216 protein-coding genes, 3 tRNA genes and 1 pseudogene (2 of these 220 only partly in view) are annotated in these 228,527 nt (G+C 61.7%); 80 read left to right on the forward strand and 140 right to left on the reverse strand.

Going from position 1 to position 228,527, the window contains the following annotated elements; translation table 11 throughout:
• Positions 1-550, reverse strand: partial view of a LacI family DNA-binding transcriptional regulator gene (locus AC07VI_RS02820; protein WP_086143924.1) — the 5' portion only. Its footprint begins 482 nt before the window's first position; 550 of the gene's 1,032 nt are visible here — the first part of the coding sequence; its start codon is at positions 548-550; the stop codon falls past the left edge of the window.
• Positions 551-757: 207 nt separating this feature from the next.
• Here AC07VI_RS02820 and AC07VI_RS02825 point away from each other — a divergent pair.
• The 4 genes and pseudogenes from AC07VI_RS02825 to AC07VI_RS02840 all read left to right on the forward strand — a co-directional run.
• A pseudogene (locus AC07VI_RS02825) lies at positions 758-1,996 on the forward strand (malic enzyme-like NAD(P)-binding protein); the annotation flags it as partial.
• 253 nt (positions 1,997-2,249) lie between these two features.
• On the forward strand, positions 2,250-3,467 hold the full coding sequence (locus tag AC07VI_RS02830; RefSeq protein ID WP_086143922.1) for an O-antigen ligase family protein: 1,218 nt from the start codon (positions 2,250-2,252) through the stop codon (positions 3,465-3,467).
• Positions 3,468-3,518: 51 nt separating this feature from the next.
• Entirely contained in the window at positions 3,519-5,252 is a 1,734-nt protein-coding gene (msbA, locus tag AC07VI_RS02835) for a lipid A export permease/ATP-binding protein MsbA (protein ID WP_086143921.1), read from the forward strand.
• A 36-nt stretch (positions 5,253-5,288) separates the two neighbouring features.
• Positions 5,289-6,389, forward strand: a complete 1,101-nt coding sequence (locus AC07VI_RS02840) for a glycosyltransferase family 9 protein (RefSeq protein WP_086143920.1) — start codon at positions 5,289-5,291, stop codon at positions 6,387-6,389.
• 15 nt (positions 6,390-6,404) lie between these two features.
• Here AC07VI_RS02840 and AC07VI_RS02845 read toward each other — a convergent pair whose 3' ends face one another.
• From AC07VI_RS02845 to AC07VI_RS02860, 4 genes are all read right to left on the reverse strand, one after another.
• On the reverse strand, positions 6,405-6,995 hold the full coding sequence (locus AC07VI_RS02845; RefSeq protein WP_253251893.1) for a response regulator transcription factor: 591 nt from the start codon (positions 6,993-6,995) through the stop codon (positions 6,405-6,407).
• 7 nt (positions 6,996-7,002) lie between these two features.
• Positions 7,003-8,598, reverse strand: coding sequence for an ATP-binding protein (locus AC07VI_RS02850; protein WP_086143998.1), 1,596 nt, complete (start codon positions 8,596-8,598; stop codon positions 7,003-7,005).
• 112 nt (positions 8,599-8,710) lie between these two features.
• On the reverse strand, positions 8,711-10,099 hold the full coding sequence (locus tag AC07VI_RS02855) for a sensor histidine kinase (protein WP_086143919.1): 1,389 nt from the start codon (positions 10,097-10,099) through the stop codon (positions 8,711-8,713).
• Positions 10,096-10,782 (reverse strand): response regulator, encoded by a 687-nt coding sequence (locus tag AC07VI_RS02860; protein ID WP_086143918.1) that lies wholly within the window; start codon positions 10,780-10,782, stop codon positions 10,096-10,098. The genes AC07VI_RS02855 and AC07VI_RS02860 overlap by 4 nt, the downstream gene beginning before the upstream one ends.
• Positions 10,783-10,939: 157 nt before the next feature.
• Here AC07VI_RS02860 and AC07VI_RS02865 point away from each other — a divergent pair, with 157 nt between their 5' ends.
• The 4 genes from AC07VI_RS02865 (at position 10,940) to AC07VI_RS02880 (ending at position 13,866) form a co-directional block, all read left to right on the forward strand.
• The gene (locus AC07VI_RS02865) at positions 10,940-11,761 is read left to right on the forward strand and encodes a MipA/OmpV family protein (protein ID WP_086143917.1); all 822 of its coding nucleotides are present in this window, start codon (positions 10,940-10,942) and stop codon (positions 11,759-11,761) included.
• A 60-nt stretch (positions 11,762-11,821) separates the two neighbouring features.
• On the forward strand, positions 11,822-12,409 hold the full coding sequence (locus tag AC07VI_RS02870) for a universal stress protein (RefSeq protein ID WP_139842376.1): 588 nt from the start codon (positions 11,822-11,824) through the stop codon (positions 12,407-12,409).
• An 85-nt stretch (positions 12,410-12,494) separates the two neighbouring features.
• On the forward strand, positions 12,495-13,454 hold the full coding sequence (locus tag AC07VI_RS02875; RefSeq protein ID WP_226935500.1) for a VirK/YbjX family protein: 960 nt from the start codon (positions 12,495-12,497) through the stop codon (positions 13,452-13,454).
• Between the two features lie 181 nt (positions 13,455-13,635).
• Complete coding sequence (locus AC07VI_RS02880) at positions 13,636-13,866, forward strand: DUF6139 family protein (RefSeq protein WP_071075660.1); 231 nt, start codon at positions 13,636-13,638, stop codon at positions 13,864-13,866.
• A 64-nt stretch (positions 13,867-13,930) separates the two neighbouring features.
• Here the strand turns inward: AC07VI_RS02880 and dnaE are convergent, their stop codons facing one another.
• Positions 13,931-17,470: a DNA polymerase III subunit alpha gene (dnaE, locus tag AC07VI_RS02885; protein WP_086143914.1), complete on the reverse strand. Its 3,540-nt coding sequence runs from the start codon at positions 17,468-17,470 to the stop codon at positions 13,931-13,933.
• A 282-nt stretch (positions 17,471-17,752) separates the two neighbouring features.
• Here dnaE and AC07VI_RS02890 point away from each other — a divergent pair, with 282 nt between their 5' ends.
• Complete coding sequence (locus AC07VI_RS02890; protein WP_086143997.1) at positions 17,753-18,595, forward strand: sulfurtransferase; 843 nt, start codon at positions 17,753-17,755, stop codon at positions 18,593-18,595.
• A 39-nt stretch (positions 18,596-18,634) separates the two neighbouring features.
• Here AC07VI_RS02890 and AC07VI_RS02895 read toward each other — a convergent pair whose 3' ends face one another.
• The 22 genes from AC07VI_RS02895 to rfbB form a co-directional block, all read right to left on the reverse strand.
• Positions 18,635-20,572, reverse strand: a complete 1,938-nt coding sequence (locus AC07VI_RS02895; RefSeq protein WP_086143913.1) for a polysaccharide biosynthesis protein — start codon at positions 20,570-20,572, stop codon at positions 18,635-18,637.
• A 105-nt stretch (positions 20,573-20,677) separates the two neighbouring features.
• On the reverse strand, positions 20,678-21,238 hold the full coding sequence (locus AC07VI_RS02900; protein WP_086143912.1) for a sugar transferase: 561 nt from the start codon (positions 21,236-21,238) through the stop codon (positions 20,678-20,680).
• Positions 21,239-22,195, reverse strand: coding sequence for a UDP-glucose 4-epimerase family protein (locus AC07VI_RS02905; RefSeq protein ID WP_086143996.1), 957 nt, complete (start codon positions 22,193-22,195; stop codon positions 21,239-21,241).
• Positions 22,196-22,218: 23 nt separating this feature from the next.
• Positions 22,219-23,295, reverse strand: a complete 1,077-nt coding sequence (locus tag AC07VI_RS02910; protein ID WP_086143911.1) for a DUF1972 domain-containing protein — start codon at positions 23,293-23,295, stop codon at positions 22,219-22,221.
• 68 nt (positions 23,296-23,363) lie between these two features.
• Complete coding sequence (locus AC07VI_RS02915; protein ID WP_086143910.1) at positions 23,364-24,494, reverse strand: glycosyltransferase family 4 protein; 1,131 nt, start codon at positions 24,492-24,494, stop codon at positions 23,364-23,366.
• A 2-nt stretch (positions 24,495-24,496) separates the two neighbouring features.
• Positions 24,497-25,675, reverse strand: a complete 1,179-nt coding sequence (locus AC07VI_RS02920; RefSeq protein ID WP_492995646.1) for an O-antigen ligase family protein — start codon at positions 25,673-25,675, stop codon at positions 24,497-24,499.
• A gap of 27 nt (positions 25,676-25,702) precedes the next feature.
• Positions 25,703-27,187: a capsular polysaccharide export protein, LipB/KpsS family gene (locus tag AC07VI_RS02925; protein ID WP_086143908.1), complete on the reverse strand. Its 1,485-nt coding sequence runs from the start codon at positions 27,185-27,187 to the stop codon at positions 25,703-25,705.
• Positions 27,180-28,052 (reverse strand): phytanoyl-CoA dioxygenase family protein, encoded by an 873-nt coding sequence (locus AC07VI_RS02930; protein WP_139842375.1) that lies wholly within the window; start codon positions 28,050-28,052, stop codon positions 27,180-27,182. Before AC07VI_RS02930 ends, AC07VI_RS02925 begins: the two co-directional genes overlap by 8 nt.
• On the reverse strand, positions 28,049-28,594 hold the full coding sequence (locus tag AC07VI_RS02935) for an acyltransferase (RefSeq protein WP_086143907.1): 546 nt from the start codon (positions 28,592-28,594) through the stop codon (positions 28,049-28,051). The genes AC07VI_RS02930 and AC07VI_RS02935 overlap by 4 nt, the downstream gene beginning before the upstream one ends.
• On the reverse strand, positions 28,591-29,826 hold the full coding sequence (locus AC07VI_RS02940) for a lipopolysaccharide biosynthesis protein (RefSeq protein ID WP_139842374.1): 1,236 nt from the start codon (positions 29,824-29,826) through the stop codon (positions 28,591-28,593). The genes AC07VI_RS02935 and AC07VI_RS02940 overlap by 4 nt, the downstream gene beginning before the upstream one ends.
• 177 nt (positions 29,827-30,003) lie before the next feature.
• Positions 30,004-31,062, reverse strand: coding sequence for a pseudaminic acid synthase (gene pseI, locus AC07VI_RS02945; protein ID WP_492995649.1), 1,059 nt, complete (start codon positions 31,060-31,062; stop codon positions 30,004-30,006).
• Positions 31,055-31,267: a GNAT family N-acetyltransferase gene (locus AC07VI_RS02950; protein ID WP_413465873.1), complete on the reverse strand. Its 213-nt coding sequence runs from the start codon at positions 31,265-31,267 to the stop codon at positions 31,055-31,057. Before AC07VI_RS02950 ends, pseI begins: the two co-directional genes overlap by 8 nt.
• 300 nt (positions 31,268-31,567) lie before the next feature.
• A complete protein-coding gene (pseG, locus tag AC07VI_RS02955) occupies positions 31,568-32,554 on the reverse strand; it encodes a UDP-2,4-diacetamido-2,4,6-trideoxy-beta-L-altropyranose hydrolase (protein ID WP_086143903.1) in 987 nt (328 codons plus the stop codon).
• Entirely contained in the window at positions 32,551-33,840 is a 1,290-nt protein-coding gene (locus AC07VI_RS02960) for an aminotransferase class III-fold pyridoxal phosphate-dependent enzyme (protein WP_086143902.1), read from the reverse strand. The genes pseG and AC07VI_RS02960 overlap by 4 nt, the downstream gene beginning before the upstream one ends.
• Before the next feature lies 1 nt (position 33,841).
• On the reverse strand, positions 33,842-34,621 hold the full coding sequence (locus AC07VI_RS02965; protein WP_086143901.1) for a cytidylyltransferase domain-containing protein: 780 nt from the start codon (positions 34,619-34,621) through the stop codon (positions 33,842-33,844).
• Positions 34,621-35,520 (reverse strand): aldo/keto reductase, encoded by a 900-nt coding sequence (locus AC07VI_RS02970; protein ID WP_086143900.1) that lies wholly within the window; start codon positions 35,518-35,520, stop codon positions 34,621-34,623. Before AC07VI_RS02970 ends, AC07VI_RS02965 begins: the two co-directional genes overlap by 1 nt.
• Complete coding sequence (gene pseC, locus AC07VI_RS02975; RefSeq protein ID WP_086143899.1) at positions 35,517-36,674, reverse strand: UDP-4-amino-4,6-dideoxy-N-acetyl-beta-L-altrosamine transaminase; 1,158 nt, start codon at positions 36,672-36,674, stop codon at positions 35,517-35,519. Before pseC ends, AC07VI_RS02970 begins: the two co-directional genes overlap by 4 nt.
• Positions 36,675-36,683: 9 nt before the next feature.
• Complete coding sequence (pseB, locus tag AC07VI_RS02980) at positions 36,684-37,694, reverse strand: UDP-N-acetylglucosamine 4,6-dehydratase (inverting) (protein WP_086143898.1); 1,011 nt, start codon at positions 37,692-37,694, stop codon at positions 36,684-36,686.
• A gap of 511 nt (positions 37,695-38,205) precedes the next feature.
• Positions 38,206-39,072 carry a dTDP-4-dehydrorhamnose reductase gene (gene rfbD / locus AC07VI_RS02985; protein WP_086143897.1) on the reverse strand — a complete coding sequence of 289 codons (867 nt, stop codon included), beginning with the start codon at positions 39,070-39,072 and terminating at the stop codon, positions 38,206-38,208.
• Complete coding sequence (rfbC, locus tag AC07VI_RS02990) at positions 39,069-39,614, reverse strand: dTDP-4-dehydrorhamnose 3,5-epimerase (RefSeq protein ID WP_086143896.1); 546 nt, start codon at positions 39,612-39,614, stop codon at positions 39,069-39,071. The genes rfbD and rfbC overlap by 4 nt, the downstream gene beginning before the upstream one ends.
• 9 nt (positions 39,615-39,623) lie before the next feature.
• Positions 39,624-40,511 (reverse strand): glucose-1-phosphate thymidylyltransferase RfbA, encoded by an 888-nt coding sequence (gene rfbA / locus AC07VI_RS02995; RefSeq protein ID WP_086143895.1) that lies wholly within the window; start codon positions 40,509-40,511, stop codon positions 39,624-39,626.
• Positions 40,508-41,590, reverse strand: coding sequence for a dTDP-glucose 4,6-dehydratase (gene rfbB / locus AC07VI_RS03000; protein WP_086143894.1), 1,083 nt, complete (start codon positions 41,588-41,590; stop codon positions 40,508-40,510). The genes rfbA and rfbB overlap by 4 nt, the downstream gene beginning before the upstream one ends.
• A gap of 999 nt (positions 41,591-42,589) precedes the next feature.
• Between rfbB and AC07VI_RS03005 the strand changes: the two genes are divergently transcribed.
• Positions 42,590-43,855 (forward strand): hypothetical protein, encoded by a 1,266-nt coding sequence (locus AC07VI_RS03005; RefSeq protein ID WP_086143893.1) that lies wholly within the window; start codon positions 42,590-42,592, stop codon positions 43,853-43,855.
• Positions 43,856-44,141: 286 nt separating this feature from the next.
• Here the strand turns inward: AC07VI_RS03005 and AC07VI_RS03010 are convergent, their stop codons facing one another.
• Entirely contained in the window at positions 44,142-45,695 is a 1,554-nt protein-coding gene (locus AC07VI_RS03010) for a DEAD/DEAH box helicase (RefSeq protein WP_086143892.1), read from the reverse strand.
• 321 nt (positions 45,696-46,016) lie between these two features.
• Between AC07VI_RS03010 and AC07VI_RS03015 the strand changes: the two genes are divergently transcribed.
• Positions 46,017-46,277, forward strand: a complete 261-nt coding sequence (locus tag AC07VI_RS03015; RefSeq protein WP_226935405.1) for an oxidoreductase-like domain-containing protein — start codon at positions 46,017-46,019, stop codon at positions 46,275-46,277.
• Here AC07VI_RS03015 and AC07VI_RS03020 read toward each other — a convergent pair.
• Positions 46,274-47,971 (reverse strand): methyl-accepting chemotaxis protein, encoded by a 1,698-nt coding sequence (locus tag AC07VI_RS03020; protein WP_086143891.1) that lies wholly within the window; start codon positions 47,969-47,971, stop codon positions 46,274-46,276. The two genes, AC07VI_RS03015 and AC07VI_RS03020, sit on opposite strands and share 4 nt — an antisense overlap.
• Before the next feature lie 531 nt (positions 47,972-48,502).
• Here AC07VI_RS03020 and AC07VI_RS03025 point away from each other — a divergent pair.
• Together AC07VI_RS03025 and AC07VI_RS03030 are read left to right on the forward strand one after the other, a co-directional pair.
• Positions 48,503-49,222: a Crp/Fnr family transcriptional regulator gene (locus tag AC07VI_RS03025; RefSeq protein ID WP_086143994.1), complete on the forward strand. Its 720-nt coding sequence runs from the start codon at positions 48,503-48,505 to the stop codon at positions 49,220-49,222.
• Between the two features lie 175 nt (positions 49,223-49,397).
• On the forward strand, positions 49,398-50,060 hold the full coding sequence (locus AC07VI_RS03030; RefSeq protein ID WP_172404647.1) for a hypothetical protein: 663 nt from the start codon (positions 49,398-49,400) through the stop codon (positions 50,058-50,060).
• Positions 50,061-50,166: 106 nt separating this feature from the next.
• Here AC07VI_RS03030 and AC07VI_RS03035 read toward each other — a convergent pair whose 3' ends face one another.
• Positions 50,167-50,559 (reverse strand): GFA family protein, encoded by a 393-nt coding sequence (locus tag AC07VI_RS03035; protein WP_086143890.1) that lies wholly within the window; start codon positions 50,557-50,559, stop codon positions 50,167-50,169.
• Between the two features lie 120 nt (positions 50,560-50,679).
• Here AC07VI_RS03035 and AC07VI_RS03040 point away from each other — a divergent pair, with 120 nt between their 5' ends.
• Positions 50,680-51,174, forward strand: coding sequence for a DUF4265 domain-containing protein (locus AC07VI_RS03040; protein ID WP_086143889.1), 495 nt, complete (start codon positions 50,680-50,682; stop codon positions 51,172-51,174).
• Between the two features lie 38 nt (positions 51,175-51,212).
• Positions 51,213-51,557, forward strand: coding sequence for a BPSL0067 family protein (locus tag AC07VI_RS03045; RefSeq protein WP_492995658.1), 345 nt, complete (start codon positions 51,213-51,215; stop codon positions 51,555-51,557).
• On the opposite strand, the gene AC07VI_RS03050 is transcribed toward AC07VI_RS03045, so the two are convergent.
• Positions 51,548-52,273 (reverse strand): pyridoxine 5'-phosphate synthase, encoded by a 726-nt coding sequence (locus AC07VI_RS03050; RefSeq protein ID WP_086143888.1) that lies wholly within the window; start codon positions 52,271-52,273, stop codon positions 51,548-51,550. The genes AC07VI_RS03045 and AC07VI_RS03050 overlap by 10 nt on opposite strands.
• A gap of 125 nt (positions 52,274-52,398) precedes the next feature.
• On the opposite strand from AC07VI_RS03050, the gene AC07VI_RS03055 reads away from it, so the two are divergent.
• Positions 52,399-53,112 (forward strand): YjjG family noncanonical pyrimidine nucleotidase, encoded by a 714-nt coding sequence (locus AC07VI_RS03055; RefSeq protein WP_086143887.1) that lies wholly within the window; start codon positions 52,399-52,401, stop codon positions 53,110-53,112.
• A gap of 94 nt (positions 53,113-53,206) precedes the next feature.
• The gene (locus AC07VI_RS03060) at positions 53,207-53,695 is read left to right on the forward strand and encodes a DUF2726 domain-containing protein (protein ID WP_086143886.1); all 489 of its coding nucleotides are present in this window, start codon (positions 53,207-53,209) and stop codon (positions 53,693-53,695) included.
• Positions 53,696-53,710: 15 nt separating this feature from the next.
• Here AC07VI_RS03060 and AC07VI_RS03065 read toward each other — a convergent pair whose 3' ends face one another.
• Positions 53,711-54,046 carry an FKBP-type peptidyl-prolyl cis-trans isomerase gene (locus tag AC07VI_RS03065; RefSeq protein ID WP_492995661.1) on the reverse strand — a complete coding sequence of 112 codons (336 nt, stop codon included), beginning with the start codon at positions 54,044-54,046 and terminating at the stop codon, positions 53,711-53,713.
• Between the two features lie 162 nt (positions 54,047-54,208).
• On the reverse strand, positions 54,209-55,108 hold the full coding sequence (locus AC07VI_RS03070; RefSeq protein WP_492995663.1) for a tyrosine-type recombinase/integrase: 900 nt from the start codon (positions 55,106-55,108) through the stop codon (positions 54,209-54,211).
• A 175-nt stretch (positions 55,109-55,283) separates the two neighbouring features.
• Here AC07VI_RS03070 and AC07VI_RS03075 point away from each other — a divergent pair, with 175 nt between their 5' ends.
• The gene (locus AC07VI_RS03075) at positions 55,284-55,544 is read left to right on the forward strand and encodes a hypothetical protein (protein WP_086143883.1); all 261 of its coding nucleotides are present in this window, start codon (positions 55,284-55,286) and stop codon (positions 55,542-55,544) included.
• 3 nt (positions 55,545-55,547) lie between these two features.
• On the opposite strand, the gene AC07VI_RS03080 is transcribed toward AC07VI_RS03075, so the two are convergent.
• The 16 genes from AC07VI_RS03080 to ybiB form a co-directional block, all read right to left on the reverse strand.
• Positions 55,548-56,450, reverse strand: a complete 903-nt coding sequence (locus AC07VI_RS03080; protein WP_086143882.1) for a rolling circle replication-associated protein — start codon at positions 56,448-56,450, stop codon at positions 55,548-55,550.
• Positions 56,451-56,668: 218 nt separating this feature from the next.
• Positions 56,669-56,938 (reverse strand): hypothetical protein, encoded by a 270-nt coding sequence (locus AC07VI_RS03085; protein ID WP_139842373.1) that lies wholly within the window; start codon positions 56,936-56,938, stop codon positions 56,669-56,671.
• A 238-nt stretch (positions 56,939-57,176) separates the two neighbouring features.
• Positions 57,177-58,484, reverse strand: coding sequence for a type II secretion system protein GspD (locus tag AC07VI_RS03090; protein WP_492995666.1), 1,308 nt, complete (start codon positions 58,482-58,484; stop codon positions 57,177-57,179).
• A complete protein-coding gene (locus tag AC07VI_RS03095) occupies positions 58,481-59,626 on the reverse strand; it encodes a zonular occludens toxin domain-containing protein (RefSeq protein WP_086143879.1) in 1,146 nt (381 codons plus the stop codon). Before AC07VI_RS03095 ends, AC07VI_RS03090 begins: the two co-directional genes overlap by 4 nt.
• Before the next feature lie 9 nt (positions 59,627-59,635).
• Positions 59,636-59,971, reverse strand: a complete 336-nt coding sequence (locus AC07VI_RS03100; RefSeq protein ID WP_139842371.1) for a hypothetical protein — start codon at positions 59,969-59,971, stop codon at positions 59,636-59,638.
• A 2-nt stretch (positions 59,972-59,973) separates the two neighbouring features.
• The gene (locus tag AC07VI_RS03105; RefSeq protein ID WP_492995669.1) at positions 59,974-61,218 is read right to left on the reverse strand and encodes a hypothetical protein; all 1,245 of its coding nucleotides are present in this window, start codon (positions 61,216-61,218) and stop codon (positions 59,974-59,976) included.
• A gap of 57 nt (positions 61,219-61,275) precedes the next feature.
• On the reverse strand, positions 61,276-61,491 hold the full coding sequence (locus AC07VI_RS03110; RefSeq protein ID WP_086143878.1) for a major coat protein: 216 nt from the start codon (positions 61,489-61,491) through the stop codon (positions 61,276-61,278).
• Positions 61,492-61,765: 274 nt separating this feature from the next.
• Positions 61,766-61,999: a hypothetical protein gene (locus tag AC07VI_RS03115; RefSeq protein WP_139842369.1), complete on the reverse strand. Its 234-nt coding sequence runs from the start codon at positions 61,997-61,999 to the stop codon at positions 61,766-61,768.
• 6 nt (positions 62,000-62,005) lie between these two features.
• Positions 62,006-62,347, reverse strand: coding sequence for a hypothetical protein (locus AC07VI_RS03120; RefSeq protein ID WP_492995671.1), 342 nt, complete (start codon positions 62,345-62,347; stop codon positions 62,006-62,008).
• A 472-nt stretch (positions 62,348-62,819) separates the two neighbouring features.
• Positions 62,820-62,898, reverse strand: a tRNA-Ile gene (locus AC07VI_RS03125).
• 110 nt (positions 62,899-63,008) lie between these two features.
• On the reverse strand, positions 63,009-65,249 hold the full coding sequence (gene rpoD, locus AC07VI_RS03130) for an RNA polymerase sigma factor RpoD (RefSeq protein WP_086143876.1): 2,241 nt from the start codon (positions 65,247-65,249) through the stop codon (positions 63,009-63,011).
• A 464-nt stretch (positions 65,250-65,713) separates the two neighbouring features.
• A complete protein-coding gene (gene dnaG, locus AC07VI_RS03135; RefSeq protein ID WP_492995674.1) occupies positions 65,714-67,510 on the reverse strand; it encodes a DNA primase in 1,797 nt (598 codons plus the stop codon).
• 129 nt (positions 67,511-67,639) lie between these two features.
• Positions 67,640-68,092: a GatB/YqeY domain-containing protein gene (locus AC07VI_RS03140; RefSeq protein WP_070287781.1), complete on the reverse strand. Its 453-nt coding sequence runs from the start codon at positions 68,090-68,092 to the stop codon at positions 67,640-67,642.
• A gap of 196 nt (positions 68,093-68,288) precedes the next feature.
• Complete coding sequence (gene rpsU, locus AC07VI_RS03145; protein WP_008451879.1) at positions 68,289-68,501, reverse strand: 30S ribosomal protein S21; 213 nt, start codon at positions 68,499-68,501, stop codon at positions 68,289-68,291.
• Positions 68,502-68,683: 182 nt separating this feature from the next.
• The gene (locus tag AC07VI_RS03150) at positions 68,684-69,898 is read right to left on the reverse strand and encodes a BaiN/RdsA family NAD(P)/FAD-dependent oxidoreductase (RefSeq protein WP_086143875.1); all 1,215 of its coding nucleotides are present in this window, start codon (positions 69,896-69,898) and stop codon (positions 68,684-68,686) included.
• Positions 69,899-69,954: 56 nt separating this feature from the next.
• Positions 69,955-70,947 carry a DNA-binding protein YbiB gene (gene ybiB, locus AC07VI_RS03155; protein WP_492995677.1) on the reverse strand — a complete coding sequence of 331 codons (993 nt, stop codon included), beginning with the start codon at positions 70,945-70,947 and terminating at the stop codon, positions 69,955-69,957.
• 158 nt (positions 70,948-71,105) lie between these two features.
• Between ybiB and AC07VI_RS03160 the strand changes: the two genes are divergently transcribed.
• Together AC07VI_RS03160 and AC07VI_RS03165 are read left to right on the forward strand one after the other, a co-directional pair.
• A complete protein-coding gene (locus AC07VI_RS03160) occupies positions 71,106-71,783 on the forward strand; it encodes a hypothetical protein (RefSeq protein WP_099420486.1) in 678 nt (225 codons plus the stop codon).
• Between the two features lie 150 nt (positions 71,784-71,933).
• Positions 71,934-72,995 (forward strand): 3-deoxy-7-phosphoheptulonate synthase, encoded by a 1,062-nt coding sequence (locus AC07VI_RS03165; RefSeq protein ID WP_086143872.1) that lies wholly within the window; start codon positions 71,934-71,936, stop codon positions 72,993-72,995.
• A gap of 103 nt (positions 72,996-73,098) precedes the next feature.
• Here the strand turns inward: AC07VI_RS03165 and AC07VI_RS03170 are convergent, their stop codons facing one another.
• Positions 73,099-73,509 carry a nitrite reductase (NAD(P)H) small subunit gene (locus AC07VI_RS03170; RefSeq protein ID WP_086143871.1) on the reverse strand — a complete coding sequence of 137 codons (411 nt, stop codon included), beginning with the start codon at positions 73,507-73,509 and terminating at the stop codon, positions 73,099-73,101.
• Positions 73,510-73,719: 210 nt separating this feature from the next.
• Here AC07VI_RS03170 and tsaD point away from each other — a divergent pair, with 210 nt between their 5' ends.
• Complete coding sequence (gene tsaD / locus AC07VI_RS03175) at positions 73,720-74,760, forward strand: tRNA (adenosine(37)-N6)-threonylcarbamoyltransferase complex transferase subunit TsaD (RefSeq protein ID WP_099374198.1); 1,041 nt, start codon at positions 73,720-73,722, stop codon at positions 74,758-74,760.
• On the opposite strand, the gene eutC is transcribed toward tsaD, so the two are convergent.
• The 21 genes from eutC to ybaK form a co-directional block, all read right to left on the reverse strand.
• Positions 74,761-75,534 carry an ethanolamine ammonia-lyase subunit EutC gene (eutC, locus tag AC07VI_RS03180; RefSeq protein ID WP_492995680.1) on the reverse strand — a complete coding sequence of 258 codons (774 nt, stop codon included), beginning with the start codon at positions 75,532-75,534 and terminating at the stop codon, positions 74,761-74,763. It abuts the gene before it with no gap.
• 9 nt (positions 75,535-75,543) lie between these two features.
• Complete coding sequence (locus AC07VI_RS03185; protein WP_086143868.1) at positions 75,544-76,932, reverse strand: ethanolamine ammonia-lyase subunit EutB; 1,389 nt, start codon at positions 76,930-76,932, stop codon at positions 75,544-75,546.
• 43 nt (positions 76,933-76,975) lie between these two features.
• On the reverse strand, positions 76,976-78,439 hold the full coding sequence (locus tag AC07VI_RS03190) for a TIGR01777 family oxidoreductase (RefSeq protein WP_492995682.1): 1,464 nt from the start codon (positions 78,437-78,439) through the stop codon (positions 76,976-76,978).
• Positions 78,436-79,080: a DUF4166 domain-containing protein gene (locus AC07VI_RS03195; protein ID WP_086143866.1), complete on the reverse strand. Its 645-nt coding sequence runs from the start codon at positions 79,078-79,080 to the stop codon at positions 78,436-78,438. The genes AC07VI_RS03190 and AC07VI_RS03195 overlap by 4 nt, the downstream gene beginning before the upstream one ends.
• Positions 79,077-79,637: a GbsR/MarR family transcriptional regulator gene (locus AC07VI_RS03200; RefSeq protein WP_226935411.1), complete on the reverse strand. Its 561-nt coding sequence runs from the start codon at positions 79,635-79,637 to the stop codon at positions 79,077-79,079. The genes AC07VI_RS03195 and AC07VI_RS03200 overlap by 4 nt, the downstream gene beginning before the upstream one ends.
• A gap of 186 nt (positions 79,638-79,823) precedes the next feature.
• Positions 79,824-80,930 (reverse strand): fatty acid desaturase family protein, encoded by a 1,107-nt coding sequence (locus AC07VI_RS03205; RefSeq protein WP_253251892.1) that lies wholly within the window; start codon positions 80,928-80,930, stop codon positions 79,824-79,826.
• Positions 80,927-82,042 (reverse strand): sterol desaturase family protein, encoded by a 1,116-nt coding sequence (locus AC07VI_RS03210; RefSeq protein WP_099420488.1) that lies wholly within the window; start codon positions 82,040-82,042, stop codon positions 80,927-80,929. Before AC07VI_RS03210 ends, AC07VI_RS03205 begins: the two co-directional genes overlap by 4 nt.
• A complete protein-coding gene (locus tag AC07VI_RS03215) occupies positions 82,039-82,662 on the reverse strand; it encodes a phosphatase PAP2 family protein (RefSeq protein ID WP_492995685.1) in 624 nt (207 codons plus the stop codon). Before AC07VI_RS03215 ends, AC07VI_RS03210 begins: the two co-directional genes overlap by 4 nt.
• A gap of 11 nt (positions 82,663-82,673) precedes the next feature.
• Positions 82,674-83,969 carry a F390 synthetase-related protein gene (locus AC07VI_RS03220; protein WP_086143861.1) on the reverse strand — a complete coding sequence of 432 codons (1,296 nt, stop codon included), beginning with the start codon at positions 83,967-83,969 and terminating at the stop codon, positions 82,674-82,676.
• Positions 83,966-84,796 carry an MBL fold metallo-hydrolase gene (locus tag AC07VI_RS03225; protein ID WP_099374193.1) on the reverse strand — a complete coding sequence of 277 codons (831 nt, stop codon included), beginning with the start codon at positions 84,794-84,796 and terminating at the stop codon, positions 83,966-83,968. Before AC07VI_RS03225 ends, AC07VI_RS03220 begins: the two co-directional genes overlap by 4 nt.
• On the reverse strand, positions 84,789-85,826 hold the full coding sequence (locus AC07VI_RS03230; protein ID WP_086143859.1) for an NAD-dependent epimerase/dehydratase family protein: 1,038 nt from the start codon (positions 85,824-85,826) through the stop codon (positions 84,789-84,791). The genes AC07VI_RS03225 and AC07VI_RS03230 overlap by 8 nt, the downstream gene beginning before the upstream one ends.
• A gap of 10 nt (positions 85,827-85,836) precedes the next feature.
• Positions 85,837-86,817, reverse strand: coding sequence for a 3-oxoacyl-[acyl-carrier-protein] synthase III C-terminal domain-containing protein (locus tag AC07VI_RS03235; protein WP_086143858.1), 981 nt, complete (start codon positions 86,815-86,817; stop codon positions 85,837-85,839).
• A 50-nt stretch (positions 86,818-86,867) separates the two neighbouring features.
• Positions 86,868-87,776, reverse strand: coding sequence for an ion transporter (locus tag AC07VI_RS03240; protein WP_492995689.1), 909 nt, complete (start codon positions 87,774-87,776; stop codon positions 86,868-86,870).
• A gap of 81 nt (positions 87,777-87,857) precedes the next feature.
• Entirely contained in the window at positions 87,858-89,609 is a 1,752-nt protein-coding gene (locus AC07VI_RS03245) for a cation:proton antiporter domain-containing protein (RefSeq protein WP_492995691.1), read from the reverse strand.
• Positions 89,610-89,741: 132 nt separating this feature from the next.
• Positions 89,742-90,986: a metal-dependent hydrolase gene (locus tag AC07VI_RS03250; protein ID WP_086143855.1), complete on the reverse strand. Its 1,245-nt coding sequence runs from the start codon at positions 90,984-90,986 to the stop codon at positions 89,742-89,744.
• A 103-nt stretch (positions 90,987-91,089) separates the two neighbouring features.
• On the reverse strand, positions 91,090-92,751 hold the full coding sequence (locus AC07VI_RS03255) for a GDYXXLXY domain-containing protein (RefSeq protein ID WP_086143854.1): 1,662 nt from the start codon (positions 92,749-92,751) through the stop codon (positions 91,090-91,092).
• Positions 92,748-93,707 (reverse strand): DUF2157 domain-containing protein, encoded by a 960-nt coding sequence (locus AC07VI_RS03260; RefSeq protein WP_086143853.1) that lies wholly within the window; start codon positions 93,705-93,707, stop codon positions 92,748-92,750. Before AC07VI_RS03260 ends, AC07VI_RS03255 begins: the two co-directional genes overlap by 4 nt.
• A 44-nt stretch (positions 93,708-93,751) precedes the next feature.
• On the reverse strand, positions 93,752-94,042 hold the full coding sequence (locus AC07VI_RS03265; RefSeq protein WP_086143852.1) for a DUF427 domain-containing protein: 291 nt from the start codon (positions 94,040-94,042) through the stop codon (positions 93,752-93,754).
• Between the two features lie 70 nt (positions 94,043-94,112).
• The gene (locus AC07VI_RS03270; protein WP_086143992.1) at positions 94,113-94,778 is read right to left on the reverse strand and encodes a DsbA family oxidoreductase; all 666 of its coding nucleotides are present in this window, start codon (positions 94,776-94,778) and stop codon (positions 94,113-94,115) included.
• A gap of 89 nt (positions 94,779-94,867) precedes the next feature.
• The gene (gene plsY / locus AC07VI_RS03275; RefSeq protein WP_226935415.1) at positions 94,868-95,512 is read right to left on the reverse strand and encodes a glycerol-3-phosphate 1-O-acyltransferase PlsY; all 645 of its coding nucleotides are present in this window, start codon (positions 95,510-95,512) and stop codon (positions 94,868-94,870) included.
• 97 nt (positions 95,513-95,609) lie between these two features.
• The gene (ybaK, locus tag AC07VI_RS03280; protein ID WP_086143850.1) at positions 95,610-96,101 is read right to left on the reverse strand and encodes a Cys-tRNA(Pro) deacylase; all 492 of its coding nucleotides are present in this window, start codon (positions 96,099-96,101) and stop codon (positions 95,610-95,612) included.
• Positions 96,102-96,138: 37 nt separating this feature from the next.
• On the opposite strand from ybaK, the gene AC07VI_RS03285 reads away from it, so the two are divergent.
• Positions 96,139-97,119, forward strand: coding sequence for an endonuclease/exonuclease/phosphatase family protein (locus tag AC07VI_RS03285; RefSeq protein WP_086143849.1), 981 nt, complete (start codon positions 96,139-96,141; stop codon positions 97,117-97,119).
• Here AC07VI_RS03285 and AC07VI_RS03290 read toward each other — a convergent pair.
• Positions 97,116-99,638, reverse strand: a complete 2,523-nt coding sequence (locus AC07VI_RS03290) for a sensor domain-containing protein (RefSeq protein ID WP_492995696.1) — start codon at positions 99,636-99,638, stop codon at positions 97,116-97,118. The two genes, AC07VI_RS03285 and AC07VI_RS03290, sit on opposite strands and share 4 nt — an antisense overlap.
• Before the next feature lie 380 nt (positions 99,639-100,018).
• Here AC07VI_RS03290 and AC07VI_RS03295 point away from each other — a divergent pair, with 380 nt between their 5' ends.
• From AC07VI_RS03295 to AC07VI_RS03310, 4 genes are all read left to right on the forward strand, one after another.
• Complete coding sequence (locus AC07VI_RS03295) at positions 100,019-101,260, forward strand: efflux RND transporter periplasmic adaptor subunit (protein ID WP_099374189.1); 1,242 nt, start codon at positions 100,019-100,021, stop codon at positions 101,258-101,260.
• A 3-nt stretch (positions 101,261-101,263) separates the two neighbouring features.
• A complete protein-coding gene (locus tag AC07VI_RS03300; protein WP_086143846.1) occupies positions 101,264-104,377 on the forward strand; it encodes an efflux RND transporter permease subunit in 3,114 nt (1,037 codons plus the stop codon).
• Between the two features lie 372 nt (positions 104,378-104,749).
• Complete coding sequence (locus AC07VI_RS03305) at positions 104,750-105,469, forward strand: MgtC/SapB family protein (RefSeq protein WP_216356300.1); 720 nt, start codon at positions 104,750-104,752, stop codon at positions 105,467-105,469.
• The gene (locus tag AC07VI_RS03310; RefSeq protein WP_086143844.1) at positions 105,469-105,780 is read left to right on the forward strand and encodes a hypothetical protein; all 312 of its coding nucleotides are present in this window, start codon (positions 105,469-105,471) and stop codon (positions 105,778-105,780) included. Before AC07VI_RS03305 ends, AC07VI_RS03310 begins: the two co-directional genes overlap by 1 nt.
• On the opposite strand, the gene AC07VI_RS03315 is transcribed toward AC07VI_RS03310, so the two are convergent.
• A complete protein-coding gene (locus AC07VI_RS03315) occupies positions 105,772-107,175 on the reverse strand; it encodes a sensor histidine kinase (protein WP_086143843.1) in 1,404 nt (467 codons plus the stop codon). The two genes, AC07VI_RS03310 and AC07VI_RS03315, sit on opposite strands and share 9 nt — an antisense overlap.
• Entirely contained in the window at positions 107,168-107,848 is a 681-nt protein-coding gene (locus AC07VI_RS03320) for a response regulator transcription factor (RefSeq protein WP_099374187.1), read from the reverse strand. Before AC07VI_RS03320 ends, AC07VI_RS03315 begins: the two co-directional genes overlap by 8 nt.
• Positions 107,849-108,095: 247 nt before the next feature.
• Between AC07VI_RS03320 and AC07VI_RS03325 the strand changes: the two genes are divergently transcribed.
• From AC07VI_RS03325 to AC07VI_RS03335, 3 genes are read left to right on the forward strand one after another with little or no spacing between them, the layout of a single operon-like run.
• Complete coding sequence (locus tag AC07VI_RS03325; RefSeq protein WP_086143841.1) at positions 108,096-109,226, forward strand: efflux RND transporter periplasmic adaptor subunit; 1,131 nt, start codon at positions 108,096-108,098, stop codon at positions 109,224-109,226.
• Entirely contained in the window at positions 109,219-112,323 is a 3,105-nt protein-coding gene (locus tag AC07VI_RS03330; protein WP_492995699.1) for an efflux RND transporter permease subunit, read from the forward strand. Before AC07VI_RS03325 ends, AC07VI_RS03330 begins: the two co-directional genes overlap by 8 nt.
• A complete protein-coding gene (locus AC07VI_RS03335) occupies positions 112,310-113,587 on the forward strand; it encodes a TolC family protein (RefSeq protein WP_492995701.1) in 1,278 nt (425 codons plus the stop codon). The genes AC07VI_RS03330 and AC07VI_RS03335 overlap by 14 nt, the downstream gene beginning before the upstream one ends.
• 69 nt (positions 113,588-113,656) lie before the next feature.
• Here the strand turns inward: AC07VI_RS03335 and AC07VI_RS03340 are convergent, their stop codons facing one another.
• From AC07VI_RS03340 to AC07VI_RS03365, 6 genes are all read right to left on the reverse strand, one after another.
• Positions 113,657-113,857, reverse strand: a complete 201-nt coding sequence (locus AC07VI_RS03340) for a hypothetical protein (RefSeq protein ID WP_086143838.1) — start codon at positions 113,855-113,857, stop codon at positions 113,657-113,659.
• Positions 113,858-113,937: 80 nt separating this feature from the next.
• The gene (gene xerD / locus AC07VI_RS03345) at positions 113,938-114,855 is read right to left on the reverse strand and encodes a site-specific tyrosine recombinase XerD (protein ID WP_172404646.1); all 918 of its coding nucleotides are present in this window, start codon (positions 114,853-114,855) and stop codon (positions 113,938-113,940) included.
• Positions 114,852-115,352, reverse strand: coding sequence for a methylated-DNA--[protein]-cysteine S-methyltransferase (locus AC07VI_RS03350; protein ID WP_492995704.1), 501 nt, complete (start codon positions 115,350-115,352; stop codon positions 114,852-114,854). Before AC07VI_RS03350 ends, xerD begins: the two co-directional genes overlap by 4 nt.
• Positions 115,353-115,777: 425 nt before the next feature.
• The gene (locus AC07VI_RS03355; protein ID WP_086143836.1) at positions 115,778-117,058 is read right to left on the reverse strand and encodes a TRAP transporter large permease; all 1,281 of its coding nucleotides are present in this window, start codon (positions 117,056-117,058) and stop codon (positions 115,778-115,780) included.
• Complete coding sequence (locus AC07VI_RS03360; RefSeq protein ID WP_086143835.1) at positions 117,055-117,627, reverse strand: TRAP transporter small permease; 573 nt, start codon at positions 117,625-117,627, stop codon at positions 117,055-117,057. Before AC07VI_RS03360 ends, AC07VI_RS03355 begins: the two co-directional genes overlap by 4 nt.
• 117 nt (positions 117,628-117,744) lie before the next feature.
• Positions 117,745-118,737, reverse strand: a complete 993-nt coding sequence (locus tag AC07VI_RS03365) for a TRAP transporter substrate-binding protein (protein WP_086143834.1) — start codon at positions 118,735-118,737, stop codon at positions 117,745-117,747.
• Between the two features lie 145 nt (positions 118,738-118,882).
• On the opposite strand from AC07VI_RS03365, the gene AC07VI_RS03370 reads away from it, so the two are divergent.
• Positions 118,883-120,916, forward strand: coding sequence for a PAS domain S-box protein (locus AC07VI_RS03370; RefSeq protein WP_226935417.1), 2,034 nt, complete (start codon positions 118,883-118,885; stop codon positions 120,914-120,916).
• Between the two features lie 23 nt (positions 120,917-120,939).
• Positions 120,940-121,524: a response regulator transcription factor gene (locus AC07VI_RS03375; protein ID WP_086143832.1), complete on the forward strand. Its 585-nt coding sequence runs from the start codon at positions 120,940-120,942 to the stop codon at positions 121,522-121,524.
• 15 nt (positions 121,525-121,539) lie between these two features.
• On the opposite strand, the gene AC07VI_RS03380 is transcribed toward AC07VI_RS03375, so the two are convergent.
• The 3 genes from AC07VI_RS03380 to AC07VI_RS03390 all read right to left on the reverse strand — a co-directional run bounded on the left by AC07VI_RS03380 (position 121,540) and on the right by AC07VI_RS03390 (position 123,753).
• Positions 121,540-122,046 (reverse strand): hypothetical protein, encoded by a 507-nt coding sequence (locus tag AC07VI_RS03380; RefSeq protein WP_086143831.1) that lies wholly within the window; start codon positions 122,044-122,046, stop codon positions 121,540-121,542.
• Between the two features lie 155 nt (positions 122,047-122,201).
• Positions 122,202-123,029 (reverse strand): siderophore-interacting protein, encoded by an 828-nt coding sequence (locus tag AC07VI_RS03385; RefSeq protein WP_086143830.1) that lies wholly within the window; start codon positions 123,027-123,029, stop codon positions 122,202-122,204.
• A gap of 22 nt (positions 123,030-123,051) precedes the next feature.
• Complete coding sequence (locus AC07VI_RS03390) at positions 123,052-123,753, reverse strand: PadR family transcriptional regulator (protein ID WP_492995708.1); 702 nt, start codon at positions 123,751-123,753, stop codon at positions 123,052-123,054.
• Between the two features lie 146 nt (positions 123,754-123,899).
• On the opposite strand from AC07VI_RS03390, the gene AC07VI_RS03395 reads away from it, so the two are divergent.
• Positions 123,900-124,244: a DUF3052 family protein gene (locus tag AC07VI_RS03395; protein WP_157792421.1), complete on the forward strand. Its 345-nt coding sequence runs from the start codon at positions 123,900-123,902 to the stop codon at positions 124,242-124,244.
• 7 nt (positions 124,245-124,251) lie between these two features.
• On the opposite strand, the gene queG is transcribed toward AC07VI_RS03395, so the two are convergent.
• Positions 124,252-125,343, reverse strand: a complete 1,092-nt coding sequence (gene queG / locus AC07VI_RS03400) for a tRNA epoxyqueuosine(34) reductase QueG (RefSeq protein WP_086143827.1) — start codon at positions 125,341-125,343, stop codon at positions 124,252-124,254.
• A gap of 78 nt (positions 125,344-125,421) precedes the next feature.
• On the opposite strand from queG, the gene tsaE reads away from it, so the two are divergent.
• The 3 genes from tsaE to AC07VI_RS03415 are packed head-to-tail and all read left to right on the forward strand — an operon-like array spanning position 125,422 to position 128,122.
• A complete protein-coding gene (gene tsaE, locus AC07VI_RS03405) occupies positions 125,422-125,910 on the forward strand; it encodes a tRNA (adenosine(37)-N6)-threonylcarbamoyltransferase complex ATPase subunit type 1 TsaE (protein ID WP_086143826.1) in 489 nt (162 codons plus the stop codon).
• Positions 125,874-127,271, forward strand: a complete 1,398-nt coding sequence (locus AC07VI_RS03410; RefSeq protein WP_086143825.1) for an N-acetylmuramoyl-L-alanine amidase — start codon at positions 125,874-125,876, stop codon at positions 127,269-127,271. Before tsaE ends, AC07VI_RS03410 begins: the two co-directional genes overlap by 37 nt.
• 14 nt (positions 127,272-127,285) lie before the next feature.
• Entirely contained in the window at positions 127,286-128,122 is an 837-nt protein-coding gene (locus AC07VI_RS03415; protein ID WP_086143824.1) for a D-hexose-6-phosphate mutarotase, read from the forward strand.
• Here the strand turns inward: AC07VI_RS03415 and AC07VI_RS03420 are convergent.
• Positions 128,119-129,162 carry a carbonic anhydrase gene (locus tag AC07VI_RS03420; protein ID WP_172404644.1) on the reverse strand — a complete coding sequence of 348 codons (1,044 nt, stop codon included), beginning with the start codon at positions 129,160-129,162 and terminating at the stop codon, positions 128,119-128,121. The genes AC07VI_RS03415 and AC07VI_RS03420 overlap by 4 nt on opposite strands.
• 156 nt (positions 129,163-129,318) lie before the next feature.
• On the reverse strand, positions 129,319-129,969 hold the full coding sequence (locus tag AC07VI_RS03425) for a VTT domain-containing protein (RefSeq protein ID WP_086143823.1): 651 nt from the start codon (positions 129,967-129,969) through the stop codon (positions 129,319-129,321).
• Positions 129,970-130,238: 269 nt separating this feature from the next.
• On the opposite strand from AC07VI_RS03425, the gene AC07VI_RS03430 reads away from it, so the two are divergent.
• The 9 genes from AC07VI_RS03430 to AC07VI_RS03470 all read left to right on the forward strand — a co-directional run bounded on the left by AC07VI_RS03430 (position 130,239) and on the right by AC07VI_RS03470 (position 140,529).
• Positions 130,239-131,177 (forward strand): peptidylprolyl isomerase, encoded by a 939-nt coding sequence (locus AC07VI_RS03430; RefSeq protein ID WP_492995713.1) that lies wholly within the window; start codon positions 130,239-130,241, stop codon positions 131,175-131,177.
• A 139-nt stretch (positions 131,178-131,316) separates the two neighbouring features.
• Positions 131,317-133,221 (forward strand): DNA mismatch repair endonuclease MutL, encoded by a 1,905-nt coding sequence (gene mutL, locus AC07VI_RS03435; protein ID WP_492995715.1) that lies wholly within the window; start codon positions 131,317-131,319, stop codon positions 133,219-133,221.
• 114 nt (positions 133,222-133,335) lie between these two features.
• Positions 133,336-134,283, forward strand: coding sequence for a tRNA (adenosine(37)-N6)-dimethylallyltransferase MiaA (gene miaA, locus AC07VI_RS03440; RefSeq protein ID WP_492995717.1), 948 nt, complete (start codon positions 133,336-133,338; stop codon positions 134,281-134,283).
• A 92-nt stretch (positions 134,284-134,375) separates the two neighbouring features.
• Positions 134,376-134,452: transfer RNA gene (locus tag AC07VI_RS03445), tRNA-Met, on the forward strand.
• 61 nt (positions 134,453-134,513) lie between these two features.
• Positions 134,514-134,590 (forward strand) — tRNA-Met (locus AC07VI_RS03450).
• Between the two features lie 181 nt (positions 134,591-134,771).
• Positions 134,772-135,299: a sigma-70 family RNA polymerase sigma factor gene (locus AC07VI_RS03455; RefSeq protein WP_086143819.1), complete on the forward strand. Its 528-nt coding sequence runs from the start codon at positions 134,772-134,774 to the stop codon at positions 135,297-135,299.
• Positions 135,296-136,300, forward strand: coding sequence for a FecR family protein (locus AC07VI_RS03460; RefSeq protein ID WP_086143818.1), 1,005 nt, complete (start codon positions 135,296-135,298; stop codon positions 136,298-136,300). Before AC07VI_RS03455 ends, AC07VI_RS03460 begins: the two co-directional genes overlap by 4 nt.
• Positions 136,301-136,383: 83 nt before the next feature.
• Positions 136,384-138,858: a TonB-dependent siderophore receptor gene (locus AC07VI_RS03465; RefSeq protein ID WP_086143817.1), complete on the forward strand. Its 2,475-nt coding sequence runs from the start codon at positions 136,384-136,386 to the stop codon at positions 138,856-138,858.
• Between the two features lie 111 nt (positions 138,859-138,969).
• On the forward strand, positions 138,970-140,529 hold the full coding sequence (locus tag AC07VI_RS03470; RefSeq protein WP_193068828.1) for a histidine-type phosphatase: 1,560 nt from the start codon (positions 138,970-138,972) through the stop codon (positions 140,527-140,529).
• A 66-nt stretch (positions 140,530-140,595) separates the two neighbouring features.
• Here the strand turns inward: AC07VI_RS03470 and AC07VI_RS03475 are convergent, their stop codons facing one another.
• The 7 genes from AC07VI_RS03475 to AC07VI_RS03505 all read right to left on the reverse strand — a co-directional run bounded on the left by AC07VI_RS03475 (position 140,596) and on the right by AC07VI_RS03505 (position 147,615).
• Entirely contained in the window at positions 140,596-141,882 is a 1,287-nt protein-coding gene (locus tag AC07VI_RS03475) for an MFS transporter (protein ID WP_086143815.1), read from the reverse strand.
• Positions 141,883-142,471: 589 nt separating this feature from the next.
• Positions 142,472-142,795 carry a thioredoxin family protein gene (locus AC07VI_RS03480; protein WP_086143814.1) on the reverse strand — a complete coding sequence of 108 codons (324 nt, stop codon included), beginning with the start codon at positions 142,793-142,795 and terminating at the stop codon, positions 142,472-142,474.
• 18 nt (positions 142,796-142,813) lie between these two features.
• On the reverse strand, positions 142,814-143,509 hold the full coding sequence (locus AC07VI_RS03485; RefSeq protein WP_086143813.1) for a fumarylacetoacetate hydrolase family protein: 696 nt from the start codon (positions 143,507-143,509) through the stop codon (positions 142,814-142,816).
• Positions 143,510-143,587: 78 nt separating this feature from the next.
• On the reverse strand, positions 143,588-144,883 hold the full coding sequence (locus tag AC07VI_RS03490) for an MFS family transporter (protein ID WP_086143989.1): 1,296 nt from the start codon (positions 144,881-144,883) through the stop codon (positions 143,588-143,590).
• Positions 144,884-145,034: 151 nt separating this feature from the next.
• Positions 145,035-146,237, reverse strand: coding sequence for a 3-oxoadipyl-CoA thiolase (gene pcaF / locus AC07VI_RS03495; RefSeq protein ID WP_492995721.1), 1,203 nt, complete (start codon positions 146,235-146,237; stop codon positions 145,035-145,037).
• A 27-nt stretch (positions 146,238-146,264) separates the two neighbouring features.
• Entirely contained in the window at positions 146,265-146,906 is a 642-nt protein-coding gene (locus AC07VI_RS03500; protein WP_492995723.1) for a 3-oxoacid CoA-transferase subunit B, read from the reverse strand.
• A gap of 10 nt (positions 146,907-146,916) precedes the next feature.
• Positions 146,917-147,615 (reverse strand): 3-oxoacid CoA-transferase subunit A, encoded by a 699-nt coding sequence (locus tag AC07VI_RS03505; RefSeq protein ID WP_086143810.1) that lies wholly within the window; start codon positions 147,613-147,615, stop codon positions 146,917-146,919.
• A 165-nt stretch (positions 147,616-147,780) separates the two neighbouring features.
• Between AC07VI_RS03505 and AC07VI_RS03510 the strand changes: the two genes are divergently transcribed.
• Positions 147,781-148,608, forward strand: a complete 828-nt coding sequence (locus AC07VI_RS03510; RefSeq protein WP_099374177.1) for an IclR family transcriptional regulator domain-containing protein — start codon at positions 147,781-147,783, stop codon at positions 148,606-148,608.
• A gap of 14 nt (positions 148,609-148,622) precedes the next feature.
• Here AC07VI_RS03510 and AC07VI_RS03515 read toward each other — a convergent pair whose 3' ends face one another.
• Genes AC07VI_RS03515 through AC07VI_RS03530 form a run of 4 tightly spaced genes read right to left on the reverse strand, consistent with a single transcriptional unit; the run spans position 148,623 to position 150,751 of the window.
• A complete protein-coding gene (locus tag AC07VI_RS03515; protein ID WP_492995725.1) occupies positions 148,623-149,468 on the reverse strand; it encodes a ChaN family lipoprotein in 846 nt (281 codons plus the stop codon).
• Positions 149,469-149,524: 56 nt separating this feature from the next.
• Positions 149,525-149,956 carry a YeeE/YedE family protein gene (locus AC07VI_RS03520; RefSeq protein ID WP_086143807.1) on the reverse strand — a complete coding sequence of 144 codons (432 nt, stop codon included), beginning with the start codon at positions 149,954-149,956 and terminating at the stop codon, positions 149,525-149,527.
• Positions 149,957-149,964: 8 nt separating this feature from the next.
• Positions 149,965-150,390, reverse strand: a complete 426-nt coding sequence (locus tag AC07VI_RS03525; protein WP_086143988.1) for a YeeE/YedE family protein — start codon at positions 150,388-150,390, stop codon at positions 149,965-149,967.
• Positions 150,391-150,397: 7 nt separating this feature from the next.
• Positions 150,398-150,751 (reverse strand): ArsR/SmtB family transcription factor, encoded by a 354-nt coding sequence (locus AC07VI_RS03530; protein ID WP_086143987.1) that lies wholly within the window; start codon positions 150,749-150,751, stop codon positions 150,398-150,400.
• A 333-nt stretch (positions 150,752-151,084) separates the two neighbouring features.
• Between AC07VI_RS03530 and AC07VI_RS03535 the strand changes: the two genes are divergently transcribed.
• Positions 151,085-151,483 carry a PEP-CTERM sorting domain-containing protein gene (locus AC07VI_RS03535; RefSeq protein WP_139842366.1) on the forward strand — a complete coding sequence of 133 codons (399 nt, stop codon included), beginning with the start codon at positions 151,085-151,087 and terminating at the stop codon, positions 151,481-151,483.
• A gap of 65 nt (positions 151,484-151,548) precedes the next feature.
• On the opposite strand, the gene AC07VI_RS03540 is transcribed toward AC07VI_RS03535, so the two are convergent.
• From AC07VI_RS03540 to AC07VI_RS03555, 4 genes are read right to left on the reverse strand one after another with little or no spacing between them, the layout of a single operon-like run.
• Positions 151,549-151,728 (reverse strand): hypothetical protein, encoded by a 180-nt coding sequence (locus AC07VI_RS03540; RefSeq protein ID WP_086143805.1) that lies wholly within the window; start codon positions 151,726-151,728, stop codon positions 151,549-151,551.
• A complete protein-coding gene (locus AC07VI_RS03545; protein ID WP_086143804.1) occupies positions 151,725-152,126 on the reverse strand; it encodes a DUF3224 domain-containing protein in 402 nt (133 codons plus the stop codon). The genes AC07VI_RS03540 and AC07VI_RS03545 overlap by 4 nt, the downstream gene beginning before the upstream one ends.
• A 14-nt stretch (positions 152,127-152,140) precedes the next feature.
• Entirely contained in the window at positions 152,141-152,710 is a 570-nt protein-coding gene (locus AC07VI_RS03550) for a DUF1697 domain-containing protein (protein WP_086143803.1), read from the reverse strand.
• Between the two features lie 14 nt (positions 152,711-152,724).
• Entirely contained in the window at positions 152,725-154,302 is a 1,578-nt protein-coding gene (locus AC07VI_RS03555) for a sensor histidine kinase (RefSeq protein WP_086143802.1), read from the reverse strand.
• 202 nt (positions 154,303-154,504) lie between these two features.
• Between AC07VI_RS03555 and AC07VI_RS03560 the strand changes: the two genes are divergently transcribed.
• A complete protein-coding gene (locus AC07VI_RS03560) occupies positions 154,505-154,843 on the forward strand; it encodes a hypothetical protein (protein WP_226935421.1) in 339 nt (112 codons plus the stop codon).
• Complete coding sequence (locus AC07VI_RS03565; protein ID WP_086143800.1) at positions 154,840-155,685, forward strand: HDOD domain-containing protein; 846 nt, start codon at positions 154,840-154,842, stop codon at positions 155,683-155,685. Before AC07VI_RS03560 ends, AC07VI_RS03565 begins: the two co-directional genes overlap by 4 nt.
• A 159-nt stretch (positions 155,686-155,844) precedes the next feature.
• Here AC07VI_RS03565 and AC07VI_RS03570 read toward each other — a convergent pair whose 3' ends face one another.
• The gene (locus AC07VI_RS03570; protein ID WP_034746769.1) at positions 155,845-156,171 is read right to left on the reverse strand and encodes a hypothetical protein; all 327 of its coding nucleotides are present in this window, start codon (positions 156,169-156,171) and stop codon (positions 155,845-155,847) included.
• 662 nt (positions 156,172-156,833) lie between these two features.
• Between AC07VI_RS03570 and miaB the strand changes: the two genes are divergently transcribed.
• The 13 genes from miaB (at position 156,834) to AC07VI_RS03635 (ending at position 169,783) form a co-directional block, all read left to right on the forward strand.
• A complete protein-coding gene (gene miaB, locus AC07VI_RS03575; RefSeq protein ID WP_099420170.1) occupies positions 156,834-158,201 on the forward strand; it encodes a tRNA (N6-isopentenyl adenosine(37)-C2)-methylthiotransferase MiaB in 1,368 nt (455 codons plus the stop codon).
• Positions 158,198-159,262: a PhoH family protein gene (locus AC07VI_RS03580; RefSeq protein WP_086143798.1), complete on the forward strand. Its 1,065-nt coding sequence runs from the start codon at positions 158,198-158,200 to the stop codon at positions 159,260-159,262. The genes miaB and AC07VI_RS03580 overlap by 4 nt, the downstream gene beginning before the upstream one ends.
• Entirely contained in the window at positions 159,246-159,710 is a 465-nt protein-coding gene (ybeY, locus tag AC07VI_RS03585) for an rRNA maturation RNase YbeY (RefSeq protein ID WP_492995731.1), read from the forward strand. The genes AC07VI_RS03580 and ybeY overlap by 17 nt, the downstream gene beginning before the upstream one ends.
• A 287-nt stretch (positions 159,711-159,997) precedes the next feature.
• Positions 159,998-160,552, forward strand: a complete 555-nt coding sequence (locus AC07VI_RS03590) for a hypothetical protein (protein ID WP_086143796.1) — start codon at positions 159,998-160,000, stop codon at positions 160,550-160,552.
• 35 nt (positions 160,553-160,587) lie between these two features.
• Entirely contained in the window at positions 160,588-161,178 is a 591-nt protein-coding gene (locus tag AC07VI_RS03595; RefSeq protein ID WP_086143795.1) for a hypothetical protein, read from the forward strand.
• Between the two features lie 66 nt (positions 161,179-161,244).
• On the forward strand, positions 161,245-161,664 hold the full coding sequence (locus AC07VI_RS03600) for a DUF4259 domain-containing protein (protein ID WP_086143794.1): 420 nt from the start codon (positions 161,245-161,247) through the stop codon (positions 161,662-161,664).
• A 117-nt stretch (positions 161,665-161,781) separates the two neighbouring features.
• Positions 161,782-162,660, forward strand: a complete 879-nt coding sequence (locus AC07VI_RS03605; protein WP_071075558.1) for a CorC family transporter — start codon at positions 161,782-161,784, stop codon at positions 162,658-162,660.
• A gap of 79 nt (positions 162,661-162,739) precedes the next feature.
• A complete protein-coding gene (gene lnt, locus AC07VI_RS03610) occupies positions 162,740-164,257 on the forward strand; it encodes an apolipoprotein N-acyltransferase (protein WP_086143986.1) in 1,518 nt (505 codons plus the stop codon).
• Between the two features lie 147 nt (positions 164,258-164,404).
• Positions 164,405-165,319 (forward strand): glycine--tRNA ligase subunit alpha, encoded by a 915-nt coding sequence (glyQ, locus tag AC07VI_RS03615; RefSeq protein WP_086143793.1) that lies wholly within the window; start codon positions 164,405-164,407, stop codon positions 165,317-165,319.
• A gap of 37 nt (positions 165,320-165,356) precedes the next feature.
• Positions 165,357-167,459, forward strand: a complete 2,103-nt coding sequence (gene glyS / locus AC07VI_RS03620) for a glycine--tRNA ligase subunit beta (RefSeq protein WP_086143792.1) — start codon at positions 165,357-165,359, stop codon at positions 167,457-167,459.
• Positions 167,459-168,046 (forward strand): D-glycero-beta-D-manno-heptose 1,7-bisphosphate 7-phosphatase, encoded by a 588-nt coding sequence (gene gmhB / locus AC07VI_RS03625; protein WP_086143791.1) that lies wholly within the window; start codon positions 167,459-167,461, stop codon positions 168,044-168,046. Before glyS ends, gmhB begins: the two co-directional genes overlap by 1 nt.
• A gap of 16 nt (positions 168,047-168,062) precedes the next feature.
• A complete protein-coding gene (locus tag AC07VI_RS03630) occupies positions 168,063-168,803 on the forward strand; it encodes a lysophospholipid acyltransferase family protein (protein WP_034746739.1) in 741 nt (246 codons plus the stop codon).
• A 44-nt stretch (positions 168,804-168,847) separates the two neighbouring features.
• Positions 168,848-169,783, forward strand: a complete 936-nt coding sequence (locus AC07VI_RS03635) for a M48 family metallopeptidase (RefSeq protein ID WP_086143790.1) — start codon at positions 168,848-168,850, stop codon at positions 169,781-169,783.
• 85 nt (positions 169,784-169,868) lie between these two features.
• Here AC07VI_RS03635 and waaA read toward each other — a convergent pair whose 3' ends face one another.
• From waaA to AC07VI_RS03655, 4 genes are all read right to left on the reverse strand, one after another.
• The gene (gene waaA, locus AC07VI_RS03640) at positions 169,869-171,143 is read right to left on the reverse strand and encodes a lipid IV(A) 3-deoxy-D-manno-octulosonic acid transferase (protein WP_086143789.1); all 1,275 of its coding nucleotides are present in this window, start codon (positions 171,141-171,143) and stop codon (positions 169,869-169,871) included.
• Positions 171,144-171,161: 18 nt separating this feature from the next.
• Positions 171,162-172,184 carry a lipopolysaccharide heptosyltransferase I gene (gene waaC / locus AC07VI_RS03645; RefSeq protein ID WP_086143788.1) on the reverse strand — a complete coding sequence of 341 codons (1,023 nt, stop codon included), beginning with the start codon at positions 172,182-172,184 and terminating at the stop codon, positions 171,162-171,164.
• Positions 172,185-172,188: 4 nt separating this feature from the next.
• Positions 172,189-173,583 (reverse strand): phosphomannomutase/phosphoglucomutase, encoded by a 1,395-nt coding sequence (locus tag AC07VI_RS03650; RefSeq protein ID WP_086143787.1) that lies wholly within the window; start codon positions 173,581-173,583, stop codon positions 172,189-172,191.
• A 79-nt stretch (positions 173,584-173,662) separates the two neighbouring features.
• Positions 173,663-173,971, reverse strand: a complete 309-nt coding sequence (locus AC07VI_RS03655; protein ID WP_086143786.1) for an H-NS histone family protein — start codon at positions 173,969-173,971, stop codon at positions 173,663-173,665.
• 388 nt (positions 173,972-174,359) lie between these two features.
• Between AC07VI_RS03655 and AC07VI_RS03660 the strand changes: the two genes are divergently transcribed.
• The 7 genes from AC07VI_RS03660 to AC07VI_RS03690 all read left to right on the forward strand — a co-directional run bounded on the left by AC07VI_RS03660 (position 174,360) and on the right by AC07VI_RS03690 (position 180,827).
• Positions 174,360-175,208, forward strand: coding sequence for a symmetrical bis(5'-nucleosyl)-tetraphosphatase (locus tag AC07VI_RS03660; RefSeq protein ID WP_086143785.1), 849 nt, complete (start codon positions 174,360-174,362; stop codon positions 175,206-175,208).
• 88 nt (positions 175,209-175,296) lie between these two features.
• Positions 175,297-176,217 carry an AraC family transcriptional regulator gene (locus AC07VI_RS03665; protein ID WP_086143784.1) on the forward strand — a complete coding sequence of 307 codons (921 nt, stop codon included), beginning with the start codon at positions 175,297-175,299 and terminating at the stop codon, positions 176,215-176,217.
• 129 nt (positions 176,218-176,346) lie between these two features.
• Positions 176,347-176,901, forward strand: a complete 555-nt coding sequence (locus tag AC07VI_RS03670) for a carboxymuconolactone decarboxylase family protein (RefSeq protein ID WP_086143783.1) — start codon at positions 176,347-176,349, stop codon at positions 176,899-176,901.
• Between the two features lies 1 nt (position 176,902).
• Positions 176,903-177,988 (forward strand): acyl-CoA dehydrogenase family protein, encoded by a 1,086-nt coding sequence (locus AC07VI_RS03675; RefSeq protein WP_086143782.1) that lies wholly within the window; start codon positions 176,903-176,905, stop codon positions 177,986-177,988.
• Positions 177,985-178,785, forward strand: coding sequence for an ABC transporter ATP-binding protein (locus tag AC07VI_RS03680; protein WP_086143781.1), 801 nt, complete (start codon positions 177,985-177,987; stop codon positions 178,783-178,785). The genes AC07VI_RS03675 and AC07VI_RS03680 overlap by 4 nt, the downstream gene beginning before the upstream one ends.
• Positions 178,786-178,815: 30 nt before the next feature.
• Positions 178,816-180,060 (forward strand): ABC transporter substrate-binding protein, encoded by a 1,245-nt coding sequence (locus tag AC07VI_RS03685; protein WP_086143780.1) that lies wholly within the window; start codon positions 178,816-178,818, stop codon positions 180,058-180,060.
• Positions 180,061-180,062: 2 nt separating this feature from the next.
• Positions 180,063-180,827: an ABC transporter permease gene (locus AC07VI_RS03690; protein ID WP_172404643.1), complete on the forward strand. Its 765-nt coding sequence runs from the start codon at positions 180,063-180,065 to the stop codon at positions 180,825-180,827.
• Here the strand turns inward: AC07VI_RS03690 and AC07VI_RS03695 are convergent.
• The 7 genes from AC07VI_RS03695 to AC07VI_RS03725 all read right to left on the reverse strand — a co-directional run bounded on the left by AC07VI_RS03695 (position 180,817) and on the right by AC07VI_RS03725 (position 186,026).
• Positions 180,817-181,566, reverse strand: coding sequence for a lysophospholipid acyltransferase family protein (locus AC07VI_RS03695; RefSeq protein ID WP_086143779.1), 750 nt, complete (start codon positions 181,564-181,566; stop codon positions 180,817-180,819). The genes AC07VI_RS03690 and AC07VI_RS03695 overlap by 11 nt on opposite strands.
• Before the next feature lie 88 nt (positions 181,567-181,654).
• Positions 181,655-182,956 carry a dihydroorotase gene (locus AC07VI_RS03700; protein WP_086143778.1) on the reverse strand — a complete coding sequence of 434 codons (1,302 nt, stop codon included), beginning with the start codon at positions 182,954-182,956 and terminating at the stop codon, positions 181,655-181,657.
• A 24-nt stretch (positions 182,957-182,980) separates the two neighbouring features.
• Positions 182,981-183,946 (reverse strand): aspartate carbamoyltransferase catalytic subunit, encoded by a 966-nt coding sequence (locus AC07VI_RS03705; RefSeq protein ID WP_034746695.1) that lies wholly within the window; start codon positions 183,944-183,946, stop codon positions 182,981-182,983.
• Positions 183,939-184,463: a bifunctional pyr operon transcriptional regulator/uracil phosphoribosyltransferase PyrR gene (gene pyrR, locus AC07VI_RS03710; RefSeq protein WP_086143777.1), complete on the reverse strand. Its 525-nt coding sequence runs from the start codon at positions 184,461-184,463 to the stop codon at positions 183,939-183,941. Before pyrR ends, AC07VI_RS03705 begins: the two co-directional genes overlap by 8 nt.
• Before the next feature lie 39 nt (positions 184,464-184,502).
• The gene (gene ruvX / locus AC07VI_RS03715; protein WP_226935425.1) at positions 184,503-184,901 is read right to left on the reverse strand and encodes a Holliday junction resolvase RuvX; all 399 of its coding nucleotides are present in this window, start codon (positions 184,899-184,901) and stop codon (positions 184,503-184,505) included.
• The gene (locus AC07VI_RS03720) at positions 184,898-185,500 is read right to left on the reverse strand and encodes a YqgE/AlgH family protein (protein WP_086143983.1); all 603 of its coding nucleotides are present in this window, start codon (positions 185,498-185,500) and stop codon (positions 184,898-184,900) included. The genes ruvX and AC07VI_RS03720 overlap by 4 nt, the downstream gene beginning before the upstream one ends.
• 217 nt (positions 185,501-185,717) lie before the next feature.
• Positions 185,718-186,026 carry a hypothetical protein gene (locus AC07VI_RS03725; protein WP_172404632.1) on the reverse strand — a complete coding sequence of 103 codons (309 nt, stop codon included), beginning with the start codon at positions 186,024-186,026 and terminating at the stop codon, positions 185,718-185,720.
• Here AC07VI_RS03725 and AC07VI_RS03730 point away from each other — a divergent pair.
• The gene (locus AC07VI_RS03730) at positions 185,928-187,391 is read left to right on the forward strand and encodes a cryptochrome/photolyase family protein (RefSeq protein WP_086143776.1); all 1,464 of its coding nucleotides are present in this window, start codon (positions 185,928-185,930) and stop codon (positions 187,389-187,391) included. The two genes, AC07VI_RS03725 and AC07VI_RS03730, sit on opposite strands and share 99 nt — an antisense overlap.
• 1 nt (position 187,392) lies before the next feature.
• On the opposite strand, the gene AC07VI_RS03735 is transcribed toward AC07VI_RS03730, so the two are convergent.
• The 6 genes from AC07VI_RS03735 to AC07VI_RS03760 all read right to left on the reverse strand — a co-directional run bounded on the left by AC07VI_RS03735 (position 187,393) and on the right by AC07VI_RS03760 (position 196,659).
• Positions 187,393-192,651 carry an Hpt domain-containing protein gene (locus tag AC07VI_RS03735; RefSeq protein WP_492995742.1) on the reverse strand — a complete coding sequence of 1,753 codons (5,259 nt, stop codon included), beginning with the start codon at positions 192,649-192,651 and terminating at the stop codon, positions 187,393-187,395.
• 74 nt (positions 192,652-192,725) lie between these two features.
• Positions 192,726-194,963 (reverse strand): methyl-accepting chemotaxis protein, encoded by a 2,238-nt coding sequence (locus AC07VI_RS03740; RefSeq protein WP_086143775.1) that lies wholly within the window; start codon positions 194,961-194,963, stop codon positions 192,726-192,728.
• Positions 194,963-195,562 (reverse strand): chemotaxis protein CheW, encoded by a 600-nt coding sequence (locus tag AC07VI_RS03745; RefSeq protein WP_253251891.1) that lies wholly within the window; start codon positions 195,560-195,562, stop codon positions 194,963-194,965. The genes AC07VI_RS03740 and AC07VI_RS03745 overlap by 1 nt, the downstream gene beginning before the upstream one ends.
• Before the next feature lie 27 nt (positions 195,563-195,589).
• Entirely contained in the window at positions 195,590-195,955 is a 366-nt protein-coding gene (locus AC07VI_RS03750) for a response regulator (protein WP_086143773.1), read from the reverse strand.
• Between the two features lie 38 nt (positions 195,956-195,993).
• Positions 195,994-196,413: a response regulator gene (locus AC07VI_RS03755; RefSeq protein WP_086143772.1), complete on the reverse strand. Its 420-nt coding sequence runs from the start codon at positions 196,411-196,413 to the stop codon at positions 195,994-195,996.
• 93 nt (positions 196,414-196,506) lie between these two features.
• The gene (locus AC07VI_RS03760) at positions 196,507-196,659 is read right to left on the reverse strand and encodes a rubredoxin (protein ID WP_038488910.1); all 153 of its coding nucleotides are present in this window, start codon (positions 196,657-196,659) and stop codon (positions 196,507-196,509) included.
• A gap of 96 nt (positions 196,660-196,755) precedes the next feature.
• Here AC07VI_RS03760 and thiD point away from each other — a divergent pair, with 96 nt between their 5' ends.
• A complete protein-coding gene (gene thiD, locus AC07VI_RS03765) occupies positions 196,756-197,613 on the forward strand; it encodes a bifunctional hydroxymethylpyrimidine kinase/phosphomethylpyrimidine kinase (RefSeq protein WP_086143771.1) in 858 nt (285 codons plus the stop codon).
• A gap of 59 nt (positions 197,614-197,672) precedes the next feature.
• Entirely contained in the window at positions 197,673-198,962 is a 1,290-nt protein-coding gene (hemL, locus tag AC07VI_RS03770) for a glutamate-1-semialdehyde 2,1-aminomutase (protein WP_099374166.1), read from the forward strand.
• A gap of 125 nt (positions 198,963-199,087) precedes the next feature.
• Here hemL and AC07VI_RS03775 read toward each other — a convergent pair whose 3' ends face one another.
• The 9 genes from AC07VI_RS03775 to mpl all read right to left on the reverse strand — a co-directional run bounded on the left by AC07VI_RS03775 (position 199,088) and on the right by mpl (position 208,507).
• On the reverse strand, positions 199,088-199,804 hold the full coding sequence (locus tag AC07VI_RS03775) for an HAD-IA family hydrolase (protein WP_086143769.1): 717 nt from the start codon (positions 199,802-199,804) through the stop codon (positions 199,088-199,090).
• Positions 199,805-200,106: 302 nt separating this feature from the next.
• Positions 200,107-201,072 (reverse strand): magnesium/cobalt transporter CorA, encoded by a 966-nt coding sequence (corA, locus tag AC07VI_RS03780; RefSeq protein ID WP_034746658.1) that lies wholly within the window; start codon positions 201,070-201,072, stop codon positions 200,107-200,109.
• A gap of 223 nt (positions 201,073-201,295) precedes the next feature.
• The gene (mtgA, locus tag AC07VI_RS03785) at positions 201,296-202,027 is read right to left on the reverse strand and encodes a monofunctional biosynthetic peptidoglycan transglycosylase (RefSeq protein ID WP_492995747.1); all 732 of its coding nucleotides are present in this window, start codon (positions 202,025-202,027) and stop codon (positions 201,296-201,298) included.
• On the reverse strand, positions 202,024-202,866 hold the full coding sequence (gene aroE, locus AC07VI_RS03790; protein WP_086143767.1) for a shikimate dehydrogenase: 843 nt from the start codon (positions 202,864-202,866) through the stop codon (positions 202,024-202,026). The genes mtgA and aroE overlap by 4 nt, the downstream gene beginning before the upstream one ends.
• A complete protein-coding gene (locus AC07VI_RS03795; RefSeq protein WP_492996377.1) occupies positions 202,863-203,720 on the reverse strand; it encodes an energy transducer TonB family protein in 858 nt (285 codons plus the stop codon). The genes aroE and AC07VI_RS03795 overlap by 4 nt, the downstream gene beginning before the upstream one ends.
• A 137-nt stretch (positions 203,721-203,857) precedes the next feature.
• Positions 203,858-205,945, reverse strand: coding sequence for a ribonuclease catalytic domain-containing protein (locus AC07VI_RS03800; protein WP_492995750.1), 2,088 nt, complete (start codon positions 205,943-205,945; stop codon positions 203,858-203,860).
• Positions 205,946-205,947: 2 nt separating this feature from the next.
• Positions 205,948-206,553, reverse strand: coding sequence for a chorismate--pyruvate lyase family protein (locus AC07VI_RS03805; RefSeq protein WP_086143981.1), 606 nt, complete (start codon positions 206,551-206,553; stop codon positions 205,948-205,950).
• On the reverse strand, positions 206,550-207,134 hold the full coding sequence (locus AC07VI_RS03810; RefSeq protein WP_086143764.1) for a YqiA/YcfP family alpha/beta fold hydrolase: 585 nt from the start codon (positions 207,132-207,134) through the stop codon (positions 206,550-206,552). The genes AC07VI_RS03805 and AC07VI_RS03810 overlap by 4 nt, the downstream gene beginning before the upstream one ends.
• Positions 207,131-208,507 carry a UDP-N-acetylmuramate:L-alanyl-gamma-D-glutamyl-meso-diaminopimelate ligase gene (gene mpl, locus AC07VI_RS03815; protein WP_492995752.1) on the reverse strand — a complete coding sequence of 459 codons (1,377 nt, stop codon included), beginning with the start codon at positions 208,505-208,507 and terminating at the stop codon, positions 207,131-207,133. Before mpl ends, AC07VI_RS03810 begins: the two co-directional genes overlap by 4 nt.
• 147 nt (positions 208,508-208,654) lie before the next feature.
• Between mpl and AC07VI_RS03820 the strand changes: the two genes are divergently transcribed.
• The 8 genes from AC07VI_RS03820 (at position 208,655) to AC07VI_RS03855 (ending at position 215,603) form a co-directional block, all read left to right on the forward strand.
• Positions 208,655-209,293 (forward strand): hypothetical protein, encoded by a 639-nt coding sequence (locus tag AC07VI_RS03820; RefSeq protein WP_086143762.1) that lies wholly within the window; start codon positions 208,655-208,657, stop codon positions 209,291-209,293.
• Between the two features lie 19 nt (positions 209,294-209,312).
• On the forward strand, positions 209,313-209,864 hold the full coding sequence (locus AC07VI_RS03825; protein ID WP_086143761.1) for a TlpA family protein disulfide reductase: 552 nt from the start codon (positions 209,313-209,315) through the stop codon (positions 209,862-209,864).
• 82 nt (positions 209,865-209,946) lie between these two features.
• Positions 209,947-210,384 carry a type II 3-dehydroquinate dehydratase gene (aroQ, locus tag AC07VI_RS03830; protein ID WP_086143760.1) on the forward strand — a complete coding sequence of 146 codons (438 nt, stop codon included), beginning with the start codon at positions 209,947-209,949 and terminating at the stop codon, positions 210,382-210,384.
• Positions 210,385-210,474: 90 nt separating this feature from the next.
• The gene (accB, locus tag AC07VI_RS03835) at positions 210,475-210,939 is read left to right on the forward strand and encodes an acetyl-CoA carboxylase biotin carboxyl carrier protein (RefSeq protein ID WP_070222155.1); all 465 of its coding nucleotides are present in this window, start codon (positions 210,475-210,477) and stop codon (positions 210,937-210,939) included.
• 101 nt (positions 210,940-211,040) lie between these two features.
• Entirely contained in the window at positions 211,041-212,456 is a 1,416-nt protein-coding gene (gene accC, locus AC07VI_RS03840; protein ID WP_086137069.1) for an acetyl-CoA carboxylase biotin carboxylase subunit, read from the forward strand.
• The gene (prmA, locus tag AC07VI_RS03845) at positions 212,453-213,397 is read left to right on the forward strand and encodes a 50S ribosomal protein L11 methyltransferase (protein WP_086143759.1); all 945 of its coding nucleotides are present in this window, start codon (positions 212,453-212,455) and stop codon (positions 213,395-213,397) included. Before accC ends, prmA begins: the two co-directional genes overlap by 4 nt.
• A gap of 8 nt (positions 213,398-213,405) precedes the next feature.
• Positions 213,406-214,653, forward strand: a complete 1,248-nt coding sequence (locus AC07VI_RS03850) for a DUF3426 domain-containing protein (RefSeq protein ID WP_492995757.1) — start codon at positions 213,406-213,408, stop codon at positions 214,651-214,653.
• 11 nt (positions 214,654-214,664) lie between these two features.
• Positions 214,665-215,603: a carbohydrate kinase family protein gene (locus AC07VI_RS03855; RefSeq protein ID WP_086143757.1), complete on the forward strand. Its 939-nt coding sequence runs from the start codon at positions 214,665-214,667 to the stop codon at positions 215,601-215,603.
• Positions 215,604-215,641: 38 nt separating this feature from the next.
• Here AC07VI_RS03855 and AC07VI_RS03860 read toward each other — a convergent pair whose 3' ends face one another.
• From AC07VI_RS03860 to AC07VI_RS03900, 9 genes are all read right to left on the reverse strand, one after another.
• Positions 215,642-215,953, reverse strand: coding sequence for a DUF167 domain-containing protein (locus tag AC07VI_RS03860; RefSeq protein WP_216356295.1), 312 nt, complete (start codon positions 215,951-215,953; stop codon positions 215,642-215,644).
• Positions 215,943-216,476 carry a YggT family protein gene (locus tag AC07VI_RS03865; RefSeq protein WP_253251889.1) on the reverse strand — a complete coding sequence of 178 codons (534 nt, stop codon included), beginning with the start codon at positions 216,474-216,476 and terminating at the stop codon, positions 215,943-215,945. The genes AC07VI_RS03860 and AC07VI_RS03865 overlap by 11 nt, the downstream gene beginning before the upstream one ends.
• An 83-nt stretch (positions 216,477-216,559) precedes the next feature.
• A complete protein-coding gene (locus AC07VI_RS03870; RefSeq protein ID WP_086143755.1) occupies positions 216,560-217,837 on the reverse strand; it encodes a transcriptional regulator in 1,278 nt (425 codons plus the stop codon).
• 782 nt (positions 217,838-218,619) lie between these two features.
• Entirely contained in the window at positions 218,620-219,771 is a 1,152-nt protein-coding gene (locus AC07VI_RS03875) for a ribonucleotide-diphosphate reductase subunit beta (RefSeq protein WP_070218582.1), read from the reverse strand.
• 117 nt (positions 219,772-219,888) lie between these two features.
• Positions 219,889-222,846, reverse strand: coding sequence for a ribonucleoside-diphosphate reductase subunit alpha (locus tag AC07VI_RS03880; protein ID WP_086143754.1), 2,958 nt, complete (start codon positions 222,844-222,846; stop codon positions 219,889-219,891).
• Positions 222,847-223,227: 381 nt separating this feature from the next.
• The gene (ampD, locus tag AC07VI_RS03885; RefSeq protein WP_492995760.1) at positions 223,228-223,839 is read right to left on the reverse strand and encodes a 1,6-anhydro-N-acetylmuramyl-L-alanine amidase AmpD; all 612 of its coding nucleotides are present in this window, start codon (positions 223,837-223,839) and stop codon (positions 223,228-223,230) included.
• Positions 223,817-224,899, reverse strand: coding sequence for a sigma 54-interacting transcriptional regulator (locus AC07VI_RS03890; RefSeq protein ID WP_086143752.1), 1,083 nt, complete (start codon positions 224,897-224,899; stop codon positions 223,817-223,819). The genes ampD and AC07VI_RS03890 overlap by 23 nt, the downstream gene beginning before the upstream one ends.
• A 128-nt stretch (positions 224,900-225,027) precedes the next feature.
• Positions 225,028-225,288, reverse strand: coding sequence for a PP0621 family protein (locus tag AC07VI_RS03895; RefSeq protein WP_086143751.1), 261 nt, complete (start codon positions 225,286-225,288; stop codon positions 225,028-225,030).
• Positions 225,285-226,088: a cytochrome C assembly family protein gene (locus AC07VI_RS03900; protein ID WP_086143750.1), complete on the reverse strand. Its 804-nt coding sequence runs from the start codon at positions 226,086-226,088 to the stop codon at positions 225,285-225,287. The genes AC07VI_RS03895 and AC07VI_RS03900 overlap by 4 nt, the downstream gene beginning before the upstream one ends.
• 327 nt (positions 226,089-226,415) lie before the next feature.
• Here AC07VI_RS03900 and AC07VI_RS03905 point away from each other — a divergent pair, with 327 nt between their 5' ends.
• Positions 226,416-226,955, forward strand: a complete 540-nt coding sequence (locus AC07VI_RS03905) for a hypothetical protein (RefSeq protein WP_086143749.1) — start codon at positions 226,416-226,418, stop codon at positions 226,953-226,955.
• Positions 226,956-227,023: 68 nt separating this feature from the next.
• Here the strand turns inward: AC07VI_RS03905 and AC07VI_RS03910 are convergent, their stop codons facing one another.
• Both AC07VI_RS03910 and AC07VI_RS03915 read right to left on the reverse strand, forming a co-directional pair.
• Entirely contained in the window at positions 227,024-228,007 is a 984-nt protein-coding gene (locus AC07VI_RS03910) for an ABC transporter substrate-binding protein (protein WP_086143748.1), read from the reverse strand.
• A 313-nt stretch (positions 228,008-228,320) separates the two neighbouring features.
• On the reverse strand, positions 228,321-228,527 hold the end of the coding sequence (locus AC07VI_RS03915; RefSeq protein ID WP_492996379.1) for a MacB family efflux pump subunit. Its footprint extends 1,788 nt past the window's final position; only the last 207 of its 1,995 coding nucleotides appear in the window; the start codon falls outside the window, past its right edge; its stop codon occupies positions 228,321-228,323.

A 228,527-nucleotide genomic window follows, 5' to 3' on the forward strand; every position in this document is an offset into this window, starting at 1 on the left:
GGCGGTGGCCCAGCGCCAGCAGGTGCTCGACGGCCAGGCGCATGCCGACCACGTCATCGCTGACGACGCAGGAAGCGACGCCCGTCTCGTCGCTGCGGTTGACGGTGACCACGGGCACGTTCTGGTCGATGCACATCTTGATGACGGGATCATCGCGACGCGCCGTGGCCAGGATCAGGCCATCGACCTGCTGCCCCAGCAGGCGGTTAATGACAAACAACTGCTCTTCCTCGTCGGCGCCCACATTGGCGACGATGGCCAGGTAGCCATGCTTGCGCAAGCCTTCCTCGATGCCCAGCAGGATGGGGGGGAACACGGCATTCGTGATATCCGGCAAGACCACGCCGATGATGCGCGACTTGCGCGTGACCAAGGTGGAAGCGGCGCGGTTTGGCCGGTAGCCCAGCCGTCCCGCCTCGGCCAGCACGCGTGCCGCCACTTCGGCGCTGACCATTTGCCGCGTTGCCGGATTCATCACGCGCGAGACGGTGGAAAAATGCACGCCGCTGGCCCGCGCTACGTCGCTTAAGGTGGGGTTCTTGTTTGTCATGGGCTTCCCGGATCGCAATACCGCGATTTTATCGCAAAAAATCCCCATCCCGTCAAAAACCGAGCAAACGCTTGCATTGAAATAAAGCCCTCGCCCAAAGCGGTTTTGATCGACTTCCCCTCAAACGAGCCTTGACAGCGTGCAAACGCTTGCATAACATGGCTCAGATTGACCACTCGGGCCCTGTATGCCCTTCCCAGAATTCCTATGTCTACTTCCCACAGCAAGCACGCCGACCAGAACGGCGAAACTTTCAACCTGAAAGAAGCCGCCCTCGCCTATCACGCCGAACCGCGCGCAGGCAAGATTTCCGTCACGCCAACCAAACCGCTGGGCGATGCCCGCGCCCTGACCCTGGCGTACTCGCCGGGCGTGGCGTTCGCCTGCGAAGCCATCGTGGACGATCCGCGCACGGCCGGCACCTACACCTCGCGCAGCAACCTGGTGGCCGTGATCACCAACGGCACGGCCGTACTGGGCCTGGGCGATATCGGCCCGCTGGCCAGCAAACCCGTGATGGAAGGCAAGGCTTGCCTGTTCAAGCAGTTTGCCGACGTCGACGTGTTCGACATCGAACTGGCGGAAAACGATCCCGACCTGTTCATCGACACCGTGGTGCGCATGGAGCCGACCTTCGGCGGCATCAACCTGGAAGACATCAAGGCGCCCGACTGCTTCTATATCGAGCAACAATTGCGCAAGCGCATGAACATTCCCGTCTTCCATGACGATCAGCATGGCACGGCCATCATCGTCGCGGCCGGCATCCTGAACGGCCTGGAACTGGTGGGCAAGGATATCGGCAACGTCAAGGTGGCCGTCTCGGGCGCCGGCGCCGCCTCGATCGCCTGCCTGGACCTGCTCGTCTCGCTCGGCCTGAACAAGTCGCTGCTGAAGGTCTGCGACAGCCAGGGCGTGATCTATCCGGGCCGCGACGCCAACATGGAAGAGAACAAGGCACGCTACGCGAATGACACGAGCGACCGCGACCTGGCTGACGCCATGGTCGGCGCCGACATCTTCATCGGCGTCTCGAAGGGCGGCGTGGTGAGCGCGCAGATGGTCGAATCGATGGCCGCCAAGCCGCTGATCTTCGCCCTGGCCAATCCGCATCCAGAAATCGCCCCGGAAAAAGTGCACGCCGTGCGCGACGACGCCATCGTCGCCACGGGCCGCTCGGACTACCCGAACCAGATCAACAACGTGCTGTGCTTCCCCTACATCTTCCGCGGCGCGCTCGACGTGGGCGCCACCACCATCAATGAAGAAATGAAGCTGGCCTGCGTGCGCGCCATCGCCGCACTGGCCAAGGAACCATTGCCAGGCCACGAAACCAGCGCGCTGACGCCGCTGCAACTGATACCATCGCCGTTCGACGAGCGCCTGCGCAGCTGGGTCGCCCCGGCCGTCTCGCAAGCGGCAATCGCCACCGGCGTGGCCACGCGCGTGCCGGCGACTGCCTGAAGCGCATGAGAAAGACGCTCTGCCCTTAGCAAAACCATAGCAAGTTACCATTGCTTACAAAAAAACCATGGCCAAAAACCATGGTTTTTCTCGCTTCCCCTTGGTCTATCCTGGATAGTTGCCAACAATGAAATTATCTGAAGGTATTTTTGCATAAACCTTCGATTACAATGACGGCTACTTTATGTTGCTACAGTTGCCAGATTGGCGACGATATGCGTTACCAAGGATATTCATGCTCGGTCTGACTTCTATTTGTATATTTCTTTTTTCTGCATTGTCGTTGGCAGTTACCAGCGGATACTCATTCGGGGCTTTACCCCTTCTGCTTGCCAGCACCTGTCTGCTATGGAAACGGCCCCGCCTGAATCTGCAGCGCCAGGATTATCTGCTGCTGGGCACGCTACTATTGTATTTCTTCGTTTTCACGGCAAACATGCTGTACCACGCCGATCCGACGCGCGAACTCGACATCCCTCTGCGCGCGCTACTGGCAGCACCGGTACTGCTGTTACTGCTCGCCTATCCGCCTCGCCCCGCAGCGTGGTGGAGTGGAGTTGCCATCGGGGCAATCGCAAGCGCTGCACTGGCGTTTTGGCAATTGATCGTCCTGCATTTGGAGCGTCCACAAGCGGCAACCAGCAATGCTATTCACTACGGCAATGCCAGCATGTTGCTAGGCATGCTACTCCTTTGCGGCTTGGGCTGGGCTCGTGAACAACGCAATCGTACGACATGGACATTATTAATCCTCGCAGGCACCTTGGCTGGCGTCCTCGGTTCCATCGTCAGTGGCAGTCGCGGCGGTTGGCTGGTTTTGCCTGTCTGTACGGGGATCATTGCACTGCACCATGCAAAAACACATGACAAACGCTATATCATAGGAGCGGTCATTGTCATCATCATCACACTGGGCTCGCTTACCTACGCATTGCCCAACTCCCAGATACGCAAACGGATGGATATCGCTGTCAATGAGATGCAAGATTTTGAATACGGCGCTGACCTCAAGTGGTCGTCCGTCGGCCAACGTCTTGAGATGTGGCGCACGGCCCTGCTGATGTCAAGCGAGCACGTGTGGATGGGCATCGGCCGTACTGGTTATCTGGAGGAAAAACGCATCATGGTGGCAGAAGGAAAAATGAGCGACGTCATCAGTAACTATACCAATGCCCACAATGACTATCTCGACACATTGGTCAAACGCGGCATCACTGGCCTGCTGGCCCTGTTGCTGCTCTTCCTTGCGCCGCTGGCCCTGTTTGCCCGCGCCTTGCGCCACAGCGCCAGCCCAGCCCAGCCGTATGCGCTGGCCGGCGTGGTACTGTGCACCTGCTACATGATTTTTGGCCTGACGACGAGCTCGCTAACTTTGAACATTGGCATCATCATGCTGGTCTTCCCGATGGTGATACTGTGGTCCATGCTGCGCCATCAAGAACGTACTACCTGAGTTCGTTTTCCGCCCAACCGTTTTTGCTGTCCCCTGCAAGGAACCGTATTGATGCTCACGCCCGACCTGAAGCGCCTCACCGCGCTGCACGCGCCGTATAAAAAACATCTGGCCCTGGCCCTGCTGGCGATGGTCGTCACGGCGGCGACAGAACCATTGTTGCCCTATGCACTCAAGTTGCTGCTCGACAATGGCTTCGGCGGCAAGGTCAATTTCTCGTTCTGGCTGGTGCCGCTGATCGTCGTCGGCATCTTTGCCATGCGCGGCGCCTCGACGTTTGCCAGCAGTTACCTGATGAGCTATGTCTCCACACGCATCCTCAACGAACTGCGGCGGCGGATGTTTGCCAGCATGCTCAACCTGCCCATCGACTTTTACAACACGCATACGGTCGGCAAGGTCATCAATTCCATCATGTTCGAGGTACAGCAGATCATCGAGATGGTGACCAAGGTGTTTACCTCGATCGTGCGCTCCTCGCTGACTGTGCTGGGCCTGCTGGCCTGGCTGCTGTACCTGAACTGGGCCCTGACCCTGGTGACCCTGGTGCTGCTTCCCGTGCTGACCATCGTGGTGCGCACCACGGGCAAGCGCCTGAAAAAACTCAACCGCGACTCGCTGGCCGTCAATGCCGAGCTGACCCAGGTCATCGAGGAAACCACGCGCGCGCAGCAAGTGATCAAGATCTTCGGCGGCCAGGACTACGAAAAGTCGCGCTTCGAAGAGCGCGCCGAACAATTGCGCCGCTACAGCATGCGCATGACCACCACCTTTTCCGCCACCGTGCCCATTACCCAGGTGATCACGGCCGCCGCCGTGGCCCTGGTCATCGTGATGGCCCTGTTCCAGTCGGAGCACGGACAAATCACCGTAGGTGGCTTTGTTTCCTTCATCACGGCCATGCTGATGCTGCTGACGCCGCTGAAACAGCTGGCCGAAGTCAATGGCCCGCTGCAGCGCGGCATGGCCGCCGCCGAGGAAGTCTTTCTGCTGATAGACAAGACGCCGGAACGCACGGGCGGCAAGCCCCTGGCTGGCCGCTGCAGCGGGCACATCGAATTCAAGGACGTGAGCTTTACCTACCCTGGCCATCCGGAACCGGCCTTGCAACACATAAATCTGAGCATCGCGCCTGGACAGACGGTGGCTTTTGTCGGCATGTCCGGCGGGGGCAAATCGACCCTGGTCAGCCTGCTGCCGGGCTTTTACTCGGCTACCGGCGGCCAGATTTTGCTCGACGGACAGAATATCGATGATATCGCCCTGACTAGCCTGCGCAAGCAGATCGCCATGGTCAGCCAGCAAGTGGTGCTGTTCGACGATACCCTGGCCGCCAACATCGCATATGGCGACGCGGCGCCGGACCGGCAGCGCATCGAAGCGGCAGCGGCAGCCGCCTTCCTGTCCGACGTGATCGATGGCTTGCCCGACGGACTCGAAACGCGCCTCGGCGACAACGGCTCGCGCCTGTCCGGCGGCCAACGCCAGCGCGTGGCCATCGCCCGCGCCATTTACAAGGATGCGCCCATCCTGATCCTCGATGAAGCCACCTCGGCACTGGACACGGAGGCGGAACGGGCCGTGCAGGCGGCGCTGGAGCACCTGATGCAGGGTAAAACCACCTTAGTTATTGCTCATCGACTATCAACAATTGAACGTGCGGACTGTATCGTGGTATTGTCACACGGGAAAATAATGGAAACGGGCAGTCACCTACAATTATTGGATGCCAACGGCGCGTATGCCAATCTGCATCGCCTGCAATTTTCCCAGCAAGTAATTTGACACCATCGAATGAATACCCTGAAATCGTATTGATACATGACGCCTTTGATTCCCGCCGAACTTCTACAAAAGTCGGACAAAATTCTTTTCATCGCCCATCTGGCGCTGGGAGACTTCACCTATCTGCAAAATGGCTTCCGCGCCTTTGCCGCGGCCTACCCGCATATTAAAATCCACCTGTGGGTCGATGAGGTCCGGCGCACGTCGGACGCCAGGCAATGGGAAGGCTTGCGCACCTATTCGCTGTACGATTGGGTCGAACAGTCGGGTCTGTTCGCCAAGGTCTACCGCAAGACCTACAGCCCGGCCCTGTACGAGGAGTCTCTGCAAGAGGCCCGGGCAGAACAGTATCCGGTCGTCGTCTCGCTGGCCCACGTGCGGCCACAGCAGTATGCGGATCTTGCCCGCGAAATCAGTCCGCACGGGCTGGTGATCGGCACGCGCAAGCCGTTCAGCCCGCTACGTCCCTGGCATTATCTGGCCTACCGCAAGATCGACGCCGTGCTGGCGTCGTATGCGGGACAGGATGCGGGCGAGCACCATATCAGCAGCGTGTATGCAGACTGGTTCCATCAATTGACGGGACTCGAGATTCCCGTGGCCGAACGCTATCCCTTCGTGCACATTCCCGAACATGCGCTGCAGCAGGCGCAGGAGCAGTTGACCGCCTGGGGCTTTGCACCGCGCCAGGGGCCGCTCGTCCTGTTGAATCCATTCGCCAAGTCGCACAAGCGCGGCTGGCCGCTGGAACGCATTGCCGAGCTGATCGCGCGCATGCAGGCGATGCCGAAATGGCAGCATGCCTGCTTCCTGATCAATGCCATGCCGCAGGAACTGGCCAAGGTGGATGCCGTCGTGCAGGCGCGCAACTTGCCCCGCACGCAGGCCTTCAGCGCCGTCGACAACTTTTTCCAGCTGCCGGCCATGCTGGCCCAATGCGACCTGATTATTTCGGTGGAAACATCGATCATGCATCTGGCGAACGCCGTGCATGTGCCCGTGGTGGCATTGATGCGCAAGAAAAATCCCGAATGGGCGCCCTTCGACAGCGCCAACAGCACCGTCATCACGGTGGCGCGGCGCAGCGACTGGGTCAAGGCGATTTCAAGCGATCAGGTATTGAAGGCCATCGCTTAGAGCCCTCAGCCGCGGCTAGCCTGGGCCCAGCATGCTTATGCGCACCAGGTCGGCCACGTTATCGACGCCCAGCTTGTCCATCAACCTGGCCTTGTGCACTTCCACGGTACGCACGGAAATACCGAGCGCCGGGGCAATGTCCCGGTTATGCTGCCCCGTCACCACCAATTGCATCACTTCCCGCTCGCGCGGCGTCAGGGCGCGCAGCAAGGCCTGTCCCTCGACTTGGCGCAGCAGCTGGCCGCGTGCGTGCGCCTCGCGCGAAAACGCTTCCTCAATAGCGGCCAGCAGCTTGTCGTGGTCGAATGGCTTTTCCAGGAAATCGCTGGCCTGCGCCTTGAACGCCTGGCGCGCCAGGGCCACGTCGCCATGTCCCGTGATGATGATGATGGGCAACATGCACTTCAGCTCCAGCAAACGACGCTGCAGGCTCAAGCCATCCATGCCCGACATGCGGATATCGATCAGCAAACAACCGGCCCACTCGCGCCGCCAGCTGTGCAGGAAATCCTCGCCGCAGGAAAACAGGGCCGTGCGGTAGCCACGGACACCCAGCAGCAAACCCAGCGCATCGCGCACAGCGGGGTCATCATCTACGATAAACACCGTCAAATTACTTGTCACCATACTCTCCAGTAACGGCCGTGCTGGCGCGCGCCAGGGGCAGAACAAAACGAAAAATACCATGCTTGCCCACTTCGGCCCATAGCTGGCCGCCATGCGCTTCAACAATGGCGCGGCTGAGCACCAGGCCCAACCCCAGGCCACTGGCCTTGGAAGACACAAAGGGCTCGAACAGACGCGCCGCCAGGCTGTTGGAAATGCCGGGCCCGCTATCCTCCACGGACAAGCGCAGCCGCCCGCCTTCAAGCCGCTCGGCCGACACCGTGATGCGACGCTGGCCGCGCGGCTGGCCCAGCACCGCATCCTGCGCATTGGCCAGCAGGTTACGCAACACCAGTTCGATCTGCAGGCGGTCGGCGTTCACAGCCAGCGGCGACGGCGGCGCCAGCACCAGTTCGATGCCGTGTTCATGGAATAGCGGCGTAAACTGGCGCGCCATGCCATCGATCAGGGCGCTCGCCTCCACCGCTTCGAGCTGCATCGCGCCCGTGCGGAAGAAGTCGCGCAGGCGGCGCACCACCTCCGCGGCGCGTCCCGATTCGACGATCATATGGCCGACCGCGCTTTGCAGCAAGGCGCCGTTCTCGCCACGCTCCAGCAGGTATTCGCACGCCTTGCCATAGGTCGACAAGGCCGTCAGCGGCTGGTTCAGCTCATGCGCCAGGGCAGCGGCCATCTCGCCGGCGGCCGCCAGGCGCATCGTGTGCTTGAGTTCATCGGCCACCTGGCGCATTTCATCGACGACGATGCCGATAAAAAACCCCACCAGCGCCAGCACGGCATCGAGCATCTGCAATTCATAAAACTGGATATCGACCGCATGCGACCATTTCACCAGGGTGATGATGCACAGTTGCAGCACAAACACGGCCAGTACGGCGCCATGCAAACCCTGGCGCGAGGCGGCCCAGATCACGGGAAGAAACAGGAAATAGAAATGCTTGTATTCCGAACGCACGATGGAGCCGAAGACGCTCCACAGCACGAAGCTGGCCAGGGCCAGATAAGCCAGGGTTTCCCAGCGCCAGACGGCGGCCCTCAGGCGCTCGCGTCCCCGCTCGCTGAACAGTACCCATATCAGCGGCATCGACACGACCATGCCTACCGTGTCACCGATGCCGAAACGCCACACCGCCGTCCCCCACTCGCCGGCCGGGATACGCCCTGTCAGCGACAGCAGCGAAATATAGCCGAAGGCGTTGAACATGGTGCCAAGCAAGACGATGGCGACCCAGGTGACCAGCCGGCGCCGGTTATCGAAGATATCGCTGCTGCTGAAACTGCGGCGCAGGGCAGTACCGATTCCGCCATATCCGAGCACCAGCCACGCCGAACACAGCACGGTCAATGGCAGGCCGGCGGGCATGCCGCGCACCAGCACCTCGCCGGCCAGCAGCGCAATAAACCAGGGCAGCGCCGCCTTGCGGCCATGGATCAGCCAAAAAACCAGGCCCAGCGCGGGATCCGGATTCCAGGGCGTGATGTTCAGTCCATACATCGGGTCGATATATGTGGCCCAGTCGAACAGCAGGTACAGGCCGACAAAGGCGGGATACGGCAGGTAGCGGGACAGGAATGGGCGCATAACGGTGTTTTCTGACTGTCCCGCATTATGCATCGCAGGCGTGCGCCACGCCATGCCATCTTGCGTTATATACACATAAAATAATCTTCATGCAATACCACAAGACGCGCAGTCAGGCATCGGCCAGCGGCAACCGTACCTCCACCAGCAAGCCCAGGCCACCATTGCCACGGTGCAACTGAATCGTGCCGCCATGCTGGCGTACTACCGAGGCAACGATGGACAAGCCCAGGCCGCTGCCCGGCTGCGGCTGCTGCGGCGCGCGGAAGAAACGGTCGAACACGCGCTCATACAGGGCCGGCGCGATGCCTGGCCCCTGATCGGCCACATGCACGACGGCGTGGCCCCGTTCCGCGTGCAGCGACACCGTCACGCTGCTGCCACGCGGACTGTACTTGATGGCGTTTTCCACCAGGTTGTCGATCAGCGATACCAGGCTTTCACGCTGGCCTGGCACGCGCAGCGACACGCTGGCCTGCAGCTCGAGTTCGATGCCGCCCGCTTGTGCCAGGCCGGACAGGGCAGCCAGACGGTCTTGCAGCAAGGTATCGAGCGCCTGCAGCCGGAGTTGCTCACCCGCCTCCGCCTGCACCTCGCTGCGCGTCAGTTGCAGCAACTGGCCCACCAGGCGCGCCGCGCGGTTGCCGCTGTTCAGGATGCCGTCCAGCAACTCCTGCTGGCGTGGGTCATGCGTCTGGCCCTGCAGGGCCTCGACATTGACGCGCATGGCCGCCAGCGGCGTGCGCAGTTCATGCGTGGCGTCGGCGATGAAGCTGCGCTCGCGCGCGGCGCTCGTGTCGACGCGCTGCAACAGCGCATTGATATTGTCGACCAGCGCCGCCAGTTCGCCGTGCGGCGGCTTGAACGTCAGCGGACGCAAATCCTGCGGGCCGCGCGCCGCCACCTCCTGCGCCACCTTGCGCCACGGGCGCATGGCCAGACGGATCGACAGCCAGGCCGGCAACAGCAGAAAAGGCAAGCTGATCAGTAACGGCAGCAAGTAATAACCATGTGAATTGATGGTGACGAAGAATTGCCAGGCGCCGCCCGCCTCCAGCACGGTCACGCGCGTGACGCCCTCGACCAGGCTGCGGCTGCGCCAGGCCTGGCCCTTGATATACACCACTTCCATCTGCTCCGGGCCGGCGCTGCGGATACCGCTGGGCGCGTCGGGCGACTTGTAGACCAGCTTGCCGTCACGCCAGACCAGAATGCGCGGCGCCAGCTCCGGCAACTGCCCCATTTCAAACTCCTCGCGCAAGGCTTCATCGATCGCACGCAGGCTGTGCTGCTGTCGCTGCGGCTGGTCGGCCAGATTGTCGGCCACGCTGATGATGGCGCGCAGCACGCCGCGGCTCACATTGCTCGCTTCGCCGGTGCCCTCGATCAGCACATACGCGACCGCCAGGCTCCACAACACTGTCAGCATCAGCATTTGCGCCATCATCAGGCGGCGCACCAGCGTGGGGCGCCACAACATGCGCCAGAAACGCCCCATCATGTGCCGGCGCCAGGCTGAGCGGGCGTATCGCCCTGCTGGTCGATCACATAACCGACGCCGCGCACGGTACGGATATAGCCTTCGCCTATCTTGCGGCGCAGGTTACCCATATGTACATCCAGGGTATTGCTGGCATTGGCCAGGCCGCCCGGCAGGATGTGTTCCTCCAGCACGCGGCGCGTGATGACGCGGTTGGCGCGCATCAGCAAGGTTTTCAGCAGCGCATATTCGCTGGCCGTCAGCTCCACGGGACGGCCGTGGACACTGACGCGGCGCGTGGGCACTTGCAGCAGCAGGCCGCGCAGCTCGATGGTATCGCCGTCGAAGCCGTAGCTGCGGCGCGCCAGCGCGCGCACGCGCGAGAGCAGCTCGGCCAGCACGAACGGTTTCACCAGGTAATCATCGGCGCCGGCGTCCAGCCCGCGCAAGCGCTGCTCCAGCGTGTCGCGGGCGCTGAGAATCAGCACCGGCAGGCGGGCCGTGCGCAATCTGGCCAGCAGGTCGAGGCCATCGCCGTCGGGCAAGCCCAGGTCCAGCAGTACCAGCTCGCAGCTGTCGTGCTCCAGGCTGCGCACCGCATCGTCCAGGCTGCGCACCCAGACTACTTGCATGCCCTGGTCACGCAGGGCGATGCGCACGCCATTGCCCAGGTCCATATCATCTTCAATCAGCAGTATCTTCATGCATCGTATTAAACCACCGCTAGCTGAAGAATAGGTAAAGAAGCAGCCTTCATGCAATCTTCATAAAGGGCTCATTTTTCCTTCATGACACAGGCCGATACTAGCCGCAGTCAATCGAGCCACTCCGGCCTCGGTTCTCCACCTGACGGAAACCTCCATGCACGCACCTACTACCCTGTTGACCTCGCTGGCACTGGCCTGCGGCCTGACCCTGAACCCGTTGGCCGCAGCCGCCGCCGAACCCGCCCCGGAAAATGTCTTCACCATCGGCGGCGGCGTTGCCGCCGTGTCCAGCTATTCCGGCTCCGACAAGCTGTCCGCCTCGCCGCTGGTCATTCTCGACTACGCCATGGCCAACGGCCTGTTCTTCAGCACTTCGCGCGGCATCGGCTACGGCGGCCAGGCCGGCCCCTTCAGCTACAGCGCCGCGCTGGGCTACCGCGGCAACCGCGAAGACCACAAGCGCAAGGGCGTCAACGGCTGGGGCGGCAGCGACTACCTGAAGGGCATGGGCGAAGTCAAGGGCAACGCCAGCGCCCTGCTGAGCGCCGCCTACTCCCCCATGCCGGGCGTGTCGCTGAGCGTCTCGAGCGACATCCCCCTGTCGAATCGCGAAAATGGCGCGAACGTGCATTTCGGCGCCAGCGGCCAGGTCTACGGCAGGGCTGACGCCAAGGGCGTACAGCAGGACAGCGTGACCATCGGCGGGCAGCTGGGCTGGGGCGAGCGCAAGTACGTGCAGACCATGTATGGCGTGACGGCGGCCCAGGCGGCAAATACCTCGTTCAAGCAATACACGCCCAAAGGCGGCTTTTATGAAGCGCAAGCCACCGTCAACTGGGAGCACCGCATCGATGCGCGCTGGGGCGTCAATACGCTGATCGGCGTCGAGAGCCGTCTGGGCGACGCGGCCAAGAGCCCCATCGTGCAGCGCAAGACATCGCCGATCGGCGCCGTGTATGTCACTTACCGCTATTAAAACGGGCGCGGCATAAGGGAAACCCGTACGCTGTTTCGCCAATTTACACGGCTTGAGGGCATGGATAAGATGACATGGTTTTCCCTCCACTGCCCCCCGTCCATGCATGCATCGCGCCTTGTCCCGCAACGTACCCGCGCTCCCGACAGCGCCGCGGGAACTTGCGGCCAGCCGGGCCAGGCGACGCTGCAGCTGCTCCTGCCCGTCAAGCATACCAGCGACATCATCTACGGCGCGCGCTACGCCAGGCGGATGCAGGAATGGGGCATCAAGGTCCGCGTCAGCCTGCTGCACGTGACGCCGGCGCCGTCCCGGCAGGCGAAGGGAGTGCCGCAGCAAAGCGCCGGCGACGGCGTGGGCAGCATGCTCGATGCTGCCACCCAACAGATGATGCACGAGGCGGGCTTGTACCTGAGCCGTTCGTATATTGATTTCAGCACCCACATTTTCGCCGGCGAACTGCTGTTCACGATACTCGATACGGCAGAACTGCTGGGATGCCACGAAGTTATCTTGCCAACGCACAGGCATAGCGGCTGGCCGCGTCATTTTTCGGGCGGGCTGGCCGGCAAGCTGGCGCGTGCCAGCCGCTGCGCCACCATCCTGCTGGCAAACCACGAGGGCGTCAGCAGCCCGGTACCCGTCTGAGCCGAAACGGCTTCGACGTTCTCTCTTTACCATGGACATGCGCACGATGATGCCAACTATTACCCTGTCAGACGGCTTGATGGCGATGCCGAGCGGCCTACGCCGCTGGCGTGAAATGCTCAAACTGCATCTGCGCGCCCGCGTGCAACAGCGCCAAACCCGCCTCTGGCTGCAACTGCTGAACTCGAATCCGGTTTTTCATGAGCTGGTACAGGCGTATCCGCACATGATCCACAAGGTCTACCGCCCCTACCTGAGCCTTACACTGAATTGCCGCCAGCGTGTGGAGTTGCTGGCCGAACACTACCACTTCATCCTGCAGCAAGGCTGGGGCAAGCTGATGAGTCAAGCGGCCCGCGGCCCCGTGCGCCTCGGCACGGTGCACGGCAAATCGGGCGCTCCCTACCACCTGCAACTGTGTTCGCTGCATCCGATGGACCGCGAAGGCGAGATGGTGCTGCAACTGATGCATGACGACGACGTGCTCTATTCGATCGCCTTCTCCTTCTTCGGTAGCCAGCTGCGTGCCACCCTGGGCGTGAGCGTCGGCTGCGTGCAAGGTCCGAAGGGGCAGGAAAGCGTGCACCGCGTGCGCGAGGCCACGCGCGACCTGCATGGCATGCGTCCCAAGACCCTGATGGTGCGCCTGGTGCGCCAACTGGGATACGAACATGGCTGCAGCAAGATGCTTCTTGTCGGCAATATCAACCGCGCCGTGCACCATTCCGCAAAGAAAGGACGTTTGTTCGCCGACTACAATGCATTGTGGCAAGAACTGGGAGCACAAGTACGCCAGGACGGTGATTTTGAGTTGCCATGCGAAAACCTGCCCTTGCCGGCACTGGAAGAAATTCCTTCCAAAAAGCGCTCGGAAGCACGCAAGCGCCATGAGCTGACGCTGGCGATGATCGCCAGCCTGCGCAGCGGCCTCGACTCCCATCGCTGCCAGATCCAGCTGGCCTCAGCCGGCGCCGCGGCAGCGACCAACGATACACGCCAGTTTGCCGATCTCGACGACGACGATTACGCCTCCGCCATCGCCTGACGCGGGATGGCCAGTGCATGACGCCCCGCCCCTGCGTCCCGGCCCGCCGCCATTGCCATCCGCCGTTCTTCCCTGTAGCACACTTGCACAATCCGTCTGGGGCGTAATCCTGTTACGCTAGCACTATCGGTAGGCACTTCGGGTGCGCCGGTTTCCCCAAACGCTTACTAGGAGGCAAGTCATGCGCGTAGACATCTACCGCCGGGCCGAGCACGACGGCATTTTTTCCTACCTCGCCGTGCCGGAAGGAAAGATCATTCCTGAAGAGGTGACCAACACCGACTGGCAACTCGAAGTACGCGCCAGCGAAGTGGCCGACGATGCCGAAATCTTGCCCGACTACCATATCGAACAGCCGCACCAGCAGATCGCCGCCAAGGGCTATGCGATCACGGGCCTGAAAGACATGTAAACGAAAAAAGCCAAACCTGAATATCTGCGGTTTGGCTTTGTTTTACGAGCTGGACCGTTGCCGGTCAGTACTCGACCGCCACCTCTTGCGCGCCCAGCACCTGCTCGAGCGCCGTCTGCAACTCGTCGGACGGCGCCACGCGCCACGCATCGCCGAATTGCAGCACGCAGCTGACGCCTTGCGGGCTGACCTTGGCGGCGATCGGCAATCCGTCTTCAGCCCGGTGCGGCATGATCACGTCGCTGATGCGTTTCATGTCCAGCGTCGTGGGCAGAGTCAGGCCCAACTGGCGGCCATACTGCACGCGCGCGGCGATGATGTCGAAGGCGCTCTCGGCCGTGATGCGCAAGCCACCCGAGAAACGGTCTTCCGACACCTTGCCCACGACGGCGAGGAATTCATCTTCCTTGAAGATTTTCTTGTTGGCTTCGAACAATTCGCCATATACCGTCACTTCCACCGTGCCGCTCTTGTCGTCGAGCGTGACGATGAGGATCTTGCCGCGCTGCGTCATCTGCGTGCGCAAGCCCGTGATGACGCCCGCCATCATGCGCGGTTCGCGCGATGGCGACAGTTCCGACAATTTCGTGCGCGCAAAACGGCGCGCCTCGGGTGCATACGAATCGAACAGGTGGCCGGACAAATAGAAGCCCAGCGCAATCTTTTCTTCCGTCAGGCGCTGTTTATCCGTCCACACGGGAACCTTCACGTACTCGGGCGGCGCCACCATGTCGCTGTCATCGCCGCCGAACAGGCTTACCTGATTCGCCGCCTTGGCCGCCTGGTCGGCGCATTCCATGGCGAACGCCACGGATGCGAGCAGGATGGCGCGGTCGACCTTCAGGCAGTCGAAGGCGCCGCTGCGGATCAGGGACTCGATGGTGCGGCGGTTGATTTGCTTTTTATCAACACGCTTGCAGAAATCGAACAGGCTCGTGAATGGACCGCCTGCCTCGCGCGCGGCGATGATGGCTTCGATGGCGTTCTGGCCGGAACCCTTCACGGCGCCCAGGCCATAGCGGATCTGCGTGACTTTCTTGCCGCTCACGGATGGCGGCGCGCCGCTCGGCGTGAAGCGGTAATCGGACTCATTGATGTCTGGCGGCAACAAGGTCAGCTTGCAGATTTCCAGCGAATCTTCCACCAGAATCTTGATCTTGTCCGTGTCGTCCATGGCCAGCGACAAGTTGGCGGCCATGAAGGCGGCCGTGTGGTGCGCTTTTAAATAGGCCGTGTGGTACGACAGCAGGGCGTAGGCGGCGGCGTGCGATTTGTTAAAACCGTAGCCGGCGAACTTTTCCATCAAGTCGAAGATCTCGTCGGCCTTTTCCGCCGTCAAGCCGTCCTTCGCCGCACCGGCGCGGAAGATCTCGCGGTGCTCGGCCATCTCTTCGGCCTTCTTCTTGCCCATGGCGCGGCGCAGCATGTCGGCGCCGCCCAGCGAGTAGCCGCCGACGATCTGCGCCATCTGCATCACCTGCTCCTGATACACCATGATGCCGTAGGTTTCGGACAGAATCGATTCCGTGCGCGGATCGGGATAATCGAAGCGTTCGCCGTGCTTGCGCTTGCAAAAATCGGGAATCAGGTCCATCGGCCCCGGACGGTACAGCGCCACGAGCGCGATAATGTCTTCGAAGCGGTCGGGACGCGCGTCTTTCAGCATGCCCTGCATGCCGCGCGACTCCAGCTGGAACACGGCCACCGTCTTGGCCTTGGTCAGCAGGTCGTACGACGGCTTGTCGTTCAGCGGCAATGTTGCCAGATCGAAATTAGCTTGCGCAGGATCAAGCTGCTTGATGTAGCGCACGGCGCGGTCGAGAATCGTCAGCGTCGTCAAACCCAAAAAGTCGAACTTTACGAGGCCGACGGCTTCCACGTCATCCTTGTCGTACTGCGACACGACGCCGGAGTCGCCGCCCTGCGTGTACAGCGGGCAGAAATCCGTCAGCTTGCCCGGGGCGATCAGCACGCCCCCCGCGTGCATGCCGATATTGCGCGTGATGCCTTCGACTTGCTGCGCCAGATCCAGCAATTGCTTGACCTCTTCCTCGTTTTCCAGGCGCTCCTTGAGCAGCGGCTCCTCTTCGATGGCGTCGGCGATCGACACGGGCTTGCCGGGCTTGAACGGGATCAGCTTGGAGATGCCGTCGCAGAAGTTATAGCCGAAATCCATCACGCGCCCCACGTCGCGGATCGCGCCCTTGGCCGCCATGGTACCAAAGGTGGCGATCTGCGAGACGGCCTCCTTGCCGTACAGATCCTTGACGTGCTGGATGACGCGGTCGCGCCCTTCCTGACAAAAGTCAATATCGAAGTCGGGCATCGAGACGCGTTCGGGATTCAGGAAGCGCTCGAACAGCAGGTTGTATTGCAATGGATCAAGATCGGTAATCAGCAGCGAATACGCCACCAGCGAACCGGCGCCCGAACCGCGGCCCGGACCGACAGGCACGCCGTTTTCCTTGGCCCACTGGATGAATTCGGCCACAATGAGGAAGTAGCCGGGGAATTTCATGTTGCAAATCGTGTCCGTCTCGAATTTCAAACGCGATTCATAGCGCGGGCGCTCCTTTTCGCGCCGTTCCGGGTCCGGATACAGCTGGATCAGGCGCTTTTCCAGGCCCGCCTGCGATTCGGCGACGAGGAACTGGTCGATCGTCATGCCCGGCGGGGTGGGGAAATTCGGCAGTTGCGGCTTGCCCAGGGTCAAAGTCAGGTTGCAGCGCTTGGCGATTTCCACGGAATTGGCCAGCGCGGCCGGCAGGTCGGCGAACAATTCCGCCATGTCGGCCTGCGACAGGAAGCGCTGGCTGTCGTTGAAGCGTTTGACACGCTTGGCGTTGGCCAGCATTTCGCCTTCGGCGATACAGGTGCGGGCTTCGTGGGCAATAAATTCTTCAGGGGAAATAAATTGCACGGGATGCGTGGCCACCACGGGCAAGCCCAGCTTGGCCGCTAGGGCCACCGCGTGGCGCACCTGCGCTTCCTGGTTGGCCTGGCCGCCGCGCTGGATCTCGACATAGAAATGGCCGGGGAAAATCTCGGCCCAGCGCTGCGCATTGCGCTCGGCCAGGGCCAGGTTGCCATTCTCGATGGCGATGCCGACATCGCCAAAATGCGCGCCGGACAGCGCGATCAAGCCATTGGCCGCGCTCTCGCCCGGGTACAGGTCGTAGGTATTCGTCGCCAGCGCCTGCAGCCACTCGATGCGCAGCTCGGCGCGGCCCTTGTACTGGTTCGTTAGCCAGGCCGTCGACAGCAGTTCGCACAACTGCAGATAGCCCATGCGGTTCTTCGCCAGCAGCAGCAGGCGCGACGGTTTTTCGCGGTTGTCGTCATTCGTGATCCACACATCGACGCCAACGATGGGCTTGATACCCTTGCCGCGCGCTTCCTTGTAGAACTTGACCATGCCAAACAGGTTCGACAAGTCGGTGACGGCCAGCGCCACCTGCTTGTCCTTGGCCGCCGCCTTGACCACGTCGTCGATGCGCACCAGGCCATCGACGATCGAGTACTCCGAGTGCACGCGCAAGTGGACGAATGCGGGGCCCTGCGGCACCGCTTGCTGTGAACCTGCCGGAGCGCCGGCCTCTTGCATTACCATTTCCATCCTGTGTACCGTTTCGTGCAAAATTCAATGGGGTCTATTCTACCGCGTCGCGGCCCCGGACCGGCGTTGCCGGCTCACGCTGCGGGCAAGAAATTACCGCCCTGCGCAGCCAGACGGCATGGCAATACGCGGCACGGCGGGTATCCCGCCTGGCCAGCCGGGCTTATAATATCGGCTGTTCAGTCTAAGCCGATCGCCATCATGCAAGCCATCACCCAAGCAACACCCGCCGTTTCCGCCGCCGCCAGCCCCCTGGCCGCCACACCCGCCATGACTTTTGTCAATATTGCAGCGTATAAATTCATCACGCTGGCCGATACGGAAGCCATGCGTCCCTTGTATCAGGAGCAATGCCTGGCGCTGGGCCTGAAGGGCACGATCCTGCTGACGCCGGAAGGCATCAACATGTTCCTGTCGGGCACGCGCGAGCATATCGACAGCTTCCTCGCATGGGTGCGCCTGGACGCCCGCCTGGCGGACCTGGAATGGAAGGAAAGCTTGTCGAACGAGCAATCGCACAAGCGCATGCTGGTCAAGCTGAAAAAAGAAATCATCACCATGCGCATGCCGCTGATCAAACCGGAACTGGGCCGCGCCCCGTCCGTCGATGCGCACACGCTCAAGCGCTGGCTTGACGCCGGCGTCGACGATGCGGGCAAACCGGTGGTCATGATGGAAACGCGCAACGCGTTTGAAGTGGACGTGGGCTCGTTCAACAACACGCTCGATTATCGTATCGACAAGTTTACGGAATTCCCGGCCGTGGCCGCCGCGCACAAGGACGAACTGGAAGGCAAGACCGTCGTCACCTTCTGCACCGGCGGCATCCGCTGCGAAAAGGCCGCCATCCACATGAAGGAAATCGGCTATGACAGCGTGTACCAGCTCGATGGCGGCATTTTGAAGTATTTCGAGGAAGTGGGCGGCGACCACTACACGGGCGACTGCTTCGTCTTCGACTACCGCACGGCCCTGAACCCGAAACTGGAACCGACGGAAACCGTGCAGTGCTTCGTCTGCCGCGCCGTCGTCACGCCACGCCAGCAACTGGCGCCGGAATATGTGTACGAGGTGTCATGCCCGCATTGCTACCATCGGCATAGCCAAGCTTGATTGCGATGCAGGCAGCTGACGCAGCCTGCGAATGTCGAATTAATGAAGTGAAGACTTGAGCCCGGACTGGCTATCGCGCGACGACAGATCATTGGCGCACCAGATTAGGTCTTCGATATCACATTGCGGCTCATACTCCATCACAATGCGCAGCAACAAGGCGCGTACGGCGACATGATCAAATTGATCACAGGCGGCCCCCAACTCCTGCAACATGCCATCGAGTCTAGCCCATGGAATTTCGGCCTCCTGCGCGCGCATAATCAATGGATGCTCGGTTCCTTCCACATTATCCCCGATCAGAAGTTCCTCATACAGTTTTTCGCCAGGCCGCAAACCTACATGCTGGATTTCTATCGCGCCATTGGGCGTTAACTCACTTTTGACGTCCAAGCCACTCAAATGGATCATACGCTTGGCCAAGTCGACAATTTTCACCGGCGCCCCCATATCCAGAACAAAAACGTCGCCGCCAGCCCCCATGGCACCGGCCTGTAACACCAATTGCGCTGCCTCTGGAATCGTCATGAAATAGCGGGTAATTTCAGGGTGGGTAATCGTAATGGGTCCCCCAGCAATAATCTGCTTGCGGAACAAGGGAACTACTGAGCCGGAAGATCCCAGTACGTTTCCAAAACGAACCATGCAAAACCGTGTCTTGTCCTGTTCGCGAGCAAAAGCCTGCAGGATCAGTTCCGCCAGACGTTTGGTGGATCCCATGACATTTGTTGGCCGTACTGCCTTGTCTGTGGAAATCAGCACAAAGCGCTTAACATTGGCGGCAATGGCCGCACGCGCCATGCTCAATGTGCCAAACGCATTGTTACGTATACCTTCGATCGGATTATGTTCCACCAAAGGCACATGCTTGTAGGCGGCAGCGTGATACAGCGTTTCAACACCAAAAGTGCACAGAATTTTTTCACATTTCTCGGTATCGAGTACAGAACCGAGAAATGGCATCAATTGCACCTGAATATTCCGCAGGCGTAATAATCCTTGCAACTCCTGTTCAATAGAGTAAAGTGCGAACTCCGACATTTCCAACAAAATCATTTGCGCCGGGCGCTGATTCAAAATCTGGCGGCACAGTTCAGAACCGATTGATCCACCCGCTCCGGTAACCATAACAACCTTACCAGTAATACACATTGCCATCAGATCTTGATTTGGCTCAACGGCATCACGTCCCAGCAAATCTTCAATTTCGACTTCCCGCATATCCTGAATGCGCGCAGATCCATTGATCAAATTCTTGATCGGAGGCGCCACCAGCGTCTTCACCTTAAGTGGCTCCAGTTTGTCGAGAATAAGGCGTTGCTGCGCCTTCGACAGGGACGGCATCGCCAAGACAATTTTGGAAATCTCCTTGGATTCAATCAAATCAGCCAAAGCGTCGGACGGATACACGGTAATACCAGCAATCGTGGCGCCCCGCAATTCCTTCTTATCGTCAATAAACACGACAGGACGATACTCTCCAGCATGGCTCAGGGCTTGAGCCAGCTGGTTGCCAGAGACTCCGGCGCCATAAATGGCAACACGAACGCTGTCCATTTTTCTGCTTGCATGCGAAAAATAGCCCCGCGCAATAAAGCGGCTTGCAGCGACATACATAATGGCGCTGACCCAATAAATACCAAATACCCCGCGAGAAAGACCAATCATACTGGTGGCAAACGCAGTTACGGCGAGCAGTATTGCCACCGAAAGCGTGACACCAAACAGCACCACATAAATAATCTTGTAATCGATGAAACGGATAACTGCCCGGTACAAACCCAAGCGAATAAAGATCGGAATCGAGACTAATGGCGCAGCCATGATCAGCCACAGATAGGGGCGAATTACGTCGGGTCCAACGCTATCGAAACGCAGAAAAATGGCCGCAAGAAAAGTCAGTGGCAGAAAAATCAAGTCCGTCGTCACTGCGACGATTTGCTTGCGTCTGCGGGGAAATTCCAATAACAGCTTCATTAAGACATCCAGTAAAAGAACTACACTATCAATCCAGCACGCAATCCATGCATACCTACAGCACCGGGTTCAGGTCGCGTTACAGCAAGAAACCCTTTCTTTGCATCAATGTTTGATGCCATCACGCCGCAGTACTTTAAACAATGTCATGAAGATGATCTGCATATCGAATACCAGTGACTGTCTCTGCGCATACTCCATGTCCAGCTTGACCTTCTGCGGAATAGGCAAATCATCACGTCCGTTGACCTGGGCCCAACCAGTCAAGCCCGGCCTTAAGGCATCGACGCTATGCTGCGTACGCAGGGCAATCAGATCATCCTGATTAAACAAAGCAGGACGAGGGCCAACGACGCTCATATCCCCACGTAGGATGCTCCACAACTGCGGCAACTCATCGAGACTAGATTTGCGCAAGAAAGAACCTGGCGGGGTCAAGAACTGCGCCGCATTCTTCAATAAATGGGTAGCCACTGCCGGCGTATCAACACGCATGGTGCGAAACTTCGGCATCTTGAATATGCGATTATGGCGCCCCACGCGATCCGACCAGTACAGGACTGGTCCGCGCGAAGTCAAGCGGACGACAACCGCCACCAGTAGCAAGGGCACGCAAAAAATCGCCAGGGAAAATAAAACAAAACAAAGATCAAATACTCTTTTCATTTACAACCGATCAGCTAAAGATAAAAAATGCGCTACTGTCTTGTGAATGCTGTCATCGACACTTGCCGGCGGCACCCAGTCGAGCGTCGTGCGGGTATGCGCAATGTCCACTTGCAGAGATCCAAGCAAGCGGCTAGCGGCGGCAGATTTTCCCAGCACACCAGCGACGCCTGTCAGCACTCCCGCGGGCATCGAAAACAGAAGGGGCCGCGTCTTACCCATGGCAAAAGACAAGGAACGCAACAATTCGGTAATACTCAAGTCATGATCGTCGGAAACCAGAAAAACTTCGCCAGATGCACGCGGATGGCTGCAACACACGGTTAGCAAATCGACCAAATTATCAAGGCCGACCATGCTACGACGATTATGTACCGCACCCAATGGCAAGGGAATCCCCTTCCTTAGCAACTGCATCAAGCGCTGGAAATTGGCGCGGACACCGGGACCGTACACCAGCGGCGGACGCACAATAACCAATTCCAGACCGGTTTCCTGCGCCAGCACCTGCAAACCACGCTCAGCCTCCAGCTTGGAAAAGCCATAAGGATCCAATGGCGCTGGCTGATCCTGCGAAGTAAACGGTGTACCGTGGGTAGCCTCGCCATTCACCTTGATACTACTGACATAAATGAAGCGCCGCACGCCGCTGCGCACAGCCTGCCGGGCCAAGTTCAAAGTAGCATCCACGTTCACAGCGCGAAATGCCGACAGCGGGTCACTCGATTGATCATCCATGACATGGACCCGTGCAGCCAGATGAACCACTACGTCGCAACCAGACAATGCCACAGACCAATCAGTTTGCGCAGTCAACGCTCCCACCAACACACGCGAAGGTAAACCAGACGCCTGGCGCGCGCTTCCTACATAAGACATATTGAGCGCGTCCAGATGCGCGCACAAAGCCGCGCCAACAAAACCGCTTGCGCCTGTAACGAGTATTTTATCGGGCATTCTGTGTTCCACAAGCGAGAGCATCAAAACAACTGTGCATATTGGTTCGCGATACGATCCCAGGTATAAAACTCCCCTGCCAGGGCTTGCATCTGCACACCGATGGCCGTGAGCTGTTCAGCGGAACTTGTTTCAAGTATCACTTTCAGCCCCGCGGCATCCGCAAAAGGCAGTCCTGCACCATGGGTCGTAAAGCGATTGAAGTCGCAGTCAAAATACGCAATCGGCAGCCCCAGATACATGGCCTCGACTAACGAAGGGTTGGTGCCACCCGCGCTATGTCCATGGATGTAAATATGGCAATTCCCGCGAATTTGATTGAGTATCTCGGGATCATAAATAGGATCCAACAAGTGCAGATGTGGAAGGTGTGAGTATTTCTTGCGTAAATCTTCACCATAAGAACTGTTATTCCAGTTTCCTATCATAACCATATCCATATCAGAATACATCGAGAAACATTCCAAGATAATATCAATATTATTTTCCGGCTCAATCCTGCAAACCTTGAACGCATAGCGCCGGGATGCAAAGGCGTACTTTTGTAGCGCATCAATGGCAAGATTACGATGCTGCGCATGATCAGCGCCGTATGCGATCAAAACTCCCGTGCGTCCGTACTGGCTCTGGACGTAGGCCTGAATGGCTTGGTTATCCACTACCACCACGTCAGCCGCACGCACGGCAGCCGCCTCGGACTTTTTTAGGAACCATTTGGCAAACTTGCTCCATTTAGCACGACGCCATTCAAGGCCATCGATATTAACAATGATCTTTTTCTTGGTGATAAGCTTAATAAAAGGCAAAAAAATGCATCCAGAGACACCAAGAACCACAATTACGTCGGCAAAACGGCAGGCCTTCAGCATAGAGACCACATCATAAGGGATACTTTGCACGCCGTTGGCATCCAGATCGATATATTCCAGTTTTGCGCCATTATAACTGCTCAGCTTTTCATCATATTTCTTCGCGCTACAGTACACCGTAAATTCATACCGTGTGGCTAAATGTCTGGTCAGATGATCGACCAGGGTCTCCCAACCGCCATAACGCGCAGGAAGTCCAACAGAACCAACAATTGCGATTTTCTTCAACATAAATGACAACCAATTTTCCACTGTAAATATTGTGCAATTTAAAAATTACAAAAAAACGACCAATACTTCTATTCATTCCGAATAGTCGCACTGCGACTTGCACGTATATCCATGATCACGGCGTTCATTTCAGCGATAAATTTGTCACGCATGAAATCTTTAGCGCGCAAGCGGGCAGCCTCGGACATCCTGTGGCACAGTACCGCGTCGTCGACCAGACGCAAGACATGCGTCCGCACCCTGTCAGTATCACGCGAATCGATAAGAAAGCCCTCGACTCCATCACGAATGATTTCCGCAGGCCCTCCTACTGGGGGAACAATCACAGGAATGCCAAATGTAATCGCTTCCAGCACCGTCAAGCCAAAAGTTTCCTGCCAGAGATCAACACGCGCAAGACTCAATACCAGACTCGCTTCGGCATAATATGCCGGTGTATTCAGCGTTCTGGGATGCACCGTCAATTGCGACGGGCAAGACGTATCCGAAAAGTATGCATCGATTTCACACTGATCTCCATTAATGACCAGATCAAAATGAATATCAATCCGTCCAGACAGCGAGTTAACCAGCGCAATTAATTCCACTATTCCCTTGTAATCACGCAGCGATGCGATCATCAATATATTGAAGACACCTTGACGGTGCGACTGGTAAACGGAGCTCCAGCCTTTTTCCTCAAAAAAATGATCCAGTGCATTGTAGATACAACGACTTTTCACTCCAGGAATTGGCAACAATTGCATATGTGCCTTGGATACATACATGTTCAAAGATGATGTCCATCTTACCAAGCTCACCAGAAAATATCTGAGAGGGGCTGGCCGGATCGAAATTTCATGAACATGATAAATAACCAAACGTCCTGTCAATTTCCCATAGATGGCTGCGCCAAATGGAAGCAAAGTATTTACATAAATAATTGCATCTGAAGCAATACTCCTATCGCAAAGAAGTTTAAAAAACAAACATACTTGACTAAAAAAAAAGGTAAATAAAGTGACAAATTTATTCTGTGATCGAATATACCAGTACCTACCTCGTGAAATCTGACAATCAGAAAGAAATCCGTCAGTATTGCCAGAAACATACAGTTTCTCGTTTTTCGCTTCACCTTTCAATGCTGAAATAGTGTCACGCAACACCTTTGGACTACCTGAAAAATCGTTGAGTAAATGGCAAAAAACAATCTTCATCATATTTATTTATTCGATTCTTTTTTATAAGTATCAAAAGACAGCAGCATACAAGCCAGGCCGAAGAAAAGGACATGGCTCCATTCCGTCAGCCCTTGCAATATGATTCCTTTCGCCAACACAATCAACATGATCCAGCTGCCGGTCCATGCATATATCGCATGCGGAGTCTTACGCAATGCCATCCAGACACGGATTTTCCTCACAATATACAGTGCAAAAAAGCACAGCCCAAGCAGCCCGAATTTCAGCACGATCGTCAGATAACTATTGTGCAACAGCGGTATCGTGTCATTGCCATCGAAATCCAGTACACCATCTGGCAATGGAATACGTGCGCCCAGGCCATAACCAACGATAACAGGCAAAGCCCCGCCTTCGTCGAAATAATCAAATAAAGCCTGATTTTCGATGTATCGCCATCCAAGTGAAGGATCGGCATCCTCGGCATTGCTGGTCAAACGCTGCTGTACCACGTCCAACTCGACGATCTTGGGCATAAAGACAACAACAATAATACTAATAAGAAATAACTTCCGCATGATTCGAACATTGCTGAAGAGATACCGTCCTATTGTCAATAGCAACACCAGACCGATAAACAAATCAATCAGTACATCGGTGCGTGATAGCGCAGCAATCGTACCGCCAACGCAGAGAAATATCCGATAGCCATAATGGGAGGTATGTTGTGGCGTTTGTCGCAGCAAGGCAATATTAACGATCAAAAAATAAGGGAGCCAACCATGCGAAAGCGGAACATAAGCACCTCGCCAATGATAGGCATCCGCTCCATCGAGATATGCTATAAAGGCAAACATGATAGTGATCACCGATATTGCCACACCAATGTCCGACAAGGTCTGCAACAGAAGCTTGACATTCCCCCGCCCAACCCACAAGGGTATGGCATAGCGCCCTATTATAAAAGCAAATATCGCACCAATATCTCGAAAAATATCCCTTGCATCTTGATGCATTTTTATCGCAAGAAAGACGGAAAAGGTTAGCACCAGGAAAATTGCAAAAAAATCTACGTTCAACTCTGGTGCTTTGATAAAGCGCGAATACCTACATTTCCAGGCAACCATGAGGGATAATGTACAAAAAGCAAAGAAGTAGCCGTTATACATCGGCTCCATCATTTTTTGAGCAACGGTAATGATCAAAAACAATGCGATCACTACCCAACTTCTGCTAGCCAGCATGAATCATCCCACCTTTTCGTTCGCGGCGAACAGCGCATCCAACTTAAGATGAACCAACCGGGCTACACCACTTAATGCAGCCGTATTACCTAGACTATTACGGAAATCAAATGAACCAGGCGTACCAAATTCAACATACGCAGCGGTGGCGTCGATCAAGATCTCTTTCTGAACAGGTTGATAGCTAAGCAGGCGCTCCAGTGCAGGCCTCAGCTCGGAGAAATCGTATACTCGCTGAACGTTCGGAAAGTAACTGTAAAACACCGTTCCAAGGGCAATAACAGGCTTGTTCAAGACTGCCGCCTCAAATCCTACAGTACTCGTCAAGGTGATAACCCCGCGGCTACGTCGCACTATTTCTTTGGTCGGCAGATGCGCTGCCAGTAACCTTACATTCGGCAAAGCATTGAGCTGCCGATAGAAGGACAGCGGTTGCAATGCTACGGCGGAAGGATGCTCCTTCACATACAGCATTACGCCCACAGGCAGACGAAAAGCAATAGCCTTAATGGTGCTCATCTCATCAACATAATCAGTCGCCAACACGGAAGTGGAAGCTTCTGGATGAAAATGCAATGGATAGAGCAAATACGGTTCATCCTTGGTTGTAACTGCATATTCCTTCATCGCTCGATTTAATTTCAGGCGACGAGATAATGAGCGCTTAAAATAGGCAATAGAAAGCTTGACCGGATCACCATGCTGGTACGCTAATGCACAATCTTCACGATACTGGCGGCTATAGCGCCAACCACGCAGAAAATGCTGAATTTTGTCAATCTTAAAATATTTCCCCAACAAACTGATCTGGTCGAGGCCATTTATCTTCATATAGTCAGGAATACTATGGTCAATATGCGCAACATATTGAGCCGCAATTTGTCGCGACTCCTCCGATATGCCACCAGTAAGCCTACGCGCAAATAGATTTCCAATGGTGACATCATCTGCCAATGCGCCAGTGCTGCTCAACTCAATGCGTCCGGGTATTCTCGATGGGCTAAGGCTAAGAAATGGCAAGCCAACAGCTTGCGCCTGTTCAAAAGCAGCAATGGCGAAACTATTGCTGACCGGTTCGTACAGGACAGCCGTGACTTCTTCTTCGATGAAAATTTCCGCAAAAAATCGCGCCAACATTTCGGGGATATCGTGATACTGTACAGGACCATTGGTTTTGAGCGGTGGGGCAATATTCATGGTCAGAAAACGATCGAAATCAGAATACAACGATGCCCAGCTTTTCTGCGATTGCAATGCGGTTTCACCAAGCGGCAGCTTGCTTTTAAGGTAATCGGTAAAATACCATGCTTCCTTCAAACTGCAACTTTCCGCGTACAAGACATCAGAAAGATGAGAATCCAAAGCAAAAACTACACGATAACCTTCAGCTATCAGCTGGGGAGCTAATTCTTCAAAATATGCGCGCGAATATGCTGCTGCATTAATCAGGCATAAAATAGTTTTCTTTTTCAAAATAATATCAGTCATTTATTAATGATGTTGCCAGATCTGGCTGCACATTCGATGCCGGAGCCACAATCAATGGAGAGCGAAAAATAGATTCAGTTACGGAATAACGGAGCTGTATCAATAACCGTTTACCTGCTTTTGGCAACTGTCCTTTGTGTATTCCAAAGGTATCTTCCATGAACGCATCACCAGCTCTTCCAGTCATGATACGTATCCGTTCCACTCCAAATGCAGCTTCAACCTCAGCGTCAGACAATCGACGATGCTCGGTTAAAGTATTTTGCGTGTGTGAACCGGCCACAAAAACGTGAGGCCCATTTTCTTCTCCCACCTCGGTAGCATACAAAAAGAATTTCAAAAAACGAATAGAATCGTTATCCCTATGGAAATTCTCCGCCTCTTCTGGCTCTTCGTTGCCGGATACCGACCACCACGCCTGAATACTGTCCAGGTAGGGCCGACAGCCAAAATAGGCTGTAACCAGATCAATTAGCCGTCGGTCGTAGGCAATAGCATGCAGTTGTTCGATTTGTGCGGCACAGGGAATCTGTGCCACATGAGTTCCTTGCGGAATTTGATCATGGCGAAACTCGCCCAATTGCACACGCCAGGGATCAAAGCAATTGAACTCAGACAAGGCCATGCGCAACTTGGCAATCTCTGTTTCACTCATAAATCCCGGCATCATACATACGCCGTATTTTCTTAACTCTGTGATTCCAATATCGGTGTTAGCTGGTACACCACGCGGGCGCAGCCAAGTAACCATGTTCGCGAGACGGCTACGCGTTACCGGATTGCGTATGCGTTCCTGTACACGATGCCAAGCACGGGTGATCAACCTCGGCTGAACACCTTTTTTTTCAATCGCCAACAGTTTCACGATTTCCACTCCTCAACTATTTTCGACTTCTGTTTTAACTCACGCGTTGCACATCCCACAATAATGGCACCTGCGGGAACGTCACGACTGACCACAGCCCCAGCACCGATAATGGCGCCATCGCCAATACGCACTCCACCCAATACCGTAACATGGGCCGCCAACCAAACACCGTTACCGATGAAAATTGGCTTGGCGATATGTGGATACGGCAAGGCAGCGGTTAAATCAAGTGTAGCCGTTTCAATTGTCACACCACGTGATATCCGTACATAATTTCCCAAAACGACCGGCGCCATCGCTCCGATCTGACAATCGGCACCTATAATGACATTACTACCGATGGAAATATTTTCAGGATATTTCAAATCCGTTCGAATGTCCAAGCTCAAATCGCCAGCATCGGGAAAGAGAGCCGCACCCTTGGCCAGTGAACAGGCACGCAATATCAATTCACAGACAAGACTGCTTATCTTGTAAGAGCACTTACCTAAGCCGGAGGTGGCCAGCCCGGCAATCAATCCATTAACTATTTTCTTCACAATTCACCATTTTCACTAAGACGATCGAACCAGTACTTTCTTACCGCGGAAATCAGTATTGCTATCACCAAGGGGGATACGACCGCTCCGGCAATTCCAAAAAGCTCGATGAAAAGCAAATTTGCCAATATGGACGCCAACAGAGCCCCGCCCATCATGATCAATAAGATCCAATCCTTATGTCCGGCATATAGCGCCAAATGAATCGGTTGAGTCCACACAACGAATCCCTGGCCCAGCAACAGAAACGGCAACATCCACAGTTTGTCGGTATATTCCTGCCGTGACAACAATAAAATGAGTGGCCACGCGGTCACGCAGATAGCAGCAGACAGCCCCACACAACAAATCAGCAATCGCTTCATTACGTGCTGCATGTATTCCCGCCTCCCCTTGAGTTTTTGTCCAAATCGCATCAATAACTCTGGCAGCGCAATATTTGTTACCACCGTTTGCGCAACAGAACCCAGCGTATTGGCGAGGGTCTGAAAAAATGAAAATACGCCAACCGAGCTTGGCCCAAGCAGCATTTGCAAAATAAACCGCTCCAAATTTCCCTGCAGAACAGTTGCAGCGGAAATAAAATAATAGGCGCGCGCATTATACAAACCACGAAAAAGATAATTTTTTCTTGGCCTGCACTTGCATACAATCAACTCTCTCAGTATCCAAACACCCCAAATAACACCCAACAAGGAAAATATGGCCCATAAAAATAAAATGTCGCGCAGCACATTTTCGTTGGAATGCAGGAAAAAGAATGCAATAGGCTGCCAAGCCGCCGTACGCAGGAAACCGATAAATATCGAGTGCACGGGCTGCCTGTTTAGTATCAGATAACGCGATATTTCCTGCATTATTGTTCCGCTAAACAACAAAATACCCAAGTACAGTAAACTTAAGGTATCTGTCGTAAAGTTCAATATATGCGCAGCTAGTAGTCCCAACAATGTGGCCAATGGCGCCGTGAATGTCAACAAACGGCGGTGAACACGCATTAGTACCTTAAGCCGCTGCTGACTCGCACTGCGCGCAAATCGCCTTGATGTAAAAGTATGAAACTCCAATCCTGCCATGTAAATGGCAACAGATTCCATGGCGACAGCCAGTCCGTATAGCCCCATGATTGCCGGACTCGTGTAACGCAATAAAAGCAGCATGAAACCAAGACGTATTGCCAACCCACCACCATGAATGGCCATGGAAAACATACCAGATCTGATTTCACTCATATTTTAAAATGCCATCTTTCATCACATTGCGCAACTTACTCGTAGTTTCTATATTTAGGCCCCTCACTACCAGATAAAAATAGCGCGGAAAGAAAAATATGCGGACAAGTCATCAGATACTGCAGCCGAGGCAGAATTCTTCGCCTCGGCTGCAGTATTACTGTAGATCACGAAACTCTATCCCAAAATAATGTTCCAATTAAGCGCAGTGCCGGCCTTCACATCGTGTTTGACGGGTTGTCCCATCACTAATTCATAGTGCTTGGTTGGCAAGCCCAGTCCCGGACGAATAGCGCGCAGGTTCTGCGGCGTCAGGATATCGCCAGCTTTCATGTCTTTGGTAATGTACAAGGAGCGGCGGAACATTAACGATTTCTTTTCTTTTTCGGTGACGCCATAACTGATCTTGCCCAGTGCCTGCCAGGCGCGCTCCGTTTCAACGACCAGCGATTGCATTTCGTGCGGTTCCATGGAAAAGGATGAGTCAACACCACCATCGGCCCGGTTCAGCGTGAAGTGTTTTTCAATCACAGTTGCACCAAGTGCCACGCTGGCAATCGACACGCCCACGCCCATGGTATGGTCAGACAAGCCAGCTTCGCAATCAAACATCGCGCGTAAATGTGGAATCGTCAGAATATTAGTATTTTCCGGCGTAGCAGGATATGTACTGGTGCATTTAAGCAAGATCAAGTCCTTGCAACCGGCTTCGCGCGCAGCGCGCACCGTCTCATCCAGTTCTGCGATGCTGGCCATGCCGGTCGAGATAATTAATGGTTTACCAGTGGCGGCCACGCGGCGTATCAATGGCAGATCGGTATTCTCAAACGAGGCGATCTTGTAGCAATCCATGTCCAGTGTTCCCAGGAAATCGACCGCCGTATCATCGAACGGAGTGCTGAACGGAATCATTCCCAATTCACGAGCGCGATCAAAAATCGGCTTATGCCACTCCCACGGCGTATAGGCTTCACCATACAGCTTGTACAGGGAAGTTCCTGTCCACAAACTATTCGGATCACTGATATGAAATTCACGTTCGTCCAGATCGAGCGTCATGGTATCGGGTGTATACGTCTGAATTTTCAGCGCATGCGCTCCCGTTCTTGCAGCCGCCTCGACGATTTCCAGCGCACGTTCCAGCGACTGGTTGTGATTACCGGACATTTCGGCAATCACGAAAGGTGGATGATTCTTGCCTATCAGGCGGTTACCAATTTTGATGGAGTCAGTCATATTGCAACACCTTCTTAAAATAGCTAGTGGAGTCTCTTGCATAATCAACAGCAAGGAACAGACGGTGCGAAGGCTGGTTATCGGCCAGTACTTCCGCCCGTATTATTGTTATATCAGAACGCATATTGCGCAGCCATTGTTCCGCACTGGCAAGCAGTTCAGAACCGCGACCATGCTTTTGCATACCCGGTGAGAGATAAATGATACTTCCGTACTGTTTTGCACTACGTCAAAACAAACCATGCCAACTGGTTGGCCATCGTACTGCTGGCCAACGATCATGGTTCTCCAGCGGAGTGGGCGCGCTGTTGCGCGACACCGCGCGAATCGAATCATGATTGCGCCAAGGCATCAAGTTGGCCGAATCCGCCTCACTGGCAGCATGCAAGACAACCGAGCACATACCGAGCTTACGCGCCACGCGTGCTGCGCCACATCCATCAACTATGGCATGGCTTTGCTGTGACAGGAACTGCCGCAAGGCCGGATTATCAAGCAAGGAGGTCTAATGGAGCAGCAACCGTTCCTCCAATTCAGGCCCTAGACGAATATCCGGTGCATACACCAGGCCACCGAGCGCGGCGTCATCAACCAGTTGTCGTTGATTTTCGGCCACGGACAAAGTCAGGCTCGGCAAGCCCAGGCTGCAACGCTCCCACATCGCCGTCCCGCCGGCACCAATGGCAAGGTCGGCTGCCGCCGTCAATTCAGCCATGCGCGAGGTCTGTACATGGCAAATAAAACCGTGCTGCAAGCATACATCTTCAATCGCCTCGCGCGCCGGATGATGCGTGCCAATCACCACATCGACCTGTATGTCCGGCCGGCTTGCCCGGACCAGCGCGGCGATGGCCGGCATCGTGTAATTACCTGCATCGATACCGCCAAAGAACACCAGAACACGGCTTACCGCAGCCCCCCGCGGACCACACTCAGCGCGCCAGTGGACAAACTCATTCCTCAGCAAGGCATGTTTAGGCCCCAGCAACATTAAACAAGCCGACGGCAGCAAGCCGTCGTAACGTTGCCGCATATCATGATAATAGTTTTGATCCAACAAAATATTGCAATCGTGCGCGCGGTCAGCCAGGTCATCGATTACCATGATCTTCTGCACAAACGCCCTGGCCGCCTGCTCCCAGCGCGCATCAAGTGCGTAATGATCGACAATGACCCAGTCCGCTGTGGGCCGTTCCGACAGCAGCGCGCGCACCTCGGTAAGCTCTTGCTCTAGAGGAACCCCCAGCCACGCCATATGCGGAGGCGACATACCCGCCTCCGTTGTCTCACTGGGCTCAGCTGCTGCGAGGCTGAGTACCTCGAATTGCTGTGCGCGAAGCCAGTCAATATAGTTGCCCGGAAGTTCCCGACAAATGAAGGTGATCGTCGCTCCACGCGACCTGAGCTCTTCGGCCAAGGTCGAGCAGCGCATGACATGTCCGCCTCCCATGTGCAAGGAGGCATCCACGCGAATAACGACGGAACTATTCATCGTACCTTGAACAGTGGTTCCAGCGGCTTGCAACGCAACATACTTTCCAGATTACCATCCTTGACGCCAGCAACCAGCATGGGCACTATTTCTTCATAGGCAGCAAACAGTTTTCCGAGATCGCTGTCGCTATGGCTATAGTTGACGTTATGCGTACCGAAAGTCAAAATACCGCGCGCCAGCATTTCTTGCATGAACAAGGTCTTGATCTGCCATTGCGTATAGGGGCCAGCATCCTTGATCAACACAAAGCTCCAGCTTGGATGGCCAGCAATACTCATGATGTGCTGTGCGGCATTCGCCTCGATGATGGCATTGATACGGTCGATAATTTTCTGGCCCTGCTCCCGGATCCTCGCCACTACCGGTTCGCGCTGCAGTTTCTCCATCGTCGCTAGGGCCGCCGCCAGCGACAGCGTTTCGCCTCCGAAGGTAAACGAAAAGAAAATCTCGTCCATCAGCTTCATCACATCGGCCCGGCCAGCCACAGCCGATACCGGATAGCCATTCGCCAGTCCCTTGCCGAAGGTCGCCAGGTCAGGTGTGACGCCGAACAGTTCTTGCGCGCCACCATTGGCGTACCGGAAACCCGTGATGGTTTCATCGAAGATCAACAGAGCGCCGTGCTTATGGGCCAGCTCCTTGACCCCCTCCAGGAAGGCGTCCTTCGGCTGGTACACATTCATCGGCTCAAGAATCACGGCCGCAATCTGCCCGGGGAAATCGGCGAACAACTTTTCAAGTGATGCCAGATCGTTATACGCAAACGTATGCGTCAACTCACGTGTAGCGACTGGCACACCGCGGTTGCGCGCGGTCGAACCAATATACCAGTCCTGCCAGCCATGGTAGCCACATACAGCCACATGCTCTCGATTGGTGTAGGCGCGCGCCAAACGAATGGCGCCGGACGTGGCGTCCGAACCATTTTTCCCGAAACGCACCATCTCAGCGCAAGGAACGATTTCGCAAATTTTTTCAGCGACCAGCATTTCAATCTGATGCGGCAGGCTGAAAATCACTCCCTCATCCAATTGCGCTTTCACCGCGTTGGTCACATCCTCGTCGTTGTAGCCCAACGTGATAGAGGCCAGGCTGCTGATGAAATCGATGTACTCGTTGCCATCAACATCCCATACATGGCTACCCTTGCCGCGTTGAATAAAATACGGCGAAACACCAAAAGGATATTGCGTTTTGCTCTTGCTGAAAGTCTGAGAGCCGAGCGGGATCGTTTTAAGGGCGCGTTCCAATAATTCCTCAGAGCGTTGATAGCGTGTAGACATATTAGTTCTCAATAGTGTGGGTGATAATCGATACGGCATCGGCAGCGAGTGATTTCTGCAATCCCTCGTTACGTCCATGCATGGTGTTCCAATTTGCTAATTCAGGGCGCCGCTCCAACAGCAACAAGACGTCCTGCATGGAAAAGCGCTTGTTTTCCCGATAAAGTGCTTCATAAATAATGGAAACCAGCTCAAAATCTTTCGGCTCATCCACGGTCCAGCGCAAATGCGACCAATCCCTTACACTGCGGTACACGCCAACCTTGTAACGTTGCGCCTGCTGGTGGATAAAGGGTGTGACATGCTCGCGCTGCGACGGCAGGCGCGCCTCTTGCCACGCATCATCCAGGCAAGAGGCACGGAAAATCTCCACATCGAGTCCATCTGGATAGGTGGCCTCGACACAATTGCTGACATAGTCGTAGTCACCTGCTAGATAAAAAGTGATAACCTCATCGATCAATGCTGGATCGGTCAGTGGACAATCGGCCGTTAAACGGACTATATGTTCAGGAGAAAACGTTTGCGCTGCCTGGTGAAAACGCTCAAGCACGTCATTCAAATCGCCCCTGAAACAATCAATACCATTTGCCTGACACAATGCTTCAATGGCGTCATCCGGCGCTTCACTGCTGGTGGCCACCAGCAAGTGATCGATCTGGCGTACGTCACGCAAGCGCTCAAGCTGACGCAGCAGCATCGGCTCGCCCAACAAAGGCATGAGCACCTTGCCTGGCAGCCGCGACGACGAAACACGAGCTTGCAATATTGCAAGTATCATTACTTCTCCTTTGTCTGTTGCCACAAGGCAGGATTGACGATCCTTTCATCGCTGATCGCAAAGGCCTCATAGCCCACATGCTCTCCGCCCGCAGCCATATATCCCGCCGCCATGCATATTTCTTGCAGTTGCACACTAGAATTGACGCCACAAACGACTTGGTCGATTTCTTCCAGGCCAGTCACAAAACCCAGCGCGGCTTGCAGCGGCGTCAAGCCTTGCGCAGCGATACAGCGGTGATAGGTAGCCAGGTGCTCGCGCACGCCATCAAAATGTGCCGGTAGATCGCAGGGCTCCATCAATAGCAAACCTTGCAGGAAAACAGAGCGGGCATGTATTTCAACACCCGCTTGCTTCAACTTGCGTAAATGGCCGGCATGCAACAGACGCTGATCTAGTACATTGATGGGCAATTGAATCAGATCGATCGGAAAACGCGCCAACACGGCATCAATCTGCTGCCCGGTATATACGGACACCCCAATTTTTCTCACCAGGCCACGCGCCTTCAACTGCACCATGCGTTCCATCAATACTTCGCCACCAGGCAACAGCAAATCATCCACCCGGTGTATCAGCAGGCCATACACAGCGGTGCGCTGCAGTTTCAGCAACGAGACATGCAAACTCTCTTCCAGTTGTTGCGCATCAACAGCACCTAACACGGCTCCGGAAAACTGCGGCGTCTTGGTCACGATATCGAAAGACGTGTCTGCCGCCATGGTACGTCCGAGCACAGCTTCGCTATCACCGTATAGCGCCGCAGTATCGATCAATTTCAATTTCAGCTCGGCCGCAGCTGCCAAAATGGCTGCAACTTCCAACTGACAGACCTTGCCCGCCGCATTTGCAATACCATAATCGAGTCCGAACTGTACTGCACCCAATCCAATTTTCATTTCAGCGCTTTCCGCAAGGCCTCGATCACGCGATCCTGCTGCTCTTCCGTAAAGGTGGCATACATCGGCAAGCTGATAGCTTGTGCATAATAATGCTCCGCTTCCGGAAAATCGCCAGGTTTGAAGCCTTTTGCTTGATAGTAAGGCTGGGTATGCACAGGAATATAGTGCAGATTGACACCAATTGACTGCGCGCGCAGCGCGTCAAAGATGGTGCGGTGTGACTGTGTCAGGCGCTCGGTTTGCAGGCGAATTACGTACAAGTGCAAGCCCGAATAGCCATCCGTATGCTGCCATGGCGTAATAACCGGCAATTCCGCCAGCAATGTATCATAGCGACGCGCCATAGCATGGCGGTAGGCCACGAATTCATCGAGCCGAGCCATCTGGCTCAAGCCGAGTGCCGCCTGCATATCCGTCATACGATAGTTGTAACCGAGTGTGATCTGCTGATAATACCAGGCGCCATCGGGCGCATGCGTCATCTGCTCCGGATCGCGCGTAATGCCATGGCTACGCAGTTGCTGCAAGCTGATCGCCAGATCCGCATTCTGTGTCGTGGCCATACCGCCTTCGGCGCTGGTGATAATTTTCACTGGGTGAAAACTGAAAACGGTAATGTCGCTATAGCGGCAATTGCCGATCGGCTCACCACGATATTTTCCGCCGATCGCATGCGAAGCGTCTTCGATAATCTTGAAGCCATATTCCTGGCTCAGGGCATAGATGGCGGCCATATCACAAGGCTGGCCCGTCAAATGCACGGGAATCAGCACTTTCGGCAAACGCCCGGCTTGTTTCGCCTGCGCAAGCTTTTGCGTCAATGCCTCGATGCTCAGATTGTAGGTACGGGCATCAATATCGACAAAATCAATATCAGCGCCACAATATAAAGCGCAATTGGCGCTGGCAACAAAAGTATTCGGACTGGTCCAGACCAGATCCCCCGGGCCGACACCCAAGGCCAGGCACGCGATGTGCAGGGCACTGGTCGCGCTATTGACAGCCACCGCATGGGGGACACAGCAATACTCTGCCACCGATTGCTCAAACGCCGGCACTGCCGGCCCCTGTGTCAGAAAGTCAGAGCGCAAGACATCGACCACCGCCTGAATGTCGGCCTGAGAGATATCTTGTCGGCCATATGGAATCATTGTCATGTTTTACACGGTATGAGTTGGGTCGACGTGAGTCTGGATCAGCTCGCGCAATTGCTCTTTTGTCAAGAAATCAGTATTGCTACCGCTGTCGTAGCAGAATCCCGGCGGTACCAGCTTGGCACCCATCTTGTCACAATATTCCTGCGTCGAGTACTTGGCACTCATCGGCAAGATGGCGTAATAGCTACCCATATCAACGGTATTGAAACTGTCGCTGGAGGTAATCATCTCTTCATGGATCTTTTCACCTGGACGCACGCCGACGACCGGGAAGCTGCATTCAGGTCCAATTGCTTCGGCTACATCGGTGATGCGGTAGGAAGGGATCTTCGGCACCAGAACCTCACCGCCCCATGCGTTCTCAAGGGACCACAGCACCATATCCACGCCCTCTTGCAGGCTGATATTAAAACGGGTCATAGCCGTATCGGTAATCGGCAGCACGCCCGTCGCGCGGCGTTCCAGGAAGAACGGAATCACCGAACCGCGGCTACCCATGACGTTGCCATAACGGACGACGCTGAAACGCAAGTCGCGATTGCCAACGATATTGTTGGCGGCAACGAACAGTTTGTCAGAGCACAGCTTGGTGGCGCCATACAGATTGATAGGCGCAGCCGCCTTGTCGGTGGACAGGGCAACCACACGCTGCACCTTGGTATCCAGGCAAGCCTCAATCAGGTTTTGCGCACCCAGCACATTGGTCTTGATGCATTCGAAAGGATTATATTCCGCAGCCGGCACTTGTTTCAGTGCAGCCGCGTGGATCACGATATCGATACCTTCCAGCGCGCGGCGCAGGCGGGCCTCATCGCGAATATCGCCAATGAAATAACGAATACCGGCATATTTTTCATCCGAAAATTCATGCGCCATTTCAAACTGTTTCAATTCATCGCGCGAAAATACCACAAGACGTTTGATCGTTGGATAGCGTTCCAGCACGGTTTTCACGAATGCTTTGCCGAATGAACCGGTTCCACCGGTAATGAGAATAGACTTATCTGATAACATTTTTATATTTAACTTAAATTGAATGACAAAATTAAGACGGAGTACAGCCTCAGAATACTTTGACAATATTAATCAATTGAAAGAATTCATTTACATATACCATGCTATTTCGCAGCCATATTGCGAGCGCCTCCGGACAATCCGAAAAATGGAGCACCTGGCTGCACACCTGATGCGACAATTGACAACGCATCAAAAACATAGCCAGTAAAGAAAATGAAATATTTCTTCAAAAATAGAGAAATGAGGCAAACTTTTATTTTCAGCAACTCTCGAATGTTGACTTATTTTTTAAAAAAGTACTTTATTGACAACAAAAATTAGCGAAATTAGAACTAGCAAGAAATATTTTTCATTGCCATCTTAAAATTTCCACCACATTTTAACATTATTGAGTAGTCTAAAATGCGGTTTTTCGCTAAAAAACACCTCCTGACGTGCATTCCATGTTGCCCACAATCACATCACCACGCACATCTCAATAAAGAAAAATAGATACAGCTGGTTTCAATCAGGACTCCATGCATAGGCGCAAAGCCTCTTTCCACTCAGGTAAATCGCAGAACACTTGCCGCAGGTGTTCGCTCGATAACAAGGAAGAAGCCGGGCGAGGAGCGGGCAAGGGATACTCACTCGTCGTAATTGCCCTTATCTGTGGCGAGGATGCGAGAGCGGCATTTCGAAGGATTTCCTCAGTAAAACCAGCCCATGTGGTGCGGCCTTGCGCACTCAAGTGATATACACCGCCATGACGGCGCCACCAGTCCGCCCGATCTCCTTCTATCCGCGCCACGATATGCGCTGTAACATCAGCAATCGTACGACACCAGGTCGGTGCGCCATACTGATCCCCAACGATACGCAACTCAGGACGCTCCTGCGCCAAGCGCAGCACGGTCAACAGAAAATTCTTGCCGCGCATCCCATACACCCAACTGGTGCGCAAGATCAGATGATCGATGCCTACCGCCTGAATTGCTTGCTCTCCAGCCAACTTGCTTCGTCCATAGACATTGATCGGTGCTGTTGCATCCTCTTCCGAATAAGGCTCGCTTTTTGCCCCATCGAACACATAGTCGGTCGAATAATGAATCATGGCCGCATCCAGCTTGCGAGCCTCCTCAGCCATCAACCCTGGCGCGCGAGCGTTGATCAGCATGGCCAATTCAGGCTCACACTCCGCCTGGTCTACTGCCGTATAAGCGGCTGGATTCACAATCAAGTCAGGCTTGACTGCACGGATGACGTCGCGCACCTGGTCCAGGTTTGACAAATCCATTTGCGCACGGCCAGGAGCGACGATATCACCGAGGCCCTGCAAACTGCGGAACAATTCATATCCGACTTGACCAGTACCACCTGTCAACAAGATTTTCATGCAAATACCTCTGCATTGGCCAGCAATACGCCCGCATGGTCCTTGCCCGATAGCAGTGGCTCCCCATCGAGCGGCCATTCGATGCCGATGGCAGGGTCATTCCATCGGAGGCTGCGTTCGAATTGCGGCGCCCAGTAATCGGTCGTTTTGTACAGGAATTCGGCCGATTCGCTGGTTACCATAAAGCCGTGCGCACAACCAGGCGGTATCCATAACTGTCGCTTATTTTCGGCGGAAAGGAGAATTCCCACCCAGTGACCGAAAGTCGCAGAACTCGTGCGTAAGTCTACTGCAACATCAAACACCTCGCCGGCTACGACGCGCACCAGCTTACCTTGTGTCTGCTGAATCTGGTAATGCAAACCACGCAATACATTTTTGGCGGACCTTGAGTGATTATCCTGAACAAAATGGGTACTAACGCCCGTTAGCTCCTGAAATTGTTTCTGGTTAAAGCTTTCGTAGAAAAAACCACGATCATCGCCGAACACCTTCGGCTCGATTATCATTACGTCGGCAATCGCCGTCTTTTGAATTTGCATAATAATTAATTAAAATACTTCTTCATTTAACAAACGCAGCAAATATTGACCATAGCTATTTTTTTTCAACGATTGCGCAAGCTTGCTCAATTGCTCAGCATCAATATACTTACGACGGAAAGCTATTTCTTCCGGGCAAGCCACTTTCAAGCCCTGTCGGTTCTCAATCGTGGCTATAAATTGCCCGGCCTCCAGCAATGACTCATGTGTTCCCGTGTCGAGCCACGCCATGCCACGCCCCATATGTTCGACAGTCAACTCGCCACGTTGCAGATAAACCTGATTAACATCGGTAATTTCCAGCTCGCCGCGCGCCGATGGCCGGATTGACGCAGCGATGTCCGCAATCTGCTTGTCGTAGAAATACAAGCCTGTGACCGCATAATGTGACTTGGGCTGCAAGGGCTTTTCTTCGATACTGACGGCGCGTCGCCGCGCGTCAAACTCAACTACACCATAGCGTTCGGGATCCTGCACATGATACGCAAATACCGTAGCCCCCTCCGTACGACAGGATGCCGCAAGCAGTTGGGATTCGAAATCGTGTCCGTAATAGATGTTATCGCCCAGAATAAGGGCAGACGGCGCGTCGCCGATAAATTCCCGACCGATGATGAAGGCTTGCGCCAGACCATCAGGCGAAGGTTGCACAGCGTAGCTTAGCTCCAGCCCCCATTGGCGTCCATCACCCAGCAACTCCTGAAAGCGGGGGGTGTCTTGCGGCGTCGAGATAATTAAGATTTCGCGGATACCCGCCAGCATCAGGGTCGTCAGCGGATAGTAAATCATCGGTTTGTCATACACAGGCAATAACTGCTTCGAAACAGCCATCGTGACCGGATACAAGCGGGTACCCGACCCACCCGCCAGGATAATTCCCTTACGCGGCGTACTCATAACGTTGGCTCCGTGATGGCGCGTTGCGCATAGTTCTGCTGGACCCAGCTCAAATACGCCCCTGACTGGATATTCTGCACCCAGTCCTGATGATCGAGATACCACTGCACCGTCTTGGCGATGCCGCTTTCAAAGGTCTCCACTGGCTTCCAGCCAAGTTCACGTTCAATCTTGCGCGCATCGATCGCATAGCGACGGTCGTGCCCCGGACGATCCGCGACATAAACAATCTGGATACGGTAAGACGCTCCGTCCTGCCTTGGATCGAGCCGGTCAAGAATGTCGCACAATTCATGCACGACGCTCAGATTGGTCATTTCATTCCAGCCGCCGACATTGTAAGTTTCGCCGATGGCACCCTGCTCCAGTACCCGGCGTATGGCCGCGCAGTGATCACCGACATACAGCCAGTCCCGCACCTGCTGACCATCGCCATAGATAGGCAGGGCCTTGCCAGCACGGGCGTTGGCGATCACTAACGGGATCAATTTTTCAGGGAAATGACATGGCCCGTAGTTATTGGAACAATTCGTCGTCAGCGTAGGCAAGCCATAGGTGTGATGGTAAGCACGCACCAAATGATCCGATGCCGCCTTGGTGGCAGAATACGGGCTGTTCGGTGCGTACGGCGTCGTTTCGGCAAACGGCGCATCATCCGGCCCTAACGTGCCATACACTTCATCAGTGGAGACGTGCAAAAAACGAAAAGCGAGGCGCTCCGCATCTGGCAACGCCGACCAATAACAGCGCACGGCCTCGAGCAAATTGAAGGTTCCGTTGACATTCGTCTCAACAAACGCTGCCGGCCCAAGAATGGAGCGATCGACGTGACTCTCTGCAGCAAAATGCAGCACGGCACGCGGCCGATACTGCTTCAGCAGGGCTGCCACCTGAGTCGTGTCGCCGATGTCACCGTGAACAAAAATATGCCGAGAATCGCCATTCAAGGAATGCAGATTTTGCAGATTGCCAGCATACGTCAACTTGTCAAGGTTAATCACCGATTCATTGCCATGCGCCAACCAATCCACCACAAAATTGGAACCAATAAAACCGGCGCCGCCACTTACTAATATCATATTAATGCCCTATTTAACTCTGCACACCAGAACCGACCATTTTAAACGAAGTCCACCCTCCAGACTGTGCTGAACAACAAGACATGGCTTAATAACTTTCGGGTAACATATTGCGTCGTAATTTATGTGCCAGGCATCTCGTCAGGCCATAAAAATGGCACACTTCTCAACTTTTAAATTTATAGCAAGACATCACGACCGTTTCGAGTTTTCCACAGGCGGATGGCATGCTCACCGTTGCGGCACCCGCAATAGGGTGAAGTGACAAATGCTGCGCAGTAGCGCAAAGGTAATCTTCTTTGTTGACAAAGCCTCCCAGCTGCGCACCAGGCATCAGAAAAAACCGGTTAGCCATTCATACCTCGGGCTGGGCAAGACACCCTGGCACTAACTCATCGGCACCCGACCCAAGCCCCATAACAGCAATGCCTCCTTGTCTTCTTCACGCCTTACAGAATGTAACGTCGATGGGAGCTACGCATCGCAAAGCACATCCCCCAAAGGGCAAGCTGGCGCCTGACTTGACGTTCTCGCCCCTACACTGGATAGTGTAGAAATATGTTGCCTACGCCCGGCATCGCCTCCCTTATGATATACGCGCGCGCCGCTTGCGCACCATGGAAATAGCAAGCTTTTACACCTTGTCACAATTGCCTATGATGAATTACCCACAACCCCTTATAATGTTGTCCGCTGGGCTTAGTATCTGTGCCGAACTGAGCAATCTCAAGGAATTTTTTTCTTATGTTCAACTTTTAGCTGCAGTTCCCTTTATTTCTCACCCAGTCTCAGCGCAGCTGTCCAGCCATTAAAAATCAATGATTTGCAAAATACTTCCGTTAAAAACATCATGACTCATTGGGAATTCCGCGCAGAACGCGACCTTTGACGCATTAACGAAAATCTTCAAACTTTGCAGCCAATAAATTTTAAGTTTCCTCACAATAACAGCAGGGACGTAAAATTACCCCAATAACTCTGCACAATTGAAAGCAACAAATGCCTATCGAAAAAAGTGATATAAAAGAAGAAATTCAAAAAAAACACGATGAGTCAGTCTCAATAGATAAAGGCAGCGCCGAACTTAATCTGACAGATCTCGCCGTCATATTATGGCGTGCGCGCGGAATGGTTGCTGGCATTACAATTCTGACCATGGCATTGACGCTCACCACCACCATTTTGACAGGAAAGTATAAGAGTGAAGGTTTTTTCCAGTTTGGCGGCGCAATCCCGATAGTAAAGGTTGTGGATAAGCTGACCAAGGAGCCACCTCCGGGAATCAGCCTGTCGAACTATAAACGTTATGAAGCAGTTTATAGCAGCGCCGAAAAGTATTCTGATTTTTACGTACAAAATAAACTTGCAGGAGACGTCAGTGCCGAATCGCTGCTACAGAAAATCAATTCGCGCGAAGGCATTGGCAATCTGATTGAACCAATTTTCCCGTTTACAAAGCTTGATGCCAAAAAACTTGGCATGGAATCCAACAAAGATGAAAGCAATAATATCATCGGCTTGCGGATTAATTATTCAGCAGCAACGCCGGATATGGCACGCAATACCGTTTTACTATTAGGTCGCTATGTGATGGACGCTATCATATATCAAACTTACTCTGACATCTTGCGCTTCAAGGATATTGAAATATCCACAAAAATTACTAAACTCGATAATGAAATTATCGAGTCAAATGAGAAACTTGAAGAGTTGTTGCGAAAAAACCGTGATTTGAAATCTATCATCTCTCGCTATCCCGCCGCCACAGAGCAGGGAGCACGTCAGGTCGTCTCGGTAACCGAAGAAACCGCTCGCTACCTTTCGCCAACCGCCCAATTAACAACTAATGAAGTTGAAGTTGCGGAAACGAAAGAGAAACTGTTAAAAATCCAGCGCGACAAGACACAAACGACCATATTAGGTGAGTATTACAGAAACACTAAAGCTCTGCTAGATGGAAGCAAATCCGGCGAAGCCGTTCTGCGTGGTCTTGAACCTATCAAGATAGCCACCTTCAAGGGCAAGGATCTGGATAATGAAATTATCAAGGAAGTTTTCAACCGGCTTACCATTGAAAATCAGACCGCGAATAACATATATTTAGAAAAGAGCCGTTTTATTGCCGGGCCAGACATGCCTCAACATCGCACAGTGAGCTTGTTGATAGCTTTATTGACGGGCCTGATCGTGGGATTCATATTGGCCGTAAGTGTTGTTGGCGGTCGTTTATGGTGGAAAAACAACACCCTGAAACTACAAAAGTAAACCCGGCACTACAGATGCGCCACGGGCATCCACGCTCATGGCGCAGCCTCTCCCCTTGGCAATCATCGATCCTGACGCCATACCTGCCTGATAATGATGTCGCACTCAAACATTGGAGACATCCACCCATATCTTGTATGCTCGCCAGGTGATGTAAAAAAACCGGCAATGCTCACAAGAGCGTTGCCGGTTTTTTTTATTCAGACTGGCTCAGAAAAAACTGGCCGGTCGATCTTCCCTACTTTTTTGCCACGCACAGGATACATTGCGTTGACACGGGAAGATATTATTGCTTCAACAATCCCCCCAGCAACGCCGCCACCTTCTGCTTTGGCTTCACTGGCATGGGCGCCGTGCTGCCGGCAACCGGGGCCGCGGCCTTGGCGGGTTCGTACGGTTTCAGGAACCAGGGATCGACCTTGTCGCGGCGGGCGCCGGCGCCAAAGGCGGGACGCGCGCCGCGCTCGGCGGAGCGGCTGTCGCGGCTCTCGCCGGCATGGCGGCTGTCGGCCGGGCGCGCGGGACGGCCTTCGCCGCCTTCGCTGCGGCGCGGCGGACGGCGCTCGTTGTCGCTGCTGCGCGCAGGTGCAGGCGAAAAGCCGCCCAGCTCACCGCGCTTGATGCTTTGCTTGATGAGTTTCTCGATGTCCGTCAGCAGGCGCTCGTCCTTGTCCGAATAGATGGAAATGGCGTCGCCCGAAGCGCCGGCACGGCCCGTGCGGCCGATGCGGTGCACATAGTCTTCCGCGTTGTACGGCAAGTCGAAGTTGATGACGCAAGGCAAGTCGGAAATATCCAGGCCGCGCGCCGCCACGTCGGTGGCGACCAGCACGTCGATTTCGCCCTTCTTGAACGCTTCCAGCGCCGCCATGCGTTCCTGCTGGCTCTTGTCGCCGTGAATCGCCGTGGCGCTCATGCCTTCCTGCTCCAGCACGCGGGCCAGGCGCGAAGCGCCGATCTTGGTGTTCGAGAACACGATGACCTGCTTCAGGTCGCGCTGGCGCAGCAGATGGGCTACCAGGGCATGCTTCTGGTCTTCCGGCACCTTGTAGACCACTTGCGTGACCTTGTCGGCCGTCTGGTTGCTGCGCGCCACTTCGATCGTCAGCGGATCGTTGAGGAAAGTACCGGCCAGCTTCTTGATTTCTGGCGAGAACGTGGCCGAGAACATCAGGTTCTGGCGTTGTTTCGGCAGCAAGTTGATGATGCGTTGCAAGTCCGGCAAGAAACCCATGTCCAGCATGCGGTCCGCCTCATCCATGACCAGCATCTGCACTTGCCCCAGGCTGATGTTCTTTTGCTCGATATGGTCGAGCAGGCGACCCGGCGTGGCGATGACGATTTCCACGCCGCCCCGCAGGATCACCGTTTGCGGTTTCATGTCCATGCCGCCGAAGACGACGGTCGAGCGCAGCGGCGTGTGCTTGGCGTAGGCCTTGACGTTTTCCGCCACCTGCACCGCCAGTTCGCGCGTCGGCGTGAGGATCAGCGCGCGCACCGGATGGCGCGCGGGCGACATGCTGCTGCTGGCGTGGGCCAGCAGCAGCTGGATGATCGGCAGCGAGAAGCCGGCCGTCTTGCCGGTACCCGTCTGCGCGGCACCCATCACGTCGCGGCCCTGCAGCACCACGGGAATGGCTTGCTCCTGGATCGGCGTGGGATGGGTATAGCCCTGCTCGGTCAAGGCGCGCTGGATTTCAGGGGCCAGGCCAAAATCGGCAAAACTCACGGTGCGGGCGGCAATGGGGGCGGGAGGTGCAACAGGGACCGCTGCGGCGGCTGGCGCCGCGTCAGTGGCAATCGCCGGGCTAGGCGTAGGAGTCGATTCAGTTTCAGACATAAATTTTCTGGTGTGCCTCCGCACTGCGGAAGCCATGCTTTCTCAATAAACAACATTTCGGGGCGCAGACAGCTTCGTTTTGCAAGCCATAAAGCATCGTTCTTGCGGCACCTCAGTGCTCCGGGACATGCTGTATGGCGAGTGCGGGAGCGTTAGGGAGGCGTGCTGCGATGGCGGCGGAGATCGCGCCGGCGGAACATCGCGCGCAGAAGATACAATATCAGTGCTGTAAACGATACCCTAATTCACCGCAACTGTACACGGAAACCGTGATTTTTGAGCAAAAAGCGTTCCAGCGACAGCCCGCCCGAATGCCGTATCATGCCTGCTCTGACGCCCTTGCCGCCCGCTCCCGCCACCATGTCCACTGTTTCCCGTCCGCACGATCCCCAGCCCCAGCCGCCCGTCAAGCCAGGCAATGACGAATGCTGCCACAGCGGCTGCACCTTTTGCGTGCTGGAAATGTACCAGGAAGACCTGGCCGCCTACGAGGACGCGCTGCGCGCATGGCAGCAGCGCCAGCAGGCGGCGGCCACGCCGCCTGCCAAAAAACACGCCAGGACAGCGCGCAAGGCCTCTTAAAAGCTTTCCCACTCGTCGGCGGGCGCCGTCGGACGCGCGGCGCGCGTAGTGGCGGCCAGTTGACGGGACGCCGGCATCGGCGCCGGCGAGCGCGCCGCCACGGCGGCCTTCACGGCCGGGCGCGGCGGGCGCACGGCGGCGCTGGCGGCATCGAGCTTGAAGATGCTGACCACCTCGCTCAGGCTGGCAGCCTGCTCCTGCATCGATTCGGCCGCCGCGGCCGCCTCTTCGACCAGGGCCGCATTTTGCTGGGTCACCTGGTCCATCTGGGCAATCGCCTGGTTGACTTGCTCGATGCCGGCGCTCTGCTCGTTGCTGGCGGCCGTGATTTCGCTCATGATGTCCGTCACGCGCGTGATGCTGGCCACGATGTCATCCATCGTGCGGCCAGCCTGATCCACCAGCCGGGAACCCGCTTCGACCTTGTCGACCGAGTCGCCGATCAGGACCTTGATATCCTTGGCCGCCGCGGCCGACCGTTGCGCCAGGTTGCGCACTTCGGTGGCCACCACGGCAAAGCCGCGCCCCTGCTCGCCCGCGCGCGCCGCCTCGACGGCCGCATTCAGCGCCAGGATGTTGGTCTGGAAAGCGATGCCGTCGATGACGGCGATGATGTCGACGATCTTGCGCGACGATGCATTGATCGACGCCATCGTGCCCACCACTTCGCTGACGACCTTGCCGCCCTCGACGGCGATGCTCGACGAGGTTTGCGCCATGGTATTGGCCTGGCGCGCATTGTCCGCATTCTGCTTCACGGTCGACGTCAGCTCCTCCATCGACGAGGCCGTTTCTTCCAGTGAACTGGCCTGCTCTTCCGTCCGCGATGACAGGTCCTGGTTGCCGGCCGCGATCTGGCTCGATGCCGTGGCGATGGTATCGGTGCCGCTGCGTACCTGGCCCACCAGATTCTGCAGGCTGGCGTTCATGTCCTTCAGCGCATGCATCAACTGTCCCGTTTCATCTTGCGATTGCACAACAATATGCGCCGTCAAATCGCCGGACGCCACCTGGCGCGCCACGCCGACAGCCTCGATCAGCGGGCGCGACACGCTGCGCGCCACCCACAGCGCCAGCAGCATGCCGACCGCCACGATCCCCACCAGCAGGCCGATCAGGCTGGCGCGCGATGCGGCATAGGTGGCGTCGGCGCTGGCGCTCGAGCGCACGCCGCCGTCGGCATTGATGCTTACCAGCTTGTCGAGGACCACCATCATGTCCGCCATGACCTTGGCGGAAGGCCCCACGGCCAGCGCGCGCGCCTCTTCCTTTTTCATCTCGCGCGACAGGCTCAGCATGGTCGCGTGCAGGCGCATGAATTCATCGTTAAGCGCCAGGAAACGCTCGAAGAGTTCCTTTTCGCCCGGTTCGGAAATCAGAGTGCGGTATTTGTCGCCGTCCGTCTTCAGCCTGGCCTGGGTTTCCGTCATGCGCGTTTCGTTGAGCGCCATGTCGGAATCCGCGGCCGCCAGCATGTGCGCCAGTTCCCAGCGGCGTAAATCGCTGACATCGCCGCGCATGGACATGGCCGCCAGCACGCTGGGCATCCAGTTGGCGGACAGGTCGGTCGACGCGTCATTGATGCGCGCCATGGAAAAAATCGCCGACACGCCCAATGCCGCCGTCAGCAGCAGTACGGCGCCAAACGACAAGATCAGCTTGGTGGCTATTTTCAGATCAAAAAACCATTTCATGCGTTGCTTCCTTCGATAATCAAACGGGCGATAAACAGCAAATAAACAGGCAACAGCCAGGCGATAAGCGGGCGAGATGGAAACACGCGGGCAAGGCACGGCGAGCCAGGGAGGCGGACAAGAGAATTTCCGCACTGCAACATTTTATCACCGCGCCTCCTGGACGCAGTCCGGTTTGATCGCCATGCGCGGCTAAAGTTCGCTTTATACCGCTTCATGTCACATTTTTGCCAAATCGCCGGACGAAAAATGAAGAAAAAACGGCGTAGGAGTCGGATGACACGAGGCAATGTTCCTAGCCTACATAAGCACGTCGGCTCATCCGATGCCCGTGCGCGCCCCCTCGTCTTATAGTGGATACAACATTCAGCACAACGCTAGCAAGCCGGAAGCGCAGCGCCATCCAACAAAATCAGAAGACGAGGCCATATCATGTACAAAGCTTATAGCAACCTGACCCCAGCAACGAACAGCCACGCCGTATCCCCGCATGGCTGGGAAGCCCCCCTGGCCAAAGCCCCGGCCACGCCCATGATCAGCATCACCGGCGCCCAACAAAACGAATTGCTGCGCGCCCTGTCGCGCACCGACCTGGAACGCCTGTTTTGCCAACTGGAACTGGTCGCCTTACCTGCGGGCAAGCACCTGTTCGATTGCGGCGGAAAAATTGAATATACGTATTTCCCCACCAACGCCATCGTTTCCCTGCTGTATGTGATGGAAGACGGCGCCACCACCGAGATCGCCGTCGTCGGCCGCGAAGGCGTGGCGGGCGTGGTGCTGTACGAAGCCGAACGGGCCACCTGCACGGCCATCGTGCAAAGCGCCGGCTACGGCTACCGCCTGAAAACGGCTTTCCTGCGCGAAGTGTTCAATGAAGGCGGCGCCCTGGCACAATTGCTGATGCGCTACACCAGCGCCATGTTTGCGCAGATGGCGCAGAACGTCGTCGGCGGCCGCCATTGCAGCATCGAACAAAAGCTGTGCCGCTGGCTGCTGGACCGCCTCGACCGCTCCCTGTCGAACGAGCTGAAGGTCACGCAGGACACCATGGCCAACATGCTGGGCGTGCGCCGCGAAAGCGTCACCGTCACGGCACGCAAGCTGCAGGACGAAGGCTTGATCCAGTATCGCCGCGGCACCGTGGAAGTACTGGACCGCGAAGGCCTGGAAGCGGCTGCCGGCAATTGCTACAAAGCAGCCCGCGCCGGTTTTGAACAATTCCGCAGCGGAATCAGTGCACACAATTAAACCACGTCGCAAGGTGGTGCGGCAGGAAAGCAACACCTCGCACCACCATGCGCCACTTCGTCTTGCCTTACAACAATCCAGCCTCTATCATTCCCGCAGGAATTACCCAATGGAAACTTTTGTTTCCATTGGAATATTTAACGCGTAATGAGACCAACGACTGGAGTCAGTAAGCATGAAACAGCAACCCCTGATCGCCGCCTTGCTGGCTGGCATGTTCTGCGCAAGCCTAGCCCAGGCCGAAATGGCCGTCACAGCCGACCTGGGCACGACTGGCGTCGGCGCACACCTGAGCGTGCCGCTGCAATCGAATCTGCATGCCCGCTTCGGCGTCGGCTTCCTGAACTACTCCTACGACTCCAGTACCGAAGACGTCGACTACAAGCTGAAACTCAAGCTGCGCACCTTCGACGCCCTGCTCGACTACTTCCCCATGGACGGCGCATTCCGCGTGAGCGCCGGCGTGGTGTACAACGGCAACAAAATCGATGCCAAGGGCAAACCCAACAAGAATGGCAGCTACACACTGAACGGCAACACCTATACGGCGGCCAGCGCCGGCCAGCTCGACGGCACCATCGATTTCCGCAAAGCCGCCCCCTACATCGGCATCGGCTGGGGCAACCCGGTGAAAGAGGCTGGGTGGGGCATTTCCAGCGACATCGGCGTATTGTTCCAGGGGGCGCCAAAAACCTCGCTGCGCAATACCGGCTGCGACCCGCTGGTGTGCGCCGCCCTGAAAACGGACGTGGCCGCTGAAAATGACAAACTGGCCGACAAGGTCAAGGATTTCAAGGCATATCCGGTGCTGCGCATCAGCGCCAGCTACCGCTTCTAAGCTGGGGCCAACCCGCCTGGCATGATATCGAGGCACGCTGCGGCGTGCCTTTTGCATATTCAGGGTTCTTGAGGCCGCGCCGCAGGCCAGGTGCGGCATGGTGCAACTAATCCGTCGCGGCGCTGGCGACCAGCCACCAGCCCGGCCTGACATCGTCAAACGAGTAATATGCGGGCGCAAACGCCGCCTGGGCTGGATCATCAAAACTGCCCACCAGCAAGGCTACCGTCGGCGCATCGTCGATGGCGCCGATGGAACTGCCGCAAGCGGCGCAAAAGGCCCGGCTGGAATACTCGGAAGAACGATAGGTGGCCGGCGCGCCGGCTGTGCCCGTCCACCGTACTTGATCGCGCGCAAACTCCACCCATGCCACCGTCGGCGCGCCCGTGTGCTGCTGGCAATTGCGGCAGGAACAGCTGTGCGGATTGCTGCCCTCGCCTGTCACTTCGAAGCGCACGGCGCCACATAAACAGCCGCCTGCCTGCACTGCATTCTCCATCGTATCTCCCCGTTGACACTGTTGCGTACCTGGCCAGGCGGTACGTACCCGGTACAATATTGCCATAACCCCCTCCCTGGCGCACCCATACAATATGGCGCCGGCACTATGAAAGAATAAATGGAAGACATCAATTGCGAAGGCTTGCCGCACATCCGCGTATTGGCAGGTGAAAACAGCAGCGGCCCCGTGTATGAAACCCTGCCGGCGCGCCAGATCGACGAGCACGTCTACGAACTGCTGGCCTCGCCCGGCCTGACTCTGAACCTGGCACGCGGCGACATCGTCAACATCGCCAACCCGCTCGCCCCCGCCGAAGTCTTAAAACGCGGCGGCAACTTCTGCATCCATATCTACGATGCCGACGACGTGCCGCAAGAGGCAGTGGACCTGCTCGAGCGCGACGTGCAAAACCAGCTGGGCGGCACCCTGGACGGCCAGTACAAAGGCAATCTCACCTTCAGCGTGCCGGGACACCACGGCATCTACAGCGTCAACGGCCCCTTCGACGCCTTCCGCGAGGCAACGGGCGTGGAATGGTACTTCGCCAACATCTACGTCAACCTTGATGACGACGATGATGAAACCTTGCTTAACTGGTGGGTGGATATGTAAGGTTGCTGACGTGACAGGTGGGGATATGACCTGCGTCAATGCTCCGTATTGCCCTGGCCCACGTCGAGATGCTGACTCACGCCTTGTGTACGCTCTCTTTCGTCAGCCACACAGAGGAACGCCATGCCTTGCAAAAAGGCGGTATCACGAAAGGCACAGTGATTGCCACCTTCGTCAACGGCCGCTATCAGAATCTGCGGCAGGGCAACCATGCGGCGCTATTCATTCGCCTGGTGCCTGGCGGCATTGAGTTTCGACCAGTGGCGCAACCGCCCGCCTGCGCGATCTACTGTGGCCGTTCGGCGGCGGGGAAAGCAAAGAAGGGCCAGTCCGGCTCAGGCTGCAGCGACCGGGGCGTCGCCGCCCAAGCCCTCTACGATTGACATATCTCAAGGTAGCGGCCCAGCACCGTGTCCATGCCCAATTCCAGGCACTCGACCACCAGTGCGTGGCCGATCGACACTTCCAGGATGCCGGGTATGTCCAGGAAGCGCGCCAGGTTGTGCAAATCGAGGTCGTGCCCGGCATTCACGCCCAGCCCCAGCGCCTGCGCCCGCCGCGCCGCCTGCCGATATGTGCCAAACACGGCATCGGCCTGCGCGCCGCCATGACTCTCGGCAAACCGTTCCGTGTACAGCTCGACCCGCGCCGCGCCCACCTCGCGCGCCCATTCCAGCGCCGGGTAGCCGGCATCGACGAACAGGCTGACGCGGATGCCCAGGTCGTTCAATTGTGCAATGGCGGGGCGCAACAGCGCCGCATGCCGTTCGATATCCCAGCCGTGATCGGACGTCAGCTGGCCCGGCATGTCGGGCACCAGGGTGCATTGCGCCGGGCGCGCGCTTTTCACGACCTCCAGAAATTCCGCCGCCGGATAGCCTTCCACGTTCAGCTCGCGTCCACGTTCCGCGCACAGGCGCTGCAAAGCAGCCACATCATCGTAGCGCGCATGGCGCTGGTCCGGGCGCGGGTGCAAGGTGATGCCGGCGGCGCCCAAGTCGAGAAAGCGCGCGGAAAACGCGAGCAGGTCCGGGAAATTGCGGCCGCGCGAATTGCGCAGCAGGGCGATTTTATTGACGTTGACGGAGAGCTGGGTCATGAAAGGCAATGAAGTGAAAGTAAGGGGTCTGGCAGCGATTGTAGCGGATCCCCCGCACAAGGCACGCTCAACCGAACTCGGCAGTACGTGCTACGATGCAAGACAAGTTCCTTTCAACACATACCATGAGCTACCAGCTATTCCTGTTTGACCTCGACGATACCCTGCTCGATTTCCGGGCATCCGAAAAACGCTCGTTTCTGCACACCATGCACGAACTGGGCTTGCGCGACGGCATCGACGGGCTGTTTACCCTTTACCAGGCGATCAATGTCGACCTGTGGAAACGTTTCGAGACGGGCAGCGTCACCAAGGATTTCCTGAAGGTCGAGCGCTTCCGCAAGACGTTTGCCCAGGGAGGCATCGATGTCGCCCCGGAACTGGCCAGCCGTTTGTATCTGGACTCGCTGCCGGACACGGTCGTGCTCATCGACGGCGCCAAACAGGTGTGCGAAACGCTTTCGCGCATCGGCGAAGTGGGCATCATCACCAACGGCGTCGACTCCATCCAGAACCGCCGCATCGCCGCCTCCGGCCTGGGCGACTACATTTCCTTCGTCGCCACCTCGGAAGCGTGCGGCCACGCCAAGCCGGACGTGCGCTTCTTCGACTACGCGGCCAACATGGCGCGCGCGTTCAGCAAGGATACAAGCATTATCATCGGCGACCGGCTGGACGCCGACATCCTCGGCGCCAACCGCTACGGCATCGCCAGCTGCTGGTTCAACCCGGACGGCATGGCCAATACCTCGGCCGCCATCCCCACCCATGAAGTGGCCAGCCTGCACGACATCGTGCCGGCGCTGAACGAGATGCAAGTCAACATGAAACAGGCTTGATCTGCAACAAGCGCACCATGTGAAATGCGCGGGAAGACGCCAAAATGGCCAGCTTCTCGCGTACCATCAGGACTCCGCACCTTGAAGCGAGTCCATGCCGAATTTCACTTTCCTGATTATCATCGCGGCGCTCGTCCTGCTGTACGTCATGCGGGCCAAGCGCCAGACGGCCAGGTCCCGTGCGCCGCTGCGGCTGCACAGGAAACCCGTCATGACGGCGCGCGAGCAACAGATGTACCACCTGCTGCAGACGGCCTTGCCGGAATGCACGGTGCTGGCGCAAGTGGCGTTTTCCGCGCTGGTGACGGCGCTGGGGCGGACAAACAGAAACCGTTTCGACCGCAAGGTGGCCGATTTTGTCCTGTGCAGCCAGCAACTGAACGTCATCGCCATCATCGAACTCGACGACAGCAGCCACGCCGGGCGCGAACGCCAGGACCAGGAGCGCGACGCCATGCTCAGGCTAGCCGGTTACGTGACCTTGCGTTATGCCAACTTCCCCACCCAGCAGGCGCTGCGCGCCGATATCGAGCAACTGCTCACGCAACAAGCCGGAGCGAAGGCAAACCCCCTGCCCGCCTGATTGCGCGTCAAGCGATCAATCGCGCGTCAGCACTTCTAATAACTCAATCTCGAAGATCAAATTGGAGTTCGGCGGTATCAAGCCCACCTGCCGTTCGCCATACGCCAGTGCCGCCGGCACCCACAGCTTGCGCGTGCCGCCCACCTGCATGCCGTGCAAACCCAGAATCCAGCCCTGGATCACCTTGTTATTGCTCAACACACAGCGAAACGGCTCGCCCCGCTTGTGCGACGAGTCAAACTCCGTGCCGTCTTCCAGCCAGCCCCGGTAATGCGCAGTGATCAGCGCGCCACGCGCAGCTGCCTTGCCATCACCAACCACGATATCGTCCATCTTCACTTCAGCCGTCATCTCGTTTCATCCTTCATCAATCGTCATGCCGCGATTGTACGACAGCACGAAAAAAGCCCCGGCAGTGGCCCGCCGGGGCTTCGATCGATGCTGCAAATTCTGGTGGGCCTCCCGTGAGTCGAACACGGCACCAACGGATTATGAGACACATCATCGACCTCATCACACCGAAGCCTCCGGCCCCACGACTTGCATTCTAGCATTTGCCACCATCAGCACTGGCAAATTGGCGGCATGAACAGCCAAATGCCCCGCAGAAAAATGCGCATACCGCCTCACCATCTGAGCCGACTGCCAACCACCTAGCTCCTGCAATACATGCAATGGCGTACCTTGCTGCACATGCCAACTGGCCCATGTATGCCGCAGATCATGCCATCGAAAATCATCAATACCACAGCGCTTAAGCGCTTTATACCAAGCTGCCGTTGTAGCGGCGATTACAGGCTCACCATTGTACGTAAAAACGCGCACCGCATGACGGCCATGCTGCAAAGTAAGCACGCGCATAGCATCATCATTGAGAGGCACCACAATAGCCTTACGTGTCTTACTTTGATCAGGATGGATCCAGGCGACCCGGCGCACAAGATCGACCTGAGACCAACACAAGCCAATTACGTTCCCCTTGCGTAGTCCTGTAGCAAGACTAAAGGCCACCATATGCGACAAATGCTCAGGCAACTCATTCAGTAACGCGGACGCCTCTTCGTGAGTCAAATAACGCACCCGACGATCAGGCTCCTTCAACAATCGAACCTTCGGAATTGCATTAACCCACTCCCAATCGACACAAGCTCGGATTAGCACAGAACGCAACAACGCTAACGTCCTATTAACAGTTCCATTCTTGACACCGGTAGCACGCTTTTTCTTAGTTACAGCATCCACCACAGAACGATTTATATCGTTTATATCATATCCATCCAACAACGGTTCCAGCCATCGAAAAATGCACTTGTCAGAATTCAGAGAAGCCTTGTCCGACTTTTCAGAAAGCCAGCGTTCGACCGCATCAGGCCAAGTCTTTCCATGCAAAGTTTCAAGAACTAATCCAGCCATCTACAAATCCTTAAATGTTGCCCCATGCAAACTATACAACAGTGTAAATATTTGCGTTATGCTACGAACCAACATGAAAATGTCGTTAATCTTTAGAAACCTTGACATTCATCAAAGCTATCGAAAAACTGCAATTCAGAATGATGTAAAACTTTCATTTAGAAAGAATTAGATCATGGACTTACATACGCTAACAGGCGACGGCGAACTGGATGCATATTTTAAAGAGCGTCCGCACTACAAAAAACTTGGTGAGAAAATTGCACAAATAATTATCAACACAGTATCAGACGAACAAATTGCTGACATTGAAACCCAATTCCTTGTGATGGCAATCAATTTACATCAGCCCGGCACGCCAACCCACCTTAGCGCGTTACTCACTCAAACCATCAACACACTTCATAATCATAAGGAATTCCAAAAGACCTCATAGCAGTTAAAACGGGCACCCATCCAATGGGTTAGACACCCCCGGCGCAGTTGCCAAGTAGACGACGCCAAGCCCGTTATTGCACCAAGTCTGCAAACCTTCCATAGAATGCCCAGCAATGGCCGCAAAAGCCGCCTGGGCAGCCCCGAGCATGGATGTACAGCCAAGCAGCCGCCACGATTGAATCTCAGGCACCACGATGCCCCTAGACCGGAAATAACGTTTTTGATCAAGCGTACGGCATTGCATTTCCTTTCCGCAGTACTTGGCAATGTAGCTGGCGATTTTATGCGCGCCAGTGACACCAAAGCCGAAACGATGCGGATCACGAACGTTGACTTGCCCCATTTGCTCCCCATCCGGTCCACGGCCCAGGACACTTTGCCAGATGGAGCGCAGGAGCGCATACATTTGACGACCGGCCACCGCCACATGAAAATGCAACGCGCCGCGCTCCTGTTCCTCAATGACAGCGACATAGTGAAATTGCTTGTGTTTGCCGAGCTTGCGGCAAAAAGCCTTCCAATGTTTAAGTGCGGTTTCCCTATCCACCATGTTTTCCCGATATGTCAACGTAACCATACGATCAGCGCCAATTTGCTTACAACAGAGCCGAACGTTCTTTTTTGCACGACGACCAGCATCATCGTCGTTTGCTTCGCGGTTCTCGGACTCGCCACGCTTAGCACGCGTCTTGAGCAGCATAGCCGGGCCTACAAAGTGCCGTTGCTTGGTTACCGTCACTTCGCACTGCCCGTCCGGAAAAACGCGCTTACGGGCCGTATAGTTGTCGTTCCATGTGTTCTTAATCCCATCATCGTCCCACCACTCCGGGCGATGTTGCACAGATGGCTCTATAGGCGAGAAATCAATTGACGCTAAAGCGTTTTCATAATCTAATTCGGTCATTCGGTAGTCCTGTAACGGCAGGTTTATCGAAGGCCCCGGACATTTAGTAGATGCCCGGGGCTTTTTTTTGTCCATCAAAAACTGATCTGAAATCCTGTACTGCACTTGCCTGTAACTGCGTTTCCTACTGCTATGTTCTTGAGTGTCCCTTATACAAGTTTAGCGGCGCTTCGCGCCGCCACCCGCGCTGCGCGCAGATAGCGGCACCAAGCTTTCCGCTACCGTTTGCGCAGCAATTGCTGACGCAATAATTTCTCTATCACCTGATCCGGCGTAATGTCTTTAAAGCGGATATACGCCTTCAATCCTTCCAGCACCTGCGCATCGACATGCACCGTCAAAAATGCCTTGCCATCGTCACGCAAGCGATCCCTGCGATCTTTTTGCCGCTGTGCACTGGTCTTTGCCGCGCCAGTTGCCGGACGTCCCCTGCCCCGCTTAATCGGGCCGAGTAGATCAATCGTCTTGTCTTCCTCAAGCTGTTTCATGTACATACTTTCAATACGGTTTTTCAGAGGTGGGCCGTACTGGCCAACGTGAAGCGACGCGGTACTAAGCGTGGCGGCGGACTACCCGCTAAAACTTTGAAAACGTGTCGCTCCTCGCTCCGATGCGCACGGGCCACCTGACGCCATTACTTCAAAATCAACCGCCGACTTCGATATGCCCTCAAAGATTTTGCCCTCCGGGCCGCTTGTGCCGTCACCCCGGAATTAACGTGACAAGTCACCGTTTTTCTGACGTTCGGGGAACCTGCGCACTCAAGATCAGCACCAGATCGGTATGCAGCTTCGTCCCCGATCGAGCAGCCCACGAAGACGGCAGAAACGAGAAGCCAGAGGAGCTATCGACGGTTTGCGCATCGTTCAGGCCGCCAATCAACAGCACTTCGCCATCGTTGACCGTCACCGCCGTTTTCACCTGGCGCTTAATCAGCGTGGGAGAACCTGTCACGCCACTGGCAGTTGGTTTGAAACTGGATATTTGCCCATCGATGGCAAGATTGATTTTGCCGTTGCCGAGCACCTTGGGCAGTACGTCGACAATGACGCCAGAAGGCCGGTAAACGATGTTTTGAACACTGTTGCCGGAATTGTCTTTGCCCGTGCTGGCAATAGTCGGCGTTTCATCGCCCACCGTCAGCACCATCTTTTGATAATCGTCGCCCACAATGCGGCTATTCGACACTTGCTTGAAACGGCCGTCGGTATTGAGCGCGTCAATCACCAGCTGGAAATTGGTGTTGCGCAAGCTGATGGCGGAAGCCGAATTGACACTGCCAAGCGACGCGCCGAACTTAGCACCCAGCACATTGGCCATGATGGAAATACCGCGGCCCGAGCTGGCGTTATCCGTGACCTCGACCCAGGACGCAGACACATCGACCATGCGCGGTAACTGATCGAGCGCACCGAGCAAGACACGCATTTTGTTTAACTCGGACGCGCTACCCGTCAGCACAATTTGATTGCCAGCCGCAACCGCACTACGCGGACCAAACGCAGCCGCGACAACCCCCGCCAAGAAATCAGCCGAACGGCCAGCCGGCGCATACACTTCAGACTCAGCATCACGCCGCCGGCCAGAGGCACCCGGCACCGGATCAACAGCACCACCCTCAACATCGGCACGCACAGGGCGCAATATCGGCCTATCAAAAAACGCAGAAGCGGCATCGCCGCCCGGAACATCAACGGACGTTAGACGAATAGCAGATGAAACAGAAGCCGAAGACTGCGCAGCACGCAGGTAGTAGACGCCATCGCGCAATTCAGATGCTATGCCCTGGTCGCGCAAAATACCCTCGACAAACGTCGGCAACCGATCAGCATCAAGGGAACTCACCGACACCGTAATCTTGCGATCAAGGGCCAGAGCCTCCGGGGAAATGACAAAATCACGCGCCAACATATTCTTGAAAGTAGCCTGCGCAAACGCGACAAGCGACACGGAAGAAAGCTGTATTGAGACTGGCTGACCTGCGGCAAAAGCAACGCACGGCAACCAAATAAACAGTATAAATAATTTTTTCACATCGAACCCTTCACCCAGGTATCAGCATCGACCAGCGCAAGCCAACCGCCATCAACGAAACGAAAACGCAACGCGGTAACACTACGGCCATCCGACAAAGTGACAACGTAGACACTTCCCCGCGCGATATAACCAATGCCAGTGAGATTTTTTGATGCAACTATTTCGGGCTGTTTTTGGACAATCGTCGGCGCAAGCACTGGCTTACCGAAGTGATAGCCAAACACGCCCAGGGCGGCGCCAAGGCACAGCGCAACAAAGAGAAATTTAGTCATATGTTTGTGAGGTGGCTTAGGAGGAAGAGCGCGATAGCTCAACATCGGCAAAGCAGCAGGCGTCGCCTGCAATGGCCCGATGAAATCGGGAGGAACACCAGCAACGGCGGACAAGTGCCAAGACGAGAGCAGCGAGTGGGTACCGTGCGGATAGGTATCGGAAAAGACTTGCGTCGTGTTGTAAGCGTTGTTCAGATCATCACCACGAAAATACCAACGATCCGCCACCAAAGCGTCAGGAGACGCCCCCAATCGCACCACACCGATATGCAAGCGAGGCATGCTACCGCTAGCAGCACCGGCAGTCATCAACGCAATAGCAGGGCTTAAGACTGGCACCCGCATACGATCCAAACGGTTCAGCCTGACAACATATTCAAGCAGCGAATCACGCAACTGCTTATCGACCTGACTGATGTTCTGCATGATGAAAAACACATCCCATCCATACTTGCGCGCATGGATAGCCCATTCCAGCATCTCAGCACGGCCCTTATCCTGAAAATTGCGGGTATTCAGCCAGGAACCACATTCATCGAGGATGAGCGCACCATTGTGATGCTCGTCAAACCCCGCCAGCAACTTAGGCGAAGGCGCAACAGCCGTGATCCCGGCACGGCCATGCTGCAAAATCGGCTCAAAATCGATAAAGCGATTACCACTGCCGATCATGTACAAATCCACAGCAGACGGCTTATCAGGAACCCGAATAACAACACTCCTATCCCGAGCTGGCATCAGGTGTTCGAGGAACACATCACAGTTTGTAGCCACCCTCTTACCGTCACGCAGGTAACGCCTGATCTGATCGATTGCCGCCTTGCCCTTGCCACTCCCGAGCTTGCCCGTAATTGCGTAAACAGCCATATCAACCGCCTACTTAGTCACAAGGTTAATACCTTTTTTGTTAATCACATATATCTGACAAGCAAGCCACACCGTCGAATAACAAGATGCAGCCGCCATCGTAGTCGAATTAAAAGCTATGCCAAGACCGATTGCAAAACTAGGATGCGAAGAAGAAATTCCAGAAATACCCTGGGCACAAACACCATGAGCACAAGAAAGTCCTGTCGCCAAAAGCGCCGAAGCCAAACCTACAAATATCAATACAGCCGAGAGCCTAAACGCCTTCTCAGCAACCATAAATCTTCCAAAAATAGTAATCAAAAATGTAATGATAGATACGAGCAATTGACCAAGAAGCGGCATGATTAAGCCTTATAAGCTGAAGAAATTTGTTGAATTGAACCAATAAGAGCGAAGAAACAAATAACGCCTGAAATAAATCTAGCAAATATATTTACATACGTGCAAACATCTACCTCATATGAACCACCAGTCACCGGATTAGCTACGATCGGATTCCTACAAACAGCGGTACTAATTATCGGGAACCAATCACCAGCACCGAATTTCTCCTTAACAAGAGAACCGATTCTTTCCAATCCCTTTTCATTGGTATCACTAACTTCCTTGAGCCACACATCCCCCGAAGCCCTATCAACATCCGGCATACCACTTTCATCAATGCGACATGGAGCATCACCCGGTAAGCCGCAACCGCGCTTACTGCCTCCAGGATTGTCGCCAGGGGTTCCGCCAGGAGTTCCGCCTGGGGTACCACCCGGGGTCCCACCTGGGGTTCCGCCTGGGGTTCCGCCTGGGGTTCCGCCTGGGGTTCCGCCTGGGGTTCCGCCAGGAGTTCCGCCTGGGGTGCCGCCAGGGGTACCGCCAGGGGTGCCTCCAGGGGTGCCTCCAGGAGTGCCGCCAGGATTACTAGGATCAGTCGGCTTAGTCGGATCAGTCGGATCAGTCGGCTTAGTCGGATCAGTCGGCTTAGTCGGATCAGTCGGCTTAGTCGGATCAGTAGGATCAGTCGGCTTAGGCGGATCGCCCGACCCCGTATAAGGCGGAACGACCGTATCAGGTAATTTTTTAGAGATACAGCGCGCACCGTTTTGCGTCAGCTTCATATTCCAAGAAAACAAGAACACGCCATTAGGATCAGCAGGCCCCTCAGTCGACTTGCCTAAATCGTCTTTAGACCTAACCTTGGCTATACATTTATCAATGCAATATGAAGCATTCAACAAACTACTATCCTGAATAATTTGTTGAACTACTTTATATTCACCGTTAGGAAGCCGCTTGTAATAGGCAGATGAAATTTTATACGTTCCAGCACTATCACCATCTAGGCAGTCACCAACTTTAGTGACATATACACCGCGTGTAACTGTGCCGCCATATGGCTTAACCTCGCAATAAAATTTATCCTCCTCATATTCTTTGACACTAACTATTTCGTTTTGGCGCCCGGCCGGGGCAGCATATTTCTGGCAAGCCTCCTCAACGCTTGTATATATCATTCCATCAGAACCCTGGAAATAAATGCCGCCAGCAGAGACTGGCTGAATATAAAAAGCCATCATCAAGAGGAATAAAATATTTTTCATTTCTATCCAATAAAAAAGGGCGACATAAGCCGCCCTGTACGCCCGAACGCCGACGAATTAGCCAGCCTTCGAAAACGCCTTCTTCATCATCTTGATGCCCCAGAAGCCACCGGCGACCAGAACGGCGACGGCGAAGGCCGCCGTGATGTAGGTCGTAGCCTGACCGGACAACGCCGTGATCGCAGCCACGCCCGGATCATCAGCAGCAGCAGCGACGCCCGAACCAGCAACCGCGCCCACCAAAGCCAAACCACGCATGATATTTTTGTTCATTTGCACATCCTTTAAAAATAACGGTCTACATACGATTGACGACGACCCTGCGCCAAAAGACTACTAATCCAAAATTTCGATAGAGCGCCGAATAACTCGCTGTATCGCACCAGCGGCATACCCGATGCCAAACGCACTCAAGGCGTAACCAACAGCAGCGGCAACGGTCATTATTTATGCTCCAAAAACCGGGAAATGATGTACTTAACCAAGTGCACAGCACAGAAGAACAGGCCAGCTAAAAACAGAATCGGCCAGAGACTTTCAAGCAGCATCATCGCTGCGCCCCTGCAATCCAGCCCAACGCGAACAGCACCACCACCGCCGCCACAAAAAATATATCAACAGCCTTTTCCTGCGCCGCCACAGCAGCCACGTACTCAGGGCCTGACTCAACCACATAGGCACATGCAGCCAACTCAGTAGGAGCGCTAGACACCGTGTACAGCACGGCACCGGACGGAGCATCCGGCCCGGTCATTTGTGTGGAATCGACGCAGGAAGGCATGGAAAATTACGAGGCGGTTTGTTGACCTGGGTTCGCTTTGACGGCGGGAGCCGCTGCAGCGTGTTTTGCTTGGGAAGCAGCGGAAATTGGAGTGATAGAAAAGACCTGCGCGCCGACACGTTTGTCCTGCGAGATCGACACTTCGAACTCAACCTCATACATGCCCGGTTGCGTATCTTTGAAGCGCTCCGGCAAGACCAGCTCACCGATTAACGGCTCGATGACGCCGGTATCGCGGTTTGGCTTATGGACGATGCATTGCGCCATGCGCATATCGTAGTCATTGCCGGTTTTTTTCGAACGGCCAGCCACTTGGGTGACGTGCAAAATTTGGATAGTGTTTTTCATAGTCTTTTCCTTAGAGTAAGTCGCCCGCTAGAGCGATTGAGTTTTGCACTCATCAGCAGCCGAAAAAACCTCCCAAGGCGTACCAGTGGGCAAACAGGCGGCCCGTGGGCCGGAGACTGAGCGGTTTACATTCAACCTAGATGTGCTATCGTTTACTTAGTTCAAACGGACAAGAGTAAGACCGATCGGACTAATAGAATAGTATCAGTACGAACGGACTAAGACAATTGGAAATAACTATGAATTACTCAGAAATGATAGCGAAGGCGCTCAAGGGGCGATCAGTAAACTCGATGGCAAAGCTATGGGGAGTGAGCCAGAAAGCGCTCGATAGATATGTGAAAGAAGAACGGATACCAGAATACGATCTGGCAGAAAAGATCATCCAAGAAGCGGGAATAAGTAAAGAAGAGGCGTTCGATGTGCTGGCAACTGCAACCAGAGAGCACAAAGAACGCCTAAAAGATAATTCTGGTGGGCCTCCCGTGAGTCGAACACGGCACCAACGGATTATGAGTCCGCTGCTCTAACCAAGCATGAGCTAGAGGCCCAGGGGGACTGCGGCGTGGCGGCGCTATTGAAACCTGCCTCGCGCGGCCGTTTTGGAAACGGACACGCGAGGATAGGGGTATCAGGGGCGCACGTCAAGCCCTATTGGCTTCTAGTTGCCTTCCAAGAAGCTTTTCAGCTTGTCGGAGCGCGATGGGTGGCGCAGCTTGCGCAGCGCCTTCGCTTCGATCTGGCGGATGCGCTCGCGCGTCACGTCAAATTGCTTGCCCACTTCTTCCAGCGTGTGGTCGGTGGACATTTCGATGCCGAAACGCATGCGCAGCACTTTCGCTTCGCGTGGCGTCAGGGAATCGAGCACGTCCTTGACCACGCCCCGCATGGACGCGTGCAGCGCTGCGTCGGCCGGGGCCAGGGTGTTGTTGTCCTCGATGAAGTCGCCCAGGTGGGAATCGTCGTCGTCGCCGATCGGCGTTTCCATCGAGATCGGTTCCTTGGCGATTTTCATGATCTTGCGGATCTTGTCCTCGGGCATCTCCATCTTGATCGCCAGGGTGGCCGGATCGGGTTCCGCGCCTGTTTCCTGAAGGATCTGGCGGGAAATCCGGTTCATCTTGTTGATCGTCTCGATCATGTGCACGGGAATGCGGATCGTGCGCGCCTGGTCGGCGATCGAACGGGTAATCGCCTGGCGGATCCACCAGGTGGCATACGTCGAGAACTTGTAGCCGCGGCGGTACTCGAACTTGTCGACGGCCTTCATCAGGCCGATATTGCCTTCCTGGATCAAATCGAGGAATTGCAGGCCCCGGTTCGTGTATTTCTTGGCGATCGAAATGACCAGGCGCAAGTTGGCCTCCGTCATTTCGCGCTTGGCCTTGCGCGCCTTCATTTCACCGGCCGCCATCTGGCGATTGATGTTACGCAAGTCCGGCAGCGGCAGCACGACTCTCGCCTGCAGGTCGATCAGGCGCTGCTGCAGTTCCTTGACGGTTGGAATGTTGCGGCCCAGGATGGCGCTGTAGGCGTGTCCTGCGTTGACTTCGCCATCGACCCAGTCGAGGTTGGTTTCATTGCCGGGGAAGACCTTGATGAAGTGGGCGCGCGGCATGCCGCAGCGGTTCACGGCCACGTCGAGGATCTGTTTCTCGATATGGCGCACTTCGTCCACCTGGCCGCGCAGGGTGTCGCACAGCTTTTCCACCACCTTGGCGGTGAAGCGGATGCCCAGCAACTCTTGCGAAATGGCTTCCTGCGCCTTGGCGTAGGGCTTGGAGTTGTAGCCTTCCTTCTCGAAGGCGCGGCGCATGCGGTCGAATTGCTGCGAAATGACGGCGAATTTTTCCAGCGCCGTGCGTTTCAGGGTTTCCAGCTGTTCAGCGGAGAAACCGGCGGCGCCCGAAGCGCTCGCTTCTTCCTCTTCCTCTTCTTCCTCTTCTTCCGCTTCGCCCTCTTCCTCGTCTTCCTCGACGGGCGCGGCCACGACAGGGGCGGCGGCGACCGGTTCGTTCTCATCGACGAGACCGTCGACGATTTCGTCGATCTTGATCTCTTCGTTGGCGATGCGGTCGGCGGCGGCGATGATCTCGGCGATCGTCACGGGACAGGCGGAAATGGCCTGGATCATGTCTTTCAAGCCATCTTCGATGCGCTTGGCAATCTCGATCTCGCCTTCGCGCGTCAGCAGCTCGACCGAGCCCATCTCGCGCATGTACATGCGCACAGGGTCGGTGGTGCGGCCGAAATCGGAGTCGACGGTCGACAATGCGGCCTCGGCCGCCGCTTCCGCCTCGTCGTCGCTGGTGACGACGGCAACGTTATCGGACAGCAACAACGTTTCCGCGTCCGGCGCGTGTTCGTAGACGGCGATGCCCATGTCATTGAAGGTGCCGATGATGCCTTCGATGGCTTCCGGATCGACGATGTTTTCGGGCAAGTGATCGTTGATTTCCGCATACGTCAGGAAACCGCGTTCCTTGCCGAACTTGATCAGGGTCTTGAGTTTCTGGCGCCGGCGCTCGAGTTCTTCCTCGCTCGCTTCCGTGTCGGACGAGAACGCGTCTTTCAGCAGCGCGCGCTCCTTGGCCTTGCGGTCCTTGGCCTTGGCCTTGTCGACGGCCTTCAGTTCGGCCCGCTCGACGGCGTTCAGGGCGGCGACTTCATCATTTTCTGGCTGGAATTCTTTTGGCTTGCGGCCGCGGCGGCCTGGCACCTTTACCGATGGCAAGACATAACCGGACGTATCGATGGCTGCCAGGGTGGCGGCGTCGGTGGTCTGGCTGACCACGGGCGCGCTGGTGACGCGCGCTTCGGGCCGGTCGAGCGCCTTTTCGGCTTTCGTGGTAACTTTGGTGGGCTTTGCAGCCGCTTTGGATTCGGGTTTCTTGATTGGCACAGGCGCTTTCGATTACACAACGACTTGCTTTACGGTGGATTAGGATAAAGTTTGCTGCCAGTTCCCTGTCTACCTGCGGGAACCACCATCTCCGAACCTGCCGACAACTCAGGTTCGACACTGTTACGTTACTTACACCTCATCGGCCACGATCCGCGGGAAGCGCAGCAATTCCTGTCCACCGGCTGTTGCCAGCCGCCTCGGCAAAAATTCCTGCATCGACCGCGTTGGGAGCGAGAGCCTGGCGCGGCTTGCCAGCGCCTGCGAGCCTTGCCCGCAACGCCGAAAACGCCAGTTGGCCCTGGCTGCCGACACGATCCACCGCGCCGATCAAGAGCCTAACTTACTGAAAACAAATACTATTTACGAAACAGAACTAGCTTGCCAAAGCACACAATACTTAGCATTTAATTATAGCACGCGAAAAATGTTTTTCCAGTGCGCGCCATACCATCAGGGCAAGATTAGCGATTCACCAACTCGGCATCGCGCTCGCGCTCCAGCTCCCCCTGCTCCTGCATGATTTCGCGGTAGCGTACACCAATTTTCTCCGATGGCAAACCCGACGCAAACAATTGCTGCAATTCCGCCTTCAAGGCATTCAATTTGATCTCGCGGATGGTGCTCACCAGCCACGACAATTCGCTGTCGTAATCGGATTCCGTACCGGCCGCGATCTCGCCGATGATCTCGTCGTACTCGCTGCCCAGTTCCTTCAACTGCTGCGCCAGCGCGGCAAAACTGCCGTGCTCGCCCAGCGCCTGGCCCACGGCCACCAGCTGCCCCAGGCTGTGCGCCGCGTCGGGCCCCAGGTGCTGGAAGGCGGTCAGCGCGGCCTCGTCGATCTGCAAGGTCAGCGGCGGATGCGCCACCAGCATGCGCATGATCTTCAATTCCAGTCCCACGGGTACGGGGCGGCCCGATTTCGGCGGCGCGCGGTGCGCCACGGCAACGGGTTTCGCCAGCTCGAACAGGGCTTCGATCTCGGCCGGCGTCGACTGCGTCAGCTGCGCCAGCCCGCGCACGATCTGCAGGCGCAGGGACGACGGCGCCATCAGCTGCAGCAGGGGCTTGGCGTCGAACTGCACGCGGGCGCGCCCTTCCGGCTCCGACAGATCATGCTCGCCCGACACTTCTTTCAGCAGGAACTGCGACAGCGGCATGGCTTCATGCACCTGCTGCTCAAAACCCTCGGCGCCGAATGCGCGGATATAGCTGTCCGGATCGTGTTCCGAGGGCAGGAACAGGAATTTGATCGTTTTATTGTCCGACACATGGGCCAGGCTCGCTTCCAGCGCGCGGCGGGCGGCGCGGCGGCCGGCCTTGTCGCCGTCGAAGCTGAAAATCACGTTATCGGTCTGGCGCAGCAGTTTTTGCACATGGGTGGGCGTGCACGCCGTGCCCAGGGTCGCCACGGCTTGCGGGAAACCCATCTGCGCCAGCGCCACCACGTCCATATACCCCTCCGTCACCAGCACGTAGCCGGCGTCGCGGATGGCCTGGCGCGCCTCGAACAGCCCATATAGTTCGAAACCCTTGGAAAACAAGGGGGTTTCCGGCGAGTTCAGGTATTTCGGTTCGCCATGGTCGAGCACGCGGCCGCCAAAGGCGATGACCTGGCCCTTGGTATTGCGAATCGGAAACATGATGCGTTCGCGGAAACGGTCATAGCGCTTGCGGTTATTGCCTTCTTCATCGACCTTGTCGATCACGAGACCGGCTTCGGCCAGGGCCACCACGTCGTAGTCGGGAAAAACGGAGCGCAGGTTGTCCCAGCCGCCGGGCGCGAAACCCATGCCGAAGCGCGCGGCCACTTCGCCCGTCAAGCCCCGGTTTTTAAGGTAGGCGATGGCTTCCGGCGCGTGGCGCAATTGCCCGCGGTAATAATCGCAGGCCTGCGTCATGGCGTCGGACAGGGCCAGGCTCTGCGCCTGGATCTGCGCGCGCTGGGCCGGCGGGATCTTGTCGTCCGCTTCCGGCACGACCATGCCCACGTTCTGCGCCAGGTCCTTGACGGCGTCGACAAAGCCCATGCCCGAGTACTCGATCAGGAAGCCGATCGAGGTGCCATGCGCGCCGCAGCCGAAGCAGTGATAGAACTGCTTGGTGGGGCTGACGGTAAAGCTGGGCGACTTTTCACTGTGGAACGGGCACAAGCCCATGAAATTGGCGCCGCCTTTTTTCAGCTGCACATAGCGGCCCACGACATCGACGATATCGACGCGGTTGAGCAAATCGGAAATGAAGGATTGAGGTATCACTGGCGAGGGCGGGTCTTGTTATAGGTCAGACTATACTACCGCACGTGGCCGGAGGTTGAGCCAGGTCAACGTGTGGGCGATTGAGCGGCTGCCGACCTGGGCCGGCAGCCAATACACTGCATATGAGGCTTAGGCTGCCGGCGTCAAGGCCTTCTTGACCAGGGCGGACACCACCGTCATGTCGGCGCGGCCGGCCAGCTTCGGCTTGACGATGGCCATGACCTTGCCCATGTCTTGCGGACCGGCGGCGCCCGAGGCGGCCACGGCGGCAGCCACTTCGGCCGCCACTTCCTCGTCCGACAGGCCGGCAGGCATGTAGCCGATCAAATGCACCAGTTCGGCTTTTTCGATGTCGGCCAGGTCGGCGCGGCCACCGGCTTCGAACTGGGTGATCGAATCCTTGCGCTGCTTGATCATCTTTTCCACGATGGCCGTCACGTGGGCGTCCGTCAATTCGATGCGCTCGTCGACTTCCTTGCGCTTGATTTCCGCCAGCAACAGGCGAATCGTGCCCAGCTTGCCCGCTTCCTTGGCGCGCATGGCGTTTTTCATGTCTTCGGTAATTTGTTCTTTCAAGCTCATGGCAATCCTCGTTGGTCAGTATGGAAACGGTGCTCGTGCGCGGCCAGAAACAAGTAAGGGCCACAAAAGCGAAAACCCGCTGCGGCGAACCGGAGCGGGTATGCGACTCATCTGAAGTATCACTCCAGGCGAATCAAAACAAAACCCGTGGCGTACAATGCGCCGAACTACCCGGGTTGGTTCTGACTGAACAGTCTTAGAATAATTTTTTCGGCAGTTGTTGGCTGCGGATGCGTTTGTAATGACGCTTGACAGCAGCTGCCAGCTTGCGCTTGCGCTCAGCTGTTGGCTTTTCGTAGAATTCGCGTGCGCGCAATTCGGTCAGCAGACCCGTTTTTTCGATGGTGCGTTTGAAGCGACGCATTGCGACTTCGAACGGCTCGTTTTCTTTAAGGCGAATAGTGGTCATGTAAAATTCAAACCGTTGAGGTGGTGTATAGGAAGAGATAGATAGTAGCAGCTTTTATTGCGAAAGGGAAGCCCCTCCCCACTTGCGTGCGGCATGCAGCCTGCAGTCATTGCCGGAATGTGGCGTAAACCACGCACCGGGGGCGGCGCACCGGGCGCCAGAACCCCATCCTACAGACTTGCTTACTGCAAGGCAATACCTGCCGCCACGCCGGAAGCCCAGGCCCACTGGAAGTTGTAGCCGCCCAGCCAGCCCGTCACGTCCACCGATTCGCCGATGAAATACAGGCCCGGCACCTTATTGGCCATCATGGTCTGCTGCGACAGCTCGCGCGTGTCGATGCCGCCGCGCGTCACTTCGGCCTTGCGGTAGCCTTCGGAACCGTTGGGCACGATGGACCAGGCATTGATGGCCTGCCCCAGCTTGCGCAGCTGCGCGTCGGGCATGTCGGCGATGCGCGCGTCCGGCGCCAGGCCGTTCGTGGCCAGCAGGCAGTCGGCCAGGCGCTGCGGCAGCCATTGGGCGACGATATTGCCCAGCTGCTTCTTCAGCGTGCCCTTGCCTTCAATCAAGGTCTGCGCCACGTCCACTTCCGGCAGCAGGTTGATGACGATGGGCTCGCCCGGCAGCCAGTAGCTGGAAATCTGCAAAATTGCCGGACCCGACAGGCCACGATGCGTGAACAGCAAGTCTTCGCGGAAGCGCGCGCCCGTGGCCTTGCGGCCTTTCAGGCTGCCCGTCTCCACGTCCACTTCCAGCGCGATGCCGGACAATTCCGCGAACGGCGCCCAGCTGGCCGGGTCGAACGTCAGCGGCACCAGGGCCGGACGCGGCTCGACCATCTGCAAGTCGAATTGTTTGGCGATGCGGTAGGCAAAATCGGTGGCGCCGATCTTCGGGATCGACAGGCCGCCCGTGGCGATGACGATGCTGGCCGTCTCGATGTCGCCGCTGTCCGTCTGCAGCACGAAGCCGCCGTCGGCTTGCTGGGCAACATTGTCGATCTTGCACGGCATGCGCCAATGCACGCCGCCAGCGGCGCACTCATCCTTGAGCATGTCGATGATCTGCTCGGCCGATTCATTGCAGAATTGCTGGCCCTTGTGCTTTTCGTGGTAGCCGATCCGGTATTTTTTCACCAGCGCGAGGAAATCCTGCGGCGTGTAGCGCGACAGCGCGCTCTTGCAGAAATGCGGATTTTCCGAGAGGAAATTTTGCGGGGTGGCGTTGATATTGGTAAAGTTGCAACGCCCACCACCCGAGATGCGGATCTTTTCGGCCAGCTTGGCCGCGTGATCGATCAATACCACGCGCTTGCCTTGCTGGGCGGCAACAGCCGCACACATCATGCCGGCCGCGCCCGCGCCGATCACTGCCACATCAAATTGTTTTGCCATAAGAATTCCGGTCACCGCTGATTACAAAGACGCCATTGTAAACTGCGGCGGCGCGGCTAGCGCGGCCGTGCTGCAATCTGCCGCGATGCCATCAGGCATTGTTCCACCTGCTCCGCGATCGACGGCGGCACGGGCACCTCGCCGCGCAGCACGGCGGCGATCCAGGCGGCCGTGGTGGCTGCGTCGCGCTCGGCCGGCAAATGCGGCAGTTCTTCCACCAGCAATTGCTTTTCCACCAATACCGCGCGCTCGCCGTCGTGAAACCAGTCGATCTGCTGCGCCTTGTTGGCGTTGGCCACCGTTTCGCCTTCCGTGCCGCGCATCAGGAAAGCGTCGCCGCGCGCGGGATCACAGGCGCTCAGGAAGTATTCACCGAGCATTTCCAGGTATTCGGGGTGCGTGTACGACACCAGGCGCAGGGCGGGTCCGGCGAACGGCTGCATGATTTTCACCAGCGTGTGCGTGGAATTGCGCACGCCCAGCACGCGCCGCAGCGACAGCAGATACGCCATGCGCGGCGCCAGCGCTTCGATCGGCAGGAAGGCCGCTTCGCCGCGCGCCATGGCCGCCTCGGCTTGCGCATGGTCGAGCGAAGCGGGCACGCCCAGCGCGGCCAGCACTTCGGCTGTCGTGATGCGGCCCGGGTCGCTGGTCACGCCATGCACGAGCACGGGTGCGCCCGCGCGCGCCAGCAGCAGCGCCAGCAGGGCCGTCAGATTCGCCATCTTGCGCGCGCCGTTGTAGCTGGGAATGATGATCGGGGCGAACGCGCCTGCCGGCGCGGCCAGCGGCGCGAACGAGGCCTCGGCAGCGTCGAGGAAGCCGGCGATCTCGTCCACGGACTCACCCTTGATGCGCATGGACAACAAAATGCCGCCCAGTTCCAGGTCCGACACGCGGCCCTCGAGCATGGCGCGGTACAGGGCGCGGGCATCATCGCGCGTCATGCTGCGCGCGCCGTTCTTGCCGCGTCCTATTTCTTTAATGAAACGCGCGGCGGGAAATGGCTCGCCGGCCACGTCGGTATGGGGGATGGGTACAGTCGTCATGGCGCCAGCTTACACGGATTTTCCGCGGGGCCGCTACCCTGGCGCCGTGATTGGCGCCGATGCAACAGGGCACGCGCATGCGCGGCCCGCCCGCCGCCCGAAAAAACCTGAATCCGCCGGCGCCGCGCCAGCGTACAAGATGGCAGGGAGGACTCATCATGGAACACGCGATCAAACAGGAAACTGCCTTTGTCGGCATCGAAACGGGCAAACTGCTGCTGAAAGCCGTGCTGCGCTCGGGCGGCGACGTACTGTGCAAGGTGCTGGAAAACGACGTGGCCGGCTACCGCTGGCTGCGCAGCTGGCTGCAAAGGAACGACGTGCCCGTCATGGGCTTGCGCGTCTGCATGCGCCTCGACGCCCCGTACAGCGAGGCGCCGGCCCGCGCGCTGGCGGACATGGGCATGCTGGTCTGCGATGCCCAGCCCGCGCAGCTGGCAGGCTATCTGCACGGCCAAGGCTTGCCCGAGAACGCGGCGCACGGCGCCGTGGTGCTGGCCAATTACTGCGAGGACAAACGCCCCGCTTGCTGGACGCCGCCCTCGCCCGCCTACGTGGAACTGCGCCTGTGGCTGCGCCGCCTGCACGCCATCGTAGGCGTGCGCAAGCAGGAGTCGGCGCGCCTCGACGCCTATCTGCGGGCTGGCCAGCACGCGCTGCACGCCCTGTTGCGCCAGCAAATCGCCTGCCTGGACGCGCAGATACGCCAGCATGAAACGGCCATCCTCGCGCATGTGCGGCGCCATCCCGGCCTGCCCCGGCCGCCCGAGCTGGCCGGCAACTACCAGCGCATCGCCCGCTACAGCGCCGGCACCAGCCTGGCCGGCGGCCACTGAGCGTCCGGCGGCAAGGGGCCGGCGGCGTGCCGGCCCTGCCATAAAAACAACTCATGCATTCCCGTTTTGGCCCCATCCCCGCCGCCAGGCCGCATTTCCGCTACACTATTGCCTCTTAAAGAACGCAATAGCGAAAGCCGAGCCAGAATCATGAATACGCCAGACATCGAAAATATCAACGTCACCTCCTTCGCGCCCATGCCGACGCCAGCCGAACTGCACGCCAAACTGCCGCTGTCGGAAAGCGCCTTCGACACCGTCAGCCGCGGCCGCGAAGCGCTGCGCAACATCATCGACCGCAAGGACCAGCGCCTGTTCGTCGTCGTCGGGCCATGCTCGATCCACGACCCCGTCGCCGGCCTCGATTACGCGCGCCGCCTGAAGGCGCTGCAAGAGGAAGTCAAGGACACGATGCTGCTGGTGATGCGCGTGTATTTCGAAAAACCGCGTACCACCACGGGCTGGAAGGGCTACATCAACGACCCGTACATGGACGATTCGTTCAAGGTCAACGAAGGCATGGAAAAGGCGCGCCAGTTCCTGCTCGACGTGTGCGAACTGGGCCTGCCCACCGCCACCGAAGCGCTGGACCCCATCTCGCCGCAATACCTGGGCGATCTGATCGCCTGGACGGCCATCGGCGCGCGCACGACGGAATCGCAGACGCACCGCGAAATGTCGTCGGGCCTGTCGACGCCGGTCGGCTTCAAGAACGGCACCGACGGCGACATCAGCATCGCCGTCAACGCGATTTTGTCGTCGGCGCACCCGCACTCCTTCCTGGGCATTAACGGCGAAGGCAATGTGGCCATCGTGCGCACGCGCGGCAACGCCTACGGCCACGTCGTGCTGCGCGGCGGCGACGGCCGTCCGAACTACGATTCGGTCTCGATCGCCATCGCCGAACAGGCGCTGGCCAAGGCCAAGCTGCCAGCCAACCTGGTGGTCGACTGCTCGCACGCGAACAGCTATAAAAAGCCGGAACTGCAGCCGCTGGTGATGGGCGACGTGGTCAACCAGATCCGCCAGGGCAACCGCTCTCTGGTGGGCGTGATGATCGAATCGAACATCGTCAGCGGCAACCAGAAGATCCCGCAAGACCTGTCGCAACTGACCTACGGCTGCTCCGTCACGGACGGCTGCATCGACTGGGACACGACGGCCACCATGCTGCGCGATGCGCATGCGCACCTGCTAAGCCGCCCGGCGTAATACGCCTGCCAAAACCTGCTGCGCGTCGGTAGTTGCGGTTTTGGCTGGCGTCGTCTAGCCTGCACCCCTCAATGAACGGCGCCCTGTGCGCCGTTTTTTTTCTTCATACTGCCATCTGCACATGCGGCAGCACGGCGTACGATCCCGCCAGCGCCTGCTCCGCCTTGCTGGCCGGGATATTGAGTTCATTGACGTCCAGGTAGATGCGTCCATCCTGGATGCGCACGGCATACATGCGCGCCATGGCCTGCACGGGCGCCACCAGGCGGCCCGAATCGAGCTCGATGATCCAGCCGTGCTTCGGCCCCATCAGGTTTTTCTCCATCAGCACCCCATGCGCCAGCGGGCCGCCCAGGCACGGCACCGTGTCGAGCAGCGCATACACCGTGTCGTCCGCCGCGCGGAACAGCGCCACACCGGGCAAATCCTGCCACGCCAGCCCCCGCTGCACCATGCGCGCGCCCGCCAGCGGCATGTCCTTCAGGCGGCAAATCATTTTCCATTGTTCCGGCATCGCAAGCTCCCTTGAAAAAGGCACACGCTTGTCTAAGCAAGAGCGGTGCCAGTGCCGGCCCAGGCGCAAGGCGGGCGAAATCCCGGCCAAAACCGGCCCGCGCCGCACTGCGCAAGTGCACACTGCCGCCGAAATGGTGCGCCGGCCGCACGGTGGACTGCCCGGCTTTCCTTTACAATGGCGGATTACTCCTCCCTATTCAGTACCTTCATGATTGTTCTTGGCGTCGAATCCTCCTGTGACGAAACCGGCCTGGCCTTGTACGACACGCAACGCGGCCTGCTGTCGCACGCCCTCTACTCGCAAGTCGCCATGCACGAGCAATATGGCGGCGTGGTGCCCGAACTGGCGTCGCGCGACCATATCCGCCGCGCCATCCCGCTGCTCGATGAAACGCTGGCCAAGGCCGGCATCACCCTGCCCGAGATCGACGCCATCGCCTACACGCAAGGGCCGGGACTGGCCGGCGCGCTGCTGGTGGGGTCGTCTGTCGCCTGCAGCCTGGGCCTGGCCATCAACAAGCCGGTGCTGGGCATCCACCACCTGGAAGGCCATCTGCTGTCGCCGCTGCTGGCCTCCGAGCCGCCGGAATTCCCCTTCATCGCGCTGCTGGTGTCGGGCGGCCATACGCAGCTGATGCGCGTCGACGGCGTGGGCCAGTACACGATGCTGGGCGAAACCCTGGATGACGCGGCCGGCGAAGCGTTCGACAAGTCGGCCAAGCTGCTGGGCCTTGGCTATCCGGGCGGCCCTGCCATTTCGCGCCTGGCCGAATTCGGCGACCCGCTGGCGTATAAACTGCCGCGCCCCATGCTGCATTCGAAGGATTTCAATTTCAGTTTCTCCGGTTTGAAGACGGCCGTACTGACGGTGGTCAAGAACCATGAAGAAAAAGTCATCGCCAATATCTGCGAACAGGACAAGGCGAATATCGCGCGCGGCTTCGTCGACGCCATCGTCGACGTGCTGACGGCCAAATGCGTGTCGGCCCTCAAGCACACTGGCTTGAAGCGCCTGGTGATCGCCGGCGGCGTGGGCGCCAACGCGCAGCTGCGCGCCTCGCTCAACGCGGCCGCCGCCAAGAAGCGTTTCAAGGTGTATTACCCGGAGCTGGAGTTCTGCACCGATAACGGCGCCATGATCGCCTTTGCCGGCGCCATGCGCCTGCAGATCAACCCGGACGCCGCCAAGCACGATTACTCGTTCAACGTGCGCCCGCGCTGGCCGCTGGACGAAATCCGCGAAGTCTGATCACGCCAGCAGGAAATTGCGCGCGCCCGCCAGGGCCGCGCCCTCTGCCACCGTTTCATCCTTCAAGTCCACGCCCGACAACTGCCGGGTAAATGCCTGCGACAGCAAATAGTGCAGCCGGTACGCGGCCGGCGCATATGCCAGGCCTTCCGGGCGCACGTTCGAGATGCAGTTGCGGCGCTCGTCCAGCAAGCCTGCTTTGGGCGCCCACGTCAGGTACAGGCCCAGGCTGTCCGGGGAACTCAAGCCCGGCCGCTCGCCGATCAGCACCAGCACGGCCCGCGCTTTGATCAATTCCCCCACCTCGTCGCCAACGGCGACCCGGCCCTGCGCCACGATGTATAGCGGCGACAACGTCCACGCCTCCAGCGCCAGCCGTGCGCGCAGGGCGGCCAGGAAGGGCGCCGCGTGGCGCTGCACGGCCAGCGCCGACAGGCCGTCGGCCGCCACCAGCGCCAGGACCACGCCCTTGCTATTTCCGGTCAGGCGCGCCCGTGATACGTCGTCGAGCCGGCGTCCCAGGTCGGGGCGTTGCAGGTAGATGGCACGCGTGGCGGCGGCGCTGTGCAGGGGCACGCAGGCTTGCCCCTGCGCGGCCAAGTCGCGCGCCAGGGCCTCGCCATCGAGCGCCGCGTGCACGGCATCGCGCGCCTGCGCGTGGGCCAGCTGGAACGCCAGCTGCGCGCGGGTCGGCACGCTCACGCCGCTGCGCCCCAGCGCGATGCGCGCCGCCGTATGCGCGCGCAGCGTTTGCCTCGGTATATTCTTGTCCATGTATCCTCCCTAGCCGCCCAGGCGCAGCAGGGCCGCCTGGAAGGCCGGCGCCAGCGCCACGTTCAGATTTCCCTGCGCATCCGTGATCTGCATGCGCGCCAGCCAGGCTTCGAATTCGGGCGCAGGGCGCAAACCCAGCACGCGGCGCGCATACAGGGCGTCGTGGAACGAGGTACTCTGGTAGCCGAGCATGATGTCGTCCGCGCCCGGCACGCCCATGATGAAATTGCAGCCGGCCACGCCCAGCATGGTCAGCAAGGCGTCCATGTCGTCCTGGTCCGCTTCCGCATGGTTGGTGTAGCACACGTCGCAGCCCATGGGCAAACCCAATAACTTAGCGCAGAAATGGTCTTCCAGCCCCGCGCGCATGATCTGCTTGCCGTCGTACAGGTATTCGGGGCCGATGAAGCCCACCACGGAATTGACCAGCAGCGGCTGAAAGGCGCGCGCCACCGCATAGGCGCGCGCCTCGCACGTCTGCTGATCCATGCCGTGGTGGGCGCCGGCCGACAGGGCGCTGCCCTGCCCCGTCTCGAAATACATGACGTTGTTGCCCACCGTGCCGCGCCCCAGCGACAGGGCCGCCGCCCGGCCCTCGGCCAGCAGCGCCAGGTCGATGCCGAAGCTGCGGTTGGCCGCCTGCGTGCCCGCCACCGACTGGAACACCAGGTCGACGGGCGCGCCGCGGCGTATCGCTTCGATCGTGTTGGTGATGTGCGTCAGCACGCAGGACTGCGTGGGAATCTGATATTGAGCTATGACGGCGTCGAGCAGCTGCAGCAGCGACATCACCTGCGCCACATTGTCGGTGGCGGGATTGATGCCGATCACGGCGTCGCCGCTGCCCAGCAGCAGGCCGTCAAGCATCGACGCGGCAATCCCCGTGGCGTCATCCGTCGGATGATTCGGCTGCAAGCGCGCGGACAGACGCCCTTCCAGGCCCAGGGTATTGCGCAAAGCCGTGACGACACGGCACTTGCGGGCTACCAGCACCAGGTCCTGCAGGCGCATGATTTTCGAGACGGCGGCCGCCATTTCCGGCGTGATGCCGGCGGCCACCTGCGACAGCGTGGGCGTGTCCGTCGCGTCGTCCAGCAGCCAGTCGCGAAAGTCGCCCACGCACAGGTGGGAGATCGGCGCAAAGGCGGCGCGCTCGTGGGTGTCGACGATCAGGCGCGTGACTTCATCGTCTTCATACGGCACCAGCGCCTCATTGAGGAAGGCCGACAACGGTACCTCGGCCAGCGCCAGCTGCGCCGCCACCCGCTCGCGCGCGCTGGCGGCCGCCACCCCGGCCAGCACGTCGCCCGAACGCGGCGGCGTGGCCTTGGCCAGCAGCTCCTTCAGGCTGGCAAACTGGTAAACATGGCTGTCTATCGTATGGCTGAAGCGGGGCATAGATTGTGCTCCAAGGCATCCCAATGGCCCATTCTACGCCAGGCTACAGGCTGCGCAGCGCCCCTTCCAGCTGCGGATAGCGGAAGCTAAATCCGTCGGCCAGCAGGCGGCGCGGGGCGACCCGCTGGCCTTCCACCAGCAGGTCAGCCTGCTCGCCCAGCAAGGCGCGCATGACGAAAGCCGGCGTGGGCACGACGCTGGGGCGGTGCAGCACGGCGCCCGCCACCCGGGCGAAGCGGCGCTGTTCGATCGCTTGCGGCGCGCAGAAGTTATACGCGCCGCTCACGGCGCCCTGTTCGCTGCGGCGCGCCAGGTGGGCGATGCCGCGGATGACGTCGCGCACGTGCACCCAGGTGACCCACTGCTTGCCGCTGCCGAGCGGCCCGCCCACGCCGAAGCGGATCGGCAGCAGCATCTGCGACAGCGAACCCTGGTGGCCGAAGACGAGGCCGAAGCGCAGGCGGCCCACCTGCACGCCATATTGCTCCGCCTGGCGCGCGGCCGCTTCCCATTCCTGGCACAGCTGCGACATGAAGATGGCTTGCGGGGCACTGTCCTCCGTCAATTCCGTGGCGTCTCCCTGCGGCTGCACGCCGTAATAGCCGATGGCCGACGCCGACAGCAGCACCCTCGGCTTGTGCTGCGCGCGCGCGATCCAGGCCACCAGGTCCTGCGTCAGCGCCACCCGGCTGCGGCGCAGGGCCGCCTTGCGCGCTGGCGTCCAGCGCTTGCCGACGATGCGCGCGCCGGCCAGGTTGACCACCATGTCGATGCGCTGCGCCTCCGACAATGCGTCCAGCGAGTCGATGCAGCGCACCTGGCCGTCGAAGGCCCACGCGGCCTGCTTGGGCTGGCGCGTCAGCACCGTCACCGCGTGGCCGTCGGCCAGCAGGGCGCTGACCAGCTGCTGGCCGATGAAACCCGTGGCGCCCGTCACCAGCACGGACTGCGGCGCGGCGGCAAAGCTTAGGCGCTCCTCCTGCTCCGCTGTCTCCTGCACCTTGCGCCGGCCCAGCTGCCACACGGCATACGCGTCGCGCAGGCCGGACAGGCCCACGCCCACGCCGCACAGGGCGAGGAAGACGCTGAGCCAGCCATACGGCCGCCACACGAGGGCCGTCGGCAAGCTCGCCCATTCGCTGCTGTTCAAGGCCAGCAGGGCGATGAAGGCGCCCGCGTTGATCGCCAGCACCGTATGCGTGACCCGCTCCGTGGCGGGCAAGAGGCGGGTTTGATCTTCCACAACGAAGTCCCACAGGGTAAGCACGATTTCCACGCCAAACACGATCACCAGCCCCCAGGCCCAGGCACCGTGCCACTCCCAGGCGGCCAGGCCGACGAACAGCAGGCTGTAGATCAGCGCGCGCGTGGCATGGATGGTCAGTTCCAGGCGCGCCGAGGCTTTTTGCGGCAGCGCTTCCGTGATTTCATGGTGGTAGATGGTGTCGAAGGCGCCCAGGCAGCCTTGCGCCGCCATCAGTTGCAGTGCCAGCAGATGCGTATTCATGGTGTCTCCTTGTGAATTCCCGGCGCGGCGGACTCGCGGAACACGCCGACCTGGGTAAACGTGGTGCCGAACAGGGCGTGGCGGATCTCGATGCGGATGTTGAACTGCTGCGGCGTATCGTTGCGGTGGCACAGATAGGTCTTGCCGGGCGTGAGCACGCCGGGCAGCGGCATGCGCCAGCCGAAAAGATCCCAAAAATAGCCGTCGCTGGTGAAATGCAGGTTGCCATCCTCGACGTGCAGGACCAGCTTCATGCCCAGGCCCATGCCCACGTATTCGAGCACTTCGCCTGTTGCGCTTTCCGCCATGTAGGACGTGAAGCGGATCGGCGCGCGCCCGTGCAGGCGGTAGGTGCGCTGCTTGAAGATGAAGGGACAGCCGGGGCGCGAATACACTTCGATATCGACGGGGAAGTCGTGATCGTCATGCGGGATCAGGGCGCCGTCGATGAAGGGACGCGTGAGCCAGCCCAGCACCTTGCCCAGGCGCGAACTCGTGAGTTCACTGAGCTCGCCCCGGTAATACAGGGGCTGGCCCGGCGCGGGATTTTTCTCGAAGCGGCGGCGGATGTCCGGGTGCAGGGCGAGCCACTGCTCGCCCATGACCTTCTTGAACAGCTCCCCTTCGGACGGGCCGTTCATGTTTTTCCCGGCTTGCCCGGCTTGTCGTCCGGGCTGAGGAACTTGGCCACCTTGCCGCCCATCGACAGCATGCGCTGCAGGGTCGCCGGCGGCAGGTTTTTATAGTCGCTGTAGGTGGAGCTGAGCATTTCCAGGAAGGCCAGCACCTCGCCCATGCGCTCCAGGGTGGCCGGCGGTATCGCCGCATCATGCTCGCCCTCGATCGCGCACTCGCGCAGCACCGTCAGCGTGGGGTCGATCTCGCGCCGCTTGCGCTCTTCCATGATGACGCGGAAGATTTCCCACACATCCTGCAGGGCGACGAAATGGTCGCGCCGGTCCCCCATCACGTGCGTGATGCGCACCAGGCCCCAGCTTTGCAATTCCTTCAGGCTGTTGCTGACGTTCGAGCGGGCCACGTTCAGGCTGGCCGCGATGTCTTCCGCCGTCAGCGGTTCATTGGCCAGGAACAGCAGCGCGTGGATCTGCGCCACCGTGCGGTTGACGCCCCAGCGGGTGCCCATTTCCCCCCAGTGCAGAATATATTTCTGCGTCGTCGGACTCAGAACGCCTACCATAATCTACTCCGCGTCGCGCTTTGCGGTCTGCGATGCTCACTGTGCTCAAGCACAGCTGCGCTTCTCGGCCACAAATCACTGCCGCTCGCTACGGTTCTGTCAGGCGTTCTTGATTTCATGATTTTCTCTTATTTCTGTCGTTACAGAAATGTAAGACAGAAGAGAAACCCAGTCAAGCACGATTCATCAGGACTGTGTCGGCGGCTGGCCCATGGCGCGCAGGAAGGCTTGCTGCGAGGCGTGCAGCTGGCCGTAGCCCAGTTCGCGGTAGACGAGGCCGTGGCGCGGCGCCAGTTCGGCCAGGATGCGCGCCAGCGCCGGGTAGTGGCGGTGGCTCCAGGTAGGGAACAAATGGTGCGTCAGGTGCAGATTCAGTCCGCCGAGCCAGTAGCCGAGCCAGCGCAGCGCGCGCGGTTTCGGCGTCCAGTCGCAGGCCGTGTAAAACGTGTGCTGGTACCAGTCGTGCGGCAAGGTGCCGTCCTGGCCCGGCTGGAAAAATTCCACTTCGGCCCAGTGCGTGCCGAGGATCAGCGCCACCAGAGCGCACGAGGCGAGCATCTGGCCCAGGAAATACGCGCCCAGCACCACGCCCCAGCCGATGCCGTGCTGCTGCAGCACCCACATGGGCAGCGCCAGCACCAGCGCCACATGGCCCACCTTCCAGCCCAGGAACGACAGCCAGCCGCGCCAGCCCTGCAGGCGGCTGTGCGCGGCCACGGGCGTCTTGCCGAAGCGGTCCAGCCAGTCGCCATACCAGTTCAGGTAAGGCAGCGACAGGGCCGCCACCACGGGCCAGTACAGGTATTGATAGCGGTACTGGGGCGACCAGCGTTGAAACGGCGTCTGGCGCAGGAAAGGGTTCGGTTCCGTGTCGAGGTCATAGCCTTCCACGTTGGCATACGTGTGATGGAAGTGCACGTGGCGGATGGTCCAGAAATCCGTGTCCACGCCCACGGGCAAGCCCACCAGGCGGATCAGGATGCGATTCAGGCGTCCCTGGCGGAAGACGGCGCTGTGGGCCGCGTCGTGCAGGGTATTCATGGCCAGCGTCATGGCCGCCACCAGGCAGGCGACATAGGCAGCGACAAACGGCCAGGTGCTGCCGGCGCTCAAGGCCAGCGCATACAGCCCCGCCGTCAGGGCGGCCAGGAAGACGGTTTTCGCATGCAGGCGCGCATCGCCAAAGCGGTGTTTTCCCTCGGCCGCCAGGTAGGCATCGGCGCGCGCGCGCAGTTCGCGGCGGAAGGCGGAATCGCGGGCGGGCTGAAAGCGCAGCGGGGGAAGCTGGCTCACGCGCGCGTCCCCGCCGCGGCCGGCCACCACAGGCGGCGCGCGCCATCGAAGCCATGCGCCAGCAGCGCGGCCAAAAACACCATGCCCCACGCGTCGCGCGCGCCATACCAGCCGAGGAACAGCACGGGCATGGCGAAGGCGATGAGCACCCAGGCGATGGCGCCCCAGCGGCGCGCGTCCGACAGGCCGCCCAGCGCCAGCGTGCCGCCAAAGATCAGCGCGAACAGGATGGCCTGCTGCGCGCCGGCCAGCACCGCTTCGTGGTTGACGTAATAGATCACCAGGCCAAACAGGATCACGCCGCCGATGCCGATGAACAGCTCGGGCACCTCGAAAGTGCCGCGCGACTGCCAGTGGGGAAAGCGCGCGCGCAGCCACTTGAACAGTTTGCCGTTGCTGGCCAGCAGCGGATTGTGCGTGGGTGTCATGCCCTTCACGCCATAGCGCATTTCCACGCCCTCGAGTTCGGGCTGGAAGCTGCCGAACAGTTTGTCCCAGATCAACAGGGTGCCGCCGAAATTGCGGTTGATGTAGCGTTTATCGGTGCCATGGTGGACCCGGTGGTGCGAGGGCGTGACCATGAATTTGTCGAGGATGCCGGACTTGTTCACCAGCGCATTGTGATTGTAGAACTGCACCGTGTAATGCAGGGACGAGACGACGAGGAAGATTTCCAGCGGCACGCCCAGCACGGCCAGGATGGCGATGAAGGGGAAATTCGTCAGCGACGAATACCAGGAATTGCGCACGCCCAGCGACAGGTTGAAATGTTCGCCCTGGTGGTGCACCACGTGCACGGCCCACAGCAGCGGAATTTTATGGTGCAGGCGGTGCATCCAGTAAAAGCACAAATCCCAGGCAAAAAAAGCGAACGCCCATTGCGCGGCCACGGGCCACTGATCGACGAGGTGCAGGTTCACATGGCGCAGCAGCAGGGCGAACGCCGCCACTTCCACGCCGCGGAACACCCACATCAGGATATGGCCGGAATTGAGGTTGAAGATGACGTCTTTCCACGGCACGGGCGTCTGGCGCACCCATTTGAGGATCAGCAGTTCGGCCAGCACGAAGGCCAGCATGACAAGGAAAGAAAGGGCAAAGGGATTCATCATGATGCGGCTTTTATGGAAACGGTGCGGCGGGCTGCCCAGAATACCTGCATTTTCGCCAACATGCCGCCCGCCACGCCCACGGCCAGGCCGGCGGCCAGGTCGATGCTCACGTGCCGGCGCAGGGCGATGATGGCGTAGCAGATGGCCACGCCCAGCAGCATGGCCAGCGCGGAGCGCAGCAGGTGGCGCTTGTCGCACAAAGCCCACACGCACAGCAATGTCAGGGCGCCATGCAGCGAGGGCAGGCAATTTTGCGCGGAGTCCGCCGCCTGCAGCAGGCGCAGCGCCTGCGTGCTCCAGGCATGACCATCACCCACGGGCGGATACGCGAGCGTGGTCGGATACAGCAGGAACACCACGCCGCAGGCCAGCGCGGAAAGCGCCATCGCGCGCGCCAGCCAGCGCACGCGCGCCGCGTCGGCCGCCAGGTAGGCGTAGGGAATCAGGAGAAAGAAGGACAGGTACAGCCAGATGGCGGCATCCGTGTAGGGTATCGCGCGGTCCAGCGCTGTTTCCGGCAGGAGTACCCCCTGCCCTTGCAGCACATCGCTGGAAAAATACACGAGGCCGACGCTGCCCCAGCCGGTCAGCAAATGCAGCAGGCGGGAAGTCAAAGTCATGGAAGAGTGATTCATGCGCTGGCAAGGCGCCGGATGCGGCGCCGTTTCATGGTGGGGTCAAAGGGAGGCAGTTCGCCGCTCGTCGTCCAGGCCAGGCTGTCGACGGCCACGCCCAGGCCGCGCAGCACCGCGTCAAGATGGGCGCGCAGGGCGGCCAGGCCCGCGTCGTCCAGGGCCGCATGCAGCTGCAGGGCGTTGTCGCCCGACTGCAGCAGGCGGTAGTCGGCGTCCGCCGGCAAGGCTTGCGCGAACGCCCGCGTCAGGACGTCGGCAAACACGGCGACGGGGGCGCCGCCGCATGCAGAGGGAAGCAGCAGCATGTCGTCGCAGCGTCCTTCGATGCCGTCGATGGCGCGCGTGGCGCGGCCGCACGGGCATGGCGTGGCGCGCGCAATCAGGATATCGTCGAGGCGGTAGCGCACGATGGGCTGCGTCATGCGCGTAAAATCGGTAATCACGGGCACGAAGCGCCTTTGTTCCGCATCAAGCCACTGCGGCTCGATGTGCACGTATTCCTCGTTCAGGTGCAGCACGCCGTGCTCGCAGCTGCTGGCAAGAAAACCCTCGGTGGCCTGGTAGATCTCGTGCACGGTGCCAAACGCCTGCGCGATCAGGGCGCGGTCCTGCGCTTCCAGCACTTCGGCCACGGAGATGACTTTTTTCGGCGCCAGCGCCAGGCTGCCATCGATGACGCGCAAGGCCAGCTGGCGCAGCACCTGGGCCGGCGCGACGATCACAGTTGCCTGATATTGCGCAAGCTGCGCGCACAGGCTGTCGAACGGTTCGAACAGATCGTAGAAGGCAAACGTCAGCCATGGCGAGCGCACGGCCGTGTACAGATTGCTGTTCGCGCGCAGGAACAACGCCACCTTTTCGCCGGAAAACAGGCCGTCGGGCAGCGCCTTGGCCAGCATCACGCCCGCCCATTGGGCCTTTTCGCGGGAGCTGACGGTAAATACGGCGCGCCGCGACGAGGTGCCGGACGACAGGCCCACCGTGATGTCGCCCACGGCCGGCGTGAAGTCGCGGCTATGCTCGGCCGCCATGGCCGCCTCCATCGCCTGCGTCAACGTCACACCCTCGGTGTTCATGGCGTCGAAATGCTCGAGCATCAGCGCCTTGTTCATGGTGGGCCAGGCATCGAGCGGCAACGCCCGGTATGGCGCAAAGTAGCGGCTGCGCGCGCCCAGCACATCGGCGAAACGCGCCAGCTGCCGCTGCTGGTAGCGTTCCAGCTGCGCGCGGTCAGCAAAATGCAGGCGGCGCGTGCGCCAGTACGACAATAACAGCCAGACAATACGCTTCACGGGCGGCCCGCCACAGGCAAATAATCGTTGGTATCTTCATGCGTGATGCGGATCTGCGCATTGCCCGACCGGTGCAGCTGGTGCAGCCGGTTCAGGGTGGCATAGTACGGCGCGCGCTTGTGCTGGATGAGGAAGGACAATTCCGACGGTCCGCGCAGCTGCTGGAAGCTTTCCGGCACCCAGGCCGCGTCGGACGCCAGCAGGGTCCAGCCGCCGTCCTGCAGCACGAAGGCGCCCAGATGGCCGATGGCGTGGCCGGGCAGGCCGACGATGTAGATTTCGCCCGTGCCGCTGACGTCGCGCCCGTGCGTAAACGGCAGCAGGGCCGCCGGCAAGGCCGTCTCGGGCACGCTTTCGACGAAATCGAGACGATCCGCGATGTCCGGCGGCAGCAGCTCGGGCACGAAGGCCTGGCGCACGGCGGCCACGCCGGACAGGCCCCGCACGGCGTCCCAGCCCGTTCTGGAGGCCATCAGCCGCGCGCCGGGAAAGTCGCGCAGGCCGGCGATATGGTCGGCGTGGAAGTGCGACAGCAGCAGGGTGTGGATGTCGCCGGGCGATACGCCATGCGCGCGCAGCTGGCCGTGCAGCGATTCATTCTCGTCAAACGATATCGGCGTAACCCACGCGTACATGCGGTACACCCCTTTCGACGTGGCGGCGCGGAAGTGTTCGGCGTAACCGGTGTCCCACAGGTACAGGCCCGCGCGCGTTTCGATCAGATAGGCGCGCGAGGGGAAGCAGCGGCTGGCCAGCCCGCTGCCTTTCAGGACCATGCAGGACGGATGGGTGCAGTGGCCGACGCGAAACGCGGTGATGCTAGCCATTGCGCTCCTTGCCCACCTTGTGCGCCGCCGCTTCCTGGCGCATCCACTGCGCCGTGCGGGCGATGCCGTCCTGCAGGCTGACGACGGGACGGTAACCGAGCACCTTGCGCGCCTTGGCGCTGTCGAGCGTCATGTCGAAACTGAGCGCGCCGATGCTGTAGGGCGTCAGCGCCGGTTCGCGGCGCGTAAAACGCGAGGCGAACTGCATCAGGCGAGCCGCCAGCGCCAGCACGCGGTACGGCATGCTGACGATTTCGAACGGCTGCTGCAGGTGCTCGCAAAACAAGGTGCGCAGGATGTCGCACAGGCGCGCCGGCTCGCCGTTCGTGATGTTGAAGGCGGCGCCCGACTGCACGGTCTTGTGCACGGTGGCCAGCCACATCGCATGCACGACGTTGTCGACATAGGTGACGTCAATGGTGGCCGCGCCGCCGTTAGGCAGCGGCAGCTTGCCGCCGCGCTCCTGCAGCACGCGCGCCAGGCGCGGGATCAGCACCTGGTCGTGCGGGCCGAAGATGGCGCGCGGGCGCAGGATCACGCAGGTCATGCCGCTGTGGCGCTCGACCGACTCCTGCACCAGCTTTTCCGCCATCGCCTTGGAACGCGCATAGGCGTTGACGAAGGCGTCGGGACGGAAGGTTTCCGGCACGTCGTAGCGGTGGTGGTAATCGAAATAGATGGCCGGGGTGGAAATGTGCACGAAGCGCTCCACGTGCTGGCTGGCGGCCGCGCGCAGCAGCTGGCCCGTGGCCGTGACATTGGCGGCGATGAAGTCGCGCTCCGGGCCCCACGGCGAGGACAGCGCGGCGCAGTGCCAGACGGTGTCCATGCCGCGCACCAGCTCATCGACCTGGCGCGGCGTCGCTTGCGCCAGATCAAGCGCCACGAACTGCGCGCCCATGCGTTCCAGTTCGCGGCCCACGGCGGCATTGCGGCCGGTGGCGCGCACTTCCACGCCCTGCGCCAGCAAGGTGCGCACGGCATTGCGCCCCAGCCCGCCCGTCGCCCCCGTGACCAGTATCCGCCTCATCACTTCACCCTCATAAATCGACGATCATGCCGCCGATGGTCAGGCCCGCAGCCGTCCCCATCATCAGCAAACGCTGGCCGGCCACGGCGCGCCCCGTCATTACCGCCTCGTGCAGGGCCGTGGGCAGGGACGCGGCCACCTGGTTGCCATGGTTTTCAAAGATCTTGATGATTTTAGCATCGGGAACGTCGAGAATGCGCGCCGCATGCGCGAGACCCAGCGGGCTGGCCTGGTGCGGCACGACCACGTCGACCTTTTCCAGCCCCGCGCCCGATTCCTGCATTAATTCCTCAAGGAAATCCGGCATCACCTTGAGAGCCAGGCGGAATACGGCCTTGCCATCCATGCGGAACAGATAGTCGCCCGGCTCGCAGCCGTTGCGCGGGTTGCGCTCGGTGCCGCCGCCGCGGATTTCGCAGTAGCGGCGCCCTTCCGGATACGTGCCCATCTTGTAGGCGCGGATGCCGGCGCTGCCATCGCCCCGCTCGACGATGACGGCGGCGGCGCCGTCGCCGAAGATCATCGACGCTTCCGGCTCGCTCCAGTCGACCCCGCGCGAGGCGAGATCGGACGAGACGATGGCGATGCGCCGGTAGGCGCCGCCCGCCAGCATCGACGCGGCCACGCGGAACGCGGCCATGAAGCTGAGACAGCTGGCGTTGACGTCGAAACTTTGCGTGCCTGGCGGCAAGCCGGCATGTTCGGCAACGAAGCAGGCCGTGTTTGGCAAGGCTTGCTCGGGCACGCCGCAGGCGCAGATCAAGAGGTCGATATCGGCCGGGCGCAGGCTGGCGTTCTTCAGCGCGTCGCGCAGGGCGGCGGCGCCCAGCTGGCTTTGCGACTCGTCGGGTGCGGCGACAAAGCGCGACAGCACGCCGCTCTTGCGCTGGGTATAGCCGGGCGGGTGGCCCAGTTTCAGGTCCAGGCTGGCGGACGTCACGCTATGCGAGGGCACGGCTTTGCCCGTCGCGATCAGGCGAACTGGAATCATGTTGGCCTTTATATAGGTTAAATGTAGAAAATGCGGTTAATGGGACACGCTCAATCGAGTGCCAGCGGCGGCAGCCTGACGCCGCAGTTCTTACAGAAATTGGCGTCGTCATCGAGCCCTTCCTTCAGGCACGTAGGGCAGGTTCGCGTGGTAACGAGCTTGGAACTGCGTTGTACCGTCATTTCGGCGCTGATAATGCCGGTAGGCACTGCCAGGATGCCCCAGCCCAGCAACATCATCAGCGAGGCGATCGTGCGCCCGAAATCGGTCTTTGGCGTGATATCGCCAAAGCCCACCGTCGTCATGGTGCTGATGGCCCAGTATATCGACGTGGGAATGCTGCTGAAGCCGTTCTCCGGTCCTTCCACGACATACATCACAGTACCAAGCAGAAAGACCACCATCATGACGAAAGACAAGAAAATGAGAATCTTGCGCCGGCTGGCCAGCAAAGCGCGTCCCAGCACCGTGTATTCATGCACGTAGGAGGTCAGCTTGAGGATACGGAACATGCGCAGCAGGCGCAGGATGCGCACATCGATCAGCACGTGCGCGCCCGGCAACAGCAAGCCGATGTAGGTCGGCACGATGGCCAGCAAGTCGATAATGCCGAAAAAACTCTTGGCGTAGCGCACCGGGTGCTGCAGGCACGACAGGCGGGCGAAATATTCGATGGTAAACAGGATGGTGAAAAACCATTCGAGCGCCGTCAGCCAGGCGCCGTAGCGCTCGGCCACCGAGGCGACGCTGCTGAGCACGACCACGGTGACGCTGATCAGGATGGCGGCGATCAGCGCCAGGTCGAAGGCGCGGCCCGTGCGCGTCTCCGCCTCGAAGATGACGGTGTACATCTTTTCGCGCCAGCCCCGCTCGGGCTTGCCATATTTCTGTTGCGTTTCCTGCGCGGCAATCTGTTGCGGCGTCAACGGGGCCGCCCCGCTCTTCGTCGCGGCCTTCATGTGGGTAGTGTGCTCATATACTATTATTGTATAGATAATTGACAAAGCACGGCGACACGCACGATTGCGCTACAGTTTGCATTACGACAGCTTCTTCGCCAGCAAGACGGCATTACGCCGGTCGCGCTCGGCCTGCACGATGTCGCTCGTGCGCGCTTCCGACAGGCCCACCTCGTGCAGCACGGTGGCTGTCAGCTGCAGCGCCGATTCCAGCGCCTCGGGCACGACCAGGGTGGCGCCCGCCTGTATCAGGGCCACCGCGTGCGCCTCGTCGCGGGCGCGCGCATACACGGGCAGCAGCGGATACTCGCGGCGGATCGATTTGACGGCATGCAGCACGGACGCCGCGTGGTCCATGGTCAGCACGACGGCCGCGGCCCGGTCCGCATTGACCTTTTGCAACAGTTCCGCGCGCGACGCGTCGCCGAAATACACGGGAAAGCCGCGCGGATGCAGGGTCGTCACCAGGCGCGCATCATTCTCGATCGCCACATAGGCGATATCCTGTTCCGTCAGCACCTTGGCCAGCAACTGCCCCACGCGGCCGAAACCGGCGATGATGACGGTGCTGCCCTGCGGCGGCGGTGCGCCGTGCGCCAGGTCGGCCAGCTGATGGTGGTGGCGTTTTTCCCACCAGTTGCCGAAGGCGCGCGCCGCTTTCGCCAGCGCCGGCGTGGCGAACAGGCTCAGGCCCACCACCAGCATGACGAACTGCGCCACCTGCGGGCCGATCAGTTTCGTGCCCAGCGCATACGCGACGACGATGAAGGCAAATTCGCCGCCCTGCCCCAGCAGCACGCCCGTTTCCACGGCGCGCCCACAGTGAAAGCCGCCGATGCGGAAAATTACGCTGATGACGAGAGTTTTCAGCGCAAACAGGCTCAGCACGGCCAGCGGAATCAGCACGGGCGACTTGAGGATTTCGCGCACGTCGATCTGCATGCCCACCGACATGAAGAACAAACCCATCAGCAAACCCTTGAAGGGCTCGATCGTCACTTCCACTTCGTGGCGAAATTCCGTCTCCGCCAGCAGCAAGCCCGCCAGCAGGGCCCCCAGCGCCATCGACAGGCCGGCCAGGTAGGTCAATCCCGCGATGCCCAGGGTGCTGAGCAAGGTCAAGGCCATGAACACGTCGGGCTGGCGTTTCTTGACGAAAAACTGGAACAGCGGACGGATCACGCGGCGTCCGAGCAGGTAGATCAGCAGGATGGCGCCCGCCGATTTCACGGCCGCAAAACTGAGCAGATACGCCAGGTCGTCGCTGCGCCCGCTGGCAAACACATCGATCAGGATGAACAGCGGCACCACCATCAGATCCTGGAACATCAGAATGGAAAAGCCCGCCTGGCCGGCCGGGGTCTGCAGCGAGCGCTGGTCCGTCAGCAGCTGCATCACCACGGCCGTGGACGACAGCGACAGCACCAGGCCCAGCACGATGGACGCTTCCAGCGACAGGCCGAAGTAATACGCGACGGCGCCGATCAGGCAGGCGCTGACGGCCACCTGCCCCACGCCCGCGCCAAACACCCAGCGCCGCAGCGCCCACAGGCGTTCCGTCGACAGTTCCAGGCCGATCATGAACATCAAAAACATCACGCCCAGTTCGGCCAGGCCGCTGACCTGCTCGGCGCGGACGAACGAGAAATACGTCAGCCACGTGAATTCGCCGGCCCACAGGCCGAAGCCGAACGGGCCGAACAAGGCGCCCACGGCCAGGAAGCCGAGCACCTGGTTGACCTTCAGGCGTTGCAATAACGGAATAAAAATCCCGGCCAGGGCGAGAAACAGCAGGGTTTCTCGCAGATACGGTAAGGCGTGCTGCTCTTCCAAGGGTATCCTAAATAATCGTCAAAGTATTAAAAATGGCAAGGATGGCATCTATGCCGAATTGGCAATTGTCGCATGCACGGCCACGGCGCAGTAAGTGTACATGCGATTTTTTTCCACAGGGCAACATGCTCCTTATCGTTCGCCCTGTTTCGGCACCGTCAGCATATCCGCGCGGGGGCGGTCCCAGCCCGGCACGTAGGCGGGACACGGGCGGCTGCGGAATTGCTGCAGTTCCACGGTCGTAAAGTTGGGCAACATGCCGGGGTTGAAACGCACGTCCGTCAGCTTGTCCGCATTCAATCGGGGCATGCGGGCAAAGCGGAACCAGGCGTCGACATAGCAATTCTCTTCCTGCAAGGCGCGCAAGGCGGCCAGGCTGCCCGCCGCCTGGGCCGACACGGCGATGCCGGGCGCCAGTTGCCGGCCTTGCTTGCTGGTTTCCGCCAGGCCGGCCGGGCAGGCGGCGGGCGCCAGCGCCCCGGGCAGCAGGCTCAGGGTCCCGCGCCGCAGCGTATACACGTCCGTCTTGCTGTCGAGCGACACATAGATCCAGCACAATGGATTGCTGGGAAACGCCGTCATCGCCACGTCCCACACGCGCGTGCCGGGGTCCAGCCGCTGCACGGCCGCGTCGATGCGGCTGCGGCCGATGGCCGAAGCGACGCCCTGCGCGCCGATGAAGCTGGCGGCCAGCGCAAAGGCCAGCAGCAGCGGACGCCGCCCCCGCTCGCCGGCCCGCCCTTGCAGCACGGCCAGCACCACGCCCAGCCCCAGCAAGACAGCCAGCGCGGCGGGCGCCAGATAGGTCTTATAGGTGAAGAAACACAGGGCCGCCGCCAATCCCGCCAGCAGCACGCTTTTGACGATGCCATAGCGCAAGGACATGATCACGGGCACGCCCAGCAGCACCCAGAACATGGGCTCGACGATGAAGACCATGTCGCCATACAGCCAGCGGCTGTTGAACGGGTAAAACGGGTGCAAGCCATAGGAATTGAGGAAATCCATGCCCATGTGCAAGCAGAATCCCAGCAGCAGACAGGCCGCCAGGCCGATGCGGGCAGGCACGCTGCTTTTCAGCAGCCGGCGCGCGCCGGGCCACAGCAGCCACAACAGGGCCAGCAACAGCAGCGCCTGCGGCAAGGCCAGCAGCAATGTATGCGTGTGGCCACGGTGGTGCAGCATGTAGCCGAACGGGCGCGGCAGCAGTTTCGTGAGGACCAGGTCCAGGTCCGGCGCATTGCTGGCGAACCAGGCCGTAAACAGAAACAGCGCGCGCCGGGTGCGCTGGGCGGGGGGCTGCGGCTCGGGCGGCAGGCTGCGGTGTACCAGTTCGCCGACCCCGAGGCCGATGACCGAATGCGTAATATTATCCATCGGGCAATTTTACAGGATGCGGCCACCTCAAGAGCAAAGGCCGGGGTCCTACCCTCAGGGTACGCCCCCCGGATTCTGCCATTGGGTTTGTTCAATCACGCGGCTACAGCGCCTGTAAATCTTCCCCACGCATGCCCACCAGCAAGGCGCGGCCATCGGGCAGGACGCGGAATTCGCCGTAACGGGCCTTTTCCCAGCGCGCCGCCTCGCCCTCCTTGAAGAACCAGGCATCGCTGACCAGCACCCAGCGGCCATCCTTCGGCGTGAGCTCAAGCAGGAATTCGCCGGGCGCCAGCGCCTCTTTGGTGTACGGGCGCAGCAGTTCGGCCACGCCCCGTGCATCGCGCCTGGCCACGACGAGGGGCCGGCCCGGCGCCCGCTCCACGCTGGCCAATGTGCTCAGGACACCCAGGTTGACGAAATTGAGGCGCATGTAATCGCCCTGCATCAGCGAACGGGGGTCGACGGGCTCCAGCGCCACGAAGATGGCCTCGCCCTTGGCGATCAGCTGCTCTTTCTGCCAGATGCCGCCATTGGCGACGAGCAACACCAGCAGCAAGCCGCCCAGCACGCCCAGGCGCAAGAAGCGGCGTTCGACCGCCACGCCGGCCGGCGTGCTTTCCACCAGGTGCAGCACGGCGCCGCGCGTGGCCAGCCACGACAGCGCGCACAGCAGCGCGCCGGCCACGGCCAGCAGCGCCGCCTTGCTGGCCAGCGGCCAGGCCAGCTGGTAATAAAAGCTGCCGATGACCCACGCCGCCGCCAGCGCCGCCGCCACGGACACGCGCGTGCGCCCGCTCGTCAAACAATACCCGAGGATCAGCAGCACGGGGCCCAGCGCCGGCATGAACCAGGACAGCACGATCAGCACCAGGCCCACGCCGATGGCGGGCAGCTGGCGCAGCGCCGGCCAGCGCCAGCCCGTCCAGGCGGCCGCCGCCGTGGCCAGCACGAGCGACACGCCGTTCAAGGCTTGCGCATACCAGGCGCCGGCCTGGTGCCGGGCCACTTCGCGCGCCACTTCGCCCGTGAAGCCGCCGCCCAAGGCAGCGCCCAGCATGAAGGTCATGCCGGACCAGAAGACCAGTCCCAGCAAGATGGCCAATACCCACCCCGTCGACAGCGACTCCAGGAAGGCGGCGACGGGCGCGCCGCGGCCGTCGTTGAACGCCTGCTTTTGCAGCCAGTGGACGGCCAGCCAGCATGCGAGGGCCAGCATCCAGGCCAGGTACAGCTGCGTGGGGTCGTTCGCGAAAATCCAGTCGCGCCCGCTGTCGACGATGCCCAGCGCCAGCAAGCCGCAGGCGACCACGCCCAGCAGTACGCGCAGCCAGTCGCGCGGCAAGGCGGCGGCCACCAGCAGGCAGGCCGCACACAGCAGCAATGAAGCCATCTGTGCCGAATAATCGCGGAACAGCGCATAGCCGAGCAAAGCGCCGCCCACCAGCAGGCAGGGCACGGCCAGCTGCTCGACGAACAGCACCACGCCGCGCGCGCGGATCAGCAGCACGGCCGCCGCCAGCACGATGGCGGCCACGACATAGGCGCCGGGGCCGTGGCGCACGACGCTTTCCAGGCCCACGCCCAGCGCCACGACCAGGGGGATGGCGGCCAGCCAGGCGCCGAAGGCCGTCATCAGCACCAGCGGCCACGGCCGCACGTCCTGTCGCGGTCGGCTAGTACCAGCCGGCAACAGGCCGGCGCGCGTGGCGTCGCCGATCAGGGTGGCGAGCGCATCGGCCCGTTGACTGTTGATATTGCTCATGCCGCCTCCTGGCGCGCGCGCCACAAAATGCCTTGCACGGTCAGCGCCAGCAGCACGGCGGCGGCCAGGCCCAGCATGACCAGCTTGCCGACACCATCGCCACCGCCGCTAAGCAGGGCACGCGCCAGGCCGCCCACCAGCAGGGTGTTGACGCCCAGCGCCACGGCGCTCAGGCCGAACACATCAAAGAACTGACTTGTGGCCAGCATCGTCGCGGCGACAGCCAGCAAGGCCAGCCCCGCCCAATATGGCGAGCCGACCTCGCTGCCGAACAGGGCTGTGACGGCCGTGCCCGTGATGAGGATGGTGGCCAGGACCAGGCCCAGGCGCAAGGCCCAGACGCCCGCGCCCGTCCAGCGCGCCAGCAACGGCGACACGAACGCGCATGCGAGCAGCACGGCCAGCCAGCCGCCGACGAAAATGGTCAGGTCGGCCGAATCGATGCGCCAGCTGTGTTGCGCATGCGCCTGCATCCACAGGGCGGCGCCCGTCGCGAAGATCAGCATCCACGGCGTCCACAGCACGTCGCTGCGCGCGACCAGGCACAGCGGCAACGCCAGCACGGCCCACAGGGCGAACAATTGCCATGGATCGGCGCCCGTCTGGTAGGTCTGGCCGAAATACGCAAACAGGCCGCCGATGGCCAGCAGGGCCAGCAGCAGCAGGGGCACGCGCGCCTTGGGCACGGCAAACGCCCCGACGCAGGCGGCAGCCAGCACGCCTTGCAACAGGGCAAAACGCCCCATGCGGCCCAGCTCTTCCCAGTTGGCGGCCACCCAGAAAATCAGGCCCATGCCCAGCAAGGCGGCGCCCAGCACGGCCACGCCGCGCGGCAGCCAGTAGGCCAGGCGCGCCGGTTCGTGCTGGAAGCCGGCCACGTCCTGCAACTGCCGGGTTTGTTGGGCGTCGAGCGCATGCTCCGAGGCGAGCTGGTACACGGCGAGGCGTAGATCCATCGTCTGCTTTCTGTGTGAAGGGTGGGGAAATCGGGGGAGTCGGGTCAGCGTTCGACGCTGACGCCGCGCCAGAAGGCGACGTGGCCGGCAATTTGCCTGGCGGCGTCCTGGGGCTGGGGGTAATACCAGGCCGCGTTGGCGTTCGTCTGGCCATCGACGACAAGGTCGTAATAGCTGGCCGTGCCCTTCCAGGGGCAGATGCTGGTGTGGCTGCTGGGGCGCAGGTACGCCTGCGTCACTGCCGACAAAGGAAAATACACATTGTTTTCAACGACTTGCACCTGATCGTCGGCAGCGTGCGCGATGACGGCGCCATTCCATCTGGCTGTTGGCATTTGACTATCCTCCTTCTGCGCCGAGTGTAGCGCAAAAAGTCTGCCATGGCGCGCGCCATTGGCGCCCGGATCAGTCGCCGGCGATGATCTGGCGCAAGGCTTGTTCAAACACTTCGGGCGGCTGGCCGCCGGAAATCAGGTGGCGCTCGTTGATGATGACGGCGGGTACGGAATTGATGCCGTTCTGCTGGTAGAACTGCTCCTGCGCGCGCACCTCGTCCGCATAGGCGTTCGACGCCAACACCTCGGCCGCTTGCACGGTATCGAGGCCCGCGTCGCCCGCGACTTTCAGCAGCACCTCGTGCGAGGACGGATTCTGTCCCTGCGTGAAGTAGGCATCGAACAGCGCCATCTTGAGTGCCTTCTGGCGTCCTTGCAGCCCGGCCCAGTGCAGCAGACGGTGCGCATCGAAGGTGTTGTAGATACGGCTGCGCTTGTCCATGGCAAAGGTAAAGCCCAGCTGCTCGCCGCGCGCGCGGATCGCTTCGCGCGATTGCGCCATCTGTTCCGGGGTGGAACCGTATTTGCGGGCGATGTGTTCGCTCACATCCTCGCCCTCGGGCGGCATATTGGCGTTCAGCTCGAAGGGCTGGAAGTGGATCTCGGCCTGGACGGTGCCGTGCAGCTTGTCCAAGGCTTGCTCCAGCGATTTCAGGCCGATCACGCACCAGGGGCAGGAAACGTCGGACACGACATCGATACGGAGGGGAACGGGTGTGGCGGGAGTGGAACTCATGGTGGGCAGCCTTTGCGCGATCGGTGGCGGCCGCACCGCGCGGCGCCGCAAACACAGCATATGCGTGCGGGCCGCGGGAAATCAAGCGCTTACTTTTTCTTGACGGCGGCCTTGGCCGCATCCTTCTTGCCACCGATCTTGCTTTCTTTGCCAGAGAGCAAGTTCGCGATATTCTGGCTGTGGCGGTAGGCCAGCAGCACGCTCATGACGATGACGGCCAGCAAGATGGGATCGACGCCGAACAGCAAGCCGTAGTAAAACGGCGCGAACAGGGCCGCCACCAGGGCCGCCAGCGAGGAATAGCGGAAGGCGTAGGCGATGATCAGCCAGGTGGCCAGGGTTGCCAGGCCCAGCCAGGGATTGATCCCCAGCAACACGCCGAGGGCCGTGGCCACGCCCTTGCCGCCGACAAAGCGGAAGAACACGGGCCACAAATGGCCGAGGAAGACGGCGATGGCCACCAGGGCCACGGCCGTGTCGCCCACGCCCAGCGCGCCGGCAAAGTGGTCGGCCAGGAACACGGCCAGCCAGCCCTTGGCGCCATCGCCCAGCAGGGTCATGATGGCGGCGCCCTTGTTTCCGCTGCGCAGCACGTTGGTGGCGCCCGGATTCTTCGAGCCATAGGTGCGCGGATCGGCAATGCCGTAGACCTTGCTCATCACCACGGCAAACGATATCGAGCCGAGCAAGTAAGCGGCCACTGTCATTGCCACGGTTGTGATTACTGGATTCATTTCTTCCCTTTATTGTGTTTATTACACCAGCATCGAGGCTGGCGCAGCAGAATATACACCAGCGCCCAGCCTACGGACAGGGTGGCGTCTGGTTTTCTTAATCCTGCAGCGCGCACTGCACCGGCTTGGCCTTGAGCAAGTCGAGCAATACCTGCGGCGCCAGCGAGACGAGAAAACCGCGCCGCCCGCCATTGATGTAGATGCGCGGCAATTCCAGGATCGACGCTTCCACGTAGACGGGCATGGCCTTCTTGGTGCCGAACGGCGAGGTGCCGCCGATCATGTAGCCGGAATGGCGCTGCGCCACCTCGGGCTTGCACGGCTCGACGGACTTGCAGCCGATGCCGCGCGCCAGGTTCTTGGTCGACACCTTGCAGTCGCCATGCATGAGCACGATCAGCGGCTTGGCCGCCTCGTCCTGCATCACCAGGGTCTTGATCACCGCATGTTCCGGCACCCCCAGTTCGCGCGCCGAGACGCTGGTGCCGCCGTGCTCCTCGTACGGATACGGGTGTTCTTCAAAGGAAACTTGATGCTTGCGCAGCAACTGCGTCGCCTGGGTTTCGGAAATATGCTCTTTTTTAGCCATGCGTGATACGCTGATCGTTCAGTGAGGAGTCCTAATTATGCAGCAAGAAATCCGCTTTGCCACCTTCAATGTCTGCAACCTGGCCCCCGCGGGGGCGAAATTGTATGACAACCTGGATCCGTTGAGTCCGGCGCAATACGAGGCCAAGGCGGAGTGGACGGCGCGGCAGATCGACCTGCTCGACGCCGACGTGATCGGTTTCCAGGAAATTTTCTCGCAGGCGGCCCTGCGCGACGTGCTGTCGCGCACGCGCCGCTACCGCGACGCCGCGCTGGCCGGCTACGATGCGACGGATATTGCCGGACGCATGCTGCCGACCGTGGCGCTCGTGTCGCGTTTGCCGCTGGCCGGCCCCGGCGTGGCCCATGCGGACTTTCCCGCCGGCATCAGTCTGTCAGCCGACGCCAGCGACGACAATCCCTGCCGCTTCGCCCGCGCGCCGCTGCATGTGCCGGTGATGTTGCCCGGCGGACAACTGACCGACGTGGTGGTGCTGCATCTGAAGTCGCGCCGGCCCGACTACCGCCATGGCGAGGGCAGCGACGCGCTCGCTTACGCGCTGGCCAACCTGCGCTCGCTGCAGCGGCGCGGCGCGGAAGCCGTGGCCCTGCGCGTACTGGTTAGCGAACTGGGCCGCAGCGGCCGTCCGCGCATCGTGCTGGGCGACTTCAACGACATCGCCAATGCCGTCACCACGTCCATCGTCATGGGCGCGGGCGCGCCGTGCGCACCGCAAGGCGTCAGGCCGGAAATGCGCGAACGCCTGTACGACGCCAACGCCATCGCCCTGCGCCAGGATGCGGCGCGCCACGCGGGCTACACGAATATCCACGACAGCGCCTACATGACGATCGACCACATCCTCGTTTCCGAACACTTCCACCCCGCCTCGCCGCGCGCCATCGGCGCCGTGCTCGACGTGAACTACCTGAACGACCATTTGCTGCTGGGTCTGCCGCAAGCATCCGACCATGGCCAGGTCTTGATGCGCGTCAAGCTGCTGGGCAATATTGATTAATGCAATAACGTCGCCAGCGCACTGCCCGCGACTTGCGCGCTGGCATGGCGCCCCTGGTATTGCTGGCAGCCCTGCGCCTGCAGATACGCCAGCTGCCGCGGCGTTTCCACGCCTTCGGCGATTACCGTCAGGCGCAGTTCGCGCGCCATGGCCATGATGGTGGCGGCCACGGCCCCGTCGGCGGCCCCGTCCACCGCGTCCGGCAGGAACGAGGGATCGATCTTGAGCTTATCCACCGGGTACTGGCGCAGATTGGCCAGGCGCGAATAGCCGGTGCCGAAGTCGTCGATGGCCAGCCGCACGCCCAGCGCGCGCAGCTGCGCCAGCTCGTCGGCCAGGCGCGCGCCGCCCTGCATCAGCAGCGCCTCCGTCACCTCCAGTTCCAGCCACACGGCAGGCAGCCCCGATAGGTGCAGCGCTTGCTGCACGCTGTCGAGCAAATGATTGCGCTGGCATTGCGCCGCCGACAGGTTCACGGACACCCACCAGGCCTGGCCCCCGTCGTGCCAGGCGCGGGCGCGCCGGCACGCATGCTGCAGCACCCAGTTTCCGATCGACACCATCAAGCCGCACTCCTCGGCCACGGCAAGGAAGCGTTCGGGCGCCAGCACGCCCAGTTGCGGGTGGCGCCAGCGCAGCAAGGCTTCCGCGCCAACGATCTTGCCGCTGGCCACGTCGAGCGCGGGCTGGCATTCCAGCATGAACTCGTCCCGGCCCAGCGCGGCCCGCAAGCCCTGCTCCAGGCCGGCACGCTCGAGTATCCGCGCATGCATGTCGGCGTTGAAAAACTGGAAATTATTGCGCCCGCCTTCCTTGGCGTGGTACATGGCGACATCGGCGTTGTGCACGAGGGTGTCGATGCTGTCGCCGTCGCTGGGAAAGATGGCCACGCCGATCGATGCGGACACCTGCAGCTCGTAGCCGCCCAGCTGGTAGGGCTGCGTGACGGCGTGCAGCAGGCTGGCCGCCACATGCGCCGCCTGGTCGATGCCGCCCACTTCGGCCAGGATGATGACGAATTCGTCGCCGCCGTGGCGGCTGACGGTGTCGACGCCGCGCACGCAGCGCACCAGGCGGCGCGCCACTTCCTTGAGCAGCAAGTCGCCCACGTGGTGGCCCATGCTGTCATTGATGTGCTTGAAGTGGTCGAGATCCAGGTACAGGATGGCCAGCATGCTCAGCTTGCGCCGCGCCGCCGCCAGCGCCAGCGACAGCCGGTCCAGCAGCAGCACCCGGTTCGGCAAGTCGGTGAGGAAATCGTGCTCGGCCAAGTGGCGCGTGTGCTCCTCATGCTTCTTGCGTTCGCGGATGTCGCTGAGGATGGCCATGTAGTTGCTCAGTTGCCCTTGCGAATCACGGATGGCCGTCAGCGACAGCCAGGCCGGATAGCGCTCGCCCCCCTTGCGCTGGCCCACGATATCGCCTTGCCAATAACCGTTCGCGTCGACCTCCTGCCACACGTGCGCGAACAGCGCCGGCGCCTCCGCTTCCGCGCCGTGCGGGACGAAGGCCTTGCCCAGCATGTCGTCCGGGCTGTAGCCGCTGATCTCGCTGTACGCGGGGTTCATGCTGACGACGCGTTGCTGCGGGTCCATCACGACGATGGCTTCGCGCGCGTGTTCCACCACCTGCGCCGACAGGTGCCACGCCTGTTCGGCCAGTTTGCGGGAAGAAATATCGCGGATCACGGCGTAAAACAGATAGCTATGGTCGAGCGTGACGGAGGTGAGCAGCACTTCGCCCCAGAACAGTTCGCCCAGGCAGGTCTGATAGCGCCAGTCATAGCGGCAGTTGCCGTCGGCATGGGCCTGCGCCGCCAGCTGCGCGCCGCGCAAGGCCGACAGTTCGCCATCGGGCTGGCGCAGCGGCGAAAAATCGCTGAGGCGGCGTCCCAGCAAGCGGGGCCGGTCCTCGCATTGAAACAGGGCGATGGCGGCCGGATTCGCCTCGGCGATGTGTTCGTCGCGCAGCAGCACGATGGCGTCGGCGGACTTGTCGTACAGCTGGCGAAAATTGTCGCCCATCAATAGCAGGGCGCCCTGCGCCGCGCCGTCCTGGCCGCTGGCCGTGATATCGATGTCGACGCACACCACTTGCCGCACGCGCCCGGATTCCATGACGGGAAACACGGTGGAATGGATGCAGCGCGGCGCGGCGCCATCGGTGCCGAGGCGCCACAGGCGCGCCGTGCGCGCCTTGCCGCTGTCCCAGACGGCCGCCAGTTCCGCATGGCCATCGTCGAACCCGCCCTGGCCTTGCGGCAAGGCGGCGGCCACGCCGGCCCAGGCCTGGCCCAGGGCCAGTTCGGCCGGCACGCCATACAGGCGCGCCGCACCCGCGCTCCAGTAGCGCACGATACCGTCGCGGTCGATGCCGCGCACGGCCATGCCGGGCGCCTGCTCGACGGCGGCAACGATGATGGACAGCAAATCGAGCGCCCTGGCGGCCGGCCCCGGCTGCGGCGCGGCGGCAAGCAAACGGCCCGGCGACGGGGCGGCTGCGGCAATCCGATCAGACATCAGGCCCCCCGTTGCGCGGCCACACCGCAACCGGCGAACGAGCGGCCCGTCCGGTGGCGCAACCATCACTGCCATTCTTGCGCGCCGGAGAATCGGCTCATTGACGATGCTCAAGCATCGTCGCATGCCGTATTGGTCTCCGGTCGGCGTTTTTTGCATTCCATTCCCGTTTTTGTGCACTCTGTCGCACGGCGATGGCGGCCGGGCTTGAATCTTCCTAAAGTGGCAACATGCGTATCGCCGTGAACGACCGCAGCGGCAGGCGTGCTGCCTGCGGCCGCCACGGCGATGCGCTACCCGAATTCCCCCGGCCAGCGACAGGCCGGGTCCGCACCGAGACCTGGCGCCGAGCCCTCGCGCCGCCTCCATCGAAGAGTCCTATGAAAAACGAGACATTGCCACCGGCATCCCCCCTTGCAGCCAAGCGCGGCCGGCGCTGGCGCACCCCCGTATTGATCCTGGTCGTGCTGGGCCTGGCCGGCGGCGGCTGGACCGTCATGCAATCGAAGCAACAGGCCGCCAAAGCCGCCGAACAGCAAGCGAGCAAGAAAAAGGAACAGGCCAGGACGCCCGTGCATGAACTGGCGCAGGGCGACGTGGCCGCCATCGATGCGCGCGCGCTCAGCATCAGCCTGCCCCTGTCCGGTTCGCTGGCCCCGCTGACGCAAGCCACCATCAAGGCCAAGGTCTCGGGCGTCATCCATGAAACCACCGTGCAGGAAGGCCAGAGCGTGGTGGCCGGGCAAATCCTCGTGCGCCTCGACGCGGCCGACCAGCGCGCGCGCCTGACGCAGCAGCAAGCCATGCTCGACGAAGCGCAGGCGCGCCTGGCCATGGCGAGTAAAAACGAAGCGAACAGCCAGGCGCTGCTCAAGCAAAAATACATTTCGCAGACGGCCTACGACACGACGCAAAACTCGGTCGACCTGGCGCGCGCCGGCGTCAAGTCCAGCGCCGCCCTGCTCGACCTGGCCCGCATTGCGCTGGCCGACACGGTGATCCGCGCACCGATGGCCGGCATCGTCAGCAAGCGCCATCTGCAGGCCGGCGAAAAAGTCTCGCCCGACATGCCCGTCTATACCATCGTCAACCTGGCGCAGCTGACCCTGGAAGCGCCCGTGCCCAGCGCGGAGATTCCCCGCATCAAGCTGGGCCAGGACGTGCACTTCAAGGTCGACGGCTTCGGCGCGCGCGACTTTGCCGGCAAGGTCACGCGCATCAACCCCACCACCGAGAGCGGCTCGCGCGCCATGCTCGTCTACATCGCCGTCGACAATGGCGATGGCGCGCTGCGCGGCGGCATGTTCGCCAAGGGCAGCATCGTCACCGAGCGCTCGGCCGTGGCGCCGCTGGTGCCGTTGACGGCCGTGCGCAATGAAAAACAGGGCCCCGTCGTGTATGCGCTGGTGAACAACAAGGTCGTCGCGCAGCCCGTCACCCTGGGGCTGCGCAACGAGGACGAGGGCTACGCCGAGGTCAAGTCCGGCCTGGTGCCGGGCGCGAAAGTCATCATCGCCAGACTCGATGGCGTGAAACCGGGCCACGGCGTCACCTTCGCCGCGCAAGCAGCGACACCAGCCGCCCCCGCCGCGCCGGCAGCCGTGCTGGCACGGAAGGACTAAGCCATGTGGATGACCAAAGTCAGCATTCAAAACCCCGTCTTCGCCACCATGGTCATGGTGGCGCTGGTGGTGCTGGGCATCTTCTCCTACCGGGGCCTGGGCGTGGAAAGCATGCCCAGCGTGCAGTTTCCGTTCGCCGCCATTGAAGTGAACTACCCGGGCGCCTCGCCCGAAGCGGTGGAAAACGACATCACGCGCCCCATCGAGGACGCCGTCAACACCGTCAGCGGCATCAAGACCATCCGCGCCAACTCGTGGGAAGGGCGCGCCGGCGTCTACCTGGAATTCGAGCTGTCGACCAACATGGACAAGGCCATGCAGGACTTGCGCGACAAGGTGGCCCTGGTGCGCCCGCGCTTCCCGAAAGAGGCCAAGGACCCGTTCATCGCGCGCGCCGAGGGCGACAACGAGCGCCCCATCGCCACCATCGTGCTGACCTCGACCGGGCACGACCTGCGCTCGCTGTCGACCATGACGGAGCAGGTCATCAGCAAGCGCTTCCAGGGCGTCGCCGGCGTGGGGCAGGTCAAGCTGCGCGGCCTGCGCGCGCGCCAGATCCTCATCAGCATGAAGCCGATCGAGCTCAATGCCCAGGGCATCGGCGTCGATGAAGTCATCCGCGCCATCCAGGCGACGAATACCAATCTGCCGGCCGGCTCCATCAGCCATGGCGCGGCCGAACAGCTGGTGCGCGTGGAAGGCAAGATCAAGGACGCGCGCGAATTCGGCAAGATCATCGTCGCGCGCCGCGCCGTCGGACCCGTCTACCTGGACCAGGTGGCCACCGTCGTCGACGGCGAGCAGGAAGAACTGTCGATCTCGCGCATGAACGGCCAGCAGGCCGTGACCATGGAAATCACCAAGGTGCAGGACGCCAACGTGGTCGAAGTGGGCACCGGCATCCTGAAAGTGGCGTTTGATTTGCAAAAGACGCTGCCGCCCGATATCAAGCTGCGCGTGCTCGACGACGAGTCGGAGCGCGTGCAAAGCCAGCTTAATAACGTCAAGCGCACCATCATCGAAGGCGCCGTGCTGACCATGGTGATCGTCTTCCTGTTCCTGCACTCGTGGCGCTCGACCATCATCACGGGCCTGACCCTGCCGATTTCCGTGCTGGCCAGCTTCATCGCCATGAAGGCTTTCGGCTTCACCCTGAACTTTTTGACCCTGATGGCGCTGTCCTTGTGCATAGGCCTGTTGATCGATGACGCCATCGTCGTGCGCGAAAACATCGTGCGTCACCTGGGCATGGGCAAGAACCACTACAAGGCGGCCAACGACGGCACCAATGAAATCGGCCTGGCCGTGATGGCCACCACGTTCGCCATCGTCGCCGTGTTCGTGCCCGTCGCCTTCATGGACGGCATCATCGGCCGCTTCTTCCTGCAGTTCGGCATCACCGTGGCCGTCGCCGTGCTCGTGTCGCTGTTCGTCAGCTTCACGCTCGACCCCATGCTGTCGTCCGTCTGGCGCGACCCCGTCAAGGACCGCTTCAAGTACGCGCCGTGGCTGGGCCGCTTCATGGCCTGGATCGAGACGGGCATCGACCGCCTGCACGTATGGTACGGCAAGGTGCTGGTTGTCGCCTTGCGCTGGCGCAAGACCACGCTGGCCACGGCCGTGGCGCTGTTCGCGGGCAGCCTGATGCTCGTGCCCATGATAGGCGGCGAGATGTTCCCGGAAACGGACCAGGGCTGGGTCAACCTGCGCTTCAAGACGCCCGTCGGCTCCAGCCTCGAATACACGGATAGCAAAGTGCGCCAGATCGAAACGGCGTTGAAGGAATTTCCCGAGATCGACAGCCTGGTGGCCAACATCGGCACGCCCGATGGACGCAACACGGCTGAAGTGAACCTGAAGCTGACGGACATCAAGACGCACAAGCGCCGCTCGCAGCAGGAACTGGAAAAGCTGATCCGCGAACGCCTGGCGCCGATCGCCGGCATCACCCTGTCCGTCGGCCAGCGCCCCATCTTCATCGCCATCCTCGGCACGGACGAAGGCAAGCTCGATGCGGTGGCGCACACCCTGATGGACAAGATGCGCGGCATCAAGGGCCTGGCCGACATGGAATACAGCCAGGAAGGCGCCAATCCGTCGACCACCGTCAAGATCAACAACGAGCTGGCCAGCGACCTGGGATTGTCGGTGCAGCAGATCGGCAATGCGCTGCGGCCGTTCGTAGCGGGCGACACGGTCAGCCACTGGCTGGCGTCCGACGGGCAGAACTACGACGTCAACGTGCAGCTGCCGAAATCGGGCCGTCAGAAAGTGGCCGACCTGGCCGACCTGTCGCTGGCGTCGAGCAAGCTTGACGCGAACGGCAAGCCGATCATGATTCCGCTGCGCCAGGTGGTCGAATTCGTGCCGTCCTCGAGTCCGCAGGTGCTGAAACGCCAGGCCTTGCAGCGCCGGGTCGCCATCTATGCGGGCGTGCAGGGCCGCCCTGCCGGCGACGTCGACGCCGATGTGCAGAAGGCCATCAAGTCCATCGACCTGCCGCCCGGCGTGCGCTTCGACGTGGCCGGCAATGCGCAGCAGATGGCCGAAACCATGGGCGGCGCGATGATGGCGCTGGGTATCGCCGTGATCTTCATCTACCTGGTGCTGGCGTCGCAGTTCGGCAGCTTCCTGCAACCGATCGCCATCATGGTGTCGCTGCCGCTGTCACTGATCGGCGTACTGGCCGCCCTCCTGATCACGGGCAGCACCCTGAACATCTTCTCCGTGATCGGCTTCATCATGCTCATGGGATTAGTGACGAAGAACGCAATCCTGCTGGTCGACTTCACCAACCAGCGCCAGCGCGAAGGCCTGGGCCAGTTCGAGGCGCTGATGGAAGCGGGGCAGGTGCGTCTGCGGCCCATCCTGATGACGACCCTGGCGATGGTCTTCGGCATGCTGCCGATGGCCATCGGCATGGGCGACGGTGGCGAATCGCAGGCACCGATGGGCCGCGCCGTCATCGGCGGCGTCATCACCTCGACGCTGTTGACACTGGTGGTGGTGCCCGTCGCCTACACCTATCTGGATAGCCTGGGCAAGCGCGCCGCGCGTTTCTTCGGCGGCGGTGAGCATGCCGAGGCCGACGCCGACCAGGCACCCGCCGCCCATTAAGTTTCGACTGGTCGCCTTCACCGTCCCCGCATTGGCGGGGACGACGCGGCGGCTTCCTGAAGAGAGCTTCAGTTGACCAAAGCGGCCCCACTGGCTAGACTGTCCCCGTTATCAATGATATGGAGTGACTCGTGGGTGCTTGTTCCAGTGACAGTAGTCGATTGACCATCGGCGATCGGCCTTAGGCAAGACGTGCGCATTCCGCCCGCCTTGTCCTCGGCAAGGTGCGGTTTTACCAGCGGCGATGTCCATTCGCCGCCACTTCCCTCCTCATCGTTCATCTTTTCGTCAGCGTCGGCCACTGCCCCCTTGCGGGCGAATTTTCGTCGCCTTGTGCACTTGCCTGTTCCTCCCCAGCCGGGAGAAATTATGGTGGTATTTGACTTTGCGCTGCGCGTTGCCGCGGCATTGACCCTGGGCGCCATGATCGGCGCCGAACGCCAGCTGCGCCAGCGCATGGCGGGCTTGCGCACGAATGCGCTGGTGTCCGTCGGCGCCTCGCTGTTCGTGATGGTTTCCGTGCTCGAAGGCGACAGCGCCGGCCATATGCGCATCGCCGCGCAGGTGGTGTCGGGCATCGGTTTTCTGGGCGCCGGCGTCATCATGCGCGAAGGCATGACGGTGCGCGGCCTGAACACGGCGGCCACGCTGTGGTGCTCGGCCGCCATCGGCGTGCTGTGCGGCCTGGGATTTTCCCTGGAAGCTGCCATCGGCACGGGCTTCGTCCTGGTCGCCAACCTGGTGCTGCGCCATCTGGCGCAGCGCATCAACGCCCACGGCAGCGAAGCGGGCATCGAGACGGAAAGCATCTACAGAGTCACGGCCGTGTGCGAGGCGGAGCAGGAAGTCCAGGTGCGCAAGCTGATGCTGGGCTTGATCAGCGGCATGCCGGCGCTGATGCTGCAATCGCTGCACAGCGAAGATGCGCCGCAGGCCGGGCGCATCGAAGTGCGGGCCGACCTGCTCACGCCCGCCTCCAGCCTGGGATTGCTGGAGCAGATCGTCAGCCAGGTAAGCCTGGAAGGCAGCGTCTCGGCCGTGCGCTGGGCGCTGGTCAACAACGCGGAATTTGTCGCCGAACGGGGAGTCTGATGATGAAAAAATGGCTGTTGTGGTTTGCCAAACGTGGCCCTGCCGTCGCCGCCTACCGCCTGACCGTCACCTGCCCCGCGGCGCAGGCCGACCACGTCGTGCGCCTGCTGCTGGCCGAACTGAAAGGCGCGGGCCTGGCGCCGTCGCAGATGCTGCGCAGCTGGGACGAGGCCAGGCAAGTGGTGCAGCTGATCGCCACGGTGCTGTGCCAGGCCGTGCAGCGCGCCGTGCTGGTGCGCTTCGTCAACCGCGCGGGCGCCTGGCCGCAGGTGCGGCAGGTGCGCTGGGAAGGCGTCGCGTCCTCACGCTGAGGCGGGCAGGCGCATGGTAAACAGCGCGCCGCCTTGCGGACGGTTGCATGCCTCGATGCGCCCGCCATACGCATGGACGATGGCTTGCGACAGGGCCAGGCCCAGGCCGAAACCGGGCGCCTCGCCCGCGCGCGCCTTGGCACCCCGGTAAAAACGTTCGAACAGGTGCGGCAAGTCTTCCACGCCGATGCCCGGCCCCGCGTCGGCCACGCCCACCAGCGCATCACCGCCGTCGCGCGACACGTGCAAGGTGATGATGCTGTCGGGCGGCGAGAACTTCACGGCATTGTCGAGCAAGTTGGCCAGCACCAGGTCAGCAGGCCCGGCCGCCACCCGCGCGTGCACGGGCGCGCCTTCACCTTCGTCAAACATGATGCGGATGCCGCGCTGCGCGGCCGCCTTTTCCAGGCGCTGCGCCGCCGCGCGCAGCAGCGGATTGAGGTGCACCGTTTCCACCGCATTGCGCTCCTGACCCGCATCGAGGCGCGTGAGCATCAGCAGTTCTTCCACCAGGGTCGTCAGGCGCTGCACTTCATCGAGGCAGGAAGCCAGCGCCCCCACATACTCGGGCGCCTCGCGCGGGCGGCGCAGGGTGATTTCGATTTCCGTGCGCAGGCGCGACAGCGGCGAGCGCAATTCATGCGAGGCGTCGGCCGTGAAGCGCCGCTGCGCGTCGTAGCCGCGCTCCAGGCGGTCGAGCATGGCGTTCAGGGTATCGACCAGGCGGCCGATTTCATCGGGAGTGCCCGGATGGGGCAGGCGCTGGTGCAGGCTGGCCTCGCCGATCGAATGCGCCTGGCGCACCACGTCGTCGATGGCGCCGAGCACGCGGCGCGTGAGCATTTCGCCGGCCAGCCCCACGGCCGCCAGCAAAGCCAGGGCCATTGCGCCAAACAGCACGGTAGCCGCGGCCAGTATGTGGTTGGCGTCGTCGAGCGAGCCTGCCACCTGCACCGCCAGGCGCGAACCGGACGACGGCACGGGAACGGACACCATGCGCAGCGGCTCTTCGCCAAACTTGGGCAGGGTCTCGAAGACGGTGTCGCCGGCCGCCAGGTGCGTCAGCAGGGCCGGTGGCGCCGGCAATTGCGCTGCCTCGAGGTTGCGGCTGCGCGCCAGCACGCGGCCCTCGCCATCGATGATCTGCACCAGGCGGTCGAGCCGCATCAGCGACGGCGGCGCCAGGCCCGGCGCCACTTCGTGTACCTGGATGGGCTGGCGCGGCGCGGCTGGCAGCATGGCCATTTCCGTTTCGGCCAGCGCCAGCAGGGCCGCGTCGAGCTGGCCGCGCACGGCGCGCGACAAGCCCCAGTAGCCGGCCAGCGCCGTGCAGGCGACGATGGCGAGTATCACGGCCAGGTGCACCCGCAGCAGGCGCTTGCGGAAGCTAGCCACCGTTGCTTTCCGCCAGGCGGAAGCCGCGTCCGCGCACCGTGTGGATCAGCTGGGGCAGCCCCGGTGCATCGACCTTGCCCCGCAGGTTGCGCACATGAACGTCGATCAGGTTGTCGATGCCGATCAGGTCCGCCTGCCAGATCTGCTCGGCCAGGCGCGCGCGGCTGACCACCTCGCCCGCCTGGCGCAGCAGGATCAGCAGGATCGCGTACTCCTTGGGCGTGAGCACCAGCGGCGCGCCGGCGCGCGTCACCTGGTGGCTGACGGGATCGAGCGACAGGTCGGCCAGCGCCAGCACCAGCGGGCGGCTGATGTCGGAGCGGCGCAGCAACGCGCGGATGCGCGCCAGCAGCTCCTCGAATTCGAACGGCTTGGTCAGGTAATCGTCGGCGCCCGTGTTCAGGCCCGCCACGCGGTCGGCCGTGGCGTCGCGCGCCGTGAGCATCAACACGGGCGTCTGGATGCCACGCGCGCGCAAATCGCGGCAAAAGTCGATGCCCTGCTTGCCCGGCAACATCCAGTCCAGCACGATCAAGTCGTAATCGACGGCATAGCTTTCATCCTCGCCCTCTTCCGCGCTGTGCGCCACATCGACGACAAAGCCCTCTTCCTGCAAGCCCCGCGCCAGCAGGCGCGCCGCCTTGCGGTCATCTTCCACCAAGAGAATCCTCATGCCTGCCTTTCCCGTCGCGCCGCGTTTTCCCGCATTGTCCATTCTCCCATTTTAACGCGCCGCGCCCCGCACGCAGCAAACCTGAAGAATGATTCAGGCGTTCTTGGGAGCTTCTTCAGGACGACATTGCTATGCTTTCCCGGCGCTGTAGTGACGCTGTCCGCGCCACCTGCGCCCCATCTCCTGCCCGCCTGGGCACGGCATCCATGCATGCCCCCTATCGACACTAACAACAAGGAAACACGGGATGAACACGACCAACCCCCATGCCCTGGGCGCCTGTTGCGCCCTCGCCGTCGCCCTCGGCTGCACGGCCCTCGCCGGCTGCGCCAGGCCAACGGTGGCGGCCACGCCGACCGCCCAGGCGGCGCATCTGGACGACGGCAGCATCGAAGTCGCAAAAAATTCACCGTTGCGCCAGCGCCTGCAGATCGCCCCCGCACTGGAACAGGACATCGCCACGCAGACGGACGCACCGGGCAGCATCGAAGCCATGCCGGAGAAACTGGTGAAAATCACGCCGCCGCTGGCCGGGCGCATCACGCGCCTGCAACGCGCCTTGGGCGACAGCGTCAAGGCGGGCGACCCGCTGTTCACCCTGGACTCGGCCGAACTGAGCGCCGCCTACACGGACGACAGCAAGGCCCGCTCCGCCCTGCTGCAGGCGCGCCAGGAACTGGAGCGCCAGAAGACGCTGTTCGAGGCGGAGATTGCCGCGCGCAAGGATTACGAAGCGGCCCAGGCGGCCTATGACCAGGCCGGCAGCGATGCGCATGCCAGCGCCGACAAGCTGGCTCAGTACGGCGCCAGCGGACGTGGATCGCGCCGCGACTACGTTTTGCGCTCGCCCATCGCCGGCACCGTGATCGCCATGGAAGGCGCCCAGGGCGGCTACTGGAACGATATCAACGCGCCCGTCATGACCGTGGCGGATCTCTCCACCGTGTGGCTGTCGGCCAACGTGGCCGAGAAGGACCTGGCGCAAGTGGCCGTGGGCCAGACAAGCCGCATCACGCTCGACGCCTGGCCCGGCAAAGCCTTCGCAGGCAAGGTCGCCTACGTGGGTGCCGTGCTCGACGCGGAAACGCGCACGGTGAAGGTGCGCGTGGCCATCGACAACCGTGCCGGCACCTTCAAGCCCGGCATGTTCGCCCACGCGGGTTTTGCCGGCGCCAGCCGCCGCGCCATCGTCGTGCCGGCGGCGGCCGTGCTGCAAAGCGGGCTGTCGACGCGCGTGATGGTCGAGCACGGCCCGCTGCGCTTCGAGCCGCGCGCGGTGCAGGTGGGCGCCAGCCATGGCGACCAGGTGGAAATCGTCTCGGGGCTGAAGGCCGGCGAGCGCATCGTCGTCAAGGAAGGAGTGCTGCTCAATGATTGACCGTTTCATTGCCACTTGCTGCCAGCGGCGCGGCATCGTCTGGCTGGTGCTGCTGTTCGTCACCGCCTACGGCGTCTACTGCTGGAAGCAGTTGCCCATCGAAGCCTATCCAGACATCGCCGACGTCACCTCGCAGATTGTCACGCAGGTGCCGGGCCTGGGCGCTGAGGAAATCGAGCAGCAGATCACGATACCGCTGGAGCGCGCCCTGCTCGGCACGCCCGGCATGCACGTGCTGCGCACGCGCAGCCTGTTCGCGCTGTCGCTGATCACCGTGGTGTTCGAGGATGGCAGCGACGGCTACTTCACGCGCGAGCGGCTGCAGGAACGCCTCGCCAGCGTGAACCTGCCGTACGAGGCCAAGCCGGGGCTCGATCCCTACACGTCGCCAACGGGCGAGATCTACCGCTACACGCTGGAATCGAAATCGCGCAGCTTGCGCGAGCTGTCGGAGCTGCAGTTCTGGACCGTGATTCCGCGCCTGCAGCAGGTGCGCGGCGTGGCGGACGTCAGCAATTTCGGTGGCCTGACGACGCAATTCATGCTGGAACTCGATCCCGCAAAACTGGACAGCTACGGCTTCTCGCTGGCGCAGGTGAAGGACGCCATCAACGCCAACAACATCAGCGGCGGCGGCAGCGTCATCGACCGCGGCCAGCAATCGTATGTCGTGCGCGGCGTGGGTCTGCTGCACTCGCTGGGCGACATGGGCAACGTCGTCGTCAGCAGCAAGAACGGCGTGCCCGTGCTGGTGAAGGACCTGGGCAAGCTCGATTACGGCAACGTGGAGCGGCGCGGCATCCTCGGCAAGGACGACAACCCCGACGCCATCGAAGGCATCACCCTGCTGCTGAAGGACTTCAATCCGTCCGAGGCGCTGGCCGGCATCCACGCGGCCGTGGATGACCTGAATGCCAATGTGCTGCCGAAGGATGTGAAAGTGGTGCCCTACCTGGACCGCAGCTCGCTGATCGACGCCACCCTGCACACGGTCAGCCATACCCTGGGCGAAGGCATGCTGCTCGTCGCCCTCGTGCTGCTGCTGTTCCTCGGCAGCCCGCGCGCGGCCGCCATCGTCGCGCTGACGATCCCGCTGGCCCTGCTGATCGCCTTCATCTTCATGCACCACTTTAAAATTCCGGCCAACCTGCTGTCGCTGGGCGCGATCGACTTCGGCATCCTCGTCGACGGTTCCGTCGTGGTGCTGGAAAACATGCTGCGCCGCCGCGAACGCGAGCAGGACCGTCCGCTCACCCTGCAGGACGCCATCGAGGCAACCCTGCAGGTGGCGCGCCCCATCATGTTCGGCATGGCCGTCATCGTCGCCGCCTACCTGCCCCTGTTCGCCTTCCAGCGCATCGAGTACAAGCTGTTTTCGCCGATGGCCTATGCGGTGGGCGCGGCGCTGGTGGGCGCGCTGGTAGTGGCATTGGTGCTGATCCCGGGCCTGGCCTGGCTGGCCTTGCGCAAGCCGCGCCGCACGTTCCACAACCGCGTGCTGGAAAAGCTGGCGGCCGCGTATGGCCGCTTCCTCGAACGTACCGTGGGCAAGCGGCGCTGGGTGGCCGCCGCCTGTGCCGCCGCGCTGGCAAGCCTGGCCATCCTGGGCGGCAGCATCGGGCGCGACTTCCTGCCCTACCTCGACGAGGGTTCGCTGTGGCTGCAGGTGCAGATGCCGCCCGGGATCACGCTGGACAAGGCATCCGAGATGGCCAGCGAATTGCGGCGCGCCGCGCTGGAGTTCCCGGAAGTGTCGACCATCGTCACGCAGACGGGACGCAACGACGACGGCACCGATTACTGGACGCCCTCGCACATCGAGGCGAGCGTGGGGCTGCACCCGTACAAAAGCTGGAAGTCGGGCATGAGCAAGCAGCAGCTGATCGCCAAAATGAACGAGCGCTTCGCGCGCATGCCCGGTGTCACGGTGGCTTTCATGCAGCCGATGATCGACGGCGTGCAGGATAAATTGTCGGGCGCGCACAGCGACCTGACGGTGAAAATCTTCGGCAACGACCTCGATGAAGTGCGGCGCATCGCCGGCAAGGTGGCCAACGTACTGAAAACCGTCCCCGGCGCCTCCGACGTGGCGGTGGACGTCGAGCCGCCGCTGCCCAACCTGAAGGTGGAACTGGACAGGGCAAAGGCGGCCCGCTACGGCATCAACGCGGCCGACGTGGCCGACCTGATCTCGACCGGCATCGGCGGTGCGCCCATCGGCCAGGTGTACGTGGGCGAGAAAAGCTACGACATCGCCGTGCGCTTCCCGCCCGCCACGCGTTCCAGCCCCGACGCCATCGCCAGCCTGATGCTCAACGCCGCCAACGGCGCCAGGATTCCGCTGGCGCAGGTGGCCAATATCAGCACCACCTCGGGCGAGAGCGTGATCGTGCGCGAAATGGGGCGGCGCCACATCATTGTGCGCCTCAATGCCCGCGGGCGCGACCTGGCCGGTTTCCTGGCCGAAGCGCGCCCGCTGGTGGCCCAGGCTGTGGCCAATGAACACGAGCGCATCAGCGTCGAATGGGGCGGCCAGTTCGAAAACCTGCAGCGCGCACAAAGCCGATTGGCCCTGATCCTGCCGATGACCCTGGGCGCCATGTTTTTGCTGCTGTTTGGCCAGTTCCGCAACCTGCGCCAGCCCGCGCTGGTCTTGCTGGCCGTGCCGCTGGCCATGCTGGGCGGCCTGGCCGCGCTGCACCTGCGCGGCATGACCCTGAACGTGTCGAGCGCGGTGGGCTTCATCGCCCTGTTCGGCGTGGCAGTACTGAATGCCGTGCTGATGCTGGCGCAGATCAACCGCTTGCGCGCGGACGAAGGCAGGAGCTTGCGCGACGCCGTACTCGAAGGCGCGCGCGACCGCATGCGCCCCGTGCTGATGACGGCTACCGTGGCCGCCCTGGGCCTGACGCCGGCCATGCTGGCGACGGGCCTGGGCAGCGACGTGCAGCGCCCGCTGGCCACCGTCGTGGTGGGCGGGCTGGTGACGGCCACGGCACTGACCCTGCTGCTGTTGCCGGCCCTGTATTACCTGATCGAGGCGTATGTACAACAACGCCGGATCGATACCGAAGGAGTGAACCATGACACGTTTTAATGTACTGCTGGCGGCCTGGCTGATGACGCCATGCGCCAGCGCCGCCCCGTTGACCTTCGAGACCTATTTGTCCGCCGTGGAGAGCCACAGCCTGGAATTGCAGGCGCAGCAGGAAGACATCGTCTCGGCCAAGGCCGGCATCGGCATCGCCGGCGTGCGCCCCGATCCCGAATTCACCGTGGGTGCCTCACGCGAAACGGTGCACAGCGACGAGCACCGTCCCGTCACGTGGACGCCGGCCATCAGCATGGCCATCGAGACGGGCGGCAAGCGCGCCGCGCGCATCAAAGCCGCGCAGAGCAATGTCACGCTGGCCGAGGAAACGGTGACTGGCTTCCGGCGCGAACTGTATGGCATGGCCGCGGCGGCGTTCACGGAAGCGTGCCGCACGCGCGAGGTCTTCGCGCGCAAGCAGCAGACCATGGCGGCCCTGTCGAAAGTGGTTGAAGCGAACGGCGTGCGGCGCAGAGCGGGCGACGTGGGCGGCATCGAGCTGCTGCAGTCGCGCGTGGAACGCGACCAGTTCCAGGCCGAGCTGGCGCAGGCGGCCAGCGAGGCGCAAGGCGCCATGCTGAACTTGTCGCCGCCGCTGGGACGCCAAGTCGACGCCTTGTTCCCCGGGGCGCAGCTGGCCTGCGATTTCGCCGCGTATGAAGTGCAGGATGCCAGCACCCTCGTGCCGCAGGCGCTGCGCGAGCGCAGCGACGTGCGCATCGCCCGCGCCACGGTGGACAATCTGCGCGATGGCGCGGCGCTGGTGCGCGCCAACCGCTCGGTCGATCCCACTGTCACGCTGGGTCTGTCCGCCGCGCGCGGCTACCATGACAGCATTGACGGCCGCGGCAATCCCGCCGACGGTTCGCCCCGTTCGCGCGCCCTCTCCCTCTCGCTGGCCATTCCCATCCCCCTGTCGCGGCGCGACAAGGGCGACATCGTGCAGGCGGAAGCGGGCGTGACGCAGGCGATGCTGGCCCTGCGTCAGGCGGAATTGAAGGCGGAAACGGAAGTGCGCACGGCGCAGCTGCAATGGCGCTCGGCGCAGGAACGGCTGGCGCGCTACCGCGACGGCGTGCTGCAGGATGCGCAAAAGGTGGTCGACGGCATGCGCCTGTCCTATGTCAAAGGCAATGCCTCGCTGCTGGAGTGGCTGGCGGCGCAGCACTCGGCCGATGACGCGTATCTGGGCTATTTGCAGGCGCGCGCCGATGCCGCCATCGCCAGCACGCAGCTGCAACTGGCCATCGGCCAGCGGCCGAGCTTATAGCGGGGGGAAAGGTAAAACGAGGGGGGCCGGCGCGGCAACGATGCCGCGCCGGTGATCAACGGCAGGAGCTTACTGCGGCTGGACAGGCGCGTCGCCTTCGGCGGCCGCATCTGGGTCGGCGTCGTCCGCCTCCGGCTCTTCACCGTCGGCGCCGTCGGCCGGCTTGGGATTGTTTTTCGCTTCCAGCTTGCGTCTGGCTTTTTCCTCGGCTTTCTTCTTCTTTTCCAGCTCTTTTTGCCGTTTTTCGTATTGGAAATTTGTCTTGGCCATTTACTACCTCTTTAGTTTTTTATTGTTACAGATAAGCACATAAGGCACATTATGACGTAATTGGACCAAACACCAAATGTTTAGCCTCGCGGATGATGCTGCGCATGCAGCAGTTTCAGCCGTTCGCGGGCGACATGCGTGTAAATTTGCGTTGTGGAAATATCGGAATGTCCCAGCAACAATTGCACAACACGCAAGTCCGCGCCATGGTTGAGCAGATGCGTGGCAAACGCGTGGCGCAAGGTATGCGGCGACAGCGGCGCCGTGATGCCGGCATTCAGCGCGTGTTTCTTGATGATGACCCAGAACATTTGCCGCGTCATGGCGCCCCCGCGCCGCGTGACGAACAGCGCATCGTCCATCTGGCCGTCAAGGATCACGCCGCGCGCCTCTTTCAGGTAGCGTTCGATCCACAGCCGCGCCTGCTCACCAAACGGCACCAGCCGCGTCTTGCTGCCCTTGCCCGTGATGCGCAGCACGCCATCGTTCAGGCTCAGCTCCACGGATTGCAAGTCCACCAGTTCCGACACGCGCAAACCGCTCGCATACATGAGTTCAAGCATCGTGCGTTCGCGCAGGCCCAGCGGCGTGCTCACGTCAGGCGCCGCCAGCAAGGCTTCCACCTGCGCTTCGCTCAGGGTGTGCACGAAGCGCGCCGGCTGTTTGGCCGACACCATCTTCAGGCACGGGTCCGCCGCGATATGCCGGTGCCGCAAGGCCAGCTGGTAAAAACGCTTGAGCACGGACAGCCGGCGGTTCGACGACGTTGCCTTGCTCTCGTCATGGCGGGCCGCGAAATACGCCTCGATGTCGGCCGTGGACACTTCGTACAGGCCCTCGCGCCCGGGCCGCGCCACTTCCAGCCAGCGCGAAAACAGACGCATGTCGCGCCGGTAGGCGTCCAGCGAGTTTTTCGACAGGCCGTCTTCCAGCCACAGACTGTCGCAGAATTCGTCGATCAGGGTGGCGTTGTCGGGCGCCAGCAGGCTGTTCATCATGCGTAACCTTCGACGCCTTCATGCGCCAGCAGCCAGCGCTTCACGCCCAGGTGGAATCCCGTCGCATCGTCATGGTGGGCAAAGCCGCCCAGGCCGCCGGCGGCCGTCACGCGGTGGCAGGGTATGACCACCGGAAACCAGTTGGCGCCGCACGCCTGGCCCACGGCGCGCGGCGCCGAGCCGATCAAGCGCGCCACGTCGCCGTACGTACGCACCTGGCCGCGCGGAATGCCGGCGATCGCCGCCCATACGCGCTGCTGAAAGGCGCTGCCCAGCGCGGCCAGCGGCAGGTCAAAGACATGATCGGGGTCGCGGAAATAACGCGCCAGTTGCTGGCACGCCAGCTCGGAGACGGCATCCTGCGCGTCTTTCTCGGCAAAGTGCGGCGGCAGGTAGACCAGTTCATGCAGCTGCCCGCCATCCGCGCGCATGCCCATGGCGCCGAACGGCGCGGCCACGATGGCGCTGAACAGCTCACTGCCCTGTTGTTTTTTCATCTGCTGATCATTATTCAAGTGTGGCAAATATACAACCTGCTGGCGCGGGAAACAGCGCCAAGGCGATTATGCACCGACTTTGGCCGGGTGGGCGGACGTTTCCCCGGCACGAAAAAAAAGCGCACCAATCGGTGCGCTTCAAATATTGCTTCACGTTCCCGGTCGTTTGGGTCCGCCGGTACCGGCTTGTGGCCGCACACAGCGATGACTCAACAACTTCTGTGAAACGTGTGTCTCCTCAATATATCCCCGGTATCAATACCGTTTTTATAGACCACTCCCCCACCAACCTTGTCACCAATTCTGTCTTTCAGCCTTGCTACCTGGGCGTATATGCTTATACGTGTTTCCCCGTAAGGCTGCCCATCATAGCGCATTTATTCGGCCGGATCGACTTTTTTTGCGCCATGACGGGGACAACTGTTTTAGTTGTAAATTAAATTTGGCAGCCACAGCGAGATTTGTGGTACGTAGGTAATCAATCCGAGGAAGGCGAGCATCGTCAGCAGCCACGGCATCACGGCCACGGTCAGTTCCGAAATGCCCATCTTGGTGATGCCGGACGCCACGTACAGGTTCAAGCCCACGGGCGGATGGCACATGCCCACCTCCATGTTGACCACGATCAAGATGCCGAAGTGCACAGGGTCGATGCCCAGCTTCATGGCGACGGGGAACAAAATCGGCGCCATGATCAGCACGATGGACGACGGCTCCATGACGTTACCCGCCAACAACAGCAGCACGTTGACCACCAACAAGAAGCTGATCACACCCAGGCCCTTGCCCGTGATCCACTCAGCCATTGCCTGCGGGATGTTTTCGCTGGTCATCAGGAATGAGAACAGCACGGCGTTGGTGATGATGTACAACAACATCGCCGACATGGCGGCCGAATCGAGCAAGACCTTGCCCACCTGCTTGAGCTTCAAGTCCTTGTAGACGAAGACGGCGATGAAGAAGGCGTACACGGCGGCCATGGCGGCCGCTTCCGTCGGCGTGAAGGCGCCCGAATAGATGCCGCCCATGACGATGACGATCAGGAGCAGGCCCCAGGCGCTTTTCTTGAAGGTGACGAAACGCTCGCCCCAGCTGGCCTTCTGCATGCGCGGATAGTTATGCTTGCGCGCCAAAAACCACGTCGTCAGGCCCAGCAGCATGGCCAGCATCATGCCGGGAATCACACCGGCCATGAACAGCTTGCCCACGGAGGTATTCGTGCTGACGGAATACATCACCATCACGATCGACGGCGGTATCAAAATGCCCAGGGCGCCCGAGGTGGTGATGACGCCGGCGCCGAAACCGCGCGGATAGCCCTGCTTGACCATGGCCGGCAGGATGATGGAGCCGATCGCCACCACGGTGGCGGGGCTGGAGCCGGACACCGCGGCAAACAGCGCGCACGCCATCACGCCGGCCAGCGCCAGGCCGCCATGCCAGTGGCCGACCATGGAGCTGGCGAAGTTGATCATGCGCCGCGCCACCCCGCCATGCGTGAGGAAGTTGCCCGCCAAAATGAAAAACGGGATGGCCATGATCTCGAACTTCTCGATGCCCGTGAAAATCTTCAGGGCCACCGATTCGATGGGTACGCTGGTCATGGTGAACAGGAACGTCAGTACCGTCAGGCCCAGCGAAATGGAAATCGGCATGCCGGTCAGCATCAGCGCCAGCAGCAACACAAAAATAATCAGCGCGTTCATGCCTTGGCTCCTTTTTCTTCCGCCGTCAATTCCTCTTCCAGCCCCTCGACGTGCGAATGATCGTGTTTCGGCAGGGCGCCGGTCTTGATGAAATGCACCATTACCTGCAGGAAACGGAAGCACATCAGGTAGGAGCCGAGCGGCACGGCCAGGTAAACCAGCCACATGGGGATTTCCATATCGGCCGAGGTCTGGTCCGTGTGGCCGATCGACCACACGAAGCTGGCGCCCAGGGTCCCGACGATGCCCGTAAACAGGGCGCCGGCGGCCAGGCCGAAGACGATGAAGCGGTCGCGCCAGCGCGGGTTCATGCGGTTGATCAGGACGTCGACGCCCACGTGGATGCCGGTGCGCACGCCATACGCGGCGCCGAACTTGGCCATCCAGACAAACATATAGATGCACAGTTCCTGGGCCCAGCTGGTATTGATTTGAATCAAAAAGTCTTGCAGGCCCGGTATCGGCAAGCCTGCCAGGTAGCGGTGCACGACCGCCACGAAGATGATGAAGGTGGCTGCGCCCATCAGGGTCGCGATCAGCCACTCTTCCAGGTGATCCAGAAATTTCATGGTGGACTTTCAAAGAATGCGGGTACGCTGACACCCGCGCAGGACGCGCAGGTGCCGTTGCTACAGAAAGACAGGGAGGTCCCTGAAAGCCGTGCCCGGTGGCGCGGCCAGCGCTGCTTACTTCGCGCTTTCCTTGTTGATGGCCGAGATCAGATCCTTGCCGATGCGCCCTTCCATGGCCTTCTGCACGGGCGCCAGCGCCTTGCGCCACTCGGCCTGTTCCTGCACCGTCAGCGTGTAGATCTGCGTCTTGCCCGCTTTCTTGATGGCGTCGAGGGCCTGGTCGTTGTCGCGCTGGGCGATGGCTTTTTCAAACGTCGTCGCCTCGCGCATGGCTTTTTCCAGCTGCGTGCGGATCTCGGGCGGCAGGCCGTCCCAGAACTTCTTGTTGACGATGACGGCATAGCCCAGGTAACCGTGGTTCGACACGGTCACGTGCTTTTGCACTTCATGCATCTTTTGCGTGTACATATTCGATGGCGGATTTTCCGTGCCGTCGACCACGCCCGTCTGCAGCGCCTGATACACTTCCGAGAAGGCCAGCACCTGCGGATTGGCGCCCAGCGCGCGCATCTGCGCGTCGAGCACCTTGGACGACTGGATGCGCATCTTCAGGCCCTTGAAATCGGCCGGATTGTGCAGCGGCTTGTTGGCCGACATCACCTTGAAGCCATTGTCCCAGTAGGCCAGGCCCGTGATACCCTTGGGTTCCAGCTTTTTCAGCAGGCTCTTGCCGATCTCGCCTTCGGTGACGTTGTACAGCGCCGTCTTGGTGGGGAAGATGTAGGGCAGGTCGAACGCTTCGAATTCCTTCACGCCCAGCGGACCGAACTTGGCCAGCGACGGCGCCAGCATCTGCACGGCGCCCAGCTGCAGGGCTTCGAGTTCCTCCTTGTCCTTGTACAGCTGGCTGTTCGGGTAGAGTTCGACCTTGACCTTGCCATTCGTGGCTTTTTCAGCCAGCTGCTTGAAACGCTCGGCGGCCTGGCCTTTCGGCGTGTCGGTCGCCACGACGTGACTGAACTTGATGACGATGGGCGCCTGCGCGTAAGCGTGCACGCCGGCGGTGGCGCCGATGGCCGCGCACAGCGTGACGAACAGGGTTTTCATTGGTGGCAGTTGCATTTTTGTCTCCTGAATGGTGTTTGAAAAAACTTTATTATTTGTCTACTTGAATATTGTGCCAAAGAAACTGCCTCGGCTATTGTGGTTAACCACAATAGCCGGCTCCCGATAAGCCGCTACCCTGCCAGCCATGCCGACTCCCCCCACCCTTGCGCGCCGCTTCAAGCTATCGAGTCCGATGCGCTGGCTGCTGCCCGTCATCCTGCTGCTGCTGTTCCTGTCCATCCTGTTCTGGCTGCCCTGGCAGGCGCGCCAGATGGAGAGCAACGAGCGCCAGGAGCAGCTGATCGCCGACACGCTGTGGGTGGAGCAGACCATCCGCTTCCAGCTGGCGCGCAACGAGGAAAGCCTGTTCAATCTGGGCGTGGACATCGCCAGCGGCTCCCTGTCGGTGGAAAAAGTGCACGAGCGGCTGCAGCAGATGCTGCGCAATGGGCGTGAGCTGCAGCGCGTGCTGTGGCTCGACACGAGCGGCAAGGTGCTGGCCACCAGCGACAGCAATCTGCCGCATGCACTGGCGTTTTCTTCCGCCTCGCTGACGGCGGCCGACAATGCGCGGCGCCTGCACCGGGGCCAGTACGCCCAGCCGTCGCAGCAGACGGGCTTTCCCGACGCGCCGCCGGGCGCCATGCTGATGGACTATCACCAGCCCGTGTTCGAGGGCCAGCGCTACGTGGGCAGCCTGGTGGCCACTTACCAGATCAGCAGCCTGCTCGATGAAATGGTGCCGTGGTGGTTCGCCCAGGATAACCAGATTTCGCTGATCGACCGCGACGACAAGGTGCTGGCGCGGCGCGCCGCGGCCGGCCCGGGCCACGGCGTGTACACGCACAAGCGCGCGCTCGACGTGCCCGGCGCCACCATCACCCTGTTTACCGACAGCGTGAAAAGCCAGCCCAAGCTGCTGCCGAATCTGCTGGTCGGTTCCGTCATCGCCCTCTCGCTGGGCCTGCTGTGGAGCTTGCTGGCCCTGTGGCGGCATATTTCGCGCCGGCTGACGGCCGAAAGCGCACTGCGCCAGCAGATGCTGTTTCGCACGGCGATGGAAAACTCGCTGGTGACGGGCATGCGCGCGCGCGACCTGGAAGGAAGAGTCACCTACGTGAATCCCGCGTTCTGCCAGATCGTCGGCTATCCGCCCGAGGAAATCCTCGGGCGCCTGCCGCCCATGCCCTACTGGGTGCCAGAGGCGCTGGAGGAATACCAGCAGCGCTTCGTCAAGGCCCTGGCCGGCAATCCGACGCCGCAGTTCGAAACCTATTTCCAGCGCCCGGACGGCACGCGCGTGCCCGTGCTGATCTTCGAAGCGCCGCTGGTGGACAAGAACGGCCAGCAGACGGGCTGGATGGGCTCAGTGCTCGACATCTCGGACCGCAAGCGCGTCGAGGAACTCAATCGCCAGCAGCAGGAAAAACTGCAAACGAGCTCGCGCCTGGCTACCATGGGCGAGCTGGCGTCGATGCTGGCGCATGAACTGAACCAGCCGCTGGCGGCCATTTCCAGCTACACCACGGGCGCGCTGAACCTGATACGGCGCGCCATCGACAACGGCGCGCCCGTCGAGCCGACTACCCTGAAACCGGCGCTGGAACAGGCCAGCGCGCAGGCGCAGCGGGCCGGCCAGATCATCCGCAGCGTGCACGATTTCGTGCGCAAGAGCGAGCCGCAGCGCCAGGATATCGCCATCCGCACCCTGATCGACGGCATCCGCGCGCTGATCGACCTGCAGGCGCGCAAATACTATGTCACCATCCAGGAAGAGCTGCCGCCGGACCTGCCGCTGCTGCGCGCCGACCCCGTGATGATCGAGCAAGTGCTGCTGAACCTGACGCGCAACGCCATCGAGGCGATGCAGGATGCGGCGCCGGGACGGCGTATCATGCGCCTGCGGGCCAGTCACGACGCGCAGCAAGGCATGGTGACGGTGGACGTGATCGACCATGGCCACGGCATCCCGGTGGACGTGGCCGAGCGGCTGTTTTCGCCGTTTTTCTCGACCAAGTCCGAAGGCATGGGCATGGGCCTGAACATCTGCCGCACCGCCATCGAATTTCACGGCGGCGCGCTGACCTTCGGCGCCAATCCCGCTGGCGGTACCATCTTTACATTCAGCGTGCCGGCCGCGCCGCGCGCGCCGCACCAGGCAATAACGAATAACGAATAACGAAACGACAAGCCGGAGACACCATGCTACACATTATCGACGACGAAGAAGTCGTGCGCGACTCCCTGTCCTGGCTGGCCGCCTCGCGCAGCATCGAGGCGCGCAGCTACGCCAGCGCGCAGCAATTCCTCGACAGTCTCGACGGCAGTTTCGACGCCGCCGGCGACTGCGTACTGCTCGACGTGCGCATGCCCGACATGAACGGCATCGCCCTGTTCGACCAGCTGGTCAAGCGCGACCTGACGGCGCGCCTGCCCGTGATCTTCCTCACCGGCCACGGCGACGTGCCGATGGCCGTCGACAGCCTGAAACGGGGCGCCTTCGATTTCTTTGAAAAGCCGTTCAACGACAACGACCTGATGGACCGCGTGCAGCAGGGCCTGGCCAACTCGCGCCAGGCGGGCGAACTGGCCGCCGTGCACGCGCGCCTGGCCACCCTGTCGACGCGCGAACGCGAAGTGCTGGACCTGATTCTGGCGGGCAAGATGAACAAGGTGGTGGCCGACAAGCTGGGCATCAGCATGCGCACCGTGGAAGTCCACCGCGCGCACATCTTCGACAAGATGCAGGTCAAGACGGCGGTGGAGCTGGCGGGGTTGTTGAAGTAAGCGTGGCGCGGACGCTCAGCGCGTCAGCATGACGTTGGAAACCTTGCCGTCCGCAACGATGACTTCCGTCGTCAGGATTCCGCCCTGCTTGCTCTCAATGGGGGTGAATGCGCCTGGATAAAACACGGACCAGCTCACGTTGGTGGTAACGTAGTAGGTGCCATCGGGGACCTGCGTGAATTCGAACCTGCCGTCGCTGTCCGCCACGGTGGTGCGGTCATAGTCACGGATCTTCGGACTGACGGTGCCGACTACCTGGCGCTTGTACAGCGACGCAGGCAGCATGGCCAGCTTGCGCGCATATTCCGTCTTCGGACGCAGGGTGACTTTTTCGCCGCCGGCCTTCTTGAACTCGCCCCCCTTGGTCTTCATGAAGGCCTGACCCTTGACGCCGCCGCTGCCGGTGTTGCTCAAGGCGTCATATTCCGCCTGCTGGTATTCCGGCATGACAACCGGCGGGCGCGGGGTCGAGCACCCCATCAGCACCACGGCCAGCACGCTCAAAGACAGTAATTTCAACATTTTCCCCTTGAATATTATTTCTATAAAAAAATAATTATATGCAATTGGAAAATTAAAAACCAGACAATAAGCGCGTCGCCGCCAGCCAGGGCGCCGCGGCCGTGTTCAGGCGTCAGCCGGGCTGGCGCTGCGCGCATCACCCGGCACCGCCATTGCTACTCGTCGTGATGCTCGTGGTGCTCGGCCGCCCCATGCTTCCAGTAGCTGGCCACGTGCAGATGCTGCTTCGGCACGCCGGCTTCAATGAAATGCCCGCGCAAGCCCTGTACCTGCGCATGCTCGCACGCCACCCACACGTAGCCGTCGCCGTTCTGCGGCAAGACCACCTTCGCCAGTTCCGCCAGCAGCAAGGCGCCGCTGCGGCCATTGCGCGCCACCCAGCGCACGTCCAGCTGCGCCGCACTGTCCAGCGCGACCTGCTCGCCGTCTTCGACGATGTCGATCACGGCAATCGCGCGCGCCGTGGCCGGCAGCTGTTCCAGGCGCCGGGCGATGGCCGGCAAGGCCGTCTGGTCGCCCACCAGCACATACCAGTCGAAATCGAGCGGCACCAGCATGGAGCCGCGCGGGCCGCCCACGCCCAGGGTCTGGCCGGGCGCCGCTTGCGCCGCCCAGCTGGCCGCAGGGCCGTCGCCATGCAGCACGAAGTCGATTTCCAGTTCGCGCCGCGCGGCGTCGTAGCGGCGCGGCGTGTAGTTGCGGGCGATGGGGCGGGCGCCCTCGGCATACTGGATGGGATTGGCGCCATTGCCCAGCACGGGGAACACGGGAGTGTTCTCGCCCGGGGCGGGGAAGAACAGTTTCACGTGGTCGTCGTGCGCGGGCGAGACAAAGCCGTCCAGGTCGTCCCCTGCCAGCGTGATGCGGCGCATGTGCGGCGTCAGCTGCTCCGTGCGCACGACGGTGAGCACGCGCAGTTTCAAGTCATGCCGCACGCGCTCGATGGCATGCGGGCGTGGTGTTGCAGGTGAGGCAGTAGTCATTGCTTGTCCTTGTAAAGTGGGCTCAGTGGCTGTCGACGATGGCGTTGGCCGCCTGTTCCAGCACGGCCGATACGCGCTCGGCTTCCGCCTCGCTCCAGTTGGTCTTGTTCAGCAAGAGCGCATGCTTGAGGGTGTGCATGGCCTGGCGCACGCGTTCGGGCAAGGCGTTGCGCGCCTGGACGCGGGCAAACATGTCGAGGCGTGCCAAGATGCCGTCCACCTGGGCGCGGTTCTCGTCGAGGTAGGCGCGGCCCAGCTCCGTGATCGTGTAGAGCTTCTTGCCGCTGGCGCTTTCGCCTGACGTAACGTAGTCCTGCTCTTCCAGCAAGGTCAGGGTCGGATACACGGCGCCCGGGCTGGGCGCATACGCGCCGCCGCAACGCTCTTCGATGGCCTTGATGATTTCATAGCCGTGGCGCGGGCTGATCTCGATCAGCGCCAGCACGATCAGCGGCAGGTCGCCGCGGCCGAAGACGCGCTCGGCCCGTTCGCCGCGTCCGCCCCGGCCACCGGGGCCGCCATGGCCCATGCCGTCGCCGCGCTCGTCGAAGCCGCGCGGGCCGCGGCCGTGCAGATGGTAGTCGCTGCGGTGCTCATGGCGGTGTTCGTGGCGCTGCTCGCCGTGATGGTGGCGCTGCTGGCCGCAATGGCCGTGATGGTGGTGATGGTGGTGATGGTGGTGATGGCCGCCGTGGCCGTGTTCTGCGTGGTGTGAGTTTCTCATGTTTTCTCTTTAAAGATATATCGTTAGTAGGTATCGTCATTTTATAACGATATATCGATAAGTCAAGGAGAAATTTGTTATGCTCGTCTTTTCCCAATCGACACGCCCATGCCATGCCTGAAAAAACCGTTGCTGAAAAAATGTATGTGAAAAATGCTCAGGCCCTGGCCGTGCTCAATGATGGCGGCGAGCACGCCGCCCTGCTGGCGCAGTTGCCGGCCGAACGGCGGGTGGGTGAAGGAGAGCGCGCCGACTGGATACTGCTGTTCGCGCGCAGCCGCGCGGAACTGGAGCAGTTTCTGCCGACGGCGCAGGGGCGCCTGGCGCCCGGCGGCTCGGTCTGGGTGGCCTACCGCAAGGGCGGCGTGAAGGCGGGCAGCGACATCCACCGCGACGATATCCGCGGCTTTGCGCAAACCGTGGGGCTCGACAGCGTGGCGATGATCGCCATCGACGCCGACTGGTCGGCGCTGCGCCTGAAACAGGCTTGAGAGGGTTTTAGGCGATGCCGTGCAGGGCCAGCGCCCATTCGACATGTTCGCGCACGATGGCCGACGGGTGCGCGCGGCGCGACAGCAGGGCCGCGACGATGTCGGCCTGCCCTCTGGCCTTGGCGGCCGCATTGCCCATGCCGACGGCCAGATTGCGCAGCCAGCGTTCGTGGCCGATGCGACGGATCGCGCTGCCTTCCATGCGGCGGTTGAATTCCTCTTCCGTCCAGGCGAACAGCTCCACCATGCCGGCGCTGCCCAGGCTGTGGCGCTCGTCGAAGTCGGGCACCACGGCGCGCTGGGCGAACTTGTTCCATGGGCAGACGGTCTGGCAATCGTCGCAGCCGTACACCTTGTTGCCGATCAGGGGACGCATCTCGACGGGAATGGCGCCTTTCAGCTCAATCGTCAGGTAGGAGATGCAGCGGCGCGCGTCGAGCTGGTACGGCCCCAGGATGGCCTGCGTCGGGCACACCGTGATGCACGCCGAGCACTGGCCGCAGCGCGGCGTTTCAGGCGGGTCGACGGGCAGCGGCACGTCGATGAGGATCTCGCCGAGGAAAAAGAAGGAGCCGCCCTGGCGGTTGATCAGCAAGGTGTGCTTGCCGCGCCAGCCCAAGCCGCCCTTTTGCGCCAGTTCCACTTCCATCACGGGCGCCGAATCGCTGAAGACGCGGTAGCCGAAGTCGCCGATCTCGCCCTTGATGCGGTCGGCCAGCTGCTGCAGGCGCGAACGCATGACCTTGTGATAATCACGGCCGCGCGCATACACCGAGATCACGGCCGCCGCGGGATCGGCGTCGCGCGCCGCCTCGTGCGCGCGCCAGTCCGGCCCCAGCGCCGGCGGCAGGTAATTCATGCGCGCGCTGATGGCGCGCACCGTGCCGGGCACCAGTTCGGCCGGGCGGGCGCGCTTCATGCCGTGGCTGGCCATGTAGTCCATTTCGCCGTGATACCCTGCATCGAGCCAGGCCTGCAAGGGCGCTTCCATGTGCGACAGGTCCACGTCGGCGATGCGCACTTCGGCAAAACCCAGCTCGCGCCCCCATTCCTTGATGGTGCGCGCCAGGGAGGCGAGATCGGTGGTGGTGGCGGACATAGGGGACTTTACGGAAAACGGCAGGCGCGCGGGCGGTTACAATAACGGCAGCCTCCATTTTATGCGATACCGAAGATAATGACCGAACACTTCATAGCCCACCTCCACGACGAAGCCGGCACGGCCGCGCTGGGCGCCGCATTGGCGCGCGCGCTGGCGCCGGGCCTGGCGATCTACCTGCACGGCGACCTGGGCGCCGGCAAGACGGCCCTCACGCGCGCCCTGCTGCACGCGGCCGGCCATGCGGGCCACGTCAAAAGCCCCACCTACACCTTGTCCGAACCGTACACGGTGCAGCTCGGCGGCCAGAGCGTCAACGTCATCCACTTCGACCTGTATCGCATGGGCAGCGCCGAGGAATTTCTCGACGCGGGCTTTCGCGAAGACTTCGACGGCCGCAATATCTGCATCGTCGAATGGCCGGAGAAAGCCGAACCGGTTCTGCCGCCTGCCGACCTGAATGTTTATTTGAGCGTTGCGGGTACAGGACGTGATGTAGAATTGCAAGCGTCTTCTGAATTGGGTCTGTCATGCCTTCACCGTCTCAAATTCGCCCCGAACCTTTGATCTCCTCGCCCATCACCCGGCGCACGGTGCTCAAGGCCGGCGGCACCCTGCTGTTGTCCGTGTTCGCGCCCATGTCGGCGATGGCGGCGCAAATTCTCGCCGTGCGCGTCTGGCCGGCCGAGGACTACACGCGCGTCACCCTGGAAAACGACAGCATCCTCAAGGCGACCCACTTCATCGTCAAGGACCCGGAACGGCTGGTAGTCGACATCGAAGGGCTGGAACTCAATCCCACGCTCAAGGGCCTGGTGGCGAAGATACAGTCGAACGACCCCTACATCAAGCAGGTGCGCGTGGGCCAGAACCGCCCCAACGTGGTGCGCCTGGTGTTCGACCTGAAGGAAGAAGTCACGCCGCAGCTGTTTACCCTGCCGCCGGCCGGCTCCTACAATCACCGTTTGATCTTCGACCTGTATCCCGTGCGCGAGCCGGACCTGATCGCGCAGATGATCGAAAAGGGCGACTGGTCGAGCGATCCGGCCAAGCCGCCCATGGCCGGCACGCATACGCCGCCGCCCGCGCTGCCACTGCCCGACAGCGGCAAGGCGCCGGCGGCCGTGGCGCCGCCGGTGGCGTCCATCGTGCCGCCCGTGCCCGACGTCCGCCCGGAACAGCGCCCGGAAGCGCGCCCGCTGCCGGGCCAGAAGGTGGTGCGCATGATTACCATCGCCCTCGACCCCGGCCACGGCGGCGAGGACCCGGGCGCCATGGGCAGTAAAGGCAGCCGCGAGAAAGACGTGGTGCTGGCCATTGCCAAGCGCCTGAAAACCAAGCTGGAACTGCAGCCGAACATGCGCGTCATGCTCACGCGCGACGCCGATTTCTTCGTCCCGCTGGGCATGCGCGTGGAAAAGGCGCGCAAGGTGCAGGCTGACCTGTTCGTCTCGATCCACGCCGACGCCTTTATCCAGCCGACGGCACGTGGCTCGTCCGTCTTCGTGCTGTCCGAAAAAGGCGCCACCTCGACGGCCGCGCGCTGGCTGGCCAACAAGGAAAACCAGGCCGACCTGATTGGCGGCGTGAACGTCAAGAACCACGACAAGCAACTGGCCAGCGTGCTGCTCGACCTGTCGACGACGGCGCAGATCAATGACAGCATGAAGCTGGGCAAGGCCGTGCTGCGCGAAATCGGCGGCATCAACCGCCTGCACAAGGGTTCCGTCGAGCAGGCCGGCTTCGCCGTGCTGAAAGCGCCGGATATTCCTTCCATCCTGATCGAAACGGCCTTCATCTCGAATCCGGAAGAAGAAGCCAAGCTGACCGACAACGGCTACCAGGACCAGATGGCCGACGCCATCGTCACGGGCATCAAGAATTACTTTGCGAAGAATCCGCCGCTGGCGAAAAGCCGCCTGACCTGACATGAAAGCCTAGCATGAGCAACAGCACCTTTGGCCAGCTGCCGGCCGTGATCATCCGCGCCGCCGACGGCGCGCAGGCGACCGTGACCCTGTACGGCGGCCACCTGGTGTCGTGGCGGACCAGCGACGGCCAGGAACGCCTGTTCTGCAGCCGCGCATCGAGCCTCGACGGCAGCCGCGCCATCCGTGGCGGCGTGCCCGTGATCTTTCCCCAGTTCGGCGCGCGCGGCACAGGCATGCGCCACGGCTTTGCACGCGTGGCGACGTGGCAGCTGGAATCGACCGGCGACGCCGATGGCGCGGCATGGGCGCAATTCGTCCTGCATCACGCGGATTTGCCGGAAGCGATCGCCGCCGCCTGGGACTACGCCTTCACCCTGCGCCTGCGCGTGGCCGTCACAGGCTCCGCGCTGGAGCTGCAGCTGTCCGTGCACAATACGGGCGAGCAGGCGTTCCCGTTCTCGGCCGCCCTGCACAGCTACTTTGCGATTGATCAATTGAGCGAGGCGCGCATTGGCGGCCTGCAGCGCGTGCGCTATTCGGACGACGCGCCGCAGGACGCGCTGCAGGCGGAAGAATTGCTGCAGTTTGCGGACAAGCTGGACCGCATCTACTACCAGCTGCCGGGCGCACTGAGCCTGCAGGCAGGCGCCGCCACCCTGCGCCTGGAGCAGCAGGGCTTCACGGATGCCGTCGTATGGAACCCCGGCGCGCAGGACGCGGCCGCCCTGCCCGACCTGGCCGACGACGAATACCAGCGCTTCATCTGCATCGAGCCGGCGCTGATCCAGCCCGATACGCTGGCTGCCGGCGCCGAATGGACGGGCCGCCAGCGCCTGGAATGCGTTTAGTTGGATTCCTTGATGATGCGTCCGTTACCAGATTGAACCGGGCGCGCATTGAGCGGATACAAACGGCTGAACAGCGCCATCTGCGCCGGCGATGCCTGTACCGGCTGCTTCATCACCAGCCACAGCACGCCCTCGCTGCAGGGTGGTGAAGTCAGCGATCCCATATAGGTGTAGTAATCGCGCCGCGCCGGCAGCATCTCGGCAGGATCGAGCAAAATGGTCGGCTGCATGGTCTCGAATTTCTCCAGCGGCAGATTGTTCCACACGGTCTGGATGGTCGCTTGCGGCGCGCCCCGCTCCAGCAGCAGGGCCAGCACGGCCAGACGGCCTTCCGCGTCGCGGTGCACCAGGTGCACCACCATCTCGAACGCCTTGCCATTGATGCGCTCTTCGGAAGGGCGGTGGAAATGGAATTGCTGCAGCTCGAACATGCGGTTCTGTACCGTGATGTAGTTGCCGCCGCTCACTCCCACCTGCACCGTATGGCCATTGTCGACCACACTGAAGGACGACGGATGGTAGTCAAAGCTGATCTGCTCAAGTTCCACCTTCATGCCATCGCGGATGTCGATCGGCGACTGGCGATTGCCATTGCCGCACTTGGCCCAGTCGACATTGATCTTGCTCCAGTTGGCCGGGCCACTCTCGCCCTCGTACGACCAGTGCGTGCCGCGCGGCACCGGTGGCGCAGGCGGCGGCGCCGCTTTCACTACCGCGGCGCGCTTGGCGCGGGCGGCGGCGCGGGCCGCCTGCGTGGCGCGCATTTCCGCCAGGCGCGCCGCGATGCGTTCGGACAGGTCGACTTCGGCCGCTTCTTCCTTGTCGCGCGCCGTCGGCGCGACGACGACTGGCGCCTTGCCCTCCTTGCCCTTGACGGATTCCGTCAGGGTTTTCATGGCGGCCGCGCGCGCCGACGCCGACATGGGCGCGCTCGCTGGTGCGGACGCGGCGGCGCTCGCCGAAGCAGGGGCATCTTTGGCGCTTGCCATGGCCGCCATGGCGGCAAGGCTGCAAGCTAACAGGGCGCTCAAATGTCGCATGGAAATCCAGAAAGTGAGAATACCCTCTGGTTTACGGCTGGAAAGCAACAAAACTTGAATCAGCGCGGGAGTAAAACAGAAATGCGAAGAAGAAAGTTAATCCAGGGCCAGCTGCGGACGGCGCCGCAGCGCGCTTGCCCTGGATCGTTCCAGCAATCAGGCCGACTTGCCGGCCATGCGCTTGTATAGTTTCCACATGCCGCCCAGCACCACCGGCACGACGGCAGCGCCGACACCGATCAGCACGATCAAGGTCAGGTGGTCGCGTATCCACGGGATATTGCCAAAGAAATAACCCGCCGTCACCAGACCGACCACCCACAACAGGGCGCCCGTCACGTTGTACATCTGGAAGCGCGCATGCGTCATGTCGGAAATGCCGGCCACGAACGGGGCAAAGGTACGCACCACCGGCACGAAACGGGCCAGGATGATGGTCTTGCCGCCGTGCTTTTCAAAAAATTCATGCGTGCGGCGCATGGCATCCTTGTTGATCCAGCGGTAATCATGGGTAAACACTCTTTGCCCGATGGCCTCGCCTATCCAGTAATTGAGCGTGTTGCCCGTGACGGCGGCCGTCACCAGCAGCGCGATCAGCAAGCCCAGGTGCATTTGCCCCGTCGCGCAAAACGCGCCGGCGATAAACAGTAGCGTGTCCCCAGGGAAGAAAAACAGCACCACGAGGCCTGTTTCACAAAAAATAATGGCGAACAGCACCGCATACACGAGGGTGCCGTACTGCTCGATCAAGAGACCCAGCGTCTTGTCGACATGCACGATCATGTCGAGGAATTGCACAAAATCCATATATTTTTCCCTAAAGGTAGCGGCGGAATCATACACCACCCGGCCGGCGCAACGGCAGTCCCCGGCCCGATATTTCCGGATTAATTATGCGGCGCCCTTGCGTGTGTGGCAATTTAAGGAAAGGTTAAGGAAAGCGCCATGCCAAAGTGTCCGGCCCGGCTTGCCGTCCCGCAGGCCTGACGTACTTGACGCAATGTTTTTCCACCGAAATATTGCCATTCCGGTATACACTTTCTGACCGGCGCAACCCGCGCCGACCAGGAGAAAACATGTATCGACACCCATTGAGCGGCCTGACCATGGCCACCGTACTGGGCCTTGCACATCTGACGGCCCACGCAGCCCCTGTCCAGATCAAGGCGCCCGCCGAATTGCCCGCCAAGGCGAGCCTGGCCGACGTGATCAAGGCCTCGACACCATCCGACTGGCGTGCGCTGGACCCGGACAACACCTTGTATATGGACATTCCCGCCGGCCGCGTGGTGATCGAACTGGCGCCCGACTTCGCGCCCAGGCACGTGGCCAATATCAAGGCCCTGGTGGCGGAACAGTATTACGACGGCCTGGCCATCACGCGCGCGCAGGACAACTGGGTGGCGCAATGGGGTGATCCGAACGAGAAAAATCCCAAGCCTATCCAGCACGCCCAGCGCACTCTGCCTGGCGAATTCACGGTACCCTTGACAAACATCAAGAGTTTTACCCGCCTGCCGGACGTCGATGGCTATGCGCCGCAAGTGGGCCATTCGAACGGTTTTCCGTCCGCGCGCGATCCGAAAACCGGCACGGCCTGGCTCACGCATTGCTATGCCACCGTGGGCGTGGGCCGCGACAGCGCCAGCGACAGCGGCGGCGGCACCGAGCTGTACGCCGTCATCGGCCAGTCGCCGCGCCACCTGGACCGCGACATCACGGTCGTCGGCAGGGTCGTCTCGGGCATGCCATTGCTGTCGACGCTGCCACGGGGCACGGCCCCCATGGGCTTTTATGACAGCCCCGAGAAAAACGTGCCGATCAAGTCCATCCGCCTGGCCGCCAGCGTGCCTTTGGCACAGCGCAGCAACCTGGAAGTGATGCGCACCGACAGCGCCGCCTACCAGGCCGTGCTGGAGGCCCAGCGCCACCGCGGCGGCCCCTGGAGCAAGGTCACGGCCGGCCACGTCGACCTGTGCAATGCGCCGATACCGGTGCGGGAGGCGGGGAAATAACGCAACCCGAGGCTAAGACTGCGGTCAGACCCAGGGCACGTTGGCGCTGAACTTTGCGTTAGCGGCGTTGAGGGTCTGCCCCCAAATACAGGCATGGGCACAGCAGTGCCTCCGCTTGTGAACCCGTTATAATCAGGGCATGAACGCTCCCATCACGCCCCACCGCCCGATCCAGGCCCTGCCTGACCAGTTGATTTCGCAAATCGCCGCCGGCGAGGTGGTCGAGCGGCCGTCGGCCGTGGTCAAGGAGCTGCTGGAAAACGCGCTCGACTCGGGCGCCACGCAAATTACGGTACGGCTGGAAGAAGGGGGCGTGAAACGCATCGCGATCACCGACAATGGCCGCGGCATCGACAAAGACCAGCTGCCGCTGGCCCTGGCGCGCCACGCCACCTCGAAAATCGCATCGCTGCACGACCTGGAAAACGTGGGTACCCTGGGCTTCCGGGGCGAAGCGCTGGCCTCCATCGCCTCGGTGGCCGCCGTTAGCGTGACTTCGCGCACGGCCGACGCCGCTCATGCCTGGGAAATCGTCGGCTCGCACAATGGCAGCGTCTCGCCGTCGTCGGGCGCGCACGGCACCACGGTCGACGTACAGGACCTGTATTTCAACACGCCCGCGCGGCGCAAGTTCCTCAAATCCGAGCAGACGGAATACGGCCATTGCGCCGAAGTCGTGCGCCGCATCGCGCTGGCGCGGCCCGACGTGTCGTTCTCGCTGTCGCACAACGGCCGCACCATCGACCACTGGAATATCAGCGAACTGGCCAAGCGCAGCGCCCACATCCTGGGCAACGACTTCGCCGAAGCGCGCCTGGCGCTGGACGAGTCGGCCGGCAGCCTGCGCATTCACGGCTTTGCCGGCTTGCCGACGGCGTCCAAGGCGCGCGCCGACGGCCAGTTCTTTTATGTCAACGGACGCTTCGTGCGCGACAAGCTGCTGGTGCACGCCGTGCGCATGGCGTATCAAGACGTGCTGCATGGCGACCGTTTTCCATCGTACGTGCTGGCGCTCGACCTCGACCCGGCCCTGGTCGACGTCAACGTGCACCCGTCGAAGATCGAAGTGCGCTTCCGCGACAGCCGATCCGTGCACCAGTTCGTCTTCCACGCCGTGCAGCGCGCGCTGGCGCAAACGTCGGCCACGGCCTTCGGCAGCGTGCCGGCGCCGCTGCCGGCCGCCTCCACCCTGGGCGGCGGCGACGCGGGGGCGGCTACCGGCGGCCCCGGCATCTGGCGGCGCGAGCAGACGCAGACCTCGTTCGGCGCGCAATTTACGAATACCTTCGCGCCCGCCTCGCCCGGCCCGGCCCGTCCCTTCTTTGCCGAGGCGCCAGGCGTGGCCCAGGATACGGCGGCCTACGGCGCCCTGTTCGGCGGCGGCGCCAACTCGCCCATCACGCAGGTGGCGCCGTACATCGCTTCGCCCGAAGCGATGGCGCGCGAAGAATATCCGCTGGGCTTTGCCCTGGCCCAGCTGCACGGCATTTATATATTGGCGCAGAACACCAAGGGCCTGGTGCTGGTCGACATGCACGCCGCGCACGAGCGCATCCTGTACGAACAGCTGAAAAACGCGCTGCAGGCGCAAGTGTCCGGCCAGGACATGCAGGTGCAGTCCTTGCTGATTCCCGTGACCTTTTATGCGGACGCCATCGAAGTGTCGACGGCGAATGAAAACCAGGACACGTTAAAAGCGCTGGGATTCGACATTGCCGCCCTGTCGCCCACCACCCTTGCCGTGCGCTCCGTGCCGACCCTGCTGAAAAACGCCGATGCGCAAACGCTGGCGCGCGACGTGCTGCGCGACGTGCGCGAATACGGCGGCTCGCGCGTGCTGATCGAGCGCCAGAACGAATTGCTGGGCACCCTGGCCTGCCACACGGCCGTGCGCGCCAACCGGATTTTATCGGTGCAGGAAATGAACGCCCTGCTGCGCCAGATGGAGAGCACGGAACGCGCCGACCAGTGCAACCATGGCCGGCCCACCTGGGTGCAGGTCGAGATCAACGCGCTAGACAAGCTATTTTTACGGGGACAGTGAGTTCCCCCCAAACGGCGCATACCGGGGTCGGACCCTGAGGGTCCGACCCCGGCCCTTAACGCCGGGTTTGACAAAGACCTACTCAGACTTGCGCACCACCTTACAAGATTCAACATGCAAACCACCCCACACCTCCCCCTGGCCGTCGCCATCATGGGCCCCACGGCCAGCGGCAAGACGGCCAGTGCGCTGGCCATCGCGCAAGCCATCCCATCCGAGATCATCTCCGTCGATTCCGCCCTCGTTTACCGCGGCATGGATATCGGCACTGCCAAGCCGTCGAAAGAGGAACTGGCCGCCGTGCCGCATCATCTGATCGATATCATCGACCCTCTGGACGCGTATTCGGTGGCGCAGTTCCGCAACGATACCCTGCGCCTGGTGGCGGAGATCTCCGCGCGCGGCAAGCTGCCGCTGCTCGTCGGCGGCACCATGCTGTACTTCAAGGGCCTGGCCGATGGCCTCGACGATTTGCCCGGCGCCGATCCCGCCTTGCGCGCCCAATTGGAAGAGGATGCGGCCGCCATCGGCTGGCCTGCCATGCATGCGCGCCTGGCGCAGCAGGACCCCGTCACGGCGGCGCGCCTGGCGCCGCAGGACGCACAGCGCATCGGCCGCGCGCTGGAAATCATCGCCCTGTCGGGCCAGCCCATGTCGGCCCTGCTGGCCCTGCGCGAAAAGACCGTGCTGCCATTCCGGCTGCAATCGTTCGCGCTGGAGCCGTCCGACCGCGCCGTGCTGCACGCGCGCATCGCCACGCGCTTCGACCTCATGCTGAAAAACGACGCCTTGCTCGATGAAGTGGAACAGCTGCGCCGGCGCGGCGACCTGCATCCGGGCCTGCCCTCGATGCGCTGCGTGGGCTACCGCCAGGCCTGGGAGTGCCTCGATGGCCGCATCGACCGCGCCGCGCTGCGCGAGACGGGCATCATCGCCACGCGCCAGCTGGCCAAACGGCAGCTCACCTGGCTGCGCTCGATGCCGGAGCGCATCGTCATCGATTGCCTGGGCCCAGACCCGGCCTCATCCATGCTGGCGCAGATTCAAGCGTTGCTGAAATAATCACAGAGACCAGCCATCACGAAAAATCCACAGATTTTTCATGGCCAGCATTGACAAGGAAATGCGAAGACTGGATAATGCTCGGCTGTTGGGGTGATATAGCTCAGTTGGTTAGAGCACAGCATTCATAATGCTGGGGTCGGTGGTTCAAGTCCACCTATCACCACCAAAGAACATCGATCAGGTTTTTTCCTTGATCAAAACGAGCATCCGGTCTGACCGGTCTGTTTGGTGATATAGCTCAGTTGGTTAGAGCACAGCATTCATAATGCTGGGGTCGGTGGTTCAAGTCCACCTATCACCACCAAGAATTTGCAGCATCGAAAAACCCGCCCTTGCCCCGTGCAGCGGCGGGTTTTTTCATTTCCGACCCCTGCATTGCGGTCTGCACGCAACACCTGCCCCCCTCCGCATGCAATCGGGGATTGTGGCGAGACGCCACTGGCGCTTACAATGAGAATAATTCTCATTTATATTATTCATTCCCCATGTCCGCCATCCAGCCCAGCCTGCAACAGCAAGTGCAGTCGCTCTACAGCGAGCATCACGGCTGGCTGGTGGGCTGGCTGCGCAAAAAGCTCAGCTGTCCGCATGGCGCGGCCGACGTCGCGCAAGACACGTTCGTACGCATCATCGCCTCGCGCGACGCCTTGTTCGGCATGCGCGAGCCGCGCGCCTATCTGTCCACCACGGCCAAGCGCTTGCTGCTCGACCGCGCGCGCCGGCAAGTACTCGAACGCAGCTACCTGGCGGAACTGGCCCTGCTGGCCGACAGCCTGCCCGGCGCGCCATCGCCGGACGAGGTGTTGATGGCCATGCAGGCGCTCGGGCAGATCGCCGGCGCGCTGGCGGGCCTGTCCGCCAGGGTGCGCGACGCCTTTCTGCTGCATTACCTGGAAGAGCTGCCGCAGGCGGCCGTCGCCGCACAGCTGAACGTCTCCACGCGCATGGTGCAGAAATACCTGGTGCAAGCCTTGCTGGCCTGCCGCCACGCCTGCCCGGGCATGACGGCATGAGCAGCACACGCACGGATATCGTCGCCGAACAGGCCGCCCACTGGATCGTGCAGCTGAGCGCGGACGACCCGGCCGAGCGCGAACAGGCGCGTGCCGGCTTTGCCGCGTGGAAGGCGGCCGACCCGCTGCATGCGACGACGGCGGCCGGCATGGAAAGCCTGCTGGGCCAGTTGCACGCCGTGCGCGAACCGGCCGGCGGCGACCATCGGCCCGCGCGCGCCGCGCTGGCCGCCATCGCGCCCAAGCGTTCCCGCCAGCGCCTGCGCCAGCTGGCCGCCGCCAGCGCCGCCACCATGCTGGTACTGACAACTGCCATGCTGGCCAGCGAACGCCCCGCCTACCTGCTGGCCGACCTGCGCAGCCCCACGGGACAATGGCGCACGCATACCCTGGCCGACGGCAGCCGCCTCACCCTGGGCAGCGACAGCGCCGTCAACGTGCATTTCAGCGCGGGCGAGCGGCATGTGGAACTGGTGCGGGGGGACATCCTCGTCGACGTGGCCAAGGATGCGCAGCGGCCCTTCATCGTCGACAGCGGCCAGGCGGCGATCCGCGCGCTGGGCACGCGCTTCACGGTGCGCAGGGACGGCGCCGCCACCATCCTGAGCATGCTGGAGTCGAAAGTATCGGCGCAAGTGCCGCGGCAGCCGGCCAGCATCGTGCAGGCGGGCCAGCGCGCGCGCATCACGGACGATGGCGTGGGCCCCATCACGGCCATCGATGCGGCCGGCGTGCAGGACGCCTGGCGCGCGCACCAGCTGGTGGTCGACGACCAGCCGCTGGCCGAGGTGCTCGACGAGCTGGCCCGCTACCGTCCCGGCCAGCTGCATTACGACCGCGCGCAGCTCGCGCACATCCGCGTGGCGGCCGTGCTGCCGCTGGACGACACGGACAAGGCCCTGCAGCTGTTGATCGACAATTTCCCGCAACTGCGCATCCGCATGCTGACGCGCTACCTGGTGATGGTGGATGCGCCCGCCAGCTCCCCCGCAATAAAATAAATAAAAATAATTAGCATTCGCAGTTCCACTTTGCGCATCTCGTGCGTCAAGGCAGCTGAGATCATTCAAAAAAGGCTGTCACCATGTACGCTCAAGTTGTTGCTGTCACGTCCCAGAACACCCTGCGCACGCGTCTGCGCACGCTGGCCCTGGCCGCCCTGCTGCTGGCAAGCGCCGGCATGCATGCCCAGGCAAATGCGCAAACGGCGCCTGCCACCGCCAGCTACGCCATCCCCGCCGGTCCGCTGGCTGGTGCCCTGAACCGCTATGCGCAGCAGGCGGGCGTATCCATCGTCATCGATGCCGCCAAGGTGCAGGGGCTGCAGACGGCAGGCCTGCAGGGCAGCTACGCCATCGATGACGGCTTTGCAGCGCTGCTGCGCGGCAGCGGCTACGCCATCGGCAAGACGTCCACCGGCTATGTGCTGGTGGCCGCGCCGATGCCCGCACCCACGGCGGCGGCCAATGCCGCCTCGGCGGCCGAGCGCACCATGCCCTCGATTACCATCGTCGGCCAGGCCGAACAAGGCGCCACCACGGAAGGCAGCGGCTCCTACACGGCGCGTAGCATCACCATCGGCAAGGGCGAGCAGGCGATGAAGGACATCCCCCAATCCGTGAGCGTGCTGACGCGCCAGCGCCTGGACGACCAGGGCATCACGGACTTGCGTGTAGCCGTCAACAACGTCACCGGCGTGGTGGGCGTGCATGGCGTGGGTCCGGGCGTGGTCATCACGGCGCGCGGCTTCCAGATCGATCAATGGCAGTACGATGGCGTGCCCATCGACCGCAACACCTATGCGCTGGGTAACTGGGGCCAGGAAAACATGGTCATCTACGACCGCCTGGAAGTGCTGCGCGGCGCCTCGGGCATGCTGGTCGGCACGGGCAGCCCGGGCGGCTCCGTCAGCCTGGTGCGCAAGCGCCCGGCCGCCGCGCGCAGTGTCAGCATGACTGCGCGCGCCGGTTCGTGGGACCACTATGGCGCCCAGCTCGACGTCAGCAGCCCCTTGAACGCGGACGCCAGCCTGCGCGGGCGCGTTATTGTCGATGAAGACGACAGCCATTCCTTCGTCGACCAGGTGTGGAGCCAGAACCGTACCCTGTACGCGGCACTCGACTATGACCTGGGACCGGCCACCACCCTGGGCCTTGCCGTCAGCAACGTCAAGGCCCACGGCCGCCCCACCTTCATCGGCCTGCCCCGCTACGCGGACGGCAGCGCGCTGAACCTGCCCCGCTCCACCTTCACGGGCGCCGACTGGAACCGCAGCGAAGCCAGGCAAACCAACGTGTATCTCGACCTGGAACACCATTTCAACAGCCAGTGGAGCCTGAAGGCATCGGTCGTGAGCATGAAGGAAAACACCAGCTCCGTGCACCAGCGCGTGGCCATGCCCATCAATCCCGACGGCAGCGGCGCGCGCTATGGCGACTTTGGCATGGATTTCGACAACCGCAAGCGCGGCATCGATACCTACGTACGCGGCAAATTCGACGGCCTGGGCATCGCGCAGGAAGTCCTCGTGGGCGCCAGCTATGTCACGATGGCGTCGGACGACGTCTATGCCCGCGCCTGGGAATCCGGCGCCGACGTCTTCAACATCCGGCACAACCGCCCATGGCAAGACCTCGACAGCATCGCCGCGCGCGGCGTGCGGCCCGTCAGCACCTACGAAATACGCCAGAAGGGCCTGTATGGCAGCTGGAACGGCCAGCTGACCGGCAAGCTGAAAGCCGTGCTGGGCGGACGCTTCAGCTGGTACGACTTCGTGTATGCGACGCCCAAAGGTCCCGAAGAGCAGCTCAACGCCAGCGCCAGGTTCACGCCATCGGCGGGACTGATCTACGCGCTCGATCCGCAATGGTCGGCCTACGCCAGCTATGCCGACATCTTTACGCCGCAAAGCATCCGCGATGCGCAAGACAAGGTCCTCAAGCCCATCACGGGCAGCAACTACGAGGCGGGCATCAAGGGTGGGCTGATGGATGGCAAGGTCAACACCTCGCTGGCCGTGTTCCGTTACGACCACAAGAACCGTGCCGTGTTCGACTATGATGCGGGCATGGTGTGCGATAACGAGTACTGCTCGCGTGCCTCGGGCAAGGTGCGCAGCCAGGGCCTGGAAGCGGAAGTATCTGGCGAAGTGGCGCGCGGCTTGCAGCTGTCGGCCGGCTACGCCTACACGACGACGACCTATCTGAACGACCCGGACAACCACGGCAAGGCCTTTTCCACCTGGACGCCAAAGCACATGCTGCGCGTGTGGTCCAGCTATACCCTGCCCGGCGCCTGGGACAAGTTCAGCGTGGGCGCAGGCGTCAACACGCAAAGCCATACGATCGATACCGCGTACAAGTTCAAGGTTGCCGGCTTCTCCATCTGGAATGCACGCATGGCCTGGCAAGCCACGCAGCAAGTGGCCCTGTCGCTCAACATCAACAATGTCTTCGACAAGAACTACATCATCCCGTCCTACAACAATACGGGGTCGAATAACTACTATGGCGACCCGCGCAATGTACAGTTCACCTTGAAGTACACGCCGAAGTGGTAGGCTGACGCGCTGCGCTGACAGCACAGGCGGGCACGGCATTCAGCTGTGCCCGCCTTTTTTTCGTTCAGTGCTAGGCTTGCATTCGAGAATTATTCACCACGAAAAAGAGACATGCCCCAACCACTTCCCCTGTCCAGCATGCTGCTGGCCCTGGCTGCCTGCGCCAGCCCCGCCCTGGCCGTTGACGGCTATTACCAGAGCAAGACGCCGTACGCGCCGCAGCAGGACCCGGCCACGTATGCCGCGCCGCCGGCAGGCTTCCAGCCCATCTTCACACAGCTGGTGGCGCGCCACGGTGCGCGCGGACTAACCGGCATGAAGGGCGACGCGGCCCTGTACGCGATGTGGCGGCAGGCGGCCGCGCAGGATGCCCTGACGCCGCTGGGGCGCGCCCTGGGACCCGACATCCTGGCCCTGATGAAAGCCAATGCCTTGCTCGGCCATGGCGTGGCCGGCATCGAGCGGCCCGGCTACGGCAACCTGTCGCAGACAGGCATCGACGAGCACCGGCAGCTGGCCGCGCGCCTGCTGGCGCGCCTGCCCGCCCTGTTCGCGCAAGTGGGGCAGGACGCCGCCACGGCGCCGCGCCAGCTCGTCACCATCCATTCCGGCGTGGAGCGCGCGCGCGACAGTGCGCGCTTCTTCACGCAATCGCTGCTGGAGCACGCGCCGGCGCTGGCGCCGCTGCTGATCCTGCCGCCCGCGCCGGCGCCGTATCCGCAGGGACGCACCCCGGCGCCACCACCGGATGGCGTGAACCGCTTCCTGCTGTACGCGCACAAGCTGGCGCCGCAGACGGATTGGGTAGCCGACCGCGCCGACCCGCATTACGCCACCTATGCCGCCAGCCAGGCTTACCAGCGCTACGAACGGACCAAGCAGTTGCACGCCCTGATGGACGCTCCGGCGAGAGAGCCGGAAGCGGCCGCGCATGCGCGCCATGTGCTCGAACGCCTGTTTACACCGGCCTTCCTCGGCCAGTTCGAAGACGGGCGCGCCAGCTATGCGGACACGGGCAGCTACACCTTCACCAGCGCGGACGGCAAGCTGACGCGCACCATGACCGGCAGCGGCAAGACCGTCATCCGCAGCCGGAATGCCGCCGCGACGAAACTGTATGAGCTCTACGCAATCGCCGCCGGCATGCGGCATGAGGTAGCGGCCGATTTCAGCCGCTACATGCCGGCCGAGGATGCGCGCTACTACGCCGCTGTCGCCGACCACGAGGATTTTTACCAGAAGGGACCGGCCACCACGGAAAGCAGCGGCGTGACCTGGCGCTTCGCGCTGGCCTTGCGCGAGGATTTTTTCAATGAGGTCGATGCACTGGCCAGGGGCGACCTGCGCCACGCGGCCAAGCTGCGCTTCACGCACGCGGAAATGATCATCCCGCTGGCCTCGGCCCTGGGTCTGCAGCAGGCGCTGCCGCCAGGGACCAGCTACAACTATACGGACAGTCCATGGCGCGGCCAGAGCGTCTCGCCGCTGGCGGCCAATTTGCAGTGGGATGTGTACCGCAACGGACAAGGCGAGCTCATCGTGCGCCTGCTGTACAACGAAAGGGAAACGCCCTTCCAGCCAGCGTGCGACGGCGCCCGCATCGCGCCGGGCAGCGTCTTCTACGACTACGCGCAACTGAAATCCTGCTACGGCCACGTGGCGGCGCAATAAAAAAGCCGCCAGCTGGGCAGCTGGCGGCTTGTGGCGCGCGCAGACGGCGCGTGCGCGTTGACTCGCTTACTGCCAGGCTTCCTTGCCCGCCTTCGGCTTGCCCACCATCAGCAGCGCGCCCAGGGTCAGCACGGCCGCCAGCGACAGGTAGTAGCCGACGTATTGCAAGCCGTAGTTGGTGGCCAGCCAGGTGGCGATGTACGGCGCCAGCGAGGCACCGAGGATGCCGGCCAGGTTGAAGGTCAGCGAGGCGCCCGTGTAGCGCACTTCAGGCGGGAACAGCTCGGACAGCATGGTGCCCAGCGGTCCGTAGGTCATGCCCATCAGGCCCAGGCCGACGGCCATGAAAACGGTCACTTCCCAGGTCACGCCCGAACCGAACATGGGCGCGAGCACCAGGCCGAAGATGGCGATGGCGACGGAGACCCAGATCATGGTGGCGCGGCGGCCGCGGCGGTCGGCCAGCACGGCCGAAAACGGAATCGTCAGGGCAAAGAACAGCACGGCAAACAGCTGCACGATAAGGAATTCCTTGCGCGTGAAGCCCAGCTTGGTCGTGCCCCAGCTCAGTGCGAACACCGTCATCAGGTAGAACAGCACGAAGGTGGCCAGGGCGATGATGGTGCCCAGGAACAGCATGCGGCCATGCTGGCGGAACACGGTGGCCACGGGCAGCTTGACGACCTCGTTCTTGTCGATGACTTTCTGGAAGTCCGGCGTTTCCGTGATCTTCAGGCGCACATACAGGCCGACGATGACCAAGAGCGCGCTGGCGAGGAAGGGGATGCGCCAGCCGTAGCTGAAAAATTGCTCATCAGTCATGGTTTCGCTCAGCAGCAGGAAGATACCGCCCGACAGGAAGAAGCCGATCGGCGCGCCCAGTTGCGGGAACATGCCGTACCAGGCGCGCTTGCCCGGTGGCGCGTTCTCGGTTGCCAGCAGCACCGCGCCGCCCCACTCGCCGCCCAGGCCCAGGCCCTGGCCGAAACGGCACAGCGCCAGCAGCAGCGGCGCCAGGGTGCCGATGGCGGCATAGGTCGGCAGCAAGCCGATGATGACGGTGGAAATCCCCATGGTCAGCAAGGCCGCCACGAGGGTGGCCTTGCGGCCGATGCGGTCACCGAAGTGGCCGAACACGGCCGAACCGATGGGGCGGGCGAAGAAGGCGATGGCGAACGTGGCCAGCGACTGCAGCACGGCGGCCGACGGGTCGCCGGCGGGGAAGAACAGTTTCGGGAACACCAGCACGGCGGCCGTGGCGTAGATATAAAAGTCAAAGAACTCGATGGTGGTGCCGATCAGGCTGGCGAACAGCACCGTGCCGGGGGAATTTTTCTTGTGGGGGGTGCTCATTTACTGCGCTCCTTGGGGAGGGTGTCTAAAGGCCATTCTCTGGATGTTTTTTCAGGCAGCAGCACAGCACGTTGTCTAGGCGCGCGGTTCACATATCATAGCTGTGCGCGGGCGTATTTGCTGCGAAATTGCTATTAAATTCGCAAACAAATTCCACGCTGCAACACGCCGTTGTTAACGGCAGACAACGGTGAACCAACGCGCGCTATCGCGCCGTGATCAGTGCTGATTTAGAGAAACAACGGTCGTGCGCCATCCGGTTACCCGGGGCACGGCAGGAAAGGCGTCAGGGGATGGGCGACGTGTATCAGGCCAGGCGTATCGCCAGGCATTCCGTACCAGACCCGCGCGTCGGCATCGCGGCATCGGTCATTTGTGGTGAATCCTTGCCTGCGGCCCCTCCGGGTGGAGCGGGCCGGCGATGATCGCGCTGCATCACGAAGGATGCGGTTGATCTTGCTGTAAGCGGCTTATGATACGCGCAGTGCTGCGGTGCGGCAAGAAGTTGTGGACAACTGCCGGGGTCAGTCGCTTCGCGATCGGAGCGCATCCCCTTGGGACGCACTCCCCCGGCGGGTCTGCCCCGAAGTTACGCCGCAATCAGGGCAAACGCCCTGGAGATGTCCGCGCTGTCGAGCGGGCGCACGAGGCGCGCCACTTCCCGGCCATCCTTGAGGAAAATCAAGGTCGGCCACAATTTCACGCGGAACGAACGCCCCAGCGCGCGGCCGGGGCCGTCTTCCACGCGAATATGCGCTACCCCGGGATACTGCGCCAACGCGGCCGCCAGCGGCGCCTCGGTGGCGCGGCAATGGCCGCACCAGCCAGCGCCGAATTCCAGCAGGGCCGGCCCGGCCAAGCCGTCGATCGCGGCGCGCGCCGGTTGTGCCATGCAATACGTGTCGTTCAGCATGCCGCTCTCCTTGACCGCTCAGACCACTTGCACGCGCAATTCGCCCAGGCCGTCGATGGCTCCCACCAATTCGTCGCCGCGCTGTACGGCCGCCACGCCGGCCGGCGTGCCCGTGTAGATCAGGTCGCCCGGCTGCAAGGTAAAGTAGGTGGACAGGTCGGCGATGGTTTCGGCCACGTTCCAGATCAGCATCTCGACGCTGCTGCTTTGACGCAGATCATCATTCACGCGCAGGGTGATGGCAGCATGGCTGATGTCGCCCGCCTGCGCGGCCGGCGTAATGGGGCCGATCGGCGCCGAGTGTTCGAAGGCCTTGCCCGTTTCCCATGGACGGCCCAGCTTTTTCGCCGCGCCCTGCACGTCGCGCCGCGTCATGTCCAGGCCGATCGCATAGCCCCACACGTGGTTCAATGCATCGGCCACGCCGATATCGCTGCCGCCCTTGCCAATGGCCACCACCAGCTCCATTTCATGCTGGAAATCCTGCGTCTGCGCCGGGTACGGCAATTCTCCCGTCGTGCCGGCCGGCACGGGCAGCACGGCGTCGGCCGGCTTCATGAAGAAAAACGGCGCCTCGCGGCCCGTATGGCCCATTTCCTTGGCGTGCTCGACATAGTTGCGTCCCACGCAATAGATGCGGTGAACAGGAAAAGTATCGACGCTGCCGGCAACGGGTACGCTGGCTTGCAAGGGTGCGGGAATAACATACGACATGACAACTCCTGATCGGCACGGTGGAAAAAGGCGGCAATGAAAAAGGGGCACCGCGGTGCCCCTTATTCTACGACAACGTTACTTCAGCAAGCCCGAGCGGCTCGGGTCCGGCATGCGGATGGCAACGATGAAGGAAATCAGGCACATGATGGTGACGTACCAATAGAAGTACTCTTCCACGTGCAAGGCCTTGAACTGCAGCGCCACGTATTCGGCCGAACCGCCGAACATGGCGTTGGCGACCGCATACGACAGGCCCACGCCCAGCGCGCGCACTTCGACGGGGAACATTTCCGCCTTGATCAAGCCGCTGATCGAGGTGTAGAAGCTGATGATGGCCAGCGCGATGATGATCAGGCCGAACGCCGCGTACGGGCTGGAAATATCCTTCAAGGCGTGCATGATCGGCAGCACGCACAGGGTGGCCAGGCCGCCGAAGAACAGCATCGAGGTGCGGCGGCCGATGCGGTCGGACAGGGCGCCGAACACCGGTTGCAGAATCATGTAGACGAGCAAGGCGCAGGTCATGACGGCGCTGGCCGTCTTGGTATCCATGCCGGCCGTGTTCACCAGGTATTTCTGCATGTAGGTGGTAAACGTGTAGAACACGAGCGAGCCGCCGGCAGTAAAACCCAGCACGGTAATAAACGCGCGCTTATGCTTGAGCAAGCCGCGCAGGCTGCCCGCGTCCTTGTCCTTGCGCTCGCTGGCGGTAGTCGTTTCCGTCAGCGATTTACGCAGGTTCAGCGAGACGAGGGCCGCCAGGGCGCCAAAGACGAACGGGATGCGCCAGCCCCAGGCACGCAGCTCTTCCAGCGTCAGCAACTGCTGCAGGATGACCAGCAACAGCAATGCCAGCAACTGGCCGCCAATCAGCGTCACGTACTGGAACGAGGCAAAGAAGCCGCGCTTGCCCGATTCCGACACTTCGCTCATATAGGTAGCGCTGGTGCCGTATTCGCCGCCGACGGACAGGCCCTGGAACAGGCGCGCCACCAGCAGCAGGAAGGGCGCGAAGGCGCCGATCGTGTCATACGTCGGCATGACGGCGATCATCAAGGAGCCGCCGCACATCATCAGCACGGAAATCATCATCGACTGGCGCCGGCCGTATTTGTCGGCGATGCGGCCGAACAGCCAGCCGCCCACCGGGCGCATCAGGAAGCCGGCGGCAAAGATGCCTGCCGTCTGCAGCAGTTGCGTGGTGGGGTTACCGGAAGGGAAGAAGGCGTGCGAGAAATACAGGGCGCAGAAGGAATAAATGTAGAAGTCGAACCATTCGACCAGGTTACCGGAAGAAGCGCCAATGATGGCCTTGATGCGCTGCTGGGAAGTCAGCTGCGCAACGTCATGCGGAGTATCGTGGGAAGTCATATCAATCTTCTTGTTCGTGTAAAAAAGACAACACCAGCCGGATTGCGCGGGCTGGTTTTGCATCATACGCCCTTGATCAAGGTCAAAAAGCCGTCCGGCATACGGGTTAATACGTACTACCGGCAACTTTTTCGCCTGCGGGCGCATGGAATCAGACCCGTTCCAGCACCAGCGCGATGCCCTGGCCTACACCGATGCACATGGTACAGAGCGCATAGCGTCCGCCCGTGCGGTGCAGCTGGTTGACGGCCGTCATGGCCAGGCGCGCACCGGAGGCGCCCAGCGGATGGCCGAGGGCGATGGCGCCGCCGTTCGGGTTGACGCGCGGATCGTCGTCGGGCAGACCCAGCTGGCGCAGCACGGCCAGGCCCTGCGCGGCAAACGCTTCGTTCAGTTCGATGACGTCGAAGTCGGCCAGGCTCAAACCCGTCATGGCCAGCACTTTCAGGGTGGCGGGCGCGGGGCCGATACCCATGATGCGGGGCGCCATGCCGGCCGTCGCCATGGCCACGACGCGGGCGCGAGGCGTCAGGCCGAAACGGGCAGCGTTCGCTTCGTCGGCCAGCAGCAGGGCCGCCGCGCCATCGTTGACGCCGGATGCGTTGCCGGCCGTGATCGTGCCATCGGCGCGCACGACAGGCTTGAGCTTGATCAAGGTTTCCAGGGTGGTGGCGCGCGGGTGCTCGTCGCGGGCAACGATCATCGGCTCGCCCTTCTTCTGCGCGATGCTGACGGGACAGATTTCGCTGTCGAACACGCCCGCCTGCTGCGCCGCCAGGGCCTTGACCTGGCTGGCCAGGGCGAACGCATCCTGGTCAGCGCGGCTGATGCCGAAGTCGCTGGCCACGTTTTCCGCCGTTTCCGGCATCGAATCGACGCCGTACCGCGCCTTCATCAGCGGGTTGATGAAGCGCCAGCCGATGGTCGTGTCTTCCATTTTCATGCCGCGCGAAAATGCGCTGTCGGCCTTGCCCATGACGAATGGCGCGCGGCTCATGCTTTCCACCCCGCCGGCGACCAGCAAGCCCGCTTCGCCGCTCTTGATGAAGCGCGCGGCGCTGCCGATGGCGTCCAGGCCCGAGCCGCACAAACGGTTCAGGGTGGCGCCCGGCACGCTGTCGGGCAAGCCCGCCAGCAAGGCGGCCATGCGCGCCACGTTGCGGTTGTCCTCGCCCGCCTGGTTGGCGCAGCCGTACAGCACGTCCGTGACGGCCGTCCAGTCCACGTTGGGGTTGCGCGCCATCAAGGCACGGATGGGCACGGCGCCCAGGTCGTCGGCGCGCACGCCGGACAGGCCGCCGCCGTAGCGGCCAAACGGCGTACGCTGCGCGTCGCAGATATAAGCGTGAGTCATGCTCTTTCCTCCAAGAAAGTGATTGAATTAACGTCCGTCCGTCAGCGGCACGGCCGTCAAGGCTTGCAGCTGTTCAAAACTCAAGCCATCGGCCAGTTCGACGACCGTGGCGCCGTGTGGCCCCAGATCGAGCACGGCCAGGTCGCTGTAGATGCGGCTGACGCAGGCGATGCCCGTCAGCGGGTACGAGCACGCCTGCACCAGCTTGCTTTCACCGCCCTTGGTCAGCAATTCCATCATGACCCACGTCTTCTTGGCGCCGATGGCCAGGTCCATGGCCCCGCCCACGGCGGGGATGGCGTCGGGCGCGCCCGTGTGCCAGTTGGCCAGGTCGCCCGTGGCGGACACCTGGAAGGCGCCCAGCACGCAGATGTCCAGGTGACCGCCGCGCATCATGGCGAAACTGTCGGCATGGTGGAAATAGCTGCCGCCGGCCAGCAGGGTGACGGGCTGCTTGCCCGCATTGATCAGGTCGTAGTCTTCCTCGCCGGGTGCGGGCGCAGGGCCCATGCCGATCACCCCGTTTTCGCTGTGCAGGATGATCTCCGCGCCGGCCGGCAAGTGATTCGCCACCAGGGTCGGCAAGCCGATGCCCAGGTTCACGACGGCGCCCTCATGGATGTCGGCCGCCACCTTGGCCGCCATCTGGTCTCGATTCCATTTTCGCATTTGATACTCCTCAGGCAGCTTTGAAGCCGGCGGGGCCGGTGGCCGTGCGCGGCACTTGCACGATGCGCTGCACGAACAGGCCCGGCGTGATGACGTGTTCGGGGTCGATGCTGCCCAGTTCAGCAACTTCGTGCACGGAAGCAATGCTGACCTTGGCGGCCATGGCCATGATGGGACCGAAGTTGCGCGCCGTCTTGCGGTAGGTCAGATTGCCCCAGCGGTCGCCCTGCTCCGCCTTGATCAGGGCGAAATCGGCGTGGATGGGCGATTCGAACACATACATGCGGCCGTCGATTTCGCGCGTTTCCTTGCCCTTGGCCAAGTCCGTGCCATAGCCCGTGGGCGTAAAGAAGCCGCCGATGCCGGCGCCGGCGGCGCGGATGCGCTCGGCCAGGTTGCCCTGCGGCACAAGTTCCAGCTCCAGCTTGCCCGCGCGGTACAGGGCGTCGAAGACGTGGGAATCGGTCTGGCGCGGGAACGAACAGATGATCTTGCGCACTTGCCCGTTTTTCAGCAGGGCGGCCAGGCCCGTGTCGCCATTGCCCGCATTGTTGTTGACGATGACAAGATCGCGCGCGCCCTGCGCGATCAGGCCGTCGATCAGCTCGGCCGGCTGGCCCGCGCCGCCGAAGCCGCCAATCATGACGGTGGCGCCATCGTGGATATCGGCCAGCGCGTCAATCACGCTGGAACGCAGTTTGTCGATCATTGCGGTCTCCTCCAAATCAAACTCATCTGCCATTTGTTCGCATAACGAACAAATATTCGTATTTAGAACTTATTCGTGAGAATATGCCTGATCGGGGTGCTTGTCAATTTGCCGTTTTCGCCACCGCCATGGCTATAATTGCCACCTTGCCCCATTGGAATTGCCATGACCGCACGCAGCAGCACGCCCCTTGCCACCGAAGAAACCCTGGATGCCGACGGCGCGCCGCGTCCCGGCGACAGTTATGTGCAATCGTTCGCGCGGGGCCTGGCCGTGCTGCGCAGCTTCGGCGCGGACGCGCCGCAACAGACCCTGAGCGAAGTGGCGGAACGGGCGCAGCTGACGCGCGCGGGCGCGCGGCGCATCCTGCATACCCTGCTGCATCTCGGTTACGTGGAAGCGGACGGGCGCTTGTTCCGCCTGACGCCCAAGGTGCTCGACCTCGGCTACGCCTACCTGTCGTCGCTGCCCGTGTGGACGCAGGCGCAGCCGCTGCTGGAAGAATTGATGCAGACCTTGCGCCAGTCGTGCTCGGCCACCGTGCTCGACGGCGACGACATCGTCTACGTCGTGCGCCTGTCCGCGCACCGCACCATGTCGATCAACCTGGGCATCGGCAGCCGATTGCCCGCCTACTGCACCTCGATGGGCAGGGTGTTGCTGTCGGGCCTGACGCCCGAGGCGCTGCGCGAACGGCTGTCGAAGATGGCGCTGCTGAAAATCACGCCGGCGACCAAGGTCGATATCGACGTCCTGATGGAAGAGATAGCGCAAGTGCGGCGCCAGGGCTGGTGCCTGGTGCAGGAAGAGCTGGAACAGGGCTTGATCGCCCTGGCCGCGCCCGTGTTCGATCGGGCCGGCAAGGTGGTGGCCGCCATCAACGTCAGCGGCCAGACGGCGGGGCCGTCCGTGGCGCACCTGCTGGAACACAGCCTGCCGAAACTGCTCGATACGGCCAGCCGGGTCAGCGCCCTGGTGCGGGTGCAGCAGTGATTATTTCCTGAACCTTATTTTTTAAACTTCGCGCACGGATCCGGGCGCGGCTGCGCGGGCATCGTTTGCGTCAAATCAAACGTGCCCTTGTAGCCGGTGCTACCCTGCTCCAGGTAGCCGATGCTGCGCAGGTTCAGTTGCGGATCGGCCAGCTTCAGCCAGCGGGGCACGCCGATATCCTTGCGCACATGGTCGTTGCCGGCGATCAGCACCACGTCGCGCGGCGCCTGGTCGCGGATCAGCTTGGCCATCCAGATATCGCGCGCCACCTGGGCGTTGACGACACCGTTGATCATCATGTCGGGCAACATATTGCAACGGGCCGCCTGGACTTCCTTTTGTTGTCCTTCCAGAATATCGGCCGGCATGGGCGCGGCCAGGTACGTGGCCACCATGGCGGGCGGCATGGACCATTGAATGCCGTCGCGCACGATGCGCGAGGCGTCGGCCGGCGACAGGTTGCCGGCAATCAAGGTCAGCTGGTAGCTGATGACGAGGTCCAGCACGGGCCGGTACATGCTCCAGTCCCAGCGCGGCTGCTCCATCACGCGGATGATGCAATCGGGGTCGGCGCATTCGCGCGCGGCGCGCGTCAGCAAGGCCTGGTTTTCGCGGTCAAATTGCTCCATGACGATCACGGGACGCCAGCCGGCCGCCAGGCGGCGCTGCAATTCCGCGACGCGCAGGCGCTGGCCTTGCGCATTGTCATGCACTTCGCCGAGCAACAGCACTTGCGGGTTAGGCAAGGTGTCGGCCACGGGCGCGGGCGCGGGCGGCGCTTCCTTCTTCAGCAAGCTGCCGCAGGCGGCCAGCAGCAGCGCGCTGCACAGCACGGCGGCGCGCACGCCTGTTCGTTGCATTACAGTCTTCATGGTATTCGGGCATCCTGAATGGCGATGCGCCAGATTGTACCGTCTCAGGCCGACGCCGGCGCCTGGCGGCGCTCCAGCACTTCAAAAACGGCCATGCCGGCCAGCATGGCGAGCACAAACATCCACGCCTTCGGCTGGCCCGCCAGCAGGGACACGAGGGCGGGACCGGGACAGAAACCGGCAATGCCCCAGCCCGCGCCAAAGGCCAGGCTGCCCAGCAGCAAGCGCCGGTCGATGCGGCGCGACACGGGCAATTGCATGGGGTCGCCCAGGAGCGACCTGGTGCGCCGGCGCGCCAGCCAGAACGCGGGCATGGCGACGGCGATGGCACCGCCCATCACCAGCGCCAGCGACGGGTCCCAGGCGCCGGCCAGGTCGAGAAAACCGAGCACCTTGGCCGGGTTGCTCATGCCGGAGACGATCAGGCCCAGTCCAAAGACGAGGCCGCTCAACAGGGAAAGGATCAGCTTGCTCATAAGCTTGCTCACAGATGGCGCAACAGATAGACGGTGAGGAAACCGGCTGCCATGAAGGCACAAGTGGCCGCCAGCGAACGGGGGGACAGGCGCGACAGGCCGCACACGCCGTGGCCGCTGGTGCAGCCGGCGCCGTAGCGCACGCCCACGCCCACCAGCAAGCCCGCGACGATCAGCGCTGGCGTGCCCGCGTCGATCTGCACGGGCGGCAAGGCTTGCCACAGCTGGTACAGCAGGGGCGTGCCGGCCAGGCCGGCGAGAAAGGCGATGCGCCAGCCCAGGTCGCCACTGCGCGGGCGCAGCAAGCCGCCGAGAATGCCGCTGATGCCGGCGATGCGGCCATTGAACAAGATCAATAGCGCAGCCGCCAGGCCGATCAGCATGCCGCCGGCCAGCGAGGCGAACGGCGTAAAGTATTCCCACGCAATCGTCATGGCCATCTCAGTCGGCTTCGTCGTTGAACGGCGGGCGCGGCGCGCAAAATTGCGCATACAGCACTTGCAGCACGGCCAGCACGGGCGCGCTGGCGACGCGGTAATAAATCTGCTTGCCGTCGCGCCGCGTGGCCACCAGCATTTCTTCGCGCAGCACGCCCAGCTGCTGCGACAGGGTCGGCTGGCCGATGCCCACTTTCTGCTCGAGGTCGCTGACGCAATGCTCGCCCTGTGACAGCTGGCACAGCAGCATCAAACGGTCGGCATTGCCCATGGCCTTGAGCAGCGAACTGGCCTTGTAGGCCGATCCGCGCATGGCGTCGAGATTGTATTGTGTTTCTTGCGTTGCGACCGTCTCCATCATGCCCTCCCACAGGCTGCGTTATGCATCATCATGCGATAAACAATATACTAATCAATATATTGTTTTCCTGCTGGCGATTCGCACAAAAAAACAACAGTGTTTTCGCGCCGATAGCGTACTCATGCGAGGCGCGCGGCAGCGATAGCGCCGGCACTATCAAAATGACAAATATTCGTAATTAATAGCAAATATACATACCAAAATTGCCATGGGTTGTGCTGTAATAAGAAGTCATCAGAAAAACCATGATACGCCCCCGTACAGGCGAATTATCCGTCCATGCGCCAGCCGGTCTCGGCGGCGCCACGCGGTGAACACAGGGAGATCAAGATGAAGATTGTTCAGCCGCTATGCGTGGCCATGCTGGCGCTGTCGGCCAGTGCATGGAGTGCGGCGGCAGTGAGCGAGACGGGCAAGCTGCCTGACGCGGACGCGCGTGTCGTAATCGATGAAAACATCAGCCTGAACAACAATCCAGGCTGGGAAACACCGGACGTGCCGTATGCGCGCCTGCTGGCCGATACCAGTCCCGCGCAAGCCGCGCCCCCCTGGAGCAGCGCGCGCCGTGCCACATTGGCGCCTGCCAGGGCCGGCGCATCCGCTCCCGCGCAACAGAACAGCGTACCGGCGGCCGTGCCGGAAGCGAGCATGTATTCGATGCTGCTGGTCGGCCTGGGCTTGCTGGCATTTAGCGTACATGGCGAAAAACAGGAAAAATTCGATGGGTAAAGCTCTTCCAGCGGCGCACTGCCCTGCTGAAAAAATTCCGCCTCGTGCGGAATTTTTTTTACCGCTTACTTTTCCGTCAGGCGGCAAACCCGCTCAATAGTACCCACCGGAATACGCGCCTTCAGCGCGCGCGCAATGCAGGCCGCCTTGTCGGGGCCGGATGCGGAAATCAGCACGAAGGCGGTCAGCACGACGCTGACGGCGACGAGCACGATCAGGACGCCCTTGACGATGTCCCAGTTCATGGCGCCTCAGCAATATCGTAAGTGAAATCATAATAATGCTTGCCGCCTTCGATGCGGATGGCCATGGCGCCCTGCAAGCCCTGCAGCTGGCCCGTGCCCGTGTCGGGCACCACGGCGAGCGACAGGCTGGGCGTGCCGCGCGCCATGCTGCCGCTGTGCTGCAGATAAAAGCTGCCCTGGCGGCCATCGAGCGTGCCCTCGACGCGTTCCAGCGCCACATAGCCGGCCGACCCGGCCACGCCGGCGCGCACGCTGAGCATTTCGCCCTGCGCGCTGGCGTCGAGCGCGCCGCGATAGCGCTTGTCGAGCGACAGACGCCCCAGTCCCGACTGCGCGGCCGTGGCCGACAAGCTTTCCGGCGTCATGGCCACCTCGAACTCCCCTGTAATCTGCGGCATCACTCCTCCTTGCATCACGCGTTTGCGGCCACGTCTGGCCCATCGAGTAACAATTTCAATTTATGCATGGTGGCCCAGTTGCGCGACGTGACGCCGTCGCCCAGCATGGCGCCCAGGGCCGCCAGCACCTTGCTGGCCAACACGCCGTCGGGACACCAGGCATACGCCGCCCATTGCCCCAGGGCCAGCGCTTCCGGCTGCCAGGACTGCTGCAGCAACGGTGCCAGGCGCTGGACATCGGCCGGATTGTTCAGCACCAGCGCCAGCAGACGGGCCGCGTCGCTCGCCGGCGCCAGCGTATTTTGCGCGATCAGCTCGGCGAACTGGGCAGCCGACAGCACCGTCACGCGCGCCGCCACGCCCAGCTTGAGCACCAGCGCTTCCTCGATGCGGCCCGCGGCCTCGGCCGGCGTCACCTGGCCCGCGTCAAACACCACATTGCCACTGTTGAGTACGGTGCGCACATCCGCAAAACCCAGGTCGCCCAGCAGCTTGCGCAGGTCGGCCATGGCCACGCGCTTGGCGCGGCCGACATTGATGCCACGCAAGAACGCCACTTGCTGTGTATTTGCTACGTTTGCCATGGTTTTCTCCTTGCCTATGCCTGGCCGGCAGGCGCATGGGCGGCGCTGTCCGGCAGCGGCGTCACGCGGGGCAGGCGCAGCAGGAATGTCGCGCCCTGCCCCAGCGTGCTGCTGACCGTGATGGTGCCGCCAAACTGCTTGGCAATCAAGTTGAATACGATATTGAGGCCCAATCCCGTGCCGCCCTGGCCGCGCCGCGTGGTGACGAACGGGTCGAATACGCGGTCGAGCATGTCCGGCGCGATGCCGCGGCCATTGTCGCGCACCTGCATTTCTATCCAGTCGCGGTCGCAATGGACGCCGATATGGATGTTGCCGGCCGTATCCGCGTCGAAGGCGTGCTCGACGCAGTTGAGCACCAGGTTGGTCAGCACCTGTGCCAGGGCGCCGGGGTAGCTGTCAAGCATGATGTCCGGCGGGCAATCGATATCGATGGCGATGTGCGTCTTTTTCAGGGTCGGCTGCAGGCTGGAAATCACTTCGCCGATATAGTCGCGCAATTCGAACAGCCGGCGCGCCTCGCTGACCTGGTCAACGGCGATCTGCTTGAAGCTGTGGATCAGGTGTGCGGCGCGGTAGGCATTGTTCATGATCAAACGCGCGCTCTCGCCGGCCGTTTCCAGGTAGCGCACGATGTCGGTTTTCTTCACCGCGCCGCCGGCCACGGCCGCGCTGATGGCGTCCGTGGCTTCCTTCAGCACCGAAGCGCTGGTCAGCGCGATGCCGACTGGGGTATTGATTTCATGCGCGACGCCCGCCACCAGGCTGCCCAGCGAGGCCAGCCGTTCCGATTGCAGCAGCGACTCCTGCGTGCGGCGCAAGTCGTCCATCGCCTGCGCCGTCTCCTGCTGCGAGCGGCGCGCCACGTCTTCCGCCTGGCGGATGCCGGCGATGATGGACTTGAGCTTGCGCTGCACGGCGTTGAAGCCGCGGATCACGTCGCCCAGTTCATCGCGGCGGTTTTCCGGCAGTTCCTCGACGTCGTCGCTGTCGCGCGTGGCCAGGTCGAACAAACCGTCGCGCAGCTGTTTCAGCGGGTCAAAAACGATGCGCAGGCTCAGCGCCAGCGCGCCCACGAGAATGATGTCAAGCAGCAACACTTCCACCACCTTGCGCCGCACTTCGCCGCGCAGGGCCGCGTCGATCTGCTCGCGGCTGAAATTGACGATGACCTTGCCCACGATCACGGGCTTGCCGCCGGTGGCGGCCGCCACGGCGTCGCGGAACACGAGCGGCGCCTCGACGGGCGTGCCGCCCATGGCCACGTCCGCCTCAAGCGGCACCAGGGTGCCGGAGGCGTCGCGCACTTCGCCCGCGAACAGGCCCACGGAAGCATCGTAGACGCGGATGCCGACCAGTTCCGGCGGCAGCATTTCGGCCGCGACGATGCTGTCGACCTTGGATTTATCGAGATCCCACAGGGCCGAAGGCAAGCTCGTCTGCAAGCGCGTCAGCACGCCGCTGCGCAGGCGGGCGCTGCCCGACTCCAGTTCCTGGCTCAATGTATATTGGGTATAGCTGCCGGAAATGCCCAGCACCAGGGTGACGATCACGACAAAAAGCAACGTCAGCCGGACTTGGATACTCACCATCAATCAACACTCCCGGGACCGGCCGCCGGCCCGCGGCGCGGGCGCAGATACGGCGGCAATGCAACGGCCTGAATCAAATGTACGGTATGACATGCTTATTGGCAAGATTTACAGCATCCCCACTTTCGATAGAGACTTTGATGCAGGTTGAGACATTGCGCGATGGCAATGGTAATATCCCGCAATCATCTAAGGAGTCGTCATGGCGGTCACGCATCAACATCTACCCCTGGAACAAGTTCTTCCCGGCATGATTTTGTCGGACGTCTTGCTCGATGCGCATGGACAAGTGCTGTTGCCGCAAGGCGCGGTACTGACGGAAAACATGCTGGCCCTGATGCCGCGCCACGGCATCGCCATGCTGCCGATCCAGGCGCCGCCCCCGTCGCCGGAAGAAATTGCCGCGCAACAGGCGGCCCACCGCGAGCGGCTCGATTACCTGTTCCGCAAGAATGATCGCGACGACGCCACCGACGTGACCACCACCGTGCTGCGCAACTATGTCTCGGCATACCGCCTGGGCACGGGAGACGCGGCATGAGCACCCAGCTGACGCTCGACGATATCGTCGCCCACCTCGATGACCTGCCGTCGCTGCCTGTGGTGGTGATGGAACTGCTCAACAGCATAGACCAGGAAGACGTGGATATTTCCGTGCTGGCGAAAAAAGTATCGTACGACCAGGCACTGACGGCAAAAACCTTGCGCTTGGCCAACTCTTCACACTACGGCTTGCAGGTGAAGGCCACCACCATCCAGCAGGCGATCACCTACCTGGGCTTCCAGACCACGCGCAGCCTGATCACCTCGGCCGCCATCACCGGCTGCTTCCCCGAGGGCCGCTGCCCCGGCTTTGACGACAAGGCCTTCTGGCGCCATTCCGTGGCCACGGCAGCGTGCGCCAAGGTGCTGGCGCGGCAGATCCGCTTCAACCAGGATTACGCGTTCACGGCCGGCTTGCTGCACAACATAGGTCGCCTGGTGCTGGTAAGCAGCTTTCCCGCACAGTACGCGCAAGTCATCGCGCACCAGGCGGCGCAGGACTGCACCCTGCTCGAGGCGGAGCAAGCCGTGCTGGGCGTGGACCACGTGCAGGCGGGCGTGGCCCTGGCCGAACACTGGAATTTTTCCGACACCATGCGCCTGGCCATCGGCAACTACCTGCAGCCGGCAGCGCCGGGGGCGGGTTTCTTGGCGTCACTGATCCACGTGGCCAATGCCATCGTCTGCGCGCTGGACCTGGCGCAGGCGGGCGACGACATGGTGCCGCGCGTGTCGCCGGTGGCGTGGGACGCGCTGGGCCTGGGCGAGGACACGTATCTGCAGCTGTTCCGCGAAATCGAACTGCGTTACGATGAAATCACCACGGCACTCTTAAGCTGATTCAGGCCGACTCGGCAGGCAGAACCCCAAACGCAAACGGCCCTCGCCTGGAGGCGAAAGCCGTTATGGGTACTGCCATCGTTCCGTCTTGCCCGGTCCACGCCAGCCTGGTGCCGCCAGCAGCTACGCAAGCGGCACAGTCAGCGTACAACCGCCACCTCAGTGCGCGTAATTCGATTCTTGCGCATCGCCGCGGTCTTCTGCTTTTGGACGGCCCTGGGCGTCGGACAAACGGTACTTGGTGCGGCGGTCGCCCATCAGGTCGCGCAGGTCACGGATGCTCATGCCCGTCACTTCATGCATGCGTATCAGCAGCGAGGCGCCGACCGGCAAACGGTGGTGGCGAATCTTGCTGATGACGGGTGGCGCCACTTCGAGCAGGCGTGACAGCGCTGCATCATTCTTCAGCTGCATCTTACTCAGCAGAATGTCGAGCAGGTGGTTAGGGTTGTAACTCTCTTGCGATGCTAATGCATGATGTGCCATGATTTTTCCTCGTCTGGTGAATGTTGAAAGAATGCCGATACGAACTTAAGGCTGGCTTAGAGTGTTTAAATAAACGTCTTTCCATCAGATTCAGCCCTCCCCTCTGCCTTCCATCCATATCGCACTGCCTGCACAGGACTCGCACAGCCACGTCCAATCAACGTGCGCCGCTTGCCGCGTGAGTAAAAGCATGTGCAACCCACCGAAATGAATTGCATATAAGACAATATACTAGCCCAAACACGCTGCATCTGCGCCTCGCGCAAACTTCCTGATTGTTAAATATCAATCAAGCTGCTGGTTGGCTTGGCAACGATGCTATTTCAACACATTAGGATGCCAGCGGGCGCACACAAGGCTTTGCAGCAACTTGTTACAAATCAATGGTGTCGCACGGCAATAAATGCTTTACAGCATCACCGTGCCCGACGTCATGCTCCCCCTGCAATCTTGTCTGCAAGGTCAGCACGGCATGGCCCGTCCCGGCGATTTACGCTAAACTATGGCCTGAACTTGCAGCGAGCCTGCCACCGGGCAGCCAGAGGCGCCCGGCCGGTCATCCACCGCCTCCCGCCCCGAGCGGCGCACGGCGCAAGCCGCCTGGCCGGCTGATTTGCCGCCACACTTATTTGCCGCTCCATTTACCGATAAGCACCGACTCCATGCAGAAAAAAGTATTCATTAAAACCTTCGGCTGCCAGATGAACGAGTACGACTCGGACAAGATGGCCGACGTGCTGGGCGCCTCCGACGGCCTGGTGCGCACCGACACGCCGGAAGATGCCGACGTCATCCTGCTCAACACCTGCTCCGTGCGGGAAAAGGCACAGGAAAAAGTGTTTTCCGACCTGGGCCGCCTGCGCGAACTCAAGCTGGCCAAGCCGCACCTGCTGATCGGCGTGGGCGGCTGCGTGGCCTCGCAGGAAGGCGACGCCATCGTCAAGCGCGCGCCGTATGTCGACATGGTGTTCGGCCCGCAGACGCTGCACCGCCTGCCGCAGATGATCGAGCAGCGCCGCGCCAGCGGCGATGCGCAAGTGGACATCAGCTTCCCGGAAATCGAAAAATTCGACCACATGCCGCCGGCCAGGGTGGACGGCGCCTCGGCGTTTGTTTCCATCATGGAAGGCTGCAGCAAATACTGCAGCTATTGCGTCGTGCCCTACACGCGCGGCGAGGAAGTCTCGCGCCGCTTCGAGGATGTGCTGACGGAAGTGGCGGGCCTGGCCGCCCAGGGCGTCAAGGAAATCACCCTGCTGGGGCAAAACGTGAACGCCTACCGGGGCGCGATGGAAGGCGGCGACATTGCCGACTTCGCCCTGCTGCTCGAATACGTGGCCGACATTCCCGGCATTGAACGCATGCGCTTCGTCACCAGCCATCCGAAGGAATTCACGCAGCGCCTGATCGACGCCTATGCGAAGATCCCGCAGCTGGTCGACCACCTGTACCTGCCGGCGCAGCACGGTTCCGACAAGGTGCTCGGCGCCATGAAGCGCGGCTACACGGGCCTCGAATACAAGTCCATCATCCGCCGCATCCGCGCCGTGCGCCCGAACATGGCCATTTCGTCGGACTTCATCGTCGGTTTCCCCGGCGAGACCCAGGCCGACTTCGACGCCATGATGAAGCTGATCGCCGATGTCGGCTTCGACAACAGCTACAGCTTCATCTTCAGCAAGCGCCCCGGCACGCCGGCCGCCAGCCTGGAAGACGACACGCCGCACGACGTGAAACTGGCCCGCCTGCAGCAGTTGCAGGCGGCCATCGACGCCAACACGCGCAAATACAGCCTGGCCATGGTGGGCAGCGTGCAAACCATCCTCGTCGAAGGCCGCTCCAAAAAGGATACAGACGATAGCGAACTGCAGGGCCGCACGGAAAACAACCGCGTGGTCAATTTCGACGCCGGCCCGGACGCACTGCAGCTGGTCGGCCAGCTGGTCGACGTGCGCATCACCGAAAGCCATTCCTACACCCTGCGCGGCGAACTCGTCGCCAGCTCCCCCGCATTGAAAAGAGCCAGTTGAAAACCAAAGCCCCGATACAGCCGCACTACTTCATCCCCGAGCCGCTCGACAACACGCGCCTGGCGCACCTTTGCGGGCCGCTCGATGAAAACCTGCGCCAGATTTCCGCCGCCCTCGACGTGACGATCTTCCGCCGCGGCGAAAAATTCATCGTCGGCGGCAGCAATGCCGCGCGCGCCGTGGAAATCCTGGAACAGTTCTACGCCATCGCCAACAAGGTCGTGCCGCTGGAAGAAGTGCAGCTGGCCCTGGTGGAACAGCGCGCCGGCCTGTCCGCCGCCTCGGAACACCACGCCAATACGCCCGCCAGCACCTTCGTCGAGCCGGACATCGCCAGCCCCGTGCTGAAAACGCGGCGCGCCGACCTGCGCGGACGCACGCCGCACCAGATCGCCTACCTGCGCGACATCCTCGAACACGACATCAGCTTCGGCGTAGGCCCGGCCGGCACGGGTAAAACCTACCTGGCCGTCGCCTGCGCCGTCGATGCGCTCGAACGCGACGCCGTCAAGCGCATCATCCTGACGCGCCCCGCCGTCGAAGCGGGCGAGCGCCTGGGCTTCCTGCCGGGCGACCTGGCGCAAAAGGTCGACCCCTACCTGCGTCCCCTCTACGATGCGCTGTATGATTTGCTGGGCTTTGATCGCACGCAAAAACTGTTTGAAAAACAGGTGATCGAGATCGCCCCGCTGGCCTACATGCGCGGACGCACCCTCAACCATGCCTTCGTCATCCTTGATGAAGCGCAAAATACCACCGTCGAGCAGATGAAGATGTTTCTGACGCGTATAGGCTTTGGCAGCAAGGCCGTGGTGACGGGCGACGTGACCCAGGTCGACCTGCACAAGAGCCAGACAAGCGGCCTCATCGACGCCGTGCACGTACTCAAGGATGTGCGCGGCATCGGCTTCACGCAATTTAACAGCACCGACGTGGTACGCCATCCGCTGGTGGCGCGCATCGTCGACGCCTATGAAACGGCGCAGGCCGCCAGCGCCGACGCCGCCCAGTTACTCCCCCTGATCAAACCAGCAGCCGCCAAAAATGTCCGAAAAAAATAAACTGTCCTTGTCCGTGCAATACCCGGATGCCCGCCTGGCAACCCTGATCACGCGCCCGAAAGTGCGCCGCTGGGTCAAGGCGGCCCTGTTCGCGCCCGCCGAATTCACCATCCGCTTCGTCGACGCGGAAGAAGGCCGCAGCCTGAACCACGACTACCGCGAAAAGGACTACGCCACCAACGTGCTGACGTTCGCCTACAACGAAGGCGAAGAGCTGGCCGAGGACGAGCCGACGCGCGCCGACATCATCCTGTGCACGGACGTGCTGGAAAAGGAAGCGGCCGAACAAAAGAAAAGCGTGGAAGAGCACACGGCCCATTTGATCGTGCACGGCGTGCTGCACGCGCAGGGCTACGACCACATGGACGACGAGGAAGCGGCCGAGATGGAAGGGCTGGAGACGCAGATCCTGGCCGGGCTGGGGATTACCGATCCCTACCAGGCTTGAGCCTGGCCCCGTCAACCGCGATCGCTCCCGGGCGGCAGTGCGCGCCATGCCACTGCCGCCATTGCCACGCTGGCCAAATGCCCGCGTGCGCCCCTGCCCCGTGACTGACCCCTGAAATATATCTGCGCGGCTTGATTCAATTGCCAAAACGCAACGATATAATACGGCATTGCCATATTCGCCACATTCATGCAAAAGAATTGGCGATGCCACCAGGCAAAGATCCTCCATTCACGCAAGAGGAATGGATCAACTACCACTATCCGAACCCAGGGAGTCATTTCAGCATGCGTCACGCCAAAATTGTGTTTGCCTTTTTGTCCGCCATCGCCCTTTCCGCCTGCTCCACCGTCGCGCCACCCTACACCCCGTCGATGGACAACGTCCAGACACTCAAAAATAGCGCCGGCAGCCAGGCAAAGGTGGGCGTTTTCACCGCACAGAAAAAGGCCGATGCCCCGCTGTCCATGCGTGGCTCGTCCCTGGCCTCGCCGTATGAGAAGTCCTATTCCGTGTATGTGGCAGAGGCGCTGAAACAGGAACTGAGCCTGGCAAACAAGCTGGCGCCGGATGCCGATATCGAAATTTCCGGCACTTTGCTGCAAAATGAATTCGACGCGTCGGGCTTCAGCACCGGCACGGCCATGCTGGAAGCGCGCTTCATCGTCAAGAAAGCCGGCGAGGTACGCTATGACCAGGTCAAGACAGCCAGCCATGAATGGCCATCCTCGTTTGCCGGCGCCATTGCGCTGCCGCGCGCCATGCAGGAATACACGGTCGTCGTGCAGAAACTGCTCGCCCAGCTGTATCAGGACAAGGACTTCAACAACAGCCTGCAATAAGCCGGCGTCCCCCTACTTCACGCAATCCATATCACATGGCTATTACCAAACTCCTTGCAACGCTTGCCGTTGCCGTCGCCCTGGTGGGCTGCGCCCATCCCATGGTCATCGCGCCCAACCTCGCCGGCATCGAACGCCCCGATACCGCGCGCCCGGTCAAGAAAAATGTCGCGTACTACATCAGCGACACGCTGCGCCAAACCGAAGTCACCACTGGCGGCGGCGGTGGCGACAAGGTCAGCTATTTCCCCTACCGCGACATGGAGCTGTCGCTGTACAAAATGCTGTCGAATGTCTTTGGCGAAGTCACCACGCTGAAAAGCCCGGCTGACCAGGAAGCCATGGCGCGTCACCAGATCGTGTATGTCGTGACGCCGCAGCTGTCGACCAGTTCTTCGTCGGACAGCGCCTTCACCTGGCCGCCGACCCGGTTCAGCGTCGACCTGACCTGCAACATCAGCGATGCCAGCGGCAAGGAAATCGTGTCGAAGAAAGTCGTCGGCGTGGGCGAAGGAAAATTCAGCGAATTCAAGAAAGACCACGCCATCACCGGCAAACGGGCGCTGACGGATGCCATGCGCAAGATGCAGCAAGCCCTGCTGGACGAACCCATCCTGCGCAATTAAATCCGCATGGCCATGGCAGGCATGCCAAAATGCCTGCCATTCCATACAACGCAACAAGGACACAGCATGGGCACTTGGGCCACCGACGCCTTCGGCAACGACTACGCCATGGACTGGGCGCAGGACTTGCACGAATATAAAACTCTGGAACTGGTCGAGACGACGCTCGACAACGTCATCGACAGCGCGGAAGCGGAGCTCGAGGCGCCGTTTGCCGCCGAGGCGCTGGCCGCGCTGGAAGTCATCGCCCGCCTGCAGGGCAAGCCGGGCGAAGACGACCCGGCCACCGCGGAAGTCGATGAATGGGTGGCCGCCTGCAGGAAGAAGGTCACGCCGCCGCTGCTGGACAAGGCGCGCCTGGCCTTCGAGCGCATCACGGCCGAGTCGTCGGAACTGCGCCAGCTGTGGCAGGACAGCGAGCACTACGCCGACTGGCAGGCCGACGTGGCGGCCTTGCGCGCGCGCGTGCTGGGCCCGGACGCCTGAAACGTCGGGCAACGGCGCACTTCAACGTATTAAATTTGCATCAAAAGCGGGGAAATCCGGTATTCCCCCACTTTTGGTGTATCCTATATCCCTTCGCAACAACGGCTCACGCCTCCTATGCCCGAGCACCCTAGTGGCGTCAGAACTGACGTCAAGCCCCACCGGTCACTGTTTGAACGCCTGACCGCACTCATTTCCCCCGAGCCAGAGAACCGTGCAGAATTGCTCGATGTTCTACACGATGCGCATGAACGCAAGCTGATCGACGCCGACGCCCTGTCGATGATCGAAGGCGTGTTCCAGGTGTCGGATCTCTGTGCGCGCGACATCATGATTCCCCGTTCGCAGATGGATGTCATCGACATCAGCAAGCCGATCGAGGAATGGATGCCGGAAGTCCTGTCCACCGCCCACTCGCGCTTTCCCGCGATCGAAGGCGAGCGCGACAAGGTCATCGGCATCCTGCTGGCGAAAGACCTGCTGCGTTATTACGCTGAAGAAACTTTCGATGTGCGCGACATGCTGCGCCCCGCCATCTTCATCCCCGAATCGAAACGCCTGAATGTGCTGCTGCGCGACTTCCGCGCCAACCACAATCACATGGCCATCGTCGTCGATGAATACAGCGGCGTCGCCGGCCTGATCACCATCGAAGACGTGCTGGAGCAGATCGTCGGCGATATCGAGGACGAATACGACTTCGACGAAGCCGAGGACAACATCCTGTCGCTGAAGGAAGGCCAGTTCGGCCCCCGCTGGCGCGTCAAGGCGCTGACCGAGATCGAACAGTTCAACGAGGAAGTGGGCAGCCACCTGGTCGACGACGACGTCGACACCATCGGCGGCCTCGTTTCCAAGTACCTGGGCCGCATGGCGCACAAGGGCGACATCTTCGACCTGGGCAATCTGCGCTTCGAGGTGCTGCGCGCCGATGCGCGCCAGGTGCACGTGCTGCTCGTCGAGCGACTGCCCAACGTGCCGGAACTGGAACTCTGACATGCGCGTGCTGTAAATGCGTTTCAGACGCTTAGATCCCAACGCCCCCGCCAAACCGCCCCGCAGCACCTGGGCGCGCATGCTGACTGCCTTTGTTGCCGGCGCCGTCGCCGTGCTGGCGTTCGCCCCATTCGGTTACTGGCCCCTGCAAATCCTCAGCCTGGGCGTGCTGTTCTACCAGGTGCTGCGCTCATCGAGCGTCAAGGGCGGCGCGCTGATCGGCTGGGCCTATGGCTTCGGCTGGTGCGCGGCCGGCACGCACTGGCTGTATATCTCCATGCACCGCTATGGCGACATGGCCGCGCCGATCGCAGTCATTGCCGTGGCCCTGCTGGCCCTCTTGATGGCCATTTACGTGGCCCTGGCCATGGGCGCGGCCGCCTGGCTGCGCCGCCGCTGGGTGCTGTCCCTGCCCGCCATGACCCTGCTGGTACTGCCCGCCACGTGGACCCTGTTCGAATGGACGCGCGGCTGGCTGTTTACGGGCTTTCCGTGGCTGGCCACCGGCTACGCCCACAATACCAGCCCGCTGGGCGGCTTTGCCCCCATCGTCGGCGCATATGGCCTGGGCTGGCTGGCGGCCCTGTCGGCCGGCGCCCTGCTGCTGCTCACGCATCGCACGCGCTGGCTGGCGCTGGGCGGCGTCATCGCCCTGTATGCGGCCGGCGTGGGCCTGCAGTACGTGAACTGGACGCACCCGGTCGGGCGCCCGATCACCGTGCGCCTGCTGCAGGGGAATGTGCCGCAGCAGCAGAAATTCGACCCCGGCTTCGTGCTGGGCGCCCTGCAGATGTACCAGAGCGCCATCACCAGCGCCCCGGCCGACCTGATCGCCACGCCGGAAACGGCCGTCACCGTGCTGCCGCACCAGCTGCCGCCCGGCTATCTGGACAGCCTGGCGACGTATGCGCAGCAGACGGGCAGCTCGATCTTGCTCGGCATGCCCGTGCTCGACGAGCAGCAGCGCTTCTACAATGCGGCCGTGGGCATCACGCCCAACGGCACGCCGGGACCGTACTACCAGTACCGCAAGCACCATCTGGTGCCGTTCGGCGAATTTGTGCCGCCCGGCCTGCACTGGTTTGTCGCCATGATGGCCATCCCGCTGGGCGACATGGGCCGCGGCGCCGACGTGCAGGCGCCGCTCCAGGTACGCGACCAGCTGGTGCTGCCGAATATCTGCTACGAAGACCTGTTTGGCGAGGAAATCGCTGGCCAGCTGGCCAGCGCCCACCGCCATGGCAAGCAGTCGGCCTCCGTGCTGCTCAATATCTCGAACCTGGCCTGGTTTGGCGACTCGATCGCCATCCCGCAGCATTTGCAGATTTCGCAGATGCGCAGCCTGGAAACGGGCCGCCCCATGCTGCGCTCGACGAACACGGGCGCCACGGCCGTCATCGACGGCAAGGGCGTGGTGCAAAGCCTGCTGCCGCCGGAACAGCAAGCCGCGCTGGCGACCAAGGTGCAAGGCATGGGCGGCATGACGCCATACATTCTGTACGGCAACAAACTGGTGCTGGCCCTGTCCGCGCTGGCCCTGCTGACGGCCTTCCTGCTGTCGCGCGCCGCCCGCCGTGGCCGCGCTGCACAGCAATAAGCGGCCGATATTGCCCGAAGAGTCACAGTGGGTCCGTAAAAACCGCTAAAATTAGCAAAACCCCGGCCCGGACGCGCTTGTTAGCAGCGTGCGGGCTTCAAGCAAACCTTAACAAAGCGCAGCCCGTCCGCGCGGCGAACTCATACGATGCTCACATTTCAACAAATTATCCTGACCTTGCAAACCTATTGGGACAAGCAAGGTTGCGCCCTGCTCCAGCCTTACGACATGGAAGTCGGCGCCGGCACCTTCCACACCGGCACCTTCCTGCGCGCGATCGGGCCGGAACCGTGGCGCGCCGCGTATGTGCAGCCTTCGCGCCGCCCGAAGGATGGCCGCTACGGCGAAAACCCGAACCGCATGCAGCACTACTACCAGTACCAGGTGGTCTTGAAGCCGGCGCCGGAAAACATCCTCGACCTGTATCTGGGTTCGCTGGCCGCGCTGGGCCTGGACCTGAAGCAGAATGACGTGCGCTTCGTCGAAGACGACTGGGAAAGCCCGACCCTGGGCGCCTGGGGCCTGGGCTGGGAAGTCTGGCTGAACGGCATGGAAGTGACCCAATTTACCTACTTCCAGCAAGTGGGCGGCCTCGATTGCAAGCCCGTGCTGGGCGAAATCACCTACGGCATCGAACGCCTGGCCATGTATTTGCAGGGCGTGGAAAACGTGTATGACCTGGTGTGGACGGAGTGGGAAGAAAATGGTGTGGCGAAGAAGCTGACCTACGGCGACGTCTTCCACCAGAACGAGGTGGAGCAATCGACCTACAACTTCGAGCACGCGAATACGGACCTGCTGTTCGAACAGTTCGGCAACTACGAAGCGGAAGCGAAGCGTTTGATCGAACTGCAGCTGACCCTGCCCGCCTACGAGAAGATCATGAAGGCCTCGCACAGCTTCAATATGCTCGATGCGCGCGGCGCCATCTCGGTAACGGAACGCGCCGCCTACATCGGCCGCGTGCGCACCCTGTCGCGCCTGGTGGCGCAAGCGTACTACGACTCGCGCGAGCGCCTCGGTTTTCCGATGCTGCCCGCCGCAGACCAAGCCGCCGCCTAATTCGAGCCTCCACACCGCCGTACCAGACAAGAACACCATGAACCAAACACTGCTCATCGAACTGCTGACCGAAGAACTGCCGCCGAAAGCGCTGGCCAAACTGGGCGCCGCCTTCACGGCCGGCATCGTCAACGGCCTGAAAGCGCGCGACTTCCTGGAAGCCGACAGCGTCGCCACCAGCTACGCCTCGCCGCGCCGCCTGGCCGTCTCCATCACCAACGTGCGCGAAGTCTCGCCCGATAAATCCATCCGCGAAAAAGTCCTGCCCGTCTCCGTGGCGCTGGACGCCAACGGCAACGGCACGCCGCCGCTGGCCAAGAAACTGGCCGCGCTGGGCTTTCCCGAGCTGACGGTGGCCGAGCTGGAACGCGCCGCCGACGGCAAGGCGGAAAGCTTCTTCTACACCTACACGGCGCCCGGCAGCAAACTGGAAACGGGTGCGCAAGCCGCCCTGACCGAATCCTGCGCCAAACTGCCGATTCCAAAACTGATGAGCTATCAGCGCCCGGACGGCACCACCGTGCAATTCGTGCGCCCGGCCCACAGCCTGATCGCCCTGCACGGCATCAACATCCTGCCGTTGACCCTGCTGGGCCTGACGGCCGGCCGCACGACGCTGGGCCACCGTTTCCTCACCGACGGCGAACCGATCACCATCGCGCACGCGGAAAACTATGCGCCGTCGCTGATTCTCAACGCCAGCGTCATCGCCAGCAACGAGGAACGCAAGGAACGCATCCGCGCCCAGTTGCTGGAAAAAGCGGGCGCCGACCAGGTGCTGATGCCCGAGGCGCTGCTCGACGAAGTTACGGCCCTGGTCGAATGGCCGGTCGTGTATGAATGCCACTTCGAGGAAGAATTCCTGGCCGTGCCGCAGGAATGCCTGATCCTCACGATGCAGACGAACCAGAAATATTTCGCCCTGACCGACAGCGAAGGCAAGCTGCGCTCGCGCTTTCTGATCGTCTCGAACATCGAGACGGACACGCCCGAGCACATCATCGGCGGCAACGAGCGCGTCGTGCGCCCGCGCCTGTCCGACGCCAAGTTCTTCTTCGAGCAGGACAAGAAGAAGACCCTCGCATCGCGTCTGCCGCTGCTGGCCAACGTCGTCTACCACAACAAGCTGGGCACGCAAGCTGCCCGCACAGAGCGCGTCAAGTCGCTGGCCGGCGCCATCGCGGCCAAATTGAACTGCGACGTGGCCCTGGCCGAACGGGGCGCACTGCTGGCCAAGGCCGATCTGCTGACCGACATGGTGGGTGAATTCCCCGAACTGCAAGGCATCATGGGCACGTACTACGCGCGCCATGACGGCGAACCGGAAGAAGTGGCGCTGGCCGCCTCCGAACACTACCAGCCGCGCTTTGCCGGCGACAGCCTGCCGTCGACCGCCACCGGCACCGCCGTGGCCCTGGCCGACAAGCTCGAAACCCTGGTCGGCATCTGGGCCATCGGCCTGGCGCCGACGGGCGACAAGGACCCGTTCGCGCTGCGCCGCCACGCCCTGGGCGTGCTGCGCATGCTGCTGGAAAAACGCCTGCCATTGTCGATCCAGGGCTTGCTGGGCGATGCCGCCGCACAGTTCGCGTCGGTGCCCGGCTTCAAGGACCCGGTCGCGGATGTGACCACCTTCATGCTGGACCGCCTGCGCGGCATCCTGCGCGAACGCGGTTTCTCGCCGAACGAGATCGAAGCCGTCGTGGCGCAGAATCCCGACCGCCTGGACGACATCGTGCAGCGCCTGGAAGCCGTGCAGGCGTTTGCCGCGCTGCCGGAAAGCGCCTCGCTGGCCGCTGCCAACAAGCGCATCACGAATATCCTGAAAAAGAACGAGGAAGCGGTCAGCCTGGTCGCCGCCGGCGGCGTCAACGTGGCGCTGCTGCAGGACGAGGCGGAGAAAAAACTCGCCGCCGCCGTCTCGCGCGTGCAGCCGGAAGTCGACGCGGCCTTTGCCAAGGGCGACTTCACCAGCACCCTGCAAACGCTGGCGCAGCTGCGTGACGACGTCGACGGCTTCTTCAACGACGTGATGGTAATGGCCGAGGATGTCGGCCTGCGCAACAACCGCCTGGCCTTGCTGTCGTCGCTGCACGGCATGATGAACCGCGTGGCCGACATTTCCAAGCTGGCGGCATAATGGGCACTCCGGCGCTGAAACTGATTATTCTCGACCGCGACGGCGTCATTAATCATGACTCGCCGGACTTCATCAAGTCGCCGGCCGAATGGCTGCCCATCCCCGGTTCGCTCGAAGCGATAGCCCGCCTGAACCAGGCCGGCTATCGCGTGGTCATCGCCTCGAACCAGTCGGGCATCGCGCGCGAATACTTCGACATGACGGTGCTCAACGCGATCCACCAGAAGATGCACACGCTGGCGCAGCAGGTGGGCGCCGATATTGACGCCATCTTCTTTTGCCCGCACGCGGGCACGGACAATTGTGACTGCCGCAAGCCGAAACCGGGCATGTTCCATGAAATCTCGCAGCGCTACAACACCAGCCTGAAAGGCGTGCCCACCGTCGGCGATTCGCTGCGCGACCTGCAGGCCGGCTTCATCAGCGGCTGCGTGCCCTACCTGGTCCTGACGGGCAAGGGCGAAAAAACCAACGAAACGGGCGGCCTGCCGCCCGGCACCCAGGTCTTCCCCGACCTGGCGGCCGTCGTCGGCCATCTGCTCAAGGCGCCGGCCGCGCCGGCACCCGCCGTGGCATTGAGTATCTAATCTTCGGAGAACCGCATTGCGTAATATTTCCCTGTTCCTGCGATCCCTGCTGTTCATGATCATCATGATCGTGGCCACCATCGTCTGGGCCTGCGTGTGCTTTTTTGCCGCGCCATTGAGCTACAACAAGCGCTATTGGGTCACCTCGCGCTGGAACGTGTTTATCCTGTGGTGTGCCAAGGTCATTTGCGGCATCCGCTACGAAGTCAAGGGCGCCGAGAACTTCCCGGACGCGCCGGCCATCGTACTGTCGAAGCACCAGTCGGCGTGGGAAACCATCTTTTTGCTGCCCAGCCTTCCCCGCCCGCTCGTGTATGTGTTCAAGAAGGAGATTTTGTACATTCCCTTCTTCGGCTGGGCCATGGCGCTGCTGCGCATGATCCCCATCGACCGCAAACAGGGCAAGCATGCGTTCAAAAGCGTGGTCGCGCATGGCAAGCGCCGCCTGGCCGATGGCCAATGGATTATCATGTTCCCCGAGGGTACCCGCATTCCCGTGGGCCAGGCGGGCAAGTACAAGAGCGGCGGCACGCGTCTGGCCATCGCCACGGGCGCCGTGGTGGTGCCGATTGCGCATAATTCAGGCGAGTGCTGGCCCAAGCAGTCATTCCTCAAACGCCCGGGACTGATCACCGTCTCGATAGGCAAACCGATTTCGCCGGAAGGGCAAACCCCGGACAGCATGATGCAACAGGTGGAAAATTGGATAGAATCAGAAATGCGCGTCATTTCGCCTCACGCCTACAACGCTGGCTAGACGGCATCAGCGCGGTCATCCAGGAGCCGACCCTGCGCCAGCAGATGAAGACCATCAAGGTCGGCGACCAGCAACTGGATCTGTTCGCGCATGACGTCTCGACCAGCACGCCCCCGGCGGTGCGCCCCACGGCACCGCCAGCGCCGCCCGTGGAGGCAAAGCCTGTAGTTCCCCTGGCGCCGCCACCGGCGCCCGTCATTCCTCCCGCGCGCCCTGTCCTCCCTTCACCGCCACGCACCGCCGATGGCCCGCCACTGCGCCAGCTGCAGCTGGGCAGCCACCTTGTCGAATTCGCCCTGCGCCGCTCCACGCGCCGTTCCATCGGCTTCATGATCGACGATAACGGCTTGCGCGTGACGGCGCCCAAGCGCGTCACCCTGGCCGAAATCGACAGCGCCATCCGCGCCAAGCAAGGCTGGATTGTCTCGAAGCTGCTGGAACGGGGCGAGCGCAAGGTGCAGCGCCAGCAGCGCCCGCCCGTGGCTTGGGTCGACGGCGCCGTGCTGCCGTATCTGGGCGGCGAGATCACCCTGCGCCTGCACCAGGCGCCGCGCCACCGCGCCAGCTTTCAGCGCGACACCAATGAGCTGCACGTGTGGGTCACGCCCACGGGCAGCGAGCAGCAATTGAAGGAAAAAGTAAAGGGCTGGTTCCAGCACGAGGCGCGCCAGCTGTTCGAAGCACGGCTGGACCTGTATGCGGACAAGCTCGGCGTGCGCTACGATTCGCTGTCGCTGTCGTCGGCCGGCACGCGCTGGGGCAGCTGCACCATCGAGCGCAAGATCCGCCTGAACTGGCGCCTCATTCACTTCGCCCTGCCGCTGATCGATTACGTCGTCGCGCACGAACTGTCGCACCTGCTGGAAATGAACCACAGTCCCCGCTTCTGGGCCACCGTGGAATCGATCTATCCCGATTACGATGGCGCCAAGCAGGCGCTCAGAAAGCGCTCACAAGAGCTGCCCGTTTTGTTCGCGTAATCCGACACCATTATTGGCGGCCCATGACGAATGCCGGGGTCAGACCCGCCTGGTCGGCCCCCGGATTGAGGCCAACAATGTCGGATTACGGCAGCAGCGGTTGAATAGCCGCGATGGTGCGCGGCGTGGCACCCCGGTGCTGGCTGGCAAACGCCAGCGCCCGCTCTCCCATGGAAGATAAACGCGCCGGATCCTGCAGCAGCGCCGACGCCTGCGCCGTCAGCGCGTCGGCGTCCGCCACCAGCGCGGCGCCGCCGGCAGCAATCGCCTGCTCGGTCACCAGCGCAAAATTGAAGGTGTGCGGGCCGATCAGCACGGGCTTGCCCAGGGCCGCCGGTTCGATCAGGTTTTGCCCTCCCAGCGGCAGCAGGCTTCCTCCAACGAAGGCACAATCGCAGGCCGCGTAGTACGCAAACATCTCGCCCATCGAGTCGCCCAGCAGCACCTGCGTGCCCTGCGCAACGGCATCGTCCTGCCCCAGGCCGGACCTGCGCTGTACGGCCAGGCCGTGCGACACGATTAACTTTTCCACCTCGCCGAAGCGCTGCGGGTGGCGCGGCACGATCAGCAACAGCACGTTGGCGGGCAGGCTGGCGCGCAGCCAGGCGTCAAGGATCAGCTGCTCCTCGCCTTCGCGCGTGCTGGCGCACAGCAGTACGGGGCGCGCGCCGATGGCCGCGCGCAGCGCCGCCCCCGTCGCCATGGCAGCCTCGGGCACGACAACGTCGAACTTGATGCTGCCCGTGACCACCACGTCCCGCACGCCGAGCTGGCGCACGCGCTCAGCGTCGTCCTGCGTCTGCGCCGCCACCAGGGTGATGCCGCGCGCCGCATCGGCAATGAGTTTGCCGAGACGCTGTGCCTTGCCCAGCGAACGCTGCGACAGGCGCGCATTGGCCAGCACCACGGGCACGCCGTGGCGATTACACTGGTAAATCAAATTCGGCCACACTTCCGTCTCCATCAGGATGCAGATGCGCGGTGCAAAGTGACGGATAAAACTGGCCGGCATGGCACCCGTGTCATACGGCAGGTAGCTTTGCACCAGGCGCGCGCCGTGTTTGGCGAACAGCGACTTGCCCGTGGCGCGCCCCGTGGGCGTCATGTGCGTGAGGACGATGCGGCAGGCAGGCCATTGGGCCAGCAGCGCATCGATCAGCGGCTCGGCCGCGCGCGTCTCGCCGACGGAGACGGCGTGCAGCCAGATCGTGGGATGAGTGGGATTGCTCAGGCGGCCGTAGCAGCCAAGGCGTTCGCCCCAGTGCTGGCGGTAGCCAGGTTCCTGGCGTCCGCGCAGCCACAGCCGCGCCAGCACCAGGGGCAAGGCCAGCCACCAGGCGAGGGTATAAAGAATTCGCATGATTGTTTAACGTTGAAGTCAGGCGGGAGGATGCTCGGCCAGCAGGCGCCGCGCTGCGGCCAGCACTTCCGGCACGCCCGGCGGGCTGCCCTTGTCGCCCAGATTGATGATTTTCGGCGACCAGTTGCCTTCCGTTTTCCACAGCGGCGAATCGGCATAGATTTCCACCGTCGGGCGCACAAAGGCGGCGGCGATATGCGTCAGGCCCGTATCGACGCCGATCACCAGCGCCGCGTGGCGCGCCAGCAAGGTGGCGTCGCCCATTGACAGTTTCGGCAGCACGCGCGCGTTGGGCAGGCTGGCCGCCAGTTGTTCGGCTTCCGCTTTTTCCTTGGGCGAACCCCAGGGCAGCAAAATCGGCATGGGCGCGAGCGCGTGGCCGAGGGAAATCCAGTTCTGCGGCGCCCATTTCTTGGCGTCGCGCGCCGTGCCATGAAAATACACGCAATACGGCGCCTCGCCTATCCAGTCCGGGCGCGGCTCGTTGCCGGATACTTCCGGCAAACCGAAATCGGCCGGCGTATCGACCGTGTAGCCGAGCGCCGCCGCGGCCACCAGTCTGCCGCGCGCTACCGCATGCGTACGCGGATCGAGGGGAATGCTTTTGGTGTGGAACAGGCGCGAAATGCCTTCGTAGCCGGAACCTTCGCTACCGTTCGCCAGGCCGACCTTTTGACCGCCTGGCGCCAGGCGCGCGGCGCCCATAATGATGCCCGTCTTCAGCAAGCCCTGGGTATCGAACACATAATCGTAGCGCGTCTGGCGCAGGCTGCGGAAGAAGGCGGCGATTTCCGCGCGCGTCTCCTTCTTGCCCAGGCTTTTGCGCCAGCGCCGCAGCGCAAACGGAAAAATGGTATTCACGCGCGGATTCAGACGCACCAGGCTGGTATAGCCTTCCTCGACCACCCAGTCGATGGTTGCGCCCGGATAATGACGGGCAATGTCCGCCACCATGGGCAAGTTATGCAGCACATCGCCCAGCGATGACACCCGGATCAGCAGGATTTTCAAGGGCGCCTGCGCGCCTGGTTGAACGACCATGCTGTCAGAACGGCAGAACCGCATCCGGCTTGGCAGCCAGGATCACGCTCTTGAACTGGCCCTGGATGCGCGCCAGGGCTGCCGGCGTTTCCGCCTCGAAGCGCATGACGATTACCGGCGTGGTGTTCGACGAGCGGGCCAGGCCGAAGCCGTCCGCATATTCCACGCGCAGGCCGTCGATGGTGATGATCTGCTCATTGCCAGGGAAAACGGCATCGCGGCGCAGCATGTCCATCAAGGCGACGTTTTCGCCTTCCTTCAGCTCCAGGTGCAGTTCCGGCGTGCTGTCGGACTGCGGCAGGGAATTGAGCAGCGCCGATGGATCGGCTTCGCGCGTGAGGATCTCCAGCAGGCGCGCGCCCGCATACAGGCCGTCGTCGAAACCGTACCAGCGGTCCTTGAAGAAGATATGGCCGCTCATTTCACCACCCAGCGGCGCCCCCGTCTCGCGCAGCTTGGCCTTGACCAGCGAATGGCCCGTCTTGTACATCAGCGGCACGCCGCCATGCTTGCTGATCCACGGCGCCAGATGACGCGTGCATTTCACGTCGTACAGGATCTGCGCGCCCGGATGACGGGTCAGCACGTCGGCGGCGAACAGCATCATCTGGCGGTCCGGATAAATGATCTGACCATCCTTGGTAACCACACCCAGACGGTCGCCATCGCCATCGAAAGCGATGCCGATTTCGGCATCCGTCCCGGCCAGGCAGCGGATCAGGTCTTGCAGGTTTTCCGGATGCGCCGGGTCCGGATGGTGATTCGGGAAAGTGCCGTCGACATCGCAGAACAATTCGATGACGTCGCAGCCCATCCCGCGGAACAGCTCACCCGCAAACGCGCCGGCCACGCCGTTGCCGCAGTCGACGGCGATCTTGATCGGGCGCGCCAGCTTGACGTCGCCCAGAATGCGCTCCAGGTAAGCGGCGCGGATATCGTGCGTGGTGTAGCTGCCCGAAGGGACAATGTCATCGGCGCTGCCGCCGCCCTCATGGGCCACGATGCTGTGGTAAAGCGCCTGGATCGCTACACCATGGATCGCTTCGCCGGCCAGCACCATCTTGAAGCCGTTGTAGTCGGGCGGATTGTGGCTGCCCGTGACCATGATGCCGGAGCGGGTATCGAGCACGTTGGTGCCAAAGTACACCATCGGTGTAGCGACCACGCCGAGGTCGATCACATCAACGCCTGCGGCCTGCAAGCCCTGCGCCAGCGCCGCCGTCAATTCCGGCCCCGACAAGCGCCCATCGCGGCCGATCACGACGCGCTGCTCCCCCTTGGCCAGAGCTGCCTGGCCAAATGCCTGTCCGATCTTGCGAGCCACGCTGGCATCAAGTGTTTTAGCGATGATGCCGCGGATATCGTAAGCTTTGAAGATCGTTTTTGACAATGGAAGCATGATTTGGACGGTATAAGTAGGAACAAAATAGGAGCGTCACAGGCAGAAGAGCTTGTTACGGCGCCAAAAGTATACCGAATTATACGCGCAGCAGATCGATCGACTTGCCCGATTCCACCCAATGCCTGACCCACAGCGGCTGACGGCCACGGCCAGTCCACTGTTCGGTCGCATTATCGGGATGGCGATAACGTACGGCGACCTTGCCCGTGCGTGGATGCAAGCCATCAAGTATCAGCTGTTTCAGGGGGATGCCCGCTTGCTGCGCGATCGCCATGATCTGTTCGCGTGCCTTGTTCAGATCGTCGCGTTCACGACTATTCAATTCCTTCTTGACATTATCTTCCAGTTTGCGCAATTCCAGTATCGTCATCATTGACAGATCCATCTTTTATATCCTCCACATGAATTTAAATAATAAAATCCCGTGAAATATACTACATTGCAAAAATATCTGCGTGCTGCCTGAATAATTAATCGATTATTTACGGCTGCAACATGAAGATTCAATGAAGATTTAATGAAGATATGACGACATACAGCGTAAGCAGGCAATAAACATAAAAGGATCTGTCGTTTTTCTCAATACCGGCAACGTCTTGCGCAGGCAAGGAGATTCATCTGAATTAACTCCCGCGGCGGCACGCGGATTCTATTATGAAGATAAAACGACAGCTCCAGAATTTCCAATAGACGGATAATGCCCGACTTCAGGCATCATGCATGCTTACCTGTTTATAATGGATGCGTGTCATCCCACCTTGAACTCATCCCACATGAAAACCTACTTTATCGGCGATCTGCAAGGCTGCCATGCACAAACCCGCCAACTGATCGAACAGATCCAGGCGGCAGAGGATGGCCCCTTCCGCCTCCTGTTCGCTGGCGACCTGATCAACCGTGGCCCCGCCTCGCTGGCCACCCTGCGCCAGGTTCATGCGCTGGCGCAGCAAGGCCTGGCCGACAGCGTCCTGGGCAACCATGACTTGCACCTGCTGGCCGTGGCCAACGGTATCCGGCCCGAGCATGCGTCCGACACGCTGGCCGAGATCCTTGATGCGCCCGACCGCGAGGAATTGATCACCTGGCTGCGCCAGCGGCCACTGGCACTGGAGCACGACGGCCATGTGCTCGTGCATGCGGGCCTGCTGCCGCAATGGAGCGCGCAACAGGCGCTGGCCTTGAGCGAGGAAGTATCCACCATGCTGCGCAGCGACGACTGGGTAGCCTTCCTGCGCACCATGTACGGCAACGAGCCAGCCGCCTGGCGCGACGACCTGCAGGGCGCCGACCGGCTGCGCTGCATCATCAACGCCATGACGCGGCTGCGCTTTTGCACACCGGACGGCGTCATGGACTTCAAGATGAAGGAAAGCGGCAGCCCACCGCCGGGTTCCGGCCTGCTGCCGTGGTTCGACGTGCCGGGCCGGCGCAGCGCCGGCGACACCATCGTCTTTGGCCACTGGTCGGCGCTGGGACTGCAGTTGCGACCGCACCTGATCGGCCTCGATAGCGGCTGCGTCTGGGGTGGAAAACTCTCCGCTGTGTGCCTGGAAGACCGCACACTGCTGCAAGTCGACTGTCCCGCCTTCCAGCAGCACGGCGGCAAGAGTGGCAGGCAGTAAGCGGATCGCACGCATATGCTTAGTCGAAATCGGTCGTTGGCCTTGCCGCGCCTGGGCCGTATGATGCAGCTTTTGCCTTTGCGATCCCATGCATCCTGATACCGACAGACTGGCGCGCTGGCTGCTCGGCAGCCTGCAACTCGACACCGCCGTACTGCATGTGGGCCAGTACTGCGGCCGCTGGCGCGCGTCCACGGCGGGCCGGGAACTGGGCAGCTTCCACCTGGTGCTCGATGGCCACTGCTATTTGCACCTCGATGGCGCAGCGCCGGTCGCGCTTGGCCCGCGCGATGGCGTCTTCCTGCTGCGCGACTTGCCGCATTTTCTCAGCCCCCACAGCGACCCGCTGCAGGCGGCGAGCGCACAAGCCATGCTGCCGTTGCTGGCGCCCACGGACAGCCCGGCGACGGCGCTGGCCTGCGGCTTTTTCCAGTTCCGCGGCGCCCTCTCCGCGCTGATCGTCGACTCCTTCCCGCCGTATTTGCTGATACGCGGCGATGCGCCCGCCTTCAGCGCCGCCGCAGCGCTGTTCGACCTGATCCTGCTTGAAGCGGGTGGCGACCCGGAACAGCCGTCGCCGCTCATTGCGCGCCTGGTCGAACTGCTGTTCTTTTACCTGATACGTCATGTAGCCCAGGGCGAGCAAGTGGCGGCCGGCCTGCTGTCGCTGCTGCACCAGCCCGCATTTTCGCCGCTGCTCGAACGCATGCTCGACGCCCCGGCCGACGACTGGTCGATCGAGAACATGGCCAAGGCGGCCTGCATGTCGCGCGCCAGCTTCTGTAAGCATTTCGCCAGCGCCAGCGGCCACTCGCCGGCCCAATTCCTGCTCCTGCTGCGCATGAAGATCGCCGCGCGGCGCCTGCACGACGGCGTTTCCGTCGAACGGGCGGCCGAACTGGTAGGCTACCGCTCGCATGCCGCATTTACGCGGGCCTTCAAGCGGGTCACGGGCGAGCAGCCGGGAGCCTACCGGCGCGACCAGCGCCAGCGCCAGCTGGCCAGTTGAGGCACAGCAGAAATCAAGGACAGCAGAATCAAAGACGAACGAACACAAAAGGACGACGCTGACGTCTGTTGTGTACACGACATGGCCGATATAATGCCCGGGTGACTTACTAACTTAGCAAGGTACCCCATGTCCCGTCTGACGCTGCACACTCTCGATACCGCCCCGGCCGACAGCCGCCCCTTCGTGGAAAAGGCCATCGCCAACAACGGCTACCTGCCCAACCTGATCGGCGTGCTGGCCAATGCCCCGCTGGCACTGGAAACCTATCTGACTGTCTCGGGCATCAATGCGCGCGCCAGCCTGAGCCTGATGGAGCGCGAAGTGGTGCAAATCACGGCCGCGCACATCCACGGCTGCGACTTCTGCATCGCCGGCCATAGCGCCATCTCGTTGAAAAAAGCGGGACAGACACCCGCTATCGTGCGTGCCCTGCAGCATGGCCAGCCGACGGGCGATACGAAACTGGATGCCGTCGCCGCCTTCGCCGCGGCCGTCATCGCCACGCGCGGCGCCGTCGCCGACAGCGGGTACCAAGCCTTCCTGGCCGCCGGCTACAACGAACAGCAGGCGCTGGAAGTCGTGCTGGGCATCAGCCTGGCCACCCTGTGCAATTTCTCCAACAGCCTGGCCGGCACGCCCGTCAATCCGCAATTGACGCCCTACTTGCCCGGCGCCGTCTGACATGGGCCACCTCAATCACTGGCTGCACATGCATGCCGACCAGCTCGACCAGTCGTCACAGCTGGCTGAAACGGTCCTCCCCGCGCTGGCGGGAGACCAGCTGCTGCGCATCGGCGTGCCGCAGGAACACGGCGGTGCGGGCGGCGACGTGCGCGATGCCATCGACGCCATCGCCAAAGTAGCCGAACAATCGGTGACGGCGGCCTTTGTCTTCTGGGGCCAGCGCTGCTTCATCGAATTCCTGCTGCAAAGCCAAAACCGCGCCCTGGCCGAACGGCGCTTGCCGGCCCTGCTGGCGGGCACGCAGGCGGGCGCCAGCGGCCTGTCGAACGCCATGAAATTCCTGTCCGGCATCGAACAGCTGCAAATCAAGGGCGCGCGCCACGGCGACGGCCTGCTGATCGACGGCGGCCTGGCCTGGGTGACGAATTTGCGCAAGGCGGGCTTTGTCGCGGCAGCCGCCGTGGCGCCCGATGACGGCGCACCGCCCATCATCGTCGCATTCGACAGCAGCGAGACGGGCGTGCAGCGCAGCGAAGACCTCGACCTGATCGCTCTGCGCGGCAGCAATACGGCCTCCGTCAGGCTGGTGCAGGTACACGTGCCAGCGGGCGACATCATCAGCGACAATGCGCCGGCCTGGCTGCCGCAGGTACGCCCCTCTTTCCTGGGCATGCAGTGCGGCCTGTCGATCGGCCTGGCACGCGCCAGCCTGGCACAGGCGTCGCAGATTTCCGCCGGTTCGCGCAACCAGCTCACGCCACGCATCGAGGCGCTGCAAGCGACGCTGGAGACGGCTGCCGCTACCCTGCTGTCCGGCGTGCACGACGGCCGTTTCAAGAAAGAGGCGCCGGCCATGTTCCGCCTGCGGATACAGCTGGCCGACGTGCTGCAACAGGCCTTGATGCTGGAACTGCAGGCCATGGGCGGACGCGCCTACCTGAATGCCGAACAGCAGGGCTTTGCCCGCCGCTGGCGCGAATCATCGTTCATCCCGATCGTTACCCCCAGCCTGACGCAATTGCAGGCGGCCTTGCAGCTGTTCGACAGCCAGCAGGCGGCCACGGCGCCGGGAGCGACGGCATGACGGCAGCGGAACCACAACAATGGGCCCTGCAGGCGCAGGACCTGAGCTATGCCTATGCCGCCAGCACGCCCGTGTTCCAGCACGTCTCGCTGGGCGTGCGCAAGCGCGAAATCGTCTGCCTGCTGGGCGGCAGCGGCTGCGGCAAATCGAGCCTGCTGCGCGTGCTGGCAGGCTTGCAGCCACCGTCCACGGGCGCAATTCAATTCCTGGACGCTCCCATGCGCGAACCCGATCCGCGCAGCGCTCTCGTGTTCCAGCAGGCGAGCCTTTTGCCCTGGCTGAACGTCACGGGCAATGCGGGTTTCGGCCTGGACTTCAAGCACCAGCCGCAGCTCACGCGCGCAGCGCACGAGGCGCGCGTGGCGCAAGCCATCGAAGCGGTTGGCCTGAAGGGCCGTGAAAAACTGTATCCGTCCGCCCTGTCGGGCGGCATGGCGCAGCGCGTGGCGCTGGCCCGCGCGCTGGCGCGCGAACCGGAACTGCTGTTCGCCGACGAACCGTTTTCCGCGCTCGACGCCATCACGCGCTCCGAGATGCAGTCGCTGCTGGTCGACGTGGTGCACCGCTGGCACACGGCCGTGCTGCTCGTCACGCACGATATCGACGAAGCGATCCTGGTGGCCGACCGCATCCTGCTCATGGGCGGCAAGCCGGGCAACATCGTGCGCGAATGGCCCGTCGCCATCGCCCAGCCGCGCATCGGCCACAGCGCCGACGTCATCGCCCTGAAGATGGACATCCTCGACGCCTTGCAGGCACTGCAGCAGCAGGACCAGGCCCACGCCGCCGCCCTATAGCACATCCCATACACCATACTGGAACCCTTCATGTCCCGTCCTCAAGATAACACCCCCCTGCACATCTGCGCCTCGTCCGACTGCGACTGCGGCCTGACGCGGCGCGACTTCCTGCGCATGTCGGCGCTGGCCACGGCCAGCGTCGCCTCGCCGCTGCTGTTCGCCGGCGATGCCATGGCCCAGCAAGGCCCGAAAGGCGACGACCAGCCCGTGAAAGTCGGCTACCTGCCGATCACCGACGCCACCCCGCTGCTCGTCGCGCACGCGCGCAAGCTGTTCGAGGCGGAAGGCTTGCAGGCGGAAACGCCGCGCCTGTTCCGCAGCTGGGCGCAGATCATCGAAGCGTTTGTCGCCGGCCAGGTCAACGTCATCCATTTGCTGTCGCCCGCCACCCTGTGGGTACGCTACGGCGCCAAGTTCCCCGCGAAAGTCGTCGCATGGAATCACGTCAATGGCTCCGCGCTGACGGTGGCCAACGAGATCAACAAGGTCTCCGACCTGGGCGGGCGTACGGTCGCCATCCCCTTCTGGTACTCGATCCACAACATCCTGCTGCAGCAGATCCTGTCCTCCAACGGCCTGACCCCGGTCACGCGCGCGCGCAATGCGGCCATCAAGCCGAACGAGGTGAACCTGGTGGTTCTGGCGCCGGCCGAAATGGTCTCGGCCCTGGCCAGCAAGTCGATTGCCGGCTACATCGTGGCCGAGCCGTTCAATGCGGCGGCGGAAAACGCCGGCATCGGCAAGATCCTGCGCTTCTCGGGCGACGTGTGGAAAAACCATGCGTGCTGCGTCACCTTCCTGTCCGAGCGCGACATCAGTACGCGTCCGGAATGGGCGCAAAAGGTCACCAACGCCATCGTCAAAGCGCAGTTGTGGACGCGCTCGAACCAGGTCGACACGGCCAAGCTGCTGTCGAACGTGGGCGAGCACCGCTACACGCCGCATCCGCTGCAGGTACTGACCAAGGTGCTGGCCACCACCGATTACGCCGGCTATGAAAAGCAGGGCCTGATCGTGCACAAAAACTGGCAGCAGCGCCGCATCGACTTCCAGCCGTATCCGTTCGCGTCGTACACGGAAGAACTGGTGCGCGCCATCGGCCGCACCAAGGTCGAAGGCGACACGCGCTTCCTGGCCAACCTCGATCCGAAATTTGCCGCGCGCGACCTGGTCGATGACCGCTTCGTGCGCAAGGCCATCACCGCCGTGGGTGGCCCGGCCGCCTTCGGCTTGCCGGCCAACCTGCTGCGCAGCGAAACCGTGGCGGTCTGACGATGGCAAGCAAGTTGTTGACGAAATTCGGCCTGCCCCTGGTGGGGCTGGCCTGTGCCTTGCTGTTGTGGTCCGTCGGCGTGACGGCGCTGGAGAAATCCACGCCGATCGCCACCGCCTTTGCGCCGCTGCCGACGGCGCTGGCGTTCCGGGAAATGCTGGGCGGCGCGGATATCTGGCTGCATGTAGTACTGAGCCTGCAAAGGGTGGGCGTGGGTCTGGGATTGGCCATCGTCATCGGCGTGCCGCTGGGCGTGCTGGTGGCCATGTCGAAGAGCTTTTCCGGCGCGGCCATGCCGCTGTTCCAGCTGCTGCGCATGATTTCGCCGCTGTCGTGGATGCCGATCGCCGTGATGGTGCTCGGTGTCGGTGACGCGCCCGTGTACTTCCTGCTGGCGTTTGCGGCCGTCTGGCCGATACTGCTCAATACGGCCGCCGGCGTGGCGCGGCTCGATCCGAACTGGCTGCTGCTGGCGCGCAGCCTGTCAGCCACGCGCAGCGAGATCGTCTTCAAGGTGATTTTGCCGGGTATCACGGCCGATATTTTGACGGGCGTGCGCCTGGCCATCGGCATCATCTGGATCGTGCTGGTGCCGGCGGAAATGCTGGGCGTCTCGGCGGGCCTCGGCTATTTCATCCTCGATACGCGCGACCGCCTCGCATATTCGGAGCTGATGGCTGCCATCGTGCTGATCGGGATTCTAGGTTTTATCCTCGACTACCTGGCCCGCGCCGCGCATGCGCGCTGGCTGCACGTCAAGAACTAGCCTGCTCCAGCGGCAGCGCGGCGGCCACCGCCGCCTGTGTTGCCGCCGCCAGTTCGCGCCGGTGCGCGTCCAACGTATCGGCAGGCGCCAGGCAGGTCAGGCGCGCGGTGATCGGCGGGCCGCTCAAGATCGCCACCATGCTTTGCGCAAAGCTCATCTCGCCGATGAAGTCGACGGCGTGGTGCAACTCCCCCTTGTCATCCACGTACACGAGCGCGAACGGCTGCACCGGTACCTTTGCGTCAATGGCCGCCTCGAACAGGTTGGCATGAAACGGCAGGATCTGTCCTTGCGCGGCGGTGGTGCCTTCGGGGAAGAACGCAATACGCTCGCCCGCCGTCAACTTATCCACCAGGCCCTGGAAGATCAGGCGCAGGTCGCGCTTGCTGCCACGCGAAATGAAGATGGTGCCGGCGCGTCCCGCCAGCCACCCCAGGATAGGCCAGGCGCGGATTTCCGCCTTGGCGACGAAACGGCAGGGGTGGACGGCATTGATGACGAAGATGTCGAGCCACGAAACGTGGTTCGCCACCACCATCGCATGGTCGAGCGCGGGCACGCTGGCCGCCGGCTGCGCCACGTGCACGCCGCAGATGTCGAGCAGCTGGGTCGACCAGCGGCGAATGCGCCGGTTGCGCCCTTCCAGGTCCAGCCAGGGAAACAGCACGGCGCTCTTGGCCATGCCGCAGCTCAGGTGAATGGCGATGCGCGCGAGGCGGTAGGTAAGCAGAAGTTTCAAATCACACCAACAAATAAACCAGAACCGAAATCCGGGAGCAGACAAGGGATGCCGGGGCAGCGTGCCCCGGTCCGCGGATCTGATTTTTTTAACGCTGAAACGCCACCCGTCCAGCCACGACGGTCGCCTTGACGATGCCGCTCAGCTCATAGCCGAGGAAAGGCGTGTGCTTGCCCTGGCTGGCCAGCGAAGCCGACGACACGGTCCAGCGCGCGGCGGGATCGAAGACGCAGATGTCGGCCGCTTCGCCCACGGCCAGACTGCCGGCCGGAATGCCGGCGACACGGGCCGCGTCAGACGTGACCTTGGCCACGGCGCGGGCCAGCGGGCGCGCGCCCGCCTGCGGCTGCTCCAGAGCATAGTCATCGGCCCATTTCAGGGCCAGCGACAGCAGCAGTTCCAGGCCCGTGGCGCCTGGCGACGCTTCGCCGAACGGCAGCAGTTTTTCATCGTCGTCGACAGGCGTGTGGTCCGAGCACATGGCGTCGACCGTGCCGTCGAGCAGGCCGGCGCGGATCGCGTCGCGGTCGCGCTGGCTGCGGAACGGCGGCGTCACACGCGCGTTCGGATCGAAAAAGCCGATGTCGGCGTCCGTCAGGTGCACATGGTGCACGCCCACGTCGCAGGTAACGGGCAAGCCTTCGGCCTTGGCGGCGCGGATCAGCTCCAGGCCCGCCGCCGACGAGATGCGGCACAGGTGCACGCGCGCGCGGCTGGCACGCATCAGTTCAAAAATCGTGTGCAGCGCGATGGTCTCGGACATCACTGGCACGCCGGACAAACCCAGGCGCGACGCCAGCGGACCGCTGTGGGCGATGCCGCCACGGCCGATGTGCGGATCCTGCGGGCGCAGCCAGACGGTGTAGCCGAAGGTGTTTGCGTACTGCATGGCGCGCAGCAGCACGGTGGTGTCTTCGATCGGCTCTTCCGCCTGCGCGAAACCGATGCAGCCCGCTTCCGTCAGTTCCGCCATTTCCGTCAACGACTGGCCCTTCAGGCCCATCGTCAGCGCACCCAGCGGGTGCACGTGGGCCTTGTTCTGCGTCTTGGCGCGGTACTTCAGCATTTCCACCAGGCCTGGCTCATCGAGCACGGGATCGGTGTCAGGGGGGCAGACCAGGCTCGTGACGCCGCCCTGCAGGGCCGCTTGCAGCTCCGATTCCAGGGTCGCCTTGTATTCGTAACCTGGCTCGCGCAGGCGCGCCGACAGGTCGACCAGGCCGGGAGAGACCACCAGGCCGGCCGCGTCAAAGGTCGTATCGGCGGTGAAGCCGGCCGGGGCGCTGCCCACGGCCAGCACCTTGCCGTCAGCGATAAACAGGTCTTGCAAGCCATCGATGCCGTTGGCGGGGTCGATCAGGTGGCCGTTCTTGATATGTAGTGTCGTCATGCTCGCTTACTCGTCCTTGGGCTATCAGCCCTGATTACCAGCCAAAATACTCATCACCGCCATGCGTACGGCGATACCGAACGTCACCTGCGGCAGGATCACCGCCTGCGGACCGTCGGCCACGGCCGAATCGATCTCCACGCCGCGGTTCATCGGACCCGGATGCATGACGATGGCGTCCGGCTTGGCCAGCGCCAGGCGCTCGGGCGTCAGGCCATAGCTCTTGAAGTATTCCTGCGCCGACGGCAGCAGCGCGCCGCTCATGCGTTCATTTTGCAGGCGCAGCATGATGATCACGTCCACGCCCTTCAGACCTTCATCCATGTTGGTGAAGGTGCGCACGCCCATCTGCTCCAGGCCGCCTGGCAGCAGGGTGTGCGGGCCGATGGCGCGCACTTCCGGCACGCCCAGGGTGGTCAGCGCATGGATGTCGGAACGGGCCACGCGGCTGTGCAGGATGTCGCCCACGATGGCCACCGTCAGGTTGGTGAAATCCTTCTTGTAGTGGCGGATCGTGTACATGTCGAGCAAGCCCTGGGTCGGGTGCGCGTGGCGTCCGTCGCCCGCATTGACCACATGGACATGGGGCTGCTTCGTGTCGATCAGGTGCTTGGCGATCAGGTAAGGCGCGCCCGACTGCGCATGGCGCACGACGAACATGTCGGCATGCATGGCCGACAGGTTGTCGATGGTGTCGAGCAGGGACTCGCCCTTGCTGGCCGAAGAAGCCTGGATGTTCAGGTTGATGACGTCGGCTGACAAACGCTTGGAGGCGATTTCGAAGGTGGTGCGGGTGCGCGTGGAGTTTTCAAAGAACAGGTTGAAAACGCTTTTGCCGCGCATTAGCGGCACCTTCTTGACATCGCGGTCGGAAATGCCGACGAACGAGGACGCGGTGTCAAGGATGTGGTTGACGATAGACTTCGGCAAGCCTTCGATAGTCAACAGGTGTTGCAGTTCGCCGTGTTTATTCAGTTGCGGATTAAGCATGGTGGGTGTCTATGGTGAGCGTGAATTTTCCATCGTCGGCTTGCTTCAGGACCAGGGCCTGGCCCGGTTGCACGGCAGTGAAGGCGGCCACGAAATCGGCGGCTACCGGCAACTGGCGTTCACCGCGGTCGACCAGGGCCGCCAGCATGATCTTGGCCGGACGGCCATAGTCGAACAATTCGTTGATGGCCGCGCGCGTGGTGCGGCCCGTGTACAGCACGTCGTCGACCAGCAGGATGGTGGCGCCGGCCACGTCAAAGCTGATTTGCGTCGGCTTGACGTCAGCATGCAGGCCTTTCTGGGCGAAGTCGTCGCGGTAGAACGAGACGTCAAGCACGCCCAGGCGGCCGATCAGGTTCAGGTCGCGCGCCAGGCGTTCGGCCAGCCAGGCGCCGCCCGAATGAATGCCGACGATGGCGACGTTGGGAATGCCCGCCAGGCCGCTCTGCACCTGCTGCAGCAAGTCTGCATACAGGGCCTCGGCGTCGAGTTGGGAAGGATTCGTAGGATGCGGCATAGAGTTCTTAATCATTCAGGAATGGAGGCTAAGGTCAGATTAATAATTCGCGTCAAAATACTGCTGCAGGATGATGGCGGCGGCACGGTCGTCGATCACCTCACCGCGCTTGGCGGCAATCACGGCCGAGGAATAGCGCTCGTCAACCAGTTCCACGGGCAGGTTGAAGCGGCCGTGCATCTGATTGGCGAAACGCCGGCAGCGCGCGCTCATCTCGTGTTCCGTGCCATCGGGATGGCTGGGCAGCCCTACCACGATACGGCTTGCGCCCCATTCCCTGATCAGGCTGGCAATGGCGGCGAACTTCGGTTCATTCGCCGTCTCCGTGATCACGCTGAGTGGTTTGGCCTGGCAAATCATGGTATTGCCGATGGCTACGCCAATGCGCTTCAACCCGAAATCGAAGGCGAGGATGGTGTCGATGGCGTCGCCGCTCATGCGTGGCCAGCCTCGCTCGCCAGCATGAGGGGGTCGATGCCCAGCAATTTGATGGCGGCCACGTAGCGCTGCTCGATGGGGAAATCGAACAGGATGTCGGCTGAGGCGCCCACCGTCAGCCAGCCGTTGCGGCCGATCTCGTCTTCCAGCTGGCCCGGGCTCCAGCCCGAATAGCCGATCGAAACGAGCATGCGCTCGGGGCCATCGCCGTTGGCGACGGCCTCGAGCACGTCGATCGAAGTAGTAAACGCGATTTCATCGGTCACCGTCAGCGACGAGGAGTAACGCGCGCCCGGCGTATGCAGCACGAAGCCGCGATCGTCCTGCACCGGTCCGCCAAACATGATCGGCTCATTGATGATGGGCGTGTCGCTGCCGGCCGCCAGTTTCAGGTCGATACGCTCGAACAGCACTTCCATGGTCATGTCGGTGGGTTTGTTGATGACGACGCCAAGCACGCCGTTTTCATTGTGCTCGCAAACGTACACAACCGTCCCGCCGAAGATGGGGTCTTGCATCGCCGGCATCGCAATCAGGAAATGGTTGGCCAGATTCAAAGTGGAAGAACCCGTTGCGGCCGGTTCCCCGACACCCTGCATCAATCGATGTCCTGGTAGAGTCTGGTCGATTTTACTCTTCTTCATACGCGATGCTCTCTCTGTGGGCTTGCTGGCAAGTCTCGCTTACCCCTGCTGTCATACGCCGGACTGACCACGCGGCGCGGCACTGGTGGCCGCGCGACGCTGTGATGCCGGACGCTATTATTGTTGTAAATTCAATTATAAAAGTTCGCTTTGCGTGTTGCGGCACATCAGTTCAAAGCCCGATTATCGGCTCTGCTCCTTCCATTGCAACATCATTGTAAAATTGACCGCAAAATGGTTGTCGCACGCGAAACACGGTGAACATACCCGGTAGTTTACACTGAATTGCCATCGCAGCGACGTCGAAGGCATGACGCGAGCGGCCATAAAGCCGCTTGAACGGCGAAAAACCGACTATTTTTGACCCTAAACACAGAAAATAATGACGATTAAGACTTCCCTGGTATGGTTCCGGCGCGATTTGCGCGCATTTGACCATGCTGCGCTGCATCACGCCCTGCGCCAGAGTCAGGCCGTGCATTGTGTATTCATCTACGACACAAGCATCCTGGCCGCCTTGCCGCGGCGCGACCGGCGCGTCGATTTCATCCATGCCAGCGTGGCCGAACTGGCTGCCGAACTGCGCCAGCTGGGTGGCGACCTGATCGTGCTGCACGCGGATGCGGCCCAGGCCATCCCGCGTCTGGCCGCCGAACTGCAGGCGGACGCCGTCTTTGCCAACCACGACTACGAACCGCAAGCCATCGCCCGGGACGCAGCCGTGGCTGCCGCGCTGACCGCCGACGCGCGCCTGTGGTTCAGCTTCAAGGACCAGGTGATCTTTGAAAAGGACGAGGTGCTGACGCTCTCGGCCAAGCCTTACACCGTCTACACGCCGTACAAGAATGCGTGGCTGAAGAAAATGCGCGCCGAACCGGCCTGCCTGGCGCCGTTCGCCATCGAGCCGCACGCGGCCAGCCTGGCGCCGCCGCGCGCCGGGACACCCGCATCGTTGCCCACCCTGGCAGAGCTGGGCTTCGAGGCCAGCAACCTGGCCGACCTGGCGATTCCGACCGGCATGTCCGGCGCCAGCAAGCTGTTCGAGGACTTCCTGCCGCGCGCAGCGCGCTATGACGTGGCGCGCGACTTTCCCGCCCTGAAGGGGCCGTCCTACCTGTCCATGCATCTGCGCTTCGGTACCGTCTCGCTGCGCTACCTGGTGCGCACCATCGTCGACCTGATGGATCGGGGCGGCGGCGGCGATGGCGCGCCCGTGTGGCTGGCAGAGCTGATCTGGCGCGACTTCTACGCCATGATCCTGTACCAGAACCCGCACGTGGAAGGCGGCGCCTTCAAGCCGGCCTATGACGCCATCGCCTGGCAGACAGGGCCGGAGGCCGACGCCAGATTCGCGGCCTGGTGCGAAGGACGCACTGGCTATCCGCTGGTCGACGCGGCCATGGCGCAGCTGAACCAGACCGGCTATATGCACAACCGCCTGCGCATGGTCACGGCCTGCTTTCTGATCAAGGATCTGGGCATCGACTGGCGCCGCGGCGAAGCGTATTTCGCGCTACACCTGAACGACTTCGACCTGGCATCGAACAACGGCGGCTGGCAGTGGGCCTCGTCGTCCGGCTGCGACGCCCAGCCCTACTTCCGCATCTTCAACCCGATCACGCAATCGGAAAAATTCGATGCTGGCGGCCGCTTCATCCGCCGCTACCTGCCGCAACTGAAGGCGCTGGGCGACAAGGAAATCCACGCGCCATGGCTGGTGCCGCGCATGCTGCTCGAACAGAAAAACATCGTGCTGGGACGCGACTATCCGCATCCCATCGTGCAGCACGACGAAGCGCGCAAGGAGACCCTGGAACGCTATGCGGTAGTCAAGGCGGTAGCGTAGATCAGGCACCCGCCAGCAGGCGCTCCACCTCGGCCAGCAGCTCATCTTCCTGGAACGGCTTGCCGAAATAAGCATTCACGCCCAGTTCAAAGGCATGCGTGCGGTGCTTGTCAGCGCTGCGCGAGGTGATCATGATGACGGGAATGGCGCGTGTTTTTTCATCGCTGCGCACATTGCGCGTCAGGTCAAAGCCGTCCATGCGCGGCATTTCCACATCGACCAGCAGCAGCGCCGGCAGGGTCTCCGCTTCCAGTGCGTGCAGCTGCTCCAGCGCATCGACACCGTCTTTGGCCAGCAGCACCTGATAGCCTTCGCGTTCAAACAGACGCTGCATCACGCGACGCACGGTCAGAGAATCGTCGACCACCATGACGCAGGCGCGCGGCGCGGCCAGCCCGCTGACGGCGCTCCGCTGTGCGCTGCTCGCCAGCACGTATTGCGACAGCAGTTCGGGGTGATGCTCCAGGTGCTGCGCCAGGGCCACCGGGTTCAGGATCAGCACGATGTCGCCCGTGCCCAGCACCGTGGCGCCGGCAATGCCCGGCATGCGCGCCAGTTGCGGCCCCACATGCTTGACCACCACCTCGCGGTTGCCCAGCACATCGTCGACCTGCAGCGCCAGCCTGTCGTTGCCATTTCTCAGCAGCAGCACGGGCACGTAACGCTGCACGGCCTGCGCCGCTGGCGTCTCGCCCAGCATGGACGAGAGGTGATGCAGCGCCAGCGCCTGTCCGTGCGACTCGATGCAGCCGGCTGCCTGCACCTGCTCCAGCTGCTCGCCCTTCAGGTGCAGCACCTGCTCGACCAGCACAGATGGCAAGGCATAGGTCTTGCCGTGTGCCGCCAGCAGCACCACTTGCGTGACGGCCAGGGTCAGCGGCAGGTGGATGGTGAAGCGCATACCCTGGCCCGCCTGCGTCAGCGTTTCCACGCGCCCGCCCAGGGCCAGCGCTTCGGAGCGCACGATGTCCATGCCAAAACCGCGCCCAGCCAGTTCCGTCAGGCTATCGGCGGTGGAAAATCCCGGCGTAAAAATCAGCTCGGCCGCCTGCGCGTCGCTCAACTGCGCGTCCGGCGCCAGCAGTCCGGCGCCGTGCGCCTTGGCGCGGATGCGCTCCAGGTCCAGGCCCCCGCCATCGTCGGAAAAGGCGATCTCCACTTCATTTCCCTGCTGGCTCACCTGCACCAGCAGCTCGCCCGTTTCGCTCTTGCCCGCCGCCAGGCGCGCGTGGCGCGGCTCGACGCCGTGCACGATGGCGTTGCGCAGCAGGTGCTCAAACGGCGCCGCCATGCGTTCAAGCACGCTGCGGTCGATCTCCACGCCGCCGCCGCGGATATCGAGGTTGACCCGCTTGTCGACTTCCTTGGCGCTTTGCCGCGCCACGCGAAACAGCCGTTCGGCGATGCTGGCAAACGGCACCATGCGGACCTGCATCAGGTCGCGCTGCAGTTCTCGCGTCAGGCGCGCCTGCAGCACCAGGTCGTCCGTCACCGCGTCGACGCTGTGACTGAGGTTCTCATGGAAAGACGCCACATCGTTGACGCTTTCGGCCATCATCCGCGTCAGTTCCTGCAGGCGCGTAAAGCGGTCGAATTCGAGCGGATCGAAATCGCGTTCGCTGCCCACGGCCATGCGCGAGGCGATCTGCGACTCGGCCTGCATTTCCACTTCGCGCAACTGGCGCCGCAGGCGCTGTAAATTATCGGAAAACTCCGCCAGCGAAGCGCCCAGCACGCCCACTTCATTTTCCATTTTCGAGCGCGTGATCGATACCTCCCCCGCCTGGTTCACCAGGCGGTCGAGAATATCGGCGCGCACGCGCACCAGGGCGGCCTTCGGTTCGGCGGCCAGTGTGTCTTCCATGCCCGGCAAGGGCAGCAAAGGCTGCTGCAACTGTTCGAACAGGTGCAACGCATGGTCGTAATGGGCCAGCAATTCCTCGAACGCCTGCGGCGTGGCTGTGCCGGCATGCAGCATGTTCTCGATATGCGTTTCAATTTCATGCGCATGCTGGCCCAGGCGCATGGCGCCCGCCATGCGCGCGCTGCCCTTGACCGTATGCAGGGTGCGCAACAGCATCTGCGCCTGACCGTTGTCATGCGGGTGCTGCTGCCAGCTGCGCAGCGCCTCGCCGATCTGCGGCAGCAAATCGGCGCCTTCCTCCAGGAAGACGGACAACAGATCGAGATCGAGTTCATCGCTGATGCCGGCGCTGGCGGCCAGCAGCGCGGCCGCATCCGCCGGCATGATGGCGGGGACCAGCGCCTCCGGCAGCGCGTGCTCCAATGGCGGCGCGTGCTCGAAGCCGGCGTCGAACAGGTCATCGCTGGCGCCAATATGCAGTTCTGGCGCGGCTGGCGGCGAGGACGCCGCCTCGCCGACAATGCTCGCATACGTTGCCTCGAACAAGGTATCGAGCTGCGAAACAGGAACCTCGGCCGACGCCTCGGCGGCAGGCACCGGCATGCCGACGATGCTGGCGTAGGCGGCGGCAAACAGGGAGTCCAGCTGCGCGCCCCTGCTCTCGCCAGGCATTGCCGTCAAGGTGCGCCACAAGGTATTGAGCGTTTCGACCATGTCCGGCTGCGCTGGAGGCAGGTCGCCCAGCGCGAAAGCCTGCAGCATCTGCGCGATGCGCTGCGTGGCCTGTTCCAGCACGTCGTGCTGCGCATCCTGCAAGCCGGCCAGCGGCGGCACCACGCTTTCTATGGTCGTCTCCAGCGCCAGCGCCAGGTCGCGCAAAGACTGGAAACCCACGGTGCCGGACGTGCCCGCCAGGGTATGCACGGCTTGCAGCGCCTCCGCACTGACGGCGCGCTGCTCATGGCGCCACTCGCCAAAGTCGCGCGTCAGCACGCGCAGTAATTCGTCCGTCTCGGCCAGGTAGATGTTGTACAAGGGCAGGCTGATGCGCAGCTCACCCACGTGTTTCAGGTTATCGTCAGGCGCTTCGTGCACCAACGGTGCAGTCGCTGCGGGAAAACCGATCACATTGCCGTTGCTGCTCACCGGTGCGGCCGCCTTCGCCACCGTCTCGGGTGCGACGGGACGCGGCTTGCGCAGTTCGAACGGTCCGCCTTCGCGCACGCGTTCGGCCGCCATCAGCAGCATGCCTGCCTCGCGTTCGCGCCCCGCTCCCCCTTCCAGTTCAGCCACCCATTCGCTGAGCTGGTACCAGCCGTAATTCAACAGGGTAAACAGGTCGTCGCTCGCCGGGCGCGCCTCGGCCAGCCAGGTATTCATGACGCGCTCCATGGCGCCAGCCGCTTCGGCAAACTGCGCCAGGCCGATCATGCGGCTGCTGCCTTTCAAGGTGTGGAAGGAACGGCGCAGCATGGCCAGGTGTTCGCCGCTGGCGGCCTGCTCGCGCGGCAAGGCCAGTGTCGTGTCGACAAAGGCCAGCACTTCGCGCGCCTCGGTGAGGAAGATGTCGAGCATCTCCGCGTCGACTCCGGCCGTCGCCGGCGCCGCCTCGCCGGTAGACGGCACGGCCGGCGGCAAGGCCTGGTCCAGCAGCGGCACGGGTACCGTACCGGTGGCAGCCACCTTCTCAAATGGCAGCGCGCGGAAGCTGCCGGCGGCCGCGTCAAAATGAAAGCGTCCCTTCGCCGCTTGCGCATTGCGGCCCAGCATATCGACAAAAAAACCCAGCGCGCTGACATTTTGCGCGATTTCGTCGAGCGCTGCGGCCGGTGCCTCGCTGGAGGACAGCTGCCGCACTGCCGCATCGATCTGCCGCACGGCGGCGCCGGCATCGTCCTGGTCCAGTCCGGCCAGCTGCTCCTGCAATTGCTGCAGCACCGCTCCCACACCATCAAGGGCGGCGTGCCGCTCCCCGTCCACGTAATACTCGTTGAGCAGTCTTTCCACCTGCCGCAGCCCCGTTTTCATGTCATCGGCCAGCGCAGCAACGGTCTGCCCCTGTTCGATCTGGCGTGACAGCTCACCAGCGGCGGCAGGCGGGGCCTCACCCGCCAGCAGCGCCTGCAGGCGCGCGGCGATGGTTTCCGCATTGCCCGCGAAATCATCGGGCAGGCGGCGCACCTGCTCCAGCCCCGTGTCGGCAAACAGCAGCGCGGTGCCGATTTCCAGCTCCAGAGGGGCACTGCGGCCACTGGCCACGGCCTGCTGCGCCACGGCCGCGCACTGGCGCAGCAAACTGGCCAGGGCCGGCAGCTTCAGCACATCGCTCTGCGCCGCCACCTGGTGCAAGGACTGCTCGAATGCCGCGCCCAGCGCCGGATCGAGGTCAGCTTGCGCCAAACGGCTCCAACTGACCCGCGCCTGCGCCAGGGCCGCGCGTGCGCCGTGCAGCGCATCCTGGTCGACCTGGCCATAACGCCGCGTTTCCACGTCGTCGGCCACCAGGTCATCGAGCGCGAAAGCGGCGCGCAGCTGAAGCGCCGCCGGCGTCGGTTCGGCTGCCGCGGCGATAAAGAACAGCGCATCGCGCAGCATCGCCTCGGGCAGGCTCCCCGTGCCCTGCGCCAGGCGCCGCAATTGCAGGTTAATCAGGCCAAACAGCTGCTTGGCGTACAGGCCATGCGCGCCCTGCCCGCTGGCGGCCAGTTCGGCGAACGCCTGCATGACGAACCAGAAGGTGCGCGCCGGCGCTTCCTGCTGCGCATCGGCCACCAGGGTCAGGGTTTCGTGCAGGGCAGCGGCATGCTGGCGTTGCGCGCCGGCGTCTGCCGCCTTCAGGAAGGGCAGCAGGGATTTTTCAAAGCGGCCGCGCCAGGCTGGATAGTCCGCCACGCAAGGCGTGTCGGACAGCGCGATGGCATGCCCTTCCAGCATGGCGGCGGGCGGGAAAAACAGGTCTGCCGGGTGGATGCGCTCCGCGCCGAGCATGGCCTGCAGGGCGCGATAATAGGGGAACAAACGGGTGGGCTGCGGCGGCGTGCCGGCTACCAGGTCTTCCAGGTATTCGATGAGGGCCAGATACAGCTCGGCGACGACCTGCGCATGGTCCACCGTGTATTCCAGGCTGCCGTCGCGAAAGCGCGCCAGCGCCTGTTCCGCACTGGCCGTCAACAGGCTGGCGCCGGCCACGTCGACCATCACCAGAGCGCCATGCGCCTGGTGCAGGTGGGAACGCGCATGCTGCAACGCCGTGGCGCGCTCCTCGCGCGCGCGGCCACCCGCCTCGAACAGGGCTGTTTTCGAGCGGCCCAGCGCTTCGCGGATCTCCACCATCACCCACGACAGGGGTTCGCTGTCGAACGACTTGGACTGCTGCGGACTATCAGGTGTGCTCATGCATGCCTCGGTAAAGAAATCTTAGCGCAAAAATCGGTACGCACAATGCGCCGCGCCATCGCCTGGCGCGGCGTTCAGGCGGCGACGCGGAAGCGCGACACCGAGTTTTTCAGTTCCTGCGCCAGCATTGACAGCTTGTGGATCGACTGCGCCGTTTGCTGCGTGCCATCCTGGGTCTGCTCCGTCACGCTCAGGATATGCTGGATATTCAGTGCCACGCCGCTGGCCGAGCCGGCCTGCGTGCCGGTAGCGAACGAAATGCCCTGGATCAGCTCGGCCAGGTGCTTCGACACCTGGCTGATGTCATTCAGCGCGGCGCCGGCCGCGTCGGACAGGCGCGCACCCTCGACCACGCCTTGCGTCGATTTTTCCATCGCCCTTGTCGCGTCCTGGGTGTCGGCCTGGATGGTGCGCACCAGCGCGCCGATCTGCTTGGCGGCGGCGGCCGAGCGTTCGGCCAGGCGCTGCACTTCCTCGGCGACGACGGAAAAGCCGCGTCCCGCCTCGCCGGCCGATGCGGCCTGGATGGCCGCGTTCAGCGCCAGCACGTTCGTCTGCTCGGTGATGTCGGAAATGAGCTCCGTGATTTCGCCGATTTCCTGCGACGATTCACCCAGGCGCTTGATGCGCTTGGAGGTGTCCTGGATCTGCTCGCGGATTTCATGCATGCCCTTGATCGCATTTTCCACCGCCGTCGAGCCCTGCAGCGCAGCCGCCACCGACTGGCGCGCCACGTCAGCCGAGACACTGGCCGATTTCGACACGTCGGTAATCGCGTTGGCCATCTTCACCACGGTCGCGCTGGCGTCGAGTATCTCCCGCGACTGCTGCTGCGACGCGATCAGAAGCTTGCTGGAGATGCTTTGCGCCTGCGTCGAGGCGCGGTTCACCTGCTCGGCCGTGGCCGTCACCCGTCCCACCAGGCCGCGCAATTCCTCGACCGTGTAGTTGACGGAATCGGCGATGGCGCCCGTGATGTCTTCCGACACCGTCGCCTGCACCGTCAGGTCGCCATCGGCCACTTTCTGCAACTCGTTCATCAGGCGCAGGATGGCCGCCTGGTTCAGGTCATTCTGCGCCTTGGCCTGCTCTTCCTTCTCCTGCGACAGCAGGCGCTGTATTTCCGCTTCCTGGCGGCGACGCTCCGCATCGCGCGTGCGGTTGATGGAATCCTGCAACAGCACACGGCCGATGCCGGCCGCCGCGATCAGGGTCAGCACCACGCCGGCCACCATCAGCCAGAATTCCACGCCCAGCGATTCCTGATTGGCGTGATACATCTGCTGCAACAGGGTCAGGCGCTGGCGCAGGTCTTCGTTCTCGTTGAAAATCAGCTGTTCCGCGCTTTTCGCCGAACTGAATTTATCCAGGCGGTCGAGGATGGACGACACCAGCTTCTGGTAGGCGTCAAAACTGGTCTTCAGCGCCACCAGGCGCTCGCGCAGTTCGGCGTCGCGCGTGGGCGCCAGCTGCAGCGACACGCTGCCATTGAGCAGGCCCTCGACGGCAGCGCGGAAATACGTGGTGTCGCGTCCCAGCGAAAACGCCGTTTCCGAGCTGATGCTGCCGGAGGCGAGGAACTCGCTGGCGCTGCGGCTCATGCGCTGGGTCAGCATCATCAGCCGGCCGACGACGGCCAGGTCGCGGCCATTGCCGCCCCGCTGCACCTTCAAGGCGGCGATTTCCTCCGTCTGCGCCAGCAGCGCGGGCGACAGCGCGTTCAATTGCTGCAAGGTCTTGTCGAATTCGCCCAGTTCCGTCTTCAGGCGCAGGATGGTGCTGGCGGCGCGGTCGCTGCTGGCCCACTTCTTGCGGGCGTCGGCCACCGCCGCCAGCAAGCCGGAACGCGATTCGCCGATGTCGCGCCCATGATAAGTCCCGCCGCGCAGCATCAGGCGGAAATCCTGGTTCAGCTCATTGCGGCTTTCCTCGAGCTGGCGGAAGGCTTCCGGATTGCCCTGCACCGCGTTCGGCGTGGCCTTGCCGATGCGCTGCGAGTGCATCAGCGCATCGCTGGCCAGCTGCGTCTGCGCCGAGGCGATATTGCCGCTGCGCGTGTTCAGGCCGACGAACAACAGGCTGGCGGCCAGGCTCAGGGCCATTACTGTCGACAGGATGCTCAATTGTTTTTGCAGCGGCAAGTGGCCGATCAGCGGCAACTTCAAGTCGCTCGCCGGCGCGCTGGCCAGCGACTTGCGCCGTCCCAGCGCGTCGCGCAGGCGCAGCGGCAGGTCATCCGGCAGCGCGACATCGGCCAGGCCGCTGTCCGCTTCGGGCAGGCTGGCCGCCAGGATAGGGGAATGGGCACCCATCAGAAAATGTCCTTGTGTGCGGGGGCGCCGCCGAAGCCGGCGTCCAGGAAGCGCTCCGATTGCACCAGTTGCGCCAGGTCCAGGCGTAGCCACTGCTGCCCTTCGCTGTCGCACAATGCCTGCGCCGCCCACGGCAACGCATCGTGCAGCGACATGGCTTGCATGCCGCGCTGCTGGCGCAAACCCAGCACGCGTTCGACCAGCAGCGCGCAATTCATGCCCAGGCGGGGAGAAAAAGTGATGATGCGGCTGTCGCCGCCTGCCGCGCAGGCGGGTTCGCCCATGTAGCGGGCCAGGTCGATGACGGCCGTCAGGCGTCCGCGCATGGCCAACAGGCCCAGGTACCAGTCCTGCGCCAGCGGCACGCCCTGGATCTGCAAACCGGCGGGAATGACGATCTCACCGAGCTGCGTCAGGTCCAGCAGACAACGCCGGCCACCGAGCATCACGCCCAGCTCCTTGCGGGCCGCCAGTGCGCCGCTGCGCGCGGCCTGCACGCGTTCGATCAATTGCAGCTGGTACTGACGCAAGCGCCCCTGCCGGCGTGCCGCGTCGAAAGTCGGCAGGACGGCGGCAGGCGGAAAAGCCGATGTGGGCACGCCATTGCCAGGCATCGTGCGCATTGCCTAGGACAGCGCCGCGATCTTCGCCAGCAGATCGGCTTCGACCACCGGCTTGACCAGGTAATCGCGCGCGCCCTGGCGCAGACCCCAGATGCGGTCCGTTTCCTGGCTCTTGCTGGAACAGATAATCACCGGCACATCCTGCAGCTCGGGATCGCGCGCGATCGCGCGCGTGATCTGGAAGCCATTCGCACCTGGCATCACCACATCCATCAGGATCAGGTCGGGCCTGGCCTGCTTCAGTTGCGCCAGCGCGTCGGCGCCGTCTTGCGCCGTCAGCACGGCGTAACCGGCACGCACCAGCATCTCGCTCAGGTAATAACGTTCTGTCGGCGAGTCATCGACGATCAGAATTGTGTGTATGGCCATGTGTTTGTTTACTTCCTTGCTGCGTTGTATACATCATACTAAAAACGGCTGGCCAGGTGCTGCCGCACGGCCGCCAGCAGCGCCTCCGGCGCCAGCGGCTTGGCCAGACAGGCGCTGGCGCCGGCCATGACGCCGCGCGCCCGGTCGAACAAGCCCTCCTTCGATGACAGCATCAGCACCGGCGTGGCATGGAACGCCGCGCTAGCCTTGATCAGCGCACATGTACGATAGCCATCGAGGCGCGGCATCAGGATGTCGCACACGATCAGCGCCGGGCGGCAATCTCCAACCTTGGCCAGCGCATCGAAACCGTTTTCCGCCACCACCACGCCATAGCCGGCCTCACGCAGGACTTTTTCGGCCGCGCTGCGCACGGTGGCGCTGTCGTCGATGACCAGGATCGTGATGCCGGCGCACGCGATATCGGACGATGCCTCGGGCAGTAGCGGACTCGTCATTTGATTTTTCGGCAATCTTTCATACCATAGCACATGCTACCGCTACGCCAGCGTGCGGCAGGCACATGCCAATTGATCAGGATTAATTAAATTTCAAATGGCCACCATCTCGAAATCATCCTTGCGCGCCCCGCATTCCGGGCAGGTCCAGTTCATCGGAACATCGGCCCAACGCGTGCCTGGAGCGATGTCTTCGTCGGGCAGGCCGGCCGCTTCATCATAAACCCAGCCGCAAATAAGACACATCCACGTTTGGAATTGCTGCGTTGTTTCGTTGCTACTCACGTTCTGCCACCCTTCAATCAAGTAAAATGCTGAATTAGGTATCTTAATCTACCCGCCGTGCAAAACCAAACTTCTCCCCTCATATTAAGCTTCGGCGTGTCCGATCCGGTCGGCGCCATCGGCATCCAGGCCGACCTGGCCACGTTTTCAGCCTTCGGCTGCCATGGCCTGTCCGTCACCACGGGTCTCCTGATCAGTGATACGGCGCGCGTGGAAGACGTGCAGGCGATCGACCCGGACTGGGTCTCCGACCAGGCGCGCGTGCTGCTGGAAGACATGTCCGTCTCGGCCATCAAGATCGGCGCCCTGGGCAGCGTGGAAAACGTCACGGCCATCGCCGAAATCGTCTCCGACTATCCGAACGTGCCGCTGATCCTCGATCCCTTCATTTCGGCGCTGCCGGAACAGGGCATGGACGACGAGGACATCCTCACGGCAGTGCGCCAGCTCCTGATCCCGCAAACGACCTTGCTGGTGCTCTCGCCGGTGGAACTGGAGCGCCTGGCCGAGACCTGGCGCGACGCCGATCCGGACGACACCCTGCAGAACGACGTCGATTACCTGGTGGCGCTAGGCTGCGAATACGTGCTCGTCACCGGCATGCCGGCCGACGCCAGCAAGTCGGGCACGGGCGAAGGCAAGCTGCGCGCCAACACCCTGTTCGGCGAGGATGGCGTGGTGCGCCACGATGAGTGGCGCCACCTGCCCGGCATCTTCAACGGCGCCGGCAGCACCCTGTCGGCGGCCGCCACCGCCTTGCTGGCCCTGGCGGAGAATGAAGACGATGTGCCGCAAGTCGTGGTGGCGGCGCAGGAATTCACCACCGGCGCGCTGGCGCATGCGCAGCGCCACGGCATGGGCAAGCTGGTGCCGAACCGGCTGTTCCAGCTGCAGCGCCAGCGCGGCGCCCAGTAATCCCGTCCAGACAAATACAGACGACTCAGACAACGATCCACTTTCAAGGCACGATTATCATGACGACGACTTCCCAGAACGACATCCTGTTTACCCGCGCGCAAAAAACCACGCCAGGCGGCGTCAATTCGCCCGTGCGCGCCTTCCGCTCCGTGGGCGGCACGCCGCGCTTCATCACGCGCGCCGAAGGCCCGTACTTCTGGGACGCGGACGGCAAGCGCTATATCGACTATATCGGCTCGTGGGGTCCGGCCATCGTCGGCCACGCCCACCCTGAAGTCGTGAAAGCGGTGCAGGATGCGGCGGCACTGGGCCTGTCTTTCGGCGCGCCGACGGAAGGCGAAGTGCTGATGGCCGAGGAAATCACCCGTCTGGTGCCGTCGATCGAGCAGGTACGCCTGGTCTCGTCGGGCACGGAAGCGACCATGAGCGCCCTGCGCCTGGCGCGCGGCGCCACGGGACGCGACAAGATCGTCAAGTTCGAAGGCTGCTACCACGGCCACGCCGATTCCCTGCTGGTCAAGGCCGGCAGTGGTCTGCTCACCTTCGGCAATCCGACCTCGGCCGGCGTACCGGAAGACTTCGTCAAGCACACCATGGTGCTTGACTATAACAACGTGGAACAGCTGAAAGACGCCTTCGACAGCTTTGGCGCGGAAATTGCCTGCGTCATCGTCGAGCCTGTGGCCGGCAACATGAACCTGGTGAAAGCCACCCCGGAATTCCTGCAGGCCATGCGCGAATTGTGCACGCAGCACGGCGCCCTGCTCATTTTCGATGAAGTCATGTGCGGCTTCCGCGTGGCTCTGGGCGGCGCGCAGGCGCTGTACGGCATCAAGCCCGACCTTACGGCCCTGGGCAAGGTGATCGGCGGCGGCATGCCGGTGGCGGCCTTCGGCGGCAGCGCCGCGCTGATGCACCATATGGCGCCGCTGGGCGCCGTCTACCAGGCCGGCACCCTGTCCGGCAACCCGGTGGCCGTCGCGGCCGGCATGACGACGCTGAAACTGATCCAGCAGCCTGGCTTCTACGCGCAGCTGGGCGCCACGGCCAAGCGCCTGGCCGACGGCCTGACCGCCGCCGCAAAGGAAGCAGGCGTGGTCTTCTGCGCCGATTCCATCGGCGGCATGTTCGGCATCTATTTCAGCGAAACGCCGCCGACCAGCTACGCGGAAATGATGGCCGGCGACCGCAGCAAGTTCAATGCCTTCTTCCACGCCATGCTCGATGAAGGCGTATACTTCGCGCCGGCCGCCTTCGAGGCCGGCTTCGTCTCGGCGCAGCACGACGATGCCGTCATCGACGCCACCATCGCCGCTGCGCGCAAGGTTTTCGCCACCCTGGCGTAAGGTACACACCTGACAAAACCTACTGCGCGTCGCGCTTTGCGGCCGGCGATGCTCACCGTACTAAAGTACGGTTGCGCTTCTCGGCCACAAATCACTGCCGCTCGCTGCGGTTTTGTCAGGTGTCGTTACACTGTAGCGCCTTGTAGCAGTTCCGCCACCAGCGCTGGCAGGCTGCCCATGTCGCCAAAGACCAGCTGCGCGCCGGCCGCCTTCAGGCGCGCCTCCTGGCCGGGGGCGATATGTCCGCCGCCGATGAATCCCAAGACCGTCATGCCCGCCGCCACGGCCGCCGTCACGCCCGTGACGCTGTCCTCCAGCACCAGGCACTGGCCAGGCGGCACGCCGAAGGCGCTTGCTGCCGCCAGGTAGACGCCAGGATGCGGCTTGGCGTGGCCGACCAGGTCCGGTGTAAACACGCGGCTCTGGAACAGCGGCGCCATGCCCGTGCGTTCGAGCGACGACAGCACGCGCGCGCTGACACTGTTCGACGCCACAGCCTTGGGCAGCGGGATCGCCGCCAGCGCCTGCGCCACGCCGGGCACGGCGCGCAGTTGCGCATCGCAGGCCGCATCGACGGCATTGCCGATGGCCATGATTTCGTCGGCCGGCAATTGCGATAAACCCAATTCCTTGTAGATATCCTGCATCAGCGGCACCAGGCGCTGGCCCAGGCGCGGCTCGATCAAGCCTTGCAGGGTGACGCCCTCGGGCAGGTTCTGCAGGCGCGGCCCCAGCAATTCCAGCAGCGCCTGCAGGGCCACGGCCTCGCTGTCGACCAGCACGCCGTCGCAGTCGCTGATCAGGTGGGTAAAGCGCGGTGGGGCGGTAGCGGTATCAGGCATGAAATCTCCAGAAGTACAACAGTGGCGGAAAATGCGGCGGCCAGCCGACAAGACTGGCAGCGCAACGATCATAGGTGGAACAGGCGGACGCTGCTACGCAAAAAACGCATCAATGACGATACTTTTCTGCAAAAGACAGCCAGCGGGGTACAGCATGGCGCAATGCAGGCAACGTAGATACCAATTCAATACCACGCAATACCAGTGATTATCGCCGATTTTTGAAATTGCTGCGTCCGCCTTGAAATCCGGGGAGGTCCGGTGGCGGCGCCGGGATGCGAACCCGTCCCGGCGCCGATGGATTATTTCAGCCAGCCACGGTGGCGGAAGTACAGGAAGGGCGCGATGGCGCTGGTGATCATCAGGCCCCAGGCCCACGGATAGCCGAACGACCATTCCAGTTCCGGCATCAGCTTGAAGTTCATGCCGTACACGCTGGCGATCAGGGTCGGCGGCAGGAAGGCCACGCTGGCCACCGAGAAGATCTTGATGATCTTGTTCTGGTTGATGTTGATGAAGCCGACGGTGGCGTCCATCAGGAAGTTGATCTTGTCGAAAAGGAAAGATGTGTGACCATCGAGCGATTCGATGTCGCGCAAGATCTGTCGCGCTTCCTCGAACTGCTCGGAATTGAGCAAGCGGCCACGCATCAGAAAGCTCACGGCGCGGCGCGTATCCATCATGTTGCGGCGGATACGGCCGTTCAAATCTTCCTCGTGGGCAATCGCGTTCAGCGCTTCGGCCGCGTGCGCATCGGTAAATTCCTTTTGCAGCACGCGCGTGCTGACTTCTTCCAGGTTCTGGTAGATGCCTTCAAGCACATCGGCCGAATATTCGGCATCGGTGGCGTACAGGTCCAGCAGCACGTCCATGTAGTCGGCAATCGATCCTGGCCGCGAGCGGGCGCGCATGCGCACCAGGCGGAACACGGGCAGGTCGTCCGTATGCATGGAAAACAAAATCTTGCGGGCAAGAATGAACGCCACGGTGATGACGCGCGACGGCCCGTCGTCTTCTTCGCGCAAAAAATCCGTGCGCAGATGCAAGTCGCCGTTTTCCGCTTCGTAATAGCGGGCCGACGCTTCGATATCCTTGACTTCGTCTTCGCCCGGCAGGGTCACGTTGTAGATGGCCTTGACCCAGGCCCGTTCGTCATCGGTGGGGTCGGTCAGGTCGACCCAGACCGGTTCGGCGTTTTCGAGGTCTGCGCGGCTGTCGATCGGCACCTGGTTGAGCCGGCCATTCTGTAATACAAAAACATTGATCATGCGCGCTCTCAGCCGGATGTTAGGTTATCGTGATGTGCTGGCGCTGGCGCCAAAAATGAAAACAGCGCAAGTGTACCCGCAAAGCCCTTTTCACGACCACCCCTCGCCACCGCTTTTTCACGGAAATTGTGTGTCGCTGCACCAAGGGGATCGATTAAGATGCCACATCGCAATAGTGCAAATTAGACATGCTTAATCTTATGCAAAGCAGCACCCGCTGGCGTCAAGGCAGTTCGGCCGCCCCCATGCGGCGCAGGATGACACTGGTGCGCCGGTTCAGGTAACCCGTATCGCGGTGACGGTCGTAAAAACGGGGATTCGGCAGCATCACGGCCAGTTTCGCCGCCTGCGCCGTGCTCAGGCTTGCCGCGCTCACATGGTAATAGTGGCGGGCGGCCGCCTCGGCGCCGAAGATGCCCGTGCCAAATTCCACCACATTCAGGTAAATCTCGAAAATGCGCTGCTTCTCCATCAGGCTTTCCAGCATGTAGGTAATGATCAGTTCCTGGCCCTTGCGCACATAACTGCGCGAACCGGACAGGAACAGATTCTTCGCCAGTTGCTGCGTGATGGTGGAACCACCGGCCACGACCTTCTGCTTTTTGCTGTTTTTTTCATATGCCTTTTGCAAGGCCTCCCAGTCCACGCCTTCGTGCTCGGAAAAATTCGCGTCTTCCGAGGCGATGATGGCCCGCTTTAAATTATTCGAAATGCGGTTGTACGGCACCCACATCTGCTGGATGGCGGCATTGGGATTCTTGTCTTGCAAGACGGATAACTGCTCGCGCATGAAGGCCGTACTGGATGGGTTATGGTCGACCCACCACCAGATTTGCAGGAAGAAATACAGTTGTACGACGATAAACGCCAGCACGGGCACGATGAACAGCCACTTGATCCAGCCGTAGCGGCCGCCGCTGCCGCCCTTGCGTTGTCCCTTCTTGCCGCCGCTCACAGGCTGCCCCGCAATTGCGCCAGCAGGTCCCGCGTCTGCGGCCGCACGCCGCGCCACACGTAAAACGCTTCGGCCGCCTGCTCCACCAGCATGCCCAGGCCGTCGCGCACCTGCGCGCCATGTTGGGCGGCAAAGTCCATGAAGACGGTGGGCTGGGCGCCATACATCATGTCCAGCGCCAGGGTGCGGCGGCCGAAGATACCGGGCGGCACAGGCGGCAAGTCGCCCGCCAGGCTGGCCGAGGTGGCGTTGATGACGATATCGAAAACGCCGTCGGGTTGCGTGAAGCCGCCGGCGCGCAGCTGCTCCGGGTGACTCAGCGCATCGGCAAACTGCGCCACCAGCGCCTCGGCCGTGGCCACGGTGCGGTTGGCAATGACGATTTCCTGCGGCCCCTGCTCCAGCAAGGGCAGGATCACGCCGCGCGCCGCGCCGCCCGCCCCCAGCAACAGGACGCGCTTGCCGGCGACGGCGACAGCCGCGTTGCGCACGATGTCCGCCACCAGGCCGGCGCCATCGGTATTATCGCCAAGAATGGTGTCTCCATCAAAACGCAGGGTATTGACGGCGCCGGCGGCCCTAGCCCGCGGCGTCAGGACGGTGGCCAGCGCGCACGCATCGAGTTTGAAGGGCACCGTCACGTTCGCGCCCTTGCCGCCTTCGGCCGCAAAGCTGCGGGCCGCCAGCGCAAAACCGTCGAGCGGCGCCAGCCGGCGTTCATAGACAATGGGCTCGCCCGTTTGCAGGGCGAACGCGGCGTGTATCAAGGGTGACTTGCTGTGGGCAATGGGATTGCCAAATACACAATATTGATCAGGATTAATATTTTGCTTGCTCAATTGCTGCCGCCAGTCAGGTTAGCTTCCATTTTTTCTTCGCGGGTAAACTTGAAACGGGTGATGACGACCCACAGGTCATCCTTGTCGCTCGACAACATATTCGGTGGAAAACGGCCAAACGGCGCCGCGCGGCGCACGATGGCCAGGGCAGCCGCATCCAGCGCGGGATTGCCGGAGCTGCGCTCGACGCGGGCGCCGCCCTCTTTCTGGTAAATCGTGCCATCCTGGAAAATCGGAATGTACACGACCAGCTCGCCATACATCTTGCGGCCATTCTTTTGCGGAAAATTCAGCGTGCCGATTTCCTCGATGCGCTTTTGCAGGGTCTTGTAATACATGGCATAGCCGACTTCCTGTGTGCTGGGCGTAATGAAAGTCTTGCGCGGACGCTTGTTCTGATCTTCCACGGTCTGGCTGATCTCGGCCGCCATGCGCGCGATGGCCTTGCTGCTTTCCATCAGGTCCGAACCGCTGGCCAGGGGATTGGGCTTGTCCTTTTCCGTGACGGGCGCGGCACTGTAAGGCGTCGGTTTGGCCGCCTGCGTCAGCAACTCCTGCTGTTTCTGTTCGAGTTCGGCGATGCGCCGGGCGCTGGCCTTGACGCTCTCGCCCTCTTCCACCTTGCGCATGTCGGGCAAGGGAGATTTGGCGCGACCCTTGTCGGCCTGGCCACCGCCATCGAGGCTGGCTTGCGCCAGCGCGTCAGCCTTCAGCGGCTTGTTCGCATGCTTGGCATTGACGAGGATCACTTCCAGGCCCGGATCCGTGGCCACGGCCCGATGCGGGGCCGGGGCGACAAAATGCATCGCCAGCAAGGCGCCGTGCGCCAGCAGCGATACCGCCACGGCGATCATCAGGAAACGATTCTCTCGGAAAGACTTCACGCGCAACCCAGTTCGCAACAAGCACAAGATACAAGATGGCTGAATTCTACGTCAAAGGGCGGCGCTGGAAACAGTTTTAGTCCCGTTTTTCGCGCCGCCCCGCGGCCTTACTTGACCTCGGGCTCGCTGACCACGTCTTCGCTGGCCAGTTCCGCCACTTCCGCGTCGGCGTCGCTGACCTGGTTCGCCGCTTGCGGCGACGCTTCGGCCGCGACTTCTCCCTCGTCGGCGCCTTCGTCGCCCGCGTCTTCCTCGTAATCGAGCTCGGCGTCGGCCGCCACGTCGGGCACGGCGGCGATTTCCAGCAGGCGCGCTTCAATGCTCAGGTCGACTTCATCCCAGCGCAGCAAGTCCAGTTTCACCTGGGCGCCGCGCGCCACCGATGGCATGCCCGGCAGCTTGATGACCAGCGGAATGTCGACCAGGCGCAGGATTTCATCTTTCAGCACGACAGCATCGACCTGGCGCGCGTTTTCCTGATGCAGCCAGCGCAGGCACCAGTAGCGTTCCATGTTCGACTGGAAATCGCCATACGCGGCATAGGCGGCGTCGAACGCCGAGACGATGGCGAACAGGTTCGCGTCGCGCGGCTTGAACGGGGCCACCAGGGGCGCCGTCACGCCATGCTCGGCGCAGGCGATGATTTGCCACTGGTTGACCAGGTCCGTATAGCGGCGCAGGGGCGAGGTGCTCCATGCGTACTGATCCACGCCCAGGCCCTGGTGCGGCGCCGCATGGGTAACCATGCGCACCTGCATCTTTGCCGCCCAGCTATTGCCGCTGCCGCCGCCCTGGCTGCGGTAGATGCCGGGCACGCCGTGGTCGTGCAGCATCTTGCCCCAGGTACTGTTGGCAAAAATCATCAATTCGGCGACGATCTTGTCGAGTGGCGCGCCACGCTTGCGGCGCGCCACGGTAACGATGTCGTTTTCCACATAGAAGTTGAAATCGACGCGGTTGTTCTGTTCCGGCTTCAAGCCAAACGCTTCGCGCTTCTTCATGCGGCCCTGCTCCAGCTGCTGCGCCCATTGCCACAGGATGGCGAAGTCGGCCTTGTGCGGGTATTCTCCCTCGCCGCTGGCAAGGGTTTCCTCGTTGACCAGGTCATCGAGCTGGTTATGGCGCAAATTGCTGGCGATCGGCACCAGTTCGGCGCGCGTCTGCGTACTGACTACCGCCCAGTCCGCTTTCGGGTCCAGGGTGGCGTACAGCGACAGGGCCGGGCACGTCGTGCCTTCGGCCAGCGTGAAAGCATTGACGATTTCGTCCGGCAGCATGGTGATCTTGTCGCCCGGCATGTAGACGGTGGACATGCGCTGGCGCGCCATCTTGTCGATCACGTCTTCCGGACGGATGCCCAGGCCCGGCGCGGCGATGTGAATACCCACTTTCACGGTGCCGTCCGGCAGCGGCTGCACGGAGAAGGCATCGTCGATCTCGGTGGTGGTCACGTCGTCGATCGAGAAAGCGGCCACGTCGGCGAGCGGCAGCTTGGCTGTCACGGACGGTACGGGCACGTTGGGGAAGCCGGCGCCCTTGGGGAAATTCTCGAAGAGGAATTTCGACAGGTGCAAATCTTTCGGTGAAGCAATACCACCGACGGCCAGCATCAGGCGCGCCGGCGACGTGTGCAATTCCGTGCACGCCGCTTCCAGCGCCTTGTATTCGATGGTGTTCTTGTCCGGCTTGAACAGCAGTTGCAGCACCATGGGCTGCATCGAGGCGGGCAAGCGGTTCTGTTTCAGCTCGTCCACATAGCCTGCCTGCACCAGCGCCTGCTGCTTCTTCTTTTCGATGCCAGCCAGGGCCGCCTTCAGCGACGCTTCCGGCGCCGCCTTGTAGCGGCCGCGGCCCTTCTTGTAGAAATACACGGGCGCCGAATGCAGGGAGAGGATCAGTCCGGCAGCCTCGGCAGGCAGCGGCGCATGGCCGAAATACTCGGCGCCCAGTTCGGCAAAGCCGAATTCGTCTTCGCCCGCCACTTCCCACAGGAAATCGAGATCGATCTCGGCGGCAATGCTCTTGGCCTGCTCCAGCAGCTCGGCCGGGGCCGGCTTTTCATACTGCAGCAGCACATCCTTGATCTTGACCTTGGTGCGCTTGCCGCTGGCCATCTCGACCTGGTAAGCCTCGCCCGCTTGCGACAGGACCGTGCCGACCTTGAAATCGCCGGATTCTTCAAAAAATAGATTCATTGTTATGCTTTGTTTATTAATGTGTCGGTTGCAACGGTGCGAGTGAGCTCAAACACCGCCGGCAGAAATACTTCCGTTACCAGCAGCAATCCTTGATGGCGCTGATACAGGCAGCGCCTGGCAAAAAACAGCGCCTTGTCACTGGTGCGCGTCCCCTCCAGCGCCAGCGCCGCCTGCGCCCGCTGCACCAGCGGGTGCCCGGCGCGCAAGCGGGCAAACTCCAGTGGACCGCGGCGCACCATGCGGTCGCCGAACAGGGTCGTGCCCAGCGAGCGTTCGCCCAGCGCGGAAAACAGGGGCCAGTCCGTGGCCGTCGCCTGCATGGGCACGACGGTATGGCCAAACACGGCCGGCCTATTATCACACCGCAGCAGCACTTCGCGCTCCCACACCCGGCCCGGACGGTGCAGGCCGATGCTGGCCGCCTCGTCGCTCAGGCAACGCGCAGTTTCCTGATGCAAACATTGCACGCGAAAGGCCCGGCTATGCGCTTTCAGCTTGGCCGTCAGCGAACCGCCGCCCGTCAGCCAGTGACGCAAGGCGGGCGGCGCATTGACGGCGTTGACGTGCGCATGCCACTGCGCCTGCCGCAGCGAACCCGGCCTCACCGGCACGGGTCCGTACTGATGCCGCAAAATTCGAGCACGGGCGCCACATAATCGGCAAATTCGCTGATGCCGTGATCGCTGCCCTCGATGACGAGCTGGCGCGCGCCCTGATAATGCGCCACCATGTCGCGGTAGTCGAGCACTTCATCGCCGGTGGCGGCGATCAGGAAGTAACGTTGTGGGTGAGTAATTTTCTCTACGGCAAAGGCAGCCAGTTCGTCCATATACTCGCGCTTGAACTCGAATGGCTTGTCGGAATGGAACTCGGTCGTCACGCCCACATGCTGTTCCAGGTCGATCAGGGGCACGATGGCGGGATTGAGCAATATGGCGCGACAACCAAGCTGCTCGGCCAGCCAGGTGGCGTAATAGCCGCCCAGCGAGGAGCCGATGATCGTCAAGTCGGCTCGCGCCACGTCTTTCACTAATGCCAGGGCCAGCTCGATGGCCAGCTTCGGCGAGGCCGGCAATTGCGGGCACAGCCACTGCGCCTCGCGGCCCAGCGCCTGCATCTGCCCAGCCAGCAGGCGCGACTTCATCGACAGCGGCGACGAGCGGAATCCATGCAGGTACAGAATCATCGGCCCAGCGCCTCCAGCAATTTCTGGTGCACGCCGCCAAAGCCGCCATTGCTCATGACCACGATCTGGTCGCCGGGACGGGCCCCAGCGGCCACGGCGGCTACCAGCACGTCGATTTCTTCATACGCGCTGGCAATCTTGCCCAGCGGTGCCAGCGCCTCGCCCAGGCTCCAGCCCAGCGCGGCCTGGCTGCCGTAACCGAAGACCAGGTCCGCGTCCTTCAGGCTGCCCGGCAGCGCATCTTTCATGGCGCCCAGCTTCATGGTGTTCGAACGCGGCTCCAGCACGGCCAGGATGCGGCCCGTCTTGCCTATCTTCTGGCGCAAGCCGCCGACGGTGGTGGCAATGGCTGTCGGGTGGTGGGCAAAATCGTCGTACACGGTAATGTTGTTGACGACGCCGCGCACTTCCATGCGGCGCTTGACGCTCTCGAACGTAGCCAGCGAGGCGCACGCCTGGGCGATCGCCACGCCCACATGGCGCGCGGCGGCGATGGCGGCCAGCGCATTGCTGCGGTTGTGCTTGCCCGTGAGAGCCCACGCCACATGACCTTCCTGCTTGCCATTGAACAAGACATCGAAACTGCCGTCGGCCTGCTCTTGCAATTGCCAGTTGGCATCTTGTCCAAAGCTTTCCTTTTCGCTCCAGCAGCCGCGCGCCAGCACGCGCTGCAGCGAGGCTTCGTCGCCGTTGAAGACGAGCCGGCCGATGCCTGGCACCGTGCGCACCAGGTGGTGAAATTGCGTCTCGATGGCATGCAGATCGGGGAAAATGTCGGCGTGATCGTATTCGAGGTTATTCATGACGGCCGTCTTCGCGTGGTAGTGCACGAACTTGCTGCGCTTGTCGAAGAAGGCCGTGTCATATTCGTCCGCTTCGATGACGAAGAAGTCCGAATCGGCGCTTTTACCGTCGATTTTGCCGCTCAAGCGGGCGGAAATGCCGAAATTCATCGGCACGCCGCCGATCAGGAAGCCCGGCGCGTAGCCCGCGTCTTCGAGTATCCAGGCCAGCATGGCGGATGTTGTCGTCTTGCCATGCGTGCCGGCCACGGCCAGCACCCATTTGTTGCGTAATATATGTTCGCCGATCCACTGCGGGCCGGATACATACGGCAGGCTGCGGTTGAGGATTTCTTCCACCAGCGGATTGCCGCGCGACACCACATTGCCAATCACATACAAATCCGGGTTCAGCTTGGTTTGTTCGGGATCAAAGCCCTGGATCAGTTCGATTCCCTGCGATTCCAGCTGGGTGCTCATCGGCGGATAGACGTTGGCATCGCAACCGGTGACTTTATGGCCGGCTTCCTTGGCCAGGACGGCCAGGCCGCCCATGAAGGTACCGCAAATGCCGAGGATATGAATATGCATGTGATCAGTGCGAAAGGTGCGCGTTCAAGGTGTACAAGGTACACATGAAGGTGCACGGTTAAAAAATAAGTGGGGCAATTAAAATGGGCAAGTATGGGATTTTACCTGACGCCATGGTTTTTTCCGCTTCGGAGTATCATCTCGCTCATGACGACTGATGCATTTGACGATAGCGCGCTGGTGCGCCTGGAAATCGCCGCCGCCGCCGCGCGCCTCGTGGCGCAGGACGGCGCCGACTATGGCAGCGCCAAGCGCAAGGCGGCGCGGCAGGTTCTGGGCGACGCGCCGAACCGGCCCAACATCCTTCCTGACAACGACATGATCGAAGAACAGGTGCGGCAATACAATGCCCTGTTCCTGGCCGACAGCCAGCCGGCGCGCCTGTTCCAGCTGCGCACGATAGCCTTGCAGGTGATGGAAGCGTTGCAACAATTTCATCCCCTGCTCAGCGGCCCCGTCCTCAACGGCACGGCCGGGCCCCATGATGAGATCTATTTGCAGCTGTTTGCCGAGAGCGCCAAGGAAATCCACATCTTTCTGCTGAATAAAAATGTCGCGCTCGACATGTCGGAAAGCCCCCATTTCAAGGGAGCGCGTTATGATGCGGTCGAGACAGCCAGTTTCTTGTGGAAAAACGAAGGCGTGCACGCGGCCATGTATGAACTCGACGACATGCGCGGCGCGCTGAAAGCCAAGGCCGACGGCAAGGTGTTGCGCACCGATATCGCCGGGCTGCGCAGCCTGCTGGCCGCCAGCCTCGCCGATGGCGCGCCGGCTGCCGACTAACATTGATATAGATAAAGTTATGACAAAAAAGAATTGGATAGCCTGTGCCATCGTTGCCCTGATGTTCGGCGGCATGGGCGCCTACGTGGGCATGCATAAAGAGAAAGAAAAAGCAGGCCCCCTGACAACGACCATCGCGCCGGGCGCGACGGGGCCGGTGAATGAACTGTATGCACTGTCGCTGCCGGACGCGGCCGGTACCACGCAAGCCTTGTCACAATGGAAAGGCAAGAACCTGCTGGTCAATTTCTGGGCGCCGTGGTGCCCGCCATGCGTGGAAGAAATGCCGGAATTATCCGAGGTGCAAGGCCACTATGCGGCGAAAAACCTGCAGGTGATCGGCATCGGCATCGATTCGGCCAGCAATATTGCCACCTTTGCCAGCAAGTTCAAGATTGCTTATCCCGTCTACGTCTCCGGCATGAGCGGCACCGACCTGTCGCGCCATTTTGGCAACGCCACGGGCGGCTTGCCCTTCACGGTGCTGATCGGCGCCGATGGCGAAGTGAAAAAGACCTATCTGGGACGCTTGAAATTTGATCAGTTGCGCGCCGACCTGGACAATTTGTAAATTCGGAGCGTGCTTTTTTCTCTTGCCAATGCGTATCTTTGGCGGCAAAATGCGGAACTTTCGCTAAAACGGTCTTCCATACATGGCAAAAAACCTCCTTCTGCTCAACGGCCCCAACCTGAATTTGCTGGGGACGCGCGAGCCTGAGGTCTACGGCGCCAGCACCTTGGCCGATATCGAACAGGCAGCAGTGGCGCAAGCCATGGCGGCCGGCGCCAGCCTGGCTTGCTTTCAAAGCAACCATGAAGGCGCGCTGATCGACCGCATCCATGCCGCGCGAGCGGAAGGGATCGATGCCATCGTCATCAATCCGGGCGGCCTGACCCATACCAGCGTCGCCTTGCGCGATGCGCTGGCCGGGGTGGCCATTCCGTTTGTGGAAGTCCATATCTCGAATATTTATCAACGCGAAACGTTTCGACATCACTCATTTCTCAGCGCGATCGCGCAGGGGACGATCTGCGGCCTGGGTATCGAAGGATATCGGTTTGCCATCGACTTTGCGCTTAAAAAACGTTAATCTACGCGATCTGCACGCATTTAGCGCGGCGATAGGTTCTGGACATCACCGCATCACTCATAAAACAAACTACATTCCTAGGGGTTTTACATGGATCTACGAAAACTCAAGACCTTGATCGACCTGGTCGCCGAATCGGATATCGCAGAGCTGGAAGTTACCGAAGGCGAAAGCAAGGTTCGCATCGTCAAATCGTCGGCCATGCCGCAAAACCAGATGGTCATGATGCAGCCGCAAGGCATGCAAGCCCAATACCAGCCAGCCGCGCCAGCCGCCGCCCCCGCTGCGGCACCTGCCGTCGTGGTCGCCGCCGAGCCAACGGGCTATGTGGTCAAGTCGCCGATGGTCGGCACCTTCTACCGTTCCTCCGCTCCTGGCAGCGCCGCGTACGTCGAAGTCGGTTCCACCGTCAAGGAAGGCGATACCCTGTGCATCATCGAAGCGATGAAGCTGCTCAATGAAATCGACTCGGACAAAGCCGGTGTCGTGACCCAGATTCTGGTCGAAAACGGCCAACCGGTCGAATTCGGTCAACCCTTGTTTGTGATCGGCTAAAAACCAGTCCACACGGCCGGCAACGGCCGTTTGCAGTTTTAGCCCCTCACACTTGTTGTTTCGCCGGCTCGCCGGCTCTCACAGACATACGCGAACCTACCATGTTTGAAAAAATCCTGATTGCCAACCGTGGTGAAATTGCCCTCCGTATTCAGCGCGCCTGCCGCGAAATGGGCATTAAAACGGTTGTAGTCCACTCCGAAGCCGACAAGGACGCAAAATACGTCAAGCTGGCCGATGAGTCCGTTTGTATCGGGCCGGCACAGTCCGCCCTGAGCTACCTGAACATGCCCGCCATCATCAGCGCCGCTGAAGTGACGGATGCACAAGCAATTCACCCAGGCTATGGTTTCCTGTCGGAAAATGCCGACTTCGCCGAACGCGTCGAGAAATCGGGCTTCGTCTTCATCGGTCCCCGTTCCGAATCGATCCGTTTGATGGGCGACAAAGTGTCGGCCAAGCAAACCATGATCAAGGCTGGCGTCCCATGCGTCCCCGGTTCGGAAGGCGCGTTGCCGGACGATCCGAAAGCGATCGTGCAAATTGCCCGCAAGATCGGCTATCCGGTCATCATCAAGGCCGCCGGCGGCGGTGGCGGACGCGGCATGCGCGTCGTGCACACGGAAGCTGCCCTGATCAACGCCGTGGCGATGACCAAGACGGAAGCCGGTACGGCGTTCGGCAACCCTGAAGTGTATATGGAGAAGTACCTGGAAAATCCGCGCCACGTGGAAATCCAGATCCTTGCCGACGAACACAAGAACGCCGTCTGGCTGGGCGAGCGCGACTGCTCCATGCAGCGCCGCCACCAGAAGGTGATCGAAGAAGCACCGGCGCCGGGCATCCCGCGCAAGCTCATCGAGAAAATCGGCGACCGTTGCGCCGAGGCCTGCCGCAAGATCGGCTACCGCGGCGCCGGCACGTTTGAATTCCTGTACGAAAATGGCGAGTTCTATTTCATTGAAATGAATACCCGCGTGCAAGTGGAACATCCGGTCACCGAAATGATCACCGGTATTGATATCGTGCAAGAACAGATCCGCATTGCCGCCGGCGAAAAACTGCGTTATCGCCAGCGCGACGTCATGCTGTCGGGCCACGCCGTCGAGTGCCGCATCAATGCGGAAGATCCGTTCAAATTTACGCCATCGCCGGGCAAGATCGTGTCGTGGCACGCACCAGGCGGTCCTGGCATCCGCGTCGATTCGCACGCCTACGCCGGTTACTACGTGCCGCCGCACTACGACTCGATGATCGGCAAAGTGATCGCTTACGGCGCCACGCGCGAGCAAGCGATCCGCCGCATGCAGATCGCCCTGTCCGAAATGGTGGTTGAAGGCATCAACACGAATATCGCCCTGCACCGCGAGCTGATGATCGATGCGCGCTTCATCGAAGGCGGCACCAACATTCACTATCTGGAACAGAAACTGGCCGACATGCCGGACCTGGGCAAGAACCTCAATGGCGGCAGCCCCAGCATCGCCAAGAAATCCGAAATCAAGGCGGGCGCATGAGCTGGACGGAAATCGTCATCGAAATCGCCCGTGACAACGCCGAGGCCATGTCCGACGCGCTGATGGAAGCGGGCGCCCTGTCGGTGTCGGTGGAAGACGCCGATGAAGGCACGGAAGCCGAGCAGCCGTTGTTTGGCGAACCGGGCATGGAACCGAAGGAAGCGGCGTGGGAACGCAGCCGCGTGGTGGCGCTGACGGACGTCGACGCCGACCAGGCCGCCATCGTGGCTGCTGCCGCGCAAGCGGTCGGCATGGCGCAGGCACCGGCATTTACCGTGCGCCCCGTGGAAGAGCAGGACTGGGTGCGTCTGACCCAGTCGCAATTCGCGCCGATTCACATCGGCAAGAATATCTGGGTCGTGCCCAGCTGGCACGAGGCACCGGACCCAAGCGGTCTGATCCTGGAACTGGACCCGGGCCTGGCCTTCGGCACGGGCAGCCATCCGACCACGCGCCTGTGCATGGAATGGCTGGAAGCCCATCCCGCCCCAGGCAAGACCGTGCTCGACTACGGTTGCGGTTCCGGCATCCTGGCCATGGTGGCCAAGAAACTCGGTGCGCAAACGGTGGCGGGCGTCGATATCGACCCGCAGGCGATCGAATCGGCGCGCGACAATGCCGAGCGCAACCAGTGCGACATCGAATATTTCTTGCCAGACACGTTTGCCACCTCGGCACACGCCACGGCCAAGTTTGATATCGTCGTCGCCAACATCCTGTCGAGCCCCTTGAAACTGATGGCGCCGATGCTGTCGGGCCGTGTCGCCGACGGCGGCGCCCTGATCCTGTCCGGCGTGCTGGCACGCCAGGCGGAAGAGGTGGCCGCCGCCTACGCACCGTTCATCCAGCTGGCTGTGTGGGCCGAGCAAGACGGCTGGGTGGCCCTGCATGGCCGCCTCGGCGCCACGCAAGCCCCTGCGCCGCGCGCGGAAGGTGCATAAGCACAGCAATGGCACTCGCCACCAAATGCCCCCATTGCAACACGATATTTCGGGTCGCTGCTGACCAGTTGAAGTTACGTGGGGGCATCGTGCGCTGTGGCACGTGCAGGGAAGTCTTTGACGGCAATGCCGCACTGGTCGATCCAGCTGCGGCATCGCCGTTTTTAACGTCCGGCCTTGGCCCTGCCGCTCCATTTTCCACCGCGTACCCGGCTGAGAACAGCCTGCCGTCCGTCACGGACGATGAACCCATTTATTCCCTCGATTTCGACACCTCGTTCGACCCGTTCGGCATCCTGCCGGAAACGGCGCAGCTCAAGGGCGACGCAGACGATAACGAACACATCGAACTGGACCTCGACGTCAGCCTGCCGGCCGAGGTACTGGCCGACGCGCCTGCCGCCGCCCCTCTCGAAGTCCCTGCAGAAATACCGGCGGAGCCGCCCGAAGCTCCCTTGCCCCAGCCGATGGCGCCGTTCAAGCGCCGCCAGGTCGATGACGCGCCCGCCTTTGCCACGTATTTGCGCGACAGCCGCCGCGAACCGGGCCTGGACGCGGACGACGCACCTGCGCTGGCGGTGCAGGAAAAAGTCAGCCTGGACAAGCCTGTGCCGCCACCCGCGCGACAGGAGCCGAGCCTGAGCGAGCCATCGTTCGCGCCGCCGCCCGCCGCCGCCGTGCCAGACCCGGCCGGGGAAACCGGCACAACAGAGGCACCGTTGCCGCCGGCAGAGGATGAACCGGCGTTTGTGACCCGGGGCCGGCGCCGCGAACAAAGCAGCAAGGCCTTGCGCGTGGCCATGGCCATCGGCTCGCTGGTGCTGCTATTCTTGCTATCAGTGCAAGTGATGACCACCTTCCGCAATCCGCTGGCGGCGCAGTTTCCACAGTGGAAGCCCACCCTGGTGGCGCTGTGCAAGCTCAGTGGCTGCCAGGTGGACTTGCCGGCGCAAATCGAGGCGCTGGCCATCGAGCAGGGGGAACTGCAAACCCTGAAGGAACAGACGTTTTCGTATGTCTCGCTGCTGCGCAACCAGAGCCGCAGCGTGCAAGCCTGGCCCAGCATCGAACTGACCCTCAACGACGGCGACGACAAGCCGGTATTGCGCCGCGTCATCGCGCCGCGCGACTACCTGCCGTCCAGCATCGACGTGACCCGGGGTTTCGCGCCGCGCTCGGAACAAACCATCAAACTGTACTTTGCATTAGACCAGCTCACGGCGTCTGGCTACCATATCGCCATCTTTTATCCTTAAAGCACACTATCATGACCAAAACATCGTTGATCTGCGGCTCGCTCGCCACCGACACCATCATGCAATTCCCGGGCCGCTTCGGCGAGTCCCTGCTGGCCGACCAATTGCACAAGGTGAACGTTTCTTTCCTCGTGCCTACCATGCGCACGGAATTTGGCGGCTGCTCGGGCAATATCGCCTACAGCCTGAAAATGCTGGGCGGCGACCCGCGCATCGTCGGCGTCATGGGGCAAGATAGCGCCGCCTACCTGGAACGCCTGCAAAAGCTGGGCATTTCCACCGCCAACATCCTGATCAAGGCCGACAGCTACAACGCGCAGTGCTTCGTCACGGCCGACGCCGACAATAACCAGATCAATGCCTTCCACCCTGGCGCCATGTCGTACGCGCATGAAAATCCGGTGGCCAATGCGGGCCCGGCCAAGGTGGCCATCATTTCGCCGGACGGCGACCAGGGCATGCTCAAGCACGCCGCCGATCTGGCCGAGCTGGGCATCCCCTTCATGTTTGATCCGGGTCAACAGTTGCCACGCTTTAATGGCGAACAGTTGATCGATTTCATCAACAAAGCCACTTATGTGTCGGCCAACGACTATGAAATGGAAATGTTGATGGAACGCACAGGCTTGACCCTGCCGGACATCGCCAGCCGCCTGCAGGCGCTCATCGTCACGCGCGGCGAGAAGGGGTCGGAAATCTATACGGACGGCAAGCGCATCGATATTCCTGTCGTGACCGCCAAGGAAGTACTGGACCCGACCGGCTGCGGCGACGCCTACCGCGCTGGCTTGCTGTTCGGCATCACCAACGACCTGGGCTGGGAAACCAGCGGCCGCCTGGCCAGCCTGCTAGGCGCCATCAAGATCGCCACCCAAGGCGCGCAAAACCATGTGTTTACACCGGCCAGCATCGCCGACCAGTTTGAAACGGCGTTCGGCTACCGCTATTAATAAGTCCGGCCTGCCTGGCACACTCGTGTCAGGCAGGCTTACTTGCCTTCCAGCAATATCTGCTGCGCCAGCTCCGGCGTCAGCGACGCTTTCGCCACTTCCAGCAATTTACGTTTATTGGTGTGTCCGTGCGTCAATGTCACGGCGCTTTTCGGTACGCCCAGCGCCTCGGCCAGGTAACGGATCAAGGCCAGGTTAGCCTTGCCTTCGACAGGCTGCGCATGCAGCTTGATCTTCAGGGCGCCGTCATGCACGCCCAGCACTTCCGTTTTCTTCGCATTCGCGGCAATCTGCACGGCCAGGCGTATGCCGCCTGGCAATGCCGAACACCAGTCTTGTTTATCGGACAACAATAATCATCCCCACCAGCACTTGCGCGATCTGCAGCACGATCAGGGCCACCAGCAGCGACAGGTCCAGGCTGCCCACCAGCGGCACCACTTTGCGTATCGGACGCAGCAGCGGCTCATTCAGGGCCCGTACGAACGGCGCCAGCGGCGCATGCGGGTTGACCCAGCTGAAGATGGCTTCGATGATCAGCAAGGCCATGAAACCGTAGAGTATCCATTGCAGGAAGCGTTGCAGCGACTTGAGCAGCACCACTCCGACGGGATAGCCGGAAATAAACAGGACCGAGCTGGCCAGCAAGACGATCAGGAAGGCGCCGATCAGGCTGGCCCAGTCATACCCGCCCACGCCAGGCACCACGCGTCGCAGGGGACGTACCAGCCAGTCGGACAATTGAAAGGTGAATTGCGCCACGGACGAAGGCGGCCGCACGCGTACCGCCTGCATCCAGAAGCGCAGCAGCAGGACGCCGCCCAACAGCGTGGCAATGGTATCAACGATCAATGTAAGTATAACGATCAGCACGACAAATTCTCCAAAAAAAAACCGCTGTGTGATTGAGTCACACAGCGGCGTGTTGCCTCATCCAGGCATCCGTCTCGTTGGGATTACGATGGGCGGGTGCTGGTTGGGAATGGCCAGGCTGCAGCCGGTGCCAACACGGTTTTTGCTACAGGTGCGATAGGTGCCGATGGTTTGGCGACAGCAGCCTTCTTCGGTGCGGCCTTTTTAGGCGCAGCCTTCTTGGCGGCTGGCTTGGCGGCAACGGCGGCTGGCGCCGCCGGCGCTGCTGCCGGGGCCGCGGCTACCGGAGCTGGCGCCACCACTGCTGGTGCTGCAGCTGGCTTGGCGGCAGGTTTCGCTGCGGCTTTCGCTGCCGGCTTGGCGGCTGGCTTGGCTGCAGGTTTCGCTGCTGGCTTCGCTGCTACCTTGGCCGCTGGCTTGGCTGCAGGTTTCGCTGCCGGCTTCGCTACAACCTTGGCGGCGGGTTTCGCTGCCGCTTTGGCTGCCGGCTTGGCCGCGACTTTCGCTGCTGGCTTGGCTGCCGCTTTGGCTGCCGGCTTCGCTGCTGCCTTGGCCGCTGGCTTGGCTGCTGCTTTCGCCGCTGGCTTCGCAGCTACCTTGGCCGCTGGCTTGGCTGCTGCTTTCGCTGCCGGCTTCGCTGCTACCTTGGCCGCAGGCTTCGCTGCAGCTTTTGCTGCTGGCTTGGCTGCTGCTTTGGCGACGACTTTTTTCGCTGCTGGCTTGGCTGCCGCTTTGGCAGCCGGTTTCGCTGCAGCTTTGGCGGCAGGTTTCGCTGCGGCTTTTTTCACTGCTGGCTTGGCTGCCGCTTTGGCTGCTGGCTTGGCGGCCGCTTTTGCTGCTGGCTTCGCTGCTGCCTTGACGGCCGGCTTCGCTGCTGCCTTGGCGACGACTTTTTTCGCTGCTGGCTTGGCTGCTGCCTTGGCGGCAGGTTTCGCTGCCGCTTTTTTCACTGCCGGCTTGGCTGCTGCCTTGGCGGCAGGTTTTGCCGCGACTTTTGCTGCTGGCTTGGCGGCCGGTTTGGCTGCCGGTTTGGCTGCAGCTTTTTTCACTGCTGGCTTGGCTGCTGCCTTGGCGACAGGTTTCGCTGCAACTTTCGCTGCCGGCTTGGCTGCCGGTTTTGCGCTGGCCTTGGCGGCAGATTTCGCTGCGGCTTTCGCTACTGGCTTGGCTGCCACTTTTGCTGCTGGCTTGGCAACCACTTTGGCTGCAGGTTTCGCTGCGGCCTTGGCGACTGGTTTGGCTGCGGCTTTCGCAGCTGGTTTAGCGGCAACCGTCTTGGCTGCGGCTGCCGGCTTCTTCGCGGCAGGAGCAGCCTTGGCGGCTGGTTTCTTTACTTCTGATTTCTTAGCGGCTGTTGCCATTTGTCTCTCCTTCATCTGAGATGAGAAATTTAAGCTACAAGATTTAAACCCGTCCGACCCACCACAGGGATAGGCCAGGCGAATTATTCATCGGCACAAACGGTCGTTTGCGCTAATGAATTCGGCACCAGCTGAACTGCTGCAACTCCTCACGTTTGCAGCACTTCAGCCATCGTCGGTGCCACCCTGCTTTATCTCGCAGCTGGTGGCAAAGTCTGAATTCGGTCATTCGTTTTCGATGCCGTGCGTTTTTTCGCTCCTCGCATCGCGCTCGCCACAACACCCATGCGTCAAATAAAAAACCGCCATGCCTGAAAAAATTCGGGCACGGCGGCAGACGAAAACGGTGTGGTTTTGTGCATATCCGTGTAAATCTGTATCCCTGTTTTGCGAGGTTTTTTCGTTACCGCGCTGGTCAAAAAACCCCGCATTCTAACGCTCGCATTTGCAATCTCATAAAGTACACGAAAACCTTGTCAATGCGCAACCGGCACGACACGTTTTCACGGGCTTTTTTGCACGATACGCGCGCTATCGCACAATCGCGCGCCAAATGCCGCCGCCAGCGTGTCCGGAAACGCTATTTTCCGCCTCCGATGCGGCCGCGCGTGAGCACTGAAAAAGCTGGCGCGGGCCTCCTCATATCGGCGCGGCCGCAGGCGCTTTTCCGGCCGTGCCGCTGATGCTTTTCGGCGCCCTCCGGCGGCGGCATTTTTCTCGGCCAGGCACAAAAAAAAAGCGCCGTCACAGTGACGGCGCTTTTGGCTTTTGAAAGCGAAGGCTTATTCCCAGTTCAGCGCACCACCCGTTTGGTACTCGGTCACGCGCGTCTCGAAGAAGTTGCGCTCTTTCTTCATGTCGATCATTTCGCTCATCCACGGGAACGGGTTTTCTTCCTGGGCGAACAGCGGCTCGATGCCGATCTGCTGCGCGCGGCGGTTGGCGATGAAGCGCAAATAGCCCTTGAACATCGGCGCGTTCAGACCCAGCACGCCGCGCGGCATGGTGTCTTCCGCGTACGCGTATTCCAGTTCCACGGCCTTCATGAACAGGTCCTTGATCTCTTCGCGGAAGGCGGCCGTCCACAGCTGCGGGTTTTCCATCTTGATCGTGTTGATCAAGTCGATGCCGAAGTTGCAGTGCATCGATTCGTCGCGCAGGATGTACTGGTACTGCTCGGCAGCGCCCATCATCTTGTTCTGGCGGCCCAGCGCCAGGATCTGCGTGAAGCCCACGTAGAAGAACAGGCCTTCCATCAGGCAGGCAAACACGATCAGGGATTTCAGCAGCTTCTGGTCGTTTTCCACCGTGCCCGTGACGAACGCCGGGTCGGTCAGGGTGTTGATGAACGGGATCAGGAATTCATCCTTGTCGCGGATCGACTTGACTTCGTTGTAGGCGTTGAAGATCTCGCCTTCGTCCAGGCCCAGCGATTCGACGATGTACTGGTAGGCGTGCGTATGGATCGCTTCCTCGAACGCCTGGCGCAGCAGGTACTGGCGGCACTCGGGCGCCGTGATATGGCGGTAGGTGCCCAGCACGATGTTGTTGGCGGCCAGCGAGTCGGCCGTCACGAAGAAGCCCAGGTTGCGCTTGACCAGGCGGCGCTCGTCGTCCGTCAGGCCGTTCGGGTTCTTCCACAGCTCGATATCGCGCTGCATGTTCACTTCCTGCGGCATCCAGTGGTTGGCGCAGCCGGCCAGGTATTTGTCCCACGCCCACTTGTACTTGAACGGCACCAGCTGGTTGACGTCCGTCTTGCCGTTGATGATGCGCTTGTCATCGGCATTCACGCGGCGCGCCACTTGCTCGGCGTTCGCTTCGGACGGCTCGGCGCCGGCCGGCAGGTTCAAATCGGTATTTCCCAGTGGCGCTTGCTGCGCCGGACGCGGCACAGCTGCCGACGTGGTTTCATCATCCCAAGACAACGACATATTCTTCTTCCTTTCCATGCCGGCTCACCGGCGTCTGCAACAGGCCCGTTGAATCGGACAATACAGACATTAACAACATTGAATCAACCCGGCCGTGCCGGGCTGACAACTAAAATCTTACTGGCAGGCTTCGCATTCTTCAAAGCCGTCATCACCGGGACGCAGGTAGCAGGCTTCGCCATCGGCGTCGTCCGCTGCAGCGGCCACCGCTGCCGCCGGCGCCACGGCGGCAGCGGCTGCCGCCACGACCGCTGCCTGGGCGCTCTGCGCGCTGGCCGACATGCCGCCGTCGACTGCCACGGCGTTCAGGGCACCCGTCTTGGAGGTCGATTTCTCCATGTGGGTAGCGGCGATGGTGCGCAGGTAGTAGGTGGTTTTCAGGCCGCGCAGCCATGCCAGCTTGTAGGTCTCGTCGAGCTTCTTGCCCGATGCGCCAGCCATGTAGATGTTCAGCGACTGTGCCTGGTCGATCCACTTCTGGCGACGCGAAGCCGCTTCCACCAGCCAGCTTGGCGACACTTCAAAGGCCGTGGCGTAGATATCGCGCAGGTCTTGCGGGATGCGGTCGATCTTCACCAGCGAGCCGTCGAAGTACTTCAGGTCGGAGATCATGACTTCATCCCACAGATCGCGCGCCTTCAGGTCGCGCACCAGGTAGCCGTTGATCTCGGTAAATTCGCCCGACAGGTTCGATTTCACGTACAGGTTCTGGAACGTCGGCTCGATACAGGCCGAAACGCCGATGATGTTCGAAATCGTCGCCGTCGGGGCGATGGCCACGCAGTTCGAGTTGCGCATGCCGAACTTGGCGATGCGTTCGCGCACCGGGGTCCAGTCCATGGCCGACGAGGAATCGACTTCCAGGTAGCCGCCGCGCTCCTCAAGCAGCAATTTGACCGAGTCCTGCGGCAGGATGCCGCGGTCCCACAGCGAACCGGCGTACGACTCATAGCGGCCGCGCTCTTCGGCCAGTTCCGTCGACGCCAGGTAGGCGTAGTAGCAGACGGCTTCCATCGAGGTGTCGGCAAACGACACGGCGGCGTCCGAGGCGAACGGCACGCGCATCATGTGCAGGCAGTCCTGGAAGCCCATGATGCCCATGCCGACCGGACGGTGGCGCATGTTCGAATTGCGCGCCTTGTCGACGGCGTAGTAATTGATGTCGATGACGTTGTCGAGCATGCGCATGGCGGTGCGGATGGTCTTGGCCAGCTTGACGTGATCGAGCTTGCCTTCCTTCATGTGCGCCGGCATGTTGACGGAACCGAGGTTGCAGACGGCGATTTCGTCAGGGCCCGTGTTCAGCGTGATTTCCGTGCACAGGTTCGAGCTGTGGACGACGCCGACGTGCGACTGCGGGCTGCGGATGTTGCACGGATCCTTGAACGTGATCCATGGGTGGCCCGTTTCAAACAGCATCGACAGCATCTTGCGCCACAGGTCCAGCGCCGCGATCTTCTTGAAGACGCGGATTTCGCCGGCGGCGGCCTTGGCTTCGTAGCCCAGGTAAGCCTGTTCAAAGGCCTTGCCGACCTTGTCATGCAGATCCGGTGTGTCCGACGGCGAGAACAGCGTCCATTCGCCTTTTTCCATGACGCGCTTCATGAACATGTCGGGAATCCAGTTCGCCGTGTTCATGTCGTGCGTGCGGCGGCGGTCGTCGCCCGTGTTCTTGCGCAGGTCGAGGAATTCCTCGATGTCCATGTGCCAGGTTTCCAGGTAGGCGCAGACGGCGCCCTTGCGCTTGCCGCCCTGGTTGACTGCCACGGCCGTGTCGTTGACCACTTTCAGGAACGGCACCACGCCTTGCGACTTGCCGTTGGTGCCCTTGATGTGGGCGCCCAGGGCGCGCACCGGCGTCCAGTCGTTGCCCAGGCCGCCGGCGAACTTGGCCAGCAGCGCGTTGTCCTTGATGGCGTCGTAGATGCCTTCCAGGTCATCGGAGACGGTGCTCAGGTAGCACGACGACAGCTGCGAGCGCAGGGTGCCCGAATTGAACAGGGTCGGGGTCGAGCTCATGAAGTCGAACGAGGACAGCAGGCTGTAGAACTCGATGGCGCGCGCTTCGCGGTCCGCCTCGTTCAGCGCCAGGCCCATGGCCACGCGCATGTAGAACGCTTGCGGCATTTCGATGCGCACGTCCTGGATGTGCAGGAAGTAGCGGTCGTACAGGGTTTGCAGGCCAATGTAGCCGAACTGCAAGTCGCGGTCGGCAACGATGGCTTTCGCCAGGCGCTCAAGGTCGAAACTGGCGAGTACCGGGTTCAGCAGCTCGGCGGCGATGCCCTTGGCGATATAGGCCGGGAAATACGTCAGGTATTCGGCGGCAGCGGCCGCTTGCGGCACTTCCTTGCCGAACACTTCCTTGCGCACCGTGTGCAGCAGGATGCGGGCCGTGACCTGGCTGTAGGCCGGGTCTTTTTCCATCAGCGCGCGCGCCGCCAGGATGGCCGACTTGTGCAGTTCTTCGACGGGCACGCCGTCGTACAGGTTTTTCACGGTTTCAGCGAGGATGGCGTCGGCATCGACGTGCTTTTCCAGGCCGGCGCAGGCGGCGTTGATCAGGTCGCGCACTTCCTGCATGTCCAGCAGGCGGCGCACGCCGTTGTCGGTGACATTCAATTGCGGTGCGGAAACTTGCGCGGCAGCGCCCTGCGCTTCCTTCTGCAGACGGCGCTCTTCCATGTGCTTGGCGCGGTACAGCACGTAGGCACGCGCCACGTCGTGCTCACCCGAACGCATCAGCGACAGCTCCACCTGGTCCTGCACGTCTTCGATGTGGAAGGTGCCGCCGCCCGGCTGGCGGCGCACCAGCGCCGCGACGACGCCAGCGGTCAGCTGTTCCACCAGTTCGCGGATACGGGCAGAGGCAGCGCCCTGGCCGCCGTTAACGGCCAAAAACGCCTTGGTCATGGCGATGGCGATCTTCGAAGGCTCAAATGCCACCACCGCACCGTTGCGGCGGATGATGCGATAGTCGCCCAAGGCCGCGCCCGTGCTCGCCACGCTATTGGCCGCGCTGGGCGCTGGCGATGCTGGCGTTGGATGGATGGAAATATCTTGAGGTGATTGCATTGAAGCTCCCGTTGTCAGCTAAAGTCAGCCTGCAGTTTTGCTGCCGCGTATGTTGTTGAATAGAACGCCCGATGGTCAGGGTTTCTTCAGGTATTTATTGCTAAATAGTAAATAATTCACAGTCAGAATTCATACAGCCAACCCGCACTGCCCGGCTGGCGTGAAACACGATCAAGGGTGATAAACCGCCAGTTCCAGTGCTTTATCAGCAATCCGGGTAGCTTTGACAATAATTATGAAAACGTCTGTGGTGGCACTACATATAGTCGTTGAATCCAAATTCCGCACTAATTGTAGTACCCATCGAAAGGCGATGCAATAGTTTTCCGGCATCGCCCCTGGTAATTTTTTGTTCTTTCTTCTACGATTTCGGTTGACTTTTCAGCGCGCCGACGGGAAGCCCAATACCCGCGAAGTAAGCGCTAACGCCGGCCGTTCGCGCAGCGCTCCCAACCAACATTCCTGGTAGCAATTCCAGTCAAAATATGGCCCCGGATCCGTCTTCCTGCCAGGCGCGATATGTTCATGTCCGCGCACATGGGCCAGCCCGTAGCGCGCCGCCAGCGCGGCCGTCAATGCCGCCAGAACATGATATTGCCGCGGCTGGAAGGGAGTAACATCCGAGCCTTCCATTTCGATACCGATGGAATATTCATTGCACTGCGGGCGTCCCTCGAACGTGGACGTGCCGGCATGCCAGGCGCGCTGGTCAGCCGAAACATATTGCAACAACGCGCCATCGCGCCGCACAAAAAAGTGCGCCGACACCTGCAAGCCACGCAGGTCGGCGAAGGAAGGATCGGCATTATAATCTACCCGGCCCGTAAACAAGTCCGACACATGCGGCCCGCCAAAATGTCCCCCGGGCAAGCTGATGTTGTGAATCACCAGCAAGTCGATTTGCGCGCCTTCCGGACGCGCATCGCAATACGGCGAGTCGTAGCGCACGGCGCCGTCGCACCAGCCGTCTTCATCTATCTTCCATGCCATCATCAAGCCAGGACTCCTGTATCATCAACTTTTGCATCCGGTAACGCAACTGGCGCGCACTGAGCCCCAGTTGCCGCGCCGCCCGTGCGCGGTGGTAGCGCTCGCGTACCAGCGCCAGCGTGATCATTTCACGCTCGGCCTGGCGCAAATACAAGGCCAGCGGCAGAAGCGGCGCCGCGTCGCGCGTCGCCATACCCGGCAGGGACAGTTGCCGCTCGACGCCCGGCAGGACCGTCTTCAAGGGCGTGACCGAGGCCGTCGCCGTGCTCGGCAAGCCCAGACCATCGAGTGCGATCACGCCATCGTCGGCAAAGGCCAGTGCCCGTTCCAGCAGGTTTTCCAGTTCGCGCACATTGCCCGGGAACGCGTAGTGGCGCAAGGCGTCCAGCACCGGCGGCGCCAGGCGCACGCTTTGCCGTGGCGCCAGGCGCGCCAGAATTGCCTCACATAATACAGGCAGATCGCCGAGCCGTTCACGCAGCGGCGGCAGGACCAGTTCAATCACATTGAGCCGGTAATACAGGTCCTGGCGAAAGGTACGCGCCGCCATGCCACGCGCCAGACCATGCTGGCTGGCGCACAGGATGCGCACATCAACGGCCTCATCGGCGCTGCCGCCGAGCTTGCGCACGCGCTGCTCCTGCAGCGCGCGCAGCAGCTTCACCTGCATGGCCAGCGGGAGGTCGTCGACCTCGTCAAGCAGCAGGCTGCCGCCGTTGGCCGCCTGGAACAGCCCTTCCCGCTCATGCAGCGCGCCCGTATACGCTCCCTGGCGGCAGCCGAAGAACTCCGCCTCCATCAGCGCCTCGGGGATGGCCGCGCAATTGACGGCAATGAACGGGAAGCGGGCGCGCTCCCCTTGCGCATGGATGGCGCGCGCCGCCAGTTCCTTGCCGCTGCCCGATTCGCCGCGGATAGCCACCGGCGCGCCGCAGCGGGCGATGCGGCCGATCTGCGCGCGCAAGGCCTGCATGGCGGCCGAGTCGCCAATCAGCTGCGGCGCAGGCGGCAAGCCCCTGGCCGCCTGCGTGCGGGCGGCCGACACAGTATGCGAATTGGACATATTCCCGGCTCCCTGCGATGGCGATATCGGATCGCTGCATGCAGATGGTACGCCTGGCGGGCGGCGGGGGGCGTTACGATACGGATGAGCAATGCAGACGCGGCGGCGAGGCCGGCGCGCCGCCCGCGCTACAGCGTGGCGTGCGCGTGGCTGCAGTAATCGTGGCCCTTGGCCTGCACGTTTTCGGAGGCCGGATAATACACGCCGCAGTGGGCGCAGCACAGCATCAGCTCAGCATCGGGCAATTCCCGCGCCCGGCCTGGCGGCGTAAACGGCTGAGACGGCGGTTGCCGCTGTGCGCGGGCGCGCTGCTGCATGCCCCGGATCTTGCTGCGGATAGCAAACAGCACCAGAAACACCAGCGCCAGCCAGAACAAAACACGTGTCATGCGAATCCTCGGTGTAAAACCACTTCCAGTACAAAACGGCTGCCGACATACGCCAGCAGCAAGGTGGCGAAACCGGCCAGGGTAAAGCTCAGGGCCGTCTTGCCGCGCCAGCCGCGGAAACGGCGTCCTGCCAGCAAGGCGGCAAACAATAGCCACGACAGCATGGTAAACACCGATTTGTGATCCCAGTTCAGGGCCTTGCCAAACAGTTGTTCGGAAAACACGATACCCGACAGCACGGTCAGGCTGAGCAAGATGAAGCCCAGGCCGATCATGCGGAACAGCAACTTTTCCATCGTCAGCAGCGCGGGCAGCTGATCGAGCGCGCTGCCGATGAAACCGCGGCTTTCGCTGCGCGTGTGCAAACGCGATTCCTGCAGCGCCATCAGCACGGCGTGGAAAGCGGCGATCGTCAAGGTGCTGTAAGCGAGCACGGCCACCGCAATGTGCCAGCCGAAGACGGCCGACTTGCCTTCCATGCTGACCTGGCTGCCGGGAAAGGCCCACGCCAGGCCGATGGCGATGACGGCGCTGGGCATGACCATGCGGCGCAGTCCATCGAGACTGAAATTGCGGTTCTCTATCCAGTAAGCACCGACCGACACCCACAGCGCGGCCGAGAGCATGGCGGAAAAGCCGAAACGCAAGGTGCCCGGCGCCATCAGGTCGAACCACAGGGTGACGGCGTGCGCCAGCCACGCGACGCCCGTCAGGCCGGCGATGAGCCTGGCGCGGGACGATGGAAGCACGGCACACGCTGCATACAGGAGGGCGGCAAGAAGAAAGAAATAGGTCTGCATATGTTAAGTTTACACCATAGCCGGCAAGCGCGATTCAAGCGACAGCCCGGGTGACAGGCATTCCGCCGCCAGCCAATGCTGCAAGCCTGCCATGATATCGCGCCTGAGGCGCAACGGGGTGGCGCACCCTCAAGATTTCCGCAATCTTTCATTGCACTCCCTGTCGCTGGCAGCGGACACGTTGCCATCCTGACTAGCCAGTCCTATAATCGTGTCCGCAAAGCAATATTTGTCCACCCTTACTTCACCGCCGATCTCGCCATGTCTTTTCGAAAACTCTCCTGGACCTGTATCCTGCTGGTCGCCTGCACTGTATTAAGCGGTTGCATGAAAGACGCGCCTTCCCAGTCCACGTACGAGGAGTATTTCCGTACCTCGATCCAGGGCTATGACTTGTACAAGGATTACTTCGACATCGCGAAGCTGGAAAAGCTGAACGGCTGGAAAGAGAATGAGCAGTACGAAATCAAGGGCTCGGCCGTGCTGCGCGCCAAGGTGGGCTACCTGGAATTGCTGGCCGATGTGGCCGACAAGCTCGAGGCGCAGGCCAGGACGGACAGCACCGTCGGCATGAGCATGGGCCTGGGGTTGATGGCGCGCGGCATGGGCGGCGAAAACAAGGTTTTCCGCGAATTCTGGGCGCAGCAGCAGGAAAAGAAAGCGATTCCCGCGCCGCTGCTGGCGCGCCAGGCGGCGATGACGGCCGAGCGTTTCGAGAACCTGCTGCAATGGTCGGACCAGCTCGTGCAAGACAACTACGGCGCCATCATCAACCGCCAGCTCAAGAAGGGCGATGAACTGACGCGCATCTATACCCTGAGCTTCCGGCAGACGGAGAAGGGCTGGATGGGTTTTAACGCCCGCTAAGGCCGTCTCCCCATCAAAAAACCTCCGCACCATTGCTGGCGCGGAGGTTTTTTTAATGGTTGCTTGATTTACTTCACATTCAGGCTCTTTTTCGCCTGCTCCAGCAAGTCCGTCTTGACCCAGTCCTTGGCCACGGGCGGTTTCGTCATGCGTCCCACGCCCGTTTTCACCATCACATCGGTGGTCACCTGGATATGCTCGGGCGAGATGTCATATGAATACGGCGAATTGCTGATCGCATCGTCGAAGTCGTCCTTCGTGATCTGGCCGCGGAACACGACTTCGCGCACGTATTTTTCCGCCGTCGCCTTGCTGTCGATAAAGGTTTTCGTCGCTTCGACGAAGCAGCGCATGAATTTTTCCGCCACGGGACGGCGTTCCTTGTAGAACTTCTCCGTCATCACCATGGTGCGCACGGGCTCGCCGATGGGCGTGTCGTACGGCTTTAATATTTCCACGCCGAAACCCTTGTTGATCGCCTGCGACGATTGCGGCTCCGACTGCATCATGGCGTCGATATTCTTGCCCATCAGCGCCTGGTTCAAGTCGGCGTAGGCCAGAAATACGAGCTGCACGTCCTTGCCCTTGGTTTCGGAATACGTCAGGCCCGCCTGCGCCAGCTCGGCCAGCAGCAGCACTTCCTGGATGCCGCCGCGCGTCACGCCCACGCGCTTGCCCTTGAGTTCCTTGACGCTGGCGATCTTTTGCCCCGCCCCCGCCACCAGGCGCGCGCCGCCCTTGGCAAAGCCGGCCACCACGTAGATAGGCGCGCCGCCGGCGCGGCCGGAAATGGCCGCCTCCGAGGCCGTCGCCCCCACGTCCAGCTCGCCCGCGATAATCGCCTGCATCACGTCGAGACCCTTGGCAAAGATATGCTCTTCCACCTTGATGCCGCACTTGGGGGCGATTTCCTTGATATATGACACGGCGCCGTAATGGGCAAATTTCAGGTTGCCCAGGCGCACTACTTCCTGGGCCTGGACGGCGCCCATGCCGAACGCCAGCACGAGGGCGGCGGCGATTCCGGTCTTCAAGGTTGATTTTTTCTGCATCGGGTTCTCCTGTAGTGGTGGGTATGTGCCCGCAAGGGCATAAAACACGAAACACTGCTTTTTGTTATGGGGAGATAGTACCGCGTGTTAAGTAACCCTCGGGAAATTATTGTGAATTTATGACGAACAGAACCGGATGCTGTGCAAGGCGCCCGCTGCGACGCAGTGCGAGCACTGCTAGCTGCGGGCAACACCGCACAGCGCCGGTTATGGAAGTCAGAAATCACAATAATTTATTGGGGGTTACTTAAAGCCAGGGGCAACATTTTTTTGCCGGCAGCCACGCTGCCGGCGTTGTTGCTACTCCCTGTTATTACTGTCCCGCCAGCGCCACCACCGGATCGAGTCCCGACGCCTTGCGCGCCGGCATGAAGCCAAACACCAGTCCCGTCACCACGGCGCAGGCAAACGCGCCGCCGATGGCGCTGAGCGAAAAGATCACGGGCACTTCCCACACAAGCAGCGCAGCGGCAAACGCCACGCCGGCCACGATGCCGGCCACGCCGCCCACCACCGACAC

The organism is Janthinobacterium sp. GW821-FHT03A03 (assembly GCF_059421435.1).

Excerpts from the sequence above, each read along its gene's own strand:
- AC07VI_RS03600 (WP_086143794.1), top strand. The coding sequence starts at position 161,245 with ATGGGCACTTGGGCCACCGACGCCTTCGGCAACGACTACGCCATGGAC.
- waaA (WP_086143789.1), bottom strand. The coding sequence starts at position 171,143 with ATGCGAATTCTTTATACCCTCGCCTGGTGGCTGGCCTTGCCCCTGGTG.
- AC07VI_RS03735 (WP_492995742.1), bottom strand. The coding sequence starts at position 192,651 with ATGAGCACACCTGATAGTCCGCAGCAGTCCAAGTCGTTCGACAGCGAA.
- AC07VI_RS03360 (WP_086143835.1), bottom strand. The coding sequence starts at position 117,627 with ATGAAATTTCTGGATCACCTGGAAGAGTGGCTGATCGCGACCCTGATG.
- prmA (WP_086143759.1), top strand. The coding sequence starts at position 212,453 with ATGAGCTGGACGGAAATCGTCATCGAAATCGCCCGTGACAACGCCGAG.
- AC07VI_RS03320 (WP_099374187.1), bottom strand. The coding sequence starts at position 107,848 with ATGAGGATTCTCTTGGTGGAAGATGACCGCAAGGCGGCGCGCCTGCTG.
- AC07VI_RS03655 (WP_086143786.1), bottom strand. The coding sequence starts at position 173,971 with ATGGATCTGTCAATGATGACGATACTGGAATTGCGCAAACTGGAAGAT.
- AC07VI_RS03430 (WP_492995713.1), top strand. The coding sequence starts at position 130,239 with ATGTATCGACACCCATTGAGCGGCCTGACCATGGCCACCGTACTGGGC.
- AC07VI_RS03550 (WP_086143803.1), bottom strand. The coding sequence starts at position 152,710 with ATGGCAAACGTAGCAAATACACAGCAAGTGGCGTTCTTGCGTGGCATC.
- AC07VI_RS03565 (WP_086143800.1), top strand. The coding sequence starts at position 154,840 with ATGAGCACCCAGCTGACGCTCGACGATATCGTCGCCCACCTCGATGAC.
- AC07VI_RS03870 (WP_086143755.1), bottom strand. The coding sequence starts at position 217,837 with ATGGCAACAGCCGCTAAGAAATCAGAAGTAAAGAAACCAGCCGCCAAG.
- AC07VI_RS03470 (WP_193068828.1), top strand. The coding sequence starts at position 138,970 with ATGCCCCAACCACTTCCCCTGTCCAGCATGCTGCTGGCCCTGGCTGCC.
- AC07VI_RS03295 (WP_099374189.1), top strand. The coding sequence starts at position 100,019 with ATGAAAAACGAGACATTGCCACCGGCATCCCCCCTTGCAGCCAAGCGC.
- rfbD (WP_086143897.1), bottom strand. The coding sequence starts at position 39,072 with ATGAAAATCTTGTTGACAGGTGGTACTGGTCAAGTCGGATATGAATTG.
- hemL (WP_099374166.1), top strand. The coding sequence starts at position 197,673 with ATGACGACGACTTCCCAGAACGACATCCTGTTTACCCGCGCGCAAAAA.
- tsaE (WP_086143826.1), top strand. The coding sequence starts at position 125,422 with ATGACCGAACACTTCATAGCCCACCTCCACGACGAAGCCGGCACGGCC.
- AC07VI_RS02925 (WP_086143908.1), bottom strand. The coding sequence starts at position 27,187 with ATGACTGATATTATTTTGAAAAAGAAAACTATTTTATGCCTGATTAAT.
- AC07VI_RS03685 (WP_086143780.1), top strand. The coding sequence starts at position 178,816 with ATGTCCCGTCCTCAAGATAACACCCCCCTGCACATCTGCGCCTCGTCC.
- AC07VI_RS03255 (WP_086143854.1), bottom strand. The coding sequence starts at position 92,751 with ATGAGCAATATCAACAGTCAACGGGCCGATGCGCTCGCCACCCTGATC.
- pseC (WP_086143899.1), bottom strand. The coding sequence starts at position 36,674 with ATGATTCCATATGGCCGACAAGATATCTCTCAGGCCGACATTCAGGCG.
- AC07VI_RS02855 (WP_086143919.1), bottom strand. The coding sequence starts at position 10,099 with ATGATGGGGCGTTTCTGGCGCATGTTGTGGCGCCCCACGCTGGTGCGC.
- AC07VI_RS03165 (WP_086143872.1), top strand. The coding sequence starts at position 71,934 with ATGAATACGCCAGACATCGAAAATATCAACGTCACCTCCTTCGCGCCC.
- AC07VI_RS03555 (WP_086143802.1), bottom strand. The coding sequence starts at position 154,302 with ATGGTGAGTATCCAAGTCCGGCTGACGTTGCTTTTTGTCGTGATCGTC.
- AC07VI_RS03225 (WP_099374193.1), bottom strand. The coding sequence starts at position 84,796 with ATGGCTAGCATCACCGCGTTTCGCGTCGGCCACTGCACCCATCCGTCC.
- AC07VI_RS03390 (WP_492995708.1), bottom strand. The coding sequence starts at position 123,753 with ATGAGAAACTCACACCACGCAGAACACGGCCACGGCGGCCATCACCAC.
- AC07VI_RS02865 (WP_086143917.1), top strand. The coding sequence starts at position 10,940 with ATGCACGCACCTACTACCCTGTTGACCTCGCTGGCACTGGCCTGCGGC.
- AC07VI_RS03650 (WP_086143787.1), bottom strand. The coding sequence starts at position 173,583 with ATGCTTCCATTGTCAAAAACGATCTTCAAAGCTTACGATATCCGCGGC.
- AC07VI_RS03190 (WP_492995682.1), bottom strand. The coding sequence starts at position 78,439 with ATGAATACGCATCTGCTGGCACTGCAACTGATGGCGGCGCAAGGCTGC.
- AC07VI_RS03370 (WP_226935417.1), top strand. The coding sequence starts at position 118,883 with ATGCCGACTCCCCCCACCCTTGCGCGCCGCTTCAAGCTATCGAGTCCG.
- waaC (WP_086143788.1), bottom strand. The coding sequence starts at position 172,184 with ATGGTCGTTCAACCAGGCGCGCAGGCGCCCTTGAAAATCCTGCTGATC.
- AC07VI_RS03410 (WP_086143825.1), top strand. The coding sequence starts at position 125,874 with ATGCCTTCACCGTCTCAAATTCGCCCCGAACCTTTGATCTCCTCGCCC.
- AC07VI_RS03825 (WP_086143761.1), top strand. The coding sequence starts at position 209,313 with ATGACAAAAAAGAATTGGATAGCCTGTGCCATCGTTGCCCTGATGTTC.
- xerD (WP_172404646.1), bottom strand. The coding sequence starts at position 114,855 with ATGATGAACAGCCTGCTGGCGCCCGACAACGCCACCCTGATCGACGAA.
- AC07VI_RS03500 (WP_492995723.1), bottom strand. The coding sequence starts at position 146,906 with ATGCGAAAATGGAATCGAGACCAGATGGCGGCCAAGGTGGCGGCCGAC.
- AC07VI_RS03820 (WP_086143762.1), top strand. The coding sequence starts at position 208,655 with ATGACGACTGATGCATTTGACGATAGCGCGCTGGTGCGCCTGGAAATC.
- AC07VI_RS03210 (WP_099420488.1), bottom strand. The coding sequence starts at position 82,042 with ATGATGAATCCCTTTGCCCTTTCTTTCCTTGTCATGCTGGCCTTCGTG.
- AC07VI_RS03120 (WP_492995671.1), bottom strand. The coding sequence starts at position 62,347 with ATGAAAAACACTATCCAAATTTTGCACGTCACCCAAGTGGCTGGCCGT.
- rfbC (WP_086143896.1), bottom strand. The coding sequence starts at position 39,614 with ATGCAAATTCAAAAGACGGCGATTGCCGACGTAATGATAATCGAGCCG.
- AC07VI_RS03465 (WP_086143817.1), top strand. The coding sequence starts at position 136,384 with ATGTACGCTCAAGTTGTTGCTGTCACGTCCCAGAACACCCTGCGCACG.
- AC07VI_RS03195 (WP_086143866.1), bottom strand. The coding sequence starts at position 79,080 with ATGAACGGCCCGTCCGAAGGGGAGCTGTTCAAGAAGGTCATGGGCGAG.
- AC07VI_RS03520 (WP_086143807.1), bottom strand. The coding sequence starts at position 149,956 with ATGAGCAAGCTGATCCTTTCCCTGTTGAGCGGCCTCGTCTTTGGACTG.
- AC07VI_RS03460 (WP_086143818.1), top strand. The coding sequence starts at position 135,296 with ATGAGCAGCACACGCACGGATATCGTCGCCGAACAGGCCGCCCACTGG.
- AC07VI_RS03755 (WP_086143772.1), bottom strand. The coding sequence starts at position 196,413 with ATGACGAGTCCGCTACTGCCCGAGGCATCGTCCGATATCGCGTGCGCC.
- mpl (WP_492995752.1), bottom strand. The coding sequence starts at position 208,507 with ATGCATATTCATATCCTCGGCATTTGCGGTACCTTCATGGGCGGCCTG.
- AC07VI_RS03515 (WP_492995725.1), bottom strand. The coding sequence starts at position 149,468 with ATGCAACGAACAGGCGTGCGCGCCGCCGTGCTGTGCAGCGCGCTGCTG.
- ybaK (WP_086143850.1), bottom strand. The coding sequence starts at position 96,101 with ATGGCTAAAAAAGAGCATATTTCCGAAACCCAGGCGACGCAGTTGCTG.
- pseG (WP_086143903.1), bottom strand. The coding sequence starts at position 32,554 with ATGAATAGTTCCGTCGTTATTCGCGTGGATGCCTCCTTGCACATGGGA.
- AC07VI_RS03355 (WP_086143836.1), bottom strand. The coding sequence starts at position 117,058 with ATGAACGCGCTGATTATTTTTGTGTTGCTGCTGGCGCTGATGCTGACC.
- AC07VI_RS03160 (WP_099420486.1), top strand. The coding sequence starts at position 71,106 with ATGGAACACGCGATCAAACAGGAAACTGCCTTTGTCGGCATCGAAACG.
- gmhB (WP_086143791.1), top strand. The coding sequence starts at position 167,459 with ATGGGCACTCCGGCGCTGAAACTGATTATTCTCGACCGCGACGGCGTC.
- rpsU (WP_008451879.1), bottom strand. The coding sequence starts at position 68,501 with ATGACCACTATTCGCCTTAAAGAAAACGAGCCGTTCGAAGTCGCAATG.
- AC07VI_RS03350 (WP_492995704.1), bottom strand. The coding sequence starts at position 115,352 with ATGAAAAAACAACAGGGCAGTGAGCTGTTCAGCGCCATCGTGGCCGCG.
- AC07VI_RS03590 (WP_086143796.1), top strand. The coding sequence starts at position 159,998 with ATGCGTCACGCCAAAATTGTGTTTGCCTTTTTGTCCGCCATCGCCCTT.
- AC07VI_RS03480 (WP_086143814.1), bottom strand. The coding sequence starts at position 142,795 with ATGCTGAACGACACGTATTGCATGGCACAACCGGCGCGCGCCGCGATC.
- AC07VI_RS03700 (WP_086143778.1), bottom strand. The coding sequence starts at position 182,956 with ATGACGACACTACATATCAAGAACGGCCACCTGATCGACCCCGCCAAC.
- AC07VI_RS03750 (WP_086143773.1), bottom strand. The coding sequence starts at position 195,955 with ATGGCCATACACACAATTCTGATCGTCGATGACTCGCCGACAGAACGT.
- ampD (WP_492995760.1), bottom strand. The coding sequence starts at position 223,839 with ATGATGGCATGGAAGATAGATGAAGACGGCTGGTGCGACGGCGCCGTG.
- AC07VI_RS02905 (WP_086143996.1), bottom strand. The coding sequence starts at position 22,195 with ATGCCCGATAAAATACTCGTTACAGGCGCAAGCGGTTTTGTTGGCGCG.
- AC07VI_RS03215 (WP_492995685.1), bottom strand. The coding sequence starts at position 82,662 with ATGACTTTGACTTCCCGCCTGCTGCATTTGCTGACCGGCTGGGGCAGC.
- AC07VI_RS03675 (WP_086143782.1), top strand. The coding sequence starts at position 176,903 with ATGGGCCACCTCAATCACTGGCTGCACATGCATGCCGACCAGCTCGAC.
- AC07VI_RS03200 (WP_226935411.1), bottom strand. The coding sequence starts at position 79,637 with ATGGTAGGCGTTCTGAGTCCGACGACGCAGAAATATATTCTGCACTGG.
- AC07VI_RS03335 (WP_492995701.1), top strand. The coding sequence starts at position 112,310 with ATGACACGTTTTAATGTACTGCTGGCGGCCTGGCTGATGACGCCATGC.
- AC07VI_RS03760 (WP_038488910.1), bottom strand. The coding sequence starts at position 196,659 with ATGTGTCTTATTTGCGGCTGGGTTTATGATGAAGCGGCCGGCCTGCCC.
- AC07VI_RS03240 (WP_492995689.1), bottom strand. The coding sequence starts at position 87,776 with ATGAAGGCCGCGACGAAGAGCGGGGCGGCCCCGTTGACGCCGCAACAG.
- AC07VI_RS03880 (WP_086143754.1), bottom strand. The coding sequence starts at position 222,846 with ATGCAATCACCTCAAGATATTTCCATCCATCCAACGCCAGCATCGCCA.
- ruvX (WP_226935425.1), bottom strand. The coding sequence starts at position 184,901 with ATGAGCGGCGACGCCATCGACACCATCCTCGCCTTCGATTTCGGGTTG.
- tsaD (WP_099374198.1), top strand. The coding sequence starts at position 73,720 with ATGATTGTTCTTGGCGTCGAATCCTCCTGTGACGAAACCGGCCTGGCC.
- corA (WP_034746658.1), bottom strand. The coding sequence starts at position 201,072 with ATGATCAATGTTTTTGTATTACAGAATGGCCGGCTCAACCAGGTGCCG.
- msbA (WP_086143921.1), top strand. The coding sequence starts at position 3,519 with ATGCTCACGCCCGACCTGAAGCGCCTCACCGCGCTGCACGCGCCGTAT.
- AC07VI_RS03540 (WP_086143805.1), bottom strand. The coding sequence starts at position 151,728 with ATGAACTGGGACATCGTCAAGGGCGTCCTGATCGTGCTCGTCGCCGTC.
- AC07VI_RS03365 (WP_086143834.1), bottom strand. The coding sequence starts at position 118,737 with ATGAAAACCCTGTTCGTCACGCTGTGCGCGGCCATCGGCGCCACCGCC.
- AC07VI_RS03905 (WP_086143749.1), top strand. The coding sequence starts at position 226,416 with ATGAAAGACGCGCCTTCCCAGTCCACGTACGAGGAGTATTTCCGTACC.
- AC07VI_RS03725 (WP_172404632.1), bottom strand. The coding sequence starts at position 186,026 with ATGCACGGCCTGACTCTGGCGCAGGGCGTGATGCAGCGCAGCATGGTC.
- AC07VI_RS03415 (WP_086143824.1), top strand. The coding sequence starts at position 127,286 with ATGAGCAACAGCACCTTTGGCCAGCTGCCGGCCGTGATCATCCGCGCC.
- eutC (WP_492995680.1), bottom strand. The coding sequence starts at position 75,534 with ATGGACAAGAATATACCGAGGCAAACGCTGCGCGCGCATACGGCGGCG.
- dnaE (WP_086143914.1), bottom strand. The coding sequence starts at position 17,470 with ATGCAAGAGGCCGGCGCTCCGGCAGGTTCACAGCAAGCGGTGCCGCAG.
- pseB (WP_086143898.1), bottom strand. The coding sequence starts at position 37,694 with ATGTTATCAGATAAGTCTATTCTCATTACCGGTGGAACCGGTTCATTC.
- AC07VI_RS03485 (WP_086143813.1), bottom strand. The coding sequence starts at position 143,509 with ATGTCGTATGTTATTCCCGCACCCTTGCAAGCCAGCGTACCCGTTGCC.
- AC07VI_RS03340 (WP_086143838.1), bottom strand. The coding sequence starts at position 113,857 with ATGGCCAAGACAAATTTCCAATACGAAAAACGGCAAAAAGAGCTGGAA.
- AC07VI_RS03170 (WP_086143871.1), bottom strand. The coding sequence starts at position 73,509 with ATGCCGGAACAATGGAAAATGATTTGCCGCCTGAAGGACATGCCGCTG.
- AC07VI_RS02965 (WP_086143901.1), bottom strand. The coding sequence starts at position 34,621 with ATGATACTTGCAATATTGCAAGCTCGTGTTTCGTCGTCGCGGCTGCCA.
- miaA (WP_492995717.1), top strand. The coding sequence starts at position 133,336 with ATGCAAACCACCCCACACCTCCCCCTGGCCGTCGCCATCATGGGCCCC.
- AC07VI_RS03730 (WP_086143776.1), top strand. The coding sequence starts at position 185,928 with ATGACGATTAAGACTTCCCTGGTATGGTTCCGGCGCGATTTGCGCGCA.
- AC07VI_RS03285 (WP_086143849.1), top strand. The coding sequence starts at position 96,139 with ATGCAGCAAGAAATCCGCTTTGCCACCTTCAATGTCTGCAACCTGGCC.
- AC07VI_RS03115 (WP_139842369.1), bottom strand. The coding sequence starts at position 61,999 with ATGCCTTCCTGCGTCGATTCCACACAAATGACCGGGCCGGATGCTCCG.
- AC07VI_RS03595 (WP_086143795.1), top strand. The coding sequence starts at position 160,588 with ATGGCTATTACCAAACTCCTTGCAACGCTTGCCGTTGCCGTCGCCCTG.
- AC07VI_RS03380 (WP_086143831.1), bottom strand. The coding sequence starts at position 122,046 with ATGTTGAAATTACTGTCTTTGAGCGTGCTGGCCGTGGTGCTGATGGGG.
- AC07VI_RS03425 (WP_086143823.1), bottom strand. The coding sequence starts at position 129,969 with ATGGATTTTGTGCAATTCCTCGACATGATCGTGCATGTCGACAAGACG.
- AC07VI_RS03095 (WP_086143879.1), bottom strand. The coding sequence starts at position 59,626 with ATGGCTGTTTACGCAATTACGGGCAAGCTCGGGAGTGGCAAGGGCAAG.
- AC07VI_RS02890 (WP_086143997.1), top strand. The coding sequence starts at position 17,753 with ATGACTTTTGTCAATATTGCAGCGTATAAATTCATCACGCTGGCCGAT.
- AC07VI_RS02880 (WP_071075660.1), top strand. The coding sequence starts at position 13,636 with ATGCGCGTAGACATCTACCGCCGGGCCGAGCACGACGGCATTTTTTCC.
- AC07VI_RS03290 (WP_492995696.1), bottom strand. The coding sequence starts at position 99,638 with ATGTCTGATCGGATTGCCGCAGCCGCCCCGTCGCCGGGCCGTTTGCTT.
- AC07VI_RS03525 (WP_086143988.1), bottom strand. The coding sequence starts at position 150,390 with ATGACGATTGCGTGGGAATACTTTACGCCGTTCGCCTCGCTGGCCGGC.
- AC07VI_RS03270 (WP_086143992.1), bottom strand. The coding sequence starts at position 94,778 with ATGAGTTCCACTCCCGCCACACCCGTTCCCCTCCGTATCGATGTCGTG.
- pyrR (WP_086143777.1), bottom strand. The coding sequence starts at position 184,463 with ATGCCGCATCCTACGAATCCTTCCCAACTCGACGCCGAGGCCCTGTAT.
- AC07VI_RS03475 (WP_086143815.1), bottom strand. The coding sequence starts at position 141,882 with ATGAGCACCCCCCACAAGAAAAATTCCCCCGGCACGGTGCTGTTCGCC.
- glyQ (WP_086143793.1), top strand. The coding sequence starts at position 164,405 with ATGCTCACATTTCAACAAATTATCCTGACCTTGCAAACCTATTGGGAC.
- AC07VI_RS03855 (WP_086143757.1), top strand. The coding sequence starts at position 214,665 with ATGACCAAAACATCGTTGATCTGCGGCTCGCTCGCCACCGACACCATC.
- AC07VI_RS03530 (WP_086143987.1), bottom strand. The coding sequence starts at position 150,751 with ATGGAGACGGTCGCAACGCAAGAAACACAATACAATCTCGACGCCATG.
- AC07VI_RS03330 (WP_492995699.1), top strand. The coding sequence starts at position 109,219 with ATGATTGACCGTTTCATTGCCACTTGCTGCCAGCGGCGCGGCATCGTC.
- AC07VI_RS03260 (WP_086143853.1), bottom strand. The coding sequence starts at position 93,707 with ATGGATCTACGCCTCGCCGTGTACCAGCTCGCCTCGGAGCATGCGCTC.
- AC07VI_RS03110 (WP_086143878.1), bottom strand. The coding sequence starts at position 61,491 with ATGAACAAAAATATCATGCGTGGTTTGGCTTTGGTGGGCGCGGTTGCT.
- AC07VI_RS03140 (WP_070287781.1), bottom strand. The coding sequence starts at position 68,092 with ATGAGCTTGAAAGAACAAATTACCGAAGACATGAAAAACGCCATGCGC.
- AC07VI_RS03910 (WP_086143748.1), bottom strand. The coding sequence starts at position 228,007 with ATGCAGAAAAAATCAACCTTGAAGACCGGAATCGCCGCCGCCCTCGTG.
- aroQ (WP_086143760.1), top strand. The coding sequence starts at position 209,947 with ATGGCAAAAAACCTCCTTCTGCTCAACGGCCCCAACCTGAATTTGCTG.
- mutL (WP_492995715.1), top strand. The coding sequence starts at position 131,317 with ATGAACGCTCCCATCACGCCCCACCGCCCGATCCAGGCCCTGCCTGAC.
- AC07VI_RS02960 (WP_086143902.1), bottom strand. The coding sequence starts at position 33,840 with ATGTCTACACGCTATCAACGCTCTGAGGAATTATTGGAACGCGCCCTT.
- AC07VI_RS02870 (WP_139842376.1), top strand. The coding sequence starts at position 11,822 with ATGGATAAGATGACATGGTTTTCCCTCCACTGCCCCCCGTCCATGCAT.
- pcaF (WP_492995721.1), bottom strand. The coding sequence starts at position 146,237 with ATGACTCACGCTTATATCTGCGACGCGCAGCGTACGCCGTTTGGCCGC.
- AC07VI_RS03010 (WP_086143892.1), bottom strand. The coding sequence starts at position 45,695 with ATGTCTGAAACTGAATCGACTCCTACGCCTAGCCCGGCGATTGCCACT.
- AC07VI_RS03420 (WP_172404644.1), bottom strand. The coding sequence starts at position 129,162 with ATGCGACATTTGAGCGCCCTGTTAGCTTGCAGCCTTGCCGCCATGGCG.
- AC07VI_RS03895 (WP_086143751.1), bottom strand. The coding sequence starts at position 225,288 with ATGACACGTGTTTTGTTCTGGCTGGCGCTGGTGTTTCTGGTGCTGTTT.
- queG (WP_086143827.1), bottom strand. The coding sequence starts at position 125,343 with ATGTCCGCCACCACCACCGATCTCGCCTCCCTGGCGCGCACCATCAAG.
- AC07VI_RS03560 (WP_226935421.1), top strand. The coding sequence starts at position 154,505 with ATGGCGGTCACGCATCAACATCTACCCCTGGAACAAGTTCTTCCCGGC.
- AC07VI_RS03230 (WP_086143859.1), bottom strand. The coding sequence starts at position 85,826 with ATGAGGCGGATACTGGTCACGGGGGCGACGGGCGGGCTGGGGCGCAAT.
- AC07VI_RS03660 (WP_086143785.1), top strand. The coding sequence starts at position 174,360 with ATGAAAACCTACTTTATCGGCGATCTGCAAGGCTGCCATGCACAAACC.
- AC07VI_RS03670 (WP_086143783.1), top strand. The coding sequence starts at position 176,347 with ATGTCCCGTCTGACGCTGCACACTCTCGATACCGCCCCGGCCGACAGC.
- AC07VI_RS02895 (WP_086143913.1), bottom strand. The coding sequence starts at position 20,572 with ATGAAGCTGTTATTGGAATTTCCCCGCAGACGCAAGCAAATCGTCGCA.
- AC07VI_RS03050 (WP_086143888.1), bottom strand. The coding sequence starts at position 52,273 with ATGACCCAGCTCTCCGTCAACGTCAATAAAATCGCCCTGCTGCGCAAT.
- AC07VI_RS03040 (WP_086143889.1), top strand. The coding sequence starts at position 50,680 with ATGGAAGACATCAATTGCGAAGGCTTGCCGCACATCCGCGTATTGGCA.
- AC07VI_RS03030 (WP_172404647.1), top strand. The coding sequence starts at position 49,398 with ATGAAACAGCAACCCCTGATCGCCGCCTTGCTGGCTGGCATGTTCTGC.
- AC07VI_RS03235 (WP_086143858.1), bottom strand. The coding sequence starts at position 86,817 with ATGATTCCAGTTCGCCTGATCGCGACGGGCAAAGCCGTGCCCTCGCAT.
- AC07VI_RS03890 (WP_086143752.1), bottom strand. The coding sequence starts at position 224,899 with ATGTCCAATTCGCATACTGTGTCGGCCGCCCGCACGCAGGCGGCCAGG.
- AC07VI_RS03705 (WP_034746695.1), bottom strand. The coding sequence starts at position 183,946 with ATGCTTAATCCGCAACTGAATAAACACGGCGAACTGCAACACCTGTTG.
- AC07VI_RS03510 (WP_099374177.1), top strand. The coding sequence starts at position 147,781 with ATGACCGCACGCAGCAGCACGCCCCTTGCCACCGAAGAAACCCTGGAT.
- AC07VI_RS03005 (WP_086143893.1), top strand. The coding sequence starts at position 42,590 with ATGCCTATCGAAAAAAGTGATATAAAAGAAGAAATTCAAAAAAAACAC.
- rfbB (WP_086143894.1), bottom strand. The coding sequence starts at position 41,590 with ATGATATTAGTAAGTGGCGGCGCCGGTTTTATTGGTTCCAATTTTGTG.
- lnt (WP_086143986.1), top strand. The coding sequence starts at position 162,740 with ATGCTGACTGCCTTTGTTGCCGGCGCCGTCGCCGTGCTGGCGTTCGCC.
- AC07VI_RS03775 (WP_086143769.1), bottom strand. The coding sequence starts at position 199,804 with ATGCCTGATACCGCTACCGCCCCACCGCGCTTTACCCACCTGATCAGC.
- AC07VI_RS03505 (WP_086143810.1), bottom strand. The coding sequence starts at position 147,615 with ATGATCGACAAACTGCGTTCCAGCGTGATTGACGCGCTGGCCGATATC.
- rfbA (WP_086143895.1), bottom strand. The coding sequence starts at position 40,511 with ATGAGTACGCCGCGTAAGGGAATTATCCTGGCGGGTGGGTCGGGTACC.
- AC07VI_RS03070 (WP_492995663.1), bottom strand. The coding sequence starts at position 55,108 with ATGGCTGGATTAGTTCTTGAAACTTTGCATGGAAAGACTTGGCCTGAT.
- AC07VI_RS03325 (WP_086143841.1), top strand. The coding sequence starts at position 108,096 with ATGAACACGACCAACCCCCATGCCCTGGGCGCCTGTTGCGCCCTCGCC.
- AC07VI_RS03265 (WP_086143852.1), bottom strand. The coding sequence starts at position 94,042 with ATGCCAACAGCCAGATGGAATGGCGCCGTCATCGCGCACGCTGCCGAC.
- glyS (WP_086143792.1), top strand. The coding sequence starts at position 165,357 with ATGAACCAAACACTGCTCATCGAACTGCTGACCGAAGAACTGCCGCCG.
- AC07VI_RS03300 (WP_086143846.1), top strand. The coding sequence starts at position 101,264 with ATGTGGATGACCAAAGTCAGCATTCAAAACCCCGTCTTCGCCACCATG.
- AC07VI_RS03680 (WP_086143781.1), top strand. The coding sequence starts at position 177,985 with ATGACGGCAGCGGAACCACAACAATGGGCCCTGCAGGCGCAGGACCTG.
- AC07VI_RS02850 (WP_086143998.1), bottom strand. The coding sequence starts at position 8,598 with ATGCGCCCATTCCTGTCCCGCTACCTGCCGTATCCCGCCTTTGTCGGC.
- AC07VI_RS03665 (WP_086143784.1), top strand. The coding sequence starts at position 175,297 with ATGCATCCTGATACCGACAGACTGGCGCGCTGGCTGCTCGGCAGCCTG.
- AC07VI_RS02940 (WP_139842374.1), bottom strand. The coding sequence starts at position 29,826 with ATGAGTGAAATCAGATCTGGTATGTTTTCCATGGCCATTCATGGTGGT.
- AC07VI_RS03795 (WP_492996377.1), bottom strand. The coding sequence starts at position 203,720 with ATGATCGCCGTGGCGGTATCGCTGCTGGCGCACGGCGCCTTGCTGGCG.
- AC07VI_RS03690 (WP_172404643.1), top strand. The coding sequence starts at position 180,063 with ATGGCAAGCAAGTTGTTGACGAAATTCGGCCTGCCCCTGGTGGGGCTG.
- AC07VI_RS03045 (WP_492995658.1), top strand. The coding sequence starts at position 51,213 with ATGCTCCGTATTGCCCTGGCCCACGTCGAGATGCTGACTCACGCCTTG.
- AC07VI_RS03085 (WP_139842373.1), bottom strand. The coding sequence starts at position 56,938 with ATGAAACAGCTTGAGGAAGACAAGACGATTGATCTACTCGGCCCGATT.
- AC07VI_RS03150 (WP_086143875.1), bottom strand. The coding sequence starts at position 69,898 with ATGGCAAAACAATTTGATGTGGCAGTGATCGGCGCGGGCGCGGCCGGC.
- AC07VI_RS03015 (WP_226935405.1), top strand. The coding sequence starts at position 46,017 with ATGCCTGCTCTGACGCCCTTGCCGCCCGCTCCCGCCACCATGTCCACT.
- AC07VI_RS03075 (WP_086143883.1), top strand. The coding sequence starts at position 55,284 with ATGGACTTACATACGCTAACAGGCGACGGCGAACTGGATGCATATTTT.
- AC07VI_RS03185 (WP_086143868.1), bottom strand. The coding sequence starts at position 76,932 with ATGCCCCGCTTCAGCCATACGATAGACAGCCATGTTTACCAGTTTGCC.
- AC07VI_RS03310 (WP_086143844.1), top strand. The coding sequence starts at position 105,469 with ATGATGAAAAAATGGCTGTTGTGGTTTGCCAAACGTGGCCCTGCCGTC.
- AC07VI_RS02860 (WP_086143918.1), bottom strand. The coding sequence starts at position 10,782 with ATGAAGATACTGCTGATTGAAGATGATATGGACCTGGGCAATGGCGTG.
- AC07VI_RS03740 (WP_086143775.1), bottom strand. The coding sequence starts at position 194,963 with ATGGGTGCCCATTCCCCTATCCTGGCGGCCAGCCTGCCCGAAGCGGAC.
- AC07VI_RS02915 (WP_086143910.1), bottom strand. The coding sequence starts at position 24,494 with ATGATGAAGATTGTTTTTTGCCATTTACTCAACGATTTTTCAGGTAGT.
- AC07VI_RS03545 (WP_086143804.1), bottom strand. The coding sequence starts at position 152,126 with ATGCCGCAGATTACAGGGGAGTTCGAGGTGGCCATGACGCCGGAAAGC.
- ybiB (WP_492995677.1), bottom strand. The coding sequence starts at position 70,947 with ATGACGACTGTACCCATCCCCCATACCGACGTGGCCGGCGAGCCATTT.
- AC07VI_RS03060 (WP_086143886.1), top strand. The coding sequence starts at position 53,207 with ATGCCGAATTTCACTTTCCTGATTATCATCGCGGCGCTCGTCCTGCTG.
- AC07VI_RS03800 (WP_492995750.1), bottom strand. The coding sequence starts at position 205,945 with ATGAATCTATTTTTTGAAGAATCCGGCGATTTCAAGGTCGGCACGGTC.
- pseI (WP_492995649.1), bottom strand. The coding sequence starts at position 31,062 with ATGACTGACTCCATCAAAATTGGTAACCGCCTGATAGGCAAGAATCAT.
- AC07VI_RS03875 (WP_070218582.1), bottom strand. The coding sequence starts at position 219,771 with ATGTCGTTGTCTTGGGATGATGAAACCACGTCGGCAGCTGTGCCGCGT.
- AC07VI_RS03605 (WP_071075558.1), top strand. The coding sequence starts at position 161,782 with ATGCCCGAGCACCCTAGTGGCGTCAGAACTGACGTCAAGCCCCACCGG.
- AC07VI_RS03900 (WP_086143750.1), bottom strand. The coding sequence starts at position 226,088 with ATGCAGACCTATTTCTTTCTTCTTGCCGCCCTCCTGTATGCAGCGTGT.
- AC07VI_RS02840 (WP_086143920.1), top strand. The coding sequence starts at position 5,289 with ATGACGCCTTTGATTCCCGCCGAACTTCTACAAAAGTCGGACAAAATT.
- AC07VI_RS03065 (WP_492995661.1), bottom strand. The coding sequence starts at position 54,046 with ATGACGGCTGAAGTGAAGATGGACGATATCGTGGTTGGTGATGGCAAG.
- AC07VI_RS03080 (WP_086143882.1), bottom strand. The coding sequence starts at position 56,450 with ATGACCGAATTAGATTATGAAAACGCTTTAGCGTCAATTGATTTCTCG.
- AC07VI_RS03035 (WP_086143890.1), bottom strand. The coding sequence starts at position 50,559 with ATGGAGAATGCAGTGCAGGCAGGCGGCTGTTTATGTGGCGCCGTGCGC.
- AC07VI_RS02830 (WP_086143922.1), top strand. The coding sequence starts at position 2,250 with ATGCTCGGTCTGACTTCTATTTGTATATTTCTTTTTTCTGCATTGTCG.
- ybeY (WP_492995731.1), top strand. The coding sequence starts at position 159,246 with ATGTCCGAAAAAAATAAACTGTCCTTGTCCGTGCAATACCCGGATGCC.
- AC07VI_RS03720 (WP_086143983.1), bottom strand. The coding sequence starts at position 185,500 with ATGCAGGGTGTCGGGGAACCGGCCGCAACGGGTTCTTCCACTTTGAAT.
- AC07VI_RS03385 (WP_086143830.1), bottom strand. The coding sequence starts at position 123,029 with ATGACTACTGCCTCACCTGCAACACCACGCCCGCATGCCATCGAGCGC.
- plsY (WP_226935415.1), bottom strand. The coding sequence starts at position 95,512 with ATGAATCCAGTAATCACAACCGTGGCAATGACAGTGGCCGCTTACTTG.
- AC07VI_RS02910 (WP_086143911.1), bottom strand. The coding sequence starts at position 23,295 with ATGTTGAAGAAAATCGCAATTGTTGGTTCTGTTGGACTTCCTGCGCGT.
- AC07VI_RS03850 (WP_492995757.1), top strand. The coding sequence starts at position 213,406 with ATGGCACTCGCCACCAAATGCCCCCATTGCAACACGATATTTCGGGTC.
- AC07VI_RS03490 (WP_086143989.1), bottom strand. The coding sequence starts at position 144,883 with ATGACTTCCCACGATACTCCGCATGACGTTGCGCAGCTGACTTCCCAG.
- AC07VI_RS03055 (WP_086143887.1), top strand. The coding sequence starts at position 52,399 with ATGAGCTACCAGCTATTCCTGTTTGACCTCGACGATACCCTGCTCGAT.
- accB (WP_070222155.1), top strand. The coding sequence starts at position 210,475 with ATGGATCTACGAAAACTCAAGACCTTGATCGACCTGGTCGCCGAATCG.
- AC07VI_RS03635 (WP_086143790.1), top strand. The coding sequence starts at position 168,848 with ATGAAGACCATCAAGGTCGGCGACCAGCAACTGGATCTGTTCGCGCAT.
- AC07VI_RS02970 (WP_086143900.1), bottom strand. The coding sequence starts at position 35,520 with ATGAAAATTGGATTGGGTGCAGTACAGTTCGGACTCGATTATGGTATT.
- AC07VI_RS03535 (WP_139842366.1), top strand. The coding sequence starts at position 151,085 with ATGAAGATTGTTCAGCCGCTATGCGTGGCCATGCTGGCGCTGTCGGCC.
- AC07VI_RS03025 (WP_086143994.1), top strand. The coding sequence starts at position 48,503 with ATGATCAGCATCACCGGCGCCCAACAAAACGAATTGCTGCGCGCCCTG.
- AC07VI_RS03570 (WP_034746769.1), bottom strand. The coding sequence starts at position 156,171 with ATGGCACATCATGCATTAGCATCGCAAGAGAGTTACAACCCTAACCAC.
- AC07VI_RS02900 (WP_086143912.1), bottom strand. The coding sequence starts at position 21,238 with ATGAAAAGAGTATTTGATCTTTGTTTTGTTTTATTTTCCCTGGCGATT.
- AC07VI_RS03455 (WP_086143819.1), top strand. The coding sequence starts at position 134,772 with ATGTCCGCCATCCAGCCCAGCCTGCAACAGCAAGTGCAGTCGCTCTAC.
- accC (WP_086137069.1), top strand. The coding sequence starts at position 211,041 with ATGTTTGAAAAAATCCTGATTGCCAACCGTGGTGAAATTGCCCTCCGT.
- AC07VI_RS03020 (WP_086143891.1), bottom strand. The coding sequence starts at position 47,971 with ATGAAATGGTTTTTTGATCTGAAAATAGCCACCAAGCTGATCTTGTCG.
- AC07VI_RS03810 (WP_086143764.1), bottom strand. The coding sequence starts at position 207,134 with ATGATTCTGTACCTGCATGGATTCCGCTCGTCGCCGCTGTCGATGAAG.
- miaB (WP_099420170.1), top strand. The coding sequence starts at position 156,834 with ATGCAGAAAAAAGTATTCATTAAAACCTTCGGCTGCCAGATGAACGAG.
- AC07VI_RS02875 (WP_226935500.1), top strand. The coding sequence starts at position 12,495 with ATGCCGAGCGGCCTACGCCGCTGGCGTGAAATGCTCAAACTGCATCTG.
- AC07VI_RS03250 (WP_086143855.1), bottom strand. The coding sequence starts at position 90,986 with ATGGATAATATTACGCATTCGGTCATCGGCCTCGGGGTCGGCGAACTG.
- AC07VI_RS03100 (WP_139842371.1), bottom strand. The coding sequence starts at position 59,971 with ATGCCGCTTCTTGGTCAATTGCTCGTATCTATCATTACATTTTTGATT.
- AC07VI_RS03105 (WP_492995669.1), bottom strand. The coding sequence starts at position 61,218 with ATGAAAAATATTTTATTCCTCTTGATGATGGCTTTTTATATTCAGCCA.
- AC07VI_RS03375 (WP_086143832.1), top strand. The coding sequence starts at position 120,940 with ATGCTACACATTATCGACGACGAAGAAGTCGTGCGCGACTCCCTGTCC.